The following is a 181,441-nucleotide window of genomic DNA, read 5'->3' on the forward strand; positions in this document are numbered from 1 at the left end:
CCCGGCCACGGTCTCGTACGGGCCGTCGGGCGCGTCCAGCCCCACGCGGCGCAGGACGTCCACCCGGCAGCCGCCGTCGGCGTCCCACACGGAGCGGCCGTCCTCGCAGGCCACGGGGGCCAGTTCGGGCCGGCCGGCCTCCAGGGCGTCGTGCTCGTCGCGGACCTCGCCGACGAGCTCCTCGACGATGTCCTCCAGGGTCACCACCCCGGCCGTGCCGCCGTACTCGTCGACGACGACGGCTATCGGCTGCTCGTTGCGCAGCTGCTCCAGCAGCGGCTGCACGGGCAGCGTCCCGGGGACGAGCATCGGGGCGACGGCGATCCGGCCGACGGGTGTGCGCAGCCGGTCGGGGCCGGGGACGGCGAGGGCCGCCTTGAGGTGGACCACGCCGACGACCTCGTCCAGGCGCTCGTGGTACACCGGGAAACGGGAGAGGCCGGTGGCCCGGGTGAGGTTGAGGACGTCCTCGGCGGTCGCGGACGACTGGAGGGCGCTGACCTTCACCCGGGGGGTCATCACATGCTGGGCGGTCAGTTCGCCGAGCGAGAGGGTCCGTACGAACAGGTCGGCGGTGTCCTGCTCCAGGGCGCCGGCCCGGGCCGAGTGCCGGGCGAGGGAGACGAGTTCGCCGGGGGTGCGGGCGGAGGCCAGCTCCTCGGCGGGCTCGACGCCCATGGCCCGCACCAGCCGGTTGGCCACCGCGTTCAGCGCGGTGATCACGGGGCGGAAGAGGTGGGCGAAGGCGTGCTGGGGACCGGCGACGAAGCGCGCGACCTGGAGGGGCCGGGAGACCGCCCAGTTCTTGGGCACCAGCTCGCCGACGACCATCTGGACGGCGGAGGCGACCAGCATGCCGGTGACCACGGCGGCGCCGGGCGCGACGCCCCCGGGGACGCCGGCCCCGGCCAGCGGGCCGGTGAGCAGGTGGCCCAGGGCGGGCTCGGCGAGCATGCCGACCACCAAGGAGGTGAGGGTGATGCCCAGTTGGGTGCCCGAGAGCTGGAAGGAGAGCTCGCGCAGGGAGGCGACGACGGTGCGGGCGCGGCGGTCGCCGTCGGCCGCGGCCCGTTCGGCCTCCGGCTTCTCGACGGTCACCAGGCCGAACTCGGCGGCGACGAAGAAGCCGTTCGCCAGGATGAGGAGCAGGGCTGCCGCGAGGAGCAGCAGGGACACGGTGACACTCATGCCGCCGCCTCGTCACGGTGGGCGGCGGCGCGGGTACTGCAGGACGATCCGTCCATTGCCGGAGGGAGTCACTCCTCGGTTCGCAGGTGCCCCGCGCGGCCGTGGTGCACGGGGCCGCTGCGGTGCGGGGCGGGGCACGGCGTGTGCCCGTGGCACCAGAGTAATCAAGGAGATGCCGCGCGGGGGGTGACGGGCGCCTCAGGTCGTGGAGGTGCCCGTGCCGTGTGCCTCGGCCAGCGCGCGCAGCGCACGGGCGTCGGCGATGGCCTGCTCCTTGGCGACGCCCGGCTGGATGCCCATGGCCGGCAGGCTGGTGCCGTCCGAGAGGTCGAGGTGGACCCAGGCGTCACCGGCGCGCAGGTTGACCCGGACGACCTGGGCCCAGGCGAGCCGCCGGGTCGTCGCCAGGTTCACGACGGTGACGCCCTCCTCGGAGGCGACGACCTTGGGGCGGCTGAGCACCGCGAGCCCCGCGAAGAACAGCAGCCCGGTGCCGATGAAGGTGGCCCGGTCCCCGCCGGTCAGGGTGGAGAGGGTCAGGGACACCACCGTGAGCACGGCGAGGAGCGCGGCGCCGAGGGACAGCAGCACGATCCGGGTGCGGGTGGGCCGGAAGGTGACGGGCAGCTCGGGCAGGCCGGCCGGGGGCTGGGGCGTGGACACGTCGTACGTTCCTTCGGGCCGTCAGAGGCGGCAGGCGTGGATGCCGGTGGTGAGGATGGCCCGCGCGCCCAGCTCGTAGAGCTCGTCCATGATGCGCTGGGCGTCCTGGGCGGGGACCATCGAGCGGACGGCGACCCAGCCCTCGTGGTGCAGCGGGGAGACGGTGGGCGACTCCAGGCCGGGGGTGAGGGAGACGGCGCGCTCGACGTGCTCGACGCGGATGTCGTAGTCCATCATCACGTAGCGCCGGGCGACCAGGACGCCCTGCATCCGGCGGAGGAACTGCTGGACCTTGGGGTCGTCGACGGGGGCGCCGGCGCGGCGGATGACGACCGCCTCGGACTCCAGGATCGGCTCGCCGATGATCTCCAGACCGGCGTTGCGCAGGGTGGTGCCGGTCTCGACGACATCCGCGATGATCTCGGCGACGCCGAGCTGGATGGCCGTCTCGACGGCGCCGTCGAGGTGGACGACGGAGGCGTCGACGCCGTGGTCGGCGAGGTGCTTGGTGACCAGGCCGGAGAACGAGGTCGCGATGGTCATGCCGCCGAAGTCGCCGACGCCCTTCGCGGTGCCCGGCCGGGTGGCGTAGCGGAACGTCGACCCGGCGAAGCCGAGCTGCATGATCTCCTCGGCCCGGGAGCCGGAGTCCAGCAGCAGGTCGCGGCCGGTGATGCCGATGTCGAGCTTGCCGGAGCCGACATAGACCGCGATGTCGCGCGGGCGCAGGAAGAAGAACTCGACGTCGTTGGCCGAGTCGACGAGGACCAGTTCCCTGCGGTCCTTGCGCTGGCGGTAGCCGGCCTCATGGAGCATCGCCGACGCAGGCTCGGAGAGAGAACCCTTGTTGGGAACGGCGATGCGCAGCATGAGTTTTGCTTCTTCCTTTATCGGTGATGCGTGTCGTCTGTGATGCGGGTGCTTCTGTGGGGTCCGCAGGGCATTCGCGGGGTGCGAATCGCCCTGCGGGCTACAGATGAGCGTATACGTCGTCGAGGGAGATCCCCCGGGCGACCATCATCAGCTGAACGTGGTAGAGGAGCTGGGAGATCTCCTCGGCGGTGGCGTCGGCGCCCTCGTACTCGGCGGCCATCCACACCTCGGCGGCCTCCTCGACCACCTTCTTGCCGATGGCGTGCACCCCCTTGCCCACCAGTTCGGCGGTGCGGGAGGTGGCGGGGTCGCCGGAGGCGGCCTTCTGCTGGAGCTCGGTGAACAGCTCCTCGAACGTCTTCTTGGACATGGTGGTCCTACCCTACGGGGTCCGGTCCGCCGGTCAGTGCCAGGGCTCCGACACGGAGCGCAGGATGACGGCCGTGGCGACGGCGGCGGTGACGGCCTCGTGGCCCTTGTCCTCGGCCGAGCCCTCCAGCCCGGCGCGGTCCAGGGCCTGCTCCTCGGTGTCGCACGTGAGGACGCCGAAGCCGACGGGGACGCCGGTGTCGGCGGAGACCTGGGTGAGGCCCTGGGTCACGCCATGGCACACGTACTCGAAGTGCGGGGTGCCGCCGCGGATGACGACGCCGAGGGCGACGATCGCGTCGTACCCCCGGCCGGCCAGGACCTTGGCCACGACCGGCAGCTCCCAGCTGCCGGGGACGCGGAGCAGGGTCGGCTCGTCGATGCCGAGGTCGTGCAGGGCCCGCAGGGCGCCGTCGACGAGGCCGTCCATCACCTTCTCGTGCCACTGCGCCGCGATCACGGCCACGCGCAGGTCCTGACAGTTCCGCACACTCAGCTCGGGGGCGCCCTTGCCGCTCACGTTTCTCCTCGGGTGGTTCGTCCGGGTTCCGGGGTCCGACCCCGGAGGGGGGTTCTGGGGTGGATCACTGGTTGGCGCAGGGGGACACCGGGTCGGTGTCGAGCCAGGGCAGGTCGTGACCCATCCGGTCGCGCTTGGTGCGCAGATAGCGGAGGTTGTGCTCGCCCGCCTGTACAGGCATCGGCTCCCGGCCGGTGACCTTGAGCCCGTGCCGGGTGAGGGCGGCGGTCTTGTCGGGGTTGTTGGTCATCAGCCGCAGCGAACGGACGCCGAGGTCGGCGAGGATCCGGGCGCCCGCGGCGTAGTCGCGGCCGTCCGCCGGGAGGCCGAGTTCGAGGTTGGCGTCGAGCGTGTCGCGGCCCTCCTCCTGGAGTTCGTAGGCGCGCAGCTTGGGCAGCAGGCCGATGCCGCGGCCCTCGTGGCCCCGGAGGTAGAGGACGACGCCGCGGCCCTCGGCGGCGATCCGCTCCAGGGAGGCGTGCAGCTGCGGGCCGCAGTCGCAGCGCTGGGAGGCGAAGACGTCGCCGGTCAGGCACTCGGAGTGGACGCGCACCAGGACGTCCTCGCCGTCGCCGAGGTCGCCGGCGACCAGGGCGATGTGCTCCACGCCGTCCACCGTCGAACGGTAGCCGTGGGCGCGGAAGTCGCCGAAGGCGGTGGGCAGCCGGGTGACGGCCTCCCGGCGGACGGTGGGCTCGGCCGAGCGGCGGTAGGCGATCAGGTCCTCGATGGAGATGATCGACAGGCCGTGCTTCCGGGCGAAGGGGATCAGCTCGGGCAGCCGCAGCATCGTGCCGTCCTCGCCCGCGATCTCCACGATCGCGGCGGCGGGCCGCAGCCCGGCGAGCCGGGCGAGGTCCACCCCGGCCTCGGTGTGGCCGTCGCGGACGAGCACCCCGCCGGGCTTGGCGCGCAGCGGGAAGACATGGCCGGGGCGGACGAAGTCGCCGGGGGCCGTGGTGGGATCGGCGAGCAGCCGGATGGTGGTGGCGCGGTCGGCGGCGGAGATGCCCGTCCCGGTGCCGTGGGCGCGGGTGGCGTCGACCGAGACGGTGAAGGCGGTGCGCATCGACTCGGTGTTGTGCTCGACCATCTGCGGCAGGTCGAGCCGGGTGATGTCCGGCTCCTCCAGCGGCACGCAGATCAGGCCGCGGCACTCGCTCATCATGAAGGCCACGATCTCGGTGGTGACCTTCTCGGCGGCGACGACGAGGTCGCCCTCGTTCTCCCGGTCCTCGTCGTCCACGACGACGACGGGCCGGCCGGCCGCGATGTCGGCGATGGCGCGCTCGACCGGGTCGAGGGTGAAGTCCTCGGCCGTGAACCAGCTCTCCAAGGCGGTCATCGCAGATTCTCCTTCTGTGCTTTCTCCGGCGGCGCGGAACGTCGGCAGGCTGTTCACGGCTGGACGACTCGCGGCTGTTCGATCTGGCGGGCAACGGTCACATCGGTTTGACGCACTACGGTCACGAGTACCGCCTCCCCGCCGGAGGCGGACGCGGCGCCCGAACGGGAGCGCAGCCACCAGTCGCGCAGGCCCCACAGGACGAGGGCGAGATAGATGACGTAGACAAGGCCGGAGAAGGCCAGTCCGCTGGTGAAGGCGAGGGGGACGCCGACGATGTCCACCAGCAGCCAGGCGAACCAGAACTCGACGAAACCGCGGGCCTGGGCGACCATCGCGGCGAGGGTGCCGACGAAGATGTAGGCGTCCGGCCAGGGGTTCCAGGACAGCTCCGGCACGGCCGTGAACAGGGCGCCGACGGCGAGGGTGCCGACGGCGGTGCCCCCGAGCAGGGTGAGGCGCTCGCGCCAGGTGGCGAAGCGGACGGCGATGGAGCCGTCCTGCGCCTCGCGCCGGCCGCGGTGCCACTGCCGCCAGCCCCACACCGCAACGCCGATGACCAGGAGCTGCTTGCCGATGCCGCCGCTGAGGTGCGCGGAGGCGTAGGCGGCGACGAGGATCACGCCGGAGAGGAACTGCGCGGGCCAGGTCCATATGGAGCGCCGCCAGCCGAGGGCCAGGGCGACCAGACCGACGCTGTTGCCGATCATGTCGGACCAGATGACGTGCTGCCCGAAGGCGGCGAACGCCTCGCTGTTGAGCCAGGTCGGGGCGCTCATGCGACCGGCTCCCCGGTGCCCCGGACGACGCCGTCGGCGAGCAGCCGCTCGACGTACTTGGCGAGGACGTCGACCTCGAGGTTGACCGGGTCGCCGACCCGCTTCACCCCGAGGGTGGTCAGCTGGAGCGTGGTGGGGATGAGGCTGACGGTGAAGAAGTCCTGGCCGGCCTCGACGACCGTGAGGCTGATGCCGTCGACCGTGATGGAGCCCTTGTCCACGACGTAGCGGCGCAGGGCGGCGGGAAGGGCGATCTTCACGATCTCCCAGTGCTCGCCGGGCACCCGCTCCAGGATGGTGCCGGTGCCGTCCACATGGCCCTGGACGAGGTGGCCGCCGAGGCGGCCGCCGAGCGCCATGGGGCGTTCGAGGTTGACGCGGGAGCCGGGGACGAGGGCCCCGAGGCTGGAGCGCTTGAGGGACTCGGCCATCACGTCCGCCGTGAACTCCCCGTCCGCGGTCTCGACGACCGTCAGGCAGACGCCGTTGACGGCGATGGAGTCGCCGTGCTTGGCGCCCTCGGTGACGAGCGGGCCGCGGAGCCGGAACAGCGAGGAGTCGCCACGGTTGTCGACGGCGACGACCTCGCCCAATTCTTCGACGATTCCGGTGAACACGTTCAGTTCTCCTCAGGAGCGGTGGTGGAAGTGGTGGGGACCGCGGTGATCCGCAGGTCGGGGCCGAGCCGGGTGACGTCGGTGACGTCCAGGCGCGGGGCACGGGCGAGGGTGGCGACGCCGGCGTCACCGAGGGCGGTGGGGCCCGCGCCGAGCAGGGCGGGGGCGAGATAGCCGACGACGCGGTCGACGGCGCCGGCGGCGACGAACGCGCCGGCGAGGGTGGGGCCGCCCTCCAGCAGGACGGAGCGGACCCCGCGCCGGTGGAGCTCGGTGAGCAGGGCGGTGAGGTCGAGGCCGGTGCCGTCCTGGGGCAGCCGGACGACGTCGGCGCCGGTCAGATGGCCGGTGTCGGCGTGCTCGCCGACGGCGATCAGGGTGGGCGCCGCGTCGTCGAGCACCCGGGCGCCGGGCCGGATCGAGGCGTGGGTGTCGACGACGACGCGCAGCGGCTGGGTGACGGTCCCCTCTTCGAGGAGGGGGCCGCGCACGGCCAGGTGCGGGTCGTCGGCGCGCAGGGTGCCGGAGCCTACGACGACGGCGTCGGCCTCGGCGCGCAGCCGGTGGACGTCGGCGCGGGACTCGGCGGAGCTGATCCAGCGGCTGGTGCCGTCGGCGGCGGCGCTGCGGCCGTCGAGGGTGGCGGCGTACTTCCACAGCACGAAGGGGCGGCCGAGGGCGGCCGAGGTGAGCCAGGCGGCGTTGCCGGCCGCGGCCTCGGCGGCCAGCAGCCCGCCCTCGACGGCCACCCCGGCCGCGGCCAGGGTGGCCGCGCCTCCGGTGGCGTCGGGGGTGGGGTCGGCGACGGCGTAGACGACCCGGCCGATACCGGCGGCGATGAGGGCCTGGGCACAGGGGCCCGTGCGGCCGGTGTGGTTGCAGGGTTCGAGGGTGACGACGGCGGTGCCACCGCGGACGTCGTGTCCGGCGTCGGCCGCGTCGCGCAGGGCGTTCACCTCGGCGTGCGGGGTGCCGGCGCGGTGGTGCCAGCCCTCGCCCGCCGGGCGGCCCTGCGCGTCGAGCAGGACGCAGCCCACGACGGGGTTGGGGCTGGTGGAGCCGAGGGCACGAGCGGCGAGCGCGATCGCGCGCCGCATCGCTTCTGCTTCGGGGGTGCCCTCTCGGGTGGCCACCGGGTCCTCCTGCCTCATCGGGCACGGACTCCGGGGCTGTCGTACGGGACGACGAAGGGACGGGTACGCGGACGACCGGGACACCGGTGGCCGGAAAATGCGGCCGAGGAGGGAGCGCACCCCTTGACGGGGCGGCCGCCACCTGTGGAACGGTGTGCCGTCGCTTACCCGCCGCGCACTGCCTCCCATCCGGACTTTAACCGTCGGTCCAGGAGTTTCACCTGGTCAACCGACCGCTGGCTGCGGACGGGTCGCGGACTGTAACCGCCGGTTCGGACTTTCACCGACCCCGGAGTGCGCTGCGTAAATGGATCTCAATTCATGCTACATGGCACCTGACCTGCGCGTTCCTTGAAAACTGCCGGGCTGCTACTGGTCAGGCGCCTCCGAGCGTACGCCGAGGGGCGGCGCGGTGTCCACGGTGATGTGACGGAGTGGGGCGGACGGGTCCGGCGGGGGTCAGGGAGGCGCTCGGCGGAATCAGAGGGTCCGGCGGGCCGGTGCCGTACGGGGCACGGGGAGCACATGGGCCGGGAGGTACGGCCGGGCGCCCCCTGTCCGAAAACCCCGGCTCGAACTTTGGTCCATACCTATTGACGCACTGGTCTAGTCCTCTTAACCTCTGCCACACCTCCGAGGAGTACGGCCCGGGTACGCGCGAACCCTGGCCATGGCACGACGCACCCACCCCCCGCATCGCTCGACCGAGCCCCCCACCTGGAGGAACCCGATCGTGTTGGCCGGAAACAGACCCCTCGACCACCCGCCCGCCGGACCTGCCCGCAGATCCCGCCGCGGCCTCACCCTCACCGCCGTCGGCACCGCCCTCGCCGGGCTGCTCCTCGGCACGCTCTCCGCGACCGCCTCGCACGCCGAGGACCAGTCCGCCTGTCGCCCCGACGGCCTCTACACCACACCCGGTGTCGACGTCCCCTACTGTTCCGTCTACGACGCGGCCGGCCGCGAGAAGATGGGCGCCGATCACCAGCGCCGCGTCATCGGCTACTTCACCGGCTGGCGCACCGGCAAGGACGGCACCCCCGCCTACCTCGCCTCCGACATCCCCTGGGACAAGGTCACCCACCTCAACTACGCCTTCGCGCACGTCGGATCCGACGACAAGATCTCCGTCGGGGCGGACGGCCCCGGGAACCCCGCGACCGGGATGACCTGGCCGGGCGTCGCGGGCGCCGAGATGGACCCCGCGCTGCCCTATCAGGGCCACTTCAACCTGCTGAACAAATTCAAGAAGCAGCACCCGCAGGTGAAGACGCTCGTCTCCGTGGGCGGCTGGGCCGAGACCGGCGGCTACATCGACGAGAACGGCAAGCGCGTCGACTCCGGCGGTTTCTACAAGACCGCGACCAATGCCGACGGCTCGGTGAACCAGGCCGGGATCGACACCTTCGCCGACTCCGCCGTCGCGTTCGTCAAGAAATACGGATTCAACGGCGTCGACATCGACTACGAATACCCGACGTCGATGAAGGACGCCGGCAACCCCAAGGACTGGGCGCTCGCCAACGCCCGGCGCGGCGGCCTCAACAAGGGGTACGCGGCGCTGATGAAGACCCTGCGCGAAAAGCTGGACCGCGCCGGCGCGGCGGACGGCAAGCACTACCTCCTCTCCGTCGCCGCCCCCTCCTCCGGCTATCTGCTGCGCGGCATGGAGACGTACCAGACGACGAAGTACCTGGACTACGTCAATGTGATGTCCTACGACCTGCACGGCGCCTGGAACGAATTCGTGGGGCCGAACGCCGCGCTCTACGACGACGGCAAGGACGCCGAGCTCGCCAAATGGGGCGTCTACTCCACCGCGCAGTACGGCGGCATCGGCTATCTCAACGGCGACTGGTCGTACCACTACTTCCGGGGCGCCCTGCCGCCCGGCCGGATCAACCTCGGCCTGCCCTATTACTCGCGCGGCTGGAAGAACGTCACCGGCGGCACCGACGGCCTCTGGGGCACCGCGAAGACCACCACCTGCCCGGCCGGCTCGGGCCTGACCACCTGCGGTGACGGCGCGGTCGGCATCGACAACCTCTGGCACGACCAGGACGACGCGGGCAAGGAGTCCCCGGCCGGGTCGAACCCCATGTGGCACGCGAAGAACCTGGAGAAGGGCGTCGTCGGGGACTACGCCACGAAGTACGGATTCCCGGCCGGCACCAAGCTGACCGGCACCTACGCCCGTAAGTACGACGCCACCCTGGTGGCCCCCTGGCTCTGGAACGCCGAGAAGAAGGTCTTCCTCTCCACCGAGGACGAGCAGTCCGTGCAGGCCAAGGCGCAGTACGTCGTCGACAAGGGGCTCGGCGGCACGATGGTCTGGGAACTGGCGGGCGACTACGGCTACAACGCCGCCAAGGGCCAGTACGAGCCCGGCACCACCCTCACCTCCACGATGTACGACGCGTTCAAGGCGGCCCCCGCCTACGGCGCCCGGCGGGCCACCACGGAACTGCCCGCCCAGGCGATCGACATCGACGTGAGCCTCGGCAGCTTCCCGCTGGGCGACAGCAACTACCCCATCAACCCGAAGGTCCACTTCACCAACCGGACGAAGACCACCATCCCCGGCGGCGCGGAATTCCAGTTCGACTACGCGAATTCCGCACCGGGCAATGCCAAGGACCAGTCGGGCTGGGGGCTGAAGGTCGTCCGCAGCGACCACACGGCGGGAAACAACGTCGGGGGTCTCAAGGGCGACTACAACCGGGTCTCGGTGAAGCTGCCGGCCTCCCAGCCGCTCGCCCCCGGTGCCTCGGCCGATCTCGACTTCGTCTACTACCTGCCGACCTCGACGCCGTCCAACTGGACCGTCACCTTCGGGGGAAAGACCTACGCCCTCGCCGGTGACCTGGCGCGTGGCACGACCGTGGTCGAGCCGGGCGGCGCCACACCGACCCCGACCGGAACGCCGACGGGCACGCCCACCTCGACGCCGACGGGCGGCGCCTGCACCGCGCCGTCCTGGGACAAGGGCGGCGTCTACAACGGCGGCGCCACCGTCTCCTGGAAGTCGCACTCCTGGAAGGCCAGATGGTGGACCCAGGGCGACGAGCCCGGCACCACCGGCGAATGGGGGGTGTGGCAGGACCTCGGCGCCTGCTGACCGGCGCACCCGACCGCCCCTTGACCGGAAGCGGTAACGGGGTCCGCGGCAGGCTCGACCCGCCCGGGCCCCGTCGGGGAGGATGCGCGTCCATGGCCACCAGAGCGAGGCGAACGGAACGCACGGCTCCGCCGGACCCGCGGCTGCGCCGGGCGAGACGCGCGGTGGCCGCCGTCTTCGCCGTGCACGGCGCGGTGAGCGGCAGCTTCGCCACCCGTATCCCCTGGATCCAGAGCCACTTGGACCTCGGCGCGGGCGAGCTCGGCCTCGCCCTCGCCTGCCCCGCGATCGGCGCCTGCTGCGCGATGCCCCTGGCGGGCCGGATCGGGCACCGGTTCGGCGCGCGGGCCGCGCTGCGCGGGCTGCTCGCCCTGTGGTGCGCCTCGCTCGCGCTGCCCGCCCTCGCCCCCGGCCCGGCCGCCCTCTGCGCCGCGCTGGCCGTGTACGGGGCCACGTCCGGGACGACGGACGTGGCCATGAACGCGCTCGGCGTGGAGACGGAGGAGCGGCTGGGCCGGTCGATCATGTCGGGGCTGCACGGGATGTGGAGCGCGGGGGCGCTCGCCGGTTCCGCCGCCGGCACGGTCGCCGCGCACACCGGCCTCGACGCCCGGATCCACCTGGGGCTCGCCGCCTTCGTCCTCCTCGTCCTGGGCGTCCTCGCCTGCCGGCGGGTCCTGGACCCGCCGGCGGCGGCCGGATCGCACCCGCCGCCCCGGTTCGCGCTGCCGCCGCGCTCCGCGCTGGCCATCGGGGCGGTGGCCTTCTGCGCGGTGTTCGCCGAAGGGGCGAGCCTGGACTGGTCGGCGGTCTACCTCCGTGACGTCCTCGGCACCGGGCCCGGCCTCGCGGCGGCCTGCACCACGGCCTTCTCCTGCACCATGGCGGCCGCCCGGTTCGCGGGCGACGCGGTGACCGAGCGGCTCGGGCCCGTACGGACGGTACGGGCGGGCGGCGCGCTGGCGACCACCGGCGGGCTGCTGGTGGTCCTCTCGACCGGACCGGCACCGGCGGTCGGGGGCTTCGCGCTGATCGGGCTGGGCGTCGCCGTCGTCGTGCCGCTGGCCTTCGCCGCCGCCGGGCGCAGCGGTCCGGCGCCGAGCCAGGCCATCGCGGGCGTCGCGACGATCACCTACACCTCATGGCTGATCGCCCCGGCCGTGATCGGCCGGATCGCCGGCGCCGGCTCGCTGGTGATGTCGTTCGAACTGGTCACGGCGCTGACGGCGGGGCTGGTGGCGGGCGCCGGGGTGCTACGGGCCCGGCCCCGGGGCGCCGCCCCGGACCCTGATGCCCTCAAGCGCCGGACGGGCTGAAAATCAGCCCGTCCGGCGCTTGAGGGCATTCGGGAAGGGGCGGGTAGGGGAGAAGGAAATCGCGGGACACCCCGGAAACGGGGACCGAACAGCGGAACGGGCCGTACGGCGGCCCCTCTCTGGGTGCCGCCGTACGGCCCGGATCATCCGGCCTGGGAGTGCCGGCTAGAGGATGCCGAAGAGACCGCCGAGGCCACCGAAGCCGTGGCCCCAGCCGCCGCCGTGGCCCCAGCCTCCGTGGTGGCGGCCGCAACCGCCGTCGTCGTCCCAGTCGCCCCAGCCGCCCCAGCCGCCGTGGTGACGGCCGCCACCCCAGCCGTCACAGTCGTCGTGGTGGCCGCCCCAGCCCCGGCCATCGTGGTGGCCGTGGCCGCCCCAGCCGCCGCGGCCGTCGCAGTCACCGTCACCGTCGTGGTGACGGCCGTGGTCGTGGCCGTGGTGGTCGCGGTCACCGTCGTGGTCGTGGCTCCACGCCTGGACCGCCGGGGTCACGGGGGTGGCCTGGGCCACGCCCGAGAGCGGGACGATGGCGGCGGCGGCGAGAACGGCGGCAGCCGCGGTACGGCCGACGAGCTTGCGCATATCTAGTCTCCTGTTTGCAGGAAGTCGGACAACGGACGCATACCGTGCGGACGACCCGGAACATCCGGAGATTCAGGTCATACAGTCGTACGGACCATCAATTGCCCCGATTGCAGCAGTCCGCCGCGCGGTGCCGCCCCGCCCCGACGGTGCGGAGCACCACCCGCCGCGGCTTAGCATGAGGCGAATCCCCCCCACCACGAACATCAGGAGCAGTCATGGGCCTCGGCGTGCGCTGGACCCTGCACGGCGACGGGCGCACCCCCGCCCCCGGGGCCGTCGTCAGACCGGACGAGCGGCTCTCCTGGCCACGGACGGCGGGCCTCGGCGCCCAGCACGTGGTCGCTATGTTCGGGGCATCGTTCGTGGCTCCGGTACTCATGGGTCTGGACCCCAACCTCGCGATCATGATGTCGGGCGTCGCCACCATGCTCTTCCTGCTGGCGACGCGCGGGCGGGTGCCCAGCTACCTCGGCTGCAGCCTCTCCTTCGTCGGGGTGGCCGCGATCATCCGGGCCCAGGGCGGCGGCAGCGCGGCCGTCACCGGGGCGATCCTCGTGGTCGGCGCGGCGCTGTTCGCGGCCGGTCTGGTGGTGCGGAAGTTCGGCGCCCGGATCATTCACGCGGCGATGCCGCCGGTGGTCACCGGTGCCGTGGTGATGCTGATCGGCTTCAACCTGGCACCGGTCACGGCGCGCACGTACTGGCCGCAGGACCAGTGGACGGCCCTGCTGACGATGCTCTTCACCGGCCTCGCCGTGGTGTGCCTGCGCGGCTTCTGGTCACGCGTCGCGATCTTCCTCGGCCTGGTCTTCGGCTACGCGCTGTCCTGGGGCCTGGACCGGGTCTTCGGGAAGATCCACTCGGTGAACGGCGGCACCGAGGCCGTGGACCACTGGCGCCTGGACCTCTCCGGGGTCGCCAAGGCCGACTGGATCGGCCTCCCCTCGCTGCACGCGCCGAGCTTCGGCTGGTCGGCGATCCTGGTGGCGCTGCCGGTGGTCATCGCGCTGATCGCGGAGAACGCCGGCCATGTGAAGGCCGTCGGCGAGATGACGGGCGACCCGCTGGACGACCAGCTGGGCACCGCGATCTCCGCGGACGGCGCGGCGACGATGCTCTCGACCGCGGTCGGCGGCCCGGCCAACACCACCTACTCCGAGAACATCGGCGTCATGGCGGCCACCCGGGTCTACTCCACGGCCGCCTACTGGGCCGCCGCCGTCTTCGCCCTCCTCTTCGGCGTCTGCCCCAAGTTCGGCGCCGTGGTCGCCGCGATCCCGGGTGGTGTGCTGGGCGGGATCACTGTGATCCTCTACGGCATGATCGGCCTGCTGGGCGCCCAGATCTGGGTCCACAACAAGGTCGACCTGCGCAATCCGCTGAACCTGGTGCCGGTCGCGGCGGGCGTCATCATCGGCATCGGCGGCGTCGGCCTGAAGGTCAGCGACAACTTCGAGCTCAGCGGCATCGCGCTCGGCACGATCGTGGTGCTGTCCGGCTACCACGTTCTGCGCGCCCTGGCCCCGGCCCACCTCAAGACGCAGGAACCCCTGCTGGACGAGGGCACGAGCAGCTACGACCCTGTGGCCGGAGACGGGAACGGGGGCGACGCGCCCTCGCGCGACCGGGGCTGACCCCTTCGCCCGTTCACCCGTTCGGGCGGTGTGCCCCACCGAAGTCCCTACGCTCCGTACATGCATGTCACTCTGTGTGCATGACGATGACATGGGGGAAGCCCGTCGCACCCACCGGTGTCGCGGAGGTGCTGGCGCGGATGCGGGGGCTGGAGGCGGCGCTGCCGCCGAGGGACGGCGTGGCCGTCTTCAACCGGGTGTATCTGGCGGTCACGGAGGAGATCGCGCGGCGGGTGCGGTCCGGCGGATTCGCCGACGGCCCGGCGGCGGCCGAGCTGGATGTGCGGTTCGCCGGGCGCTATCTGGCGGCCGTGGACGGCGTCGCGGCGGGCGGCCGGGCGCCCGCCTGCTGGCGGCCGTTGTTCCAGCTGCGGGGTCATCCCGCCGTGCGGCCGCTGCAGTTCGCGCTGGCCGGGATCAACGCCCACATCGGACACGACCTCGCGCTGGCGCTGACCGACACCTGCCGGGCGCTGGGGACGGAACCGGCGGCCCTGGAGGGCGACTTCGACCGGATCGGTGAGCTGCTGGCCGCCATGGAGGGGCGGATCCGCGAGGAGCTGATGCCGGGGCCGGACGTCCTGGACGTCGCCGACCCGCTGACGCATCTGGTCGGCGCCTGGAGCCTGGACGCGGCCCGCGGCGCGGCCTGGGCGTCGTTCCGCGCGCTGTGGGCGGTGCGGACGCTGCCCGAGGTGGCGGAGGAGCTCACCGACCGGCTGGACTCGGGCGTCGGGCTGGTCGGCCGGTGTCTGCTCACCCCGCTGGGATGAGGGCCCCGCCTCCCGCGCACGGGAGGACGGGACCCTCACAGCGGACTTCGCGCGCGGCTCAGTCCTCCGGGAGCTCCACCGGCGCGATCTCGTCGTAGACGTCGCCCGGACCCGGGTTGGTGGCGTCGGTCCCGCCGCCGAACTGGTGCATCACGCCCCACACGGCGTTGAGCGCGGTCTGCACGGCGCCCTCCGCCCAGCCGGCCGTCCAGGAGATGTCGTCGCCCGCGAGGAACAGGCCGCGCTTGTCCTCCGGCAGCAGGTCCTGCATGAAGTGGGTGAACAGACGCCGCTGGTAGCGGTAGTGGCCCGGGAGGTTGGCCTTGAAGGCGCCCATGAAGTAGGGCTCGTTCTCCCAGGAGACCGTGACCGGGTTGCCGATGATGTGGCGGCGGATGTCGACCTTGGGGTAGATCTCGCCGAGCGACTTGAGCATGACCTCCATGCGCTCGTTCGCCGACAGCGGCAGCCACTTGAGGCTGTCGTCGCACCAGGTGTAGGAGAGGCAGATCACGGCCGGCTTGTCCGGTCCGTCGTCCAGGAGGTACGTGCCCCGGGTCATCCGGTCGGTGAGCGTCATCGACATGACGTCACGGCCCGTCTCCTCGTCCTTGTCCAGCCAGAAAGGCCGGTCCACCGGCACGAACAGCTTGGAGGACTCCATGTAGTGGGTGCGCTCCATCGCCGTCCAGTGGTCGATGGGGAAGAGCGAGTCATCACAGGCGATCTTCGACAGGAGCATCCAGGACTGCGCGGTGAAGATCGCCGCCCGGTAGGTGCGGATGTCGCCGTCGGCGTCCGTGACGGTGATGCCGTTGCCCGCCGTGCGGTGCAACCGGGTGACCGCGGGGCGGGGCTCGCCGTCGTGCAGCGAGGAGAGGGAGGTGCCCGGTGCCCAGTGGACGAGCTTGCCCGGCTCGCGCTCCCACAGCCGCTGCGGGAGCTGCTGGCTGCCGCCGACGATGCCGCGGTGGTGGTCGTCCGCCTCGGTATAGACGACGCGCAGGATCTCCAGGATGGAGTTGGGGAAGTCGGTGTCCCAGCCGCCGGTGCCGAAGCCGACCTGGCCGAAGATCTCCCGGTGCCGGAAGGACTTGAACGCCTCCGACTCGCACAGGAAGCCGTAGAAGGTCTGGTTGTCGAGCTTCTCGACGAGCTCGGCCCAGATCTCCCGGATGCGCGGCACGTCGCGCTCGCGCAGGGCGCGGTTCATGTCCGAGAAGTCGGCGCCCTCCTCCAGGCAGGCGTTCCACGCGTCCGCGACCTCGCGGTAGACCGCGGGCAGGTCGTCGATGGACTTGGCGTAGTGCGACTCGCCCTTGAGGTCGACGACGGTCGACGGGGTGTCGGGGGCCAGCGGGTTGGGGAAAGGCTTGGTCTCCAGGCCCACCAGGTCGATGTAGTACTGGAGGGCGGTGGAGCTGGGCGGGAAGCGCATGGCGCCCATCTCGGCGGTGAGCGAGGGGTCGCAGCCCTCGAAGCCGACGGTCCGCAGCCGGCCGCCGATCCGGTCCGCCTCGTACACGACGGGCTTGAGGCCCATCTTCATCAGCTCGTAGGCGGCGATGATGCCCGACAGGCCGCCGCCGATGACCGCGACCTCGGTGCCGTGCTCGGTCGCGGGTATCTGACCGAGGCCCGCGGGGTGCGCGAGGAAGTCGTCGTACGGGAAGGGGAAGTCCGGACCGAACATCGTGATCGGCGGCAGGGCCGGCTCCGACTGCTCGTCGTGGGCGGCGGTGGGCACCATGGACGTCATCGGCTGAACTCTCCTGCGGAATGGGGGGCGGCTCTGAAAGACGGCGGCACGGGGCTGCGCTGCGCCGCGTCGCCTCGGCGGGGGGGTGTCGGACGAGGCCGGACGGGGATCCGGCGGGGCCGTACGAGGGGGGATCAGATGAGTGAGCGGTACAACTCCGGTCGGCGGTCGGTGAGGTAGGTGTTCTCGGCCCGGGACGCCTTCAGCAGGGCCGGGTCGACATCGGCGACGAGCAGGTCCTCGCCCGCGCCGGCCCGGGCCCGCACGGTCCCGTCGGGGGCGGCGAGGCAGCTGAGCCCGGCGAAGGAGAAGTCCCCTTCGGTGCCGCAGCGGTTGACGTAGGCGAGGTGGAGCTGGCTCTCCCACGCACGGGCCGGGACGATCGTCTGCGGGACGATCTCGTACGGGCGCATCAGCGCGGTCGGCGCGAGCAGCAGCTCGGTGCCGGCCAGGGCGTGCGCGCGGACGGGCTCGGGGAACTCGATGTCGTAGCAGATCAGCAGGCCGAGGCGGACGCCGTCGAGCTCGGCCTGGACGATCGGCTCGGAGCCCGGGGTGAAGTACGTGTTCTCGTACTCACCGAAGAGATGGGTCTTGCGGTAGTTCGCGAGGCCCGTCCCGTCCGGCCCGATGAGCTGGAGGGAGTTGAAGACCGTGCCGGCGCCGTCGCGCTCGGGGTAGCCGTAGCCGATGGCCAGGCCGTGCTCGGCGGCGATGCGGGCCACCGCGCGGGCGCCCGGTCCGTCGGCGGGCTCGGCGAGGTCCGAGACCGCGGGGCCGAGCGCGTAGCCCGTGAGGTACAGCTCGTTGGTGAGGAGCAGCCGGGCCCCGGCGGCGGCGGCCCGGCGGGCGGCGGCGGCGAGCGAGGCGAGGCTGTCGGCGGTGGAGGCGGGAACGCCGGCGGGGCCTTGGTACAGCGCGATACGCAGCGGCGTCATGCGGCCTCTTTCCACCTGCCGTGCTCAAGGAAACGAGCGCGTTCGTTAAGACGCCTTGACGGTACGGTCCGCGCTCCAGGCCCGACAAGGCGCCACTGTTGCGTGTGGGTGGACGATTCGTTGCGCCTTTTGGTCTTTTCCGCGCGATTCATTGCGTGGGCGTCATAGCGCTCCCCGGTGCGTCGATCGCGCCCACCGCGTCCCGGACCAGGCCGCGCAGCCAGCGGTGCCCGCTGTCGGCGTCGTGGCGGGGGTGCCAGGCCATGGCGATGACGACCGGCGGGAGCTCCAGCGGTATCCCGAAGGCCCGCAGGCCGAGCGCCGCGGCGGCCGGGGTGCCGAGCCGCTCGAGGGCGAGCCCGACGGCGTCGGTGCCGGAGAGCACATGGAGCGCGGCGGCGAAGTTGGGGACGGTGCCGACGACCCGGCGGCGCAGGCCGTGCCCGGCGAGCGCCTCGTCGACCGGGCCGGACAGCCGGCCGCGCCGGGAGTCGACGAGGTGGCCCGCGGCGGCGTAGCGGCGCGGGGTGACGGTGCCGGAGAGCAGCGGGTGACCGGCCCGGGCCACGCCGACCATCCGGTCCCGGAGCAGCTCCTCGACGCGGATCTCGGGCTCCTGGCGGTCGATGACCCCGATCTCCAGGTCGATCGCCCCGTCGCGCAGCGGCGCCGGGCCGCCCGGGCCCTCGGCGAGGAAGCGCAGCGTGACGCCCGGCGCCTCGTGGCCGGCGCGGCGCAGCAGTGCCGGGCCGAAGGCGAGGATGTTGCCGTCGTGCGCGCTGAGGGTGAAGGTGCGCGCCAGGGTGGCCGGGTCGGCCTCCGCCTCGGCGGTGAAGAGACCGCGGGCGTCGTCGAGGACCCGCCGCACCCGGGGGCGCAGGGCGAGGGCGCGCGGCGTGGGCACCATGTGGCGGCCGGCGCGTACGAGCACGGGGTCGCCGAGGGCCTGGCGGATCCGGCCGAGGGTGCGGCTCATGGCCGGGCCGGAGAGTCCCAGCCGGTCGGCGGCGGCGGTGACGCTCTCCTCGGCGAGGAGGGCGTCGAGCGCGACGAGCAGGTTCAGGTCGAGGCGGGCGGCGCCGGGCCCGCCGAGGGGGCCGCCGGGGTTCTCACCGGGTCCGCTGCTCATGGGGCGATCCTCTCCCGCGCCCCGTGCGCGGGGGAGCCCGCACCGGCGCGGTGCCGGTGGTGACGGCTCAGGAGGGGGCGCCGGAGCTGAAGCGGCGCAGCAGCGGGGAGAGCACCAGCACGGACTTGGTCCGTTCGACGAAGGGCTCCCCCGCGATGCGCTCCAGCACGCGCTCGAAGTGGCGCATGTCGGAGGCGAAGACCTGGACGATGGCGTCCGCCTCGCCGGTGACGGTCGAGGCGGACGCCACCTCCGGGTAGCGCGACAGGCCGCGGTGGATCGCCTCGGGCGAGGTGTTCCGGCGGCAGTAGATCTCGATGAAGCCCTCGGTCTCCCAGCCGAGCGCCGCCGGGTCCACCCGGACGGTGAACCCGGTGATGGCGCCCTCGGCCCGCAGCCTGTCCACGCGCCGCTTGACGGCGGGGGCGGACAGGCCGACCTCGGTGCCGATGTCGGCGTAGGAGCGGCGGGCGTCCTCGGCGAGGGCGTGGACGATGCGTTCGTCGAGATCGTTCAGTCGCACTGCGGGTGGATCACTTCTCTAGAGATACCTGCTGGTCTTCCCGGGCCAGCCGCGAACGGCTCCTCCCGTAGATGAAGTAGATCACAAGACCGACGAGCATCCATGCGCCGAAGTACTGCCAGGTGGTGCCGGGCAGGCTGAGCATCATGTAGACGCAGAACCCGAAGCCGATGGCCGGGAAGAGCGGGGCGAGCGGGACCGTGCGCCCGCCGAAGGGGATCCGGACGCCGGAGAGCGGTGCCCGGAAGGTGCGCTCCATGGTCGGGCGGGTGAAGAAGAGGACGATGACGGCCACGTTGACCAGGGCGAACGCGAAGAGCGTGCCGATGCTGGTGGCGTTGGCGAGCTCGCCGAGGGGCACGGCCGCGGCGAGGACGCCGCAGAAGAGCGAGACGATCACGGTGTTGGCGCGCGGCACGCCGGTCTTCTCGTGGACCTTGGAGAAGGTCTTGGGGACGAGCCCGTCGCGGGACATCGCGAAGAGGATGCGGGTCTGGCCGTAGAGGACGGTCAGGACGACGCTGGCGATGGCGATGACGGCGCCGGCGGCGAGGAGCACGGCCCAGAAGCTCTGGCCGGTGACGTCCTTCATGATCCCGGCGAGGGCCGCCTCGGAGCCCTCGAAGTCGCCCCACGGCATGGCGCCGACGGCGACCGCCGCGACCAGGACGTAGAGGGCGGTCACGATGAGCAGCGACAGCATGATCGCCTTGGGCAGGTCCTTCTTCGGGTCCTTGGCCTCCTCGCCCGCCGTGGAGGCGGCGTCGAAGCCGATGTAGGAGAAGAAGAGGCTGGCGCCCGCGGCGCTGACGCCGCCGAGGCCGAGCGGCATGAACGGCGCGTAGTTGCCGGCGCGGATGCCCATGAAGGCGACGCCGCAGAAGAGCAGCAGGGCCGCGATCTTCACCCCGACCATGATCGTGTTGGCGCGGGCGCTCTCCTTGGCGCCGCCCAGCAGGAAGGCCATGCAGAGCAGGACGACGAGCAGGGCGGGCAGGTTGAAGATGCCGCCGTCCGTGCCGGGCGGGTTGGCCAGTGAGGCCGGGATGGTGACCCCGATGGTGCCGTCGAGCAGCTCGTTGAGGTACTGGCCCCAGCCGACGGCGACCGCCGCGACGGAGACGCCGTACTCCAGGATCAGGCACCAGCCGCAGACCCAGGCGACGATCTCGCCGAGGGTCGCGTAGGCGTAGGAGTACGAGGAGCCGGAGACGGGGATGGAGCCCGCCAGCTCGGCGTAGGAGAGCGCCGAGAACAGCGCCGTGAGGCCGGCGATGACGAAGGAGATGACGACGGCCGGGCCGGCCTTCGGCACGGCCTCGCCGAGCACCACGAAGATGCCGGTGCCGAGGGTGGCCCCGATGCTGATCATCGTGAGCTGCCACATGCCGAGCGAGCGCCGCAGCGTGCCGCCCTCGCCCTGGCCGCCCTCGGCGACCAGGCGCTCGACGGGCTTGCGCCGCATGACACCGCTCACGAAGCCGGCGGCCGGCCGCGAGGACGACGTCTTCCCGTCGTCCGTGACGGGGGGCGCTGTGCCGTTGTCCAACACTGAGGTGGCTCCATTCGTCGATGCCTGCCGAGGGGGGATGACCGGCGGCGAGACGCCCTCAGGGGGGTGCTGTGGGCAGGGGGAGCCGACCCGAGGCAGAGGGGGAATCGCCGAGCAAGCGGTATCCGCCACTCCACGTACTGCGCAGACCTTATGAGCTGAGGGCCCGCGCTCGTAATGCACCATTCTTGCGCATGAGCGTTCGATCATTGCGCATGGGGGGCATTCACAGTCAATCGTTGCATCTCACATCATGAATCGGTACATGTGGGCGGAATACCGTGGTCCAGATCACGCCGCCCGCGGGACCCCCGAGAACGCCGAAAGGGGCGCGGTCCGGATCGGACCGCGCCCCTTTCGGAGCCGTGCGGGGACTACTGCCAGCTGGCGTGCAGCGGCCGGCCCTCGGCGTAGCCGGCGGCGCTCTGGACACCGACGACGGCACGCTCGGCGAACTCCTCCAGGGAGCCGGCGCCGGCGTAGGTGCAGGAGGAACGGACACCCGCGATGATCGAGTCGATCAGGTCCTCGACACCCGGACGGGCCGGGTCGAGGAACATCCGCGAGGTGGAGATGCCCTCCTCGAACAGACCCTTGCGGGCCCGGTCGTAGGCCGACTCCTCGCTGGTGCGGTTGCGCACGGCGCGGGCCGAGGCCATGCCGAAGCTCTCCTTGTACAGCCGCCCGTCGGCGCTCTGCTGGAGGTCGCCCGGGGACTCGTACGTCCCGGCGAACCAGGAGCCGACCATGACGTTGGACGCACCGGCGGCGAGCGCCATGGCGACGTCACGCGGGTGGCGGACGCCACCGTCGGCCCAGACGTGCTTGCCGAACTTCTTCGCCTCGGCGGCGCACTCCAGGACGGCGGAGAACTGCGGGCGGCCCACACCGGTCATCATGCGGGTGGTGCACATGGCGCCGGGGCCCACACCGACCTTGATGATGTCCGCGCCGGCCTCGATGAGGTCGCGCACGCCCTCGGCGGCGACGATGTTGCCCGCGACGATCGGGACCTGCGGGTCGAGCGCCCGCACGGCCTTGATCGCGCTGATCATCGACTCCTGGTGACCGTGCGCGGTGTCCACGACGATCGTGTCGGCGCCGGCCGCCAGCAGGGCCTTGGCCTTGCCGGCCACATCGCCGTTGATGCCGACGGCGGCGGCGATGCGCAGCTTGCCGTCCGCGTCCGTGGCGGGGGTGTACAGCGTCGCGCGCAGGGCGCCCTTGCGGGTCAGGATGCCGGCCAGGCGGCCGTCCTTGCCGACCGCCGGGGCGAGCTTGCGGTGGGCGGCGTCCAGCTGGTCGAACGCCTCGCGCGGGTCGATGTCGGCGTCGAGGAGCAGCAGCTCCTTGGACATGACCTCGGACAGCTGGGTGAAGCGGTCCACGCCGGTCAGGTCGTGCTCGGTGACGATGCCGACCGGGCGCTGCTCCTCGTCGACCACGACGCCGGCGCCGTGTGCCCGCTTGGGCAGCAGCGAGAGCGCGTCGGCGACGGTCTGCGTCGGGGCGAGCACGATGGGGGTGTCGAGCACGTGGTGACGGCTCTTGACCCAGGAGATGACCTCGGTGACGACCTCGATCGGAATGTCCTGAGGGATGACGACGAGGCCGCCGCGGCGGGCGACCGTCTCCGCCATCCGGCGGCCGGCGATCGCGGTCATGTTCGCGACCACGAGCGGAATGGTGGTGCCGGTGCCGTCGGGGGCGGAGAGGTCCACACCCTGGCGGGAACCGACCGCGGAGCGGCTCGGCACCATGAACACATCGTCGTACGTCAGGTCGTACGGCGGCTTCTGGTCATTGAGGAAACGCACGTGCTGAACATCCCAGTCGTTCGGAGGTGACCCCCGACAAGGCATGCCGAGGGAAAAGCACGTACTTCATTCTCCCATGGCGACCGGTGTGCGCAGCCCGGGCCGAACCTCCAGTACCGGCGGTACGCCCTGGTCGGATCGTCCTAAATCCGGCCGAGGGGCCCCCGCCCGGCGCCTGACCGGGCGGTCAGGCGCCGTCCGGGTCCGCCCGGTCCAGGGCCGGCCGGGGCCCCGGGCCCGTCTCCAGCAGCAGATAGTCGGCCGCCGCGGTGTCCGTGACCAGGCTGGTGACCAGCCCGGAGCGCAGCACCGCGCCGATCGCGGCCGCCTTGCGGGAGCCGCCCGCGATGGCGACGACCTCCGGGATGCGCCGCAGCCGGTCCGCCTCGACGGTGATGCAGCGCTCGCCCAGGTCCCGCCCGATGCGGCGGCCGTCGGCGTCGAAGAGGTGCGCCGACATCTCGGCGGCGGCGCCGAGGGAGGCGTACTGCGCGCGCTCCTCGTCGGTGAGCATGTCGTAGACCGTCGAGATGCCCGGCGCCCAGGAGCCGATGGAGACGGCGGCGACGGTGACCTTGTCGAAGTAGTCGAAGGCCCGCGCGATGCCCGTCTGGCCGCGCAGGGCGGCGGCGGTGGCGGAGTCGGGCAGCAGCATCGGGGCGTAGATCGGGTGCGCCTCGCCGCCGGAGACCTGGGCCGCCCGGCGCACCGCCTCCACCGAGCCGCGCTCGGCGGTGCCCGCGTCGTAGACGCCGGTGAGCTGGACGACCGTGCACGGCGGCAGCCGGTGCAGGGCCGCGGCCATGTGGATGGTGGAGCGGCCCCAGGCCAGGCCGAGGACGTCGCCCTCGTGCACCAGCTCGCCGAGCAGGTCCGCCGCCACCTCGCCGAGGTTCTCGGGGTCGGGGGCGTCGTCCGCGGCGTCGGCCGGGGACTCCACCACGACCGCGTGCCGCAGGCCGTAGCGGGCGCGCAGCGCGTCGGAGCGCTCCGCGTCCAGCTCGGCCGGGACCCGGATCTCGATCCGCACGAGATCGCGCTCGAGCGCGGTCTCCAGCACCCGGGCGACCTTGAAGCGGCTCACGCCGAACTCCTCGGCGATCTGGATCTTCGACTTGCCCTCGAGATAGAAACGGCGGGCCATCGCCGCCGCCTGCACCAGCTCGGCGGGCCCCATCGGCGTGGCTGAACGGCCCGTCGACACCGCGGTCTCCTCACTACTTGTTCAAGCTTCTGGACTCGACCGTCATCCTGTCAGAAACGGCGGTCCTTGATCAGCCCTTGACCTTCGCCCTCAGCATTTCGGGCGAGCGCCGGGGGCTGCGTCAGTGGGCGCAGGCCCAGGGCGCACCGGCCGTGGCCCGCTCCGCCTGCGCGCGCAGGGAGCGTACGGCGGCCGCCGGGTCGTCCGTACCGTAGACGGCGGATCCGGCCACGAAGACGTCCGCCCCCGCCTCCGCGCAGCGCTCCACGGTCTCCGCCGAGACCCCGCCGTCGACCTGCAGCCACAGCTCCAGGCCATGGCGCGAGATCAGCTCACGGGTGCGGCGGATCTTGGGGAGCATGATGTCGAGGAACGCCTGGCCGCCGAAGCCGGGCTCGACCGTCATGATCAGCAGCATGTCCAGCTCGGGCAGCAGGTCCTCGAACGGCTCGATCGGCGTCGCGGGCTTGAGCGCCATCGACGCGCGCGCCCCCTTGGCCCGGATCTCCCGCGCCAGCCGCACGGGGGCGGCGGCCGCCTCCGCGTGGAAGGTCACGGAACCCGCGCCCGCCTCCACGAACTGCGGGGCCCAGCGGTCCGGGTCCTCGATCATCAGATGGCAGTCCAGCGGGATGTCCGTGGCCCGGCTCAGCGACTCGACGATCGGCACGCCGAGGGTCAGGTTGGGGACGAAGTGGTTGTCCATCACGTCGACGTGGAGCCAGTCGGCGCCCTTGACCGCCTGCGCCTCGTCGGCGAGGCGGGCGAAGTCGGCGGAGAGGATGCTGGGGTTGATCTGCACGGCCATGCCCTTAAGCCTGCCATGCGGGGGGTTCTTTCCCCTACCCGCCCCTTGCCGTGCCCGGGCCCGGGGCGGGACGGGGAACCTACGCCGTGCGGCGCAGCAGTGCCAGGTACATGGCGTCCGTGCCGTGCAGGTGCGGCCACAGCTGGACGTCGGGGCCGTCCCCGAGCGCCGGGACCCCCTGCATGTACGGGCGCGCGTCGATCCACTCCGCGCTCACGCCGTCCCGCTTGAGGACGTCCGTCACGACGGCCTTCGTCTCCGCCGGGTGCGGCGAGCAGGTCGCGTAGCCGACGACGCCCCCGACCCGTACGGCCCGCAGCGCCTCGCGCAGCAGGTCGCGCTGGAGCGGCGCGAAGCCCGCCAGGTCCTCGGGACGGCGGCGCCAGCGCGCCTCGGGACGGCGGCGCAGGGCGCCGAGGCCCGTGCAGGGCACGTCCATCAGGACCCGGTCGAAGACGCCCTCCCGCCACGGCGGACGGGTGCCGTCGGCGGCGATCACCTGGTACGGGCCGGGGTTGCCGGCCAGCGCGCGCTCGACCAGCCGGGCGCGGTGCGGCTGCTTCTCGGAGGCCAGCAGCGCGGCCCCCCGCTCCGCCGCCAGCGCGCCGAGCAGCGCCGCCTTGCCGCCGGGACCCGCGCAGCCGTCCAGCCAGCGGGTGTCCGGCCCCTCCACGGGCACCGACGCGAGGGCGAGCGCGACCAGCTGGCTGCCCTCGTCCTGGACGCCGGCCCGGCCCTCGCGCACGGCCTCCAGCGCACCGGGCTCGCCGCCCTCGGCGAGCCGCACGGCGTACGGCGACCAGCGGCCCGGCAGGGCGGAGTCCTCGCCGACCGCCGCCAGCAGCTCCTCGGTCGTGGCGCGTCCGGGACGGGCGACGAGCGTGACCTCCGGCCGTTCGTTGTCGGCGTCCAGCAGGTCCTCGATGCCGGCCCGGCCGCCGCCGAGCGCGTCCCACAGGGCGGAGACGATCCAGCGCGGGTGGGAGTGGACGACGGCGAGGTGCTCCTCGGGGTCGTCCTCGTACGGCGGGGCGACCCGCTCCAGCCAGCCGTCGAGGTCATGCGCCGTGATCTTCCGCAGCACGGCGTTGACGAACTTCGCGCGGCCGTCGCCCAGCACGACCCGGGCCAGCTCGACGCTGGCGGACACCGCCGCGTGCGGCGGGATGCGGGTGCCGAGCAGCTGGTGGGCGCCGAGGCTCAGCACGTCGAGGACCGGCGGGTCGACCTCGCGCAGCGGCCGGTCGACGCAGGAGGCGATGATCGCGTCGTACGTCCCCTGCCGGCGCAGCGTGCCGTAGACGAGCTCGGTGGCGAGGGCGGCGTCGCGCGCCTCGAAACCCTCCTGCTCACGGGCCTTGCGCAGCAGCGGGGGCAGCACCAGGTTGGCGTAGGCGTCGCGCTCGTCGACGGCCCGCAGCGCCTCGAAGGCGAGGATCCGTACCGGGTCCTTCTTGGGCCGGCGGTAGGGCTTTGCGGGGCGGCGAGGGGCGCGATCGTTCACGAGAAAGGTGCTCCGGAGCTGGGTGGTGAAGAGGTCAAGCGTACGCCGGGCGGGGCGCCGGCCGGTGGCCGCGGGAGGCCGGGCCGCCGCCCGGCCGCCGGGGGACGGCCGCGGAGGACGGCTGAGGGGGGCGGCCGCAGGGGCTACGCCGCGCCGAGCCGCTCGCCCTCGGCGATGCGGACGCCGCGGGCCCAGTCGGCCGCCTTCATCGGCTTCTTGCCCTGCGGCTGGACCCAGAGCAGCTCCACCGCGTGCGACCCGGTGCCGACGTGCACGGAGTTCTTGCCCGCCGCGACGGCGCCGGGGGCGAGGTCGGTACGGGCGGTGTCGAGGGCGACGGCCATCACCTTGAGCCGCTCGCCGCGGAAGACCGTCCAGGCGCCCGGGGCGGGGGCGCAGCCGCGCACCACGCGGTCCACCCGGAGGGCGGGCGCGGACCAGTCCAGCCGGGCGTCCTCGACGCTGATCTTCGGGGCGAGGGAGATGCCGTCGGCCGGCTGCGGCACGGCCTCCAGGGTGCCGTCCTCGATCCCGTCCATGGTCGCGGAGAGCAGCCCGGCGCCCGCGAAGGCGAGCCGGGTGAGCAGGTCGCCGCTGGTGTCCGTGGGGCGTACGTGCTCGGTGAGCACGCCATAGACCGGCCCGGAGTCCAGGCCCTCCTCGATCAGGAAGGTGGAGGCGCCGGTGACCTCGTCGCCGGCCAGGATCGAGTGCTGCACGGGGGCGGCGCCGCGCCAGGCGGGCAGCAGCGAGAAGTGGAGGTTGACCCAGCCGCGCGCCGGGACCTCCAGGGCGGCCTTGGGCAGCAGCGCGCCGTAGGCGACGACCGGGCAGCAGTCGGGGGCGATCTCCGTCAGCCGGGCGAGGAAGTCCGGCTCACGCGGCCGGACGGGCTTGAGCACCTCGATGCCGGCCTCCTCGGCGCGCTGGGCGACGGGGCTGGCGACCAGCCGGCGGCCGCGCCCGGCGGGGGCGTCCGGCCGGGTGACGACGGCGACGACCTCGTGCCGCTCGGAGGCGATCAGGGCGTCGAGGGCGGGGACGGCGACCTCGGGGGTGCCGGCGAAGACGAGCCTCATGGGTGGCGAACTACCTCTCCTCGAGCGCCGAGTGGAACAGCCCACCAGTCTAGGGGCCCGCTTCCCCAGGGGGCGTACGGGCACTCACGCGCCCCATTCCGGCGGATGTGCGCCCCCATACCGTGACCCGGCGGCCAGTAGCGCGTTGTGGTCAAGAGAGATTGACCTGAACGGGCCGCGGCAGCGGCCCGCTTCCGTTCCTTGTCAACTCTCGCCTTTTTTAGTCCTTTTACCCGCCGGTCCGAGAGGCTACTTCATGGCCGACCACGCAACCCACGACGCCCAGGCACGGGCCAGCCTGCATCTTCTGGTCCGGGACATCGAGCGGGTCCGCAGGCAGGTGGACGCCCTGCGCACCCTCACCGCTCAGCTGGGCAACGTCTACCGCCCGCGGCGCACCGGCCCGTCGGCCGGCTTCGTCGTCTACGGGCGGGCCCCCGCGCCGACCGTACGGCTGGCGCAGGAGCTGCGGGACAGCGTCGAGACGCTGGTGACGGCCGCGGTCGACTTCGACCGCTCGCTGGGCTTCTCGTGGGACGCGGTGGGGTCGGCGCTGGGCGTCACCAAGCAGGCGGTGCACCGCCGTTACGGCGCCCGCCGGTCCACCGGCCAGAGCACCCCGGAGCCCGCGGAGGCGGTCCGCACCGCCGAGCCTGCGACGGTCCCGGCCGTCCCCGCGGCCCGCACGGTCCCGGTCCAGAGCGTGGCCCCCCACCGCGACGAGCCGAGGCCACCGGCCTTTCCGGGGCCGCGCAACGGCTGAGCGGGCCGGGCCCGTGGCGGTCGGGAGCGCGGTCGTGCCCTGGCGTCGTAAGTCGGCACCGGCCGACCGGCTGGGTCGGGGTCCGGGCGTCGGCCGGGCAGGTCCGGGAGGGCACTCGGGCCCACCGGCGCCGCTCCCCCGGCCCCGGCTCGGTCGCCCCCGGCTCAGCCGATGTCGAGCGGGTCGATCCGCAGCGACACCGGCTCGCCGTCGCGGCGGGCCAGCCGAGCGGCCTGGGCGGTCTTGAGCGCCGAGGCCAGCACGGCGCCCCGCCCGGGACGGACCCTCAGCAGGGCACGGTCCCACCGCTCCCCCGCCGGTGCCTCACCCGGCCGGCGCGGCCGGCCGGGTGCCGTGACGCGCATGGGCACCGGCCCGAGCACCTCCGCGTCCGCCGGCAGCTCGGCCGCCGCGAGGAACTCGGCCACGGCTTCCGGCGGCCCGGAGACGGCGGCCATCCGCGACACGGGCGGGAAGCGCAGCTCCGCGCGGTCGGCCAGCTCGCGCACGGCGTGCCCGACGGGGTCCCACCGGACGAGCGCCTGGACCGGGCGGAGCGTCGCCTCGGCGACGATCACGACGGTGCCGCCCTCGGCCTGGCTCCGCACCAGCGCCGCCGCGTCCAGCCAGCGGCGCAGTGCCTCCTCGCCCGCCCGCAGGTCCGGGAAGCCGAGCAGGGCCCAGCCGTCGAGGAGCAGGGCCGCCGCGTAGCCGCCCTCGGCCACCGGCTCGGCTCCGGGCGTGCACACGACGATCGCCGGGCGGTCGGGGACGGTGTCGAGGATGTGGTCACGGCCGGAGGTGCGCACGGGCACCGACGGGAAGGCCAGCCCCAGCTCCTCCGCGGTGCGCCCGGCCCCCACGACCCGGGCACGCAGGAGCCTCCCGCCGCACTCGGCGCAGTGCCAGTCCGGGTGTGCCCGGCCGCACCAGCCACAGCGCAGGCCGCCGTCGCCCGCCGTCGCCTCCAGGGGGCCGACGCATGCCACACAGCGCGCGGGCTCGCGACAGCGCTCGCAGGCGAGCCGGGGGACGTAGCCCCGGCGCGGCACCTGCACCAGCACCGGGCCGTGCTTGAGGCCCTCCCGGGCCGCCTGCCAGGCGACGGTGGGCAACCGTGCGGCGCGGGCGGCCGCGTCCCGCGCCTCGTCGGCGTCGCCGACCGTACGGATCCGGGGCGCCGTCGTCCTGACCCGGTCGCGGTCGGCGGCCAGCGGCAGGGCCCAGCCGGTGTTCATCAGCTGGGCCGCCTCCACCGTGCAGCCGAAGCCCCCCAGCAGGAACGCCGCCTTCTCGTGGGCCGCCCGGGACATCAGCACCTCGCGGGCGTGCGGGTGCGGAGCGTTCTGCGCGCTGTGGCTGGTGTCGCCGTCGTCCCAGATCGCGACGAGGCCGAGGGCGCGCACCGGCGCGAACATGGCGGCCCGGGTCCCGACGACGACGCGCACGGAACCCCGGCTGACCGCCAGCCAGCGGCGGTACCGCTCCTCGGGGCCGAGGTCGGCGGTCAGCAGGACATGGCGTCCCGCACCGAGCAGCGCGGTCAGCTCGGCGTCGACCCGGGCGGCGGCCCGGCCGTCCGGCAGGACGAGCAGTGCGCCGCGCTCCGCGGCGAGCGCGGTGCCGGCGGCCCGGGCCAGCTCCTGGGGCCAGTGGGGGCCGGGCAGGGCCGTCCACACGGCACGTGGCGAGTCGCCCCGGGAGACCGCGTCCAGAAAGGCCGGGCCGGTCGGATAGCGGGACCAGGTGCCCGGACCGGGCCGTGGCGGTGCGGGCAGCGGTTCGGGGGACGGCTCGGCCTCGATGCGGGCGTGCCGGGGCGGCACCGCCAGCTGCAGCACGTCCGCGAGCGATCCGGCGTAGCGATCGGCGACCGAGCGGCACAGCTCGTACAGGGCGGGGCTGAGCACGGGCTCGGGCGACAGGACCTGGGCCAGGGCCGCCAGCGGGCCTCGGTAGTCGGCTTCGGCCACCCGCTCGACGATGTATCCGTCGAGGAGCCCGCCGCCCTCCCGGCGGCCCTCCCGCACATTGCGGGCGCCCGCGCCGAAGCGGACCCGGACCCGCGTGCCCGGCTGGGCGACAGCGTCGAGCTCGGCCGGAACGGCGTATTCCCACAGCTGGTCGAGGTGGACGGGGCCCTTGTCGACCAGCACCCGGGCCACGGGCAGGGATCCGGCGAGCGCGGCGCCGCGCCACGTCCGCGGCTTCGCCCGCGGCACCTTCGCCTTGCGCACCGTCTCCCGGATGAACGCGAGCTGCTCCCCGTGTTCCGACTCCGAGGCCCCGCCGGCCCGCCCGTTCTCGCTGCTCACAGCCACAGTCCTACCAGACCCCACTGACAGCGGAGGGCCCTCGGCCCGGGGCGGGCACAGCGGGCGGGCGGGTACGCGTACGGCCCCGGACCGATTCCCCGGTCCGGGGCCGTACACGGCACAGCGTGGGCGAGCCGGGGCTTACAGGCCCGCGGCCTTCTTCAGGGCGTCCACCCGGTCCGTGCGCTCCCAGGTGAAGTCCGGGAGCTCGCGGCCGAAGTGGCCGTACGCCGCGGTCTGGGCGTAGATCGGGCGGAGCAGGTCGAGGTCGCGGATGATCGCGGCCGGGCGGAGGTCGAAGACCTCGGCGATGGCGTTCTCGATCTTCTCGGTCTCGACCGTGTTGGTGCCGAAGGTCTCGACGAAGAGGCCGACGGGCTCGGCCTTGCCGATGGCGTAGGCGACCTGGACCTCGCAGCGGGCGGCCAGGCCCGCGGCGACGACGTTCTTCGCGACCCAGCGCATGGCGTACGCGGCCGAGCGGTCGACCTTGGACGGGTCCTTGCCGGAGAAGGCGCCGCCGCCGTGGCGGGCCATGCCGCCGTAGGTGTCGATGATGATCTTGCGGCCGGTGAGGCCGGCGTCGCCCATCGGGCCGCCGATCTCGAAGCGGCCGGTCGGGTTCACCAGCAGGCGGTAGCCGTCGGTGTCGAGCTTGATGCCGTCCTCGACGAGCTCCTTGAGGACGTGCTCGACGACGAACTCGCGGATGTCGGGCGCCAGCAGCGAGTCCAGGTCGATGTCGGACGCGTGCTGGGAGGAGACGACGACGGTGTCCAGGCGCACGGCCTTGTTGCCGTCGTACTCGATGGTGACCTGGGTCTTGCCGTCGGGGCGCAGGTAGGGGATGGTCCCGTTCTTGCGGACCTCCGACAGGCGGCGGGAGAGCCGGTGCGCCAGGTGGATCGGCAGCGGCATCAGCTCGGGGGTCTCGTCGCAGGCGTAGCCGAACATCAGGCCCTGGTCGCCGGCGCCCTGCTTGTCGAGCTCGTCCTCGTCGCCCTCGACACGGCTCTCGTACGCGGTGTCGACGCCCTGCGCGATGTCGGCGGACTGTCCGCCGATGGACACCGACACGCCGCAGGAGGCGCCGTCGAAGCCCTTCTTGGAGGAGTCGTAGCCGATCTCGAGGATCTTGTTGCGCACGAGGCTGGCGATCGGCGCGTACGCCTTCGTCGTCACCTCTCCGGCCACGTGCACCAGGCCGGTGGTGATCAGGGTCTCGACGGCGACGCGGGACGTCGGGTCCTCCTGGAGGAGGGCGTCGAGAATGGTGTCGCTGATCTGGTCAGCGATCTTGTCGGGGTGACCCTCGGTCACAGATTCCGAGGTGAACAGGCGGCGGGACACATCGCTCCCTGGGGTTGCAGCGGCTGCTGGCTGATCATTTGCAGGACCCGTGTTCGAGAGCTGCGCTCGACGCGGATCCTGAGCCAGTTTATCCGGCGTTCTCGTGGTTGGGGCATCCGGTCTGCCTTCACCGGTGGAGTGACCTGCGACACCTTCCGTCTCCGGAGCCCCGGAATCCTCAGGAAAGGCGTTCCGTCACAAGGTTCCAGACGATGTCGGCGAGCCCCTCCTTGGGGCCGTAGGGCACCGGGGTCTCGGAGCCGTCGGGCGCCAGCACGACGGCCTCGCTCCGCTCGGCGCCGAAGGTCTTGCGCTCCCCGACCTCGTTGACCACGAGGAGGTCGCAGCCCTTGCGCGCGAGCTTGGCCCGGCCGTTGGCGAGGACGTCGTCCGTCTCCGCGGCGAAGCCCACCACGATCTGCCCGGGGCGGGGGCGATCCGCGGAGAGTTCCGCGAGGATGTCCGGATTACGCACCAGAACGACCGGTTCCGGGTCCTGCCCGTCCCGCTTCTTGATCTTGCCGGAGGCGTACGAGGCCGGGCGGAAGTCGGCGACGGCGGCCGCCATCACCACGGCGTCGGCGGCGGCGGCGGCCTTGAGCACCGCCTCCCGCATCTGCACCGCGGTGCCCACGCGCACCACGTCGACCCCGGCGGGGTCGGGCAGCTCGCTGTTGGCGGCGACGAGCGTCACCCTGGCCCCGCGCGCCACGGCCGTACGGGCCAGGGCGTAGCCCTGCTTGCCCGAGGAGCGGTTGCCCAGGAAGCGCACCGGGTCCAGGGGCTCCCGGGTGCCGCCCGCGCTGACGACCACATGGCGCCCGGCGAGGTCCGTGCCCTGCCCCTCGGCGCTGCGGGCCAGCACCCGGCGGCAGACCTCGAAGATCGCCTCGGGGTCCGGCAGCCGGCCCTTGCCGGTGTCGACGCCCGTCAGACGGCCGACGGCGGGCTCGATCACGATCGCGCCCCGGCGGCGCAGCGTCGCCACGTTCTCCTGGGTGGCCTGGTTCTCCCACATCTCTGTGTGCATGGCGGGCGCGAAGACGACCGGGCAGCGGGCGGTGAGGAGGGTGTTGGTCAGCAGGTCGTCGGCGAGCCCGTGCGCGGCCTTGGCCAGCATGTCGGCGGTCGCGGGCGCGACGACGACGAGGTCGGCCTCCTGGCCGATCCGCACGTGCGGCACCTCGTGGACGGAGTCCCACACCTGGGTGGCGGCCGGCTGACCGGACAGCGCCGACCAGGTCGCCTCGCCGACGAAGTGCAGCGAGGCGGCGGTCGGCACCACCCGTACGGAGTGCCCCGACTCGGTGAGGCGGCGCAGCAGCTCACACGCCTTGTAGGCGGCGATCCCGCCGCTGACCCCCAGGACGACCTTGGGCTTGTCCATCGTTTGGCTTCTCCCCGCCATCTCGTGCGTACGTACGACCGTACGGTCCCATGACACACCACAGGCCCGGCAGGCGCTCCCCCCGGCGGAACGCCGGGAGGGACCCTGCCGGGCCTGTGGCTGTGCGGGACCGAACGCCCTACTGGGCCGGGGCCTCGATGGCCTCGGAGGTCAGCAGACCGGCGTTGATCTCACGGAGCGCGATGGAGAGCGGCTTCTCGTGGACGTGGGTGTCCACCAGCGGACCGACGTACTCCAGCAGGCCCTCGCCGAGCTGCGAGTAGTACGCGTTGATCTGACGGGCGCGCTTGGCGGCGTAGATCACCAGGCTGTACTTCGAGTCGGTCGCCTCGAGGAGCTCGTCGATCGGAGGGTTGATGATGCCCTCGGGCGCGGTGATGGAAGAGGACACTGTCTGCCTTCCGATGGGGGTGGAGATCAGGAACTTCGGGGGATATCCCCAGTTCAACGCAGCAAGGCTAGCAGCTCGCGCGCGACGTCCTCGACGGAGGTGTTGACCAACGTCACATCGAACTCCGCCTCGGCCGCCAGCTCGATCTTCGCTGCGGCCAGCCGGCGCTCGATGACCTCGGGCGACTCGGTGCCCCGGCCGGTGAGCCGGCGGACCAGCTCGTCCCAGCTCGGGGGCGCGAGAAAGACCAGCTGGGCGTCCGGCATGGACTCACGGACCTGCCGGGCGCCCTGGAGGTCGATCTCCAGCAACACGGGCTCACCGGCCTCCAGGCGGTCGAGGACCGCCTGGCGCGGCGTGCCGTAGCGGTTGCCGGCGAACTCCGCCCACTCCAGCAGCTCACCGTTGGCGACGAGCTTGTCGAATTCGCCGTCGTCCACGAAGAAGTACTGGACACCTTCCCGCTCGCCGGGGCGCGGCTTGCGGGTGGTGGCCGATACCGAGAGCCACACCTCGGGGTGGGCCTTGCGCATATGGGCGACGACCGTGCTCTTACCGACCCCGGAGGGGCCGGAGAGCACGGTCAGCCGCGGTTGTCTGGCCGGGGGTACGGGGGACGTCCCCCGGGAGACTGCAGTACTCATGCAGTGATTATCCCGGTTCCCGGGAGTGCCTGGGAACGTCAGGCGGCCTTGCCGCCGAACTCACGCTCCAAGGAGGCGATCTGATTCGAGCCGAGCCCGCGCACCCGGCGGCTCTCGGAGATGCCGAGCCGCTCCATGATCTGCTTGGCGCGGACCTTGCCCACACCCGGAAGGCTCTCCAGGAGTGCGCTGACCTTCATCTTGCCGATGACTTCATTCTTCTGGCCCTGCTCGATGACCTCGTGCAGCGAGGCGCCGGAGTGCTTGAGCCGATTCTTGACCTCGGCGCGCTCCCGGCGAGCCGCGGCGGCCTTTTCGAGCGCGGCTGCGCGCTGTTCAGGGGTAAGGGGCGGAAGAGCCACGCCTACGTCACCTCGGATATCGAACTGTCGGATAACGGACCGGTGAGGAACCTAGTCGGCCCACACCTGCGGAGCAACGAGCAACGCGCTTGCACGTTCGCTCTCGTCGGAGACTAGCGGCCGATCCCGCTCCAGTCAGCGAGAACAGACGAAAAGTCCTGGTCAGACTCGCTCGACCAGGACCTTTCCGGACATAATGACCGACAATTCTTGTCCGAGATCTTCTCCCGGGTACCGCCGGGTACTGTCGGAGACCCCTCACGGGCCGGTCCGCACCGGCCCGTGCCGGGCCGTGCCGCCATGACCCGGGCCGCCCTCGGCCCGGGTCGTCCGGGAGGGTCGCTTCAGCGCGCCCCGGGGCCGCTCGCGTCCACCGCTTCCCGGACCTCGTCCGCGAAGCGGGCGGCGCTCGTGCGCAGCGCGGCCACGTCCGGGCCGTGCCGCAGCACGCCGCGGCTGACGTTCGGGACGACGTCGCGGACGGCCGCGCCGAAGACCTTCGGCAGGTCCGCCGCCGTCGCGCCCTGCGCGCCGATGCCGGGGGCCAGCAGCGGGCCGCCGATCGTCAGGTCGGCGCCGGCCGCGCCGAGCGTGTCGCCCAGCGTCGCGCCCACGACCGCGCCGTACGAGCCCATGGCCCCGGTGGCGTTCTCCGCCGCGTTCTCCGCGCGGAGGTGGTCCAGCATCGTCGCCGCGACGCTCGCTCCCCCGGTCCGCACCGCGTGCTGCACCTCGGCGCCCTCGGGGTTCGAGGTCAGCGCGAGGACGAACACGCCGGTGCCGCTCTCGCGGGCCAGGTCCAGGGCCGGGCGCAGCGAGCCGTAGCCCAGGTAGGGGCTGACGGTGACGGCGTCCGAGAACAGCGGCGAGGCCGGGTCCAGGTAGGTCGCGGCGTAGGCGGCCATGGTGGAGCCGATGTCCCCGCGCTTGGCGTCCATGAGGACCAGCGCGCCGGCCTCCCGGGAGTCGGCGACGGCCCGCTCCAGGACCGCGATGCCGCGCGAGCCGAACCGCTCGAAGAACGCGGACTGCGGCTTGAGCACGGCGACCCGGTCGGCCAGCGCCTCCACGACGACGCGCGTGAAGCGCTCCAGGCCGGCGATGTCGTCGGACAGGCCCCAGTCGGCGAGCAGGGACGCGTGCGGGTCGATGCCGACGCAGAGGGGGCCGCGGGTGTCCATGGCGCGGCGGAGGCGGGCGCCGAACGGCTCGGGGGTGATGATCTCGGTCACGGGGTTCCTCCGGAATTGCGGACGGGCTCGGGGCACGGGGTCGGCTGCGGGCCGGTGGTCAGGCTGTGCACACCGGTTCCGCCCCGCGGAACGACTGCCCCCGTCACGCCGTCTTCCCCGGGGCGGCGGCCCCCACGGCGTCGGCGAGGGTGGCGTACGGGGAGGCGGCCAGCCGCTCGGCGAGGCCGCGGTGGATACGGCGGCACCAGAACGGGCCCTCGTAGATGAAGGCGCTGTAGCCCTGGACCAGCGTGGCGCCCGCCAGGATGCGCTCCCAGGCGTCGTCGGCGGTCTCGATGCCCCCGACGCCCACGAGGGTGATCCGGTCGCCCACACGGGCGTACAGCCGGCCGATGACCTCCAGCGAGCGGGCCTTGAGGGGCGCGCCGGACAGACCGCCGGCGCCGATGGCCTCCACGGTCCGCTTCGGGGTCGTGAGGCCGAGGCCGTCGCGGGCGATGGTGGTGTTGGTGGCGATGATGCCGTCCAGGCCCAGCTCGACGGCGAGGTCGGCGACGGCGTCCACGTCCTCGTCGGCCAGGTCGGGGGCGATCTTCACCAGCAGGGGCACCCGGCGCGAGGTGACCGTGCGGTCCGCGGCCTCGCGGACGGCGGTCAGCAGGGGCCGCAGCGCCTCGGTGGCCTGGAGGTTGCGCAGGCCGGGCGTGTTGGGCGACGAGACGTTGACGACGAGGTAGTCGGCGTGGGCGGCGAGGCGCTCGGTGGAGGTGACGTAGTCGGCGACGGCCTCCTCCTCCGGCACCACCTTGGTCTTGCCGATGTTGACGCCCACGGTCGTCCGGAAGACCGCCTTGCGGGCCGCCAGGCGCTCGGCGACGGCCGCGGAGCCGTCGTTGTTGAAGCCCATGCGGTTGATGAGCGCGCGGTCGGCGACGAGGCGGAAGAGGCGCTTCTTGGGGTTGCCCGGCTGGGGCCGGGCGGTGACGGTGCCGATCTCGACGTGGTCGAAGCCCAGCATCGTCATGCCGTCGACGGCGGTGGCGTTCTTGTCGAAGCCGGCCGCGAGGCCGAAGGGGCCGTGCATGCGCAGGCCGAGCGCCTCGGTGCGCAGCGCCTTGTGGCGGGGGGCCAGGACGGCGGCGACGAGGGTGCGCAGCACGGGCACCCGGGCGGCGCCGCGGATCCAGCCGAAGGCCAGGTGGTGGGCCTTCTCCGGGTCCATGCGCTTGAAGAGCAGATCGAAGAGGAGACGGTACATTTCAAGCCTTCTTGGCGAGGGGGGCGGCGGACCCCGGGCGAAGGGGGCCGCGAGGGCTCATGAGGGGGCCCGTGCGGGCGCGTGGAGGGGGCTCATGGCGGAGGCTCGTGGCGAGCCTCACGAAGAGGGGGACACCGGTCGGTGTCCCCCTCCTGTGCCCTACGCCTCGCGGGCGGCGGTGAGCGCTCCGGCGTGTTCCTGGAGGGAACGGACGCCGACGTCGCCGCGGGTGAGCGCCTCGATGCCCTGGACGGCGGCGGCGAGCGCCTGGACCGTGGTCAGGCACGGGACCGCGCGGGCGACGGCGGCGGTGCGGATCTCGTAGCCGTCGAGGCGGCCGCCGGTGCCGTACGGGGTGTTGACGATCAGGTCGACCTGGCCGTCGTGGATGAGCTGGACGATGGTCTTCTCGCCGCCCGGGCCCTCGCCCTCGCTCTGCTTGCGCACGACGGTGGCGTTGATGCCGTTGCGCTTGAGGACCTCGGCGGTGCCGGAGGTGGCCAGCAGCTCGAAGCCGTGGGCGACCAGCTCACGGGCCGGGAAGATCATCGAGCGCTTGTCGCGGTTGGCGACGGAGACGAACGCGCGGCCCTTGGTGGGCAGCGCGCCGTACGCCCCGGCCTGCGACTTGGCGTACGCCGTGCCGAAGACCTTGTCGATGCCCATGACCTCGCCGGTGGAGCGCATCTCCGGGCCGAGGACGGTGTCCACGCCGCGGCCGGAGGCGTCGCGGAAGCGCGACCACGGCATCACGGCCTCCTTGACGGAGATCGGCGCGTCCAGCGGCAGGGTGCCGCCGTCGCCCTCCCGGGGCAGCATGCCCTCGGCGCGCAGCTCGGCGACGGTCGCGCCCAGCGAGATGCGGGCGGCGGCCTTGGCCAGCGGCACGGCGGTCGCCTTGGAGGTGAAGGGGACGGTGCGGGAGGCGCGCGGGTTGGCCTCCAGCACGTAGAGGATGTCCCCGGCCATGGCGAACTGGATGTTGATCAGGCCGCGGACGCCGACGCCCTTGGCGATGGCCTCGGTGGAGGCGCGCAGCCGCTTGATGTCGTGGCCGCCGAGGGTGATCGGGGGCAGCGCGCAGGCGGAGTCGCCGGAGTGGATGCCGGCCTCCTCGATGTGCTCCATGACGCCGCCGAGGTAGAGCTCCTCGCCGTCGTAGAGCGCGTCGACGTCGATCTCGATGGCGTCGTCGAGGAAGCGGTCGATGAGGACCGGGTGCTCGGAGATCAGGCCGGCGTGCCGCTCCAGGTAGCCGCCGAGGGAGGGCTCGTCGTAGACGATCTCCATGCCGCGGCCGCCGAGCACGTAGGACGGGCGGACCATGACCGGGTAGCCGATCTCGGTGGCGATGGCCTTGGCCTCGTCGAAGGAGAAGGCGGTGCCGTACTTCGGCGCGGGCAGCCCGGCCTCGGTGAGCACGCGGCCGAAGGCGCCGCGCTCCTCGGCGAGGTCGATGGCCTCGGGCGAGGTGCCGACGATCGGCACGCCGTTGTCCTTGAGCGCCTGGGCGAGGCCGAGCGGGGTCTGGCCGCCGAGCTGGACGACGACGCCCGCGACGGGACCGGCGAGGGTCTCGGCGTGGACGATCTCCAGGACGTCCTCCAGGGTGAGCGGCTCGAAGTAGAGCCGGTCGGAGGTGTCGTAGTCGGTGGAGACGGTCTCGGGGTTGCAGTTGACCATCACGGTCTCGTAGCCCGCGTCGCTGAGCGCGAAGGAGGCGTGGACGCAGGAGTAGTCGAACTCGATGCCCTGGCCGATGCGGTTCGGGCCCGAGCCCAGAATGATCACCGCGGGCTTCTCGCGCGGCGCGACCTCGGTCTCCTCGTCGTAGGACGAGTAGAAGTACGGGGTCTTCGCGGCGAACTCGGCGGCGCAGGTGTCGACCGTCTTGTAGACCGGGCGGACGCCGAGCGCGTGCCGGACCTCGCGGACGACGTCCTCGCGCAGGCCGCGGATGCCGGCGATCTGGGCGTCGGAGAAGCCGTGCCGCTTGGCCTCGGCGAGGATGCCCGGCTCCAGCTTCTCGGCGGCGCGGACCTCCTCGGCGATCTCGTTGATCAGGAAGAGCTGGTCGACGAACCAGGGGTCGATCTTCGTGGCGTCGAAGACCTCCTCGGCCGTGGCACCGGCGCGGATGGCCGCCATGACCGTGTTGATCCGGCCGTCCGTGGGGACGACGGCCTTCGCCAGCAGCTCCGCCTTGTCGCCGGGCGCCGAGACGAAGTCGAACTGCGAGCCCTTCTTCTCCAGCGAGCGCAGGGACTTCTGGAGCGCCTCGGTGAAGTTGCGGCCGATGGCCATGGCCTCGCCGACCGACTTCATGGTCGTGGTGAGGGTGGCGTCGGCGGCCGGGAACTTCTCGAACGCGAAGCGGGGGGCCTTGACCACGACGTAGTCGAGCGTGGGCTCGAAGGAGGCCGGGGTCTTCTCGGTGATGTCGTTGGGGATCTCGTCCAGCGTGTAGCCGACGGCCAGCCGGGCCGCGATCTTGGCGATCGGGAAGCCGGTGGCCTTGGAGGCGAGCGCCGAGGAGCGCGAGACGCGCGGGTTCATCTCGATGACGATGATCCGGCCGTCCTCGGGGTCCACCGCGAACTGGATGTTGCAGCCGCCGGTGTCGACGCCGACCTCGCGGATGATCGCGATGCCGATGTCGCGCAGCCGCTGGTACTCGCGGTCGGTGAGGGTCATCGCCGGGGCGACGGTGATCGAGTCACCGGTGTGCACGCCCATCGGGTCGAAGTTCTCGATGGAGCAGACGACCACGACGTTGTCGTTCTTGTCGCGCATCAGCTCCAGCTCGTACTCCTTCCAGCCGAGGATGGACTCCTCCAGGAGCACCTCGGTGGTCGGGGAGAGCGTGAGGCCCTGGCCGGCGATGCGGCGCAGCTCGTCCTCGTCGTGGGCGAAGCCGGAGCCGGCGCCACCCATGGTGAAGGAGGGGCGGACGACGACGGGGTAGCCGCCGAGCGTGTCGACGCCCGCGATGACCTCGTCCATGGTGTGGCAGATGACCGAGCGGGCGGACTCGCCGTGGCCGATCTTGGCGTTGACGGCCTCGACGACGCCCTTGAAGAGGTCGCGGTCCTCGCCCTTGTGGATGGCCTCGACGTTGGCGCCGATCAGCTCGACGCCGTACTTCTCCAGGACGCCGTTCTCGTGCATGGAGATCGCGGTGTTGAGCGCGGTCTGGCCGCCGAGGGTGGGCAGGAGGGCGTCGGGGCGCTCCTTGGCGATGATCTTCTCGACGAACTCCGGGGTGATCGGCTCGACGTACGTGGCGTCGGCGATCTCCGGGTCGGTCATGATCGTGGCCGGGTTGGAGTTGACCAGGATGACCCGCAGGCCCTCGGACTTCAGGACGCGGCACGCCTGGGTCCCGGAGTAGTCGAACTCGGCGGCCTGACCGATGACGATCGGGCCGGAGCCGATGACCAGAACGGACTGGATGTCGGTGCGCTTAGGCACGCTGGCCCTCCATCAGGGTCACGAAGCGGTCGAACAGGTAGGCGGCGTCGTGCGGGCCCGCCGCCGCTTCGGGGTGGTACTGGACGCTGAAAGCCGGCTGGTCGAGCAGCTGGAGGCCCTCCACCACGTTGTCGTTGAGGCACACGTGGGAGACCTCCACCCGGCCGTAGGGCGTGTCGGTCGCCGCGTCGAGCGGGGCGTCGACGGCGAAGCCGTGGTTGTGCGCGGTGACCTCGACCTTGCCGGTCGTGCGGTCCTGCACGGGCTGGTTGATGCCCCGGTGGCCGTACTTCAGCTTGTAGGTGCCGAAGCCGAGCGCGCGGCCCAGGATCTGGTTGCCGAAGCAGATGCCGAACAGCGGCGTCTTCCGGGAGAGGACCTCGCGCATCACGGCGACCGGGTGGTCGGCGGTGGACGGGTCGCCCGGGCCGTTGGAGAAGAACACGCCGTCGGGGTTGACGGCGTAGACGTCCTCGGCGGTGGCCGTGGCGGGCAGCACGTGCACCTCGATGCCGCGCTCGGCCATCCGGTGCGGGGTCATGCCCTTGATGCCGAGGTCGATCGCGGCGACGGTGAACTTCTTCGCACCGATCGCGGGGACGACGTAGGTCTCCTTGGTGGCGACCTCGGCGGAGAGGTCGGCGCCCTGCATCTCGGGGGCCTGGCGGACCTCGGCGAGCATCGTGCCCTCGTCGGGCAGGCTGTTGCCGGAGAAGATGCCGACGCGCATGGCGCCGCGCTCGCGCAGGTGGCGGGTGAGCGCGCGGGTGTCGATGCCGCTGATGCCGACGACGCCCTGCTTGACCAGCTCCTCGTCGAGGGAGCGGCGCGAGCGCCAGTTGGAGGGCATCCGGGCGGGGTCGCGGACGACGTAGCCGGCCACCCAGATCCGACCGGACTCGGGGTCCTCGTCGTTCACGCCGGTGTTGCCGACGTGCGGGGCGGTCATGACGACCACCTGGCGGTGGTACGAGGGGTCGGTCAGGGTCTCCTGGTAACCGGTCATGCCGGTGGAGAACACCGCCTCGCCGAAGGTCACCCCCACGGCCCCGTAGGCGCGGCCGCGGAACATCCGGCCGTCCTCCAGGACGAGTACGGCGGGAGCGTGCGCGGCTCCCCTGGTGGAGGTCGTCATCGTGCGCCTTCCATGTCGTGTCGGTTCGAGTGGTGCTGTGCGGTGAGGGCCTCGGCCCAGGCCGCGTGCTCGGCGGCCCGGTCGGAGCGGAAGCCGGAGTCGATCTCCCGGCCGCCGTGCTCCCAGGTGATCACCAGCAGTCCGCCCTCGGCGAGGACCTTGCCGGCGATGCCCTTGTCGAGGCGGGCGCCGCGGAGCGCGGCGGCGGGGATGAAGAAGTCCTCCGCGCCGGGCCGTACGACGCCGACGCCCTGGTCCGTCAGGGTGAGCTCGGCCCGGCTGCGGGTGCCGAGGCCACGGGCCACGATGCGGTCGAGCCACTGCCCGGCGGTGGTGGAGCCGTGGTAGCGGCCCGTCATCGTCAGGGTGGCCGCGCCGGGCTCCTCGGGGGCGGTGGGCAGCTCGGGCAGGTCGCCCTGGAGCGTGCCGCGCCACTTCCAGCCCTCGCGCATCAGCCAGTAGACGAGCGCGATGAAGAGCAGCAGTCCCACGACCCAGCCGATGCGTGCGGCCCAGTCGGTCACCTGCTGGGACTTCTCCTCAGCTGCGAGCGTTGTCAGAGTGTGCAGAGGTGTCACGCCAGTTTCCCGTCCACGACCGTCGCGCGGCCCCGCAGGAAGGTGTGGGTGACGCGACCCGGCAGCTCACGCCCCTCGTAAGGGGTGTTCCGGCTGCGGGAGGCGAAGCCCGCGGGGTCCACGACACCACGGTAAGCCGAATCGACCAGCGTGAGGTTGGCGGGCTCCCCGGGAGCGATGGGGCGGCCGTGGCCGGAGAGGCTGCCGATGCGGGCGGGGGTGGCGGACATCCGGTCGGCGACGCCGGCCCAGTCCAGCAGCCCGGTCTCGACCATCGTGTGCTGGACGACGGAGAGCGCGGTCTCCAGGCCGACCATGCCCATGGCGGCCGCGGCCCACTCGCAGTCCTTGTCCTCGTGCGGGTGCGGGGCGTGGTCGGTGGCGACGATGTCGATCGTGCCGTCGGCCAGAGCCTCGCGCAGCGCCAGCACGTCGCGCTCGGTGCGCAGCGGCGGGTTCACCTTGTAGACGGGGTTGTACGAGCGGACGAGGTCGTCGGTGAGGAGCAGGTGGTGCGGGGTGACCTCGGCGGTGACGTCGATGCCGCGCGACTTGGCCCAGCGGACGATCTCGACCGAGCCGGCCGTCGAGAGGTGGCAGATGTGCACCCGGGAGCCGACGTGCTCGGCGAGGAGGACATCGCGAGCGATGATCGACTCCTCGGCGACGGCGGGCCAGCCGCCGAGGCCCAGCTCGGCGGAGACCACGCCCTCGTTCATCTGGGCGCCCTCGGTGAGGCGGGGCTCCTGGGCGTGCTGGGCGACGACGCCGCCGAACGCCTTCACGTACTCCAGGGCGCGGCGCATGATCACGGCGTCGTCGACGCACTTGCCGTCGTCCGAGAAGACGGTGACCCCGGCGGCGGACTCGTGCATGGCACCGAGCTCCGAGAGCTGCTTGCCCTCCAGACCGACGGTGACGGCGCCGATGGGCTGTACGTCGCAGTAGCCGGACTCCTTGCCCAGCCGCCAGACCTGCTCGACGACGCCGGCGGTGTCGGCGACCGGGAAGGTGTTGGCCATCGCGAAGACGGCGGTGAAGCCGCCGCTCGCGGCGGCGCGGGTGCCGGTGAGGACGGTCTCGGAGTCCTCGCGGCCGGGCTCGCGCAGGTGGGTGTGCAGGTCGACCAGGCCGGGCAGCAGGATCTTGCCGTCGGCCTCGATCACCTGGGCGCCCTCGGCGCTCAGGCCGGTGCCGACCTGGGCGATGGTCTCGCCGTCGATCAGGACGTCCTGCGGCTCGCCGCCGAGGACCTTCGCACCACGGATCAGGATCTTGGACATTACTTGCTCTCCTCGGTGCGGGCGTTGTTCGTGGTGACGGCCGGCTCGGAGCCGCCCAGCAGCAGGTACAGGACGGCCATACGGGTGCTGACGCCGTTGGCGACCTGCTCGACGGCCGTGCAGCGGTCGGAGTCGGCGACCTCGGCGGTGATCTCCATGCCGCGGTTCATCGGGCCGGGGTGCATCACGATCGCGTGCTCGGGCATCTTCGCCATGCGGTCGCCGTCCAGGCCGTACCGGCGGGCGTACTCGCGCTCGGTCGGGAAGAAGGCGGCGTTCATCCGCTCGCGCTGCACCCGCAGCATCATCACGGCGTCGGACTTCGGCAGCACGGTGTCCAGGTCGTAGGAGACCTCGCAGGGCCAGCTCTCGACGCCGACCGGCACCAGGGTGGGCGGGGCCACCAGGGTGACCTCGGCGCCGAGGGTGGTCAGCAGGTGGACGTTGGAGCGGGCGACCCGGCTGTGCAGGACGTCGCCGACGATCGTGATCCGGCGGCCGGACAGGTCCCGGCCGAGGCCCGCGTCCCGGCCCACCAGGCGGCGGCGCATGGTGAAGGCGTCCAGCAGCGCCTGGGTGGGGTGCTCGTGGGTGCCGTCGCCGGCGTTGACGACGGCACCGTCGATCCAGCCGGAGTTGGCGAGCCGGTAGGGGGCGCCGGAGGCGTGGTGGCGGATGACGACGGCGTCCGCGCCCATCGCCTCCAGCGTCAGGGCCGTGTCCTTGAGCGACTCGCCCTTGGAGACCGAGGAGCCCTTGGCGGAGAAGTTGATGACGTCGGCGGAGAGCCGCTTGGCGGCGGCCTCGAAGGAGATGCGGGTGCGCGTCGAGTCCTCGAAGAAGAGGTTGACGACGGTGCGGCCGCGCAGGGTCGGAAGTTTCTTGATCGGCCGGTCGGCGACCCGCGCCATCTCCTCGGCGGTGTCGAGGATCAGGACGGCGTCGTCGCGCGTGAGGTCGGCGGCCGAGATGAGGTGGCGCTTCATCCGGTTGCTCCGTGGTTGAGGAGGTGTGGGGGGATATGAACGGGCGACGGCCGGGCATGCGGCTTCACGGGCCCGGGGTCACCGGGTCCGTGGGGGCTGCTACTGCTCGGCCGCGGCGGTCCCGCGCGTGCCGAGGAGGACGCTGTCGCGGCCGTCCTCCTCGGTGAGCTGGACCTTGACCGTCTCCCGCAGCGACGTGGGGAGGTTCTTGCCGACGTAGTCGGCGCGGATCGGGAGCTCGCGGTGGCCCCGGTCGACGAGGACGGCGAGCTGGACGGCGCGCGGCCGGCCGATGTCGCCCAGCGCGTCGAGCGCGGCGCGGATGGTGCGGCCGGAGAAGAGCACGTCGTCGACGAGGATCACCAGACGGCCGTCGACCCCCTCACCGGGGATCTCGGTGCGGGCCAGCGCGCGGGCGGGCCGCAGCCTCAGGTCGTCGCGGTACATCGTGATGTCGAGGGAGCCGACCGGGGTCTTGCCACCGGTGATCTCTTCGAGCTTGGCGGCCAGCCGACGGGCGAGGAAGACCCCGCGCGTGGGGATGCCGAGAAGCACCACATCGTCGGCGCCCTTGGCGCGTTCGACGATCTCGTGGGCGATACGGGTCAGGACCCGGGCGATGTCCGGTGCTTCGAGCACGGGACGGGCGGAGACGGAACCCGGAGGGTTTGCGTCACGGTGTGCGTCCATACGAAACGGACCTCCTTCTCCGCCTCACGGGACGGACTTTAAAGGACGTCGGATTAACAGTTTCACGGTACCAGGGTCCGCGCTGAACAGGCGCCATCGCCCCTGACGGGGGATGCTGTGGACCATTCGGCTTGACGAAGTCAGATTACGCTGCGTAACCTCACAGTGAGTTACCAGTCTTCGTCCGGGGAGCTTTATGTCCAGCGAATACGCCAAACAGCTCGGGGCCAAGCTCCGCGCCATCCGCACCCAGCAGGGCCTCTCCCTCCATGGCGTCGAGGAGAAGTCCCAGGGCCGTTGGAAGGCCGTCGTAGTGGGCTCGTACGAGCGCGGCGACCGTGCAGTGACCGTCCAGCGCCTGGCCGAGCTGGCCGATTTCTACGGCGTTCCGGTGCAGGAACTGCTGCCGGGCACCACTCCCGGCGGGGCCGCCGAGCCGCCGCCGAAGCTGGTCCTCGACCTTGAGCGCCTGGCCCATGTGCCGGCCGAGAAGGCGGGCCCGCTCCAGCGTTACGCGGCCACCATCCAGAGCCAGCGTGGCGATTACAACGGCAAGGTCCTGTCGATCCGCCAGGACGACCTCCGCACTCTTGCCGTGATCTACGACCAGTCGCCTTCGGTGCTCACCGAGCAGCTGATCAGCTGGGGCGTCCTGGACGCCGACGCGCGCCGCGCGGTCCAGCACGAGGACGCCTAGCCGTCCCGGTCATAAAAAAGAACCGCCGTGGGGGGCGGGAAACCCGATGGGTTTCCCGCCCCCCACGGCGGTTTCGTCATGCCCGGCGAAGACTCGGCTTGAGCTCCTTGAAGCGGCCGAGCAGGCCGTTGACGAAGGCCGGCGAGTCGTCGGTCGAGAACTCCTTGGCGAGCTGCACCGCCTCGTCGATCGCGACCGCGTCCGGAGTGCCGTCCTCCCAGATCAGCTCGTAGGCACCGAGCCGCACGATGTTCCGGTCCGCGACCGGCATCCGGTCCAGGTCCCAGTCGACCGCATAGGTGGCGATCAGCTCGTCGATGCGGGCGACGTGCTCGGCGTACCCCTCGACCAGCTGCATGGTGTACTCATTGACCGGCGGCTGCCGGTCGTCGGACCGCGAGTGCCGGATCCAGTCGGCGAGGACGGTCTGCACGGTGGTCCCGCGCTGATCGGCCTCGAAGAGGATCTGGAAGGCGCGCTTACGGGCCTTGCTGCGAGCGGCCACGGTTAGCTGTTCACCCGACCGAGGTAATCGCCGGTACGAGTGTCGACCTTGATCTTCTCACCGGTGGTGATGAAGAGCGGGACCTGGATCTCGTAGCCGGTCTCCAGCTTGGCGGGCTTGGAGCCACCGGTGGAGCGGTCGCCCTGGACACCCGGGTCGGTGTGCTCGATGGTCAGCTCGACGGCGGCCGGCAGCTCGACGTAGAGCACCTCGTCGCCGTGCTTCGCGACGACGGCCTCGAAGCCCTCGATCAGGAAGTTGGCGGCGTCGCCGACGGCCTTGCGGTCGACGTGCAGCTGGTCGTACGTGTCCATGTCCATGAACACGAAGTACTCGCCGTCCATGTACGAGAACTGCATGCCGCGCTTGTCGACGGTGGCCGTCTCGACCTTCACGCCCGCGTTGAAGGTCTTGTCGACGACCTTGCCGGAGAGCACGTTCTTCAGCTTCGTACGGACGAAGGCGGGGCCCTTGCCGGGCTTGACGTGCTGGAACTCGACGACGGACCAGAGCTGGCCCCCGTCGAGCTTGAGCACCATGCCGTTCTTGAGGTCGTTCGTGGATGCCACGGTTGCGGTATCTCCTGGGCTGGTGGAACCAGAAAGTGCGGTGCGCCCGTCAGAGCGCGAGCAGCTCTTTGGTCGTAATGGTGAGTAGCTCGGGTCCGCCGTCCGCTTCTGAGCGGACGACGAGCGTGTCATCGATCCGGACCCCGCCGCGCCCCGGGAGGTGAACCCCCGGATCTACGGTGACCGGCACGCAAGCGTCCAGTTTACCCATTGCCGAAGGCGTCAGCCGAGGGTCCTCGTCGTTTTCGAGTCCCACACCGTGTCCGATGCCCGGTCCGAGGCGCTCACCGTGCCCCGCGGCCTCCAGCACGACCCGCGCCGCGCGGTCCACGTCGCGGTACGGAGTGCCCGGTGCGAGGGCCTCCCGGCCCGCCCGCTGGGCCGCGAAGACCTGGTCGTACAGCTCGATCTGCCAGTCCGCCGGGGCGGTGCCGATGACGAACGTACGGGCGATCTCGCTGCGGTAGCCGCGGTAGTCGGCGCCCAGGCAGACGCTGAGGAAATCGCCCTCCTCGACCCGCCGGTCACCGGGCGTGTGACCCGCGAGCCCGGAGTTCGGCCCGGCGCCCACCGACGTCGGGAAGGCCGGCCCGGCCGCGCCGTGGTCCACCAGCCGGCGCTCCAGCTCCAGCGCCAGATGGCGCTCGGTCCGGCCGACCAGGATCGATTCGAGGAGCTCGCCGAGGGCCTGGTCGGCGATCTCCGCGGCGATCCGGAGCGCGGAGATCTCCTCGGGGTCCTTGACCAGCCGCTGCTGCTCCACGGCCGTGCCCAGGTCGTCCAGGCGCAGCCGGGGCGCGACCGAGCCCATGGCGCGGTGCCGGGCGACGGTGAGGTGGTGCTCCTCGACGGCCAGCGAGCCGACGCCCGCCCCGGCCGCCCGCTCGGCGGCGGCGACGGCCGGATCGCCGTCGGGCGCGGGCAGCACCAGGACCCGTACGTCCTCCGCGGGGTGGTCGGCCGCCCGGTCCCCGAAGGGGTCCGCGAGACAGCACAGGAGGTCCTGGCCGGGGCCCAGGAGCAGGGTGGCGCCCGGCGGGGCGCCACCGGCCAGATACCGGACGTTGGCGTCGCCGGACACCAGGGCGGCCTCGCTCCCGGCCGCCTCACAGCGCTCACGCAGCCGCGCGCGGCGCGCCGCGTACACCTCTGACATGCCTTCGAGCGTACGACCGGGCCGGACGACCGGCCGTCCCAGCGCGTCCGACCGGGCGCGCGGGCCGGGCTACCGGCCGGAGACCGGCGGGGCCGTCAGGGCACGGGCGACGATGTCGTCCAGGAGACGGCCCGTGGTGGCGACGTCCTGCTGGGAGTTGTCGATGATGGGCAGGCCCGAGCCGTACCAGCCGGCCATCCGGCCGTGGATCCGGGCGACCTCCTCGTCGCTGAGGCGGCGGTTGCCGGAGCGCTCCGCGTTGCGCTCCAGGACGACCTCAAGCCCCGGCAGCAGGACCACGGGCAGCAGACCGGGGCCCACGTGCCGCTTCCAGCCCCCGAGGCCGACGACGGGCCGGTCGGGGAAGACCGCGTCGTCGAGGATGCAGGAGATGCCGTTGGCGAGGAAGTTCCGGGCGGCGAAGCCGCAGGTGCGGCGGGCGAGCCGGTACTGCGCCTCGGAATGGTCGTTCCAGCCGGACTGCGGGTCGGCGAACCCGGACCGCACCCATTCGCGGACGTCGTCGAGGCTGATGTGGGCCGTGGGCACCCGGCGGGTGTCGGCCCAGTGCCGGGCGACGGTCGTCTTGCCCGCACCGGCCGGCCCGATGAGGAGCACCGCCACGGCGGGCGCCGGGGGCGCGGGCAGGGGGAAGTGGCCCGTGGGGGGTGCGGGGGGCATCGGGGGGTGGCCGCCCTGGCCCGCGGGGACGCCGGGGGCGTGGGGTGGTGGCGGTCCCACGGGGTGTTGCATCCGGTGGCTCCGTCTCGTTCGCGGCGAGGTGAAGGGGTGCGGGGTGGTCGGCCGGGGGTTGTTCCCCTACCCGCCCCTTCCCGTAACCGGGGGCTGACGCCCCCGGGCCCCCTTTCCGCGCTCCGCGCGGTGTCCTCAAACGCCGGACGGGCTGAATTCGCCCGGTTCCGGGCAACGATTCAGCCCGTCCGGCGTTTGAGGACCGGGGTCCGGGGCGGAGCCCCGGGAGCGGGAAGGGGCGGGGCCGGGGAAAAGCAACCCCCCGGCCAGACGGGAGCGTACCCGAGCCCGTTCCCGCGACCACCGCCGTGGGAACGCCCGCGTCAGCCCCCGAGTTCCTCCGCCAGCGCACGCAGCGCCAGCCGGTACGAACCGATGCCGAACCCCGCGATCGTCCCGCTCGCGACCGCCGCGATCACGGACGTGTGGCGGAACTCCTCCCGGGCGTACGGGTTGGAGATGTGCACCTCGACGAGCGGCGCGGTCCGCTGCGCCGCCGCGTCCCGCATCGCGTACGAGTAGTGGGTGAAGGCACCGGGGTTGATGACGACGGGCAGCGAGCCGTCGGCGGCCTCGTGCAGCCAGCGGACCAGCTCGCCCTCGTCGTTGGTCTCCCGGACCTCGACGGCGAGGCCGAGCTCCTTGCCGAGCCGGGTGCACTCCTCGACCAGCCCGGCGTAGGAGGTGGCGCCGTAGACATCGGGTTCCCGGGAGCCCAGACGGCCGAGGTTCGGCCCGTTGAGGACGAGCACCCGGCGGGTCATGACGCGATCTCCGCGTGGGCCGCCAGCAGCATCGCCGGGTCCGGCGATTCCAGGACCGTCGGCTTCGCGAGGCCGTCGAGGACGATGAAGCGCAGCCGGTCGCCGCGGGTCTTCTTGTCGATCTTCATATTCTCGACCAGCTTGGGCCACTGGTCACCGCGGTAGGTGACGGGCAGGCCCACGGACTCCAGGATCGCCCGGTGCCGGTCGGCGGTCGGGTCGTCCAGCCGGCCGGCGATCCGGCCGAGCTCGGCGGCGAAGACCATGCCGACGGAGACGGCCGCGCCGTGCCGCCAGTTGTAGCGCTCGTTCTTCTCGATCGCGTGGGCGAGGGTGTGGCCGTAGTTGAGGATCTCCCGCAGGCCCGACTCCTTGAGGTCCGAGGAGACCACCTCGGCCTTGACCCGGATGGCGCGCTCGATCAGCTCGGCGGTGTGCGGGCCCTCGGGCGTACGGGCCGCCGCCGGGTCCGCCTCGATCAGGTCGAGGATGGCCGGGTCGGAGATGAAACCGGCCTTGATGACCTCGGCGAGGCCGCTGACGTAGTCGTGGACCGGCAGCGACTCCAGGGCGGCCAGGTCGCACAGCACCCCGGCCGGCGGGTGGAAGGCGCCGACGAGGTTCTTGCCCTCGGCGGTGTTGATGCCGGTCTTGCCGCCGACGGCCGCGTCGACCATGGCCAGCACGGTGGTGGGCACGGCGATCCAGCGCACCCCGCGCAGCCAGGTCGCGGCGACGAAGCCGGCCACGTCGGTGGTGGCGCCGCCGCCGACGCCGACGATCACGTCGGTGCGGGTGAAGCCGGTCTGGCCGAGCGCCTTCCAGCAGTAGGCGGCGACCTCGACGGTCTTGGCCTCCTCCGCGTTGGGGAGCTGGATCGCGATGGCCTCGTAGCCCTGGGCGGCCAGGTCCGCGCGGAGCACCTCACCGGTCTCGGCGAGCGCCTCGGGGTGCAGCACGGCCACGCGCTGGGCCTGGGTGCCGATCAGGCCGGGCAGCTCGTCCAGCAGCTGGCGCCCGACCAGGACCTCGTACGGCGCGGTGCCCGCGCTGCCGGCGACCTGGATGCGGGTGGGGGCGTCGGTCATGCGTTCCTCACTGCGTGGTGTCGGGGGTACGGCCCCGGGACAGGGCCAGCGCGTCGAGCACGGCGTCGGCCACCTCGGCCGGGGTCCGGCCGCCGGTGGTGACGGTGGCGCGGGCGACCTCGGTGTACAGCGGGCGGCGCGCGGCCATCAGCTCGCGCCAGCGCTGCCGCGGGTTGACCGCGAGGAGCGGGCGGGGGGCGTCCAGGCCCACCCGGTGCACGGCGTCGGCGAGCTCGACGTCGAGGAAGACCACCGGCAGGCCTTTGAGCAGGGCGCGGGTGCCGTCGTCCATGATCGCGCCGCCGCCGAGGGCGAGCACCCCGGGGTGCTCGGCCACGGCGTCGCGGACGGCCTGCCGCTCCAGCTCGCGGAAGTGCGGCTCGCCCTCGTCGACGAAGATCTCCGGGATGGGCTTGCCGGCCCGCCGCTCGATGTCGGCGTCGGTGTCGCGGTAACCGGTGCCCAGCCGCTGCGCGAGCAGGGCACCGGTGGTGGACTTGCCGGATCCCGGCGGGCCCACCAGCACGACGACGGGCGGGGTCACTTGATGGCCAGGTTGTCGAGGTAGCCCTGGACGTTGCGGCGGGTCTCGGCGACGCTGTCGCCACCGAACTTCTCCGTCACCGCGTCGGCCAGCACCAGCGCCACCATGGCCTCGGCGACGATGCCCGCGGCGGGCACGGCGCAGACGTCGGAGCGCTGGTGGTGGGCCTGGGTGGCCTCGCCGGTGCTGACGTCGACGGTGGCCAGCGCGCGGGGCACGGTGGCGATGGGCTTCATGGCCGCCCGGACGCGCAGCAGCTCGCCGGTGGTCAGACCGCCCTCGGTGCCGCCGGAGCGGCCGGAGGTGCGGCGCAGGCCCTCGTCGGTGGCGACGATCTCGTCGTGCGCCTTGGAGCCGGGCACCCTGGCCAGCTCGAAGCCGTCGCCGACCTCGACGCCCTTGATGGCCTGGATGCCCATCAGGGCGGCGGCCAGCCGGGCGTCGAGACGGCGGTCCCAGTGGACGTGCGAGCCGAGGCCGACGGGCACGCCGTAGGCGAGGACCTCGACGACGCCGCCGAGGGTGTCGCCGTCCTTGTGGGCCTGGTCGATCTCGGCGACCATCGCCTTGCTCGCGGCCTCGTCCAGGCAGCGCACCGGGTCGGCGTCGAGCCGCTCGACGTCGGAGGGCTCGGGGTAGACGCCGTAGGGCGCCTTGGCGGCGGCCAGCTCCACGACGTGCGAGACGATCTCGATGCCGGCCGTCTCCTTGAGGAAGGAGCGGGCGACGGCGCCGAGGGCGACACGGGCGGCGGTCTCGCGGGCGGAGGCGCGCTCCAGGACCGGGCGGGCCTCGTCGAAACCGTACTTCTGCATTCCGGCGAGGTCCGCGTGGCCGGGGCGCGGGCGGGTCAGCGGGGCGTTGCGGGCCAGCGCGGCGAGCTCGGCCGGGTCGACCGGGTCGGCCGCCATGACCTTCTCCCACTTGGGCCACTCGGTGTTGCCCACCATGACCGCGATCGGGGAGCCCATGGACAGGCCGTGGCGCACACCGCCGAGGAAGGTGACCTCGTCGCGCTCGAACTTCATCCGGGCGCCGCGTCCATAGCCGAGGCGTCGCCGGGCCAGGTGGTCCGCCACCATGTCGGTGGTGATCGGCACACCGGCGGGGAGACCCTCCAGCGTCGCCACCAGTGCCGGACCATGCGACTCTCCGGCCGTCAGCCAGCGCAACCTGCTCAACGGGACTCCTCTACTCGCACCACGGATCATGCAGTGGCGCGCCGCGGGGGCACCTCCCAGCGCAGCTGGGGGCGCGCGGCCCTGGCCCGCCGTCTCTGATCCTCCCATGCCGGGAGGGTGTTCCCCGCCGCAGGTCCGCCCACCGGGCCTACTGCGTCAGATAGGAGCGGCCGGAAGCGCTTACTCCGTCACTTAGCGGCCCGAGCGGCCCGGGCCGCCAGCGCCGCCTCGCCCGCCGCACGCATCGCCGCCAGCGGCGCCGTGGCGCAGCCGGTCATCTGCTCGACCTGGAGCACCGCCTGGTGGACGAGCAGGTCCAGGCCGCCGAGGACGGCGCCGCCGCGCGCCGCCCAGGCGGCGGCCAGCGGCGTCGGCCACGGCTCGTACAGCACGTCGAAGAGGGTGCCGGGGCGGTCCGGTACGGCCTCCGCGAGGGCGTCGGTGGCGCCCGCCGGGGTCGTGGCGATGACGAGCGGCGCGCCGAGCGCCTCGGCCGCGCGGGACCAGTCGGCGGTGCGCACGGAGACGCCGAGCCGCTCGCCCCACTGCCGCATCTCGGCGGCGCGCTCCTCGCTGCGGACGTACGCGGTGACGTCACCGGCGCAGATCCGGGCGAGGGCGGCGAGGGCCGAGGAGGCGGTGGCGCCGGCGCCGAGGACGGCGGCGGAGCCGACCCGCTCGACGCCGCGCTCGCGGAGCGCCGCGGCGATGCCGGGGATGTCCGTGTTGTCGCCGACGCGGCGGCCGTCATCGGTGAGGACGACCGTGTTGACGGCCTCGACGGAGGCGGCGGTGGCGCTGACCGAGTCGAGCAGCGGGATCACCGCCCGCTTGAGCGGCATGGTCAGGGAGAGCCCCGCCCAGCCGTCGTCCAGCCCGTCGAGGAAGGCGGGCAGCCCGGCCTCGCCGACCTCGAAGCGGTCGTACGTCCACTCCCCCAGGCCCAGCTCGGCGTAGGCCGCGCGGTGCAGGACCGGGGAGAGCGAGTGGGTGATCGGCGAACCGAGCACGGCCGCCCGGTGGCGCCGCTCCGTCGACCGGCTCATGACGACTTCCGGCTCTTGTTGAACTCGTCCACGAGCTTCTGGTGCTCCTGCAGGTTCTTGGTGAACGTCGTCTTCTCGTTGATGGAGACGAAGTAGTACCAGTCGCCCGGCTCGGGGTCCATCGCCGCCCTGAGCGCCTCCGCGCCCGGGTTGCCGATGGGACCGGGCGGCATGCCCTTGATGAAGTACGTGTTGTAGGGGTGGTCGTACTTCCGGAGCTCCTGGGGGTTGAGGTCCAGCTTGCTCTGGTTCTTGGCGTAGTTGGCCGTCGAGTCGAACTCGAGCTTGCCGTTCGTCTGGACGTTGCTGGGCTTGAGCCGGTTGTAGATGACCCGGGACATCTTGCGGAAGTCGTCGTGGGTCATGCCCTCGGCGTTGACCAGGCTCGCCACGGTGATCAGCTGGAGCGGGGACTTCAGGCCGAGCTCCCTGGCCTTGCCCTCCAGGTCCTGCTTGGCGTAGTTCTCCTTGGCCCGCGCGACCATCTGCTTGAGGATGGTCTCCGGCTTGGTGCCCTTGCCCGCGCTGTACTGCGAGGGGTAGAGGAAGCCCTCCAGCGGATCCATGATCTTCGGGTCGGAGTTCGCCCAGTCCGGCAGGCCGAGCTCCTTCACCTGGTTCTTGGCGACGCCCTTGGTCGTGCCCGCCGGGAGCCCGAGCTTCTCGTCGATCGCCCCGTAGATCTGGACGGCGCGGCGGCCCTCGGCGATGGTCAGGAAGTTGGCGGTGTTGGTCATCATCTCGACCGCCGCCTTGCCGGACATCTCCTTGTGCAGGGTGTACGTGCCGGGCTGGATGGACCCGCCCTTGGGGTTCTTGCCGGCGGCCTCGGTGAAGGCGCCGACGCTCTTCACGACGCCCGCCTTCTGGAGGACCTCGCCCATCTGACCGAGGCCGGCTCCCTTGGGGATGTCGACCTTCACCTCGCCGGTGCCCTCGCCGTCGTAGTCGGGCGCGGCCGCGTAGTGGGTCTGCCAGTAGTCGTAGGCGAGGTAGCCGCCACCGCCGACGACGCCGACGAGGACGACCGCCACCAGCAGGCAGGCGGTGCCGCTGCGGCGCTTGTTCTTCTTGGGCTTCTTGCCGCGGCGGTCCCGGGAGCGGCCCCCGCGGGGCTCGTCGGCCTCGTCGTCGGCGGCCGCCGCGGGCTCCTCCGGGCGGTCGTCGAAGAGGGAGAGCTTGTCCTCCAGGGGGTCGGCGGGCTCGGCCCGCCACTGCTCCTGCGGCTGCTCGTACGCCTGGTGCTGCTGGGTGTGCTGCTGCTGCGCGTGCTGCTGAGGCTGCTGCTGGGTGTGCTGAACGTGCTGTTCCTGCTGCTGGCGCATGTGCTGGGGCTGCGGCGGCGGGTACGCGCCCGGGGTGCCGTAGTGGTCCGGACGCGCTCCGGAGTACGGGTCCACGGGCTGCTGCCCGTAGCCCTCCCCCGGGCCGCCGTCGTACGGACCCCCCGCGCCCTGCGAGGGGTCCCAGCCGTACTGCTGCTGACCGTACTGCTGCTGCTCCGGCTGCGGGTGCTGCGGGTGCTGGTGTCCGCCGTAGCCCTGGTCCCCGTACAGAGGATCCTCTGGGTGCCACGGTTGGGAGCCGGGTCCCCGGCCGTACTCAGTCATCGATCCCCTTGTGCCGCACAGCGGCAGCCGGTGGGCGCTCCGTGGAGCGCGGTGCCGAAAAGGTCCTGCGCCCGCGGAAGACGTTCCGAGCGGCTGCCATGTCCGCGCGGAACGCTACCGTATGGCGATCAGATGACCACGTCGACGGCCTCGCCGGGCGGTCTGCCGGAGACCTTCTCGATCTCCAGGGCGTTCTGGAGGATCACCACGGCCGCGGCCTGGTCCACCACCGAACGCCCCTTCTTCGCGTTGACGCCGGAGGCCCGCAGACCCTGCGCGGCCGTGACCGTCGTCATCCGCTCGTCGACCAGCCGGACCGGCACCGGGGCGACCCTGCGGGCCATCTCCCGGGCGAAGGTCCGCACCTTGGCCGCGGCCGGCCCCTCTCCCCCCTTGAGGGAGCGGGGCAGGCCGACGACGACCTCGACCGGTTCGTACTCCGCGACGATCGCCACGAGCCGCTTGTGGGCCTGCGGGATGTCACGGCCCGGCACGGTCTCGACCGGGGTGGCGAGGATCCCGTCGGGGTCGCACGAGGCGACCCCGATCCGGGCGTCCCCGACGTCTACGGCGATGCGCCTGCCTCGTCGCACGGCGATCAGGCCGCTTCCGCGACGAGGCGCTCGACGGCGGCCATGGCCTCGTCGACGGCCTCGGGGTTCTGGCCGCCGCCCTGCGCGACGTCCGGCTTGCCGCCGCCACCGCCACCGAGGGTCTTGGCGGCCGTACGGACCAGGTCGCCGGCCTTGAGGCCGCGCTCACGGGCGGCGTCGTTGGTGGCGATGACCGTCAGCGGACGCCCGTTGACCACGGTGAACAGCGCGACCACGGCGGCCCGGCCGCCCTGGATCCGGCCGCGCACGTCCAGGACGAGCTTGCGCAGGTCGTCGGCGCCGGTGCCGTCCGGCACCCGGCCGAGCGCCAGGGCCACGCCCTTGACGTCCTTGGCGCCCTCGGCGAGACCCGCGGCGGCCTGGAGGACCTTCTCCGCGCGGAACCGCTCGATCTCCTTCTCGGCGTCCTTGAGCTTGGCGAGCATGCCCGAGATCTTCTCGGGGAGCTCCTCCGGACGGCCCTTGACCAGCTCCTGGAGCTGGGCGACGACCGTGTGCTCCTTGGCCAGGAAGTTATAGGCGTCGGCGCCGACGAGGGCCTCGACACGGCGCACGCCGGAGCCGATCGAGGACTCGCCGAGCAGCTTCACCAGGCCCAGCTGGGCGGTGTTGGCGACGTGCGTGCCGCCGCACAGCTCCTTGGAGAAGTCGCCGATGGTGACGACGCGCACGCGCTCGCCGTACTTCTCGCCGAACTCCGCGATGGCACCGGACTTCTTGGCCTCGTCGAGGCTCATGACCTCGGCGTGGACCTCCAGCTCACGGGAGAGGACCTCGTTGATCCGCTGCTCGACGTCGGTGAGGACGCTGCCGGGGACCGCGGCCGGGGAGCCGAAGTCGAAGCGGAAGCGGCCCGGGGAGTTCTCCGAGCCGGCCTGGGCGGCCGTCGGGCCCAGGGCGTCGCGCAGCGCCTGGTGGGTGAGGTGGGTGGCGCTGTGGGCGCGGGCGATGGCCCGGCGGCGGGCGACGTCGATGACCGCGTAGGCGGTGGCGCCCACGGTGACCTCGCCGACCTGGACGACGCCCTTGTGGACGTTGACGCCCGGGACGGGCTTCTGGACGTCGCGGACCTCGATCACGGCGCCGCTGTCGAGCTTGATGCGGCCCTGGTCGGCGAGCTGGCCGCCGCCCTCGGCGTAGAAGGGGGTGCGGTCCAGGACGACCTCGACCTCGTCGCCCTCGGTGGCGGCGGGCGAGGGCACGCCGTCGACCAGCAGGCCGACGACGGTGGCCTCGTTCTCCGTGCCGGTGTAGCCGGTGAAGACGGTCTCCCCGGCGGTGTCGGCCACCTCGCGGTAGGCGGACAGGTCGGCGTGGCCGGTCTTCTTGGCCTTGGCGTCGGCCTTGGCGCGCTCCCGCTGCTCCTTCATCAGGCGGCGGAAGCCGTCCTCGTCCACGGTCAGGCCCTGCTCGGCGGCCATCTCCAGGGTGAGGTCGATCGGGAAGCCCCAGGTGTCGTGGAGCAGGAACGCCTTGTCGCCGGCGAGGACCGAGCCGCCGGCGGCCTTGGTCTCGGTGACGGCGGTGTCGAGGATGTTGGTGCCGCCCTTGAGGGCCTTGAGGAAGGCGGCCTCCTCGGCGAGCGCGACGGTCTCGATGCGCTTGCGGTCGGTCAGCAGCTCCGGGTACTGCTCGCCCATCGTCGTGAGGACGACGTCGACGAGCTCGGCGACGACCGGGCCGGTGGCGCCGAGCAGGCGCATGTTGCGGACGGCGCGGCGCATGATGCGGCGCAGGACGTAGCCGCGGCCCTCGTTGCCGGGGGTGACGCCGTCGCCGATGAGCATGACGGACGTGCGCATGTGGTCGGCGACCACGCGCAGCGAGACGTCGGTGCCGTGGGCGGCGCCGTAGCGCACGCCGGTGAGCTCGGTGGCCTTGTCCATGACGACGCGCAGGGTGTCGGTCTCGTACATGTTCTGCACGCCCTGCAGGATCATCGCGAGGCGCTCGAGGCCGAGGCCGGTGTCGATGTTCTTGCTGGGCAGCTCGCCGAGGATGGGGAAGTCTTCCTTCCCGTCGCCCGCGCCGCGCTCGTACTGCATGAAGACCAGGTTCCAGATCTCCACGTAGCGCTCGTCGTTGACGGCGGGGCCGCCCTCGGCGCCGAACTCGGGGCCGCGGTCGTAGTTGATCTCGGAGCACGGTCCGCACGGGCCGGGGACGCCCATGGACCAGTAGTTGTCCTTCTTGCCCAGGCGCTGGATCCGCTCGGCGGGCACGCCGACGACGTCGCGCCAGATGCGCTCGGCCTCGTCGTCCTCGAGGTAGACGGTGATCCAGAGCTTCTCCGGGTCCAGACCGTAGCCACCGTCCGCCACGGAGCTGGTGAGCAGCTCCCAGGCGTGCTTGATGGCGCCTTCCTTGAAGTAGTCGCCGAAGGAGAAGTTGCCGCACATCTGGAAGAACGTGCCGTGGCGGGTGGTCTTGCCGACCTCTTCGATGTCCGGGGTGCGGACGCACTTCTGCACGCTGGTGGCGCGCGGGAAGGGCGGCTTGACCTCGCCGAGGAAGTACGGCTTGAAGGGGACCATGCCGGCGGGGACCAGGAGCAGCGTGGGGTCGTCCGCGATGAGCGACGCCGACGGCACGACGGTGTGCCCGCGCTCCTCGAAGAAGCGCAGCCAGCGGCGGCGGATTTCAGCCGACTCCATCAGTGGTCCTCTTTCCGGGTGAAGTGGTAGGTGTGGTTCGGTTCGAGTGCGGCCAGGCGGCGCTGCTCGGGCAGTTCGCGGGCCTCGGGGCCGGGCGGGGTGGCGAGGCCGAGCGCGTCCTTGAGCGCCTCCTCGCGGTGCGCCATGCCGTCGCGTACGTCGAGGGCGAAGAGCTTGACCCGGCGGCCGGCGATGACCGCGCGGTCCGCGGCCTGCAGGGCGAGGCTCTCGGGGGTGAGCTTGGCGAGCTTCCGGTTGACCTTGGTGGTGGCCCAGACACCGGCTGCGACACCGGTGGTGAACCAAAAGGTGCGGCGGAACATTTCTGGGGTCAACCCTTCCCACGGGCGCGGCGGCTGCCGCGCCGGGCGGACGGCAGGGTCCGGTCGACGGTCCGGCCGACGAACGCGGAGCGCTCGGGCGCCGGCTCGGCCTTGCGGCCCATCGCGCGCCGCACGCCGTACCCGAACGCGGCGACCTTGACCAGCGGACCGCCGAAGGCGGAGGAGACGGTCGAGGAGAGCGCGGAGGCGTTCGCCGTGACCTCCTGGACGTCCGCGGCGATCGAGTCGACGCGGGCGAGCTGGGTGTGGGCGGAGCGGACGGTGGCGGAGGCGTCGGCGAGGAGCGGTACGGCCTGCTCGGAGATGTCGGCCACCAGCTTGGTGGCGGCCTTCAGCGTCTGCGCGAGGCGCACGAGCACGAGGGCGAGGAAGGACACGAGGATCGCCCAGAAGACGGCCACGAGGATCCCGGCCACCTCTCCACCGGACACGCTGCACCGCTCCCTGCTGGTCGTCGCTGGTCGTCGTCAGTTTGCCTGCTGCTTGCTCAATGACGTCTGCGGACGTCCTGGACGTCCAGTACGACCTTATCGCGCCGGGCCTCGGCACCCGTACCGCATTGACGGCGCCCCGCCGGGTGCTGAAGCCCTGCTCACCAGCCGGAGTTTACGGTGCGCATCCTCATCGGTACGCTCTGTGTGCCATGTCACCGCACTCCGGCTCCCCGTTCCCACCGTCCCCGCAGTATCCGCGGTTCCCGCGGCGCCCGGGCTCCCCGTCGCAAGGGCCGGCGCCGGGCCACGGCGGGTTCGCCCCGCCCGGCAATCTCCCCGCCGAGCTCAGCCGCTTCGTCGGCCGTGCCGAGGAGCTGGCGGCCCTGGCGGACGAGCTGGCGCGGTCCCGGGTCGTGACGGTCACGGGGGTCGGCGGCGTCGGCAAGACACGGCTGGCGGGCCGGGTGGCCGGGGAGGTGCAGTATCGCTTCTGCGACGGGGTGTGGCTGGCCGAGCTGTCGGCGCTGACCGACCCGGCGCTGCTGGACCACGCGGTCGCCGGCGCGCTGGGCCTGACCGACCACACGGACCGCCCGCCGCGCGCCTGTCTGCTGGAGCAGCTCGCCGACCGCCGGCTGCTGCTCGTCCTGGACGGCTGCGAGCACCTGGTGGAGGAGTGCGCGTCGCTGGTGCGCGAGCTGCTGCGGCGGGCCCCCCGGCTGCGGGTCCTGGTGACCTCCCGGCGCCCGCTGGAGATCGCGGGCGAGCAGGTCTTCCCGCTGCGGCCGATGGCGGCCCAGGAGGCCGCGGCGCTGTTCGAGGACCGCGCGGCCGCGGCCTGGCCGTCCTCGCTGCGCTCCCGGTCCACCTGCGCCGAGCCGGGCGCGGTGGCCGAGCTGTGCCGCCGGCTGGACGGCATCCCGCTGGCCCTGGAGCTGGCGGCGGCGCGGCTGGGCGCGCTGTCGGTGACCCAGGTGCTGGAGCGGCTGGACGACCGGTTCCGGCTGCTGACCGGGGGCGCGCGGGGGGAGCTGCCGCGCCACCAGACGCTGCGTACGGCCATCGGCTGGAGCCATGAGCTGTGCACGCCCGCCGAGCGGCTGCTGTGGGCCCGGCTGACGGTGTTCGCCGGTCTCTTCGACCTGGAGGCCGTGGAGTACGTCTGCTCGGGTCCGGAGCTGCCCGCCGAGGAGCTCCCGCATGTGCTGGCGGAGCTGGTGGCGCAGTCCGTGGTGGTCCGCGAGGACACCCCGGGGGGCCCGCGCTACCGGCTGCTGGACAGCGTGCGGATGTACGGGGCGGGCTGGCTGGACGCGCTGGCGGACTCCGGGCGGATGCGGCGTCGGCACCGCGACTGGTACATGGGCCTGGCGACCTGGTGCGAGCTGGACTGGTTCAGTCCGCGGCAGGCGGAGGTGGCGGCCATGGTCGACGCGGAGCTGCCGAACCTGCGGCTCGCCCTGGAGCACAGCCTGGCGGACAGCGCGGAGGCGCACATCGGCCAGTACCTGGCGGGGACGCTGTGGTTCTGCTGGGTGGGCTGCGGGCGGCTGGCGGAGGGCCGGTACTGGCTGGACCGGGCCGTGGCGGTGCCGGCCGACAACCCGGCCACCGAGGAGACCCGGCTGAAGGCGCTGTGGGTGCTCGGCTATGTGGCGGTGCTCCAGGGCGACCCGGCGGGCGCGGTCGCCGCGCTGGACGAGTGCCGGGAGGCCGCGGAGCGCGCCGGGAACGCCCGCGCCCTGGCCTACGCCGAGCACCGCACCGGCTGTCTGGCGCTGGTCTCGGACGACATGCCGCGCGCGGAGACACTGCTGCGCGGCGCGCTCGCCCGCTACCGCGAGATCGGCGAGCTCAACAGCAATGTGCTGATGGGCAAGGTGGAGCTGGCCATGGCGGTGGCGTTCCGGGGCGACCTGGCGGGCGCCGTGCTCCTGTGCGAGGAGGTGCGGGGGGAGTGCGAGGAGCACGGGGAGCGCTGGACGCTGGCCTATGCGCTGTACGTGCTGGGGTTCGCGGCGTTCAGCGGTGGCGACGGCGCGCGGGCACGGGCACTGCTGGAGGAGTGCCTGGTCATCGATCACGCCTTCCACGACCTGGTGGGCTCCGTGCTGGCGCTCGAACTGCTGGCGCTGCTCACTCTGGAGGGTGAGGGCGGGACGGACGGGGGTGACGAGGGTGACGCGGTGGAGGCCGCGGTGCTCCAGGGGGCCGCGGGGCGGCTGTGGCGCTCGGTGGGGCTGCCGCTGTTCGGCTCGCGCTACTTCAACGGTCCGCACGAGCTGTGCGCACGGCGGCTGCGGGACCGGCTGGGCGCCCGGCGGTACGAGAACCACGTCCGCGAGGGGTCCCGGCTCGATCTGGACGCGGTGACGGCGCGGGTGCTGCGCGGGCCCCGGCCGGACCACGAGGGCCCGGCGGACCGGGGCAGGGTGCCGGGCGCGCGCACCCGCTCCCGGTCCCCGGAAACGCGTCGGCCCGCCGTCTCTCCGGTCACGGGGACCGGGGAGACGGCGGGCTGAACCGCTCTCGCAGGAGCCGCTCCCCCGGCTACGGCCGGGGGGTGCTCCAGGGATCAGCGGGCGTAGTACTCGACGACGAGCTGCTCGTCGCAGATGACCGGGATTTCCTTGCGGTTCGGGTCACGGTCCAGGCGGAAGGCCAGCGCCTGCAGGTTGACCTGCAGGTAGCGCGGGGTCTCGCCCTCACCGGCGTAGCCGCCGGCCATGGCGACCTGGAACGGGTGCTTGGCGCGGCTGCGCTCGCGGACCATCACGACGTCGTCGGGACGGACGCGGAACGACGGCTTGTCGACCTTGCCACCGTTGACCTCGATGTGGCCGTGGACAACCATCTGACGGGCCTGGTAGATGGTGCGGGCGATGCCCGAACGCAGGACCAGGGCGTCGAGGCGGCGCTCGAGCTCGACGACCAGCGCCTCGCCCGTCTTGCCCTCGGCCTTCTTGGCGCGGTCGTAGGCGCGGGCCATCTGGCGCTCGCTGATGTCGTACTGGGCGCGCAGACGCTGCTTCTCAAGCAGACGGACCTTGTAGTCCGAGTTCTGCTTGCGGCCGCGGCCGTGCTCGCCCGGCGGGTAGGGGCGGGCCTCGAAGTACTTGACAGCCTTCGGGGTCAGCGCGATGCCGAGCGCACGAGACTTCTTGACCTTGGGACGCGACTGGTTAGGCACGTTCTCCAGACCTCCGTTGTAGGTTAGGTTAGGCTCACCTTACTCAAGGAGATCGCATGTCTCGCCCTGGGAAAACCACGCGCGCCACAGACAACACAGACGAGAATGTCGACGCGGCACAGCGCATCGACTCGACGGAGGTCCGATCAGCTCATGGTCTGCCGCGTCCCAGCGGGCTTGAAATCGCGCGGATGCCGTCAGCAGCCGAGCGCACACGAACTCTCGTACAGAGTACATGCTCCGCGGTGCTCCTCATCCCGGGGCTGACCGGGGGCGCCGCCACCCGCGTGGACCAGCTGTCGCCCGAGGCCCGCAGCGTGGGCCCCGACGGCGAGGTGTTCCTGGTCTTCCCGGCCGATTCCCCGGCCGTCCGGGCCGCCACGCACGCGCAGGACGACGAGCTGGCCGCCGTACTGGAGATCACGGACGTCGCGCCGGTCTCCGTGCCCCACCGGATCCGCGGCCGCGCCTGGCTCTCCGGCTGGCTGACCTGTGTCCCCGGGGTCACCGAGCCCGGCCGGATGATGCTGCGCCTGGAGGTCGGCGAGACCAGTGTGGACGACCTGTGGGGCACGGAGAGCGTCGAGCCGGAAGACTTCGCGCGGGCCGAGCCCGACCCGCTGGTCAGCCACGAGGCGGAGCTGCTCCAGCACCTGCACTCGGCCCACGGCGACCAGGTGCGCGGGCTGTCCGCCCTGCTCGGCGAGCGCGGGTCGGCGGACGGGCACCGGGCGGTGCCGCTGTCGCTGGACCGCTTCGGGCTGCGGGTCCGCTTCACCGAGGGCACGGGCGAGGGGCGCGGCGCGGCCGACCGCACCTTCGACGCGCGGTTCGAGTTCCCGGAGCCCGTGCGGGACATCGCCTCGCTGCGCAAGGCGATGCACACGCTGTTCGACGCGGCGCTGGGGTAGCCGAGGCCCGCACGCCGGGGCTCCGGCCCCGAGCCCGGCCCCCGGAGTCACTCACCCGCCCCCGGCGGGGACTCGCCGCGCAGGCGGGCCCGGACGCGCTCCGCCACGTCCGCGTACCGCGCCTCCGCGCCGTAGCGCGTCGGTTCGTAGTACCGCTTGCCGTGGATGGCGTCCGGTGCGTACTGCTGCGCGGCGATGCCTCCGGGCAGGTCGTGCGGATAGAGATAGCCCTGGGCGTGGCCCAGCTTCTCCGCGCCCTTGTAGTGCCCGTCGCGCAGATGCGGCGGGACCGGGCCCGCGAGGCCCGCGCGGACGTCGGCCAGGGCCGCGTCGATCGCCAGATACGCCGCGTTGGACTTGGGGGCGAGCGCGAGGGCCACGGCCACCTGGCCCAGCACGATCCGGGCCTCCGGGAAGCCGATCAGCGCCACGGCCTGGGCACCGGCGACCGCCGTCTGCAGGGCGGTGGGGTCGGCCATGCCGATGTCCTCGCTCGCCGAGATCATCAGCCGCCGCGCGATGAACCTGGGGTCCTCCCCCGCCTCGATCATCCGGGCGAGGTAGTGCAGCGTGGCGTCCACGTCCGAGCCGCGGATGGACTTGATCAGGGCGCTGGCGACGTCGTAGTGCTGGTCGCCGTCGCGGTCGTACTTCACCGCCGCCCGGTCGACCGAGTCCTCCAGCGTCTCCAGGGTGATCTCGGCCTCGCCCTTGGCGATGGCCGAACCGGCGCCGGCCTCCAGGGCGGTGAGGGCGCGGCGGGCGTCGCCGCCGGCGATCCGCAGCAGATGCCCCTCGGCGTCCTCGGACAGCGTGACCGCGCCGCCGAGCCCGCGCTCGTCGGTGAGCGCGCGGCGCAGCAGGCCGCGCAGGTCGTCGTCGGTGAGCCCCTGGAGGGTGAGCAGCAGGGAGCGGGAGAGCAGCGGCGAGATGATCGAGAAGTAGGGGTTCTCCGTGGTGGCCGCGATGAGCGTGACCCAGCGGTTCTCCACGGCGGGCAGCAGGGAGTCCTGCTGGGCCTTGCTGAAGCGGTGGATCTCGTCCAGGAACAGGACGGTCTCCTTGCCGTAGCCACCGGAGGCACGGCGGGCGCTGTCGATGACGGCCCGCACTTCCTTGACCCCGGCGGTGATCGCGGAAAGCTCCACGAAGCGCTTGTTGGTGGCCTGGCTGACCACGTAGGCGAGCGTCGTCTTGCCGATGCCGGGCGGGCCCCAGAGGATCACCGAGGACGGGCCGGCCGGGCCGCCGCTGCCCTCCCCGACCAGGCGGCGCAGGGGGCTGCCCGGCTTGAGGAGGTGCCCCTGCCCGACGACCTCGTCGAGGGTGCGCGGGCGCATACGGACGGCCAGAGGACTGCTCGCCGGGTCTTTCTCCTGGCGGTCCTCCGCGGCGGCGGTGAACAGGTCGGGTTCCACGTCGAAAACCCTATGCCACGGGACTGACAACGCCGCCGGACCATGGAGGTCCGGCGGCGTTCCACGCGTCAGTGGGGTGCGGCGGCGGTCAGGCCGAGGCACCCGTCCAGAAGTCCCACCACTTGGTGAGGATGAGCATCCCGATGACGCCGATCCACAGCACCGGCACCACCCAGTGGAACTCCAGCAGGCCGTTCTTCAGCGCCCCGCGGACGGGGATGAAGCCGTGCCGGATGTTCTGCACGGTGACGTACCAGAACATCACGATCGTGGCGACCCAGGCGAGGCAGCACCACAGGCAGAGCGAGCCGATGACGTACAGCGACTCGTACTGGAGCCAGGTGACGAAGCCGACGCCGAAGAGGCAGCCCGCCTCCATGCCCAGCCAGTACCAGCGGCGGAAGCGGGCGCCGGAGAGCAGCGCCAGCCCGATCGCGATGATCGCGCCGTAGCAGACCAGGCCCAGCATCGGGTTGGGGAACCCGAAGGCGTGCGCCTGCTCGCTCTCCATGATGTTGCCGCAGGAGACGATCGGGTTGAGGCTGCACCCGGGGGTGTAGGTCTTCCCGACCGCCTTGGCCTCGAGGATCTTGTTCTTGTCGATCGTGATGACCCAGGCCGCGAGCAGTCCCAGCGCACCGGTGATCACCAGCATCAGTGCGAACGCGCGGCTGCCGCCGACGCCGCCCGTGGCCGGGCCGTCCCGTTCCGCTCCGTCGGTGTCCGAGCGGTCAAGAGCCGAAGTGGTCATAGCGCCGTTGATCCCATCAGTCGGTCGTCGCCGCCCATTCTGCACCAGGCGCCTCGTAATCAGCCCTGCTTGGCCAGGAGTTCGCGCACCACCGCGTCGAGCGCGACGCCGGTCTGCTCACCGCTCTCCAGGTCCTTGAGCTGCACGACGCCCTCGGCGAGGTCCCGCTCGCCCGCGACGAGCGCGAAGCGGGCACCGGAACGATTGGCCGATTTCATGGCGTTCTTCAGGCCCTTGCCGCCGAACGCGAAGTCCGTGGCGACACCGGCCCGGCGCAGCTCCGTGACCAGGCCGAAGACGACCTTGCGGGCCTCCTCGCCGAGCGGCACCGCGTAGACCCGGGTGGCGGCCGGGAGGTCGAGCTCGATGCCCTCGGCCTTCAGCGCCAGGACCGTGCGGTCGACGCCGAGGGCCCAGCCGACGGACGGCAGCGCGGGGCCGCCGATCATCTCGGAGAGGCCGTCGTAGCGGCCGCCGCCGCCCACCGCGGACTGCGAGCCGAGGCCGCCGTGGACGAACTCGAAGGTGGTGCGGGTGTAGTAGTCCAGGCCGCGGACCAGCTTCTCGTCGTCCACGAAGGCCACGCCGGCGGCGGTCAGCAGCGCGCGGACCTCCTCGTGATACGCCTTGCACGCCTCGCAGAGGTGGTCGCGGAGCATCGGGGCGCCGACGAGCTGCTTCTGGACGGCCTCGCGCTTGTCGTCGAGGACCCGCAGCGGGTTGATCTCGATCCGGCGCCGGGTGTCCTCGTCGAGGTCGAGGCCGCGCAGGAAGCCCTGGAGGGCCTCCCGGTAGGCCGGGCGGCACTCCTTGTCGCCCAGCGAGTTGAGCAGCAGGCGGAAGTCCTTCAGACCGAGCGACCGGTAGGCGTCGACGGCCAGGATGATCAGCTCGGCGTCCAGCGCCGGGTCCTCGGTGCCGATGGCCTCGGCGCCGACCTGCGAGAAGTGGCGGTAGCGGCCGGCCTGCGGGCGCTCGTAGCGGTAGTACGAGCCGGAGTACCAGAGCTTGACCGGGAGGTTGCCGGCCTTGTGCAGGTTGGCCTCCAGGGCCGCGCGCAGCACGGAGGCGGTGCCCTCGGGGCGCAGCGCGAGCTCGTCGCCGCCGCGCGTGGTGAGGGTGTACATCTCCTTGGACACGATGTCGGTGGACTCGCCGACACCGCGGGAGAACAGCTCGACCTGCTCGAAGCCGGGCGTCTCGATATAGCCGTAGCCGGAGCGCTTGAGCGGCGCGGCGATGGCCTCGCGCACGGCGAGGTAGATCGCGGAGTCCGGCGGGGTCAGGTCGTAGGTGCCCTTGGGGGCCTTGAACGTACTCACGGAAAAATCGTCACATTCCTCGTCGCGGAGCGGCGGTAGAACCGCTTCCGATGCCGCGCTGCGCGTCGGCGACCTCCCGCAGGAACGGGTTGGTGGCGCGCTCGCGGCCGATGGTCGTCTGGGGGCCGTGGCCGGACAGCACCACGGTCGAGTCGTCCAGCGGCAGGGCCACGCGGGCCAGCGACCGGAGCATCTCGGCGTGATCGCCGCCGGGCAGATCGGTGCGTCCGATGGAGCCGGCGAACAGGAAGTCGCCCGAGAAGAGCACCGACGGGACGTCGGCGGTCTCGGGCATCCTGAAGGTCACCAGCCCCTTGGTATGGCCGGGCGCGTGCGCGACGGTGAACTCCATGCCCGCGAGCTCCAGGCGGGTGCCGTCGGACAGCTCCTTGAGGTCATCCGGCTCTCCCACCGTCAGCTCGCCCATCAGGCGCTCCCCCAGGGAGCGGCCCAGCGCCTTCTCGGGGTCGCTCAGCATGTAGCGGTCCCCGGGGTGGATCCAGGCCGGGATGTCGTGGGCGCCGCACAGCGGGACGACCGACGCGACGTGGTCGATGTGGCCGTGGGTGACGAGAACGGCGACGGGCTTGAGCCGATGCTTCGCGAGTGCGTCCTCGACGCCCTGGGCCGCCTGGTGGCCCGGATCGATGATCACGCACTCCTCGCCGGCGGCAGGGGCGACCAGATAGCAATTGGTCCCCCAGGCCCCGGCGGGGAACCCGGCAATGAGCACGTTCGTCCTTAGAGATCGACCAGCGGAGAATCCTGTTAGTGGATCACCGGGGCCCCCGGCGGGGAACCCGGCCGCTACAGAGCCTACCGGCGGCACTCCCGCCGCCGCGAACCCGTATACGGTACGGGCACACACGCAACACGGGCTCACCATCTGGACGAGACGGCACGAGGAGACACCCGGTGGTCAGTAACGAGCAGCGGCGGCGGCAGCTCGCCCGGGAGAAGTTCGAGCGCCAGCAGGAGCGCCGGGAGGCGGCGCGCCGCAAGACCCGCCGCCGTAACGCGGTGATCGCCGCGGCGCTCGCCGTGGTGGTGGCGGCCGGCGCGACGGCGTTCGCGACGGGCGCGCTGTCGGGCGACGACGGGAAGAAGGACACCGCGGCGGACGCGGCGGCGCCGTCGGCCACCCCGAGCAAGGGCCCAGACCCGTGCGCCAAAGCCGCCCCGGGCACGCCCGCCGCCAAGACGTGGAAGTCGGAGCCGGCGATGACCGTCGGCACCTCGGCCTCGTACGCGGCGAAGCTCGACACCACCTGCGGCACCATCGACCTGACGCTGGACGCCGCCAAGGCCCCGCACACGGTCAACTCCTTCAACTTCCTCTCCGGTCAGGGTTACTTCGACCACACCACCTGCCACCGGCTCACCACGGACCCGTCGCAGATCTTCGTGCTCCAGTGCGGCGATCCCAAGGGCACGGGCATGGGCGACCCCGGCTACCGGCTCAAGGACGAGAACCTGAAGGACCCCGCCGTCAAGGACGGGGTGTACCCCGCGGGCACGCTCGCGATGGCCAACGCCGGGCCGGACACCGGCGGCAGCCAGTTCTTCCTCGTCTACAAGGACAGCAAGCTGGCGCCGAACTTCACCCCGTTCGGAAAGGTCGGCCCCGAGGGCATGAAGGTGCTCCGGAAGATCGCCGCCGCGGGTGAGCAGCGGGGCGTCGGCGACGGCCCGCCGAACGCGACGGTCGTCGTCAACAAGGCGGCGGTGACGAAGTCCTGACGCCGTTCCGGCGGCCGCCGACCGCCCGTCACGTGCCCGCCCGGCGAAATTTCGGTCGCGCGGGATACGGACAGCCGGGCCGCCGGTCGCCTATGTTGGCGTTGTGTAGGGTGCCTGCTCCGACGGCTGCGAAGCACCCATCGACACCCGAATCGATCAGGCCGTCGGACCGGCCAGGGCGCGGCCCTGCCGGAACAACTGTGGACGATGCCCGAGGGGCCGCGCACCGGCCCCGGCATCATGTGGAGGAGGCGCTGTGAGCAGCGACCCATGGGGCCGCGTCGATGAGACGGGGACTGTGTACGTGCGTACCGCCGACGGGGAGCAGGTCGTCGGATCGTGGCAGGCGGGCTCCCCCGAGGAGGCACTCGCTTACTTCGAGCGCAAGTACGAGGGCCTGGTCGTCGAGATCGGCCTCCTCGAACGCCGGGTCAGGACCACCGACCTTTCGGCCAAGGACGCGACGACCGCGATCGACCATCTGCGCACGCAGGTGGACGAGCACCACGCGGTCGGCGATCTGGAGGCGCTGCGCAAGCGGCTCGACCAGCTCGTCGCCACGGTCGAGACCCGCCGTGAGGAGCGCAAGGCCGCCAAGGCCAAGCAGTCCGACGAGGCCCGTACGGCGAAGGAGGCGCTGGTCGCCGAGGCCGAGGAGCTGGCGGCGAGCGAGCAGTGGCGGTCGGCCGGTGAGCGGCTGCGGGCCCTGGTCGACACCTGGAAGGGCCTGCCCCGTCTCGACCGCAAGGCGGACGACGAGCTGTGGCACCGCTTCTCGCACGCCCGCTCGGCGTTCTCCAAGCGGCGCAAGGCGCACTTCGCGTCGCTGGACGCGCAGCGCGAGGAGGCCCGTAAGGCCAAGGAGAAGCTGGTCGCCGAGGCCGAGGCGCTCTCCGGGTCCCTGGACTGGGGACCGACGGCCGCGCGTTACCGCGAGCTGATGGCCGAGTGGAAGGCCGCGGGCCGGGCGCAGCGCGAGGCGGAGGACGACCTGTGGACCCGCTTCCGCGGCGCCCAGGACGTCTTCTTCCAGGCGCGCGGCGAGGTGTTCGCCGAGCGCGACGCCGAGCAGCAGGTCAATCTGACGCAGAAGGAGGAGCTGGCCGTGGAGGCCGAGAAGCTGCTCCCCGTCACGGACCTGAAGGCTGCGCGGGCCGCGTTCCGCTCGATCAACGAGCGCTGGGAGGCCATCGGCCATGTGCCGCGGGACGCCCGGCCCAAGATCGAGGGCCGGATGCACGCCGTCGAGCGCGCCATCCAGGAGGCCGAGGAGTCCGAGTGGCGGCGTACGAACCCGGAGGCGCGGGCCCGTGCCGCCGGTCTGACGGGGCAGCTCCAGGCGGCCGTGGACAAGCTCCAGGAGCAGGCCGACAAGGCGCGCGCCGCGGGCAACGACGCCAAGGCCGACAAGCTCACCCGTGAGCTGGAGGGTCGCAAGGCCCTGCTGGACCAGGCCCTGAAGGGCCTTGAGGAGTTCGGCGGCTAGTCGCTCGAAGTGATCGAGGTAAGGGGCTCCGGCTATTGCCGGAGCCCCTTACTCATGGGTGGACCGATACGGCCTCAGGGCCGGCGGGCCGACGTGACGCGGTAGACGTCGTAGACGCCCTCGACGCCGCGCACGGCCTTCAGGACGTGGCCCAGGTGCTTGGGGTCGCCCATCTCGAAGGTGAAGCGCGAGGTGGCCACCCGGTCCCGGGAGGTCTGCACGGCGGCCGACAGGATGTTGACGTGCTGGTCGGACAGGACGCGGGTGACGTCCGACAGCAGCCGCGACCGGTCCAGGGCCTCCACCTGGATGGCGACCAGGAAGACGGACGACTGGGTGGGCGCCCATTCGACGTCGATGATCCGCTCGGGCTGCTGCGAGAGCGAGTCGACGTTGACGCAGTCGGCGCGGTGCACCGAGATGCCGCTGCCACGGGTGACGAAGCCGATGATCGGGTCGCCCGGCACCGGGGTGCAGCAACGGGCGAGCTTGACCCAGACGTCGTCGACGCCCTTGACGACCACTCCGGGGTCGGCGCTGGAGCGGCGCTTGGAGCGCGCCCGGATCGGGGCGTCCTCCTCGATGTCCTCCGTCGCCGCGTCCTCGCCGCCGAGGGCCTGGACGAGCTTCTGGACGACGCCCTGCGCCGCGACATGGCCCTCGCCGATCGCGGCGTAGAGGGAGGAGATGTCCGGATAGCGCATCTCGTGCGCGAGGGTGACGAGCGAGTCGCCGGTGAGGATCCGCTGGATCGGCAGGTTCTGCTTGCGCATGGCGCGCGCGATGGCGTCCTTGCCCTGCTCGATGGCCTCGTCGCGGCGCTCCTTGGAGAACCAGGCGCGGATCTTGTTGCGGGCGCGGGGCGACTTGACGAAGCCCAGCCAGTCGCGGGAGGGGGCGGCGCCGGGCGCCTTGGAGGTGAAGACCTCGACCAGGTCGCCGTTGTCGAGGGTGGACTCCAGGGGCACGAGCCGGCCGTTGACCCGGGCGCCTATGGTGCGGTGGCCGACCTCGGTGTGGACGGCGTAGGCGAAGTCGACCGGGGTGGCGCCGGCCGGCAGCGCTATGACGTCGCCCTTGGGCGTGAAGACGAAGACCTCGTTGCGCGAGAGGTCGAAGCGCAGCGACTCCAGGAACTCGCCCGGGTCCTCGGTCTCCTTCTGCCAGTCCAGGAGCTGCCGCAGCCAGGCCATGTCATTGACGGTGTCCTGGTTCTTGCCGGCGTTCTTCGGGACGTCGGTGCGGATCTTGGAGGCGCCGGCGACGGCCTCCTGCTTGTACTTCCAGTGCGCGGCGATGCCGTACTCGGCGCGCCGGTGCATGTCGAAGGTGCGGATCTGGAGCTCTACGGGCTTGCCGCTGGGGCCTATGACCGTCGTGTGCAGCGACTGGTACATGTTGAACTTGGGCATCGCGATGTAGTCCTTGAACCGCCCCGGGACCGGGTTCCACCGGGCGTGGACGGTGCCGAGCGCCGCGTAGCAGTCGCGGACGGTGTCGACGAGGACGCGGATGCCCACCAGGTCGTAGATCTCGGCGAAGTCACGGCCCCGCACGATCATCTTCTGGTAGACGCTGTAGTAGTGCTTGGGGCGGCCGGTGACGGTGGCCTTGATGCGGGCGGCGCGCAGGTCGGCCTGGACCTCGTCGGTGACGATGGCCAGGTACTCGTCGCGCTTGGGCGCCCGCTCGGCGACGAGGCGGACGATCTCGTCGTACATCTTGGGGTAGAGGATCGCGAAGGCGAGGTCCTCCAGCTCCCACTTGATGGTGTTCATGCCCAGCCGGTGCGCCAGCGGGGCGTAGATCTCCAGGGTCTCGCGGGCCTTCTTCTCCTGCTTCTCCCGCTTGAGGTAGCGCATGGTGCGCATGTTGTGCAGGCGGTCGGCGAGCTTGATGACCAGGACCCGGGGGTCCTTGGCCATGGCGACGACCATCTTGCGGACGGTCTCGGCCTGCGCGGCCTCGCCGAACTGCACGCGGTCGAGCTTGGTGACGCCGTCGACCAGCAGGGCGACCTGGTCGCCGAAGTCGCGGCGCAGGGTGTCCAGGCCGTATTCGGTGTCCTCGACCGTGTCGTGCAGCAGGCCGGCCATCAGGGTGGCCGGATCCATGCCGAGCTCGGCGAGGATCGTGGTCACCGCGAGGGGGTGGGTGATGTACGGGTCGCCGCTCTTGCGCTTCTGGCCCCGGTGCCAGCGCTCGGCGACCTGGTAGGCGCGCTCGATCTGGCGCAGGGTGCCGGCGTCGGCCTTGGGGTCGTTGCCGCGGACGATCCGCAGCAGGGGCTCCAGCACGGGGTTGTACGGGCTGGAGCGCTGGACGCCCAGGCGGGCGAGGCGGGCCCGGACGCGGCTGGAGGAACCGGAGCGCGGCGGAGGTCCCGGGGTGGGCGTGGGCCGGACGGGTGAGGCGCCCGCCGGGGTGCCGGCGGCCGGCTTGTCGGCGGCGGGGCGGGTGTTCGAGACGTTCGAGAGCGGGGCCTTGGGGGCCGGTCGCGTCCCGCCGGCCTGGTCCGGGGCGTCTGTGGCGTCCGGGGGCTCAGGGGCGCTCTGCGGGCGGCCCTGGGGCGTGCCCGGGCCCGCCGCGGCCTCGGGAGACGGCTTGTCCTGCTGTGCGGCGGTGAGCGGCTGGGCCTCGTCTGGCAAGAGCACTCCTCAAGCGGGGTCCGGCCCCCGATCAGGTCCGGGACTGCCATGGTATCGAGCCATGGCGCCCGACCGCCGCGCGCCCGGCTGTCGCCCCGGCACGACAGGGGGCGGCACGGGGCGGCAGGGGTACGACAGGGGGCGGGCCGCGGGGTTCTCCCCGTGGCCCGCCCCCTGTCGTGCGCCGTCGGCTCAGACGGTGATCAGCGCCTCCAGCGGCGCTCCGTCGAGCGCCTCGGCCAGCCGCGCGCGACCGGGCAGGAAGCCGAGCTCCATCAGCACGGCGACGCCCGCGACCTCGGCGCCGGCCCGGCGGATCAGCCGCAGGGACGCCTCGGCGGTGCCACCGGTGGCCAGGACGTCGTCGATGACCAGGACCCGGTCGCCGGCGCCGACCGCGTCGGCGTGCATCTCGATCTCGGCGGTGCCGTACTCCAGGTCGTACGCCTGGGCGAGGGTGGCGCCCGGCAGCTTGCCGGCCTTGCGGACGGGGACGAAGCCGAGACCCGCGCGGACGGCGGCCGGGGCGCCCAGGATGAAGCCCCGGGCCTCCAGGCCGACGACCTTGGTGGCGCCGTACCGCTCGCACAGCCCGGCGAGCGCGTCGGTCAGCGCGGCGAACGCCTTGGCGTCGGCGAGCAGCGGGGTGATGTCCTTGAACATCACGCCCGGCTTGGGGTAGTCGGGCACGTCGTGGATGTGCGCCAGGAGCAGGTCGCGCAGCTTCTCGTCGGCGGTGCCGACGCTCGTGGCGCTCATCGGCGCTTGCCCGACGGACGGCCGCGGCCACCGCGGCTGCGGGTGTCGGACTGCGGGACGACACCGGCCGGGGAAGCGTCCTCCGGCTCGTCGCCGAACTCCGCGTCCTGCGGCTCCTGCTCCGCCGACTCGCCCTTGGCGGCAGCGGCGGCGCGCTTGGCGCGCACCCGCTTGGCCAGGGCCCGCATCTGCGGGTCGCGCTCCTTGAGGTCGGCGACCAGCGGGGTGGCGATGAAGATCGAGGAGTAGGCGCCGGCCGCGAGGCCGACGAACAGGGCGAGCGAGATGTCGTTGAGCATGCCCGCGCCGAGGAAGCCGCCGCCGATGAACAGCAGGCCGGCGACCGGCAGCAGCGCCACGACGGTGGTGTTGATGGAGCGCACCAGGGTGCCGTTGAGGCTGCGGTTGGCGATCTCGCTGTAGGTGAAGCGGGTCTGCTTGGTGAGGTCCTTCGAGCTCTCCTTCAGACCGTCGAAGACGACGACGGTGTCGTAGAGGGAGTAGCCGAGGATGGTCAGCAGACCGATCACGGTGCCCGGGGTGACCTCGAAGCCGACCAGCGCGTACACGCCGACGGTGATGGTGAGGTCGTGGACCAGGGCGATCAGCGCGGCGACGGCCATCCGCCACTCGAAGGCGATGGCCAGGTAGATCACCACCAGAACCATGAAGATCACCAGGCCGGTCCATGCCTTGTTGGCGATCTGGTCGCCCCAGCTGGGGCCGACGATATCGGTGTTGATCTTGTTCACCGAGACGTCGAGCTTCTTGGCCAGGGCTTCCTGTGCCGTGCGCGACTGCTCCGGGGACAGGTCGCTGACCTGCACGCGCAGCGTCTTGTCACCGAGCTTCTGGACGATGGCCGGGTGCCCGGAGGCGTCCTCGGCCGTCCGCTTGGCCTGGTCGGCCGAGACGGAGGTCGCCGGGGTGTTGAAGACCGCGCCGCCGGAGAACTCGATGCCCATGTTGAGGCCGCGCACCGCCAGGCCGACGATGGCCGTGATGGTGATCAGGATCGAGATGCCGTACCAGATCTTCCGCTTGCCGACGAAGTCGTAGCCGACCTCGCCGCGGTAGAGCCGGGCGCCGAGATTGCCGAGCTTGGACATCTCACGCCTCCTTGGGGTCGACGGGGGCGGAGGGGCGGCGGCGGGAGGCCCGCAGCGGCGGCTTGACGCCGAGTCGCTTGGGGTCGAGCCCGGACCACGGGTGGCCGTTCGCGAAGAACTTGCGGCGCGCGAGCAGCGTCATCAGCGGCTTGGTGAAGAAGAAGACCACGACGACGTCGAGGAGGGTGGTCAGGCCGAGCGTGAACGCGAAGCCCTGGACCTTGCCGACGGTGACGATGAAGAGCACCGCGGCGGCGAGGAAGGAGACGAAGTCGGAGACCAGGATGGTGCGGCGGGCACGCGGCCAGCCCCGCTCGACGGCCGGACGCAGGCTGCGGCCTTCTCTGATCTCGTCGCGGATGCGCTCGAAGTAGACGATGAAGGAGTCGGCGGTGATGCCGATCGCGACGATGGCGCCGCAGACCGCCGGCAGGTTCAGCGCGAAGCCGATGGCCTGGCCCAGCAACACCATGATCGTGTAGGTGAGGATCGCCGAGCACAGGAGGCTGGCGAGGGCGACGAGCGCGAGACCGCGGTAGTACGCCACCAGGTAGATGATCACCAGGGCGAGGCCGATGGCGCCGGCCAGCAGACCCGCGCGCAGCTGCTCGCCGCCGAGGGCCGCGGAGACGGTGGTCTCGTTGACGATGTCGAACGAGAGCGGCAGGGCGCCGTAGGAGAGCACGTTGGCGAGGTCGCCCGCGCTCTGCTGGGTGAAGCCGCCGGAGATCTCCGCCTGGCCGCCGCTGATGGAGGTGGAGACGGACGGGTCGGAGACGACCGCGCCGTCCAGGACGATCGCGAACTGGTTCTGCGGGGGCGCCTTGGTCGCCAGCTGGCCGGTGACCTCGGCGAACTTCTTGGAGCCGCCCGAGGTGAACTTCAGCTGGACGATCCAGCCCTTGCCCTGCTGGCTGTCGAAGACGGCGTCGGCGTCGCTGACGCCGGTGCCCTCGACGGCCACCGGGCCGAGGATCTCCTTGGCGGAGCCGTCCTTCTTGCACGCGACGATGGTGTCGGTCGCGGCGGCGCGGGCGGCGGCCTCACCGGCCTTGGCGCGGCCTTCCTTGGTGGAGCAGTCCAGCTCGCCGAGACGCTTCTGCAGCGCGGCGATGTCGGCCGGGGACGGCGTGGGGTCCTTCTTGGCGCCCTTGTCGTCCTTGGCCTTGTCGTCCTTGGCCTTGTCGTCCTTGGCCTTGTCGTCCTTGGCCTTGTCGTCCTTGGCCTTGTCGTCCTTCGCGCCGTCCTTGAGGGAGGCGGTCGCGTTCGGGCTCGGCGTGCCGTCGGCCTTCAGGGCGTCGGAGACCGCGCGGCCCTTCGGCGGGGTGCTCCCGGAAGCGGAGGCGGAGGCGGACGGGGAGCCGGACGGCTTGTTCTTGTCGTCCTTGCTCTTGTCGCCGTTCTTGCCGTCCTTGTCCGAGGCGGAGGAGCTGGGGGACGGGCCGGGCGCGGGCGCGGCGTCGGCGACGCTCAGGACGGGACGGAAGCCCAGCTTGGCGGTGGTACCGACCTGCTCACGGGCCTGCTTCGCGTTCGTCCCCTTGGGGATGTTCGCGATGATGTGGTTCCCGCCCTGGGTCTGGACCTCGGCCTCCGTGACACCGAGACCGTTGACACGGCGCTCGATGATGCCCACCGCCGTGTTCATATTGGTCTGGTTGATCGCGTTGGGCTTGCCGGGCTCGTTCTTGGCCTCCAGCGTGAAACTGGTGCCACCCGCGAGGTCGATGCCCAGCCGTGGAGTGGTGCGCCCGGAGGCGAACATCCCCGCCGTGAGCGCCACCATGGCGATCAGGATCAGGACCAGGACGCGGCCCGGCCTGCCCTGACCGCCCGGGGACCTGCGGCCCTTCTTCGGTGCTGCCACCTTGTCGTTTCTCCCTGTCCAACCGCCCGGCGTCGGGTGTTCGCCGGACGGCCACGAAGTCTTGTGGGGACCTGCCCCCCGCCGGAGCCTAGACCGTAAAGGAACCGCGGCGCACCGCTCACGCAGTGCTCCGCGGTTCCCTGAAGGGGCTACTTCGCGTCGGCGTCGCCGTCCTGCTTGGCGTCCTCGGTCTTCTCGGCCTTCGCGGCCTCGCCCTTGGCGTCGGCGGCGGTGTCCTTGCCGAGGTCGATCTTCTTCTCGGCCGGGGCGTCGCCCTCGGCGGCCTCGGTCAGCGAGGAGGCGTCGTCCGGAACGACAGGGGCGTCGGAGTCGTCCGACTCGATCCCGTGGACGATGCGGTTGTACTCCTCGTCCTCCAGGACGGCGCCGATGGCGTTCTTCGCGTAGATCGCGTGAACGCCCGGGGCGACCTCGAGGAGGACCGAGTCGTCACTGACCTCCTTGACGGTGGCGTACATGCCGCCGATCGTCCGCACGCCGGTGCCCGGCTGCATCCGGTCGCGCATCGTCGCTGCCTGGCGCTGCTTGTTCTTGGCCGACCGGGTCATCAGGAACATGGCCCCGATAAGCACGATGAACGGCAGGAGAGTCATGATATTCACGGGACGGGGTTTCCTTCGCACGACCACGGGAGGGCGCGGCCTGGTCTACGGGGGTGGTATGCCGCGTCTGTACGGACGGGCATCGGCGGAGTCTAAGCGAGTCCGCGCCTATGGAACAACGCCCAGCATGGCACCGTGGTTCCTGACCGGACCAGTACCCGCGCCGTTCAGCCGCCGAAGAGTCCCTGCTGGCCGGGGGCGCCCGCCGACTGCTGCGGCGGCACCAGCCCGAGGTGGTTCCAGGCCGCCGGGGTCGCGATCCGGCCGCGTGGCGTCCGGGCCAGCAGCCCCTCCCGCACCAGGAACGGCTCGGCGACCTCCTCGACCGTCTCCCGCTCCTCCCCCACCGCGACGGCCAGGGTGGACAGGCCCACGGGGCCGCCGCCGAAGAGCTTCAGCAGGGCGGTGAGCACGGCCCGGTCGAGCCGGTCGAGGCCGCGGGCGTCGACCTCGTAGACCGCGAGGGCCCGGGCGGCGACCTCCCGGGTGACCACGCCGTCGGTCTTGACCTGGGCGTAGTCGCGCACCCGGCGCAGCAGCCGGTTGGCGATACGGGGCGTGCCGCGGGAGCGGCCGGCGATCTCGGCCGCGCCGTCCGCCTCTATGTCCACGTCGAGGAGGCGGGCCGAGCGGTGGATGACGCGCTCCAGCTCGGCGGGGGCGTAGAACTCCATGTGCCCGGTGAAGCCGAAGCGGTCGCGCAGCGGGGGCGGCAGCAGGCCGGCCCGGGTGGTGGCGCCGACGAGGGTGAAGGGCGGCAGCTCCAGCGGGATGGCGGTGGCGCCGGGGCCCTTGCCGACGATCACGTCGACGCGGAAGTCCTCCATCGCCATGTACAGCATCTCCTCGGCGGGCCGGGACATGCGGTGGATCTCGTCGAGGAAGAGGACCTCGCCCTCGGTGAGGGAGGACAGGATCGCGGCCAGGTCACCGGCGTGCTGGATGGCGGGGCCGGAGGTGATGCGGATGGGCGCGCCCATCTCGGCCGCGATGATCATCGAGAGGGTGGTCTTGCCGAGGCCGGGGGCGCCGGAGAGCAGCACGTGGTCGGCGGTGGCGTTGCGCTGCCGGGCGGCCTTGAGCACCAGGTCGAGCTGCTCCCGGACCCGCTCCTGCCCCACGAACTCCTCCAGATCCTTGGGGCGCAGGGCGGCCTCGACGGCCTGCTCCTCACGGTCGGCGGCAGCGCCTACCAGGCGGTCGCCGGCGGGGGTGGTCGTGGGGGCTTCGTCGTCCCAGTTCACGGGGGCCTCTCGGGGGCGGGTCGGGTGCGGGTGGGGCGGTCGGGGGGGGCTTTCCCCTACCCGCCCCTTCCCGGGCTTCGCCCCCGGGCCCCCTTCCGCGCTGCCGCGCGGTGTCCTCAAACGCCGGACGGGCTGAAGTCAGCCCGTCCGGCCCTTGAGGACCGGGGTCCGGCACGAAGCCCGGGGCCGGGAAAGGGAGGGGCCGGGGACGGCCACCGTCAGCGGGCGCGGTTCAGGGTCTGGAGTGCGGCCCGGAGCAGCTGGCCCACCTGTGGGGTGCCGCCGGCCGCGATCGTCTCCTCGGCCCGGGGCGTCACCGCCGCCACCGCCTCGTCCGCCTCGCGGGCCGCGTAGCCCAGTCCCACGAGCGCCGCGTGCAGCTGGTCGCGCCAGCCGGTCGCGGCCGCGGGTGCGGGGGCCGTGCCGGTGCCCAGGGGGGCGCCCAGCCGGTCCTTCAGCTCCAGCAGCAGCTTCTGCGCACCCTTCTTGCCGATGCCCGGCACGGCCGTGAGCGCCTTCTCGTCGCCGGTGGCGACGGCCCGCCGCAGGGTGTCCGGGCGGTGCACGGCGAGCATGGCCTGGGCGAGGCGGGGGCCGACGCCGCTGGCCGTCTGGAGCAGCTCGAAGACCTGGCGCTCGTCGTCGTCGGCGAAGCCGTAGAGGGTGAGGGAGTCCTCGCGCACCACCAGGGACGTGGCGAGCCTGGCGGGCTCGCCGACCTGGAGGGCGGAGAGGGTGTCCGGGGTGCACAGGACGGCCATGCCGATGCCGCCGACCTCGACGACGGCGGTGTCCGGGGCGAGGGCCGCGACCGGGCCGGAGACAAAGGCGATCATGCGCTGCCCTTCAGGGTTCGTGCGGTGGCGTCCTGGGGACGCGCGGTGCGGCGGTGGGCGGCGACGGCCTGCTGGAGGCGGTTGGTCGCGGGGGCCCGCCAGATGTGACAGATGGCGAGGGCGAGGGCGTCGGCGGCGTCGGCCGGCTTGGGCGGTGCGTCGAGCCGGAGCAGGCGGGTGACCATGGAGCCGACCTGGGCCTTGTCGGCCCGGCCGCTGCCGGTGACGGCGGCCTTGACCTCGCTGGGGGTGTGCAGGGCGACGGGCAGTCCGCGCCGGGCGGCGCAGAGCATGGCGACGGCGCTGGCCTGGGCGGTGCCCATGACCGTGCTCACGTTGTGCTGGCTGAAGACGCGCTCCACGGCGACGAATTCGGGGCGGTGCTCGTCGAGCCACTGCTCGATGCCGCGCTCGATGAGGACGAGACGGTCGGCCACCTCGGCCTCGGCCGGGGTGCGGACGACGCCGACGCCGAGCATCCGCAGCGGCCGGCCGGCGACGCCCTCGACCACGCCGATGCCGCACCTGGTCAGCCCCGGGTCCACGCCCAGCACGCGCATCGCGCCCCCTCCTTCGTCGTCCGTCCGCAGACTATCGGCTGCCGCTGACAAGCCCCGGTCATGCCGACGGGCCGACGGGTCGGTGTCCCGTCGGCCCGTGCACGGCCCGCGTCCTCGAAATCGCCGTGGCGGATCGCCGCTTACGCGTCGACCTTGGCCATCACGTCGTCGGAGACGTCGAAGTTGGCGAAGACGTTCTGCACGTCGTCGCTGTCCTCCAGCGCGTCGATCAGCTTGAAGATCTTGCGCGCGCCGTCCTCGTCCAGCTCGACCTGCATGGTCGGGACGAAGTTGGCCTCGGCGGAGTCGTAGTCGATGCCCGCCTCCTGGAGCGCGGTGCGCACCGCGACCATGTCCGTGGCCTCGCTGAGCACCTCGAAGGAGTCACCCAGGTCGTTGACCTCCTCGGCGCCCGCGTCCAGGACCGCGCCGAGGACGTCGTCCTCGGCGAGCTCGCCCTTGGGGACGATCACGACGCCCTTGCGGTTGAAGAGGTACGAGACCGAGCCCGGGTCGGCCATCGAGCCGCCGTTGCGGGTCATGGCGACGCGCACGTCGGAGGCGGCGCGGTTGCGGTTGTCGGTGAGGCACTCGATGAGCACCGCGACACCGTTCGGGCCGTAGCCCTCGTACATGATCGTCTCGTAGTCGGCGCCACCGGCCTCGAGGCCGGCGCCGCGCTTGACCGCCGAGTCGATGTTCTTGTTGGGGACCGAGCTCTTCTTCGCCTTCTGGATGGCGTCGAACAGCGTCGGGTTGCCCGACGGGTCGGCGCCGCCGGTACGGGCCGCGACCTCGATGTTCTTGATCATCTTCGCGAAGAGCTTGCCGCGCTTGGCGTCGATCACGGCCTTCTTGTGCTTAGTCGTAGCCCATTTAGAGTGGCCGGACATCCGCCTGTCTCCTTCGCGTAACCATTTCTGAACGAACGACTGAGATCCTACCGGGACCTCGCCGCTACGCCGCGCGCACCATGTCGACGAACAGCCCGTGCACGCGGTGGTCACCCGTCAGCTCCGGGTGGAAGGACGTGGCGAGCACGTTCCCCTGGCGCACGGCGACGGTGTGGCCGTCGTACGTGGCCAGCACCTGGGCCCGCGCGCCCAGCGACTCCACCCAGGGGGCGCGGATGAAGACGCCCTCGACGGGGCCGCCCTCGATCCCCGCGACCTCGATGACCGCCTCGAAGGACTCGTTCTGCCGCCCGAAGGCGTTACGGCGCACGATCATGTCGATGCCGCCGAGCGTCTCCTGGTCCTCCCGGCCGTCCAGGAGCTTGTCCGCGACCATGATCATGCCGGCGCAGGTGCCGTAGACCGGCAGCCCGGCCCGCACCCGCTCGCGCAGCGGCTCCAGCATCCCGAAGGCGACCGCCAGCTTGGACATGGTGGTGGACTCGCCACCGGGTATGACCAGGCCGTCGAGGTCGCCGAGCTCCTCGGGACGGCGGACCGGGCGGGCCACGGCCCCGGCGGCCGCGAGGGCGATCAGATGCTCGCGGACGTCGCCCTGGAGGGCGAGTACGCCGATGACCGGGCTGTCGACGGGGGTTGTCACGGGGTACCTCTCACAGCGGGACGCGGTGTACGGACGGTGGGCGGCCCGGGAAAGCGGGCCGCCCACCGGGGGGTTCGGGGCGGATTACCAGCCGCGGTTGGCGTAGCGCTCCGACTCGGGGAGGGTGTCGCAGTTGATGCCGACCATGGCCTCGCCCAGGTTCCGCGAGACGTCCGCGATGACGCTCGGGTCGTCGTAGAACGTGGTGGCCTTCACGATGGCGGCGGCGCGCTTGGCCGGGTCGCCGGACTTGAAGATGCCGGAGCCGACGAAGACGCCCTCGGCGCCCAGCTGGCGCATCAGCGCGGCGTCGGCGGGGGTGGCGACGCCACCGGCGGAGAACAGCACGACCGGCAGCTTGCCGAGCTCGGCGACCTCCTTGACGAGCTCGTACGGGGCGCGCAGCTCCTTGGCGGCGGCGAAGAGCTCGTTGTTGTCGTAGCCGCGCAGACGGGCGATCTCGCCCTTGATCTGGCGCAGGTGGCGCACGGCCTCGACGACGTTGCCGGTGCCGGCCTCGCCCTTCGAGCGGATCATGGCCGCGCCCTCGGCGATGCGGCGCAGCGCCTCGCCCAGGTTGGTGGCACCGCAGACGAAGGGGGTGGTGAAGGCCCACTTGTCGCTGTGGTTGACCTCGTCGGCCGGGGTGAGGACCTCGGACTCGTCGATGTAGTCGACGCCGAGGGACTGGAGCACCTGGGCCTCGACGAAGTGGCCGATGCGGGACTTGGCCATGACCGGGATGGAGACGGCGTTGATGATGCCGTCGATCATGTCCGGGTCGGACATCCGGGCCACGCCGCCGTCCTTGCGGATGTCGGCGGGCACGCGCTCCAGGGCCATGACCGCGACCGCGCCGGCGTCCTCGGCGATCTTGGCTTCCTCCGGCGTGACGACGTCCATGATCACGCCGCCCTTGAGCTGCTCGGCCATGCCGCGCTTGACGCGTGCGGTGCCGGTCTCGGGGTTCGTGGACGTGCTGGGGGCCGTGCTGGACACGTGGTGACCTCACTATCAAGGGCGGTGATGCTGCACGGTCATCCAATCCGCCGCCCGATGGGCGAAAAAAGAGCCAATTCGAGGTCAGTGGCTTGTGCGGTCCCCGAGCACCGCCGGAGGCTCGTCATCCATCTCGAACGCGAGCGGGAACGGCGCGTGCCCCGCCAGCCGGAACCAGCGCACCACCCGGTGCGTGCGGACCGCCCGCGCGGCGCGCACCGCGTCGTTGTGGAACCGCCGCGCCATCGGCACCCGGCGCACCGCCTCCCCGAGCTCGGACAGCGACTCCTCACCGCCCGGCGCCGCCCGCACCGCCTCGACCTGCGGCGGCTCCGCGAACACGGCGCGCAGCGCCTGGCTCAGCTCGCTCTCGGCGACCTCCCGGTGCTCCTCCTCGGCCTGCCGGGCCGCGTGCGCGGCCTGGTAGAGGACGATCGAGGCGGCCGGATCGAGCACCCCGGCGGTGGCGAGCTCCTGCGCGACCGAGGCGCGCCGCAGCAGCTGGGCGTCGAGCGCGGCCCGCGCGGCGTCGATACGGCTGTGCAGCCGGTCGAGACGGCCGGCGGTCCAGCTCAGGTAGACGCCGATGACGACCAGCGCGACGACGATCCAGATCAAAGTGGTCACGCGTGCTCACGTTACCGCTCGCCGCGGGGCCGCTGCCGCGATGGCGCCGGAGGCGCCGGGTCTCGGTAAGGGTGCCGCCACGTCGGGGCGCGCCTTACCGATGTCCTCAAACTCCCCCAGCTAACGCTGGGAGGTGCCCCCGGACGGGCTGGATTGTGGCCGGGCCCGGACCTGATCGCACCCCTGCCCGAACTGCGTCGCCCTCTCGGCGAGGAGTGGGCCGTAGGCCGGCCCGGTGGTGGCCGACGCGGAGTGGGGCCCGGACCGGAGCGCGACCGACCCGAAGTGGGGCGGAGCCCCGGCCCGGAGTACGACCGACCCGGAGCGGGACGAAGTCCCGGCCCGGAGCGTGGCCGACGCGGGTGGGGCCCGGACCGGAGCGTGACCGACGCGGAGTGGGGTCGAGCCCCGGCCCGGTCGTGGCCGACCCGGAGCGGGCCGAAGCCCCGGCCCGGAGTACGACCGACCCTGAGCGGGCCGAAGTCCCGGCCCGGAGCGTGGCCTGCGTGGGTGGGGCCCGGCCCGCAGCGTGGCCGGCGTGGGTGGGCCCGGCCCGGAGTGTGGCCGACGCGGAGTGGGGCGGAGCCCCGGCCCGGTCGTGGCCGACCCGAAGTGGGCCGAAGCCCCGGCCCGGAGCGTGGCCGACGCGGGTGGGGCCCGGACCAGAGCGCGACCGACGCGGAGTGGGGTCGAGCCCCGGCCCGGTCGTGGCCGACCCGGAGCGGGCCGAAGCCCCGGCCCGGAGCGTGGCATGCGTGGATGGGGACCGTCCCGGGCCCGGGACGGTCGAGCCCCGGCGGCAGGCGTCAGTCGCGGGCCAGGCCGAATCTCGCTCGGAAGCCCGGGCGCTCGTCCGTGGCCACCGACGCCGCGCCCGCCGTCACCGTCTCGTAGACCGCCAGGATGTCCGCGCCGACCCTCGACCAGTCGAAGCGGCGCACGTGTGCCGAGCCGCGTTCGCTCAGCCGTGCCCGGCCGTCCGGGTCGCCCAGCAGGCCCACCGCCGCCGCGGCCAGCGCGTCCGCGTCCTCGTTGGCGAACAGCCGGCCCGCCGCACCCTTGTCGAGGACCTGCGCGAAGGCGTCCAGGTCGCTGGCGAGGACGGGCGCGCCCGCCGACATCGCCTCGACGAGGATGATGCCGAACGACTCGCCCCCGGTGTTGGGCGCCACATAGACGTCCACGCTGCGCAGCAGCCGCGCCTTGTCCTCGTCGCTCACCATGCCGAGGAATTCCACCCGCCCGCGCATCTCCGCGGGCAGGCTCGCGACGGCCTCCTCCTCGTCGCCGCGCCCGGCCACCAGCAGCCGGGTGCCGGGGCGCTCCGCGAGGATCTTCGGCAGGGCGCGCATCAGGACCGGCAGCCCCTTGCGCGGCTCGTCGATCCGGCCGATGAAGCCGATCGTGCCGCCGTCGACGCCGCCCTGCCACTCCTTGCGGGGTTCGGCGCGGGCGAAGAAGTCCACGTCGACGCCGTTGGGGATGACGACGGCGTCTCCGCCCAGGTGCTCGACCAGCGTCCGGCGGGCGTACTCGCTCACCGCGATCCGGGCGCTGATCTTCTCCAGCGCCGGCTGGAGGATCGGATAGGCCGCGATCATCGCCCGGGAGCGCGGGTTGGAGGTGTGGAAGGTCGCCACGATCGGGCCCTGCGCCGCCCAGCAGGCCAGCAGGCCCAGGGAGGGCGAGGTCGGCTCGTGGATGTGGATGACGTCGAAGTCACCGTCGTGCAGCCAGCGCCGCACCCGGGCGGCCGACAGGAAGCCGAAGTTCAGCCGGGCCACCGAGCCGTTGTAGGGCACGGGCACGGCCCGGCCGGCGGAGACGACGAACGGCGGGAGCGGCGTCTCGTCGTCCGCGGGCGCCAGCACCGACACCTCGTGGCCCAGCCGGATGAGGTGCTCGGCCAGGTCCCGGATGTGGAACTGCACCCCGCCGGGGACGTCCCACGAATACGGGCAGACGATCCCGATCCTCACGGTGTCCCCTCCCCGGCCCGCGGCAGGTCCGCGAGCCAGAGTCGCTGGAGCATGTGCCAGTCCTGCGGGTGCTCGGCGATGCCCCCGGCGAAGGCGTCGGCCAGCTGCTGGGTCATCGCGGCGGCCTTCTCCTGCCGGGTGCCCGTCTCCGGCACCTCGACGGGCGGGTGGATCCGCCCCCGCATCACCGGCGAGCTGTCGTACCAGAGGGTGACGGGCAGCAGCGCCGCACCGGTCTGCACCGCCAGCATGGCGGGTCCGGCGGGCATCTTCGCCGCCTCGCCGAAGAACTTCACCTCTATGCCGGAGGAGGACAGGTCGCGGTCGGCCACCAGGCAGACCAGCCCGCCCGCCCGCAGCCGGCGCGCGAGGGTGCCGAAGGCGCTGCCCCCGGCGTGCGGCAGGACCTCCATGCCGAGCCCCTCGCGGTAGGCCACGAACCGGTCGTAGAGCGTCTCGGGCTTGAGCCGCTCGGCGACGGTCGTGAAGGGCACCCCCAGCCGGGTGGTGACCCAGGCGCCCGCGAGGTCGTAGTTGCCCATGTGGGGCAGGGCGACGATGACGCCCCGCCCGCCGGCCAGGCTCTCCTCCAGGAAGTGCAGGCCCTCCGGCGTGAAGCCGTCGCGGATCCGCTGCGGGCTCCACGCCGGCAGTCGGAAGGACTCCATCCAGTAGCGCATGTACGAGCGCATGCCCGCCCGCGAGAGCCCGGCGAGCCGCCCGGGGCCCGCGTCGGGCAGCACCCGCGCGAGATTGGCCTCCAGGCGCAGCACGCCCTTGCCGCGCCGCTTCCACGCGATGTCGGCGATCCGCCGTCCTAGCCGGGTGGCCACCGGCTCGGGAAGCTTCTTCACCGCGCCCCAGCCGAGCCCGTACAGCGCGTCGGTCAGCTTCTCCCTCACCGCGCGTTCACCCGGCCCCGCCGCCGCTCGCCACCGCGTCGGCCTCGGCGGCCTCGCGGCGCACGGTCACCACGCGCTGGACCAAGGTCACCAGGCTGCCGGCCGCCACGATCCACAGGGCGATGGGCAGCAGGATCTGGATGCCCGGCACGCCGAACTTGTGCAGCCCGGAGAAGCCGCACGCCACCAGCGAGATCACCAGCCGCTCGGCCCGCTCGACCAGGCCGTTCACATTGACCGGAAGACCGATGGCCTCCCCGCGCGCCTTGGTGTACGAGACCACCTGGCCGCTGGCGAGGCAGAAGATCGTCACCGCGCACAGGGTGAGGCTGTCGCCGCGCCCCGCGTACCAGAGGGCGAGCCCGCCGAAGATCGCCGCGTCGGCGACCCGGTCGAGCGTGGAGTCGAGGAACGCGCCCCAGCGGCTGGAGCGGCCGAGCTGGCGGGCCATGTTGCCGTCGACCAGGTCGGAGAAGACGAACAGGGTGATGGTGACCGTGCCCCAGAAGAACTCCCCCTGGGGGTAGAAGACCAGCGCACCCGCCATCACACCGCCGGTACCGACGAGGGTCACCGCGTCGGGGCTGACGCCGAGGCGGATGAGCAGGGCGGCGAACGGCGTGAGAACACGCGTGAAGAACGCACGCGCGTACTTGTTCAGCATGGCCTTCCCGGAGGGTCGTATCGGGCCGGGTGGTCAGGAGGCCACCGGCTGGCCCATCGTAGCCAGGCGGCCGGGGGCGCCCGCGCACGCACCGCTCGCACACCCCTCACCACGGCCGCCGCCCCGCGCGCGCACCGGTCCGCGCGCCACCGGGGGCGCGCCGGTGGCACCGCCTCGGGTACGCCTCCGTGTGCGACGTATGGACGCAGCGTGACGGCGGTGGAAAGCTCGGAGGACCGCAGGTGTCGACCGGGAGGCGGGACACATGGGCGAGAAGACGGGCACGTACCCAGGGGCCGCGGGCAGAGCAGTGTCGGCCGACCGGCCGAGCCACGTACGCAACGTGGTGCTGGTCGGCCACAGCGGCGCCGGCAAGACGACGCTGGTGGAGGCGCTGGCGCTGACCACGGGAGCGGTCAACCGCGCCGGCCGGGTGGAGGACGGCGGCGCGCTGTCCGACTACGACGAGATGGAACACCGCCAGCAGCGCTCGGTGCAGCTCTCCCTGGTCCCCGTGGAGTGGGCCGGGATCAAGATCAATGTCCTGGACACCCCCGGCTACGCCGACTTCGTCGGGGAGCTCAGGGCCGGTCTGCGCGCCGCGGACGCGGCCCTCTTCGTCGTCTCGGCCGCCGAGGGCGCCGAGAACATCGGCGGCGCGACCCGCATGGTGTGGGAGGAGTGCGCGGCCGTCGGGATGCCCCGCGCGATCGTCGTCACCCACCTGGAGGCGGCCCGCGCGGACTTCACGGCGATGACGGAGAACTGCCGCACCGCCTTCGGCGGCGACTCCCCCGACAGCGTGCTGCCGCTCTATCTGCCCCTGCACGGACCCGAGGGCCCGGACGGGCACCGGAGCGTGGCCGGCCTGATCGGCCTCCTCTCCCAGCGCGTCTTCGACTACTCCTCCGGCGAGCGCGCCGAGCACCCGCCCGGCCCCGACCAGCTGCCGCTGATCGAGGAGGCCCGCAACCGGCTCATCGAGGGGATCATCGCCGAGAGCGAGGACGAGACCCTCATGGACCGCTATCTGGGCGGCGAGGAGATCGACGTCAAGACCCTGATCGAGGACCTGGAGCGGGCCGTGGCGCGCGGCACCTTCCACCCCGTCCTGGCCGCCGCCCCCGCGCCGGAGGGCGCCCGGCACGGACTGGGCACCGTGGAGCTGCTGGAGCTGATCACCGGCGGCTTCCCCACCCCGCTCGAAAGGACGGTCCCGGCGGTCACCACCCCCGACGGCCGCCCCCGCGCGCCCCTCACCTGCGACCCGGCCGGCCCACTTGCCGCAGAAGTGATCAAAACCTCCTCCGACCCCTACGTCGGACGGATCTCCCTCGTCCGCGTCTTCTCCGGCACCCTGCGCCCGGACGAGACCGTGCACGTCTCCGGGCACGGCCTGGAGGACCGCGGCCACGAGGACCACGACGTGGACGAGCGCGTCGGCGCCCTCTCCTCGCCCTTCGGCAAGCACCAGCGGCAGCTGAACCAGGCCATCGCCGGCGACATCGCCTGCGTCGCCAAGCTCGCCCACGCCGAGACCGGCGACACCCTCTCCGCCCGCGGCGAGCCCCTGCTGATGGAGCCGTGGCAGATGCCCGACCCCCTGCTACCGGTGGCCATCCAGGCGCACAGCAAGGCGGACGAGGACAAGCTCTCGCAGGGCCTCGCCCGGCTGGTCGCCGAGGACCCCACCATGCGGCTGGAGCAGAACGCCCAGACCCACCAGGTGGTCCTGTGGTGCCTGGGCGAGGCGCACCGCGACGTCGCCCTGGAGCGGCTGCGCACCCGCTACGGCGTACGGGTCGACGCCGTGCCCTACAAGGTGTCGCTGCGCGAGACCTTCGGCTCCAGGGCCGCCGGGCGCGGGCGGCACGTCAAACAGTCCGGCGGCCACGGCCAGTACGCCATCTGCGAGATCGAGGTCGAGCCGCTGCCCGGCGGCTCCGGCATCGAGTTCGTCGACAAGGTGGTGGGCGGCGCGGTGCCCCGCCAGTTCATCCCCTCCGTGGAGAAGGGCGTCCGGGCCCAGGCGGCGCGCGGCGTCGCCGCCGGCTACCCCCTGGTCGACGTGCGGGTGACGCTCCTCGACGGCAAGGCGCACTCGGTGGACTCCTCCGACGCCGCCTTCCAGACGGCCGGCGCCCTCGCCCTGCGCGAGGCCGCCGCCGGGACCCGGATCCACCTCCTCGAACCCGTCGCGGAGGTCCGGGTGCTGGTCCCCGACGCCTATGTCGGACCGGTGATGAGCGACCTCTCCGGGCGGCGCGGCAGAGTGGTCGGCACCGAGCAGTCCGGCGCCGGCCGCACCCTCGTACGGGCCGAGGTCCCGGAGATCGAGATCGACCGGTACGCGGTGGACCTTCGCTCCCTGTCGCACGGCACCGGCCGGTTCGCCCGGAGCTACGCCCGCCACGAGCCGATGCCCGCCCAGGTGGCCGACCGCATCCGCGAAGTCCCCGAAAACGGAGCATAGTTCACATGCCGCCCGTCCCAACTCCAAGGAGACGGGCGGCTTTCCGATCTCCGGCGACAGCCGGTACCCCGCACGGATACGCTGGGCACGCGGACCAATACGTATGACACGGGCGGCCGTCGTCAGGCAGGCCGCAGGATCGGGCATGCGCGGCATTGGGGGCAGCGGTGGCAGCAGGGGACGCGTTCGACTTCAGCCCGGGTGCACAGATCCCGCTCTCGGGCTCCTCGGGACAGACGGCGGCGACCCAGGCACTCGCCTCGGCCGCCTACCGCGACGGCCCCGTGGACGAACTCCTCAAGGCCAACTCCGACTGGGCCACCTCCGAGGTCAAGCCACCCCGCATATCGCTCTTCGAACCGAACCTCGGCGAGGCGTTCTCCCGCGCCGTCCAGCTCAGGGTCCTCGGCGGCGGCCGCAAGCCGCTGATCCAGTCCTTCGGCCTCGACCCCCAGCCCGTCGTCGAACACTGTCTGGCGGCCAGCCGCATCCGTAAACAGCGCGACACCCGGCTCACCGTCATCATGGTCGTCTGCGGCCTCCTCTTCCTCCCCGGTGTCCTCCTCTGGCTGGGCGCCTTCCAGCTCCGCCGCTCCCTCGCCGGCGCCCAGAACAAACGAGCCGGCGCCCTCGGCATGGCCCTGCTCGCCGTCCTCGCCGTCCTCGCCGTGGTCCTCATGGTCAAGCTCCCCTTCCACGGCTTCTGGGGCTTCTACCTCCGGGCCATGCTCATCGCCCCCCTCGTCGGCGGCGTCTGGGCCAAGACCGTCTGCGAGCGCACCGCCAAGGACCTCCGCGACCGCTGGAGCGGCCTCCTCTCCGGCGGCGGCATCGGCGCCAAGATCCCCGAAGCCGTCCCCAAGAACCCCGGCGAGACCGCCGCCGAACGGCTCCGCCAGTCCCTGGAACGGCTCGCCGCCGAACAGCACAGCAACGTCGCCTTCTACGCCGGCCCCAAGGGCATCCTCGGCATGGGCACCCGCTGGGGCAGCTGGCAGCTCGCCGAGGAGCTCGTGCCCGCCGACCCCGACAAGGAGATCAACCCCTTCCGCAGCTGGGACGTCGTCCGCGCCATCCACGACCAGCTGCGCCTCCTGGAGCGCAGCCCCCTGCACACCGGAGGCTTCCCCACCCCCTCCGTCGAGCACTGGGTCGTCTCCCCCGTCGGCGAGGGCGCCGGAGCCGTCTCCCGCCCCGAGGGCGCCGACGGCTTCCAGATAAGGGGCGCGGAACTCCAGAAGATCTGCAACGAACAGCAGTTCGGCGCCGGCAGCCGGCACTACCTCGGCGTCCAGTTCGTCCTCTGGGACGGCCAGCTGGTCATCACCCTCCTGATCACCGTCACCGTCCTCCACAAGACCCTGCGCATCGAGGTCACCGGCCACGCCCTCGGCCCCGTCCACGGCCTCTTCATGGGCAAGCCCTCACCCCGCACCAAGACGATCACCAAGACCGTCAAGTTCTGGGAGACCAAGACCCGCAAGCTCTCCATCGTCCCCGCCAAGGAGGTCGTCCGGCTCGCCGCCCGCGCCCCCCTCACCTGGTACCCGCCCCTCCTGGAGTACTGGGGCGGCAAGCTCGTCCTCCCCGAGCCCTTCGGCCTGCGCCACGCCTGGGCCGACAAACCCTGGCGCCACCGCTTCATGGCCGACGACGCCCTGCGCGCCACCACCCCCGTCCTCCGCGTGGTCCACCAGGCCGCCCTGCGCGTCCTCGCCGAACACGGCGTGAACACCGAGCGCTTCGCCGGCCGCGCGATGTCCCTGAGCGGCGCCGTCCAGGACGCCAAGCCCGGCCAGGCCGACGTCTACAACGCCTGAACCGCCCACGGAACCCGGAGAACACAGGAGGGGCCGCCGTCCACCCGGACGGCGGCCCCTCCCCCGTCGCTCACCTCATCTGAAGATCCCCGTGTGACCCAGCGAATACCGCCCCGGCTGCGGATAGACCGCCAGCCCGTGCGGCCCCGAACCCACCCGGATCCGCGCGATCTGATGCCCGTCCCGGGTGTCGATGGCGTACACCTCACCGTCGTAACGCCCCGACAGCCACAGCACCTTGCCGTCCGCCGACACCCCGCCCATGTCCGGACTCCCCCCGTCCGGCAGCTCCCACTTCTTCACCAGCTTCCGGCTCGGCAGATCCAGCACCGACACCGAACCCTCGCCCCGGTTGGAGATGTACATCGACCGGGAGTCCCGGCTGACGTACAGACCGTGCGCCCCCTTGCCCGTCCGCATCAGCGTCGGCTCGGTGAACCTGTCCCCGTCCAGCACCCAGATCCCGTCCGCCATCATGTCCGCGACGTACCAGGTCTTCCCGTCCGAGGAGATCTTCACATCCTGCGGCATCGCCCCTTCGAACGGCAGCTTCTGCTTGTCGATCACCTTCATCCGCGCCGTGTCGACCTTCAGCAGCTCCCCCGAGAACTCGCAGGAGACGATGAAATACCTCCCGTCGGGCGAGAAGTCCGCGTGATTCACCCCCTTGCAGTTCACCGGCTCCGTCTTCATCCGCTTCATGGTGTGCGCGTCCCGGAAGACCAGCTCCCGGTCCATCGACGCCATCACCACCGCGTACTTCCCGTCCGGCGTGAAGTAGAGGTTGTACGGATCGTGGACGTCGACCGTCTTCCCCGCCTTGCCCGTCGCCGGATCGATGGGCGTGAGGGTGTGCCCCCGGTCGTTGTTGACCCACAGCGTCTTCAGGTCCCACGACGGCACCACGTGCTGCGGCTGCCGCCCCACCGGGATCGTCTCGACGACCTTGTACGTCTTCGGATCGATCACACTGACCGTGTCCGACTCGGTGTTGGGCACATACACCCGCGACGGGAAGTCCTTCACCACCGGCGACAGGGCGTTCGGCCGGTCCGCCGCGTACAGGTCGTTCGGATCGAGCAGCGGCGGCATCCCCGGCAGGCCCGCCGGCGCGGCACCCGCCTTACGGGTCCCGCCCTCACGGGCGGTGGAGTCGGGCCCGTCATCGCCCGAATCACCGCAGCCGGACGCCAGCAGGACGCCGGCCACGGCGAACGACAGGGCCCGGCGGACCCCACGCCACCGGGACCGGCCACGACGGCGGCCGGCACGCGCGGACCGCGGATCTGGAGAGGACTGGATCGAGGACTGGCTCATCTGGTCAGCAGCTCCGTTGTCGTCACCGCGCGCAGACCGCGCCGGTGCAGGCCGTCGAGGATCGCGGGCAGCGCGGCGACCGTGCCGGCGTGCCCGAAGTGCAGACTCACCACCGACCCCGGCCGCACCGCGCCCAGCACCGTACGCCGGACCACCTCCGCGCCCGGGTCGGTGTGATCGAGGGAGTCCACGTCGTACGAGAGGACGTGCGGATAACCGGCCTGCCGCGCGAGCCGGACCACACGCTCGGTCGCGAGCCGCGCCCGCGACGGCCGGAACCAGCGGCCGATCCCGCCCGTCAGCCTGCGCAGCCGCTCCGCGCACTGGACGATCTCGGCGGTGGCCGCGCGCTCGCCCATGGCGCAGATGTCCAGATGGCGCATCGTGTGATTGCCCAGCTCGTGCCCCCCGTCGAGCACCCGGCGGGCCATCCGCGGCTCGGCGTCCAGCCAGGAACCGACCGCCAGCACGGTCACCCGCGCCCCGGCCCGCTCGACCTCGGCCAGCAGCGCGGCGACGCCCTTGGGGTCACCCTGCCCATGAAAGGTGAGGGCTACGGCAGAGCCCTTGCGAGGCCCGTACTCGATCTGTGCGGGCAGCAGGGGAGGAAGCGGCGGCAGAGCGGACACGCCGGGAGCAACGGGCCCCACGAGCGCCGGGAAGCGGGGAGCGGGAGGCGACGGACGCGGAGACGGGGCGTGCGACCTGGGCGGGGCGGGCGAGGGCGCGGACGCCGGGGCGGACGGCGCGGGCGCCCGCGCGGACGGGTCCGCCGCGCGGACCTCGTCCCCATCGGACCGGCCGCAGCCGACGGCGCCCGCCCCGGCGAGGGCGCCGCCCGCGGCCGCGCGCAGCACGGTGCGGCGGTGAAGGAAAGTCACCGCACCATTAGAACTTCTCTTTATTAAGGCTTGGGGATATTTGCCCGATTTCGCCCCACGCGTGTCCTGAATATGCGTAGGCGGGCCGGGCGACCCCGCCCGCTACGCCCCGGGCCAGACGTCCGCGAGCATCTTGCGGGTGTCGGCGAGCAGTTGGGGAAGCACCTTGGTGTGGCCCACAACGGGCATGAAATTGGTGTCGCCACCCCAGCGCGGGACGATGTGCTGGTGCAGGTGGGCGGCGATGCCGGCACCGGCGGCCTGCCCCTGGTTCATCCCGATGTTGAAGCCGTGCGCCCCGGACGCCTTGCGGAGCGCGGTCATGGCCCGCTTGGTGAAGACCGCGAGCTCGGCCGTCTCGGCGTCGTCGAGCTCCGTGTAGTCGGCGACGTGCCGGAACGGGACGATCATGATGTGCCCGCCGTTGTACGGATACAAATTCAGCACGGCGTAGACGTGCTCGCCCCGGGCGACGATCAGCCCGTCCTCGTCACTCTTGGCCGGAATCGAACAGAACGGGCAGCCGTCGTCGGCACCCGGACCGCTGGGCTTGTTCTCACCCTGGATGTACGCCATCCGGTGGGGCGTCCACAGGCGCTGGAACGCGTCCGGTGCGCCGACTCCGATCTGCTGCTCCGGCTCAGTCGTCATGATGAGCAGCATATTCCCCGGGTGGGTGAGGATGCGCCGAGGGGCGGCCCTGATGGGCCGCCCCTCTCAAACCCCCGCATGCGCGGGGAACAGATCACACCTGGACGCGACGCTCCACAACATCAACCAGCTTGGCGAGGGCCTGGTCACGGGGAACACCGTTCTCCTGCGAACCATCCCGGTAGCGGAAGGACACCGTGCCGGCCGCCATGTCATCGTCACCGACGATGATCATGAACGGCGTCTTGGCCTTCTGGTGGGTGCGGATCTTCTTCTGCATCCGGTCAGAGGAGGCGTCCACCTCGACCCGCAGGCCCTTCTTCTTCGCGTCGGCCGCGAACTCCTGAAGGTAGTCGACGTGGGCGTCGCCGATCGGGATACCGACGGCCTGGACCGGGGCCAGCCACGCCGGGAACGCGCCCGCGTAGTGCTCCAGCAGGACCGCGAAGAAACGCTCGATCGAACCGAACAGCGCACGGTGGATCATGACCGGGCGCTGCTTGGTGCCGTCGGCACCCGTGTACTCCAGGTCGAAACGCTCGGGCAGGTTGAAGTCCAGCTGGATCGTGCTCATCTGCCACGTACGGCCGATCGCGTCCTTGGCCTGGACCGAGATCTTCGGGCCGTAGAAGGCCGCGCCGCCCGGGTCGGCGACCAGTTCGAGACCCTGCTTCTCCGCCACCTTGCGCAAGGTCTCGGTGGCCTCTTCCCACGCCTCGTCGGAACCGACGAACTTCTCCGGATCCTTGGTGGACAGCTCCAGGTAGAAGTCGTTCAGGCCGTAGTCGCGCAACAGGTCGAGCACGAAGGTCAGCGTCGTGTCGAGCTCCTCCGCCATCTGCTCACGGGTGCAGTAGATGTGCGCGTCGTCCTGCGTGAAGCCACGGGCACGGGTCAGGCCGTGCACGACGCCCGACTTCTCGTACCGGTACACGGTGCCGAATTCGAACAACCTCAACGGCAGCTCACGGTACGAACGCCCGCGCGCGTCGAAGATCAGGTTGTGCATCGGGCAGTTCATGGGCTTCAGGTAGTAGTCCGTGCCCGCGTCGAGCTGCATGGGGGGGTACATACCGTCGGCGTACCAGTCCAGGTGGCCCGACTTCTCGAAAAGAGCGCCCTTGGTGGCGTGCGGGGTGTAGACGAACTCGTACCCCTCCTCCTCGTGACGACGGCGCGAGTAGTCCTCCATGACCCGGCGGATGATGCCGCCACGGGGGTGGAAGACCGCGAGACCCGAGCCGATCTCATCCGGGATGGAGAAGAGGTCCAGCTCGGAGCCGAGCTTGCGGTGGTCGCGCTTCTCTGCCTCGGCCAGGAACTCCAGGTGCGCCTTCAGCTCGTCCTTGGTCGGCCACGCGGTGCCGTAGATGCGCTGGAGCTGCTTGTTCTTCTCGCTGCCGCGCCAGTAGGCCGACGCGTTCCTCATCAGCTTGAACGCCGGGATGAACCGCGTCGTCGGCAGGTGCGGGCCGCGGCACAGGTCCGACCAGCAGGTCTCGCCGGTCTTCGGGTCCAGGTTGTCGTAGATGGTCAGCTCGCCGGCGCCCACCTCGACGTCCGCGCCGTCGGCGTGCGAGGCCGAGCCCTTGAGGCCGATGAGCTCCAGCTTGTAGGGCTCGTCGGCGAGCTCCTCACGGGCGGCCTCGTCGGTCACCACGCGGCGGGAGAACTTCTGGCCCCGCTTCTGGATCTCCTGCATTTTCTTCTCGATGGCCTTGAGGTCATCGGGGTGGAAGGGCTTCTCGACGTCGAAGTCGTAGTAGAAGCCGTCCTTGACCGGCGGGCCGATGCCCAGCTTGGCCTCGGGGAAGAGCTCCTGCACGGCCTGGGCCATGACGTGGGCCGTCGAGTGGCGCAGGATGTTCAGGCCGTCCTCGGAGGAGATCTCGACCGGCTCGACCTCCTCGCCGTCGAGCACGACGTACGCGAGGTCCTTCAGCTCGCCCGCGATGCGTGCGGCCACGACGGTGCGCTCCCCGGCGAACAGGTCGGCGGCAGTAGTGCCCGTCGTCACCACGCGCTCTTCCCGCTCGGAATCGCGATGGATGATCACACGGACGTCTGACACCGGTCTCTCCTGACTCAAGGGGTCGCGCGGGCGGATGCCGCGCGCCTGAATCGTACCGAGCCCGGCCCCTTGGTCGCGAAACGGTTGCGCCGCGCTCCCCGCGGGCGCCGGACGCCCCGTCCGGATCAGTCCTCGTCGTGGGTGTCCGCGGTGTCCTGGAAGAGGTCCAGGTTCTCGTGGAGCGACTTCAGCAGGCGGTCCCGCTCGGCCTCGTCCACCCGTACGGGCGTGACGCCGGACGCCTCCGCCAGCCGCCGGAAGCCCGCCCGGCTCTCCAGCCGGCCGCTGACCCGGACCGGGACGCCGACGAGGTGGGCGTGGCCCGCGATGCGGTAGTCGTCCTCGCCGAGGGCGATCCGCACCTGGGGGACCTCCGCGCCCGCGAGGACCCGGAGCCGCACCACTCCCGGCCCGGCCGGGTCGTCCCGCCGCATGCGCACCACGGCGCCCGTGAGCCGGACCGGGACCGAGGGTTCGTCGCGTATGTAGCGGGCGCCGGCCTCCCGGAGCGCGGGGAGGTCGCCGGGGGTGAACCCGACGGGCTCGGGGTGCGCGGCGAAGCCCTCGGGCGGGCCGGCGGCGGGGGACCAGTGCAGGGCGATCCGGACGCCCGCCGAGCCGCGGACGAGGGTGCTGAGCGCCTCGGTCAGCTCCTGGCACACACCGGCCTCGACCGCCGCCGCGAAGGCGTCCCGGCCGCCGGTGGCGCGCTGGTGGTCCGTGGCGTCGCGGGCCGCGTACAGGGCGCGCAGCAGGGTGGTGGTGACCGTCCGGCCGGAGGGTTCCGGTCCGGTGGGGGCGCCGGGGGCCACGGGGAGGAAGACGGTGAGTTCGCGGCCGCTGGGTGCGGGGCCGGCGAGCAGGTCGTCGAGGGCCGCTTCGGCGGGGCGGCGGTGGCGGGCCCCGTGGTAGCCGGCGTGGTCGTGGGCGGCGAGGGCGGCGGCGAGGAGGAGGGCGCGGGCGCCGGCCCGCAGCCGTTCCTGGGCGGCCCAGACGGCGGCCGGGACGGCGGGTTCGGGTACCTCGCGGGTCCAGTGGATCTCGTCGCCGGGCACGCGGAGCGACCGGAGGATGTCGTGGGCCGAGGGGGCGGGGCTGCGTTCCAGGGCGGTGAGGGCCTCGGCGAGCAGGTCGGCGCTGTCGGGGAAGGAGCGGCTCGCGGGGAGGAGGAGGCTGGTGCCGCCGCCTTCGGGCGGGGTCCAGCGGCTGTAGGAGGCGCCTGGGCTCCCGCCGCGGCGCCGCCAGCCGTGGCGGGCGAGCAGGGCGCCCAGGACCAGGGGGTCGGCCTGCTCGGCGGCGGGGGTGCGGTCGGGTCGTACGGGCTCGTGTGGCGGCCGGTGCATCAGGGTCTCCCTCCCGCTCCGACCCGCGTCATGATTTCGCAGAGCGCGCGGTCGTCGAAGACGCGTGTGGTCGGGATCCGCACGGTGGTCCTGCGTCTGCCGGTCACGGGGTGGCCGGCGAGGTTGGTCCAGTAGCAGCAGTGCCTCAGTTCGAGGCGGTCGTGGCCGGCGTGGAGCCAGTCGTCGCGGGCGCGCGGGACGATCATCACGACGAGGATCTTGTGGACCGAGACGGGGGTGCGGGCGAGCTTGGCGAGGTGGTCGTTGTCGAGGGTGAAGGAGAAGGTGGGCGTGGTGGGGCGGGGGGTGAGTTGGTAGGTGCTCTTGAGCTGCACCTTGATGGTGACTTCGTCGTCGATGCCATGGCCGCCGGGGGCAGTGTGGCTGATGTGCCAGTCGATGCCGTAGTCGGGGAACGGCTGGGCCAGTGAGCAGCCCGCCGCGGCGGCGACGGCGTGCAGATAGCCGACCTGGAGTGTCTCCATGCAGGCGGTGGTGGCGAGCGCGCCGCGGGGTGGGGCGGTCCGTCCGGGCAGCAGCCCGCTCGGTTCGGGGCGCGGGAACGCCATGTCCGAATCCCTCCGGGCGTCAGGACCTTCGGTCCGTACACATGTGTTGTCTCCTTTGCAACTCCACTGCAAACAAAGGCGGTTCGCCTGACGTTCGGGCCGGGTATCACCTCGCCGGGAGGGCGGAATCACGCCAGTCCCCTGACAAGCGCGAGGAGTTGGGACATGTGCTGGTTCGAGGGGCCGCTCACCGCTTTCGACACCGAGACCACCGGGGTGGACGTCGAGAGTGACCGGATCGTGTCGGCGGCGCTGGTGGTGCAGTCGGCGGCGGGGGCGCAGCCGGTGACCACCCGTTGGCTGGTGAATCCGGGAGTGCCGGTGCCGCCGGGGGCGACGGCGATACATGGTCTGACCGATGAGCACTTGCAGCGGCAGGGGCGGTGGCCGGCGCCGGTGATGGAGGAGGTGGCGCGGGGGTTGGCGGGGCACGCGGCGCGGGGGATACCGCTGGTGGTGATGAACGCGCCGTTCGATCTGACGTTGCTGGACCGTGAGTTGCGGCGGCACCGGGCGTCGGCGCTGGCCGATTATCTGGTGGCCGCTCCGTTGTGTGTGCTGGATCCATGGGTACTGGACAAGCATCTGGACCGGTACCGGAAGGGCCGGCGGACGCTGTCGGACCTGAGTGCGCAGTACGGCGTGGAGCTGACGGGCGCGCATGACGCGGGGGCCGACGCGCTGGCGGCGCTGGAGGTGGTCCGGGCGGTGGGGCGCCGGTTCTCGGAGCGGCTGGAGCGGCTGAGTCCGGCGGAGCTGCATGCGCGGCAGGCGGTGTGGCACGCGGCGCAGGCGCGTGGGCTTCAGGCGTGGTTCGCGCGGAACGGTACGGAGGAGGCGTGCGATCCGGCGTGGCCGTTGCGGCCGGTGATGTCGGCCGCGGCGTGAGGGGCGGTCGGGTGTCCGTGCCCCGGTCCGGTTTTTCCGGGGGAATGCGCAAGGCCGGTCCGTCTGCTGACGGACCGGCCTTGCCCGGGTGGGCGATACTGGGATCGAACCAGTGACCCCTTCGGTGTGAACGAAGTGCTCTCCCGCTGAGCTAATCGCCCGGGTCTGTCCCCGGCGTTTCCCCCGGCGACGGGTTGAACAATACAGGCCCTGGCGCCGCCGCATCAAATTCCTTCCGTGCGGTGTGCCAGCCGGGCCCGGAGTCCGCGCCGGGCGCCGCGCATCATCCAGGTGTGGTTGGCGCGGAGGAGGGGGCGGGCGGGGAGGGCGAGGAGGCGCAGGAGGGGCCTGCGGGCCTCGACGACCTGTTCGTAGCGGACGCGGGTGCCGGTGGGGTCGCGGGGCAGGAGGGTCCAGCGGGCCCAGCCCTCGACGTCGCCGGTCATGGCGACCTCCAGGACGCGGGTGACGGGGTCCCGGCGGCCGGCGTGGACGGTGACGGTGAGCTCGTAGGGGAGGAAGGAGCGGACGCGGGCGGTGCCGGTGGTGTCCGTGCCCGTGCCGGTGCGGGTTACCTGGCGTATCTGGGGCCACCAGGCCGGGTAGTCGTCGGGGGCTTCGAGGCAGGCGTAGACGGTGGCGGGTGCCACGGCGAGGTCCCACTCGCTGTGGAAGCGGTAGTGGTGGCGGCCGGTCCGGTGGGTGCGGGGTTCGACGGTCACGGGTTCAGGGCACACAAAAAACCGGCGGTTCGCAAGGGGTCTTCCTTGCGAACCGCCGGTTTTCGACGTGGGCGATACTGGGATCGAACCAGTGACCTCTTCGGTGTGAACGAAGCGCTCTCCCGCTGAGCTAATCGCCCGGGCGCACCGCAAACATTACCGCATGTCAGACGGTGTCCCGAACCATGGTGCCGGGGTCAGCGGCCGGCGTTCCACGGCATGGTCATGCCGTACTTCCAGAGGTAGACGGCGACGAGGGCCGCGACGATCACCAGGCCGACGGTGGTGAGGATGATGTTGCGCCGCCGGACCGCGGGGTCGAGGGCGCGCTGGGCGGCCTCGGTGACCTTGCGCTTGGTCCAGCGGAGGACGAGCTGGGCCCAGACGAACTCGGTGGCCCAGATCGCCATGCCGCCGAAGATCACCAGCCAGCCGGGGCCGGGCAGGGGCAGCATGATGATGCCGGCGACGACGACGGCGAGGCCGACCACGAAGACCCCGACCTGCCAGCTGATGTGCAGGGGCCGGGAGCGCTTGATGAAGTGGGGCGCGCGTGACCCGAGGGCGGGTTCCGCCGGTGCGCCGCCGTCCCCGCCGGCCGGCGCGCCGTCCCCGGCCCCGCCCGGGGTCCCCGGGGTGCCGGTCTTCACGGCGGGTCGTCGTTCGTCCCGCCGCTCGTCACTCTCCGCATTCATACGCCCCAACCTACCGGACCGAACCAGAACTCACTGGAATGGCGGTATTAGCGGGCGAGCGGCTGGGCCGTACGAGGTATCCGAAGAGCCTCAAAACGGTCAGAGGGGTTTACAACGGCACCGTAGGTGGCATGTCGATTTCGCCGACGTGCGAATCCCCGAGCGCACACTGAGCGAAAGGCCCTGGCGCTTATGAACACCACGGTCAGCTGCGAGCTGCACTTGCGCCTCGTCGTGTCGAGTGAATCCTCACTGCCTGTCCCCGCAGGTCTGCGGTACGACACGGCCGATCCGTATGCCGTGCACGCCACCTTCCACACCGGAGCCGAGGAGACGGTGGAGTGGGTCTTCGCCAGAGATCTGCTGGCCGAGGGCCTGCACCGGCCGACCGGTACCGGAGACGTCCGTGTCTGGCCCTCCCGCAGTCATGGTCAGGGCGTCGTGTGCATCGCCCTGAGCTCCCCGGAGGGGGAGGCGCTGCTGGAGGCCCCGGCGCGGGCCCTGGAGTCGTTCCTGAAGCGGACCGACGCCGCGGTGCCGCCGGGCACCGAACACCGTCACTTCGATCTGGACACCGAGCTCTCGCACATCCTCGCGGAGAGCTGAGTCCGGACCGTGTGACACCGGGCGCGCCCGCCCACTCGGGGGGTCGGGCGCGCCGACCGGCACGAAAGGCGTGGCGCGCGGCGCCGTCGCCGCGGATCCACCGCGGGCGACGGCGCCGTCGCGCTGCGGAGCCGCTAGAGTCGTCTCCCTGATCGAACCGATCGAACACCAGCCGCGCCACCTTTCCGTCGGCCAGGGAGCGAACGAACCGTGCTGATCAACCACGACACCCGGTGCGCGCTCGACGCCGTCGTCGATCTCGTGAACACGGCGGCCCCCGGGCCGGACGGCATGGTCCGGGAGGGGCTCGCGGACCTTCCGTCGCTGCGCGGTTTCGTCGAGCGCAACGACGTCAGCGGCGTCGGCGACCTCCGGGAGCGGGACCTCGCGGCCGTCCGGGCCGTCCGGGACCGGTTCGCGGAGGTGTTCGGCGCGAAGGACACGGCGGACGCGGCGGAGCTGCTGAACGCGATGGTCGCGGAGGCGGGGACGACGCCCCGGCTGACGGACCACGACGGCTACGACTGGCATGTGCACTATTTCGCGCCGGGCGCCTCGGTGGCCGAGCACCTGGCGGCGGACGGCGGGATGGCGCTGGCCTTCCTGGTGGTGGCGGGTGAGCGGGAGCGGCTGCGGCGGTGCGAGGCGCCGGACTGCGGGCGGGCGTTCGTGGACCTCTCGCGGAACCGTTCGCGCCGCTATTGCGACGGGCGTACGTGCGGGAACCGGCTGCACGTGGCGGCGTACCGGGCGCGGCGCAAGGGCGCGGCGGGCTGAGGGTGCGGGCCGGGTGCGGCGTGCGCCGGGCCGGAAATGTACGGGCCCCCGATAAATGTACGGAAACAGGTGCCGAAGAGGGTGCGGAGCGCACCCGGGAAACTGACGCCTCGGCAGTGCGCCGGGCGCCTCGGCGGGTTCGTTTTATATTCCGTGCTTTTTCAGAATTGCCTCGACGTCGGAGAAGTCGTCGCCCGCGCCGGATTTCGTCTTCGCGGGGCGGGGGGTGGCGGCCGGGCGGCCGGGGCCCAGTGACGGAGCGGAGGCGACAGGGGCCACGGCGTCACTTTCCGTGGCCGCTACGGCGCGCCGCTCGGCGGCCCTGCTCACCGTGAACAGCACGGCGGAGAGCGCCAGCACCCCGAAGCCGGCCCAGACGGTGGGCTTGAGGACCAGGTCGGTGATCCAGTCGAGGATCCCGGTCATGAGGAGCCCGAGGGGCACCAGGGCGTAGGCGGCGGTGCGCGTGGCGGCCCGGTAGCGCCGGCGCCGGGCGGTCAGCACCGCGAGGCCCAGGCCGGCCGCGGTCACCGCGGCGCAGATGATCGTGGTCAGCATCCGGCTTCTCCTGCTCCCGTACGGAAATGGGGCTCTTCTCCCATCCTGCACCGGCCGGTACCCCGGCAGCCAGGTCCGGGCGGCGGGCTCCGGGAGATCTCCGGGTCGTCCCTGAGGTGATCCCCTCCCGGGCTGCCCGGGCCCGGGCCTGGGAGACTGGTCCCATGAGCGATTCCGACGCCGCCCGCGCCGTCCTCGACGTCTGGTGCGAGCTGCAGTGCACCGACTGCCGTAGTGCCCTCGACGACCTGCGCGCGCTGCGCGCCCGTTACGGGGACCGGCTGGAGATCCGGCTGCGGCACTTCCCGCTGGAGAAGCACAAGCATTCCTACGCCGCGGCGCAGGCCGCCGAGGAAGCCGCCGAGCAGGGTCTGGGCCGGCCGTACGCGGAGGCCGTGCTGGGCCGGGCCGAGGAGCTGGCCGAGCGGGGCGAGGAGCTGCTGGTCGAGGTCGCGGCCGGGCTCGGGCTGGACTCCGAGGAGGTGGACACCGCGCTGATCGACGGCAGACACCTGCTGATCGTCGACGCGGACCAGGCCGAGGGCAAGGCGATCGGGGTGCGGGGCACCCCGACCTATGTGATCGACGGTGAGCTGCTGGACGGCAGCAAGGACCAGTCGGGGCTGCGGGAGCGGATCGAGGGGATCGCCGACCGGCTGCTGGGCTGACGCCCGTGCGCGGGGCCGCCGGTCAGAGCAGCGCCTTGTACAGGTGGAACCGCGTCGGCCGGTAGCCCAGCGACTCGTACAGCCGCAGGGCCGGGGTGTTGCCCGCGAAGACGTTGAGGCCCAGCAGGGTCTCCCCCGCCGCCAGCGCCTGGCCCTCGGCCAGCAGCATCAGCGCGCGCCCGTGGCCGTGGCCGCGGCGTGCCTCGGCGACCTCGACGTCGTAGACGTACGCGCCCGGGTCCCCGGGCGCGTGGTCCGAGGGGGTGCGCAGGGTGACCCAGAGGGTGCCGACGGGCTCTCCCCGGTGGGTGAGAACGCTCAGCACCGCTCCGGGCGTGGTCAGGCCGTCGGGCAGGGCGCTGCGGTGGTCGGCCTCGGCCTTGGCGTGGGCCTGCTCGGGCGGGACCCCCCGGCTGATCCAGTCCTGTGCGTACGCCTCCCTGGCGAGCCGCTCCCAGGTGGTGAACTCGGCGGTGGTCATCGGCCGCCCCTCGGTGCCCTCGGGCAGCCGGGGGGCGGCCGTCAGCGTCTTGGCCATGTTGCGGTTGCGCTCGACGTAGCCGAGGGCGCCGGCCAGGCCCAGGGCCACTTCCGCCGCCGCGCCGACGGAGATCTCGACGCGGCCGCATCCCCAGCCGCGCAGGACCTCCTCGGCGGCCAGCGCGGCGACGGTGCCCCGGCCGCGGTGCCGGTCGCGCGGGTCGATCCGGAGGTGGGTGATCCGGCCGACGCCGGCGCCGAAGCGCGCGTCCGTGGCGAGGTCGATCCTGCCGACGGGCCTGCTGTTGACGCAGACCTCGTACGAGCGGGCCCGGCCGCCGTCGGGTGTGCGCTGTTCGGGCGCGGTGGGGCGCAGGGTGGTGGTCACCCTCGTGTTGTACCTGTCACGCGGCCGCGCGTCACGCGCTTTACGGATCGAGGTCCGCCGTCGACTGCTCGTCGAAGATCCGCATGGCCTTGGCGGTCACCGGGCCGGGCGCGGCGGGCAGTTCGCGCCCGTCGAGGCGGTGGACGGCCTGGACGTCGCGCAGGGACGAGGTCAGGAAGATCTCCTCGGCGCGGTCGAGGACGTCCATGGGCAGGGCGGTCTCCTTGGCGCCGGTCCACTCGATCACGAGGGCGCGGGTGATGCCGGGGAGGCAGCCGGAGGTGAGCGGTGGGGTGTGCAGCTCGCCGCCGAGGACCACGAAGACGTTGGAGGCGGTGCCTTCGCAGAGGGCGCCGGTGGTGTTGGCGAGGAGCGCCTCGGTGGCCCCGTGCGCGCGGGCGCGGGCGAGGGCGACGACGTTCTCGCCGTAGGAGGTGGACTTGAGGCCGGCGAGGGCGCCGTGTTCGTTGCGGGTCCAGGGGACGGTGATGACGTCCGTGGTGTCGGGGCTGCGGTCGGCCGGGGCGAGGGCGACGCAGAGGGTGGGGCCGCCGGTGCCGCGTTCGGAGCCCAGCGAGGAGAGGCCGCCGGTGTAGGTGATGCGCAGGCGGCCGAGTGGGACGGGGTTGGCGTCGAGGACGGCGGCGCAGGCCCGGCGCACCTCGTCGAGGTCGGGTTCGGGCAGGCCGAGGCCCCGGGCCGAGGTGGTCAGCCGGGTGAGGTGGCGGGTGAGCGCGAAGGGCCTGCCGCGCTCGGCCTTGAGGGTCTCGAAGATGCCGTCGCCGACGGTCAGCCCGTGGTCGAGGACCGAGACCCGGGCGCTGTCGGGGTGGCGGAGCGAGCCGTTGAGCCAGATCTTCACCGTTTCGTCCCTTCGAGGGGCTGATGTGTGCCCGACGCTATCGCGAGCAGCCGGGCCGCCTTGAGCTCCGTCTCGGCCCACTCGCGTTCGGGGTCGGAGCCCCAGGTGATCCCGGCGCCGGTGCCGAAGCGCAGGACGGGCGCGGGGCCGGCCGCGCGGTCGATCCAGAAGGTGCGGATGCCGACCGCCAGTTCCCCGGTGCCGCGGTCGGCGTCGACCCAGCCGACGCCGCCGCAGTACGGGCCGCGGGGCGCGGTCTCCAGGGCGCCGATGATCTCCAGGGCGCTGGCCTTGGGGGCGCCGGTGACGGAGCCGGGCGGGAAGGTGCCGGCGAAGAGCTCCGCCCAGCCGGCGCCGGGCGCGAGTTCGCCGCGCACGGTGGAGACGAGGTGGACGAGGCCGGGGTGGGGTTCGACCGCGCAGAGCGCGGGGACGGTCACGGAGCCGGTGGCGCAGACACGCCCGAGGTCGTTGCGGACCAGGTCCACGATCATGACGTTCTCGGCGTGGTCCTTCTCCAGCAGGTCCGCCTCGGTGCGGCCGGTGCCCTTGATCGGTCCGGACTCGACGATGCGGCCGGTGCGGCGCAGATAGAGCTCGGGCGAGGCGGTGGCGACCTCCACACCGTGCGCGGGGAGGCGGACGGTGCCCGCGTAGGGGGCGGGGTTGCCGCGGGCCAGCAGGGCGGTGAGGGCGTCGATGTCGGCGGGGGCGCCGGTGCCGGTGGGGGGCAGAGGTGCGCCGAGGACGCGGCAGAGGTTGGCCTGATAGACCTCGCCGGCCGCGATGTGCTCGCGTATGCGCCGTACGCCCGCGGTGTAGGCGTCCCGGTCCAGGGAGCTGGTCCAGTCCTCGCGGGCGGGGCCGTGCCAGCGGCCGGGGACGACGGTGGGGGCAGGCGCGGGGCGGACGTCGCCGAAGCGGGCGCAGACCAGCCGTCCCTCGAAGTCCGCGACCACGGCCCACCAGCCCGTGGAGTCCAGGGCCGCCGGATCACGGGTGACATCGCGCAGGTCGGTGGCGAGAAGGCCGCCGAAGCGGGCCATCGGCGGGAGCGTCGGAGGGGACGTCGGGGGGAACGTCGGAGGGGTCTTGCGCACGTCATCGAGTCTATGGCTGGGGCGGGTGATGCGGCCGGGACGGACAATCACGGCAGCACGCTGCGGAAACGGAATTTGAGCTGGCGCTGGAATCCGCTAGAGTTCAACACGTCGCCGGGACGCGGAAGCGAACCGGGCAGACACTGCGGACGTAGCTCAGTTGGTAGAGCACCACCTTGCCAAGGTGGATGTCGCGAGTTCGAGTCTCGTCGTCCGCTCGCTGTAGGGGATCTTCCCGAACCCCTCACTCCTGGTGGAGTGGCCGAGAGGCGAGGCAACGGCCTGCAAAGCCGTCTACACGGGTTCAAATCCCGTCTCCACCTCCAAGGACGATTAGCTCAGCGGGAGAGCGCTTCCCTGACACGGAAGAGGTCACTGGTTCAATCCCAGTATCGTCCACCAAGGTTCTCACGGACCTTCCCGCGCGATTAGCTCAGCGGGAGAGCGCTTCCCTGACACGGAAGAGGTCACTGGTTCAATCCCAGTATCGCGCACGCTGCACACCCGGACGATTAGCTCAGCGGGAGAGCGCTTCCCTGACACGGAAGAGGTCACTGGTTCAATCCCAGTATCGTCCACCGAGATCCTCACGGATCTCCCCGCGCGATTAGCTCAGCGGGAGAGCGCTTCCCTGACACGGAAGAGGTCACTGGTTCAATCCCAGTATCGCGCACATGATCGGCGGAGGGCCGGAGCCATGAGCTCCGGCCCTCCGCCTTTTGCGTGCCGTATTCCTTGTGTCGGTGTTCCCCGCGCGGTGTCGGTGTTCCCCGCGCGGGTGTCCGTGTTCTCCGTGCGTGCCGCGTTCCCCGTCCGGCTCCGGACGCGCGACGGGCCGGGTACCTCCCCAGGTACCCGGCCCGTCGTGCCGTCCGCCGTACCCCCGTCCCCACGGGGTTGATCACCGGGACTGTCCCCGGCCCGGGCCGCTCTCCCGGGCCCGGGGCGCCTCTCAGCGCCCCAGCATTCCGGCTACGGACGACGCTTGGATGACGACGGCGTCCCAGCCGCCGAAGAGCACGGCGAGGAACGCCGCGAGGGGCAGCACCATGGCGGCCGCGACGAGCGGGTGGCGCGTACCGGAAGGCCGCGCGCCGAAGGCGTCCGCCGCCCGGCGGCCACGCGCCCTCACCGTGCGCCCCGCGATATCCGCCATCGTCCCTCTCCTCGCCCTTCCCGCCCCGTCGGCGCCGGTCGGCACCCGGCACGCTCGCCGGGCCCCTCGTGCTCGTCATCTGATGTCGTGGTCGTCGCTCCCGTCCGCCCGCGGCGCCTGTCGCGCCCCGGCGTGCCGGGGAGCGACGGGTGTCTGACCTCGGGGGACGAGTACTCCACCCGCCGCTCTTCCCCCACATTAGGGGCGGGGTGCCGGGCCGGTCGTCATGCGTGCGTACCGCTCGCGGGCCTCCCCGAGGATGAGCGGGTACGGGGCGGCTACTCCTCTGGTTGGAGACGACCGGCCGGTACCCCCGGGTCTTCCCGGAAGGGTCGCCCCGGAAGCTCTCACTCCGCGCGCTTCCGGCGCCCCGGGTGACTTCGCTCACTTCCGCCGCTCCCCCGCACATCAAGATCATCCCCATCCCCCCGGCCCTCTCCCCCACCGCTTCACCCGCCTCATCCGCCCCTCCCGGCTCCCGCACCGACGGCCTCCGGACGCCTTCCCCACGCCCAACCTCCCTTCCACTAAGCCGTCTTGACCCCTCGGCGGTCCCCGGGCGGCCGGCAACCGGCGCCCCGCACCCGGCCGTCACGGTTTCGCGCGGGCGCCCGCAAACCGGTGGCCGACGCATGCGCGGCCTATCAGCGCGCCCGCCCGTCAATCCGTAAGCTGGGCCACGTCAGACGGACCGGGCAGCGGGGATGAACATGGCGATGATGCGGCTCCGGCGCGAGGACCCGCGAGTCGTCGGCTCGTTCCGGCTCCACCGCCGGCTCGGCGCGGGCGGCATGGGCGTGGTGTACCTCGGCTCCGACCGGCGCGGGCAGCGGGTGGCGCTCAAGGTGATCCGGCCGGACCTGGCCGAGGACCAGGAGTTCCGTTCGCGCTTCGCGCGTGAGGTCTCCGCGGCCCGGCGCATCCGCGGCGGCTGTACGGCGCGGCTGGTGGCCGCCGACCTCGACGCGGACCGCCCCTGGTTCGCGACCCAGTACGTACCGGGCCCCTCGCTGCACGACAAGGTGAACGAGGAGGGGCCGCTGTCGGCGGCTCAGACCGCGTCCATCGGGGCCGCGTTGGCCGAGGGCCTGCTCGCGGTGCACGACGCGGGGGTCGTGCACCGCGACCTCAAGCCTTCGAACATCCTGCTGTCCCCCAAGGGCCCCCGGATCATCGACTTCGGCATCGCCTGGGCGACCGGCGCGAGCACCCTGACCCACGTCGGCACGGCGGTCGGCTCCCCCGGCTTCCTCGCGCCCGAACAGGTGCGCGGCGCGGCCGTCACGCCCGCGACGGACGTCTTCGCGCTGGGCGCGACCCTCGCGTACGCCTCGATGGCGGACTCGCCGTTCGGCCAGGGCAGTTCGGAGGTCATGCTCTACCGCGTCGTGCACGAGGAGCCTCAGCTCATGGCCGTGCCGGACGCGTTGGCGCCGCTGGTGCACGCCTGTCTGGCCAAGGACCCGGAGGAGCGGCCGAGCACGCTCCAGCTGTCCCTGCGCCTGAAGGAGATCGCGGCCCGCGAGGCGCACGGCCTGCCGGACAGCCGACCCCCGGTGGCCCGGCAGCCGGACCGCCCCTCGGGGCAGCGCGCCGCGCAGTACGCGGAGCAGCGCACCGAGCGGCGCACCCTCCAGGCTCCCGCCCCTCGCCCGCAGGCCCCCGCCACGGGCCGCCATCCCGACCAGGCCCGGCCGCCGGCCCAGCGCCCGCCACGGGCCGGCCGCCCGGCGCCCGGCGCCCGGGCGGTCCCGCCCGTGGCGGCGCGGCGCGCGGCGGAGCCGCCGCCGGTGGCGCGGCCCGGGGCAAGGCGCGCCCGGGCGCGCGTACGGGCTCGGGGGCGCGCCGGCCCGGACCGGACCGGCGGCTGCTGCGGCAGCGGCTGACGGTGTTCGTGGTGGTGACGCTGCTGGTGGCGCTGGGGATCGCGGTGGCCCAGGGGTGTCAGGGGCCGGAGCACAGTGCGGGGGAGGTTTCCCGGGTGCCGGTGGTGTCCGTGGAGACGGAGGGCTCTACGGGGTCCGTGGGGGCCGGGGGTTCGTCGGTGCCCATGGGCTCCGCGATGCGTCTGGGATCCGCAGTGCCCCTGGACTCCTAGGGGCCGGGGCACAGGGTCCGGCCCTGTGCGGGGTGCCCGGTCCTAGGGGCCGGGTCAGCGGGCCTGGCCCCGTGCGGGGTGCTCGGTCCGAGGGGCTGCCGGGCCACCGGGGCCGGCCCCGTGCAGGGCGCTCGGTCCTAGGGGCCGGGTCACCGGGCCTGGCCCCGTACGGGGCACTCGGTCCGAGGGGCTGCCGGGCCACCGGGGCCGGCCCCGTGCAGGGCGCTCGGTTCCAGGGGCCGGGGCACCGAGCCTGGCCCCGTACGGGGTGCAGCCCGGTGGGCCGGAGTCACCGGGGCCTGGCTCTGCGCGTCAGGGCGCTCGCCCAAGGGACCAGGTCAGCGGGCCTGTTCCGGTACGGGTTGCCCAGTCCGACGGGCCGGGTCAGCGGGCCTGGCCCGTACGTCGGACGTTCAGCCCAAGGGGCCACCCCGCCCCGTACGGCGCGTTCAGGCCGTCGGGCGGCCCGTCGCCACCGCGTAGAACGCCACGGCCGCCGCCGCGCCCACGTTCAGCGAGTCCACCCCGTGCGCCATCGGGATCCGCACCCAGTCGTCCGCCGCCCGCAGCGCCCGTGCCGACAGTCCCTCGCCCTCCGCTCCGAGCATGAGGGCGACCCGCTCCAGCCGGTGCGGGGCGACGTCGTCGAGGGACAGCGCCTGCTCGGCCGGGGTGAGGGCAAGGATCCGGAAGCCCGCCTCACGGACGGTCTCCAGGTCGCGGGGCCAGGTCTCCAGGCGCGCGTAGGGCACCGAGAACACCGCGCCCATGGACACCTTCACGGACCGCCGGTAGAGCGGGTCGGCGCAGTCCGGCGAGAGCAGGACCGCGTCCATGCCCAGGGCCGCCGCACTGCGGAAGATCGCCCCGATGTTGGTGTGGTCGTTGACCTTCTCCATCACGGCCACGCGCCGGGCGCCGCGGAGCAGCTCGGCGGGTTCCGGGAGCGGCTTGCGCTGCATGGAGGCCAGGGCGCCGCGGTGGACGTGATAGCCCGTCACCTGTTCGGCGAGCTCCGGGCTGACCGCGTAGACCGGTGCGGGGACCTCGTCGATGACGTCGCGCATGGTGTCCACCCACTTGGCCGACAGCAGCATGGAGCGCATCTCGTAGCCGGCCTGGCGGGCCCGGCGGATGACCTTCTCGCCCTCGGCGATGAAGAGCCCCTCGGCGGGTTCGCGGCGGCGGCGCAGCTCGACGTCGGTCAGGCCGGTGTAGTCGCGCAGGCGCGGGTCGTCGGGGTCGTCGATGGTGATGAGCTCGGCCATGCTGGGTTCTCGTCGTCCTCGGTGTGGTGCGGGTCGTGCCGGCGGCGTGGGGTTCGGGTCTTGCCGTGTGCGGTGCGGGTGTTCTCAGCGGCCGGTGGCCGGGCCCACCGTGACGACGTCGCCGATCACGATGACGGCCGGGGGGCGTATGCCCTCGGCCACGACCCGCTCGCCGAGGGTGGCGAGCGTCGCGTCGACGCGCCGCTGGGCGGCGGTGGTGCCTTCCTGGATCACGGCCACGGGTGTGCCGGCCGAGCGGCCGTGGCGGATCAGCTCGGCGGCGATGGCCCCGCTGTTCTCGACCGACATCAGCAGGACGAGCGTGCCGCGCATCCGGGCGACGGCCTCCCAGTCGACCAGCGACCGCGGGTCGTCGGGCGCGACGTGGCCGCTGACGACGGTGAATTCGTGGGACACGCCCCGGTGGGTGACGGGGATCCCGGCCGCGCCGGGCACGCTGATGGTGCTGGAGATGCCGGGCACCACGGTGCACGGGATGCCGTGCTCGGCGAGGGCCTGGACCTCCTCCATGCCGCGGCCGAAGACGTACGGGTCACCGCCCTTGAGCCGGACGACGGCCTTGCCGGCCTTGGCGTGCTCGATCAGGGCCGCGTTGATGGCCTCCTGGGCCATGTACCGGCCGTACGGGATCTTCGCCGCGTCGATGACCTCGACGTGCGGCGGGAGTTCGTCGAGCAGGTCGCGGGGGCCCAGCCGGTCGGCGATCACGACATCGGCCTCGGCGAGCAGCCGGCGGCCGCGCACGGTGATGAGGTCGGGGTCGCCGGGGCCGCCGCCGACGAGGGAGACGCCCTTGCCGCGGGCGCGGTGGTGCGGTGCGGTGAGGGAGCCGTCGCGCAGGCCCTCGACGACGGCGTCGCGGAGGGCGGCGGAGCGGCGGGGATCGGAGCCGGTGAGCACGGCGACGGTGACGCCTTCGACGCGGCCGGTCGCCGGGGTCCAGGCGGAGGCCGCGGTGGCGTCGTCGCTGCGGACGGCCCAGACGCGGTGGGCCTCGGCCTCGGCGGAGGCGGCGCGGTTGGCGTCGGGGTCGTCGGTGGAGATCAGGGCGTACCAGGCGTCGGCGAGGTCCCCGTCGCGGTAGCGGCGGCGCTCCCAGCGCAGCTCGCCGGCTTCGGCCATCGCCTCGACGGAGGGGGTGGCGGAGGGAGAGATCAGCAGTACGTCCGCCCCGGCCGCGAGCAGCGCGGGCAGGCGGCGCTGGGCGACCTGGCCGGCGCCCAGCACGACGACGCGGCGCCCGGCGAGGCGCAGTCCGACGGGGTAGGCGGCGGCTTCGGTGTGCTCGGCCATGGGGGTGCGGGTCTCCTCGTGGGCGAATGCGCTGGTGGGGACACCCTACGGTGCGCGGGCGGGTCGGGGGCGGGGCGGGACGGGCCCTTCCGGGGCTGCACGATTTACGGCGGGTGAGGTCATCAGCCGAGCGAGCCCCCAAAGCCGCCGCAAATCATGCTTCACGCCCCTCCCAGGGCCCGTCCCGCCCCGCCCCCTCCGGCCGGTGGGCCCCACCGGCCCGACGGAGCTCGAAGGACACGGACCCGAAGAGTGCTCTGCCCGCGCCCCGGTCTCCGCTGCCCCTCCGCGGGCGGGCACCACCCCGTCGACAGGACGGGCGCACGCCCCCGGCGCCACGGACCGGGCGCGCATCGGCGGTCGCCTCGCCGGCATCCAGCGAGGCGACCAACCAGCCGCACACGTACGGGCTTGGGGACGCGCCCCCGGCACACAGGGCGCAGCGGAGAGAGCCGGAGACGGGCCGCTCCGGGGTGTCGCGGGGCGTAAAGCGAAGCAGCCCCGCGACACCCCGGAGCGGCCCGACGCAGGCCCCGGCCCCCACGGGGCCACAGTCCGCGCCGACGACCCGCGGCCGGGAGCCGACGGCAGGACCGGCGGCCGCACAGATCCCGGCCCCACGCTCCCGCAGGCGACTGCGCGTCAGCCCTTCTCCGTCACTCCCGCCGAGTCGAACGTCGCCACCTCGTGCATCGCCCGCGCCGCGCTCTGCACGATCGGCAGTGCCAGCAGCGCGCCCGTGCCCTCGCCCAGGCGCAGGTCGAGGTCGACCAGCGGGCGGAGGCCCAGCTTCGTGAGGGCGGCGACATGGCCCGGTTCGGCGCTGCGGTGGCCCGCGATGCAGGCTGCCAGCGCCTCGGGGGCGATGGCCCGCGCCACCAGTGCCGCGGCGCCCGCGCTCACCCCGTCGAGGATCACCGGCGTGCGCAGCGACGCGCCGCCGAGGATCAGGCCGACGAGGGCCGCGTGCTCCAGGCCGCCGATCGCCGCGAGGACGCCGATCGGGTCCTTCGGGTCCGGCTGGTGCAGCTCCAGGGCCCGCCGGACGACATCGATCTTCCGAGCGTGCATCTCGTCGTTGATGCCGGTGCCACGGCCGGTGATCTCCGCCGGGTCCGTCTCGGTGTAGACGGCGACGAGCGCGGCGGACACCGTGGTGTTCGCGATGCCCATCTCGCCCGTGAGCAGGGCCTTGTTGCCCGCCGCGACCAGGTCGCGGGCGGTTTCGATGCCCACCTCGACGGCGCGCAGCGCCTCTTCGCGCGTCATCGCCGGGCCCGCGGTGATGTCGCTCGTACCCGGGCGGATCTTGCGCGGGAGCAGGCCGGGCGTGCTCGGCAGCTCGCTCGCGACGCCCACGTCCACGACGCAGACCTCGGCGCCGACCTGTGCGGCGAAGGCGTTGCACACGGCGCCGCCGCCCAGGAAGTTGGCCACCATCTGCGAGGTGACCTCCTGCGGCCACGCGGTGACGCCCTGGGCGTGCACGCCGTGGTCCCCCGCGAAGATCGCCACGGCGGCGGGCTCGGGGATGGGCGGCGGGCACTTGCGCGACAGACCGCACAGCTGCGCGGAGATGATCTCCAGCATGCCGAGGGCCCCGGACGGCTTGGTCATCCGCTTCTGGCGGTCCCACGCCTCGCCCAGCGCCTTGGCGTCGAGCGGGCGGATGCCGCGCAGGGTCTCGGAGAGCAGGTCGTGCGGCTCCTCGCCGGGCAGCGCGCGGCGGCCGTACTCCTCCTCGTGCACGACCCACGACAGCGGCCGGCGCTTGGACCAGCCGGCCTGCATCAGCTCGGGCTCGTCCGGGAACTCGTCGACGTAGCCGACGCAGAGGTAGGCGACGACCTCCAGGTGCTCGGGCAGGCCGAGCTCGCGGACCATCTCGCGCTCGTCGAAGAAGCTCACCCAGCCGACGCCGAGGCCCTCGGCGCGGGCGGCGAGCCAGAGGTTCTCGACCGCGAGGGCGGAGGAGTACGGGGCCATCTGCGGCTGGGTGTGCCGGCCGAGGGTGTGGCGGCCGCCGCGGGTGGGGTCGGCGGTGACGACGATGTTGACGGGGGTGTCGAGGATCGCCTCGATCTTCATTTCCTTGAACTGCTTCGCCCGCCCCTTGGGCAGCGACTTCGCGTACGCGTCGCGCTGCCTGGCGGCCAGCTCGTGCATCGTCTGCCGGGTCTCGGCGGACCGGATGACGACGAAGTCCCAGGGCTGCGAGTGCCCGACGCTCGGCGCGGTGTGCGCGGCCTCCAGGACGCGCAGCAGCACCTCGTGCGGGATGGGGTCGCGGCGGAAACCCTTGCGGATGTCCCGGCGCTCGCGCATCACCCGGTGCACGGCGTCGCGCTCGGCGTCGCCGTACCCGACCGCGGCCGGTCCGGCCGGCTCCGCGGGCTCCGCGGGCTCCGCGAGCTCCATGGGTTCGGCCTGCTCCGGCAGCTCGGCCGAGGGCTCCGTGTCCTGTGCGGTCTCTTCGGCGGCGGGCGCGGGCGGCGTCGCCGGATCGGTCTCGGCGAGCGCCTCGACCACCGTCGGCGGCTGCTCCTGTGACACGGCGTCGGGAGTCACGGGCGTGGGCTCCACCGGGGCCTCGGTGACGGGCTCCGCCACGGGGGCCGCTTCCGCCGGGGTGCTCACGGGCGTACCGGCCACGGGGGGCTGCTCCTGTGACAGGTCGTCGGAGATCTGGAGTGCGGGCCCGGCAGGGGCCTCGGCCGGGACGGTGGGCTCCTCCGGAGCCGCCGCTTCCACGACCGGCTCGACCGGCTCTGCCGCCTCGGGGGCCGTGGCGGGCGCCACGGCCTCGGGGAGCGGTTCCTGTACCGGGGCGTCGGCGGCCGGGGCATCGGCCGGAGCGGGCTGCTCCGGGACGTCCGCCGCCTGAGGCTCGGCCGGAGCGGCGACCACCGCTTCGGCGGCGGGCTGCTGCTCCGGGGCCTCGGCCACCGGCGCGGGCCCGACGACAGCGGGCTCCACGACGGCGGGCTCCGCGACAGCGGGTTCCATGACGGCAGGCTCCACGACAGCGGGTTCGGCCACCGGCGCCGCGGCCTCGGCCGGCGCGGCCGGGGCCTCCTGCGGTGCGGTGTCGGCCGGGGCCTGGACGGCGACCGGCGCGACCACGTCGGGCCGCGCGACCGGTGCGGCCTCCATGAGCTGCTGCGGTGCGTCGGCCGGGGCCGCCGCCGTGGGCTGCTCCGGGGCCGCCGTCCCCACAGCCGCCGGGGCGGCCTCGACGGGTGTCCCGGCCGGGATCACCGGCTGCTGCGCGACCTCGGCCGCCGGGGTCTCGACCTGGGCGGCGACGGCCACCGGGGCCACCGGCGCGGCCTGAGCCACGGCCACGGGCGGCGCGTCGGCGACGGGCGCCTGCTCGGCCGCCGGGGCCGCGACGGGCCCGGCCGGAGCCACGGCGACCTGCTGCTGCGTCATATCGGCTCGCTGTTCGACGGGCTGTGCCTGCGGCGCCGCGACGGCGATGGACGGCACGGGCGCACCGGTCACGACGGCGGTCTCCCGCACGGGGACCTCCACCGCCGGCGCGGACTGCTCTCCTCCGGCGGGCTGCGCCTGCGGGGTGGCGTCGGCCACCGGATCGGCCACGGCCTGGGGCACATCGGCGACCACGGTGGGCCGCACCACGGCTTCGGCCACCGGAGCCGTGACGACCTGGGGCTGCTCGACCGGGGCGACGCCCGCCACGGGCGCGCTCTGCTCGGCCACCGGCGCGGGAACAGTCTGCGCGGCGTCGGCCGGCGCGCTCACCTCTGCGGGCGCCTGGGGCTGTGCCACGACCGGGGTCCCGGGAACGGCCTGCGCCACGGGAACGGCCTGCGCTTCGGGAACGGCCGGGACCTCGACGGCGGCCGGGGCCTCGGCAAGAGGCCGGGCCTCCATGACGGGCTGGTCCGCGACCGGGGGCGCCTCCGGCGCCGGGACGACGGCCTGAACGGCTTCGGCAGCGGGTGCCGCCCCGGCCGGGGCCGCGACGGCCTCCGCCGGCGCGTCGACCGCCGGGGCCTGCTCCACCGGCGCGGTCTGCGGGGCGGCCGCCACGGCGACCGGCTCCGGGACCACGGGGGCGGTGGGCTGTGCCACGGGTGCCTCGGCGACTATCGGCTGCGCCGTGTCCCGGTCGGCCGCCACGGCCTGCGGCGGTACGAACGCCACGGCGGGGTCGGCCGCGTACCCGGCGGTGTGGTCGGGGGCGGGCTCGGCGACCGGCGCCGGGGCGGCCGCCCGCGGTGCCGTCGGGGCCTGCTGGGGCTGGGCGTCCCAGGTGCCCGGCTGCTGCTGCGGGACCTCGCCGAGGCGCGGCACCCCGGACCCGTCCGGTGCCCCGGGGGCGCCGGGGACGGTGTCGAGGTACTCGGGGCCCGGAACCGGGGCCACGGGCTGTACGGGCGTGCCGGGGGCCGGGTGCGGGGCCGCGGGGCCGCGGTCGGCCAGGGAGCGGACGACGCCGCCGGAGGGGTCCGGCACGGGCGGGCCCATGTGCAGCGGGCGCCGGGGGGCCGCGGGCGGGGCCTGCGGGGGCGTCCGGACGTCGCCGTAGTCGACGGACGCCGTGTCACGGCCGCCCGTCTCGTGCGTACCGCCCTGGACGGGCGGCTGTTCCATCCAGGCGCCCTGGGCGCCCGGCATCAGCAGCAGGTCGTCCTCTTCGGCACCGTCCGCTTCGCCGCCCTCCACGTGGTCGTGGAAGGTGTAAGCGGCCGGGGCGCCGGGATCGGCAGGGGCTACGGCGTCCGTGGGGAACGGGTGGCCGGGCAGCGCGCCTGCGTTCTCCGGCTGTCCCTCGCCCGGGAACTGGCCGGTGTCGGTCATGCGTACCCCTCGCCCATCGGTAGTGCTCCTTCCAACCGCTCACGCCCATAGTCAAGAACGAGCGTCCGTGCCTTGCGGCACGTTGCACGTCGCCCGCCCCTACCTTGCCGTGCTCCCGCCAAGAGGAGGGTGCGTTCGGGACATTGACGACTGTGGTGTCGGACACCGAGGGGCGGTACAACGATCCGCCAGCCTACCCCCCGCCCGGCGGAGCAAGGTCACAGGTGGGTGAGGCGCCCGCTCAGCAGGAAGGCCACGGACCGCTCGCGCTCGGTCCAGGCGGCGGTGTCCAGCTCCACCGCCTGGAACAGCGCGCACTCGACGGCGTAGCCGCCTTCGGCGAGCGCCCGGCCGATGGCTTCCGCTTCGTCACGGGTGGCCGCGTGGGCGACGATCCGCTCGGGGCGGCGGGCCGCGCACGCGGCGACGACGGGCGCGCCGCCGCCGCCGACGCGGACCACGTCGGGCTCGGGGAGGTCCTCCAGGACCAGCGGCGCGGTGCCGTGGACGACCTGGAGCTGTACGCCGTAGCGGCGGGCCACGGCGGTGGTGCGCGCGCAGGCGTCGGCGTCGCGGTCGACGGCGATGACGGCGGCGCCGAAGCGGGCCGCTTCCACGGCGGCGGCGCCGACGCCCGCGCCGATGTCCCAGACGAGGTCGCCCACGCGCGGGCCGAGGCGGGCCAGTTGAGCGGCCCTCAGCTCGGCGGACTCGCCCTCGCCGAGCCCGCCGCCGTAGGCGTCGGCGGGCAGGGCCCAGCCGCGGACGGCGGGCGGGTAGCCGGGGTCGCGGCCGGCGATCCAGCCGCCGCCGGTCCGGGTGCGGACGGTGCCCCGGCCCTGGGCGGCGGGCTGTCCGCCGCCCGGGCCGGCGCCGGTGCCCGCGCCGCCGATGACGATGACGACGTTGGGGTCGCGCCAGCTGTGGTCGGCGACCTTGTCGGAGGTGAGGACGGTGACCTGTTCCCGCTCGGTGCCCAGCTCCTCGCAGATGACGAAGGTGCGGTGGACGGGGCCGAGGAGGAGGGCCAGTTCGGCGGGGCCGGCGCCGGGCGCGGTGAGGACGGCGACCTTGGTGTGGGCGCGGCAGACGTTGACGGCGCGGCGCAGGTCGCGGCTGTGGGCGGCGACGACCTGGGCGTCGTCCCAGGGCATGCCGGCGCGGGCGAAGGCGGTGGCGACGGCGGAGACCGCGGGCACCACCTCGACCTCCAGGCCGTGCTGGGGCGCGCGCAGGGCCCGTACGACGCCGAAGAAGCCGGGGTCGCCGTCCGCGAGGACCACGGTTGAGCCACGGTGGCCGGCGATGCGGCGGGCGGCGAGGTCGAGGCTGCCGAGCCTGATCCGCTCGGCGGTGGGCGGGATCTCGGGGAGTGCCAGGTGGTGGGCCGCGCCGGCCACGAGGGTGGCGGCGGCGAGGGCGGAGCGGGCCGCGTCCGTCAGCGGTGAGCCGTCCCACCCGATCACCGTGACCCGGTCGGCCATCGTCGTCATTCTCCTGGGCTTGTCGCGGGTCGTGCCCTCGGTGGGTACGGGCAGGCTGAGACTACCCCGGCCGGTGCGGGCCGGCGGGTGGGCGCGGGGCGCGGCGGGTCAGCGCCAGTCGGGGAAGGCTCCGGCGTAGTCGGTTCCGCCGGTGTGCTGTTCGAGCGCCTCGTCGAGGTCCTCGGGGAGCAGGCTCCAGACGATGAGGTCGGTGCGGATCTCGGTCCAGCCGCCGTCCTCGGTGCGGCTGCGCGCTATCCAGGCGTTCCGCAGGACGCCCTCGCTGATGCAGCCGATCTTCTGGGCGACCTGCTGGGAGGCGGTGTTGTCGGCGGCGGTGCGCAGTTCGAGGCGTTCGAAGCGCTGGTCGCGGAAGAGCCATTCGGCGACGGCGAGGACGGATTCGCAGGCATAGCCCTCGCCGCGGGCCCAGGGGGCGACGACGTAGCCGATCTCGGCGGAGAGGGTGCGCCAGTCGGTGTGGTGCAGGTGTACGCAGCCGACGAGGCGGTGGGTGAGGAACTCGGTGACCGCAAAGACGATTCCGCGCCCCTGGGTGCGCTCGGCGGGGGCCTCGCGCAGGGCCCAGTCGCGGGCGTGCGCGGTGGTGTAGGGGTGCGGTGCGGGGGTCCAGGCGGTGACGAGCTCGTCGCCCATCATCTCCGCGAGGGCGGGGATGTCCTCCGCCTCGAACGGGCGCAGCACCAGCCGGTCCGTACTGATGGAGATGTCCGGGAAGGTGGATGTCATGTGCTGCTCCAACGCCGGGGCGGGTGGTGCTCGGGACGGGTCTGGACGGGGTCCTGGCGAAAGGTTCCCGGCCCTTGAGTGCACCAGCATGCAGCATCGGCGCGCGGGTGCGCCAAGCGCATGGGCCCCGCGCCCGCATGTCGCGGGGGCGGGGCCCGTGCCCGTACGGCCGGACGGGCCGGAGCCGGCCCGTCCGGGGCGTCAGCTCTTGACCGGGCCGAAGGCCGGGATGACGGAGCCGTCCTTGTACTTGTCCTCGATGAACTTCTTGACCTCGTCGGAGTTGAGGAGCTTGGCGAGCTTCTTCACGCGCTCGTCGTCCTCGTTGCCCTGCTTCACGGCGAGGAAGTTGGCGTAGGGGTTGCCGTCGGCCTTCTCCAGGGCGAGGGCGTCCTCGGAGGGCTTGAGCTTGGCGCCGATGGCGAAGTTGCCGTTGATGATCGCGGCGTCGACGTCGGCGAGGCGGGGGGCGATCTGCGGCGCCTCCAGCTCGGTGAGCTTGAGGCCCTTCTTGTCCTCGACGTCGGCGAGCTTGGCGGTGGCGCCGGCGCCGGCCTTGAGGGCGATGACGCCGTTGTCGGCGAGCAGCTTCAGCGCGCGGCCCTGGTTGGAGGGGTCGTTCGGGATGGCGACGGTGTCGCCGGACTTCAGGTCGGAGAGCTTCTTCAGCTTCTTGGAGTAGAGGCCGAGGGGCTCGATCGCGACGTTCACGACGGGCACGATGTGCGTGCCGTTCTTCTTGTTGAACTCGTCGAGGAAGGGCTTGTGCTGGAAGAAGTTGGCGCCGACCTCGCCCTTGTCCGTGAGCTGGTTCGGCAGGGTGTAGTCGTTGAGCTCCTTCACCTCCAGCTTCAGGCCCTCCTTCGCCGCCAGCTTCTCCTTGACGAAGTTGAGGATGGTGCCGTGCGGGGTGGGGCTCGCGGCGACGACGAGCGGGGAGCTCGCGTCGTCCTTGTTGTTGCCGGAGGAGGAGGTGTCGGAGGGGGCGCTGCAGGCCGTGGCGCCGAGGGTGAGGGCGGCGGCGGCCGCGACGGCGGCGGAGATCTTGATGATGTTGCGCACGAAGAGTGCCTCTTTCTTGTTCACACGAGTTCACGCGAGGTGGTGCGCCCGGCAAAGGGTCCGGGCTCGTGAGGTGGTGAGGTCCGGGGACCTCAGGTGACCTTGGTCAGGGCCGTGGCCGGTTCCTCGGTCGCCGGGGCCGGGGCCTCGGAGGCTTGGGGGGTGCGGGCGCGGCGCAGGCCGACGCGCACCGGAGCGGTGGAGCGGCTGCCGCGGCCGGCGAGCCGCTTGACGATCAGGTCGCCGGCGAGCTGGACGATGGTGACCAGGACGATCAGCAGGACGACGGTGACGACCATCAGCCGGGTCTCGTACTGCTGGAAGCCGTAGGTGTAGGCGAGGTTGCCGAGACCGCCGCCGCCGACCGCGCCGGCGATCGCGGAGTAGCCGATCAGGGTGATGACGGTGGTGGTGACGGCCGCGACGAGGGCGGGGAGCGCCTGCGGCAGGAGCACCTTGAACACGACGGTCCAGGTGCCGCCGCCCATCGACTGGACGGCCTCGACCAGTCCGTGGTCCACCTCGCGCACCGCGGCCTCCACCAGGCGGGCGAAGAAGGGTATGGAGGCGATGGCGAGCGGGACGACGGCGCCCGAGGGGCCGATGGAGGTGCCGACGAGGAAGCGCGTGAAGGGGATCAGCACCACCATCAGGATGAGGAAGGGGAAGGAGCGGCCGATGTTCACGATCGCGCCGACGACCTTGTTCACCACGACGTTCTGGAGGAGTCCGCCGCGGTCGGTGAGGATCAGCAGGAGGCCCAGCGGTACGCCGACGACGACCGCGTAGAAGGTCGCCCACCACACCATGAACAGGGTGTCGAGCGAGTTGTTGTACAGCAGCGGCTGCATCGTTTCCCAGCTCACTTGGCACCTTCCTTGAGGAGCGCGGCGTCCGCGGGCGCCGGACACGCGACGTCGGCGACGTCGACCTGGAGACCCTGCTCGCGCAGGAAGCCGATGGGTACGACGTTCTCCTCGAAGCGGCCGGGCAGCTCGATGCGCATGCGGCCGATCTGCTTGCCGGCGACGGTGTCCATCGCGGCGCCCAGGATGGAGATGTCGATGTTGTAGGTGCGCGACAGCTGCGAGATGACGGGCTGGGTCGCGGCCTCGCCGTGGAAGGTGACGTCCACGACGGTGCGGTCCGGGCCGGAGGGCTCGCCGCCGACCGGGAAGAGCTCGGCGGCGAGCTCGGAGCCCGGGGTGGCGAGCAGCTCGGAGACGGTGCCGGACTCCACGACGCGGCCGCCCTTCATGAGGGCCGCGGAGTCGCAGATGGTCTTGACGACGTCCATCTCGTGGGTGATGAGGAGGACGGTCAGGCCGAGCTGCTGGTTGAGGTCGCGCAGCAGCTGGAGGATGGAGCGGGTGGTCTCCGGGTCGAGCGCGGACGTCGACTCGTCGGAGAGCAGCACCTTGGGGTCGCCGGCCAGGGCGCGGGCGATGCCCACGCGCTGCTTCTGGCCGCCGGAGAGCTGGGCGGGGTACGCCTTGGCCTTGTCGGCGAGGCCGACGAGGTCCAGGAGTTCGAGCGCCTTGCGCTCGCGCTCCTTGCCGGAGACGCCGAGGATCTCCAGCGGCAGTTCGACGTTGGCCTGCACGGTGCGCGAGGACAGCAGGTTGAAGTGCTGGAAGACCATGCCGATGTGGCTGCGGGCCTTGCGCAGCGCCGCGTTGGCGCGGGTGCCGCGTCCGGCGAGGGCCGTGAGGTCCTGGCCGTTCACGGTGACCGTGCCGGAGCTCGGGCGCTCCAGGAGGTTGACGCAGCGGATGAGGGTCGACTTGCCGGCGCCGCTCTGGCCGACGACGCCGTACACCTCGCCCTCACGCACATGGAGGTCGACGCCGTCGAGGGCGGTGACCTCGCGGCCGCGTGAGCGGTAGACCTTTGTCAGGCCCGTAGTGGTGATCACAGGGGTTTCCGTCACTGTCGAGTGCGCGGCGGTGGGGTGCCGGCACGGGCATGCATTGCGGAACGCGGCATCGGTGGCCCCCGGCGGCGCGTGGCGCGGCTTCTCGGGGTCAGGGGTGACGCGGCGGCGGAGCGACCCGTCCGGTCCGGTGGGGACCGGTGGCGGGGGCTCTACGGGTCTCGCTTCGGGGCGCGAGGCACGGAACGGGGGCCCTCAGCGGTCACACATTCGACACATGCGACGAGCAGCACCGGGCGTCGTCATCGCCTCGGTCGCAAGAGTGCGGGTGCTCGTCGTGGTCATGCGGGAAAGTAAAACAGACTGATGTGCGGCTCGGCCAAGCCTGTCCGAATAGCGGACATACTTGATCACGCTGTGGACAGCGGGCGCCCGGCTCCGCTGCTCTCGACGCACCGTTCCGGCCTGCGGGAACGCGTCCCGGAGGGCGCCGGCCGGCCGCCCGGACCCGGCCTCGCTGTGGCCAAGGCCACGCCCCGCGCGCGCCCGCGCCGGGGCCGCGCGCGGGGCGGGACCCCGGGGCCATTAAAGTCGTCCCATGCTTGTCAAGCCCCATCCGCACGCCCACGCCGCGCGGGGGCCACGGTGATCGACGCGCTGACGCTCGCGGTCGGAGTGACCGCCCTCGCGCTGGCCGCCTGGTGCGGTTTCGCCTTCTCGCGCGACCAGCCGACCAAGGACTGGCACTTCATCGGCATGGCCGTGGTGTCCGTGCTGGCCCTGGTCCAGCTCGTGGTCGGCGTCGTCCGGCTCGGCGGCGGCGACCGGCCCGGCCAGGGCACCGCGATCTTCGTGGCCTATCTGCTGGGCTCGGCGGCGGCCGTCCCGGCCGCCGGCTTTATGTCGCTCGCGGAGCGGACCCGCTGGGGCTCGGCCACCGTGGCGGCGGGCGCCGTCATCCTGGCCGTGCTCGAAGTACGGCTCTACGACATCTGGGGAGGCTGACCGTGTCCGGATCCCGCACGGACGAGAAGCCCGGCTTCGACCTCGGCCAGGGGCCGGGCCGGCTGCTGGTCTGGCTCTACGGTGTGTTCACCGTGGCCGCGGCGTCCCGCTCGATCGTCCAGATGATCATGGACTTCGGCCGGGCCCCGCTGGCGTACGTCCTCTCGGCGGTCGCCGCCGTGGTGTACGCCTTCATCACCTACTCCCTGGTGCGCGGCGGCCCCGCCGCCCGCAAGGCGGCGCTGGTGTGCTGCGCCGCCGAGCTGGCCGGGGTCCTCGTGGTCGGCACCTGGACCCTCGTCGCGCCGTCGGCCTTCCCCGACGCGACGGTCTGGTCCGACTACGGGATGGGGTACCTCTTCATTCCGGTGATCCTGCCGGTGACCGCGATGATGTGGCTGCGGCGGGGTGTCGTGGCCGAGCCCGCCTGACCGGCGCCCGCCTAGACCCGCACCGGCTCCTTCACCGGCACCGCCACCTTCTCCAGCGTCACCACGGACCGCTTCCCCGTGACCCGCTCCACCGCCACCCGCTCGTACCCCCAGCCCCGGTACAGCCGTAGCGTCCGCTCGTTGCGGTGTCCGGTCGCCAGCCGGTAGCGGTCCGCCGACCGCTCCGCGGCCAGCCGCTCCTCTATGGCCGCGAGCAGCCGTCCGCCCAGGCCGTGCCGTTGCAGCCGCGGGTGCACCATCAGCCCGGAGATCACGGCCGTGCCGTCCTCGCCGACCGTGCCGCGCGCCGAGCCGACGACCTCCTCGCCCAGCCGGGCGACGAGCACCAGGCCCTCGGCGAGCTCCGCGCGCAGGGCGGCGAGGCTCTGGGTGAGGGGTTCGAGGGAGTAGTCGCCGTAGAGCTCGGCCTCTTCCTGGAAGCAGAGGTACTGGAGTTTGAGGATCCGCTCGGCGTCGTCCTCGGTCGCCGCAGCGAGGGTCACGCTCATGCCCATGTGCGCACGCCTCCCCTTTTCGGTTCGGTCCGCCCTGACAGGAGCCGGCGCGGGTGCGCGTCGCCTCCGGGCGCCGGTCGTCTACCGCTCCTTTCCCCAACGTCCAGGAGCCGCAACCTCCGCCGTGAGCATTCTGCGCAAGCAACCAAGGCAACGGGAACGCACCGGCCCCAAAGATCCTTGTGACATTCCCAACTCGCCTGCGATTTCCCGGTAGGTCGGGTCGTGGCGGGAAAGCAGCGCACTCAGCAGCCGGGGGCAGCGGCCGGGCAGCCGGCGTACGGCCGCGCGCAGCGCCCGGCCCTCCTCGGCGGCCAGTACCGCGTGCTCGACCCCCGACTCCGGGCCGCCGGAGGGTTCGGAGCGGGTGGGGTCGTACGGCACCTCGCGGCGCGCCCGGCGGCGGGCGGAGCGGGCCTCGGCCCGTACCGCCGCGCGTAACCGGGCGGCGGGCGCGGCCGGGCGGCCGCACTGCGGGCGGCGCTCGCTCAGCACCCGCACCCAGACGGCCTGTTCGAGGTCGGCGGCCTCGACGCCCGCGGCCGGCGCCTCCGCCGCGCATTCGGCGGCCAGCAGCGGCCGGAGCGAGGTCAGAAGATCGTTCGGTGTCATGCGGGTCGGGACGTACACCCCGGCCCGGCCGGTTTCGGCGACACCGGGTTACCACCCCTACGGGTGAGGTGACCCGGTGAGGTGACCGGCGGGATCGCCCGCGGTCACCTCACCCGGCGCCCCGGAGGGTCAGCGCTTGACGAAGTCGGCGCGGGCGAGCGCCGCCGTGTCGCAGTTGTCCGAGAAGATCCCGTCGATACCGGTGGCGAAGTACGTCTTGAACGCGCCGAAGACGTCACCGTAGGCGTTGGGGTCGGTGCCGCGCCGGAAGTCCGCCGGCAGGAAGCTGTTCTCGTTGCGCATGGTGTAGGGGTGCACGATCAGCCCGGCGGCGTGGGAGTCCCGCACCAGCGTGGTGGGCTTGGTGAGCCGGTCGTTCTTGTCCCGGGGGATGATCAGGTTCAGCCACGGGCCGATGCCCTGGGCGAAGCCGGAGATCCACTTCAGGCCCTTGGGCGTGATCAGGTCGGCGACCGTCCGCGGGTCCTTGGCCTCGGTGAAGTCCCAGGGCCGCGTCGTGAGGTCGTCCAGCAGGAGCACCTTGGGGCAGTCGACGCCCAGCCGGTTCAGCCGCTGGAGGCTGCTGGGCTCGAAGGACTGCAGGAAGGTGTGGGAGTTCCGGCCCGAGCGGCCGTAGCGGCGCAGCAGCTTGGCGAGACGCTCCTCCAGGCCGAGGCCCGCCTTGCGGAAGTACGTGGGGTGCTTGGTCTCTATGTGCAGCCAGACCCGGCGGCCGCGCTTGCGGCCCTGCTCGTCGGCCCACTTCAGGACCTCTTCGAAGGTGGGCACCTGCCAGCGGCCGTCATAGAGGGTGTTGTGGCCGCGGGTGCCGGGGATGCGCTCCTTGGCCCGGAGCGTCCGCAGCTCGGCCAGGGTGAAGTCCTCGGTGAACCAGCCGGTGTGGGCCTCGCCGTCGACGGTCTTGGTGGTCTTGCGGGAGGCGAACTCCGGGCGCGAGGCGACATCGGTGGTGCCGGTGATGTCGTTCTCGTGACGGCAGACGAGGTGGCCGTCCTTGGTGGGCACGAGGTCCTGCTCGATGACGTCCGCGCCGTTGTCGAGGGCGAACTGGTAGGAGCCGAGGGTGTGCTCGGGGCGGTAGCCGCTGGCGCCGCGGTGGCCGACGACGGTCGGGACCGGCAGGTCCTTGTACGAGCCCGAGTCACCGTGGCCGCCGTTCCCCTGCCCGCGCTGGGCGGCCGACGCCTGGCCCGCGCCGCCGCCGAGGACGACCGCCCCCGCGCCGAGAGCCGCCGCGGCCCCCAGAAGGCTGCGCCTGCCCGGCCGCTGTCCCTGCTCCATAAAACACTCCTCGTTGTGCGTGTGGTGCCTGTCCGGCACATTCAAGCCGCGCCGATCGTAGACACGTGCGACTTTCCGATGGGAGGACGAAGGTCAAACGGGGTGCAAACTCACGTCAACACTCCGTATCACTGCATAAACCCGGTGTGCGCGCCACCGGTACCGGCGAGTATGGTCTCCCCCTGCGCAGGCATGCGCCGCACGACCACCACGACCGGAGGGCCCGTTGTCCCGCATCTTGCTCAAGGCGATTCTCGGATTGCTCATGCGCGTCCTGTACCGCCCGAAGGTCGAGGGCGCGGAGCACATCCCGGGGACGGGTCCGGTGATCCTGGCCGGCAGCCATGTGACGTTCGTCGACTCGCTGTTCCTCGCGCTGGTCGTCAAGCGTCAGGTGTTCTTCATCGGCAAGGACGAGTACGTCACGGGCAAGGGCCTCAAGGGCCGGCTGATGGCCTGGTTCTTCGGCAGCTCCGGCATGATCCCGGTGGACCGCGACGGCGGCCGCGGCGGTGTCGCGGCGCTGATGACCGGCCGCCGGGTGCTGGACGAGGGCAATGTCTTCGGGATCTACCCCGAGGGCACCCGCTCCCCCGACGGCCGGCTCTACCGCGGCCGGACCGGCATCGCCCGGCTGACGCTGATGACCGGCGCGCCGGTGGTCCCGTTCGCCATGCTCGGGATGGACAAGGTCCAGCCGGGCGGCAAGGGCAAGCTGCGCATCTCCCCGGTGACGGTGCGCTTCGGCGAGCCGCTGGACTTCGCCCGCTACGAGGGCATGGACCGCGACCGCTATGTGCTGCGCGCCGTCACCGACGAGGTGATGAGCGAGGTCATGAGCCTGTCGGGGCAGGAGTACGTGGACATGTACGCCACCAAGGCGCGGGAGACGAAGGCCGCCTGACGGCCCGCCCCTCCCGCACACCGCACTCCCTCCCGGGTTCTCAGGCCCGGCCGACGCACTGGGGCTGGAAGCCCGGGTCGGCCGGGCCTTCGTGCGCCAGGGCGTCGAGCACCCACTGGGCGACGACCGGGTCCTTGGTGGCCTGGTCGTGCATGTAGAGGTCCAGCGGGCACTTGTCCTGGAGCACGATGTTGGTGAGGTGCTCCTTGGGGCCGGTGAGCAGCGCGCTGGTGTACGGGATCACGACCTCGTCGTGGCGGGTGGTGATGACCGTGTAGTCCGGGCCCGCCGGGGTCTCCTCGCCCGCGTTGAGCTTGCGCATCAGCGGCGAGTCCCACTGCTGGTCGACGCAGGACGGGCAGAAGGTCCAGCCGGCCGGGATGGCGAGCGGGTTCTTGGTGCCGTGGTTGGACGGGACGATGCCGACGAGGTCGTCGACCTTGTCCGCGCCGCCGAGGAACTTCACGTAGTAGCGCGGCAGCATGCCGCCCTGGCTGTGGCCGACGAGGTCGACCTTCGCGGCGCCCGTCGCGCCCCGTACGGCCTCGACGAAGTCACTGAGCTCCGCCGCGGCCTGCGGGATCGGAGCGGTCTCCATGTTGCCGTAGTTGAAGGCGAAGACGCAGTAGCCCGCCTCCTTGAGCTTGGGCGAGAGCTTCGCCCAGTTCTCGGCCATCAGCTTGAAGGTGCCGTTGACCAGCACGACGGGCTGCGGGTGCGCCGAGTCGGGCTTGCAGGACCAGTCGTTGGCCCCGCGCGGCGGGATGTCGAGGACCGAGGCGGAGGCGGGGGCCGCGAAGCCGGTGAGGCCCAGGGCGGCGGTGGCCGCGGCGGCGAGCAGGAACCTGACGGTCTTGCGCATACGCATGTGGGGGATTCCTTTGAACGCGGACTTCGTCGTCCGACCCGTGTTCGACAATGTCGACCAGTGGTCGAGATCGTTGCGCGCACATAAGGATCACGTCAAGGGAATACGTTTCCGGCGTATGTCACACGGGCCGGGGCTTGCCGCCCCGGCCCGTGATGAGATTTGCTGCTCGTTTGAGCTTTGACTTGCTCAGTGCTCGGCGGTGCTCGTCAGTGCCCGTCAGCGCTCGTCAATGCTCGGCGGCACCCTCTTCGAGCTTCTGGCCGCGCAGCAGGAACCAGGCCGCGACGGCCGTGCCCAGCAGCACCAGCGCACCGGCCCCGGCCGCGATCCGCAGACCCTCGACGAAGGCGTCCTGCGCCGAGGTGAGCAGCGCCCGGCCCGTCTCGCCCGGCAGCCCGGCAGCCGCCTCGACCGCCCCGCCGAGGGAGTCGTGGGCCTCCGCGGCGGCCTTCGCGGGCACCCCGGCGGGGGTGCCGAAGTCGCGGTAGACACCGGTGACGATCGAGCCCAGGAGCGCGATGCCGAGTGCCGCGCCGAGCTCGTACGCCGTCTCCGAGACCGCCGAGGCGGAGCCCGCCTGCTCCTTGGGCACGCTGGAGAGGATCACATCGGCGGTGACGGTGAAGGAGAAGCCCGCGCCGACCCCGACGAGCAGCAGGGCCGCGCCGAGGACCGGGTAGGCGGTGTCCGCGTGGAGGAGGACGAGCACCGCGAGCGCGACGCCGATCGCCCCCAGCCCGCCGGCCACCACCGACCGCACCGACCAGCGGCGCGCCGCCTGCCCGGCGAGCAGACCCGCCGTCACGGCGCCGACGGCGGCGGGCAGCTCGGCGAGGCCCGCCTCCAGCGGGTCGCGGCCCTGGACCAGCTGGAGGAACTGGGACAGGAAGAAGACCAGCCCGGACAGGCCGAGCACGGTCAGCAGGTCGGCCAGCACCGCCCCGGAGAAGCCCCGGTGGTGGAAGAGCCGCATGTCCAGCAGCGGCTTGGGCAGCGTGAGCTGGCGCCGTACGAACCAGGTCAGGGCCAGCACGCCGAGCACGCCCGCCAGCAGGAAGTGCCAGCGGAAGCCGTAGGCGGCGGCCTCCTTGATGGCGTAGACGATCGCCACGATGCCGACCATCGACAGCAGCACGCTGGGCACGTCCCAGGGGCCGGGCGCGGGGTCGCGGGACTCGGGCAGCAGCTTGATGCCCACGAGCACGAGGACGGCCATCACCGGCAGGTTGATCAGGAAGACCGATCCCCACCAGAAGTTCTGCAGCAGGACGCCGCCCACGACCGGGCCGACGGCCGCGCCGGCGGAGGCCATGGCGCCCCAGATGCCGATGGCGAGGCTGCGCTCCTTGGGGTCGTGGAAGAGGTTGCGGATGAGCGCGAGGGTGGACGGCATCAGGGTCGCGCCCGCCACGCCGAGCAGGGCCCGGGCGGCGATCATCATCTCGGGGCTGGTGGCGTAGGCGTTGAGCACGGACACCGCGCCGAACGCGACCGCGCCGCAGAGCAGGAGCTTCTTGCGGCCGATCCGGTCGCCCAGGCTGCCCATGGAGACCAGGAGGCCGGCGATGACGAAGGAGTAGACGTCGCCGATCCACAGCAGCTGGGTGCCGGAGGGGCGCAGGTCCTCGCTGAGGAAGGGCGTGGCGAGGCCGAGGACGGTCGCGTCGACGGCGACGAGGAGGACGGCCAGGACGAGGACGGCGAGGGCGAGCCAGCGCCCGGGGCGGGGTGTCTCGGCGGGGGCCGCCACGGGCCGCGGGCCGCCGGTGGTTCCGGTCACCGTTTCATCCTCCGCTCGGCGTCGGTCCTTCGCCCGGCGCCGCCGAGCAGCAGCTCGGCGACCATCCGGGGCATGTCCTTGGCGGCCACGCGCCGGTCCTGGACGGCCCAGGCCCCGGTGCCGATCAGGCCGTAGAGGGCCTCGGTGAGCCATGCGGGGGTGAGGTCGAGCCGGAAGGCCCCCTCCTCCTGCCCCCGGCGGAAGAGCTCATGGACGCGGGCGTCGAGGCGGTTCCAGCCCTCGTTGGCGCCGTTCTCGTAGAGCTGGTTCTCGGTGAAGAGGAAGGCGAGCATGCCGGCGACGGGCTCGGCCTCGTCGATCAGGCGGCGCACCGCGCCGGCCGCGTCGCCCTCCTCGATCCGGGCGGCGTCCAGGGCCTCCCCGAACTTCCGGATGCCCAGGTCCTCCAGGGCGCGGACCAGCGCGTCACGGCCCGCGAAGTGGCGGTGGAGGGTGGCGCGACCGATCCCGGCGGCCTTGGCGATCTCGTCCATGGAGGCCGTCGCTCTACGGGTGAGCAGGGCGGCGGCCTCCCTCAGCACATGGTCTCGGTCAACACTCATGAGACGACGATAACCCGAATGAGACTTTGATGTCTCATCCGGGCTGTCGACGTCTCATTCGGATGGGGGCTCTCCCGGCCGGGACGGTGCTGTCGCCCCGGCGCCCCGGGGGGCCGTGCGGAGGCCCCGGCGGTCCACCGGCCGGGGTCAGCCGCGCCCGGCGTCCGCCCACTCCCGCTGGACCGCCAGGTCGGCCTTGACCTCGCCCAGCTGGACCGTGACCGCCGAGGGCGCCGTACCGCCCCGGCCGTTGCGGGAGGCGAGCGAGCCCGGTACGTCGAGGACGCCCCGGACCTCGGGCGTCAGATGCGGCGAGATGGCCGCGAACTGCTCGTCCGTGAGCTGGTCGAGCTCGATGCCGCGCGCCTCGCACTCCTTGACGCACTCCCCCGCGACCTCGTGCGCCACACGGAACGGCACGCCCTGCCTGACCAGCCATTCCGCGATGTCCGTGGCGAGCGAGAAACCGGCGGGGGCCAGTTCCTCCATCCGGGCGCGGTTGACCGTGAGGGTCGCCATCATCCCGGTGAAGGCGGGCAGCAGGATCTCCAGCTGGTCGCAGGAGTCGAAGACCGGCTCCTTGTCCTCCTGGAGGTCCCGGTTGTAGGCGAGCGGCAGCGCCTTGAGGGTGGCCAGCAGGCCCGTCAGATTGCCGATCAGCCGCCCGGACTTGCCCCGTGCCAGCTCGGCGATGTCCGGGTTCTTCTTCTGCGGCATGATCGAGGAGCCGGTGGAGAAGGCGTCGTGGAGGGTGACGAAGGAGAACTCCTTCGTGTTCCAGATGATGACCTCCTCGGCGATCCGGGAGAGGTCGACGCCGATCATCGCCGTGATGAAGGCGAACTCGGCGACGAAGTCCCGGGAGGCCGTCCCGTCGATGGAATTGCCCACCGAACCGCGCTCGAACCCCAGGTCGGCGGCGACCGCCTCCGGGTCCAGGCCGAGGGAGGAACCGGCGAGGGCCCCGGAGCCGTAGGGCGAGACGGCCGTGCGGTCGTCCCACTGCCGCAGCCGCTCCGCGTCCCGGCCGAGCGCCTGGACATGGGCGAGGACGTGGTGGGCGAAGAGCACCGGCTGGGCGTGCTGGAGGTGCGTACGGCCCGGCATGGCCACGTCCGCGTGCGCCTCGGCCAGCCCGACCAGGGCCTCCTGGAGCTCGGCGAGCAGCCCGCCGATGATCCGGGCGTGGTCCCGCAGGTACATCCGGAAGAGCGTGGCGACCTGGTCGTTGCGGGACCGGCCGGCGCGCAGCTTGCCGCCGAGGTCGGGGCCGAGCCGCTCCAGCAGCCCGCGCTCCAGGGCGGTGTGGACGTCCTCGTCGGCGACGGTGCCGGTGAAGGCACCGGACGCGACGTCGGCCTCCAGCAGCCCGAGGCCGTCCGTCATGCGCCGGAGCTCGTCCGCGGTGAGCAGCCCGGCCTTGTGCAGGACGCGGGCGTGGGCGCGGGAACCGGCGATGTCGTACGGGGCGAGCCGCCAGTCGAAGTGGACGGAGGCGGAGAGCCTGGCCAGCGCCTCGGCGGGGCCGTCGGCGAAACGGCCGCCCCAGAGCCGGACGTCGTCGGTGGTGCCGTTGCTCACTTGCGTGCTCCTCGTGGGTGGTGGGGGCGGCCGGCAGCCGTGGGCGGGGTGCCGCCGCGCCCGCCCGGCCGTGCGGGCGGCCCGGGCGGGTGCGGTGGCGGCTGAGCGGGCTCGGCGAAGTCCGGTGCGGTTCGGCAGCGCCCGAAGGGGCGCGGGGAACTGCGCGACCGGCCACGACGCACCCGAAGACGGTGCACCGGACTTTGCGCGGAGCGCTCAGGCCGGTCAGGCCAGGTCGCGCTTGGCGGCGATCTTCGAGGACAGGCCGAAGATCTCGATGAACCCCTTCGACATGGACTGGTCGAAGGTGTCGCCGGTGTCGTAGGTGGCGAGGTTGAAGTCGTAGAGCGACTTCTCGGACTTCCGGCCCGTGACGACGGCCCGGCCGCCGTGCAGCGTCATCCGGATGTCGCCGGTGACGTGCTCGTTGGCCTCGGCGATAAAGCCGTCCAGCGCCCGCTTGAGCGGGGAGAACCACAGGCCGTCGTAGACCAGCTCGGTCCACCGCTGCTCGACCTGCCGCTTGTAGCGGGCCAGCTCGCGCTCGACGGTGACGGCTTCCAGCTCCTGGTGGGCGGTGATCAGCGCGATCGCGCCGGGCGCCTCGTAGATCTCCCGGGACTTGATGCCGACCAGCCGGTCCTCGACCATGTCCAGCCGGCCGACGCCCTGGGCCCCGGCCCGGTCGTTGAGCTGCTGGATGGCCTGGAGCACCGTGACGGACTCGCCGTCGATGGCGACCGGGACGCCCTGCTCGAAGGTGATGACGACCTCGTCGGCCTCCCGGGGGGTGGCCGGGTTCGCGGTGTAGTCGTAGACGTCCTCGATCGGGGCGTTCCAGATGTCCTCCAGGAAGCCCGTCTCCACGGCCCGCCCGAAGACGTTCTGGTCGATGGAGTACGGGGACTTCTTGGTGGTCGCGATCGGCAGGCTCTTGGCCTCGCAGAAGGCGATGGCCTTGTCCCGGGTCATGGCGTAGTCCCGGACCGGGGCGATGCAGGTGAGCTCCGGGGCGAGGGAGGAGATACCCGCCTCGAACCGGACCTGGTCGTTGCCCTTGCCGGTGCAGCCGTGGGCGACCGTGGTGGCGCCGTGCTTCCTGGCGGCGGCGACCAGGTGCTTGACGATCGTCGGCCGCGAGAGGGCCGAGACCAGGGGGTAACGGTCCATGTAGAGGGCGTTGGCCTTGATCGCCGGGAGGCAGTACTCCTCGGCGAACTCGTCCTTGGCGTCGGCGACCTCCGCCTCCACCGCACCGCAGGCGAGCGCGCGCTTGCGGATGACGTCCAGGTCCTCGCCGCCCTGGCCGACATCCACGGCGACGGCGATGACCTCGGCGCCCGTCTCCTCGGCGATCCAGCCGATGGCGACGGAGGTGTCCAGGCCGCCTGAGTAGGCGAGTACGACGCGCTCGGTCACGGGTTTCTCCTTACGGTGCATACGCTGATGGGCATAAGTATGCACTCCACCGTATGTTTCGTCAATGAGGTGACGGAGAGGTTCCGTGACGGGCGCGGGAGCCGCGCACCGGCGGCGGAGGAGGGGCGGACGGGGCCCGGCGGCACCGGGGAGGAGCCGACCGGGGCACGGATTTGGATCACGGCGCCAAACAGGTTATTTTCTTCTTGCACGCCCGACCGGGGAAACCCGGAAGGAAGCGGGCACCGGGACGTGGCGCAGCTTGGTAGCGCACTTGACTGGGGGTCAAGGGGTCGTGGGTTCAAATCCCGCCGTCCCGACCAGCGTTTTCGCAGGTCGGAGGCCGTTTTCGCAGAGATGCGAGAACGGCCTTCCGTGTTTTCGGGCAGCACGCGCGGCCGGTGCTCGCCACGCGCGGGCGCCGGGCCGGCGCCCCGCTCAGCCCGCGGCGTCCAGGTCCTCGTCCAGCCAGCCGGCCTTCGCCGCGTTGACCCCGGCCTGGAAGCGGCTCGCGGCGTGCAGGCTGGCCGCCAGCTCGGCGACCTTGCGGCGCACGGTCCGCTCGTGCATGCCGAGGTGCCGGGAGATCGTCTGATCGGTGAGCCCGCTGGCGAGCATCCGCAGCAGGGCGAGCTGCCGCTTGTCGCGCGGCCTCCCGGCGGGGCTGACGGCGGGGGCGGCCGCGCCCGCCGCCGACCGCTCGCTCTCCTCCGGCACGGGCTCGCCGCTCCCCCGCCGTCCGGCCGCCTTCTGCCCCTGGAACACCACGGAGGCCGAGTGGTTCCAGTAGTGGTCGAAGACGGGCCGGAGGACCTCGTTGACCAGGGGGCTGTGGGCCACGACCATCCGCGGGCCGGCGGCGTCGTCCTCCGTCAGCCGGCTCGGGGGCGCGTAGAACATCGCCATGGAGTCGTCGACGAGCGCGAAGCTGATGGGCAGCGTCGGGGAGATACGGGCCTCCGCGCCGGCCGCCGCGAGGTCGCGGAGTTTCGCCGCCGGCTGGGGCAGCGTGGCCGTGGAGGAGCGGACGACGACGCGGACCGCGACGCCGCGCCGCAGCAGGGAATGGCAGACCGGCGCCAGGGCCTCGGTGTAGAGGTGGCCCGAGCCCTGCAGCAGCACCTCGGAGTGGGCGCCCAGCAGCTCCCTTTCGAGCGTCGCCAGAATCTCCGACTGCTTCTCCAGGACCTTCAGCCGGTTGTCCTCCAGCTGCCGCATGTAGATCGTCTTGAACTGGGTGAGCACATCGGTCATGACCACGCCGGTCCGGGTCATGTCCTCGTAAAAATCGAGCATTCGGCTCCGCGCGGTGTCCAGGAGATTGCCCGCGGCGGCCTGCGGGGGTAATGCCAACCAGCCGCTCGGTGTCTCGGGACTCCGCGAGAACAGACCGATCTCCTCAAGATTTCCGGCGGTTTTCCATAGCGTCGCCTTCGTCCATTTAAACCTCTTGAGAGCGGTCTCCGGATGCCAGGAAATGTCCTCCAGGGCGAGTTCGTAGAGGGCCCGGGCACGCTGCCGGTCTCCGCATTGATCCCCGGCCGAACCGTTTTTTTCAGTCATGAAGAGAGGTCCCCAATCCAATCTCCAGGGATCGATTGATCAACAAGTTAGATGATCGCCACCTGGAAGGCAAGGGATAATTGTGGGCCAAAGCCGACCCACCCATTGCTCTGCATTTCTCGAAAAAATATGAGAGAGCCGCCATATCCGATGTCGGATAAATGTATCGGTTTGATACGTCTGCGGTGTTTGACCAATACGCACAGCGACCGCCACCGGGCGCGCACTTCACCGATGAATAGCCCGGCATTCATTCGGGGGCGCCGCACGGATGCGGCCGGGCAATATTCCCCGGCCCCTGGAAGTACCTGCCGGAGCCTTGCTCCGGCGCTCAATGCACACCCGCAACCTATCACCACTCCGGCCCTTTCCTTTCGCCCGGCCCCGCACCTCCGCTACCGGACATAGCCGGATCAGGCCACCGTGCGGAGATCTCCCCGAGCTGCGCCTGGTCCATGATGAGGGCCATGCCGCAACCGAAATAAACGAGGCACCTGATTCATCGGCGGACCCGAGGGGACGTAATTCATGGAACGAGTTCTCGTCATCGGACACGGAATGGCCGGCGCCCGGCTCGCGAGCGAACTCTCCCGAAGGGATCCGGAACTTTCCGTCACCATTCTCGGGGAAGAACCCCAGGAGCCTTACAACCGCATTCTGCTGACGGATGTGCTCGCCGGTACGACGGACGAGAGCGAGCTGGGCCTCGCCGACGAACGGAACGCCGCGGAGATTCGTCCCGCGGTGCGCGCCCTGCGTATCGACCGGGAACGCGCGACGGTGTCCGCCGACGACGGCCGGACCTATGGTTACGACGTGCTGGTGCTGGCGACCGGAAGCACTCCGAGGCTGCCCCCGGTGAAGGGACTGATTTCGGACGACGGGGTCCTGGCCCCGGGAATCGCGGTGTTCCACACGCTGGACGACTGCCGGCGCATTCTGCGGCTCGCCCGGGACTGCTCCCGCGCCGTGGTGCTGGGCGGCGGGCTGCTCGGCCTGGAGACCGCCCGCGCCCTCGCCCTGCGCGGCGTGGAGGTCGAGGTGCTGCACGCCGTGGACACCGTCATGGAGCGCCATCTGGACGCCGAGGCGTCGTCGATGCTGATCGAGCGGCTGGCCCGGCTGGGCGTGGCCGTGCGGACGGGCTGCGCCGTGACCAGGACCGTGGGCACCGGGCGGCTGACCGGGGTGCAGCTCGACGACGGCGAGGCCGTCCCCTGCGACCTCCTGGTCGTGTCGTGCGGCGCCAAGCCCGAGACCGCCGTGGCCGAGGCCGCCGGGCTGCCGGTCGGCAGGGGCGTGCTCGTCGACGAGCGGATGCGGACGGCGGACCCGGCCGTCTACGCCATCGGCGACTGCGCCGAGCGCGGCGGCGCGCTGCACGGGCTGGTCGCGGAGGCGTGGGAGCACGCCCGGGTGGCGGCGGACGCGATCGCCGGGCCTCTCGACGAAACCCCGGCCGTGGCCCCGGCGGCGACCACCCGGCTCAAGGCCGACGGGGTCGAGCTGACGGTGGTGGGCGAGTCCAACGTGCCCGCCGGGCCGGCGGGCGAGGGCCCGGAGGTCCTCACGTTCACGGACCGCGACGGCGGTGCGTACCGGCGGGTCGCGCTGCGAGACGGCCGGATCGTGGGCGCGGTGCTGCTGGGGGGCGCGGAGGCCGAGGCCGACCGGATCGTCGAGCTGTTCGCCGCCGGGTCCGTCGTCCCGGAGGCCGAACGGCCCGCCCTGGTCCGGCCCGGCGACCGGGAGCCCGGGCAGGCGGCCGGTCCCGACCCCGACGCCACGGTCTGCTACTGCAACAACGTGCCGCGGAAGAAGATCCTGGAGGCATGGTCGCAGGGGGCGGTGACGGTGGGCGCGGTGGCGCGGCGGACCAAGGCGTCCACGGGGTGCGGGATCTGCCGGAGCAAGGTGAAGGCGCTGATCGAGTCGGCGGGGGCCCCGTAACCGGGGCCGGAAGCCGACCGTGGGCGAACAGGGAGATCAAGCCCGTCCGGGTCAGGTCGGCGTCGGCGTCGGCGTCGGCGGGGCGCGTAGCCGGGCCGGAAGCCGACCGTCGACGCGCGGCAGATCCAGCCCGTCCGGCGTTTGAGGACACCGCGCGCAGCGCGGACGGGGGGCCGGGGGGAGACCCCCGGTCTCGGGAAGGGGCGGGTAGGGGAAAAACCCCTGCCCACCCCGGCCCGCGGCTAAATACCGCTCGCCACAAGCCCGTTCTCGGCTAGCCTCGCGCACTCGTCAGGCCGGCGCCGCCCCCCGGCGCCCCACCGCACCTCGTGGGAGCACATCCGTATGAGCACGCACAGCGCCAACCGCCTCGTCACCGTCGTACCGGACGTCGCACCGGATCCGGTACCGGCGCCCGCCGCCCCGCCCGGCGGGCACCGCCCCGGCCCCCTGCGCCGCCTCGGCCAGTCCGCCAAGCTCGCCGACGTCTGCTACGACATCCGCGGCCCGGTGCTCCAGGAGGCGATGCGGCTGGAGCGGGCGGGCAGGCGGATCCTGAAGCTGAACACCGGGAACCCCGCGGCCTTCGGCTTCGAGGCGCCGCCCGAGATCGTGCGGGACATCCAGGAGGCCCTGGCCTCCGCGCACGGCTACGGAGACGCGCAGGGCCTGCCCGCCGCCCGGCGCGCCGTGGTGCAGCACTACGAGACCAGGGGCGTCGGCGGGCTGGACATCGAGGACGTCTATCTGGGCAACGGGGTCTCCGAGCTCATCCAGATGTCCATGCAGGCGCTGCTGGACGACGGCGACGAGGTGCTCGTCCCGGCGCCCGACTACCCCTTGTGGACCGCCTCCGTCAGCCTGTCGGGCGGGCGCCCGGTGCACTACCGCTGCGACGAGGGCGCCGACTGGTTCCCCGATCTCGCGGACATCGAGGCCAAGGTGACCGACCGCACCAAGGCGATCGTGCTGATCAACCCGAACAACCCCACCGGCGCGGTCTACGACGAGGAGCTGCTGCGCGGGATCGTCGCCGTCGCGGCCCGGCACCAACTGGTGCTCTGCGCCGACGAGATCTACGACAAGATCCTCTACGACGGCGCCACCCACGTACCGCTCGCGAGCCTCGCGCCCGACCTGCTGTGCCTGACGTTCAACGGGCTGTCGAAGGCGTACCGGGTGTGCGGCTACCGGGCCGGCTGGATGGCGGTCAGCGGTCCCAAGGCCCATGCCCAGGAGTACCTGGAGGGCCTGACCATCCTGGCCAACATGCGGCTGTGCCCCAACATGCCCGCGCAGCACGCCATCGCCACGGCGCTGGGTGGCCGGCAGTCGATCGAGGACCTGGTGCTGCCCGGCGGCCGGCTCCTCGCGCAGCGCGACGCGGCCTGGCAGGCCCTCGGCGACATCCCGGGCGTCAGCTGCGTCAAACCCAAGGGCGCGCTCTACGCGTTCCCCCGGCTGGACCGGTCGGTGCACCGGATCGACGACGACCGGCGGTTCGTGCTCGACCTGCTCCGGCAGGAACAGATCCTGGTGGTGCAGGGGACGGGCTTCAACCTCCCGACACCGGACCACTTCCGCCTGGTCACGCTGCCCGGTGCCGAGGAGCTGACGGACGCGGTGGCACGGATCGGCTCGTTCCTGGCCACCTACCGGCAGAACTGACGGCGCCGGGGGCCGGACCGGCCGGAAGCCGCCGCCGAAACCAGACCACCTCCCCCGTATTGGCTAGGGTTCCGGCCGGTCCGACCTGCCTACCGTGGTCCGCGGGAACCCCGCCGGCATACACCCCCGGTGCCGGCGGGGCCCCGCCGTGGGAGGGGCGCTCCGCCCGGGGAGGTGGCCCGTCGCGGAGCGCCGACCATGGCTCTGGCCGACACCGGGCACGCCCTGATCATGGCCCCGGCCCGGCCCCCGCCGGTGCGGGCTTCCCTCCCATGATGGGTGCGCGGGGCGATCACCCGGGCTGAGGGCAAGCCCTGCGAGAGCGATAGGAAGATGCATGCAACCCGTCACCACATCCAAGTCCAGTAACGGCATGGGGCTCGTGCTCGCGGGACTGGGGGTGCTGGCCTTCTCGCTGACGTTCCCGGCGACGCAGAAGGCCCTGCCCTCGTTCAACGCGTGGACCATCGGCATCGGACGGGCCGTCATCGCGGCCGCCATCGCGGGCGTCTGTCTCCTGGTCAAGGGGGTCAAGCTGCCCGAGCGCCGGCACATGACGTCGCTGATCCTCGTCGGCGTGGGCGTCGTGGCGGGCTACCCCATCTTCACGGCGCTGGCCCTGGAGCACGTCACCTCGGCGCACGCCGCGGTCGTGACCGGGCTGCTGCCGCTGGCCACCGCCGCGTGCGGCCGGCTGCTGGGCAACGAGCGGCCGAGCGCGCTGTTCTGGTGGGCCTCGGCCGCCGGCGCGGCCGTCATCGTGGCCTTCTCGCTGCGGCACGGGATCGGCGGCTTCGGCCTCGCGGACCTCTTCCTGATCGGTTCGCTCGTCACCGGCGGCCTCGGCTACGCGGAGGGCGGGAAGCTGTCGAAGTCCATGCCGGGCTGGCAGGTGATCTCCTGGGGCCTGGTGCTGTCGCTGCCGCTCACCCTGCCGATCACCGTGGTGTCCGTGGTGGCGTCGCCGCCGCACGACATCGGCGCGCAGTCGCTGGCGGGCCTCGGCTATGTGTCGCTCTTCTCGATGTTCCTGGGCTTCTGCGCCTGGTACCCGGGGCTGGCCCGGGTCGGGGTCACCCGGGGCAGCCAGATGCAGCTCCTGCAGCCGCTGATGACGGTGGGCTGGGCCGCGTGGCTGCTGGGCGAGTCGATCGACTCGTGGACGCTCGGCGCCGCGGTGCTCGTGCTCGTGTGCGTGGGCCTGGCGCAGTGGGCCCGGCTGTCCGCGCCCGCCGTCGCCCTCCCCGCGCCGCCCGAGCGGGCGCCGGTGCGCGCCGAGCGCACCTGACCCCGTACCCGTTCCCGTTCCTCCCGCGGGCCCTGCCGCAGCCCTGCCGCAGGGCCCGCCCCCGTCCGGCCCTCAGCCCGTGTCACCACCCGTCGAACGCCGCCGCGAACCGCCGTGCCACCCATGCCGTCGACAGTAGGGGGATGATCCATGCCTGCGATCTTCGATGATCTGGACAGCCTGCTTCCGGACCTGGAGTACCTGTACAAGGACCTGCACGCCCATCCCGAACTCGCCTTCCAGGAGAAGCGCACGGCCTCCGTCGTCGCCGGCCGGCTGACGGGGCAGGGCTGGGAGGTGACGACCGGGGTCGGCGGCACCGGGGTCGTGGGCGTGCTGCGCAACGGCGACGGGCCGGTGGTGATGCTCCGCGCGGACATGGACGCCCTCCCGGTGCGGGAGGAGACCGGCCTGCCGTACGCCAGCCGGGTCACGGCCCTCGACGACCAGGGCGTACGGGTCCCGGTGATGCACGCCTGCGGGCACGACGTGCACGTCACCTGTCTGCTGGGTGCCTGCGCGCTGTTCGCGGCCCGGCGCGAGGAGTGGCGGGGCACGGTCGTCGCCGTCTTCCAGCCCGCCGAGGAGAGCGGCCTGGGCGCCCGCGCCATGGTGGCCGACGGGCTGTTCGAGCGGTTCCCGAAGCCCGAGGTGGTGCTGGGCCAGCACGTCGGTCCGGGCCCGGCCGGGCTGCTCGCCAAGGTGCCGGGCCTCGCCATGGGCGCCACCGACAACCTCAGCGTGCGGCTCTTCGGGCGCGGCGGGCACGGGTCCAAGCCCGAGTCGGCCGTGGACCCGGTCCTCATGGCCGCCAACCTGGTGACCCGGCTGCAGACCATCGTCTCCCGGGAGACCGCCGCGCAGGACTCCGTGGTCGTCACCGTGGGATCGCTGCACGCGGGCACCGCGGCCGCGGTCATCCCCGCCGAGGCGGAACTCGGCATCAACGTCCGCACGTTCTCGCCCGCGGCCCGGGAGAAGGTCATGGCCGCGATCGAGCGGTTCGCGAAGGCCGAGTCGCTCGCGGCGGGCGCACCGCGCGAACCCGAGATCGTCTCGCGCTGCGAGCTGCCCGCCACGGTGAACGAGCCGGCCGCCACGGAGCGGGTGGCCGCCGCGCACGGCGCGCTCTTCGGCCCCGGCACGGTCGTCGAGCTGGGCCCGAACACCGCGAGCGAGGACTTCGGGGTGCTCGGCACGGAGGCCGGGGTGCCGTCGGTGCTGTGGTTCTTCGGCGGGAACGACCCCAAGGAGTTCGAGGCCGCGTTCCTCGCCGACCGGCTGGCCGAGGACATCCCGCAGAACCACTCCCCGCAGTACGCCCCGGTCGTCCAGCCGACCCTCTCCGTGGGGGTGCGGGCCATGACCGCCGCGGCGCTGGCCTACCTCGCGCCCCGGGAGCCCGGTGTCCGCGCCTGACCGGGCGGTGGCGGGGCCGGGCGCGGGAGCGGCCCCGCGCCCGGCCCGCCGCGCCCGCTCCGGCGGGCGGCGGACCGCCGGCCCTGCGCTACGCCGTGGGGGCCTTCGCCACCGGCACCTTCGGCACCGTGCCGGGCCTGCTGCTCCTCTACTACCTCACGGACACCCTGGCGGTGCCGGCCGCGGTGGCCTCGGTCGTGGTCTTCCTGCCCAAGGCGTGGGACGTCTTCCTCAACCCGTGGGTGGGGCGCCGCTCCGACCGCACGCGCGGGCGCTTCGGCCCCCGGCTGCCGTGGATGGCGGGCGGCGGCGTCGCGCTGTCGGCCGGCTTCGTCCTGATGTTCGCCGCGCCGACGCCCAAGGGCCTGCCGTCGGCGGTCTGGGTCGGGGTGGCCTTCTTCTGCTGCGCCTCCGCCTACGCGGCGTTCCAGGTGCCGTACACGGCGGTGCTCGCCGAGCTCGCGGACGACCCGGCGGTCCGGACCCGGCTCGCGACGTGGCGCACCGTCTGCTACGGCACGGCGATCCTGCTGGCCGGCGGGGCGGCCCCGCTGCTGGTGCACGCGGCGGGCAGCGAGCGCGTGGGCTACGCCCTGATGGGCGGGGTCCTGGGGCTGGTGCTGCTGACCGGGACGCTCGCGGCCGCGTCCAACGCGCCGCGCGGCACGGGTGCCCGGGCCCGGCCGACGTCGATGACGTTCCGTCAGCAGGCGGCCGTGGCACGGGCCTCCCGGCCCTTCCGGCGGCTCCTCGGCGTCCACCTCGCGCAGACGCTCGCGACCGGGATCATGCTCGGGTCCGCGCAGTACTTCGCCACGTACCGGCTGCACGACGCCAAGGCGACGACGGCGCTGTTCGGCTGTCTGATCCTCCCGCTGCTGCTGACGGCGCCGGTCTGGCACGTGGCCGGGCGGCGGCTGGGCCCCGGGCGCGGTCTGCTGGCCTCGATCTGCCTGTTCGTCGCGGGCTCCTCGCTGCTCCTGGCCTCCCCGGTGGTGCCGAGGCTCCTGGTCTACGGCTGCGTCGCCGTGTGCGGGGTCGGGTACGCGGGGATGCAGACCTTCGCCGTGGCCATGCTGAGCGACGTCATCGCCGAGGACGCGCGGGAGCAGGGCGAGGGGCACAGCCGCGGGGGCGCGTTCACCGGGCTGTGGACCGCCGCGGAGGTGATCGGCGCCGGTGCGGGGCCCGCCCTGTTCTCCGGGCTGCTGGCGGTCACCGGCTTTGTGTCGTCGAGCGCGGCGCACCGGGCGACGCAGCCGGGGGCCGCCCTGACCGCCATCCTGCTGGGGGTGTCGCTGCTGCCGGCGCTGGTCCTGGTGCCGGCCGTGGTGTGCGCCGCGCGGCTGGCGCGCGACCGCGGGGCCCGGCCCGGCCGCTGAGCCGGCTCGTCGCCCCGGTGGGCCCCGTGGTCACGGCCCGGTGGTCACGCCCCGGGGCCCACCGGGGCGAGGAGCGACGAGAGCTTGGACCGCGCGTCCACCGGCGGGCGGGGCGCGGCCGGGCGCCGGGCGTCGGGGGTCCCCACGTACAGCCAGCCGAGCGACTGTTCGGTGTCGGCGAGGCCGAGCACGCCCCGCACCGGCGGGGCGTCCGTGAGGGCCCCGGTCCGCCAGACGGAGCCCCAGCCGCGCTCGTGCAGCAGCAGGATCAGCGTCTGGACCGCGCACACGGTGGCCGCCAGCTGTTCCCAGCGGGGGACCTTGGGGTGGTCCCGGGGGCAGAGCACCACGGTGATCAGCAGGGGCGCCCGCAGGGGTTTGGCGGCCGTACGCTCACGGTCGGCGGGTTCGCCGCCGGCCGCCTCGGCCATCGCCTCGCCCAGCAGGCGCCGCTCGTCGCCCCGGAGGACGACCAGCCGCCAGGGCGAGAGCCGCCCGTGGTCGGGCGCGGTCATCGCCAGCTCGACGAGCTCCGCCAGCTCACGGTCGTCCGGCCCGGGGCCGGTCAGGCGGGTGGCGCTGCGCCGGGCGAGCACGGTCTGTTCGACGTTCATCTTCCCCTGCACCTTCTCCACCCGGTTTTCCACCAGGGCGCTCGGTAATTCCTGCGCCCATGGTGGAGGGCGGAAATGGCACCGGGACAGGGACGCGCGGCGCCCCTTAGCGGTCATGACCGGATCCGACCACACGGGAGGGGCGGATGCGGCGCCGGGGGCGCCGGAAAAACGTCACAGGAAGTAGCGCTGTGCCGCGCGTACTCCTTCGGCGAGGGCCTTCACGTCGTCCTGCGAATTGTAGAGATAGAAGCTGGCGCGGGCCGTCGCCGGAATGCCGTAGCGGTCGCAGATGGGCCGTGCGCAATGGTGGCCGACGCGGACCGCGACGCCCCGGTCGTCCAGGACCTGGCCGACGTCGTGCGGGTGGATGCCGTCGACGGTGAAGGCGAGCGTGGCGCCCCGGTCCCGGGTCGTCCGGGGGCCGACGACGGTCACGCCGTCGATGTCGCCGAGCGCTTCCAGGGCGAGCCGGGTGAGGGCGTTCTCGTGCGCCTCGACGTGCTCCATGCCGAGCGCCTCGAGGTAGCGGACGGCGGCGGCGAGGCCGACCGCCTGGGGGGCCATGGGCACGCCGGCCTCGAACCGCTGCGGCGGCGCGAGGAAGGTGGTGCGGTCCATGCGGACCTCTTCGATCATGGAGCCGCCGGTGAGGAAGGGCGGCATCCGCTCCAGCAGCTCCCGGCGTCCCCACAGCACGCCGATGCCGTTGGGGCCCAGCATCTTGTGGGCGGAGAAGGCGAAGAAGTCGGCGCCCAGCTCGGCCACGTCGATCGGCTGGTGGGCCACCGACTGGGCGCCGTCGACCAGCACCACGGCGCCCACGGCGTGGGCCCGGTCGGCGATCGCCCGGACGGGGTTGACGGTTCCGAGCACGTTGGACTGGTGGGTCACGGCGACGAGCCTGGTGCGCTCGCCGATGAGCTCGTCGAAGGTGGTGGCGTCGAGGCGGCCGTCGTCGGTGAGGGGCACCCAGCGCAGGGTGGCGCCGGTCCGCGCGGCCAGCTGCTGCCAGGGCACGAGGTTGGCGTGGTGCTCCATCTCGGTCACCAGGATCTCGTCGCCGGGGCCGACGCGGAGATCGGCGTACTCCTCCCCCGCCCGGCCCGCGTTGCTCATCGCGTAGGCGACGAGGTTGATCGACTCGGTGGCGCTGCGGGTGAAGACGATCTCGTCGGCCCGGGCCCCGACGAATCCGGCGACGGTCTCGCGGGCCGATTCGTAGCCCTCCGTCGCCTCTTCGGCCAGCTGGTGCGCGCCGCGGTGCGCGGCGGCGTTGTGGTGGAGGTAGAAGTCCCGCTCCGCGTCGAGCACCTGAAGGGGCTTCTGCGAGGTGGCCGCGGAATCCAGATAGACGAGCCGTGCGTCGTCCCGGATGCGCCTGCCCAGGATGGGGAAGTCCTTCTTGATGACTTCGGGGTCGAATGCCGCATTGTCCAGGCTTGCCGTCACCGAGAATCGTCTCCCTTGGCGCTTGATACCGCTGACATATCGCCGACACATTTCCTTCGGCGGGCCTTTTCCCAACCATCGTAGGGGGAAGCGGCATTGGGCCGTCCGGGGGTTGCCCCCGGGGCCGCCCGGAACAGGCCACAGCCTGTTCCGGGCGGCTCCGTGTCCCGTACCGTGGGCCGCGGTTCAGACCACCCAGTGCGGGCGCTCGACCGAGGATTCCAGGGGCATGCCCTCGTCGAGCGAGGCGGCGAGCCGGCGGACCGCCTCGTCCAGGGTGTCGGCGGGCAGGGTGTAAGGGATGCGCAGGCGGTGCTCGAAGGTCCCCGGGTCGGCGCCGAAGCGGGCGCCGCTCTCGATGCGCACGCCGTGGCCGAGGGCCCGGTCGGCCAGGGCGGAGGCCACGGGCCGCCCCAGGTCGACCCAGAGCGAGAGCCCGCCGGCCGGCAGCCGCCAGTCCCACTGCGGGGCGTGCCGGCCGAGCGCCCCGGCGAGCGCGTCCCGCTGGGCGCGCACCTGGGCGATGCGGGTGTCGAGCCAGTCCCCGGTGGACTCCATCAGGGCGACGGCGAGGAGCTGGTCCAGGACGGAGCCGGCCATGTCCACGGTCACCCGCAGCCCGGCGAGTTCGTTGATCAGCCGGGGCGCGGCCCGCAGCCAGCCGATGCGCATGCCGCCCCAGAGGGTCTTGCTCAGGGAGCCGATCGTGATCACGTGGTCGCCCTCGCCGGGCGCCGCGTGCGAGGCGAAGGGCGCGGGGACGGGGACGTCCAGGGCGATGTCGGCGAGGGTCTCGTCGATCACCAGCCAGGTGCCGGACTTCCGGGTGGCGCGGACGATCCGGGCGCGCTGGGCGAGGGGCATGAGGCAGCCGACGGGGTTCTGGAAGTCGGGGATGAGATAGGCCAGCCGGGGTACCACCTGGCGCAGGGTGGACTCCATGATCTCCAGGTCCCAGCCGCTCTCGGTGACGGGCACCGGGGCCATCCGCAGCCGGGCCCGCCGGACCGCCTCCAGGGCGTTGGGGTAGGAGGGGTTCTCGACCATGACCCGGTCGCCGGGGCCGCAGAGCAGCCCGATCGTCAGCATCAGGGCCTGCTGGGCGCCGGAGGTGATGATGATCTGCTCGGGGCGGGTCGGCAGCCCCCGCCGGGTGTAGCGATGGGCGACGGCGGCGCGTAATTCGATGAGCCCGAAGGGGTTGTAACCGGCCGTCTGCGCCCGCTCCGTCAGCCGGGGGGCGACCTTGGCCAGGGCGTCGGAGAGCACCTCCTCGGGCAGCGCCAGGGCCGCGGCCGTGAGGTTGATGAAGGCGTCCGGGGCGGGCAGGAGCCGGCTGACGCCCGCGGTCTCGCCGCCGTCGGGCACCGCCGTCCAGGTGCCGGACCCCCGGCGGCTGAGGGCGTAACCGCTCTCGCGCAGCAGGTCGTAGGCGGCCGTGACGGTGGCCCGGCTCATCCTCAGCGTCGGGGCGAGCTCCCGCTCGGCGGGCAGCTTCACATGGAGGGCGATCCGGCCGTCGAGGATCAGGGCGCGGATGGCCGCGGCGAGATGGCGGTAGACGGGCCGGGCCATCGTCACGTCAGAGAGCAGTGCGCCCAGCCTCCGGGCCCCGATCGACCTGCCTCCGGACTGCGGAGTGTACGTGTCAGGCATACCACTACCTCTGAATTGGTCGTGTTTTCCAGACCAATGAATGTACAGACTCGCTCACGTGGCAAGGAGGGCCAGGGCGAACCCTCCGCCAGGGGGCCTCAAGGGTCCCGGCGGACGGGGCCGTGGCGGCAGGCGTACGAGGAAGTGGCCGGGGCGGCAGCCGTGATGACGGTGCATCAGCTCCCTGGGGTGCGAGGAGGAAGGAGAGCCGTGTCCCACGCGTCAGGACGCGTCATCGTGGGGGTGAGCGGGTCGCTGGCCAGCCTGGCGGCGCTCCGCAGGGCGGTCGAGGAGGTCCGGCGCGACGGCCGGACGCTGGTGGCGGTGATCGCCTGGGCGCCGCCGGAGGGCGAGACCCTGTACCGGCGGGCGCCGTGCCCGCCGCTGGCGAAGGCATGGGCCGGCCGGGCGGCGGACCGGCTGGACACGGCCTTCCACGAGGCGCTCGGCGGGGTGCCGGAGGACGTGCGCGTCGAGTTCGAAGTGGTGCGCTCCGCCCCCGGGTTCGCCCTGTGCGACATCGCCGACCGGGAGGGCGACCTGCTGGTCGTCGGCGCGGGCGGCCAGGGCCTGGCGGGCCGCCTCCGGTGGAGCCCGGTCCGCCGCTACGTCCTGGCCAGGGCGCGGTGCCCGGTGCTGGCGGTGCCCGCTCCCGCCGTGTCCTGGTGGACGGCCCGCGCCGCCCTGCGCCGGGCCGACCCCACGGACTTCGTACCACGGCACGCCGGTCCCCGCGGGACGACGGCCTGACGTCCCGCGGCCGGGGTTCCCGGTGCGGGCCGTGCCCCGCCCGGGGCCGGGGTCAGCCGACGAGGCCGGCGAGCGGGGTGTGGAGCAGCGGCTCGCACATGAGCACCACGCCGAGGCCGGCCAGCACCCCACCGGTGGCCATGGCGATCCTCTTGCCGGCCTTCAGCGCGCGCTCGGCCAGGAAGAGCAGGGTGAGGATGCCCATCCAGAGCAGGTTGTGCAGGCCCACGGCGACCTGGACCAGCATCAGCGCCCAGCAGCAGCCGAGGCAGTACAGGCCGTTGAGGACGCCCGCCCGCAGGGTGCCGAGCGACCCGGCCTTGAAGTCATGGGTGAGGACGAACGACAGCGGGCTGCGGCAGACGGTGAGGCAGCGCGTCTTGAGGCCGCTGAACTGGAAGAGGCCGGCGGCGGTGATGACGACGCCCGCGCCGGCGACCGACCAGGGGCTGCCCTCGGAGACCGGGACCAGCCAGCGCTTGGCCGCCAGGAGCAGCAGCGGGACCAGCCCGGAGAGCACCCAGATCAGCAGATAGCCGCCGATGAACACCGAGGTCGAGACGGCTCCGGCCCGGCCCTTGGGGCGGGTGACGAACCGGTGGGCGGCGACCAGGGGCACGGCCACGGGCAGCATCATGGCGATCACCATGCCCGCCCACATCGCGAGGAACATCTCCGCCTCGGTGGCGGAGACGGTGCCGGCGGTGGTGCCGCCGTGGTGGCCGCCGTGCGCTCCCCCCGGCATCCCCGGCATGTCCGCCATGCCGGAGGATCCGCCGGAGTGGCCCGAGTGGGCGGACCCGCTCAGGTACATCCACCACCACGCGAGGGCCGATACGGCGCACACCCACACCGCGGTGGTGAGGGTGAGGCGCCGCATGACTATCTGAGGCGCAGTGGTCACTCCGACCCCATCTTCATCGGGCCGAAGTCCGCGTGCACCAGGGGCCAGTCCCAGCCGAGGTCCGGGTCGACGAACCGGCTCTCGGTCTTGGCGAGCAGCCGCTCGCCGCCGAAGGACATCAGCGCGTTGTGCACCGCGATGGGCGTCTCGCCGTCGCGGCCCAGCAGCGGCTTGACCGGGACGGTGCTGGCCCGGCCGAGCTGGAAGTACGGCTTGTCCCCCGAGTCGTCGAGCTCGATGGGGACCCTGCGCACGCCCTTGAAGTCCTCGACCAGCGTGAACAGCAGGGCGAGCAGTCCGCCGGCCTTGCCGGTGAGGATCTGCTCCATGGCCTCGCTCTGCGCCTCGGGCGTCTCCTCGCCGATGTACACGGCGACCTTCAGACCGCCGTCCCAGACGTGCTTGACGGTGCGGTAGGCCACGCCGAGCTTGCAGCCGGCCAGGTCGACGTCGCCGTAATGGCCTTTGTCGACGATGCCGACGCCGATGGCGTCGCAGGATCCATGGGTCGGCGCCTCCGCGAACCAGCAGGGGCACGGCGTGCCACAGTTGCACGCGCCCGCCAGGCGGCCCTCGATCGACCACTCCATAGTGCGAGTCCTTTCACGTCGTTGACTGACATGGGGTGCCCGCCGGCGCCGGGCCGTGCGCCGGCGGGCGAGGCCGGCCGGGGTGCCGCGGGAGGACCCGCGGCACCCCGGCCGCGGGCCTCAGGCCGTGGCGGCCGCCAGCTCGGCCTCCTTGGCGCGGGTGGCCTCGTACGCCTCGACGAAGTACATCGTGAAGAGCTTGTACAGATGGGCGAAGTGGCCGAGCAGCCGCTCCACGTCGGCGTCCGTCTTCACCAGCGTCATCAGGGTGTTCCACACATCGCCGGTGTGGTCCTCCTCGATGTCGTAGTTGACGTGCGTACGGGCGCCCTTGACCTCGTCCTTGCCGAGGGTCTTCTCCAGGTTGTCCAGCCAGTCCGGCTGGGTCTTCCGGGTCGTGTACTCCAGGAAGTAGCTGCTGGCTATGGCGGCCAGCGGGGTGCCCTCGAACTCCAGGCAGTAGAGGAAGTAGCCGTTCAGCAGCTTGGTGGCCAGGAACGGGTCGGTGGAGTAGACCTCCTCCGGCTCGATGCCCACCCGCGCCAGGTCGGCGAGGAAGAGCCGGTCGTGCAGCATCTCGTCATCGGTGTACTCGGCCCACTCCTTGGCCGCCACCGGGTCGTGCAGGGTGAAGTAGCGGATGGCGTGGGCGTCGATGGTGCGCTTGCGGCGGATGCGCAGGATCGTCTCGATGGTGTGCCGCTTGTAGTACGGCATGTCGACCTCGGCGTCGCTGAGGAAGTGCGTGGCGTACGGCACCTCCTTGTAGAACTGCCCGATGTAGGCGTCGAGCTTCGCGTTGACCTGCTCGCGCAGCTCCGGGCGGATGATCTCGGTGTCGGACATATGCGTCTCTCCTGGATCCTGTTGGAATGTCACTTGCCGATCGGCCGGCCGCCGGCCACAAGGGCTACTGGCCGACCGACCCCGAACCTGACGGCACCCGGGCCTCTCCGATGAGGTCCTCCATCGAGAAATCCATCTTGCCCGCCGCCGTGGCTTCGAGCAGCGGCCCGAATCCATAACCGGACAACCGCTGCACGACCTCCGCCACATCGGCGACGATGGTGTAGTAATCGTCGCCGCGCTCCGGAATCTCATACGGTCCGGCCACCACCTTCGCCCCCGACGCCTCGAAGCCGGAGAGTTTTCCGCCCCGGCAGTAGGAGACGACCTTCTGAATGGGCAGATTGGCCAGCGCCCATTGCGAGGCCCAGCCGAACAGCAGCCGGGAATAGGGCAGATCCCGGCCCTGGCCGGGCGCGGAGACCAATCGCCCGAGTTCCCATACCGTCGAGTCACCCTTCAACTCGTCGGGCAGGAGGCCCAGCTCCTCGATCTCCGTCGTGCAAGCCGTGACCGGCACGATGCGAAGGGTCGCCCGGACCCGGTCGCCCTTACGGAGCAGGAATACTTTGCCTTGCAGATCACGGTCCTTGTCAAGCCACCAGAACTCGCTCTCGGGGAAGCGGGGTTCATAACGGAGCAGACGCAGGGCGTGGGCCTCCGAGAGGTCCTCTATGTTCTGCGCTAGTGAGAATCGGTAGAGGTCTTCCATGAATCCTCCCGAGTCGAACGGCGAAAGAGCAGCCCTCCCATTAAGTTCCTCATCATGGCCCGGCCAATAGCCGCTGGCCAGAAAAAGCCAAGGCCCTGAATGGGGCATGCCCGGATGCAGACGTCCGGCCCAGGGCCGGTCACCTGCCCGGATGCGGGCGCGGGCGGTGTCCGCATCAGGTCATGCCCGGTTGATGCACACACCCGCGAACTCGGCGGATCGATGGCATGATCCAGGATGGGGGAGGCCACCGGGCCGGGCCGAGCGGGCCCAGCGGCGACCGGGCCGGATCCGCGGTCCCACGGCCGCGCCCCGGGGGCCGCCCGGCGGCCCCCGGGCCCCCGACCGCGGGTCAGGGCCGCCCGGCGAGGGCGTCCTCCGGACACAGAAAGTCACCGAATACTGTGGAAGCGCACATCGGAAAAGTCTCCGATCCCTCTGCGGGGGATGCCGTCCAAGCCGGTGCGAAGGCCGCCCCGGAGGGCTCGCAGCAGGTCGCCGAGGGGGAATCCGCGGAGGGTTACCACCGTGGGCTCGGCGCCCGCCAGATACAGATGATGGCCATCGGCGGAACCATCGGCACCGGCCTGTTCCTGGGCGCCGGAACCGCCATCTCCCAGGCCGGCCCGAGCCTTATCCTCTGGTATGCGGTCGCCGGCGCCGTGCTCTTCGTCGTGATGCGCGCGCTGGGTGAACTCCTGGTCTACCGGCCCGTTTCCGGGAGTTTCGCCGAATACGCCCGCGAGTTCCTCGGACCGTTCTGGGGCTATGCCACGGCCTGGACCTACTGGATCATGTGGGTCACCACCGGAATGGCCGAGATCACCGCCGCCGGACAGTATGTCCATTATTGGGCGCCCGGCTTCGCCCAATGGAAGACCGCACTCATCTCACTGCTGGTGCTGTTCGCCCTGAACCTGATTTCCGTAAAGGTTTTCGGCGAGCTGGAGTTCTGGTTCGCCCTCATCAAGATCGTCGCTATTGTCGGAATGATCCTGGTCGGCGTCGGCGTGCTCACCATCGGCTTCAGCGCCGCCGGTGACACCGCCTCCGTCACCCACCTCTGGGCCGACGGAGGAATCGCGCCGCACGGCGTATGGGATTCCACGATGACCCTGCAGATCGTCCTCTTCGCCTACCTCGGCGTCGAGCTCGTCGGGGTTACCGCCGGTGAGTCGAAGGATCCCGAGAAGAACATTCCACGGGCCATCAAGAGCCTGCCCTGGCGATTCGGCATCTTCTACCTGGGCGCGCTGGTCGTCATCCTTTCCGTGGTCAGCTGGCAGGAATTCCAGCCCGGCGTCAGCCCGTTCGTCGCCGCGTTCTCGAAGATCGGCATCCCCGCCGCGGCGGGCATCGTGAACTTCGTGGTGCTCACCTCCGCCCTGTCCTCGTGCAACGCCGGCGGCCTCTACGCCACCGCCCGTATGCTGCGCACGGCGGGGCGCAACGGCCACGGCCCCAAGGTCCTGGGACGGCTGACGAGCCGGAACATCCCGGCCGTCGCGCTGAGCGTCTCCGCCGTGACGATGGCGATCGGCGTGGGCATCAACGCCGTCGACCCGGAGCACGCGTTCGTCTACATCACCTCGGTGTCCACCGGCGGCGCGATCCTCGTCTGGAGCGTCATCCTGGTCACCCACCTCCGCTACCGGCGGGCGGTGAGCGCCGGCCGGGTGGCGGCGTCCGGCTACCGGATGCCCGGCGCGCCGTACACCAACTACCTGGCGCTGGCCTTCTTCGCGTTCGTGACCGTGCTCATCGCGTCCTCGGCCGACAGCCGGGTGGCGCTGTACGTCATCGCGGGCTGGCTCGTCCTGCTGGGCCTCGGGTACGGGCTGCTGAAGCGCCAAGCCCGGGCCCGGCGCGCCGCCGGGGCGCACGGGAGCCGGTGAGCCCACGCGGCCCGGGAGCGGTACGGGCGGTCCGGGAGGGTTCCGGGCCGCCCGTACCGCTCCCAGGCCGCTTCCGTACCGCTCCCTGCCGCCTCAGACGACGCGCGCGCCGCCGCGGAAGACCGCCGTCACGGCGTGGACGGCCGTGATGTCGGTGAGCGGGTCGCCGGCCACGGCCACCACGTCCGCGTCGTAGCCCGGCGCGAGGCAGCCCTTGTGCGCGGCGATCCCGCACAGCCGGGCCGCCGTCGACGTCGCGGCGCGCAGCGCCTCCACGGGGGTGTACCCCCGCTCAACCATCGCGGCGACGCTGTACGGATAGCAGCCGTGCGGCTTGACCGGGAAGACCCCGGAGTCGCTGCCGCACACGGTCGTCACGCCCGCCTGCCGCATGGCCGCGAGCCCGGCGACCATGCCCGGGGCCCGTTGGGCGATTCGGGGTGGCGGTGGCGGGCCGCCCGGCAGGGCGCCCAGGGTCAGCGAGGCGACGACACCGGCGCGGACCATCTCGTCGAGCACCCGGCGGTCGAAGTGGACGCCGTCGTCGGTGAGGAAGAAGCAGTGCTCGATGGAGTCGAAGCCGGCGGCGACGGCGACGGCGATGCCGCTCGCCGCGTGGGCGTGCGCGGTGATAGGCAGTTCGTGCCGGTGCGCCTCGCGCACGGCGGCGCGCAGCTCGGCGGGCCCGTACTGCGGGCGGTAGGGGTCCGAACCGGGCGTCAGGTCGCCGCCGGTCACCATCACCTTGACGACGTCGACGCCGCGCTCGGCGCGCTCCCGGACGGCCGCGCGCACGCCCTCGACGCCCTCGGCCTGCCCGCCGAGGAACCAGCAGTGCCCGCCGGGCGTGGTGACCGGCGGCCCGGCGGCGAGGACCTTGGGGCCCGCCGTGGGGTCCGCGGCGGTCTCCGCGCGCAGCCGCAGGGAGAGATAGCCCCGGTCGCCGAGGTCGCGCACGGTCGTGACGCCCGCGGCGAGCGCCGCCCGGCCCGCGGCCCGCATCCGCTCCAGGAGCTCCGCGTCACCGGCCCGCCGGACCCGGCCGACGACATCGTCGCTGGCGTCGAAGGCCAGGTGGACGTGGGTGTCCACGAAGCCGGGCAGCAGGGTCGAGTCCCCCAGGTCGACGACGGTGGCACCGGGCGGCGCCGCGCCGCGCGCCTCGACGGAGACGATCCGCCCGCCCTCGACGGTCACCAGCGGCCGGTCGACGGGCTCCGGACAGGCTCCGTCGAACAGTGATCGCGCGCGTAATGCCAGCATCGGCCCTCCCTGCCACCGGGCAACCCTGCCCCGCGGCGGCACGGTGCCAAACCGGGCCCGGCGCGGCCGCCCCCGCTCAGCGCTCCTTCTGCGCCAGCCTGAGCAGGTGGTCGGCGAGGGCCTGGCCGCCCTTGGGGTCGCGGCTGATGAGCATCACGGTGTCGTCGCCCGCGATGGTGCCGATGATCTCGTGGACGCCGGCCTGGTCGATGGCCGACGCGAAGAACTGGGCGGCGCCCGGCGGGGTGCGCAGCACCACCAGGTTCGCGGACGCCTCCGCCGAGATCAGCAGCTCGCCCGCCAGCCGGCCCATCCGGGCCTCGGTCGCCGACTCCCCGAGCGGGGCCCGGGGGGTGCGGTCGCCGCCCTCGGAGGGCACCGCGTAGATCAGCTCGCCATTGGTGTTCCGGATCTTGACCGCGCCCAGCTCGTCGAGGTCCCGGGAGAGCGTCGCCTGGGTGACGGAGAGCCCGTCGTCGGCGAGCAGCTTGGCGAGCTGGCTCTGCGACCGCACCGGCTGCCGGCCGAGGATGTCCACGATCCTGCGGTGGCGTGCGGTGCGGGTCTGCGGTACGGCCTGTCCGCCGTGGAACGGCTCGGACTCCTGCGCCTCGGTCATCGTCTCGTCAGTCTCCGCATCGTCGTTCCCCGTGGCCTCTCCGGCCGCTACGCCCCCTCGCCCGCGATCGCGGCGTCCAGGACGCCGGGCAGCGCCCTGAGGAACGTTTCCACCTCATCTTCGGTGATGATCAGCGGCGGAGCCAGCCGCACCACGTCGGGTGCGACCGCGTTCACCAGGAATCCCGCCTCCTGTGCCGCGTACTGCGCTTTCGGTGCGAGGGGCTCGGAAAGGACAATACCCAGCAGCAGGCCCGCGCCACGGACGTGGTCGACCGCCGGGTGGCCGAGCGCCTCGATCCCGTCACGCAAGCGCGCCCCCACGCGTACGACGTGGCCGAGGATCCCCTCGGTCTCCAGGGTGTCCAGGACGGCCAGGGCGGCCGCGCAGGCGACCGGGTTGCCGCCGAACGTCGAGCCGTGCTGACCGGGTGTCAGCAGGTCGGCGGCGGGTCCGAAGGCCAGCGTCGCGCCGATCGGCAGCCCGCCGCCGAGCCCCTTGGCGAGGGTGACGACGTCCGCCTCGACACCCTGCGCCCGGTGCTCGAACCAGTGGCCGGTGCGGCCGATACCTGTCTGGATCTCGTCCAGGACGAGCAGGGTGCCGGTGGCCCGGGTGATCTCCCGGGCGGCGGCGAGATAGCCCGGCGGCGGTACGACGACGCCGTTCTCGCCCTGCACGGGCTCCAGGACGAGGAGCGCGGTGTCGGTGGTGACGGCGGCGCGGAGCGCGTCGGCGTCACCGTAGGGGACGTGCGTGACCTCGCCGGGCAGGGGCAGGAAGGGCGCCTGCTTGGCGGGCTGGCCGGTGAGGGCGAGGGCGCCCATGGTGCGGCCGTGGAAGCCGCCGGCCGTGGCGACCATGTGTGTGCGCCCGGTCCGCCGCCCGATCTTGAGGGCGGCCTCGACCGCCTCCGCCCCGGAGTTGCCGAAGTAGACGCGGCCGGGGCGGCCGTCGAGGGCGAGGAGGCGCTCGGCGAGGGCGACCGTCGGCTCGGCGGTGAAGAGGTTGGAGACGTGGCCGAGCGTGGCGATCTGCTCGGAGACCGCCCGGACGACCGCGGGGTGGGCGTGGCCGAGGGCGTTGACGGCGATGCCGCCGACGAGGTCGAGGTAGGGGCGGCCGTCGGCGTCCCAGACGGTGCTGCCGGCGCCCCGGACGAGCGGCACGCGCGGGGTGCCGTAGTTGTCCATGAGGCTGTCCTGCCACCGCCGGGTGAGTGCGGCGTTGCTCGCGGGGCTCACTGGGCGCCCTTCCCCTCGTTCTCGTCGTGTCCGTGGTGTGCGTCGTGGCCGTCCGGTACGACCATGGTGCCGATGCCCTCGTCGGTGAAGATCTCCAGCAGGATGGAGTGCTGGACCCGGCCGTCTATGACGCGGGCGGTGGTGACGCCGTTGCGCACCGCGTGCAGGCAGCCCTCCATCTTGGGGACCATGCCGCTGGCGAGCTCGGGCAGCAGCCGCTCCAGCTCGCTCGCGGTGAGCTTGCTGATGACCTCGTCGCTGTGCGGCCAGTTCTCGTAGAGCCCCTCGACGTCGGTGAGGACCATCAGGGTCTCGGCGCCGAGGGCGGCGGCGAGGGCGGCGGCGGCCGTGTCGGCGTTGACGTTGTAGACGTGCCCGTCGTCGGCGCTGCGGGCGATGGAGGAGACCACCGGGATGCGGCCGTCGTCGAGCAGCGCCCGGAGGGCGCCGGTGTCGATCGCGGAGATCTCGCCGACCCGGCCGATGTCCACGCGCTCGCCGTCGATCTCGGGCAGGTGCTTGGTGGCGGTGAGGGTGTGGGCGTCCTCCCCGGTCATGCCGACGGCGAGCGGGCCGTGGGCGTTGAGCAGCCCGACGAGTTCCCGCTGGACCTGTCCGGCGAGGACCATCCGGACGACGTCCATGGCCTCGGGGGTGGTGACCCGCAGGCCCGCCTTGAACTCGCTGACCAGGCCGTGCCGCTCGAGCTGCGCACTGATCTGGGGGCCGCCGCCGTGCACGACGACGGGCTTGAGGCCGGCGTGCCGCAGGAAGACGACGTCCTGGGCGAAGGCGGCCTTGAGCTCGTCGTCGACCATGGCGTTGCCGCCGAACTTGATGACGACGGTCTTGCCGTGGTGGCGCGTCAGCCAGGGCAGCGCCTCGACGAGGATGCGGGCCTTGGGGAGGGCGGTGTGCTTACGGGTGGCGCCGGCGGGGGCCCCGGCGGGGGCGTCGGTGGTCGTCATGAGGAGTACGCGCTGTTCTCGTGGACGTAGTCGGCGGTCAGGTCGTTGGCCCAGATGACGGCGCTCTCGCTGCCGGCGGCCAGATCGGCGGTGATGCGCACCTCGCGGTAGCGCATGTCGACGAGTTCGCGGTCGTCGCCGATGGAGCCGTCGCGGCAGACCCAGACGTCGTTGATGGCCACGTTGAGCCGGTCCGGGTCGAAGACCGCGGAGGTCGTGCCGATCGCGGACAGCACCCGCCCCCAGTTCGGGTCCTCACCGTGGATCGCGCACTTCAGCAGATTGTTCCGCGCCAAAGAACGCCCCACCTCCACCGCGTCGTCCTCGGTCGCGGCGTTGACCACCTCGATACGGATGTCCTTGGAGGCACCCTCCGCGTCGCCGATCAGCTGGCGGGCGAGGTCGTCACAGACGCCGCGCACCGCCTCGGCGAAGGCACCGGCCGCGGGCTCCACGCCGGAGGCCCCGGAGGCGAGCAGCAGGACGGTGTCGTTGGTGGACATGCAGCCGTCGGAGTCGACACGGTCGAAGGTCGTGCGGGTGGCCGCGCGCAGGGCCCGGTCGAGGGCGGGGGCGTCGACGTCGGCGTCGGTGGTGAGCACGACGAGCATGGTGGCGAGGCCGGGGGCGAGCATGCCGGCGCCCTTGGCCATGCCGCCCACGACCCAGCCGTCCCCTTCCGCCACGGCGGTCTTGTGGACGGTGTCGGTGGTCTTGATGGCGATGGCGGCCTTCTCGCCGCCGTGCGGGGACAGTCCGGCCGCGGCCTTCTCGATCCCCGGCAGGAGCCGGTCCATCGGCAGGTACACACCGATCAGCCCGGTGGAGGCCACCGCGATCTCCCCCGCGCTGTGCCCGAGGACCTCGGCGGCCTTCTCGGCGGTGGCGTGGGTGTCCTGGAAGCCGCGCGGCCCGGTGCAGGCGTTGGCCCCGCCCGAGTTGAGGACGACCGCGGAGACCGCCCCGCCCTTGACGACCTGCTCCGACCACAGGACGGGGGCAGCCTTGACCCGGTTGGCGGTGAAGACGCCGGCCGCGGACCGCCGCGGCCCCTCGTTCACCACCAGAGCGAGGTCGGGGTTGCCGCTCTCCTTGATCCCGGCGGCGATGCCGGCCGCCGTGAATCCCTTTGCTGCGGTCACGCTCACTGCGACTCCTCGTTGGCTTCCCGGCCCGCGTGGGGCGGCTGTGCGGGACTGTTCGGCGGATCCTGGGGGCCGGCCGCGGGGCCGCACGGCACAAGGCGCGCCAGTGCGGTGGCGAGGGCGCGGCGGACGCTCACGGCGCCACCCCGCAGACGGGCAGCCCCAGCTCCTCGGGGAGTCCGAGGGCGATGTTCATGCTCTGCACCGCGCCGCCGGCGGTGCCCTTGGTGAGGTTGTCGATCGCGCTGACGGCGACGATCCGGCCCGCGGCCGTGTCGAGGGCCACCTGGACCAGCGCGGTGTTGGAGCCGGTGACGGCGCCGGTCGACGGCCACTGTCCCTCGGGGAGGAGGTGGACGAACGGCTCGTCCGCGAACGCCTCGGCGTAGGCCGCCCGCAGGCCCTCGGCGGTGATGCCCGGGCGGGCCTTGGCGCTGCAGGTGGCGAGGATGCCGCGGGGCATCGGCGCGAGGGTGGGGGTGAAGGAGACGGTGACGGGCTCGCCGGCGGCGGCCGAGAGGTTCTGGGCCATCTCGGGGGTGTGCCGGTGGCCGCCGCCGACGCCGTACGGGCTCATGGATCCCATGACCTCGCTGCCGAGCAGGTGCTGCTTGGCGGCCTTGCCGGCGCCGGAGGTGCCGGACGCGGCGACGATCACGGCCTCGGACCCGGCGAGGCCGGCGGCGTAGGCGGGGAGGAGGGCGAGGGAGACGGCCGTGGGATAGCACCCCGGCACGGCTATCCGCTTGGTGCCGCGCAGGGCCTCGCGGGCGCCGGGCAGCTCGGGCAGGCCGTACGGCCAGGTGCCGGCGTGCGGTGTGCCGTAGAACCGCTCCCACTCGCCCGCGTCCTTCAGCCGGAAGTCGGCGCCGCAGTCCACGATCAGCACATCCTCGCCCAGCCGCTCGGCGACGGCGGCGGACTGGCCGTGGGGCAGGGCGAGGAAGACGACGTCGTGCCCGGCGAGCGCCTCGGCGGAGGTCTCCGCCAGCACCCGTCCGGCGAGCTGCGGCAGGTGCGGCTGCACCCGGCCGAGCCGGTGCCCGGCGCTGGAGTGCGCGGTCAGCGCCCCGATGCGGACCTCGGGGTGGCCGAGCAGCAGGCGCAGCACTTCACCGCCCGCGTATCCGCTCGCTCCCGCCACTGCCGCATGGATTGCCATCGGGCCCCTCCTGGTTCGATGGCATGACTATACGAAGGGTTGAAGATTTATGCAATGGCCACCCCTGTCGAGAGAAGTGGGACCACGAGATATCTTGATGTCGAGCAATGTTGCAGAGACGTGGAGCGGAGCACCTGGTGACTGACTCGACCATCATCTATACGCACACCGACGAGGCTCCGGCCCTGGCGACGCATTCCTTCCTGCCCGTGATCCAGGCTTACGCCTCGAAGGCCGGCGTCACCGTGGAGACCCGTGACATCTCTCTGGCCGGGCGCATCATCGCCGGCTTCCCCGAGTTCCTCGAGGAGAGCCAGCGCATCGAGGACGCCCTCGCCGAGCTGGGCGAGCTCGCCAGGACTCCGGGTGCGAACATCATCAAGCTGCCGAACATCTCGGCCTCGATCCCGCAGCTGAAGGCCGCGATCGCCGAGCTGCAGGCGCAGGGCTACGCGCTGCCGGACTACCCGGACGACCCGAAGACCGCGCAGGACGAGGACGTCCGCGCGCGCTACGACAAGGTCAAGGGCAGCGCCGTCAACCCGGTCCTGCGCGAGGGCAACTCCGACCGCCGCGCCCCCGCCTCGGTCAAGAACTACGCCAAGACGCACCCGCACCGCATGGGCGCCTGGAGCTCCGACTCCAAGACGAACGTCGCGACCATGGGCGCCGACGACTTCCGCTCCACCGAGAAGTCCGCGGTCGTCGCCGAGGCCGGCGCGCTGCGCATCGAGCTGACCGCGGAGGACGGCACCACCACGGTGCTGCGCGAGTCCGTGCCCGTGCTCGCCGGTGAGGTCGTCGACACCGCCGTGATGCGCGTGGCCGCGCTGCGCGAGTTCCTGACGGCGCAGATCGCCCGCGCCAAGGCCGAGGGCGTGCTGTTCTCGGTGCACCTGAAGGCCACGATGATGAAGGTCTCCGACCCGATCGTCTTCGGCCACGTGGTGCGCGCCTTCTTCCCGAAGACCTTCGAGAAGTACGGCCAGGCCCTCGCCGCGGCCGGCCTGTCCCCGAACGACGGCCTCGGCACCATCCTCAAGGGCCTGGAGTCCGTGCCGGACCTGGGCGAGGAGATCTCCGCCTCCTTCGCGGCCGAGCTCGCCGAGGGTCCGGCCCTGGCGATGGTCGACTCCGACAAGGGCATCACCAACCTGCACGTCCCGAGCGACGTCATCGTCGACGCCTCCATGCCGGCCATGATCCGCACCTCCGGCCACATGTGGGGCCCGGACGGCCAGGAGGCGGACACCCTCGCGGTGCTCCCCGACAGCAGCTACGCCGGCGTCTACCAGGCCGTGATCGAGGACTGCCGCGCCCACGGCGCCTTCGACCCGTCGACGATGGGCTCGGTCCCGAACGTCGGCCTGATGGCGCAGAAGGCCGAGGAGTACGGCAGCCACGACAAGACCTTCGAGATCGCCGCCGCGGGCACCGTCCGCGTCGTCGACGCCAAGGGCGACGTCGTGCTGGAGCAGGCCGTTCAGGCCGGCGACATCTTCCGCATGTGCCAGGCCAAGGACGCCCCGATCCGCGACTGGGTCAAGCTGGCCGTCACCCGCGCCCGCGCGACCGGCGCCCCGGCCGTGTTCTGGCTCGACGAGACCCGCGCGCACGACGCGCGGCTCATCGAGAAGGTCAAGGCGTACCTGCCGGAGCACGACACCGAGGGCCTCCGGATCGAGATCATGGCGCCCGTCGAGGCGACCCGGTTCTCCCTGGAGCGCATCCGGCGCGGCGAGGACACCATCTCGGTCACCGGCAACGTCCTGCGTGACTACCTGACCGACCTGTTCCCGATCCTGGAGCTCGGCACGAGCGCCAAGATGCTGTCGGTCGTTCCGCTGATGAACGGCGGCGGTCTGTTCGAGACCGGTGCCGGCGGCTCCGCGCCGAAGCACGTCCAGCAGCTGGTCAAGGAGAACTACCTGCGCTGGGACAGCCTGGGCGAGTTCTTCGCGCTCGCGGCGAGCTTCGAGCACCTCGCGCAGACCACGGGCAACGCGCGCGCCCAGGTGCTCGCCGACACCCTCGACCGCGCCACCGCCACGTTCCTCAACGAGGACAAGTCGCCCAGCCGCCGCCTCGGTGGCATCGACAACCGCGGCAGCCACTTCTACCTGGCGCTCTACTGGGCCCAGGAGCTGGCGGCGCAGACCGAGGACGCGCAGCTGGCGGAGGCGTTCACCGCGCTCGCCAAGTCCCTGGCCGAGCAGGAGCGGACGATCGTCGACGAGCTGATCGCCGTCCAGGGCTCGCCGGCCGACATCGGCGGCTACTACCAGCCGTCCGTCGAGAAGGCCGCGGCCGTCATGCGTCCGTCGGCGACCTTCAACGAGGCGCTCGCGACCCTCGCCTGACCGCGGCGGCGGGGTACTCCCCCGCCGCCCCGCGCCTGACGCGCCCGACCGCCCCCGACCGGCACCCGCCGGCCGGGGGCGGCTCGTTTTCCGGGCCCGGCGCGAACCCGGAGCCGCCCCCCGGCCGGTCAGGCCGGCTTGTCGCCGAGGTGTTCCAGGAGCTGCCGGAGCGATTCCGCGAGGGCGTCCCGCCCCTCCTGGTCGAGAGCGGCCAGCAGGCGCTCCTCCGTGGCGATGTGGTCGGGCAGCGCCCGGTCGATGAGGGCGAGGCCGTCATCGGTGAGGGAGACGTCCATGCTGCGGCCGTCCGAGGCGCTGGGGGTGCGGGTCACCAGCCCGCGGGCCTCCAGCCGGTCGAGGCGCTGGGTGATCGCCCCCGAGGTGACCATCGACGACCGCATCAGTTCGGCGGGGGTCAGCCGGTGCTCGGCGTTGCTGCGGCGCAGGGTGGCGAGGACGTCGAACGAGGCGGCGTCCAGGTCGTGCGCCGCGAAGGTACGGCGCAGCTCGGCGTCGACCAGGCGGGTCAGCCGCGAAAGGCGGCCGATGACCGCCATCGGCGAGGCGTCGAGGTCGGGGCGGCGCACGCGCCACTGTTCCAGTACGCGGTCGACGTGATCTGTCATGGCTCCAGCCTAAGCAATCTCTTAGCGGTGAGGTAAACCCTGGACAGATATCTTAGCGGTGAGATACATTGCTTTAGTGCTAAGCAATCGATTCGGGACCGTCGCCCTGACCGCCCTCGCGCCCGCCATCTGGGGCACGACCTACCTGGCCACCACCGAGCTGCTGCCGCCCGGCCGGCCGCTGCTGGCCGCCGTGGTGCGGGCCCTGCCCGCCGGGCTGGTCCTCGTCGCCGTGACCCGCCGGCTACCGAGCGGCGTCTGGTGGTGGCGGGCCCTGGTGCTCGGCGCGCTCAACATCGGGGCGTTCTTCGCCCTGCTCTTCGTCGCCGCCTACCGGCTGCCGGGCGGGGTCGCCGCGACCATCGGCGCCCTCCAGCCCCTCTTCGTCGCCCTGCTCTCCGCCGGACTGCTCGGCGAGCGCCTGACCCGGCGGACCCTGCTCACCGCGGTCGCGGGCGTGGCGGGCGTCAGCCTCCTCGTCCTCCGGGCCGACGCCCGGCTGGACGGCCTCGGGGTGGCCGCCGCCGCGGCCGGCGCGGTCGTCATGGCCACGGGGGTCGTGCTCAGCAAGCGGTGGGTGTCGCCCGCGCCGCTGCTCGCGACGACCGGCTGGCAGCTGGTCGCCGGCGGGGTCCTGCTGCTGCCCGTCGCGCTCCTGGTCGAAGGCCCGCCGCCGGCCGCCCTGAGCACCTCCAACCTCGCCGGCTACGGCTATCTGGCCGTCATCGGCTCCGCCCTCGCGTACGCGCTGTGGTTCCGGGGCATCCGCGAGCTGTCCCCCACCCAGGTCACCTTCCTCGGGCTGCTCAGCCCGGTGATGGCCACGGTCCTGGGTCTGATCGCCCTCGGTCAGGAGCTCACCTGGGCCCAGGCGGCGGGCGGGCTCGTCATCCTCGCCTCGCTCGTCGTGGCCCAGCGGCGGCCCGCGCGGCAGGACCGGCCCCAGGACCGGCCCGCCGGCCAGGCAGGCCCGGCCAAGAGGCCGCGCGCCGAGGCCCCCGCCCGCTGAGCCGGCCGCCGGACGTCCCGCCGCACCACCCGCGGGATCCCCCGCGGTGTTCGACCCGAACCCGCACCACCCACCCAAGGAGCAGAGAAATGCGCATCACCGTCTTCGGAGCAGCGGGCAACGTCGGCAGCCGCGTGGTCACCGAGGCCCTCGCCCGGCGCCACGAGGTCACCGCCGTGGTCCGCGACAAGGCCCGCTTCCCCGAGCTGCCCGAGGCCGCCCGCGCCCGCGTCGGCGACGCCTCCGACCCGCGGGACGTGGCCCGGCTCGCCGTCGGCCAGGACCTGGTCATCACGGCGACCCGCCCGGCGCCCGGCAGCGAGTACGGCCTCGTCAAGGCCACCGAGGGCCTGCTGGCGGGGCTCGCCGGGACCGGTGTGCGCCTCCTGGTCGTCGGCGGCGCGGGCAGCCTGACCCTCCCCGGAACCGACGGCGTGACCGTGGCCGACGGCCCGGACTTCCCGCCCTCCTGGCGGCCCATAGCCCTGGCTTGCAACGCCCAGCTGGCCGCCTGCCGCGCCGCCGACGACGTGGACTGGACGTACCTGAGCCCGGCCGCCCTCCTGGAGCCGGGCAAGCGCACGGGCCACTACCGCCTGGGCACCGACGAACTGATCGTCGACGCCGACGGCGACTCGGCCGTCTCGATGGAGGACCTCGCGGTGGCCCTCCTGGACGAGGCCGAGCAGGCCCGGCACCGGGGGACGCGCTTCACCGTGGGGTACTGACCCGCCGCCCGCCCCGGCCGGGGTGCCTCAGCGGCCCTGGAGCCGCTCCAGCTCCCGCCGGTCCCGCTTGGTCGGGCGCCCCGCGCCACGGTCACGGACCGCCGCCACCGCCACCTGCTCGCGCGGCGGGGGCGGCGGGCTGTTGTCGACGTAGCAGTCGGCGGCCACCGGCGCGCCGACCCGCTTGCGGACGAGCCGGGAGACCACGACGACCCGCTCGTGCCCGGCCAGCCGCAGCCGCACCTCGTCACCGGGGCGCACGGTCTGCGCGGGCTTGGCCCGCTCGCCGTTGACGCGGACGTGGCCGGCCCGGCAGGCCGTCGCGGCCAGCGAGCGCGTCTTCGTGAGCCGTACGGACCAGATCCAGCTGTCGACCCGCACGGGCCCCTCGTCTTCAGCCATGCTCCGACTCTAGCCCTCTCCTCGCCGGGAACCCGGCCGCCGGGCGGCCGGACCTCACGGTGTCGCCGCGGCCGCCGCCCCGGCCCACTCCGCCCACCCGGTCCGCAACCTGCGGACGCCCTCCTCCAGTTCGGCCGTGCCCGCCGCCGTCGCGAAGCCGATCCGCAGGAAGGGCGCGGGAGCCTCGGCGGCGAAGTAGGGGCGGCCCGGGGAGACGACGACACCGGCCCGCAGGGCCGCCGCCGCGAGGGCCGCCTCGTCCGTGCCGTCCGGGAGGCGGCCCCAGACGTAGAAGCCTCCCGGCGGCGCGAAGTCCACCTTCAGGTCCGGCAGTTCCCGCTCCAGCGCGGTGAGCAGGGCCTCGCGCCGGGTGCGCAGCTCCGCGGCGACCGTGCGCCGGTGCCGGAACCAGGCGGGCGAACCGACGAGCTCCAGGGCGGCCTCCTGGAGCGGGCGCGGGACGAAGAAGCTGTCGACGACCTGGATGGCCCGCAGGCGTTCGAGCACGGGGCCCCGGGCGGCGAGGGCGCCCACCCGCAGGCTGGGTGAGGTGATCTTGGTGAGCGAGCAGACGTGGACGACGATCCCGTCGGGGTCCTCCGCGGCGAGCGCGGGGGCCGGCGCCGGGGCGTCCTCGTGGGAGAGGAAGCGCGCGAAGTCGTCCTCGACGACGAACGCGCCCGCCTCGCGGGCGATCCGCAGGACCTCCCGCCGCCGCTCGCCCGCCAGGATCGCGCCCGTGGGGTTCTGGTAGAGCGGCTGGCAGACCAGGACGCGGGCGCCGCTCGCCCGGAACGCCTCGGCGAGCAGGTCGGTACGGACGCCCCGGGCGTCGACGGGCACGGGCACCAGCCGCTGTCCGGAGGCGCGCGCGACGGCGAGGATCCCGGGGTAGGCCGGGGACTCGACGAGGACGGGCGCGCCGGGCGGGGCGAGGGCGCGCAGCGCGGCCGCGAGCGCGCTCTGCCCACCGGCGGTGACGAGTACGTCCGAGGGGGCGACGGTGCCGGCGGGGCCGCCGATCTCGCGGGCGAACCAGGCGCGGAGCTCGCCCACACCGTCGATCGGCGGCCGTCCCCAGGCGCCGGGCCTGCGGCCGGCCCTGCCGAGCGCCGCCGCGAGGGCGCGCTCCGGCTGGAGCGTGGGGTGGAGGTAGCCGCCGCTGAGCTCGACGACGCCGGGCGGCGGCTCGGCGAGCGTGCCGAGGACGCCCGAGGCGTCCACGGCGCGGGGGACGGCCTCGCCCGGCGTCTCGACGCTGAGGGCGACCTGCTGCCAGGACGTGTCGCCGGGGCGGGCGGGCGCGCTGTGCGGCGCGGCCCGGAAGGCGCCCGCGCCGGGGCGGGTGACCACCAGGCCCTCGGCGGCCAGGGTGCCGAGCGCCCGCGACACGGTGACCGGGCTGACCCGGAAGCGGTCGACGAGGGCCCGGCTGGACGGCAGCTTCTCCCCCACGGAGTAGCGGCTGAGCTCCCCTCGGAGGACTCCTGCCAGCTCAGAGACACTGTTACGCTCATGCATGAGAGTGAAAGATAGCGCTACCGACCCGAACGCGATAGCAGTGGACAGCCCTGCGGGCACCGCTTCCCCGCGGGTCGCGGCGCCGCGCACGGGTGGCGGCACCCTCCTCGCCGCGCTCGGTGTGGCGGCGTTCTCCCTGACCTTCCCGGCGACCGTGTGGGCCCTGGAGGGGCTCGGCCCGTGGTCCGTGACCACCTGCCGGATGGTGCTGGCCGGGCTGCTCGCCGGGGCCTGCCTGCTGGCCGGACGGGTGCGGCCGCCCGCGCGCCGGCACCTGCTGCCGCTGCTCACCGTGGCGGGCGGCACCGTGGTCGGCTTCCCGCTGCTGACCACGCTCGCGCTGCGGACGTCCTCGACCTCGCACGCCGCCGTGGTCGTGGGGCTGCTACCGCTGACCACGGCCGCGTACTCGGCGGTCCGCACCCGGGCCGGGCACTCGCGGACGTTCTGGGCGGCCGCGCTGACCGGCGCCGCCGTGGTGATCGCCTTCGCGGTGCGGGAGAGCGGCGGCCGGCCGACGACCGGGGACCTCTTCCTGTTCGGCGCCCTGCTGGTGTGCGCGGCGGGCTACTCCGAGGGCGGCCGGCTGGCGCGGGAGCTGCCGGGCTGGCAGGTGATCGCCTGGGCGCTGGTGCTGTGCCTGCCGGTGGCCTCCGCCGGCGCGGCCCTGTCCCTCCGCACCGAGCCCGTCCACCTCACCGGCCACGCGGTCGCGGGACTGCTGTGGCTGGCGGTGGGCTCCCAGTTCGTGGGGCTGTGGATCTGGTACCGCGGCATGGCGGCGATCGGTGTCGCCCGGGCCAGCCAGCTCCAGCTGGCCCAGCCGCTGCTCACACTGGTCTGGTCGGTGCTGCTGCTCGGCGAACGGCTGGGCCCGGCCGCGCCCGTGGCGGCCGTCGCCGTTCTGGTCTGTATCGGGGTGACCCAGCGAACCCGCTCCTGACCAGGCGCCCCCGCACGGAGGTGGTTCCCGCCAGGACTCGCCGAGGTCGCGCCGGGTCTCGCCCGGATGCGCACGGGGACGAGCCGTTCGCCCCGGCCGACCGTAGACTTGGCCCCGTCCCAGCACACGTGTCGGACCTCGAGACGGAGGGCACGTCTATGCATGCGAGCAAGGGCGACCGGTTGGTGGTGCACGGCCGCGTGGTCGGGAAACAGGACCACGTCGTGGAGATCGTGGAGGTGCTGGGGGCGAACGGGTCCCCGCCGTTCCGGGTCCGCGCCGAGAACGGTCACGAGACGATCATGTCCCCGGGCCCTGACACCGTGGTGGAACACCGCAAGGCCACCGACCAGGTCTAGCGTTCCCCACGAGGCTCAGCGGGGCGGGCGCGCGCGGCCCGGGTAGTGGTCCTGGACCACGCGCGCCATCGCCCCGATCGGGTCGCCGACCACGAATGTGGCCGAGAACCAGACATGGCCGAGCACCTCGGGGCAGCCCCGGGCGAAGGAGACGTGCCGGGAGAGCTCGCCCGGGTCCTGCCAGGGGGCGGGCTGTGCCGGGTCGCCCGCCCGGTAGAGCGCCTCGCCGATGTAGAGCTGCACATCGGTGCCGCGCACGGTCTCCGCCCACCACGGCACGAGCTTGGCGTAGTCGGCGGCGGCGAAGCCCAGGTGCCAGTAGACCTGCGGGACGATGTAGTCGATCCACTCCTCGCGCACCCATCTACGGGTGTCCGCGCCCAGGTCGTCATAGGTCTGCACACCGGCCTTGGTGTCCGAGCCCCGGGGGTCGGCGGATCTGTTGCGCCAGACGGCGAAGGGGCTGATGCCGAAGCGCACATGCGGCTTGTGCGCCTTGATCCGGCCGCCCATCTCGCGCACGAGGCAGTCGATGTTGTCGCGCCGCCAGGCGGCCCGGTCGGGGAAGCCCTTGCCGTAGCGGGCGTACGCGGCGTCGTCGTCGAACCGCTGCCCGGCGACGGGGTAGGGGTAGAAGTAGTCGTCGAAGTGCGCACCGTCCAGGTCGTAGCGGGTGACGGCGTCGAGCATCGCGTCCTGGACGAAGTGCCGGACCTCGGGCAGGCCGGGGTTGTAGTAGAGCTTGCCGCCGTAGCGCACCACCCACTCGGGGTGGAGCCGCGCGGGGTGGGTGGGGGTCAGCTTGTGGGGGTCGGTGTGGTTGGCGATGCGATAGGGATTGAACCAACCGTGCAGTTCCAGACGGCGCTTGTGGGCCTCGCGCACCGCGAAGGCCAGCGGGTCCCAGCCCGGGTGGCGCCCCTGGACACCGGTCAGGTACTCCGACCACGGCTCGTGGGGCGAGGGCCAGAAGGCGTCGGCGGTCGGCCGCAGCTGGAGCACCACGACATTGAGCCTGCGGGCCACGGCGGCGTCGAGGAGCGCGATCAGCTCCGCGCGCTGCCGGTCGGGGGACAGACCGGGCTTGGAGGGCCAGTCGACATTGACGACGGTCGCGATCCACATTCCCCGGAATTCACGGTTCCGATGGAGCTCGCCCGGCTTGCGGACGCCGGCGGCCGCCGCGACCCCTTCGCGGGCGCTCGCCTCCTCCTTCGCCAGCATCACGGACATCACTCCCGCGGCGGCCACGGTGAACCCTCTTCGACTCATACGCCCCATATGCGGCCCACTCCTTGTCGGATCGGTCACACCATACGGCGGGAGCATGCCCGCCCCGGCCAGCCGGGCACCGCCTGTCGCGGAGTAACGTCTGGATCGAGGCGGGCACGCGCCGGGGGTCCTCCCCACCGCTACCAGCGGTAAGAGGTACGGCCACCCGCCGGACGACCAAGATCAGCGAAAGGCACGATGTGACGGACACTGTGGCAGACGTGGCACGCGTCGGGGTGGTGGGCTGCGGCCAGATGGGCGCGGGCATCGCGGAGGTCTGCGCCCGTTCCGGCCTGGACGTCAAGGTCGCGGAGACCACCGGCGAGGCCCTGGAGCTGGGCCGCACCCGCCTGACGAACTCGCTCGGCAAGGCCGCCGAACGCGGCAAGATCACCGAGGAGGAGCGGGACGCGACGCTGGCGCGGCTGAGCTTCACCACGGACCTGGGCGAGTTCGCCGACCGCGACCTCGTCATCGAGGCGGTCGTCGAGAACGAGCAGGTGAAGACGGAGATCTTCCGGGTGCTCGACCAGGTGATGACCCGCCCGGACGCCATCCTGGCCTCCAACACCTCCTCCATCCCGCTGGTGAAGCTGGCCGTGGCGACCTCCCGCCCCGACCAGGTCATCGGCATCCACTTCTTCAACCCGGCCCCGGTGCAGCAGCTCGTCGAGCTGATCCCCGCGCTGACCACCGGCGAGGAGACCATCAAGCGCGCCGAGGCACTGGTCTCGCAGGTCCTGGGCAAGCACGCCATCCGGGCGCAGGACCGCTCCGGCTTCGTCGTCAACGCCCTCCTCATCCCGTATCTGCTCTCGGCGATCCGGATGTTCGAGTCGGGCATCGCCAGCCGCGAGGACATCGACAACGGCATGGAGCTCGGCTGCGCCCACCCCATGGGCCCGCTGAAGCTCTCCGACCTGATCGGTCTGGACACCGTCGCCTCGGTCGCGGACAGCATGTACCAGGAGTACAAGGAGCCGCTGTACGCCGCTCCCCCGCTGCTCCAGCGCATGGTCGACGCGGGCCGCCTCGGCCGTAAGACCGGGTCGGGCTTCTACACCTACTGAGCCGGCCCGCCGGCGGGGCCGCCGAAGGCCCCGCGGCACCCCGGTACGACGCCGTGTCACCGCCGCACACCCGTGTTCGCACGGGGTGTGCGGCGGTGACACGCACTCACCCTCCGCACACGCTCCCGCCCCGGGTGCCCGCGCGGTTGACTCGCCTCGTGAACACACGCACGGAGAGTCTTCCGGAAGGGGTACGTACCGTGACCAGCCATCCCGAGCACGCCGTCAGGTCGTCGGCCGAGCTCGCGGAGCTCCGTCGTAGCCTCGATGTCGGCGTCGTCCGCATCGACGGCCACCTCGCCCTCCTCACCCAGCGCAGCGATCAGTCGGAGCGCGACATCAGCGAGCTGGCGGGGCGGCTACGGGTCCTCGAACACGGCAGGTGGCCGCTGCCGTCGCTCGCCGCGCTCACCGGGCTCGCCGCCCTGGGGCTGACCGTCTGGCAGGCGGCGGGCCGGTGAGCGCGGTACGCACCTGATCCTCACCCCGGCCCCCGTCCACGGGAGAAGAGGCTCAGCCGAGCCGCATGTGGTGCAGGAGCAGCAGCGCCGCCGCCATGTTGGCGGCCGGCACCTCGCCACGGGCGATCATGTCGGGCACCAGCTTGAGCGGCACCCATTCACGGCGGTCCGACTCGAAGTCGTCCTCCGGCTCGCCCACGCACCGGGCCTCGTCCGACCAGTAGATGTGGTGCCGGGCGTCGGTGAGGCCGTTGGACGGCTCGACGGACATCAGGTGCCGCAGGGGGCCCGGCCGCCAGCCGGTCTCCTCCTCCATCTCCCGGGCCGCCGCGAAGGCCGGGTCCTCACCGTCCTCGACGACGCCCGCGGCCAGTTCCCAGCCCCAGGTGTCGGTGATGAAGCGGTGCCGCCACAGCAGCAGTACCTCATTGGCCTCGTTGACCACCGTGGCCACGGCGACGGGCCGCAGCCTGATGACGAAGTGATCGAGGTGACGGCCGTCGGGGAGTGCGACGTCCGCGAGATTGACCCGGAACCAGCGGTTCGAGTAGACCGTCCGCTCCTTGAGATTCTTCCAACGCACGTATTGCCACCTTCCGCCAAGGTGGCCACCTCCCCGGGCGCTGTCCTCACAAGGGCACGCGCAACGCCCCGTCGATCATCTCGGCGGCCTCCGCGGTAGCCGCACACCCACTCTCGATCAGGTGCTCGCGCACCGCCCGGAGCCGGTCCCGTAAGCGCTGCGATTCCATGCCTCTCGCCTGCTCGGTCATCTCCCGGGCGGTGGCCACCGCCTTGTCCGCGTCTCCTTGACGCAGCTCGATGTGCGTGAGCATGGCGAGCCGGTGGACACGGCCCCGGTCGTGGGCGGGGGTGTCGACGGCGCGGTCCGCGTGCTCACGGGCGGGTCCGAGATCGCCGAGGCTGAGCAGCGCCTCCGCCACCTGAACGTTGACCAGGCCCGGCTGGACGTAGCCGGTCTCGGCGGGCTCCGCGCCGCGGTGGATGCGCTCGGCGGCGGTCTCGGCACGGCGGATGCAGGCGAGCGCCCCCGCGCCGTCGCCCAGTCGCGCGTACGCCTTGGCCTGCATCGCGTAGAGGTCGGCGGCGAGCGCCGGGGTGAGCTCCGGCCCGGCGGACCGCAGCGCGGACTCGGCGAACGCGACGGCCTGCCGGTACTCCCTCATGAACAGCGACTGGTTGACGAGCAGGGCGATCACATAGGCACCGAGGCCCCGGTCCCCGCTGGCCTTGGCCAGCCGCAGCGCCTGGTGGAAGTAGCGCTGGGCCAGGCCGTGGGCGTCGGAGTCATAGGCGCAGATCCCGGCGACGGCGACCAGCCCGCCCGTGGCCCGGTGGAGCTGACGGCCCGTCTCGTCGGTGTAGCTGCCGCGCAGCAGGGGGGCGGCCTCGGCGTTGAGGAAGCCGACCACCCGGGCGCGGGTGGCGATGCCACCGGCCTTGCGGTACATCTGTTCGTAGTGGGCGCGGGCGGCGCGCAGCATCTCGATGTCGTCCATGGAGACCCGGGTCAGCCCGCGCCGGGAGACGTCGGCGTCCTCGGGCGGGTTCTCCCACTCCCAGACCGGGATGACGGCGGGCGTCCCGGTGACGGCGGGCGCGCTGACGATGTGCTCGCGCTGCTGTTCGTCCGAGCGCCACAGGGCGGTGGCGCGCTCGACGAAGCCGGAGAGGGGGGTGTTGGGCAACCGGGGGCTGCCCGGGGTGCCGAGACCTATGTCGTCGAGGGTCAGCGCGCGGTGCAGCCGCTCCCCGAGGACCTCGCAGATCAGGTCGGGCACCTGGCCCCGGGGGCGCTGACCGCGCAGCCAGCGGGCGACGGCGGTGTGTTCGTACCGCAGCGCCAGACCCCGGGCCCGGCCCGCCGCGTTGACATGGGCGGCCAGTCCGGCGTGGGAGATGCCCGCCTCGTCGAGGATGGCGTCAAGCAGTGTGTTGGGCTCCATCCTGCCCTCCGGGTGCGCTCGGTGAGGTCAGCGTAGTGGAGATCCCTTCGCACGGGGTGTGAACCGGACGTCGCTGAGCGTCAGAGCGGAGCGGTGTCTTCCAGCCGGTACGGGGGTGACTCCCGGCGGCCGGAGGTGAGCGCGCCGGGCCGCTGAGCGGGGCCGGCGACCCGGCAGCGGTCCCGGCGGAGCACCATCAGGGCCATGTCGTCGGACAGCCGTCCCCCGGTGTGGCGCAGCAGCGCCGTCCGCACCCGCTCGACGACGGCCGCCGGGACGACGGGGGCGACCGGGGCCGCCTCGGCCAGCACCCTCGCCAGGGGGAAGAACTCCCCTCGCGCGTCCCGGGCGTCCTCCGCGCCGTCGGTGTGGAGGACCAGCGCGTCGCCCGGCGCCAGCCGGGTCAGCCGGGCCACCGGCAGCCGGCCGGGCAGCGGGAACAGGCCGAGCGGGGGCAGTGGATCGCCGCGCCCCACGGCGGCGGCGCGCACCCGGCGGCCGGATCCGCGGGAGAGCCGGTGCGGCCAGGGGTGCCCGCAGTTGAGGGCCTTGACGAGGCCGTCGGAGCCCACCTCCAGGAGCAGGACGGTGACGAACTCCTCGCCGAGCGACGGCTCGCCCAGCTCCCGCTGGAGCGCGCGCTCCAGCCGGCGCAGCACCCCGGGGAGCTCCGGCTCGTCGTGCGCGGCCTCGCGGAAGCTGCCCAGCACGGCGGCGACGGTGCCGATCGCGCCGAGGCCGTGGCCGCGGACGTCGCCTATGACGACGCGGACGCCGTGCGGGGTGGCCAGGGCCTCGTAGAGATCGCCGCCGACGAGCGCGCCCTCGCTGACGGACAGATGGCCGCCGGCCAGGGTCATCCCGCCGAGCCGGGGCGGCAGGGGGCGCAGCAGCGTCCGCTGCGCGGCGGCGGCGACCTCGCGGGCGCGCTCCAGCTCCTTCATGAGCCGGCGGCGGCCCGCGGTGAGGAGGTGGGCGAGTGCCGCGACGGCGACGATCGCACAGCAGGTGCCGAGGCGGGCGGCGGTGTCGAGGCGGCCGGCCGAGCCCAGCGGCACGAGCGCGAGGAGCGCGCAGACCCCGGCGAGCACCACGCACTGGCGGCGGCCGGTGCCGGCGCAGGCGAGGGCGGGCGCGGCGGCGAGCAGCTGGACGAGATGGGTGCCGCGCGGGCTCAGCAGCTCCACGGCCACGACGGCCAGCACCCAGAGTCCGGGAAGCGCGAACACCATCCCCCTCCGCCAGCGCACCGCCCTTGTCCGGATCATGCCGTCGGCCCCCCTAGCAGCAATGACGCGCTCAATTCTCGCGAGCACTCAGCGCCGAGTAACGACTTGACCCTTCAATTCCACCCTATTGAGTGATATTCGGACACTCAGGGACGATGGCACGCGCGAGGGGCGCACCCGGTGAACCGGATGCGCCCCTCGGTCGGTGGCTCCCGCCACCGGGTGGGTCCCGAGGACCCGACGGCTCACGCCCCTCGCAGCACCGCGCCCGTGCGCGCGACCGCCGAGGCGACGGCGGCGTCGCGGGCGGCCGATGCCTCGTCGGCCGTCAGCGTGCGGTCCGCGGCGCGGAACCGCAGCGCGTACGCCAGCGACTTCTTGCCCTCGCCGAGCTGCTCGCCGACGAAGACGTCGAACAGGCGGAGCGACTCCAGGAGCTCACCGGCGCCGGACCGCAGCGCGGCCTCGACGTCGGCCGCGGGCACCGAAGCGGCCACGACGAGCGCGACGTCCTGGGTGGCCACCGGGAAGGCGGAGACGCGGGGGGACTGGACGGGGCCGGTGCCCGCCCGCTCCAGGAGGTCGAGCTCGATCTCCATGGCGCAGGTGCGCTCCGGCAGGCCGAACGCCTTGGTGACGCGCGGGTGGAGCTCACCGGCGCTGCCGACGAACACCTCCTGGCCGTCGATGACGGCGAGCAGCGCGGCACAGCGGCCCGGGTGGAACGGCGCGTGCTGGTCCTGGCGGACGATCAGCTCCACCCCGGCCTCACGGGCGACCGTGCGGCCGGCCTCGACCGCGTCCGCCCAGGTGGCCCGGCGGCCCTGGCCCCACCAGCCGGCCAGCTCGCGGGAGCCGGCGAGGACGACGGCGGCCCGGCGCGGCTGCCGGGGCAGCGCGGCGTTCAGGCCGGCGATCTCCTCGTCGGTCGGGCGGCGGTCGACGGGCAGCCGGACGGCGGCCGGCTCGTCGCCGGTCGGCCGGAAGACCAGACCGGTCTCGAACAGCGCGAGGTCGTGCCCGCCACGGCCGTCGTTGCGCCGCAGGGCGGCGAACAGACCCGGCAGCAGCGTGGTGCGCAGCGCCGGCTCGGTGTCGGCCAGCGGGTTGACCAGGCGCACCACGGTGCGGCGCGGGTCGTCGGCGGCCAGGCCGAGCTGGTCGAGCGCGGCGTCCCCGACGAAGGGGTAGTTGAGCGCCTCGACATAGCCGGCGCCGGCGAGGGCGCGGCCGACCCGGCGGTGCAGGCGCTGCCGCTCGGTCAGGCCCCGGCCGGCCGGGGGCCTCGGCAGGGTGGAGGGCAGGTTCTCGTAGCCCTCCAGGCGGATGACCTCTTCGGCGAGGTCGTTGGGGTCGGTGAGGTCCGGGCGCCAGCTGGGCACGGTGACGATGAGCTCGTCCTGCCCGTAGACGTCGCAGCCGACCTGCTGGAGGCGGCGGACGACGGTCTCCCGGCCGTACGGGACACCGGCGACGCGGTCCGGGTGGTCGGCGCTGATCGAGATCGTGCGCGGCCCGCTGGGGGCGACGATCTCGGTGACGCCGGCCTCGGCGGTGCCGCCCGCCAGCAGCACCAGCAGGTCGACGGTGCGCTGGGCCGCCGCGGAGGCGGCGTTCGGGTCGACGCCGCGCTCGAAGCGCTTGGACGCCTCGGAGGACAGCTTGTGGCGGCGGGCCGCCCGGGCGATGGCGACGGCGTCGAAGTGCGCGGCCTCGACGACGATCTCGGTGGAGCCCTGGCCGGCGGCGTGGTCGCCGATCTCGGTCTCGGCGCCGCCCATCACACCCGCGAGCCCGATCGGGCCGCGGTTGTCGGTGATCACCAGGTCCTCGGGGTGCAGCGTCCGCTTGGTGCCGTCGAGGGTGGTGAGCCGCTCGCCGCGCTCGGCGCGGCGCACGCCGATCGCCCCGTCGATCCGGGACCGGTCGTAGGCGTGCAGCGGCTGGCCCAGCTCGAGCATCACATAGTTGGTGACGTCGACCGCGAGCGAGATCGGGCGCATGCCCGCCTTCTGCAGGCGGCGCTGGAGCCAGATCGGGGAGCGCGCCTCCGCGTCGACACCGGTGACGGTGCGGGCGGTGAAGCGGGAGCAGCCGGCCGGGTCGGCGACCTTGACCGGGTAGCCGTAGGAGTTCGGCGCCGGGACGTCCAGCAGGGCCGGGTCGCGCAGCGGCAGGCCGTAGGCGGTGGCGGCCTCGCGGGCCACGCCGCGCATCGACAGGCAGTAGCCGCGGTCCGGGGTGACGGCGATGTCGAGGACCTCGTCGACGAGCTCCAGGAGCTCGATCGCGTCGGTGCCCGGCTCGTACTCCTGCGGGAGCACGATGATGCCGTGCGTGCCGTCGTCGCCCATGCCCAGCTCGTCGCCCGAGCAGATCATGCCGTGCGAGGTGCGGCCGTACGTCTTGCGGGCGGCGATCGCGAAGTCGCCGGGCAGGACGGCGCCGGGGAGCACCACGACGACCTTGTCGCCGACGGAGAAGTTGCGGGCGCCGCAGACGATCTCCTGGGGCTCGCCGGTGCCGTTGGCCGTGCCGACGTCGACCGTGCAGAAGCGGATGGGCTTCTTGAAGCCCTCCAGCTCCTCGATCGTGAGGACCTGGCCGACGACCAGGGGGCCCTTCAGACCCGCGCCGAGCTGCTCGACGCGCTCGACCTCCAGGCCGGCGGCGACGAGCTTGGCCTGCACGTCCCGACCGGTCTCACCGGCCGGCAGGTCGACGTATTCCCGCAGCCAAGAAAGCGGGACCCGCATCAGATCTCCATCCCGAACGGCCGGGTGAAGCGCACGTCACCCTCGACCATGTCTCGCATGTCTTCAACGTTGTGGCGGAACATCAGCATGCGCTCGATGCCGAACCCGAAGGCGAATCCGCTGTACTTCTCCGGGTCGATGCCCGCGGCGACCAGCACCCGGGGGTTGACCATGCCGCAGCCGCCCAGCTCGATCCAGCCCTCGCTGGAGCAGGTGCGGCAGGGGCGGTCGGGGTTGCCGACCGACTCACCGCGGCACACGTAGCACTGCATGTCCATCTCGGCGGACGGCTCGGTGAACGGGAAGTAGTTCGGCCGCAGCCGGGTGGACATCCCCGTGCCGAAGAGCGCCTGGACCATGTGGTCCAGGGTGCCCTTGAGGTCCGCCATGGTGAGGCCCTCGTCGATGGCGAGGAGCTCGACCTGGGTGAAGACCGGGGTGTGGGTGGCGTCCAGCTCGTCCGTGCGGTAGACGCGGCCCGGGCAGATCACATAGACCGGCGGCTCACGGTCGATCATCGTGCGGACCTGCACCGGGGAGGTGTGGGTGCGCAGCACGACGCCGGAGTCGGCCTTGCCCTGCTTGTCCTGGACGAAGAAGGTGTCCTGCATCGCACGGGCCGGGTGGTCCGGCTCGAAGTTCAGCGCGTCGAAGTTGAACCACTCGGCCTCGACCTCGGGCCCCTCGGCCACCTCGTAGCCCATCGCGACGAAGACGTCCTCGATGCGCTCGGAGAGCGTGGTCAGCGGGTGCCGGGCGCCGGCGGGGGCGCGGTCGTAGGCCAGTGTGACGTCCACGGCCTCCTCGACGAGCACGCGGGCGTCACGCTCCGCCTCCAGCTCGGCCTGGCGGGCCGCGAGGGCCTTGCTGACCGCGCCGCGGGCCATGCCCACGCGCTTGCCGGCCTCGGCCTTGGCCTGCGGCGGCAGGGCGCCGATCTCGCGGTTCGCCAGGGACAGCGGCGACGTGGGACCGGTGTGGGCGATCTTCGCCTCATGGAGGGCGGGGAGGTCGGCGGCGCCGGCGAAGGCGGCGAGCGCCTCGTCCCGCATGCGCTCGAGCTCTTCCGGTTTCAGTGCCTCGACCTCGACAGGGTCGTACGACTTATTGGGTGCGGACATCTCTTCCCGTGCTTCCGATTGTCTGCCAGCTACCGCTGGGAGGTGCCCCCAGGCTTCGCTTCGCCGGCGGCGCTTGCCCATCAGATGGGTGCCAAGGTCGTGCCAAAGGTGCCAAAGGTCGAGTCTAAAGGGCGCGCGTGGTGGGCTGGGCCCACGGGCCGCGCCCGGGCGCCTCTCCCCCCTCCTCGGCTCCCGCTTGTCCCGGCCCCGTCTCAGCCCTGGGTGAGGAAGGCGGGGGCGCCCACGGGCAGCGTGAACCGGAACTGGGCGCCACCGCGCACCGCCCGCTCCACGGTGATCGTCCCGCCGTGGGCCTCGACGATGCCCTTGACGATGTACAACCCCAGGCCGGTGCCGCCGCGCTTGCTGCCCCGCCAGAAGCGGGTGAAGACACGGCTCATGGACTCCTCCGGGATGCCGGGACCCTCATCGCTCACGGTGACCGCCGTGCCCTCGGTCCGGGCCTTGGTCAGCGCCGGGGACACCGCTATGGTGACCGTTCCCGCGCCGTGGCGCACGGCGTTTTCCAGGAGGTTGCCGAGCACCTGGTCGATCTTGTCCGGATCGGCCCAGAGATCCGGCAGCGGATCCTCCACCTCGACCCGGAAGCGCTCCTCGGGCTGCCCGGCGGCGGTGTACGCCTGGATGTGCCGGCGGACGGCGGCGACCACGTCGACGGGCTGGCGGCGGACCTCCAGCCGGCCGGAGTCGATCCGGGAGATGTCGAGCAGCTCGGCGATCAGCCGGGTGACCCGGTCGGCATCGGCGTCGACGGTCTCCAGCATCAGCCGCTTCTGGTCGTCGGTGAACCGCTCCCACTTCGCGAGCAGCGTCGCCGTGAAGCCCTTGACGGACGTCAGCGGCGAGCGGAGCTCGTGGGCGACGGTGGCGATCAGCTCGGCGTGGCTGCGCTCGGTCCGGCGACGGGCCTCGGTGCCGCGCAGCTGGACGACCAGCCGGCGCACCGGGCCGTTCGGCCGCTCGCGGACGTAGCGGGCGGAGACGAGGACCTCACGGCCGCCGGGGAGCAGGAGATTGCGCTCCGGCTGGCCGATCCGGGTGGTCAGACCGCCGTACGGGTCGGTCAGCGGCCACCAGCGGCGGCCTTCCAGGTCCTCGAAGGGCAGGGCGCTCTCCAGGGAGCGGCCGAGGGCCTCGCGGGGCGCCACGGCCGTGATCCGGGCGGCGGCGGCGTTGAAGCAGGTCACCCGGCCGTTCTCATCGGCGACGACCAGGCCGTCGGGCAGGTCGTCGGGGTCGAGACCGAGGCCGCCGAGCCCCGGCAGGGGCGCCTCGCGGGCCCCTCGGGCGTCGCTGACACCGTGGGTGTCAGGGGAAGCGGCCGGACAGGCGTCGGCCACGCTTCCGGAAGTCCTGACGTTCATCATCCGCACCCCCTCCCGAGCCCCCGGGGGGCAACCCTACTAGCTGAAGGTCACGGAGCGGCACCCTCCGGGTGCACGCTGCGCACGGGCGGAGGCGTAGAGGCACACGGCGGCGGCCGTCGCGAGGTTCAGGCTCTCGGCCTTTCCGTGGATCGGCACCCTGACGACCTCGTCGGCCAGGGCCCGGGTCTCGGCGGGCAGGCCCCATGCCTCGTTGCCGAAGATCCAGGCGGTGGGGCCGCCCATGGTGCCCTGGTCCAGCTCGGCGTCCAGGTCGCGCTCCCCGGCGCCGTCGGCGGCCAGGATCCGCGCCCCGGCGCCCTGGAGGCCGCGCACGGCCTGCTCGACGGGCACGCCCACGGCGACCGGCAGGTGGAAGAGGGAGCCGACGGAGGCACGGACCGACTTGGGGTTGTAGAGGTCCACCGAGGCGTCGGTCAGCACGACGGCGTCCGCGCCGGCGGCGTCCGCGCAGCGCAGCACCGTACCGGCGTTCCCGGGGTCCCGGACGTGCGCGAGGACGGCGACGAGCCGGGGCCGGCCGGCCAGGATCTCCTCGAAGGGCGTGTCCAGGAAGCGGCACAGGCCGACGATGCCCTGCGGGGTGACGGTGTCGGACATCTCCGCGATGACCTCGTCCGTCGCGATCAGCACGGGCACCCCGGCCTCACGGGCGGCGGTCACGACGTCCGCGTGCCGCTCGGCGGCGTCCGGCGTCACATACACCTCGATGAGGTGATCGACGGCCTCGCGGACGGACTGCGGCCCCTCGGCCAGGAACCGGCGTTCCTTGCTGCGGAAGCTGCGCTTGGTAAGACGGCGGGCCGCGATGACACGGGGCGATCGCAGGGACGTCAGCTCGGGGGCCGCCATGGGCTCACTTTCGGTTGCTGGGACGTGCTCGCCGGTGCCGAACGGTCTCGGCGCCGCCGGTCCGCACCGTCATGGTGGGGGATCCGGCGCGGCGGGGTCGGCCGCCCGGCAGTGCGGGCGGGCCGCGGGCCGGGGCCCGGACGCAACCGGACCCGCAGGCCAGAGGGCCTGCGGGTCCGGTCGGTGCCTGGGGGCGCCGGGATCAGGCGGCGGCCTTCGGGGCGTTGACGTCGGCCGGCAGCGCCTTCTGCGCGACCTCGACGAGCGCGGCGAACGCGTTCATGTCGTTGACCGCGAGCTCGGCCAGGATCTTGCGGTCCACCTCGATGTTGGCGGCCTTCAGACCCTGGATGAGGCGGTTGTACGTCATGCCGTTCTGGCGGGCAGCGGCGTTGATGCGCTGGATCCACAGCTGACGGAAGTCGCCCTTGCGCTTCTTGCGGTCGTTGTAGTTGTAGACCAGGGAGTGGGTGACCTGCTCCTTGGCCTTGCGGTACAGGCGCGACCGCTGGCCGCGGTAGCCCTTGGCCGCCTCGAGGATCGCCCGACGCTTCTTGTGCGCGTTGACTGCGCGCTTGACGCGTGCCACTTGTTAACTCCTTGTAGCGGGGCCGCGGTGCGTTCTCACGCGGCCCGAATTCGAATGGGTCCCGGTCCGACGCGCACCCCGTGGGTACGGGGCGCGGAGCGTCACTTGCCGAGAAGCTTCTTGATCTTCTTGGCGTCGCCCGGGGCCATCTCGGCGTTGCCGGTGAGGCGACGCGTCAGCTTGGACGACTTGTGCTCGAGCAGGTGGCGCTTGCCGGCGCGCTCGCGCATGACCTTGCCGGAGCCAGTGATCTTGAAGCGCTTGCTGGCACCGGAGTGCGTCTTGTTCTTCGGCATGCGCCGTATCTCCTCGTCGGTGGCGCTTCTCCGGCCCGCGGACGGGCATACGGAAGCGTCAGCTGTGTTCGGTTGCTTTCCGGGGCGAACCCCGGGGGCGATCCGCGGGGCGAGGCCCCTGGATCACGCCTCTGCGGGCTCCTCGGCGGACTGCTCCTGCTCGGCGGAGTCGTCCGCGGCAGAAACACCCTGGCGCTCCGCCTTGCGGGCGGCCTGCGCCTCGCGGGCTTCGGCCATCGCCTCGGTCTTCTTCTTGTGCGGACCGAGGACCATGATCATGTTTCGGCCGTCCTGCTTCGGGTTCGACTCGACGAAACCGAGGTCCTGGACGTCCTCCGCCAGACGCTGCAGCAGTCGGTAGCCGAGCTCCGGCCGGGACTGCTCGCGACCACGGAACATGATCGTGATCTTGACCTTGTCGCCCTGCTTGAGGAACCGGACGACGTGACCCTTCTTGGTGTCATAGTCGTGCGGGTCGATCTTCGGCCGGAGCTTCATCTCCTTGATGACCGTGTGCGCCTGGTTCTTGCGCGCCTCACGGGCCTTCATGGCCGACTCGTACTTGAACTTCCCGTAGTCCATGAGCTTGCAGACCGGCGGACGTGCGTTCGCGGCCACCTCGACGAGGTCGAGGTCGTACTCCTGCGCAAGCTCCAGGGCCTTGGCAAGCGGCACAATGCCGACCTGCTCGCCGCTGGGACCGACAAGTCGCACCTCGGGGACGCGAATCCGGTCGTTGATGCGGGGCTCGGCGCTGATGGATCCTCCTCGGTAGCACCACGCGGCCGCCTGGCGGACAGCCACGTAACGTCTGTTTCGTCAGACCAACCGCGCCGGTGCACAAAAAATGCCCCGGACGGGACACAGGCGGGGCTCCATAAATACCGGAACGCCGCGGTGCGATCCGCGGGGCATATCGGGCAGCTCCATCGTCCGTACGGAACGATGGGCGCCGCCTGACCGGAGACCTGCCGGCCTGAAGCCGACCAGGTGGGAGAACGGAGCCTCCACTTGTGGGCCGGGCACGTGAGTGTCCAGCCGGTCATGTGGCACAACCATAGCAGCGGTGACACGTAGCGTGCCAACCCGTGGCGAACCGATTCGCCGCCGGGCCGTATCGTGGGCGCCATGAGCGACGCGACCCCCACCGGCGAGACGCCGGACTTCGACACCATGACCCGTGACATCGCGGACGTACCCGCGGTCGAGGTGATCACGACGGTCGCGGTGCACCTGATGAGCTCGGCGGCGGTCAACCTCGGCCTCGCCGAGGAGGGCGAGGCGCACAAGGACCTCGACGAGGCCCGCAAGCTGATCACCGCCCTGGCGGGCCTGGTCACGGCGAGCGCCACCGAGATCAGCAACTTCCACGCGGGCCCGCTGCGCGACGGCCTGAAGTCCCTCCAGCTGGCCTTCCGCGAGGCGTCGGTCGTCCCGGACCAGCCCGGCCAGGGCCCCGGCGAGAAGTACACCGGCCCCGTCTTCGGCTGAGCCCCTCACTCTTCGGGGGCGTCCGGCCGGGCCGGCTTCACGCCACCCGGCCGCGACGCCGTCGAGAGCTCGTCCGCCAGATTGGCCGGCCCCATCCTCGGATGGGTCAGCTGGTGCGCCAGGGCCGCGAGCACGCCGCCGATCAGCGGCGCCACGAGGAACAGCCACAGCTGGGACAGCGCGCCGCCGCCCGCGAAGAGCGCCGGGCCCAGGCTGCGCGCCGGGTTCACGGACGTGCCGGTCAGCGGCACCCCCACCAGGTGGATCACGCCGAGCGCCAGGCCGATGGGCAGCCCGTCGAAGCCCACGACGGCCACCTTGTGGGTCACCGCGAGCACGACGAAGACCAGCAGGAAGGTCAGGACGACCTCCGCGAGGAACGCGCCGCCGGTGTCGATGTGCACCAGTGAGCGGTCGCCGTAGCCGTTGCTGCCGAAGGCGCCGTGCGTCTTGAGCCCCGGCACCTGCTTGGCCAGCAGGAACAGCACCGCCGCGCCGACGATGCCGCCGAGCAGCTGGGCGACCCAGTACTCGATGGCCGTGCGGAGCGTGATGCGCCCGTCCACCAGCACCCCGAGCGTCACCGCCGGGTTCACATGGCACCCCGAGATCGGACCCAGCGCGTACGCCAGGGCCAGCAGGGTGAAGCCGAAGGCCAGGGCGATGCCCAGCACACCGATGTAGTCGGCCGCGAGGACCGCGGAGCCGACGGCGAAGAAGACCAGCAGCGCGGTGCCGAGGAACTCGGCCGCGACGGTTCGTATCTGCACGGGGTCGAGCCGCAAAGACCCCAGATTCACGGCGTCCATCGGTCCTCCCGGGGATCTCGTGGACTGTCTTCGCATTGTCGGACGATCCCCGGGTGCCCGCCTGTCGGCCGGTGGCTCAGCGCGTGAAGAGCGGCTCCCCCGGGAGCGTCGCCCCCGCCGGGAGCAGGGCCATGTCCAGGCCCCTGACCAGCCGCGCCCGCAGCACGTCGTCCGCCGCCAGCGCGGTCGCGACCCGCCGCACCGCCTCCTGCCGCGCCGCGCCCTCCACGACCGCCAGCGCCAGCGTCCCGTCGGCGTCCCGCGCGGGCCCGAGGTACGCCCGCAGCACGTCCGGCTCCGCGGCCAGCACCGCGCGCAGCGCGTCGGCCACCGCCGGGTCGGCCAGCGGGTCGGCGCTCCCCCGCCCCTCGGCCAGCGCCAGCAGCGCCGGGCCGGTCAGCTGGTACGGCACCGGGCCCGCCATGTCCAGGACGATCGTGTCCGCCTTCTCGTGCGCGGCCGCCTGCAGCGCCTGGTGCAGCGGCACCGCCACGGGGCGCGCGTCCGCGCGCCAGCGGGCCAGCGACTCGACGGACGTGAACGCCGGCAGCGCCTTGCGCCCGTCGGGCGCCTGGAGCGTCGGTACGGCCATGTCGCTGGTCTTCTCGCGCTTCAGCCCGTCCGCCCCGGTCTCCACCTCACCGAGCACGGCCACCACGGGAACGAGCAGCCGCGCCCCGGGCAGCGCGGCGAGCACCCCGGCCTCGGCGGCCGGATCCGCGGCCCAGGCGGCGAGCGCGTCGGCGAGGGCGGGGTCGGCCGAGCCGTTGTCGTCGGAGAAACCGGGGTCCGGGATGTTCTTCAGCACGGGGTGAGCCTACCGGCCGGGGTTTGCCGGGTACGGCGCCCGGGTGGCACGTCCTTTGCCTCTGTCCACGGCCGGGCGCGGCGCCGTTTCCCGCTGCGCGGAAGTCGCCGTACGGCCCCGGCCCAATGCCACCTGCGGCGCCGTACCCCTTGCCGGGGCGGCTGCCTGCCACCACGTGCGGCGCCGTCTCCCGCTGCGCGGGCGGGTCCGCTGCGCGGGGCGTGGCACCGGTGCGGAAGTCGCCGTACGGCCTCTGCCCTTTGCCACGTGCGGCGCGTACCCCTTGCCGGGGCGGCTGCCTGCCACCACGTGCGGCGCCGTCTCCCGCTGCGCGGGCGGGTCCGCTGCGCGGGGCGTGGCACCGGTGCGGGGGCGGGCCTCCGCGCGG

At 72.7% G+C, this 181,441-nt stretch carries 161 protein-coding genes, 9 tRNA genes, 1 pseudogene and 1 riboswitch (1 of these 172 running past the window's edge); of the genes and pseudogenes, 42 read left to right on the forward strand and 129 right to left on the reverse strand.

The window, feature by feature from the left end; translation table 11 throughout:
• From AF335_RS31215 to ribD, 9 genes are all read right to left on the reverse strand, one after another.
• Positions 1-1,188 carry the 5' portion of a hemolysin family protein gene (locus tag AF335_RS31215; protein WP_102921783.1) on the reverse strand. Its footprint begins 168 nt before the window's first position, so only the first 1,188 of its 1,356 coding nucleotides appear in the window; its start codon is at positions 1,186-1,188; its stop codon lies beyond the left edge, outside the window.
• Between the two features lie 198 nt (positions 1,189-1,386).
• Complete coding sequence (locus AF335_RS31220; RefSeq protein ID WP_102921784.1) at positions 1,387-1,851, reverse strand: PH domain-containing protein; 465 nt, start codon at positions 1,849-1,851, stop codon at positions 1,387-1,389.
• A gap of 21 nt (positions 1,852-1,872) precedes the next feature.
• Complete coding sequence (gene hisG / locus AF335_RS31225) at positions 1,873-2,721, reverse strand: ATP phosphoribosyltransferase (protein ID WP_102921785.1); 849 nt, start codon at positions 2,719-2,721, stop codon at positions 1,873-1,875.
• A gap of 100 nt (positions 2,722-2,821) precedes the next feature.
• The gene (locus tag AF335_RS31230; protein ID WP_102921786.1) at positions 2,822-3,094 is read right to left on the reverse strand and encodes a phosphoribosyl-ATP diphosphatase; all 273 of its coding nucleotides are present in this window, start codon (positions 3,092-3,094) and stop codon (positions 2,822-2,824) included.
• Positions 3,095-3,127: 33 nt separating this feature from the next.
• Positions 3,128-3,613 (reverse strand): 6,7-dimethyl-8-ribityllumazine synthase, encoded by a 486-nt coding sequence (ribH, locus tag AF335_RS31235; protein ID WP_102921787.1) that lies wholly within the window; start codon positions 3,611-3,613, stop codon positions 3,128-3,130.
• A 64-nt stretch (positions 3,614-3,677) separates the two neighbouring features.
• Positions 3,678-4,958, reverse strand: coding sequence for a bifunctional 3,4-dihydroxy-2-butanone-4-phosphate synthase/GTP cyclohydrolase II (locus tag AF335_RS31240; protein WP_102921788.1), 1,281 nt, complete (start codon positions 4,956-4,958; stop codon positions 3,678-3,680).
• Positions 4,959-5,011: 53 nt separating this feature from the next.
• Positions 5,012-5,737: a nicotinamide mononucleotide transporter family protein gene (locus AF335_RS31245; RefSeq protein ID WP_102921789.1), complete on the reverse strand. Its 726-nt coding sequence runs from the start codon at positions 5,735-5,737 to the stop codon at positions 5,012-5,014.
• Positions 5,734-6,354: a riboflavin synthase gene (locus AF335_RS31250; RefSeq protein WP_102921790.1), complete on the reverse strand. Its 621-nt coding sequence runs from the start codon at positions 6,352-6,354 to the stop codon at positions 5,734-5,736. Before AF335_RS31250 ends, AF335_RS31245 begins: the two co-directional genes overlap by 4 nt.
• 2 nt (positions 6,355-6,356) lie before the next feature.
• Complete coding sequence (gene ribD / locus AF335_RS31255) at positions 6,357-7,451, reverse strand: bifunctional diaminohydroxyphosphoribosylaminopyrimidine deaminase/5-amino-6-(5-phosphoribosylamino)uracil reductase RibD (RefSeq protein WP_184743129.1); 1,095 nt, start codon at positions 7,449-7,451, stop codon at positions 6,357-6,359.
• A 207-nt stretch (positions 7,452-7,658) separates the two neighbouring features.
• Positions 7,659-7,789: riboswitch (FMN riboswitch) on the reverse strand.
• A gap of 431 nt (positions 7,790-8,220) precedes the next feature.
• On the opposite strand from ribD, the gene AF335_RS31260 reads away from it, so the two are divergent.
• Positions 8,221-10,605, forward strand: a complete 2,385-nt coding sequence (locus tag AF335_RS31260; RefSeq protein WP_483409773.1) for a chitinase C-terminal domain-containing protein — start codon at positions 8,221-8,223, stop codon at positions 10,603-10,605.
• A 92-nt stretch (positions 10,606-10,697) separates the two neighbouring features.
• Complete coding sequence (locus tag AF335_RS31265) at positions 10,698-11,921, forward strand: MFS transporter (protein ID WP_102921793.1); 1,224 nt, start codon at positions 10,698-10,700, stop codon at positions 11,919-11,921.
• Positions 11,922-12,086: 165 nt separating this feature from the next.
• On the opposite strand, the gene AF335_RS34965 is transcribed toward AF335_RS31265, so the two are convergent.
• On the reverse strand, positions 12,087-12,503 hold the full coding sequence (locus AF335_RS34965) for a hypothetical protein (protein ID WP_170127849.1): 417 nt from the start codon (positions 12,501-12,503) through the stop codon (positions 12,087-12,089).
• Between the two features lie 218 nt (positions 12,504-12,721).
• Here AF335_RS34965 and AF335_RS31275 point away from each other — a divergent pair, with 218 nt between their 5' ends.
• Positions 12,722-14,140: a uracil-xanthine permease family protein gene (locus tag AF335_RS31275; RefSeq protein WP_102921795.1), complete on the forward strand. Its 1,419-nt coding sequence runs from the start codon at positions 12,722-12,724 to the stop codon at positions 14,138-14,140.
• An 80-nt stretch (positions 14,141-14,220) separates the two neighbouring features.
• On the forward strand, positions 14,221-14,913 hold the full coding sequence (locus AF335_RS31280; RefSeq protein ID WP_102921796.1) for a DUF5995 family protein: 693 nt from the start codon (positions 14,221-14,223) through the stop codon (positions 14,911-14,913).
• A gap of 58 nt (positions 14,914-14,971) precedes the next feature.
• Here the strand turns inward: AF335_RS31280 and AF335_RS31285 are convergent, their stop codons facing one another.
• From AF335_RS31285 to fmt, 10 genes are all read right to left on the reverse strand, one after another.
• Entirely contained in the window at positions 14,972-16,672 is a 1,701-nt protein-coding gene (locus tag AF335_RS31285) for a flavin monoamine oxidase family protein (protein WP_102921797.1), read from the reverse strand.
• Positions 16,673-16,806: 134 nt separating this feature from the next.
• The gene (locus AF335_RS31290; protein WP_102921798.1) at positions 16,807-17,610 is read right to left on the reverse strand and encodes a carbon-nitrogen hydrolase family protein; all 804 of its coding nucleotides are present in this window, start codon (positions 17,608-17,610) and stop codon (positions 16,807-16,809) included.
• A gap of 148 nt (positions 17,611-17,758) precedes the next feature.
• Positions 17,759-18,739, reverse strand: a complete 981-nt coding sequence (locus AF335_RS31295; RefSeq protein ID WP_102921799.1) for a LysR family transcriptional regulator — start codon at positions 18,737-18,739, stop codon at positions 17,759-17,761.
• 67 nt (positions 18,740-18,806) lie between these two features.
• Complete coding sequence (locus AF335_RS31300; protein ID WP_095580789.1) at positions 18,807-19,262, reverse strand: Lrp/AsnC family transcriptional regulator; 456 nt, start codon at positions 19,260-19,262, stop codon at positions 18,807-18,809.
• 10 nt (positions 19,263-19,272) lie between these two features.
• Complete coding sequence (locus tag AF335_RS31305) at positions 19,273-20,814, reverse strand: amino acid permease (protein ID WP_184743105.1); 1,542 nt, start codon at positions 20,812-20,814, stop codon at positions 19,273-19,275.
• 374 nt (positions 20,815-21,188) lie between these two features.
• Entirely contained in the window at positions 21,189-22,676 is a 1,488-nt protein-coding gene (locus tag AF335_RS31310; protein WP_102921800.1) for a GuaB1 family IMP dehydrogenase-related protein, read from the reverse strand.
• A gap of 142 nt (positions 22,677-22,818) precedes the next feature.
• Complete coding sequence (locus tag AF335_RS31315; protein WP_184743126.1) at positions 22,819-23,808, reverse strand: sugar-binding transcriptional regulator; 990 nt, start codon at positions 23,806-23,808, stop codon at positions 22,819-22,821.
• A 148-nt stretch (positions 23,809-23,956) separates the two neighbouring features.
• A complete protein-coding gene (gene rpe, locus AF335_RS31320) occupies positions 23,957-24,643 on the reverse strand; it encodes a ribulose-phosphate 3-epimerase (RefSeq protein ID WP_102921801.1) in 687 nt (228 codons plus the stop codon).
• A 79-nt stretch (positions 24,644-24,722) separates the two neighbouring features.
• Positions 24,723-26,147 (reverse strand): RsmB/NOP family class I SAM-dependent RNA methyltransferase, encoded by a 1,425-nt coding sequence (locus AF335_RS31325; RefSeq protein ID WP_102921802.1) that lies wholly within the window; start codon positions 26,145-26,147, stop codon positions 24,723-24,725.
• Between the two features lie 143 nt (positions 26,148-26,290).
• Complete coding sequence (gene fmt, locus AF335_RS31330) at positions 26,291-27,226, reverse strand: methionyl-tRNA formyltransferase (protein WP_102921803.1); 936 nt, start codon at positions 27,224-27,226, stop codon at positions 26,291-26,293.
• 256 nt (positions 27,227-27,482) lie between these two features.
• Between fmt and AF335_RS31335 the strand changes: the two genes are divergently transcribed.
• Positions 27,483-27,989: a hypothetical protein gene (locus tag AF335_RS31335; protein ID WP_102921804.1), complete on the forward strand. Its 507-nt coding sequence runs from the start codon at positions 27,483-27,485 to the stop codon at positions 27,987-27,989.
• 164 nt (positions 27,990-28,153) lie between these two features.
• Here the strand turns inward: AF335_RS31335 and AF335_RS31340 are convergent, their stop codons facing one another.
• From AF335_RS31340 to pyrR, 14 genes are all read right to left on the reverse strand, one after another.
• A complete protein-coding gene (locus tag AF335_RS31340; RefSeq protein ID WP_102921805.1) occupies positions 28,154-30,304 on the reverse strand; it encodes a primosomal protein N' in 2,151 nt (716 codons plus the stop codon).
• Between the two features lie 141 nt (positions 30,305-30,445).
• Positions 30,446-31,654: a methionine adenosyltransferase gene (metK, locus tag AF335_RS31345; protein WP_102921806.1), complete on the reverse strand. Its 1,209-nt coding sequence runs from the start codon at positions 31,652-31,654 to the stop codon at positions 30,446-30,448.
• Between the two features lie 178 nt (positions 31,655-31,832).
• Positions 31,833-33,041: a bifunctional phosphopantothenoylcysteine decarboxylase/phosphopantothenate--cysteine ligase CoaBC gene (gene coaBC / locus AF335_RS31350; protein WP_184743102.1), complete on the reverse strand. Its 1,209-nt coding sequence runs from the start codon at positions 33,039-33,041 to the stop codon at positions 31,833-31,835.
• Between the two features lie 139 nt (positions 33,042-33,180).
• Complete coding sequence (gene rpoZ, locus AF335_RS31355; protein ID WP_004948662.1) at positions 33,181-33,453, reverse strand: DNA-directed RNA polymerase subunit omega; 273 nt, start codon at positions 33,451-33,453, stop codon at positions 33,181-33,183.
• A gap of 53 nt (positions 33,454-33,506) precedes the next feature.
• Positions 33,507-34,097 (reverse strand): guanylate kinase, encoded by a 591-nt coding sequence (gene gmk, locus AF335_RS31360; RefSeq protein WP_102921808.1) that lies wholly within the window; start codon positions 34,095-34,097, stop codon positions 33,507-33,509.
• A gap of 38 nt (positions 34,098-34,135) precedes the next feature.
• Complete coding sequence (locus tag AF335_RS31365; RefSeq protein ID WP_087928986.1) at positions 34,136-34,459, reverse strand: integration host factor; 324 nt, start codon at positions 34,457-34,459, stop codon at positions 34,136-34,138.
• Between the two features lie 344 nt (positions 34,460-34,803).
• Positions 34,804-35,679 (reverse strand): orotidine-5'-phosphate decarboxylase, encoded by an 876-nt coding sequence (gene pyrF / locus AF335_RS31370; RefSeq protein ID WP_102921934.1) that lies wholly within the window; start codon positions 35,677-35,679, stop codon positions 34,804-34,806.
• A gap of 115 nt (positions 35,680-35,794) precedes the next feature.
• On the reverse strand, positions 35,795-36,910 hold the full coding sequence (locus tag AF335_RS31375; RefSeq protein WP_102921809.1) for a quinone-dependent dihydroorotate dehydrogenase: 1,116 nt from the start codon (positions 36,908-36,910) through the stop codon (positions 35,795-35,797).
• A gap of 159 nt (positions 36,911-37,069) precedes the next feature.
• Positions 37,070-40,381: a carbamoyl-phosphate synthase large subunit gene (gene carB, locus AF335_RS31380; RefSeq protein ID WP_102921810.1), complete on the reverse strand. Its 3,312-nt coding sequence runs from the start codon at positions 40,379-40,381 to the stop codon at positions 37,070-37,072.
• Positions 40,374-41,516: a glutamine-hydrolyzing carbamoyl-phosphate synthase small subunit gene (gene carA, locus AF335_RS31385; RefSeq protein WP_102921811.1), complete on the reverse strand. Its 1,143-nt coding sequence runs from the start codon at positions 41,514-41,516 to the stop codon at positions 40,374-40,376. The genes carB and carA overlap by 8 nt, the downstream gene beginning before the upstream one ends.
• Positions 41,513-42,094 carry a PH-like domain-containing protein gene (locus tag AF335_RS31390; RefSeq protein WP_102921812.1) on the reverse strand — a complete coding sequence of 194 codons (582 nt, stop codon included), beginning with the start codon at positions 42,092-42,094 and terminating at the stop codon, positions 41,513-41,515. Before AF335_RS31390 ends, carA begins: the two co-directional genes overlap by 4 nt.
• On the reverse strand, positions 42,091-43,377 hold the full coding sequence (locus AF335_RS31395; RefSeq protein WP_102921813.1) for a dihydroorotase: 1,287 nt from the start codon (positions 43,375-43,377) through the stop codon (positions 42,091-42,093). The genes AF335_RS31390 and AF335_RS31395 overlap by 4 nt, the downstream gene beginning before the upstream one ends.
• On the reverse strand, positions 43,377-44,363 hold the full coding sequence (locus tag AF335_RS31400) for an aspartate carbamoyltransferase catalytic subunit (RefSeq protein WP_102921814.1): 987 nt from the start codon (positions 44,361-44,363) through the stop codon (positions 43,377-43,379). The genes AF335_RS31395 and AF335_RS31400 overlap by 1 nt, the downstream gene beginning before the upstream one ends.
• Positions 44,364-44,462: 99 nt before the next feature.
• Positions 44,463-45,053 carry a bifunctional pyr operon transcriptional regulator/uracil phosphoribosyltransferase PyrR gene (gene pyrR / locus AF335_RS31405; RefSeq protein WP_102921815.1) on the reverse strand — a complete coding sequence of 197 codons (591 nt, stop codon included), beginning with the start codon at positions 45,051-45,053 and terminating at the stop codon, positions 44,463-44,465.
• A gap of 196 nt (positions 45,054-45,249) precedes the next feature.
• On the opposite strand from pyrR, the gene bldD reads away from it, so the two are divergent.
• On the forward strand, positions 45,250-45,750 hold the full coding sequence (gene bldD, locus AF335_RS31410; RefSeq protein WP_004948690.1) for a transcriptional regulator BldD: 501 nt from the start codon (positions 45,250-45,252) through the stop codon (positions 45,748-45,750).
• Positions 45,751-45,826: 76 nt separating this feature from the next.
• Here the strand turns inward: bldD and nusB are convergent, their stop codons facing one another.
• The 14 genes from nusB to AF335_RS31480 all read right to left on the reverse strand — a co-directional run bounded on the left by nusB (position 45,827) and on the right by AF335_RS31480 (position 59,009).
• The gene (gene nusB, locus AF335_RS31415) at positions 45,827-46,255 is read right to left on the reverse strand and encodes a transcription antitermination factor NusB (RefSeq protein WP_102921816.1); all 429 of its coding nucleotides are present in this window, start codon (positions 46,253-46,255) and stop codon (positions 45,827-45,829) included.
• Between the two features lie 2 nt (positions 46,256-46,257).
• Positions 46,258-46,824, reverse strand: a complete 567-nt coding sequence (gene efp / locus AF335_RS31420; protein WP_102921817.1) for an elongation factor P — start codon at positions 46,822-46,824, stop codon at positions 46,258-46,260.
• A gap of 49 nt (positions 46,825-46,873) precedes the next feature.
• Complete coding sequence (locus AF335_RS31425) at positions 46,874-47,980, reverse strand: M24 family metallopeptidase (protein WP_102921818.1); 1,107 nt, start codon at positions 47,978-47,980, stop codon at positions 46,874-46,876.
• Between the two features lie 69 nt (positions 47,981-48,049).
• Positions 48,050-48,733, reverse strand: coding sequence for an AAA family ATPase (locus AF335_RS31430; RefSeq protein WP_102921819.1), 684 nt, complete (start codon positions 48,731-48,733; stop codon positions 48,050-48,052).
• A gap of 323 nt (positions 48,734-49,056) precedes the next feature.
• Positions 49,057-49,497 (reverse strand): type II 3-dehydroquinate dehydratase, encoded by a 441-nt coding sequence (gene aroQ, locus AF335_RS31435; RefSeq protein WP_102921820.1) that lies wholly within the window; start codon positions 49,495-49,497, stop codon positions 49,057-49,059.
• Positions 49,494-50,585, reverse strand: a complete 1,092-nt coding sequence (gene aroB, locus AF335_RS31440) for a 3-dehydroquinate synthase (RefSeq protein WP_102921821.1) — start codon at positions 50,583-50,585, stop codon at positions 49,494-49,496. The genes aroQ and aroB overlap by 4 nt, the downstream gene beginning before the upstream one ends.
• A 7-nt stretch (positions 50,586-50,592) precedes the next feature.
• Positions 50,593-51,129, reverse strand: a complete 537-nt coding sequence (locus tag AF335_RS31445; RefSeq protein ID WP_102921822.1) for a shikimate kinase — start codon at positions 51,127-51,129, stop codon at positions 50,593-50,595.
• Entirely contained in the window at positions 51,126-52,310 is a 1,185-nt protein-coding gene (gene aroC, locus AF335_RS31450) for a chorismate synthase (RefSeq protein ID WP_102921823.1), read from the reverse strand. The genes AF335_RS31445 and aroC overlap by 4 nt, the downstream gene beginning before the upstream one ends.
• A 188-nt stretch (positions 52,311-52,498) precedes the next feature.
• Entirely contained in the window at positions 52,499-53,356 is an 858-nt protein-coding gene (locus tag AF335_RS31455; protein WP_102921824.1) for a shikimate dehydrogenase, read from the reverse strand.
• Complete coding sequence (mltG, locus tag AF335_RS31460) at positions 53,353-54,966, reverse strand: endolytic transglycosylase MltG (protein ID WP_102921825.1); 1,614 nt, start codon at positions 54,964-54,966, stop codon at positions 53,353-53,355. The genes AF335_RS31455 and mltG overlap by 4 nt, the downstream gene beginning before the upstream one ends.
• Positions 54,967-55,094: 128 nt before the next feature.
• Complete coding sequence (gene ruvX, locus AF335_RS31465; RefSeq protein ID WP_102921826.1) at positions 55,095-55,565, reverse strand: Holliday junction resolvase RuvX; 471 nt, start codon at positions 55,563-55,565, stop codon at positions 55,095-55,097.
• Positions 55,565-58,234 carry an alanine--tRNA ligase gene (gene alaS, locus AF335_RS31470; protein WP_102921827.1) on the reverse strand — a complete coding sequence of 890 codons (2,670 nt, stop codon included), beginning with the start codon at positions 58,232-58,234 and terminating at the stop codon, positions 55,565-55,567. Before alaS ends, ruvX begins: the two co-directional genes overlap by 1 nt.
• Positions 58,234-58,557 (reverse strand): DUF6167 family protein, encoded by a 324-nt coding sequence (locus tag AF335_RS31475; RefSeq protein ID WP_102921828.1) that lies wholly within the window; start codon positions 58,555-58,557, stop codon positions 58,234-58,236. Before AF335_RS31475 ends, alaS begins: the two co-directional genes overlap by 1 nt.
• A gap of 8 nt (positions 58,558-58,565) precedes the next feature.
• Entirely contained in the window at positions 58,566-59,009 is a 444-nt protein-coding gene (locus tag AF335_RS31480) for a DUF948 domain-containing protein (RefSeq protein ID WP_244927215.1), read from the reverse strand.
• A gap of 212 nt (positions 59,010-59,221) precedes the next feature.
• Here AF335_RS31480 and AF335_RS31485 point away from each other — a divergent pair, with 212 nt between their 5' ends.
• Entirely contained in the window at positions 59,222-61,534 is a 2,313-nt protein-coding gene (locus AF335_RS31485; protein WP_107503501.1) for an ATP-binding protein, read from the forward strand.
• Positions 61,535-61,587: 53 nt separating this feature from the next.
• Here the strand turns inward: AF335_RS31485 and rpsD are convergent, their stop codons facing one another.
• Positions 61,588-62,202, reverse strand: a complete 615-nt coding sequence (gene rpsD / locus AF335_RS31490; protein ID WP_087928965.1) for a 30S ribosomal protein S4 — start codon at positions 62,200-62,202, stop codon at positions 61,588-61,590.
• Positions 62,203-62,393: 191 nt separating this feature from the next.
• Between rpsD and AF335_RS31495 the strand changes: the two genes are divergently transcribed.
• Positions 62,394-63,113, forward strand: coding sequence for a DUF2470 domain-containing protein (locus tag AF335_RS31495; protein WP_102921830.1), 720 nt, complete (start codon positions 62,394-62,396; stop codon positions 63,111-63,113).
• 47 nt (positions 63,114-63,160) lie between these two features.
• On the opposite strand, the gene AF335_RS31500 is transcribed toward AF335_RS31495, so the two are convergent.
• The 4 genes from AF335_RS31500 to AF335_RS31515 all read right to left on the reverse strand — a co-directional run bounded on the left by AF335_RS31500 (position 63,161) and on the right by AF335_RS31515 (position 67,337).
• Entirely contained in the window at positions 63,161-64,531 is a 1,371-nt protein-coding gene (locus AF335_RS31500) for a replication-associated recombination protein A (RefSeq protein ID WP_102921831.1), read from the reverse strand.
• Positions 64,532-64,619: 88 nt separating this feature from the next.
• The gene (locus AF335_RS31505) at positions 64,620-65,282 is read right to left on the reverse strand and encodes a vitamin K epoxide reductase family protein (RefSeq protein ID WP_102921832.1); all 663 of its coding nucleotides are present in this window, start codon (positions 65,280-65,282) and stop codon (positions 64,620-64,622) included.
• Positions 65,283-65,341: 59 nt separating this feature from the next.
• Positions 65,342-66,604: a histidine--tRNA ligase gene (hisS, locus tag AF335_RS31510; protein WP_102921833.1), complete on the reverse strand. Its 1,263-nt coding sequence runs from the start codon at positions 66,602-66,604 to the stop codon at positions 65,342-65,344.
• 10 nt (positions 66,605-66,614) lie between these two features.
• Positions 66,615-67,337: an MBL fold metallo-hydrolase gene (locus AF335_RS31515; protein WP_095583856.1), complete on the reverse strand. Its 723-nt coding sequence runs from the start codon at positions 67,335-67,337 to the stop codon at positions 66,615-66,617.
• A gap of 182 nt (positions 67,338-67,519) precedes the next feature.
• Here AF335_RS31515 and AF335_RS31520 point away from each other — a divergent pair, with 182 nt between their 5' ends.
• The gene (locus tag AF335_RS31520; RefSeq protein WP_102921834.1) at positions 67,520-68,344 is read left to right on the forward strand and encodes a peptidylprolyl isomerase; all 825 of its coding nucleotides are present in this window, start codon (positions 67,520-67,522) and stop codon (positions 68,342-68,344) included.
• Positions 68,345-68,600: 256 nt separating this feature from the next.
• Positions 68,601-69,830 (forward strand): DUF349 domain-containing protein, encoded by a 1,230-nt coding sequence (locus AF335_RS31525; protein ID WP_102921835.1) that lies wholly within the window; start codon positions 68,601-68,603, stop codon positions 69,828-69,830.
• A 74-nt stretch (positions 69,831-69,904) separates the two neighbouring features.
• Here AF335_RS31525 and AF335_RS31530 read toward each other — a convergent pair whose 3' ends face one another.
• From AF335_RS31530 to pgsA, 15 genes are all read right to left on the reverse strand, one after another.
• Entirely contained in the window at positions 69,905-72,478 is a 2,574-nt protein-coding gene (locus AF335_RS31530) for a RelA/SpoT family protein (protein ID WP_102921836.1), read from the reverse strand.
• A gap of 192 nt (positions 72,479-72,670) precedes the next feature.
• Positions 72,671-73,237 carry an adenine phosphoribosyltransferase gene (locus tag AF335_RS31535; protein ID WP_102921837.1) on the reverse strand — a complete coding sequence of 189 codons (567 nt, stop codon included), beginning with the start codon at positions 73,235-73,237 and terminating at the stop codon, positions 72,671-72,673.
• Positions 73,234-74,346 (reverse strand): protein translocase subunit SecF, encoded by a 1,113-nt coding sequence (gene secF, locus AF335_RS31540; RefSeq protein ID WP_102921838.1) that lies wholly within the window; start codon positions 74,344-74,346, stop codon positions 73,234-73,236. Before secF ends, AF335_RS31535 begins: the two co-directional genes overlap by 4 nt.
• A gap of 1 nt (position 74,347) precedes the next feature.
• Positions 74,348-76,213, reverse strand: a complete 1,866-nt coding sequence (gene secD, locus AF335_RS31545; RefSeq protein ID WP_102921839.1) for a protein translocase subunit SecD — start codon at positions 76,211-76,213, stop codon at positions 74,348-74,350.
• 149 nt (positions 76,214-76,362) lie between these two features.
• Positions 76,363-76,836: a preprotein translocase subunit YajC gene (gene yajC / locus AF335_RS31550; RefSeq protein WP_102921840.1), complete on the reverse strand. Its 474-nt coding sequence runs from the start codon at positions 76,834-76,836 to the stop codon at positions 76,363-76,365.
• 167 nt (positions 76,837-77,003) lie between these two features.
• On the reverse strand, positions 77,004-78,080 hold the full coding sequence (gene ruvB / locus AF335_RS31555) for a Holliday junction branch migration DNA helicase RuvB (protein ID WP_102921841.1): 1,077 nt from the start codon (positions 78,078-78,080) through the stop codon (positions 77,004-77,006).
• A gap of 218 nt (positions 78,081-78,298) precedes the next feature.
• Positions 78,299-78,916, reverse strand: coding sequence for a Holliday junction branch migration protein RuvA (ruvA, locus tag AF335_RS31560; protein WP_102921842.1), 618 nt, complete (start codon positions 78,914-78,916; stop codon positions 78,299-78,301).
• A complete protein-coding gene (ruvC, locus tag AF335_RS31565; protein ID WP_102921843.1) occupies positions 78,913-79,476 on the reverse strand; it encodes a crossover junction endodeoxyribonuclease RuvC in 564 nt (187 codons plus the stop codon). Before ruvC ends, ruvA begins: the two co-directional genes overlap by 4 nt.
• Positions 79,477-79,616: 140 nt before the next feature.
• A complete protein-coding gene (locus tag AF335_RS31570; protein ID WP_102921844.1) occupies positions 79,617-80,369 on the reverse strand; it encodes a YebC/PmpR family DNA-binding transcriptional regulator in 753 nt (250 codons plus the stop codon).
• A gap of 64 nt (positions 80,370-80,433) precedes the next feature.
• The gene (pdxT, locus tag AF335_RS31575; RefSeq protein WP_102921845.1) at positions 80,434-81,033 is read right to left on the reverse strand and encodes a pyridoxal 5'-phosphate synthase glutaminase subunit PdxT; all 600 of its coding nucleotides are present in this window, start codon (positions 81,031-81,033) and stop codon (positions 80,434-80,436) included.
• A gap of 84 nt (positions 81,034-81,117) precedes the next feature.
• Positions 81,118-82,032: a pyridoxal 5'-phosphate synthase lyase subunit PdxS gene (pdxS, locus tag AF335_RS31580; RefSeq protein WP_102921846.1), complete on the reverse strand. Its 915-nt coding sequence runs from the start codon at positions 82,030-82,032 to the stop codon at positions 81,118-81,120.
• 84 nt (positions 82,033-82,116) lie between these two features.
• Positions 82,117-82,659, reverse strand: a complete 543-nt coding sequence (locus AF335_RS31585) for a LemA family protein (RefSeq protein ID WP_102921847.1) — start codon at positions 82,657-82,659, stop codon at positions 82,117-82,119.
• Between the two features lie 806 nt (positions 82,660-83,465).
• Positions 83,466-84,638, reverse strand: coding sequence for a glycosyltransferase family 4 protein (locus AF335_RS31590; RefSeq protein ID WP_102921848.1), 1,173 nt, complete (start codon positions 84,636-84,638; stop codon positions 83,466-83,468).
• Positions 84,635-85,540 carry a phosphatidylinositol mannoside acyltransferase gene (locus AF335_RS31595; protein WP_102921849.1) on the reverse strand — a complete coding sequence of 302 codons (906 nt, stop codon included), beginning with the start codon at positions 85,538-85,540 and terminating at the stop codon, positions 84,635-84,637. The genes AF335_RS31590 and AF335_RS31595 overlap by 4 nt, the downstream gene beginning before the upstream one ends.
• A 7-nt stretch (positions 85,541-85,547) precedes the next feature.
• Positions 85,548-86,204 carry a phosphatidylinositol phosphate synthase gene (gene pgsA, locus AF335_RS31600; protein ID WP_102921850.1) on the reverse strand — a complete coding sequence of 219 codons (657 nt, stop codon included), beginning with the start codon at positions 86,202-86,204 and terminating at the stop codon, positions 85,548-85,550.
• A gap of 265 nt (positions 86,205-86,469) precedes the next feature.
• On the opposite strand from pgsA, the gene AF335_RS31605 reads away from it, so the two are divergent.
• On the forward strand, positions 86,470-88,677 hold the full coding sequence (locus AF335_RS31605) for an elongation factor G-like protein EF-G2 (protein WP_102921851.1): 2,208 nt from the start codon (positions 86,470-86,472) through the stop codon (positions 88,675-88,677).
• A 167-nt stretch (positions 88,678-88,844) separates the two neighbouring features.
• On the forward strand, positions 88,845-90,497 hold the full coding sequence (locus tag AF335_RS31610) for a hypothetical protein (protein ID WP_102921852.1): 1,653 nt from the start codon (positions 88,845-88,847) through the stop codon (positions 90,495-90,497).
• A gap of 75 nt (positions 90,498-90,572) precedes the next feature.
• Here AF335_RS31610 and AF335_RS31615 read toward each other — a convergent pair whose 3' ends face one another.
• From AF335_RS31615 to AF335_RS31640, 6 genes are all read right to left on the reverse strand, one after another.
• Entirely contained in the window at positions 90,573-91,814 is a 1,242-nt protein-coding gene (locus AF335_RS31615; RefSeq protein WP_228773360.1) for a YncE family protein, read from the reverse strand.
• Positions 91,811-92,695: a polysaccharide deacetylase family protein gene (locus AF335_RS31620; RefSeq protein WP_102921853.1), complete on the reverse strand. Its 885-nt coding sequence runs from the start codon at positions 92,693-92,695 to the stop codon at positions 91,811-91,813. Before AF335_RS31620 ends, AF335_RS31615 begins: the two co-directional genes overlap by 4 nt.
• A gap of 102 nt (positions 92,696-92,797) precedes the next feature.
• On the reverse strand, positions 92,798-93,358 hold the full coding sequence (locus tag AF335_RS31625) for an HIT family protein (RefSeq protein WP_102921854.1): 561 nt from the start codon (positions 93,356-93,358) through the stop codon (positions 92,798-92,800).
• A gap of 82 nt (positions 93,359-93,440) precedes the next feature.
• Positions 93,441-95,417 carry a threonine--tRNA ligase gene (gene thrS / locus AF335_RS31630; RefSeq protein WP_102921855.1) on the reverse strand — a complete coding sequence of 659 codons (1,977 nt, stop codon included), beginning with the start codon at positions 95,415-95,417 and terminating at the stop codon, positions 93,441-93,443.
• 125 nt (positions 95,418-95,542) lie between these two features.
• Positions 95,543-96,760 (reverse strand): hypothetical protein, encoded by a 1,218-nt coding sequence (locus AF335_RS31635; protein WP_102921856.1) that lies wholly within the window; start codon positions 96,758-96,760, stop codon positions 95,543-95,545.
• A complete protein-coding gene (locus AF335_RS31640; RefSeq protein WP_102921857.1) occupies positions 96,760-97,329 on the reverse strand; it encodes a DUF4365 domain-containing protein in 570 nt (189 codons plus the stop codon). Before AF335_RS31640 ends, AF335_RS31635 begins: the two co-directional genes overlap by 1 nt.
• Positions 97,330-97,494: 165 nt before the next feature.
• Here AF335_RS31640 and AF335_RS31645 point away from each other — a divergent pair, with 165 nt between their 5' ends.
• A complete protein-coding gene (locus tag AF335_RS31645) occupies positions 97,495-98,217 on the forward strand; it encodes a 3'-5' exonuclease (RefSeq protein ID WP_102921858.1) in 723 nt (240 codons plus the stop codon).
• Positions 98,218-98,306: 89 nt separating this feature from the next.
• On the opposite strand, the gene AF335_RS31650 is transcribed toward AF335_RS31645, so the two are convergent.
• The 4 genes from AF335_RS31650 to AF335_RS31665 form a co-directional block, all read right to left on the reverse strand.
• A tRNA-Val gene (locus AF335_RS31650) sits at positions 98,307-98,378 on the reverse strand.
• 63 nt (positions 98,379-98,441) lie between these two features.
• Positions 98,442-98,939 (reverse strand): SRPBCC family protein, encoded by a 498-nt coding sequence (locus AF335_RS31655; RefSeq protein WP_170127850.1) that lies wholly within the window; start codon positions 98,937-98,939, stop codon positions 98,442-98,444.
• 68 nt (positions 98,940-99,007) lie between these two features.
• Positions 99,008-99,079, reverse strand: a tRNA-Val gene (locus AF335_RS31660).
• Positions 99,080-99,136: 57 nt separating this feature from the next.
• A complete protein-coding gene (locus AF335_RS31665; RefSeq protein ID WP_102921860.1) occupies positions 99,137-99,634 on the reverse strand; it encodes a TIGR02611 family protein in 498 nt (165 codons plus the stop codon).
• Between the two features lie 192 nt (positions 99,635-99,826).
• On the opposite strand from AF335_RS31665, the gene AF335_RS31670 reads away from it, so the two are divergent.
• The gene (locus AF335_RS31670; RefSeq protein WP_003959770.1) at positions 99,827-100,240 is read left to right on the forward strand and encodes an SsgA family sporulation/cell division regulator; all 414 of its coding nucleotides are present in this window, start codon (positions 99,827-99,829) and stop codon (positions 100,238-100,240) included.
• Between the two features lie 210 nt (positions 100,241-100,450).
• Positions 100,451-101,017 carry a CGNR zinc finger domain-containing protein gene (locus tag AF335_RS31675; RefSeq protein WP_102921861.1) on the forward strand — a complete coding sequence of 189 codons (567 nt, stop codon included), beginning with the start codon at positions 100,451-100,453 and terminating at the stop codon, positions 101,015-101,017.
• A gap of 144 nt (positions 101,018-101,161) precedes the next feature.
• Here AF335_RS31675 and AF335_RS31680 read toward each other — a convergent pair whose 3' ends face one another.
• Positions 101,162-101,575, reverse strand: a complete 414-nt coding sequence (locus tag AF335_RS31680) for a hypothetical protein (protein WP_102921862.1) — start codon at positions 101,573-101,575, stop codon at positions 101,162-101,164.
• A gap of 164 nt (positions 101,576-101,739) precedes the next feature.
• On the opposite strand from AF335_RS31680, the gene AF335_RS31685 reads away from it, so the two are divergent.
• Positions 101,740-102,243, forward strand: coding sequence for a DsbA family protein (locus AF335_RS31685; protein ID WP_102921863.1), 504 nt, complete (start codon positions 101,740-101,742; stop codon positions 102,241-102,243).
• A gap of 22 nt (positions 102,244-102,265) precedes the next feature.
• Here the strand turns inward: AF335_RS31685 and AF335_RS31690 are convergent, their stop codons facing one another.
• From AF335_RS31690 to AF335_RS31700, 3 genes are read right to left on the reverse strand one after another with little or no spacing between them, the layout of a single operon-like run.
• Entirely contained in the window at positions 102,266-103,111 is an 846-nt protein-coding gene (locus AF335_RS31690; protein WP_102921864.1) for a GNAT family N-acetyltransferase, read from the reverse strand.
• A gap of 40 nt (positions 103,112-103,151) precedes the next feature.
• Positions 103,152-103,973: an aminotransferase class IV gene (locus tag AF335_RS31695; protein WP_102921865.1), complete on the reverse strand. Its 822-nt coding sequence runs from the start codon at positions 103,971-103,973 to the stop codon at positions 103,152-103,154.
• On the reverse strand, positions 103,970-105,019 hold the full coding sequence (locus AF335_RS31700; protein ID WP_102921866.1) for a chorismate-binding protein: 1,050 nt from the start codon (positions 105,017-105,019) through the stop codon (positions 103,970-103,972). The genes AF335_RS31695 and AF335_RS31700 overlap by 4 nt, the downstream gene beginning before the upstream one ends.
• A 199-nt stretch (positions 105,020-105,218) precedes the next feature.
• Here AF335_RS31700 and AF335_RS31705 point away from each other — a divergent pair.
• The 6 genes from AF335_RS31705 to AF335_RS31730 all read left to right on the forward strand — a co-directional run bounded on the left by AF335_RS31705 (position 105,219) and on the right by AF335_RS31730 (position 105,746).
• A tRNA-Gly gene (locus tag AF335_RS31705) sits at positions 105,219-105,291 on the forward strand.
• Between the two features lie 34 nt (positions 105,292-105,325).
• A tRNA-Cys gene (locus AF335_RS31710) sits at positions 105,326-105,399 on the forward strand.
• Between the two features lies 1 nt (position 105,400).
• A tRNA-Val gene (locus AF335_RS31715) sits at positions 105,401-105,475 on the forward strand.
• A 20-nt stretch (positions 105,476-105,495) separates the two neighbouring features.
• A tRNA-Val gene (locus tag AF335_RS31720) sits at positions 105,496-105,567 on the forward strand.
• A 12-nt stretch (positions 105,568-105,579) separates the two neighbouring features.
• Positions 105,580-105,651 (forward strand) — tRNA-Val (locus tag AF335_RS31725).
• Between the two features lie 23 nt (positions 105,652-105,674).
• Positions 105,675-105,746: transfer RNA gene (locus AF335_RS31730), tRNA-Val, on the forward strand.
• Positions 105,747-106,025: 279 nt separating this feature from the next.
• Here AF335_RS31730 and AF335_RS31735 read toward each other — a convergent pair.
• Positions 106,026-106,229, reverse strand: coding sequence for a hypothetical protein (locus tag AF335_RS31735; RefSeq protein WP_102921867.1), 204 nt, complete (start codon positions 106,227-106,229; stop codon positions 106,026-106,028).
• A 704-nt stretch (positions 106,230-106,933) separates the two neighbouring features.
• Here AF335_RS31735 and AF335_RS31740 point away from each other — a divergent pair.
• A pseudogene (locus AF335_RS31740) lies at positions 106,934-108,327 on the forward strand (serine/threonine-protein kinase).
• A 449-nt stretch (positions 108,328-108,776) separates the two neighbouring features.
• Here AF335_RS31740 and AF335_RS31745 read toward each other — a convergent pair.
• The 8 genes from AF335_RS31745 to AF335_RS31780 form a co-directional block, all read right to left on the reverse strand.
• On the reverse strand, positions 108,777-109,595 hold the full coding sequence (locus tag AF335_RS31745; protein WP_102921868.1) for a TrmH family RNA methyltransferase: 819 nt from the start codon (positions 109,593-109,595) through the stop codon (positions 108,777-108,779).
• Positions 109,596-109,679: 84 nt separating this feature from the next.
• The gene (cobA, locus tag AF335_RS31750; protein ID WP_102921869.1) at positions 109,680-110,909 is read right to left on the reverse strand and encodes a uroporphyrinogen-III C-methyltransferase; all 1,230 of its coding nucleotides are present in this window, start codon (positions 110,907-110,909) and stop codon (positions 109,680-109,682) included.
• A gap of 642 nt (positions 110,910-111,551) precedes the next feature.
• Entirely contained in the window at positions 111,552-115,736 is a 4,185-nt protein-coding gene (gene cobT / locus AF335_RS31755) for a nicotinate-nucleotide--dimethylbenzimidazole phosphoribosyltransferase (protein ID WP_102921870.1), read from the reverse strand.
• 218 nt (positions 115,737-115,954) lie between these two features.
• Positions 115,955-117,220, reverse strand: coding sequence for a precorrin-6y C5,15-methyltransferase (decarboxylating) subunit CbiE (gene cbiE, locus AF335_RS31760; protein ID WP_102921871.1), 1,266 nt, complete (start codon positions 117,218-117,220; stop codon positions 115,955-115,957).
• 108 nt (positions 117,221-117,328) lie between these two features.
• Positions 117,329-117,970, reverse strand: coding sequence for a GNAT family N-acetyltransferase (locus tag AF335_RS31765; protein WP_102921872.1), 642 nt, complete (start codon positions 117,968-117,970; stop codon positions 117,329-117,331).
• A gap of 201 nt (positions 117,971-118,171) precedes the next feature.
• Positions 118,172-119,032: a MetQ/NlpA family ABC transporter substrate-binding protein gene (locus AF335_RS31770; protein WP_102921936.1), complete on the reverse strand. Its 861-nt coding sequence runs from the start codon at positions 119,030-119,032 to the stop codon at positions 118,172-118,174.
• Positions 119,033-119,124: 92 nt separating this feature from the next.
• Complete coding sequence (locus tag AF335_RS31775; RefSeq protein WP_102921873.1) at positions 119,125-119,898, reverse strand: methionine ABC transporter permease; 774 nt, start codon at positions 119,896-119,898, stop codon at positions 119,125-119,127.
• Positions 119,895-120,947: a methionine ABC transporter ATP-binding protein gene (locus tag AF335_RS31780; protein ID WP_244927216.1), complete on the reverse strand. Its 1,053-nt coding sequence runs from the start codon at positions 120,945-120,947 to the stop codon at positions 119,895-119,897. The genes AF335_RS31775 and AF335_RS31780 overlap by 4 nt, the downstream gene beginning before the upstream one ends.
• A 603-nt stretch (positions 120,948-121,550) precedes the next feature.
• Between AF335_RS31780 and AF335_RS31785 the strand changes: the two genes are divergently transcribed.
• Together AF335_RS31785 and AF335_RS31790 are read left to right on the forward strand one after the other, a co-directional pair.
• Positions 121,551-121,910 carry a hypothetical protein gene (locus AF335_RS31785; RefSeq protein ID WP_102921875.1) on the forward strand — a complete coding sequence of 120 codons (360 nt, stop codon included), beginning with the start codon at positions 121,551-121,553 and terminating at the stop codon, positions 121,908-121,910.
• Positions 121,911-121,912: 2 nt separating this feature from the next.
• Positions 121,913-122,341 (forward strand): hypothetical protein, encoded by a 429-nt coding sequence (locus tag AF335_RS31790; RefSeq protein WP_244927217.1) that lies wholly within the window; start codon positions 121,913-121,915, stop codon positions 122,339-122,341.
• An 11-nt stretch (positions 122,342-122,352) separates the two neighbouring features.
• Here AF335_RS31790 and AF335_RS31795 read toward each other — a convergent pair whose 3' ends face one another.
• The 3 genes from AF335_RS31795 to AF335_RS31805 form a co-directional block, all read right to left on the reverse strand.
• Positions 122,353-122,856, reverse strand: a complete 504-nt coding sequence (locus AF335_RS31795; protein ID WP_102921876.1) for a GNAT family N-acetyltransferase — start codon at positions 122,854-122,856, stop codon at positions 122,353-122,355.
• A gap of 81 nt (positions 122,857-122,937) precedes the next feature.
• Entirely contained in the window at positions 122,938-123,468 is a 531-nt protein-coding gene (locus AF335_RS31800; RefSeq protein ID WP_102921938.1) for a sigma-70 RNA polymerase sigma factor region 4 domain-containing protein, read from the reverse strand.
• A gap of 129 nt (positions 123,469-123,597) precedes the next feature.
• Complete coding sequence (locus AF335_RS31805) at positions 123,598-124,770, reverse strand: glycerophosphodiester phosphodiesterase (RefSeq protein WP_102921877.1); 1,173 nt, start codon at positions 124,768-124,770, stop codon at positions 123,598-123,600.
• Between the two features lie 226 nt (positions 124,771-124,996).
• Between AF335_RS31805 and AF335_RS31810 the strand changes: the two genes are divergently transcribed.
• On the forward strand, positions 124,997-125,674 hold the full coding sequence (locus AF335_RS31810) for a lysophospholipid acyltransferase family protein (RefSeq protein ID WP_102921878.1): 678 nt from the start codon (positions 124,997-124,999) through the stop codon (positions 125,672-125,674).
• A gap of 40 nt (positions 125,675-125,714) precedes the next feature.
• Here AF335_RS31810 and AF335_RS31815 read toward each other — a convergent pair whose 3' ends face one another.
• From AF335_RS31815 to AF335_RS31835, 5 genes are all read right to left on the reverse strand, one after another.
• On the reverse strand, positions 125,715-126,542 hold the full coding sequence (locus AF335_RS31815) for an alpha/beta fold hydrolase (protein WP_102921879.1): 828 nt from the start codon (positions 126,540-126,542) through the stop codon (positions 125,715-125,717).
• Between the two features lie 229 nt (positions 126,543-126,771).
• Positions 126,772-128,325, reverse strand: coding sequence for an MFS transporter (locus tag AF335_RS31820; RefSeq protein ID WP_244927218.1), 1,554 nt, complete (start codon positions 128,323-128,325; stop codon positions 126,772-126,774).
• The gene (locus AF335_RS31825; protein ID WP_102921880.1) at positions 128,322-128,888 is read right to left on the reverse strand and encodes a TetR/AcrR family transcriptional regulator; all 567 of its coding nucleotides are present in this window, start codon (positions 128,886-128,888) and stop codon (positions 128,322-128,324) included. The genes AF335_RS31820 and AF335_RS31825 overlap by 4 nt, the downstream gene beginning before the upstream one ends.
• Positions 128,889-129,035: 147 nt before the next feature.
• The gene (gene argH / locus AF335_RS31830; protein WP_102921881.1) at positions 129,036-130,469 is read right to left on the reverse strand and encodes an argininosuccinate lyase; all 1,434 of its coding nucleotides are present in this window, start codon (positions 130,467-130,469) and stop codon (positions 129,036-129,038) included.
• Positions 130,470-130,694: 225 nt separating this feature from the next.
• On the reverse strand, positions 130,695-131,888 hold the full coding sequence (locus tag AF335_RS31835) for an argininosuccinate synthase (RefSeq protein WP_102921882.1): 1,194 nt from the start codon (positions 131,886-131,888) through the stop codon (positions 130,695-130,697).
• Positions 131,889-132,134: 246 nt separating this feature from the next.
• On the opposite strand from AF335_RS31835, the gene AF335_RS31840 reads away from it, so the two are divergent.
• A tRNA-Pro gene (locus AF335_RS31840) sits at positions 132,135-132,211 on the forward strand.
• 115 nt (positions 132,212-132,326) lie between these two features.
• Here the strand turns inward: AF335_RS31840 and AF335_RS31845 are convergent.
• Complete coding sequence (locus AF335_RS31845) at positions 132,327-133,184, reverse strand: helix-turn-helix transcriptional regulator (protein ID WP_102921883.1); 858 nt, start codon at positions 133,182-133,184, stop codon at positions 132,327-132,329.
• 795 nt (positions 133,185-133,979) lie between these two features.
• Between AF335_RS31845 and AF335_RS31850 the strand changes: the two genes are divergently transcribed.
• The 5 genes from AF335_RS31850 to AF335_RS31870 all read left to right on the forward strand — a co-directional run bounded on the left by AF335_RS31850 (position 133,980) and on the right by AF335_RS31870 (position 141,158).
• The gene (locus AF335_RS31850) at positions 133,980-135,401 is read left to right on the forward strand and encodes an FAD-dependent oxidoreductase (protein ID WP_102921884.1); all 1,422 of its coding nucleotides are present in this window, start codon (positions 133,980-133,982) and stop codon (positions 135,399-135,401) included.
• 345 nt (positions 135,402-135,746) lie between these two features.
• Positions 135,747-137,069, forward strand: coding sequence for a pyridoxal phosphate-dependent aminotransferase (locus AF335_RS31855; protein ID WP_102921885.1), 1,323 nt, complete (start codon positions 135,747-135,749; stop codon positions 137,067-137,069).
• Positions 137,070-137,406: 337 nt separating this feature from the next.
• Complete coding sequence (locus AF335_RS31860; protein WP_228773414.1) at positions 137,407-138,357, forward strand: DMT family transporter; 951 nt, start codon at positions 137,407-137,409, stop codon at positions 138,355-138,357.
• Positions 138,358-138,507: 150 nt separating this feature from the next.
• Entirely contained in the window at positions 138,508-139,776 is a 1,269-nt protein-coding gene (locus AF335_RS31865; RefSeq protein ID WP_102921886.1) for an amidohydrolase, read from the forward strand.
• Positions 139,777-139,871: 95 nt separating this feature from the next.
• Entirely contained in the window at positions 139,872-141,158 is a 1,287-nt protein-coding gene (locus tag AF335_RS31870; protein ID WP_170127851.1) for an MFS transporter, read from the forward strand.
• Between the two features lie 44 nt (positions 141,159-141,202).
• Here the strand turns inward: AF335_RS31870 and AF335_RS31875 are convergent, their stop codons facing one another.
• The 3 genes from AF335_RS31875 to yczR all read right to left on the reverse strand — a co-directional run bounded on the left by AF335_RS31875 (position 141,203) and on the right by yczR (position 144,880).
• Complete coding sequence (locus AF335_RS31875) at positions 141,203-141,772, reverse strand: nitroreductase family protein (protein WP_102921941.1); 570 nt, start codon at positions 141,770-141,772, stop codon at positions 141,203-141,205.
• A 174-nt stretch (positions 141,773-141,946) separates the two neighbouring features.
• The gene (locus AF335_RS31880; protein ID WP_244927219.1) at positions 141,947-143,224 is read right to left on the reverse strand and encodes a cysteine desulfurase; all 1,278 of its coding nucleotides are present in this window, start codon (positions 143,222-143,224) and stop codon (positions 141,947-141,949) included.
• 186 nt (positions 143,225-143,410) lie between these two features.
• Entirely contained in the window at positions 143,411-144,880 is a 1,470-nt protein-coding gene (yczR, locus tag AF335_RS31885; protein ID WP_102921889.1) for a MocR-like transcription factor YczR, read from the reverse strand.
• 210 nt (positions 144,881-145,090) lie between these two features.
• On the opposite strand from yczR, the gene AF335_RS34970 reads away from it, so the two are divergent.
• Entirely contained in the window at positions 145,091-145,630 is a 540-nt protein-coding gene (locus AF335_RS34970) for a universal stress protein (protein ID WP_170127852.1), read from the forward strand.
• Positions 145,631-145,682: 52 nt separating this feature from the next.
• Here AF335_RS34970 and AF335_RS31895 read toward each other — a convergent pair whose 3' ends face one another.
• The 4 genes from AF335_RS31895 to AF335_RS31910 all read right to left on the reverse strand — a co-directional run bounded on the left by AF335_RS31895 (position 145,683) and on the right by AF335_RS31910 (position 148,682).
• Positions 145,683-146,534 (reverse strand): DUF2182 domain-containing protein, encoded by an 852-nt coding sequence (locus tag AF335_RS31895; protein WP_146045654.1) that lies wholly within the window; start codon positions 146,532-146,534, stop codon positions 145,683-145,685.
• A complete protein-coding gene (locus AF335_RS31900) occupies positions 146,531-147,124 on the reverse strand; it encodes a DUF1326 domain-containing protein (protein ID WP_102921891.1) in 594 nt (197 codons plus the stop codon). The genes AF335_RS31895 and AF335_RS31900 overlap by 4 nt, the downstream gene beginning before the upstream one ends.
• 120 nt (positions 147,125-147,244) lie before the next feature.
• Positions 147,245-147,970, reverse strand: coding sequence for an iron-containing redox enzyme family protein (locus AF335_RS31905; protein ID WP_087928899.1), 726 nt, complete (start codon positions 147,968-147,970; stop codon positions 147,245-147,247).
• Between the two features lie 64 nt (positions 147,971-148,034).
• A complete protein-coding gene (locus tag AF335_RS31910) occupies positions 148,035-148,682 on the reverse strand; it encodes a hypothetical protein (protein WP_102921892.1) in 648 nt (215 codons plus the stop codon).
• A 557-nt stretch (positions 148,683-149,239) separates the two neighbouring features.
• Here AF335_RS31910 and AF335_RS31915 point away from each other — a divergent pair.
• Entirely contained in the window at positions 149,240-150,577 is a 1,338-nt protein-coding gene (locus AF335_RS31915) for an amino acid permease (protein ID WP_228773416.1), read from the forward strand.
• Positions 150,578-150,670: 93 nt separating this feature from the next.
• On the opposite strand, the gene AF335_RS31920 is transcribed toward AF335_RS31915, so the two are convergent.
• The 6 genes from AF335_RS31920 to argC all read right to left on the reverse strand — a co-directional run bounded on the left by AF335_RS31920 (position 150,671) and on the right by argC (position 156,978).
• A complete protein-coding gene (locus AF335_RS31920; RefSeq protein WP_102921893.1) occupies positions 150,671-151,840 on the reverse strand; it encodes a metal-dependent hydrolase family protein in 1,170 nt (389 codons plus the stop codon).
• 76 nt (positions 151,841-151,916) lie between these two features.
• A complete protein-coding gene (locus AF335_RS31925) occupies positions 151,917-152,459 on the reverse strand; it encodes an arginine repressor (RefSeq protein ID WP_087928896.1) in 543 nt (180 codons plus the stop codon).
• Positions 152,460-152,506: 47 nt separating this feature from the next.
• The gene (locus tag AF335_RS31930; protein ID WP_102921944.1) at positions 152,507-153,652 is read right to left on the reverse strand and encodes an acetylornithine transaminase; all 1,146 of its coding nucleotides are present in this window, start codon (positions 153,650-153,652) and stop codon (positions 152,507-152,509) included.
• A 47-nt stretch (positions 153,653-153,699) separates the two neighbouring features.
• The gene (gene argB / locus AF335_RS31935; RefSeq protein WP_102921894.1) at positions 153,700-154,671 is read right to left on the reverse strand and encodes an acetylglutamate kinase; all 972 of its coding nucleotides are present in this window, start codon (positions 154,669-154,671) and stop codon (positions 153,700-153,702) included.
• Positions 154,668-155,819 carry a bifunctional glutamate N-acetyltransferase/amino-acid acetyltransferase ArgJ gene (argJ, locus tag AF335_RS31940; RefSeq protein WP_102921895.1) on the reverse strand — a complete coding sequence of 384 codons (1,152 nt, stop codon included), beginning with the start codon at positions 155,817-155,819 and terminating at the stop codon, positions 154,668-154,670. Before argJ ends, argB begins: the two co-directional genes overlap by 4 nt.
• Positions 155,820-155,949: 130 nt before the next feature.
• A complete protein-coding gene (gene argC / locus AF335_RS31945; RefSeq protein WP_102921896.1) occupies positions 155,950-156,978 on the reverse strand; it encodes an N-acetyl-gamma-glutamyl-phosphate reductase in 1,029 nt (342 codons plus the stop codon).
• 137 nt (positions 156,979-157,115) lie between these two features.
• Here argC and AF335_RS31950 point away from each other — a divergent pair, with 137 nt between their 5' ends.
• Positions 157,116-159,338, forward strand: coding sequence for an NADP-dependent isocitrate dehydrogenase (locus tag AF335_RS31950; RefSeq protein WP_102921897.1), 2,223 nt, complete (start codon positions 157,116-157,118; stop codon positions 159,336-159,338).
• Between the two features lie 128 nt (positions 159,339-159,466).
• On the opposite strand, the gene AF335_RS31955 is transcribed toward AF335_RS31950, so the two are convergent.
• Positions 159,467-159,964, reverse strand: a complete 498-nt coding sequence (locus AF335_RS31955) for a MarR family winged helix-turn-helix transcriptional regulator (protein ID WP_102921898.1) — start codon at positions 159,962-159,964, stop codon at positions 159,467-159,469.
• 76 nt (positions 159,965-160,040) lie between these two features.
• Between AF335_RS31955 and AF335_RS31960 the strand changes: the two genes are divergently transcribed.
• Together AF335_RS31960 and AF335_RS31965 are read left to right on the forward strand one after the other, a co-directional pair.
• Positions 160,041-160,973 (forward strand): EamA family transporter, encoded by a 933-nt coding sequence (locus AF335_RS31960; RefSeq protein ID WP_102921899.1) that lies wholly within the window; start codon positions 160,041-160,043, stop codon positions 160,971-160,973.
• A gap of 89 nt (positions 160,974-161,062) precedes the next feature.
• Positions 161,063-161,701 carry an NAD(P)-dependent oxidoreductase gene (locus tag AF335_RS31965; protein WP_102921900.1) on the forward strand — a complete coding sequence of 213 codons (639 nt, stop codon included), beginning with the start codon at positions 161,063-161,065 and terminating at the stop codon, positions 161,699-161,701.
• A 27-nt stretch (positions 161,702-161,728) separates the two neighbouring features.
• Here AF335_RS31965 and AF335_RS31970 read toward each other — a convergent pair whose 3' ends face one another.
• Positions 161,729-162,103 (reverse strand): RNA-binding S4 domain-containing protein, encoded by a 375-nt coding sequence (locus AF335_RS31970; RefSeq protein WP_102921901.1) that lies wholly within the window; start codon positions 162,101-162,103, stop codon positions 161,729-161,731.
• Positions 162,104-162,157: 54 nt separating this feature from the next.
• Positions 162,158-163,624, reverse strand: a complete 1,467-nt coding sequence (locus AF335_RS31975) for an aminotransferase-like domain-containing protein (RefSeq protein ID WP_102921902.1) — start codon at positions 163,622-163,624, stop codon at positions 162,158-162,160.
• Here AF335_RS31975 and AF335_RS31980 point away from each other — a divergent pair.
• Complete coding sequence (locus AF335_RS31980) at positions 163,623-164,567, forward strand: DMT family transporter (protein WP_102921903.1); 945 nt, start codon at positions 163,623-163,625, stop codon at positions 164,565-164,567. The genes AF335_RS31975 and AF335_RS31980 overlap by 2 nt on opposite strands.
• A 158-nt stretch (positions 164,568-164,725) precedes the next feature.
• Positions 164,726-164,926 (forward strand): DUF1918 domain-containing protein, encoded by a 201-nt coding sequence (locus AF335_RS31985; RefSeq protein ID WP_102921904.1) that lies wholly within the window; start codon positions 164,726-164,728, stop codon positions 164,924-164,926.
• A 15-nt stretch (positions 164,927-164,941) separates the two neighbouring features.
• Here AF335_RS31985 and AF335_RS31990 read toward each other — a convergent pair whose 3' ends face one another.
• Entirely contained in the window at positions 164,942-166,207 is a 1,266-nt protein-coding gene (locus tag AF335_RS31990; protein ID WP_102921905.1) for a glycoside hydrolase family 10-like protein, read from the reverse strand.
• Between the two features lie 203 nt (positions 166,208-166,410).
• On the opposite strand from AF335_RS31990, the gene AF335_RS31995 reads away from it, so the two are divergent.
• A complete protein-coding gene (locus AF335_RS31995) occupies positions 166,411-167,268 on the forward strand; it encodes a 3-hydroxybutyryl-CoA dehydrogenase (RefSeq protein ID WP_102921945.1) in 858 nt (285 codons plus the stop codon).
• Between the two features lie 200 nt (positions 167,269-167,468).
• The gene (locus tag AF335_RS32000; RefSeq protein ID WP_102921906.1) at positions 167,469-167,729 is read left to right on the forward strand and encodes a hypothetical protein; all 261 of its coding nucleotides are present in this window, start codon (positions 167,469-167,471) and stop codon (positions 167,727-167,729) included.
• A 52-nt stretch (positions 167,730-167,781) separates the two neighbouring features.
• Here the strand turns inward: AF335_RS32000 and AF335_RS32005 are convergent, their stop codons facing one another.
• The 10 genes from AF335_RS32005 to infC form a co-directional block, all read right to left on the reverse strand.
• Positions 167,782-168,312 carry an NUDIX hydrolase gene (locus tag AF335_RS32005; protein ID WP_102921907.1) on the reverse strand — a complete coding sequence of 177 codons (531 nt, stop codon included), beginning with the start codon at positions 168,310-168,312 and terminating at the stop codon, positions 167,782-167,784.
• 46 nt (positions 168,313-168,358) lie between these two features.
• Positions 168,359-169,696: a tetratricopeptide repeat protein gene (locus tag AF335_RS32010; RefSeq protein ID WP_102921908.1), complete on the reverse strand. Its 1,338-nt coding sequence runs from the start codon at positions 169,694-169,696 to the stop codon at positions 168,359-168,361.
• 80 nt (positions 169,697-169,776) lie between these two features.
• On the reverse strand, positions 169,777-170,928 hold the full coding sequence (locus tag AF335_RS32015; RefSeq protein ID WP_228773417.1) for a PP2C family protein-serine/threonine phosphatase: 1,152 nt from the start codon (positions 170,926-170,928) through the stop codon (positions 169,777-169,779).
• Positions 170,929-171,170: 242 nt separating this feature from the next.
• Complete coding sequence (gene pheT / locus AF335_RS32020) at positions 171,171-173,681, reverse strand: phenylalanine--tRNA ligase subunit beta (RefSeq protein ID WP_102921910.1); 2,511 nt, start codon at positions 173,679-173,681, stop codon at positions 171,171-171,173.
• Positions 173,681-174,802, reverse strand: coding sequence for a phenylalanine--tRNA ligase subunit alpha (pheS, locus tag AF335_RS32025; protein ID WP_102921911.1), 1,122 nt, complete (start codon positions 174,800-174,802; stop codon positions 173,681-173,683). The genes pheT and pheS overlap by 1 nt, the downstream gene beginning before the upstream one ends.
• 212 nt (positions 174,803-175,014) lie before the next feature.
• Positions 175,015-176,187, reverse strand: coding sequence for a sensor histidine kinase (locus tag AF335_RS32030; protein ID WP_102921946.1), 1,173 nt, complete (start codon positions 176,185-176,187; stop codon positions 175,015-175,017).
• Between the two features lie 39 nt (positions 176,188-176,226).
• Complete coding sequence (locus AF335_RS32035) at positions 176,227-177,060, reverse strand: TrmH family RNA methyltransferase (protein WP_102921912.1); 834 nt, start codon at positions 177,058-177,060, stop codon at positions 176,227-176,229.
• A gap of 202 nt (positions 177,061-177,262) precedes the next feature.
• The gene (gene rplT / locus AF335_RS32040) at positions 177,263-177,649 is read right to left on the reverse strand and encodes a 50S ribosomal protein L20 (RefSeq protein WP_102921913.1); all 387 of its coding nucleotides are present in this window, start codon (positions 177,647-177,649) and stop codon (positions 177,263-177,265) included.
• A 101-nt stretch (positions 177,650-177,750) separates the two neighbouring features.
• The gene (rpmI, locus tag AF335_RS32045; protein WP_071964711.1) at positions 177,751-177,945 is read right to left on the reverse strand and encodes a 50S ribosomal protein L35; all 195 of its coding nucleotides are present in this window, start codon (positions 177,943-177,945) and stop codon (positions 177,751-177,753) included.
• A 123-nt stretch (positions 177,946-178,068) separates the two neighbouring features.
• Complete coding sequence (infC, locus tag AF335_RS32050) at positions 178,069-178,749, reverse strand: translation initiation factor IF-3 (protein ID WP_087928877.1); 681 nt, start codon at positions 178,747-178,749, stop codon at positions 178,069-178,071.
• A gap of 324 nt (positions 178,750-179,073) precedes the next feature.
• Here infC and AF335_RS32060 point away from each other — a divergent pair, with 324 nt between their 5' ends.
• Positions 179,074-179,436, forward strand: coding sequence for a DUF1844 domain-containing protein (locus AF335_RS32060; protein WP_102921914.1), 363 nt, complete (start codon positions 179,074-179,076; stop codon positions 179,434-179,436).
• Between the two features lie 5 nt (positions 179,437-179,441).
• Here the strand turns inward: AF335_RS32060 and AF335_RS32065 are convergent, their stop codons facing one another.
• Together AF335_RS32065 and AF335_RS32070 are read right to left on the reverse strand one after the other, a co-directional pair.
• Positions 179,442-180,206: an MIP family channel protein gene (locus tag AF335_RS32065; protein WP_102921947.1), complete on the reverse strand. Its 765-nt coding sequence runs from the start codon at positions 180,204-180,206 to the stop codon at positions 179,442-179,444.
• A gap of 115 nt (positions 180,207-180,321) precedes the next feature.
• Positions 180,322-181,053, reverse strand: a complete 732-nt coding sequence (locus AF335_RS32070) for an SseB family protein (protein ID WP_102921915.1) — start codon at positions 181,051-181,053, stop codon at positions 180,322-180,324.
• Positions 181,054-181,441 lie beyond the last annotated feature (388 nt).

This window comes from Streptomyces eurocidicus, from assembly GCF_002891295.1.
Taxonomy (GTDB): domain Bacteria; phylum Actinomycetota; class Actinomycetes; order Streptomycetales; family Streptomycetaceae; genus Streptomyces; species Streptomyces eurocidicus.

Excerpts from the sequence above, each read along its gene's own strand:
- hisG (WP_102921785.1), bottom strand. The coding sequence starts at position 2,721 with ATGCTGCGCATCGCCGTTCCCAACAAGGGTTCTCTCTCCGAGCCTGCG.
- AF335_RS31230 (WP_102921786.1), bottom strand. The coding sequence starts at position 3,094 with ATGTCCAAGAAGACGTTCGAGGAGCTGTTCACCGAGCTCCAGCAGAAG.
- AF335_RS31240 (WP_102921788.1), bottom strand. The coding sequence starts at position 4,958 with ATGACCGCCTTGGAGAGCTGGTTCACGGCCGAGGACTTCACCCTCGAC.
- AF335_RS31245 (WP_102921789.1), bottom strand. The coding sequence starts at position 5,737 with ATGAGCGCCCCGACCTGGCTCAACAGCGAGGCGTTCGCCGCCTTCGGG.
- ribD (WP_184743129.1), bottom strand. The coding sequence starts at position 7,451 with ATGCGGCGCGCGATCGCGCTCGCCGCTCGTGCCCTCGGCTCCACCAGC.
- AF335_RS31265 (WP_102921793.1), top strand. The coding sequence starts at position 10,698 with ATGGCCACCAGAGCGAGGCGAACGGAACGCACGGCTCCGCCGGACCCG.
- AF335_RS34965 (WP_170127849.1), bottom strand. The coding sequence starts at position 12,503 with ATGCGCAAGCTCGTCGGCCGTACCGCGGCTGCCGCCGTTCTCGCCGCC.
- AF335_RS31275 (WP_102921795.1), top strand. The coding sequence starts at position 12,722 with ATGGGCCTCGGCGTGCGCTGGACCCTGCACGGCGACGGGCGCACCCCC.
- AF335_RS31280 (WP_102921796.1), top strand. The coding sequence starts at position 14,221 with ATGACGATGACATGGGGGAAGCCCGTCGCACCCACCGGTGTCGCGGAG.
- AF335_RS31285 (WP_102921797.1), bottom strand. The coding sequence starts at position 16,672 with ATGACGTCCATGGTGCCCACCGCCGCCCACGACGAGCAGTCGGAGCCG.
- AF335_RS31290 (WP_102921798.1), bottom strand. The coding sequence starts at position 17,610 with ATGACGCCGCTGCGTATCGCGCTGTACCAAGGCCCCGCCGGCGTTCCC.
- AF335_RS31295 (WP_102921799.1), bottom strand. The coding sequence starts at position 18,739 with ATGAGCAGCGGACCCGGTGAGAACCCCGGCGGCCCCCTCGGCGGGCCC.
- AF335_RS31310 (WP_102921800.1), bottom strand. The coding sequence starts at position 22,676 with ATGCCTTGTCGGGGGTCACCTCCGAACGACTGGGATGTTCAGCACGTG.
- AF335_RS31315 (WP_184743126.1), bottom strand. The coding sequence starts at position 23,808 with ATGGGGCCCGCCGAGCTGGTGCAGGCGGCGGCGATGGCCCGCCGTTTC.
- rpe (WP_102921801.1), bottom strand. The coding sequence starts at position 24,643 with ATGGCCGTGCAGATCAACCCCAGCATCCTCTCCGCCGACTTCGCCCGC.
- fmt (WP_102921803.1), bottom strand. The coding sequence starts at position 27,226 with ATGAGGCTCGTCTTCGCCGGCACCCCCGAGGTCGCCGTCCCCGCCCTC.
- AF335_RS31335 (WP_102921804.1), top strand. The coding sequence starts at position 27,483 with ATGGCCGACCACGCAACCCACGACGCCCAGGCACGGGCCAGCCTGCAT.
- coaBC (WP_184743102.1), bottom strand. The coding sequence starts at position 33,041 with ATGGACAAGCCCAAGGTCGTCCTGGGGGTCAGCGGCGGGATCGCCGCC.
- gmk (WP_102921808.1), bottom strand. The coding sequence starts at position 34,097 with ATGAGTACTGCAGTCTCCCGGGGGACGTCCCCCGTACCCCCGGCCAGA.
- AF335_RS31375 (WP_102921809.1), bottom strand. The coding sequence starts at position 36,910 with ATGTACCGTCTCCTCTTCGATCTGCTCTTCAAGCGCATGGACCCGGAG.
- carA (WP_102921811.1), bottom strand. The coding sequence starts at position 41,516 with ATGACGACCTCCACCAGGGGAGCCGCGCACGCTCCCGCCGTACTCGTC.
- AF335_RS31395 (WP_102921813.1), bottom strand. The coding sequence starts at position 43,377 with ATGTCCAAGATCCTGATCCGTGGTGCGAAGGTCCTCGGCGGCGAGCCG.
- AF335_RS31400 (WP_102921814.1), bottom strand. The coding sequence starts at position 44,363 with ATGAAGCGCCACCTCATCTCGGCCGCCGACCTCACGCGCGACGACGCC.
- pyrR (WP_102921815.1), bottom strand. The coding sequence starts at position 45,053 with ATGGACGCACACCGTGACGCAAACCCTCCGGGTTCCGTCTCCGCCCGT.
- bldD (WP_004948690.1), top strand. The coding sequence starts at position 45,250 with ATGTCCAGCGAATACGCCAAACAGCTCGGGGCCAAGCTCCGCGCCATC.
- AF335_RS31425 (WP_102921818.1), bottom strand. The coding sequence starts at position 47,980 with ATGTCAGAGGTGTACGCGGCGCGCCGCGCGCGGCTGCGTGAGCGCTGT.
- AF335_RS31430 (WP_102921819.1), bottom strand. The coding sequence starts at position 48,733 with ATGCAACACCCCGTGGGACCGCCACCACCCCACGCCCCCGGCGTCCCC.
- aroQ (WP_102921820.1), bottom strand. The coding sequence starts at position 49,497 with ATGACCCGCCGGGTGCTCGTCCTCAACGGGCCGAACCTCGGCCGTCTG.
- aroB (WP_102921821.1), bottom strand. The coding sequence starts at position 50,585 with ATGACCGACGCCCCCACCCGCATCCAGGTCGCCGGCAGCGCGGGCACC.
- AF335_RS31455 (WP_102921824.1), bottom strand. The coding sequence starts at position 53,356 with ATGAGCCGGTCGACGGAGCGGCGCCACCGGGCGGCCGTGCTCGGTTCG.
- mltG (WP_102921825.1), bottom strand. The coding sequence starts at position 54,966 with ATGACTGAGTACGGCCGGGGACCCGGCTCCCAACCGTGGCACCCAGAG.
- alaS (WP_102921827.1), bottom strand. The coding sequence starts at position 58,234 with ATGGAGTCGGCTGAAATCCGCCGCCGCTGGCTGCGCTTCTTCGAGGAG.
- AF335_RS31475 (WP_102921828.1), bottom strand. The coding sequence starts at position 58,557 with ATGTTCCGCCGCACCTTTTGGTTCACCACCGGTGTCGCAGCCGGTGTC.
- AF335_RS31485 (WP_107503501.1), top strand. The coding sequence starts at position 59,222 with ATGTCACCGCACTCCGGCTCCCCGTTCCCACCGTCCCCGCAGTATCCG.
- AF335_RS31495 (WP_102921830.1), top strand. The coding sequence starts at position 62,394 with ATGCCGTCAGCAGCCGAGCGCACACGAACTCTCGTACAGAGTACATGC.
- AF335_RS31505 (WP_102921832.1), bottom strand. The coding sequence starts at position 65,282 with ATGACCACTTCGGCTCTTGACCGCTCGGACACCGACGGAGCGGAACGG.
- AF335_RS31535 (WP_102921837.1), bottom strand. The coding sequence starts at position 73,237 with ATGAGCGCCACGAGCGTCGGCACCGCCGACGAGAAGCTGCGCGACCTG.
- secF (WP_102921838.1), bottom strand. The coding sequence starts at position 74,346 with ATGTCCAAGCTCGGCAATCTCGGCGCCCGGCTCTACCGCGGCGAGGTC.
- ruvA (WP_102921842.1), bottom strand. The coding sequence starts at position 78,916 with ATGATCGCCTTTGTCTCCGGCCCGGTCGCGGCCCTCGCCCCGGACACC.
- ruvC (WP_102921843.1), bottom strand. The coding sequence starts at position 79,476 with ATGCGCGTGCTGGGCGTGGACCCGGGGCTGACCAGGTGCGGCATCGGC.
- AF335_RS31570 (WP_102921844.1), bottom strand. The coding sequence starts at position 80,369 with ATGTCCGGCCACTCTAAATGGGCTACGACTAAGCACAAGAAGGCCGTG.
- pgsA (WP_102921850.1), bottom strand. The coding sequence starts at position 86,204 with ATGCTGAACAAGTACGCGCGTGCGTTCTTCACGCGTGTTCTCACGCCG.
- AF335_RS31605 (WP_102921851.1), top strand. The coding sequence starts at position 86,470 with ATGGGCGAGAAGACGGGCACGTACCCAGGGGCCGCGGGCAGAGCAGTG.
- AF335_RS31615 (WP_228773360.1), bottom strand. The coding sequence starts at position 91,814 with ATGAGCCAGTCCTCGATCCAGTCCTCTCCAGATCCGCGGTCCGCGCGT.
- AF335_RS31625 (WP_102921854.1), bottom strand. The coding sequence starts at position 93,358 with ATGCTGCTCATCATGACGACTGAGCCGGAGCAGCAGATCGGAGTCGGC.
- AF335_RS31635 (WP_102921856.1), bottom strand. The coding sequence starts at position 96,760 with ATGCACCGGCCGCCACACGAGCCCGTACGACCCGACCGCACCCCCGCC.
- AF335_RS31640 (WP_102921857.1), bottom strand. The coding sequence starts at position 97,329 with ATGGCGTTCCCGCGCCCCGAACCGAGCGGGCTGCTGCCCGGACGGACC.
- AF335_RS31645 (WP_102921858.1), top strand. The coding sequence starts at position 97,495 with ATGTGCTGGTTCGAGGGGCCGCTCACCGCTTTCGACACCGAGACCACC.
- AF335_RS31665 (WP_102921860.1), bottom strand. The coding sequence starts at position 99,634 with ATGAATGCGGAGAGTGACGAGCGGCGGGACGAACGACGACCCGCCGTG.
- AF335_RS31670 (WP_003959770.1), top strand. The coding sequence starts at position 99,827 with ATGAACACCACGGTCAGCTGCGAGCTGCACTTGCGCCTCGTCGTGTCG.
- AF335_RS31680 (WP_102921862.1), bottom strand. The coding sequence starts at position 101,575 with ATGCTGACCACGATCATCTGCGCCGCGGTGACCGCGGCCGGCCTGGGC.
- AF335_RS31685 (WP_102921863.1), top strand. The coding sequence starts at position 101,740 with ATGAGCGATTCCGACGCCGCCCGCGCCGTCCTCGACGTCTGGTGCGAG.
- AF335_RS31700 (WP_102921866.1), bottom strand. The coding sequence starts at position 105,019 with ATGGCCCGCTTCGGCGGCCTTCTCGCCACCGACCTGCGCGATGTCACC.
- AF335_RS31735 (WP_102921867.1), bottom strand. The coding sequence starts at position 106,229 with ATGGCGGATATCGCGGGGCGCACGGTGAGGGCGCGTGGCCGCCGGGCG.
- AF335_RS31745 (WP_102921868.1), bottom strand. The coding sequence starts at position 109,595 with ATGGCCGAGCTCATCACCATCGACGACCCCGACGACCCGCGCCTGCGC.
- cobA (WP_102921869.1), bottom strand. The coding sequence starts at position 110,909 with ATGGCCGAGCACACCGAAGCCGCCGCCTACCCCGTCGGACTGCGCCTC.
- cobT (WP_102921870.1), bottom strand. The coding sequence starts at position 115,736 with ATGACCGACACCGGCCAGTTCCCGGGCGAGGGACAGCCGGAGAACGCA.
- cbiE (WP_102921871.1), bottom strand. The coding sequence starts at position 117,220 with ATGGCCGACCGGGTCACGGTGATCGGGTGGGACGGCTCACCGCTGACG.
- AF335_RS31765 (WP_102921872.1), bottom strand. The coding sequence starts at position 117,970 with ATGACATCCACCTTCCCGGACATCTCCATCAGTACGGACCGGCTGGTG.
- AF335_RS31795 (WP_102921876.1), bottom strand. The coding sequence starts at position 122,856 with ATGGGCATGAGCGTGACCCTCGCTGCGGCGACCGAGGACGACGCCGAG.
- AF335_RS31800 (WP_102921938.1), bottom strand. The coding sequence starts at position 123,468 with ATGACACCGAACGATCTTCTGACCTCGCTCCGGCCGCTGCTGGCCGCC.
- AF335_RS31805 (WP_102921877.1), bottom strand. The coding sequence starts at position 124,770 with ATGGAGCAGGGACAGCGGCCGGGCAGGCGCAGCCTTCTGGGGGCCGCG.
- AF335_RS31815 (WP_102921879.1), bottom strand. The coding sequence starts at position 126,542 with ATGCGTATGCGCAAGACCGTCAGGTTCCTGCTCGCCGCCGCGGCCACC.
- AF335_RS31825 (WP_102921880.1), bottom strand. The coding sequence starts at position 128,888 with ATGAGTGTTGACCGAGACCATGTGCTGAGGGAGGCCGCCGCCCTGCTC.
- AF335_RS31845 (WP_102921883.1), bottom strand. The coding sequence starts at position 133,184 with ATGCTCGATTTTTACGAGGACATGACCCGGACCGGCGTGGTCATGACC.
- AF335_RS31850 (WP_102921884.1), top strand. The coding sequence starts at position 133,980 with ATGGAACGAGTTCTCGTCATCGGACACGGAATGGCCGGCGCCCGGCTC.
- AF335_RS31855 (WP_102921885.1), top strand. The coding sequence starts at position 135,747 with ATGAGCACGCACAGCGCCAACCGCCTCGTCACCGTCGTACCGGACGTC.
- AF335_RS31860 (WP_228773414.1), top strand. The coding sequence starts at position 137,407 with ATGCAACCCGTCACCACATCCAAGTCCAGTAACGGCATGGGGCTCGTG.
- AF335_RS31865 (WP_102921886.1), top strand. The coding sequence starts at position 138,508 with ATGCCTGCGATCTTCGATGATCTGGACAGCCTGCTTCCGGACCTGGAG.
- AF335_RS31875 (WP_102921941.1), bottom strand. The coding sequence starts at position 141,772 with ATGAACGTCGAACAGACCGTGCTCGCCCGGCGCAGCGCCACCCGCCTG.
- yczR (WP_102921889.1), bottom strand. The coding sequence starts at position 144,880 with ATGCCTGACACGTACACTCCGCAGTCCGGAGGCAGGTCGATCGGGGCC.
- AF335_RS31900 (WP_102921891.1), bottom strand. The coding sequence starts at position 147,124 with ATGGAGTGGTCGATCGAGGGCCGCCTGGCGGGCGCGTGCAACTGTGGC.
- AF335_RS31905 (WP_087928899.1), bottom strand. The coding sequence starts at position 147,970 with ATGTCCGACACCGAGATCATCCGCCCGGAGCTGCGCGAGCAGGTCAAC.
- AF335_RS31910 (WP_102921892.1), bottom strand. The coding sequence starts at position 148,682 with ATGGAAGACCTCTACCGATTCTCACTAGCGCAGAACATAGAGGACCTC.
- AF335_RS31915 (WP_228773416.1), top strand. The coding sequence starts at position 149,240 with ATGGCCATCGGCGGAACCATCGGCACCGGCCTGTTCCTGGGCGCCGGA.
- AF335_RS31920 (WP_102921893.1), bottom strand. The coding sequence starts at position 151,840 with ATGCTGGCATTACGCGCGCGATCACTGTTCGACGGAGCCTGTCCGGAG.
- AF335_RS31925 (WP_087928896.1), bottom strand. The coding sequence starts at position 152,459 with ATGACCGAGGCGCAGGAGTCCGAGCCGTTCCACGGCGGACAGGCCGTA.
- AF335_RS31930 (WP_102921944.1), bottom strand. The coding sequence starts at position 153,652 with ATGGACAACTACGGCACCCCGCGCGTGCCGCTCGTCCGGGGCGCCGGC.
- argB (WP_102921894.1), bottom strand. The coding sequence starts at position 154,671 with ATGACGACCACCGACGCCCCCGCCGGGGCCCCCGCCGGCGCCACCCGT.
- argC (WP_102921896.1), bottom strand. The coding sequence starts at position 156,978 with ATGGCAATCCATGCGGCAGTGGCGGGAGCGAGCGGATACGCGGGCGGT.
- AF335_RS31955 (WP_102921898.1), bottom strand. The coding sequence starts at position 159,964 with ATGACAGATCACGTCGACCGCGTACTGGAACAGTGGCGCGTGCGCCGC.
- AF335_RS31965 (WP_102921900.1), top strand. The coding sequence starts at position 161,063 with ATGCGCATCACCGTCTTCGGAGCAGCGGGCAACGTCGGCAGCCGCGTG.
- AF335_RS31970 (WP_102921901.1), bottom strand. The coding sequence starts at position 162,103 with ATGGCTGAAGACGAGGGGCCCGTGCGGGTCGACAGCTGGATCTGGTCC.
- AF335_RS31980 (WP_102921903.1), top strand. The coding sequence starts at position 163,623 with ATGAGAGTGAAAGATAGCGCTACCGACCCGAACGCGATAGCAGTGGAC.
- AF335_RS31975 (WP_102921902.1), bottom strand. The coding sequence starts at position 163,624 with ATGCATGAGCGTAACAGTGTCTCTGAGCTGGCAGGAGTCCTCCGAGGG.
- AF335_RS31985 (WP_102921904.1), top strand. The coding sequence starts at position 164,726 with ATGCATGCGAGCAAGGGCGACCGGTTGGTGGTGCACGGCCGCGTGGTC.
- AF335_RS31990 (WP_102921905.1), bottom strand. The coding sequence starts at position 166,207 with ATGGGGCGTATGAGTCGAAGAGGGTTCACCGTGGCCGCCGCGGGAGTG.
- AF335_RS32010 (WP_102921908.1), bottom strand. The coding sequence starts at position 169,696 with ATGGAGCCCAACACACTGCTTGACGCCATCCTCGACGAGGCGGGCATC.
- AF335_RS32015 (WP_228773417.1), bottom strand. The coding sequence starts at position 170,928 with ATGGTGTTCGCGCTTCCCGGACTCTGGGTGCTGGCCGTCGTGGCCGTG.
- pheT (WP_102921910.1), bottom strand. The coding sequence starts at position 173,681 with ATGCGGGTCCCGCTTTCTTGGCTGCGGGAATACGTCGACCTGCCGGCC.
- pheS (WP_102921911.1), bottom strand. The coding sequence starts at position 174,802 with ATGTCCGCACCCAATAAGTCGTACGACCCTGTCGAGGTCGAGGCACTG.
- AF335_RS32030 (WP_102921946.1), bottom strand. The coding sequence starts at position 176,187 with ATGAACGTCAGGACTTCCGGAAGCGTGGCCGACGCCTGTCCGGCCGCT.
- AF335_RS32035 (WP_102921912.1), bottom strand. The coding sequence starts at position 177,060 with ATGGCGGCCCCCGAGCTGACGTCCCTGCGATCGCCCCGTGTCATCGCG.
- rpmI (WP_071964711.1), bottom strand. The coding sequence starts at position 177,945 with ATGCCGAAGAACAAGACGCACTCCGGTGCCAGCAAGCGCTTCAAGATC.
- AF335_RS32060 (WP_102921914.1), top strand. The coding sequence starts at position 179,074 with ATGAGCGACGCGACCCCCACCGGCGAGACGCCGGACTTCGACACCATG.